The sequence below is a fragment of the Tabrizicola sp. T46 genome, assembly GCF_057219895.1.
In genome coordinates this window covers 56,734-280,736 of record NZ_JBXVVV010000003.1, presented here as the reverse complement: position 1 = coordinate 280,736, position 224,003 = coordinate 56,734, and the positions used below count along the sequence as shown (strand labels likewise).

Here is a 224,003-nt window from a genome sequence, read left to right as displayed (position 1 = left end):
GGAGAAGTTCGGCGGCACGCTGCGCGCGTTCGGCCATGCCCTGCAGCCGGCTTTCCGCGGATTTCACGGTGCGCATCGCGGGGTCATAGCGGCGCATCATGAATTCGGCAAAGGTCTGGCGGCCCTCGATCCGTTGTTCGCGCAGGACCTGGATCCGCTGGTTCACGATTGCCTCGTAAGCCGCCGTCGCGCCGAAGCGGAACGAGAAATGGACCGCCAGCGCCTCCAGTTCCGAGGAAATGGTGAGCAGGTCGTGCAGTGCAGCCTCGGGGGCGGGTTCGGCGTTGTCGAGGCCTTCGACCAGTTTCGAGAGGCGCGGGTCAAGCGCATTCAGGCGCACCGAGAGGTCGCGGGAGCGCATGAGGCCCAGCATCGACATGGCGCGGTAGGTTTCGATCTCGCAAAGGCGCTGGACGATCCGGCCGACCCGGCGCGGGCCGGTGCCGGGGCGGACGAAGACGGCAAAGCGCATGTGGCCGGCGGGATCGATGCGGAAGTCGCCGGCGATGACGGCGGCCCCGTCGACGACGCGGCTGACGGCGAGGCTTTCCGGGACGAACCAGTCATCGACGCGGGCGAAGATCTCGTCATCCGTGGCCGGCATCGGCTCGATCCGGATCAGGACCGAGGTCAGACGCTTGCCGGGTGCCGCGGCAAGCCAGTCGTCAGGCAGGACCTCGGCTTCGGCCGGATCGAAAGGGCGCTTTGGCAGGCCCTTGGTGAAGGCCGTGTAGGTCACGAATTCGGTGTGGCTTTCCCACTTCAGCTCGGCCCGGCCAATGGCACCCTGGAAATGCGTGGCACCGGGCTGCGGGTGGGGCGAGCCGTGGCGGTCGAGGAGGGCGTGGAGGTGCTCGAGATCCTTGGACCGGTCACGGTTCACCGCCTGGAAGGGTTCCTTGATCGCCACGTAAAGCGCGGTCGAGGGAACGTCGAGCGAAGGGAAAGGCCGGGCGTGAAGTTCGTTCACGGTGGCGTAGCGCAGGGGGTGGTCGGCGATCGGGGGCATCTTCGGGACTTTCTGGCCGGATGCCCCTGACGTAGGACGCCAGGGGTCCCTGTTCCAGAAAAATGGCGGAATACAAGCGTATGCCGCGCGCCTGTTGCGAAAAAACCGTGCAGGCGCGGGCGCACTGCCCGCTTCAGGACCGGCGAGGCGTCAGGTCGGGAAGAGGAAGGTGAGCGAAAGGCGGTAGGCCAGCCCCTCGGGCCCGCCTTCGGGACCATCCACCCAGTAGCGCAGGCCCCCGCCGATGCTGATCGGCTGGCGGCCGAGTGTCACGAGTTTCGAGGCGGTGACGTTCACCGGGACCGACCACTGTTCGCTGTTCCAGTCATAGGTGGATTCGGTGTTCAGAGCGAAGGTCCATGCGTCGGGCGTGGTGTAGGACAGGAAAGGCTGGATGAAGGTGGCGCTGATCGCCTCTTTCCCGTCATCGGGGTCGATGCCCCAGATGTGGTTGGCAAGGGCACCGTAGGTCCAGCCGTTTTCCTGCTTCAGGGCCACGCCGGTCAGGCCGAGGCCCCACTGGTCGGCGGAGAAGTCGTCGCTGCCGGTGGGTATGTAGATTACTGGGCCCGCGCCCCAGATCCAGCCGCCGGAGGTGGGTGCCTTGGGTGAAAAGAAGAAGCTTTGCACGACGTCGCCGAAGCCGGACTGGCTTTGGCCAGGGCCGGTTACGTCGTCCTGGTTGATGTACGGGACGATGGTGCGGGAAATGAGGTTCCATTCGTCATTCAGCTCGAATGGGATTACGGGCTGGATGTTCAGCGTCGACTTCGAGCCTTCATCCAGCATGCCGAGGCCCTCGTCGTAGTTGTACTGGAGCGGCACGCTGATAAGCGAGGCGACAGGGTTCGAGAGCTGCTTTGCAAGATCACGCGAGTCGGCGGACTGGGCGGTGGCGACACCGGGGAGGCCAGTCAGCAGAAGGGCGGCGACGAGGCTGGACGTCCGGCAGGCTGCGCTGATCATGGCTGATCCTCGGGCTGGGTTTCAGCCTGAGCATAGCCCTGTCCTTCGCACCCTGTCCACGATCTTGCGCCGAGGCAGGTGCGCCCTGCCCCGGCCAGTGCCGTATGCTCAGTCGATCAGCGGCAGGAGCGCGTCGAGCGACTTCTTGGCATCGCCGTAGAACATCCGCGTGTTCTCCTTGTAGAAGAGCGGGTTCTCGATGCCGGAATAGCCGGTCCCCTGCCCACGCTTCGAGACGAATACCTGTTTTGCCTTCCAGCATTCCAGCACCGGCATGCCGGCGATGGGGCTGTTGGGGTCCTCCTGGGCGGCGGGGTTCACGATGTCGTTCGAGCCGATGACGATGGCGACATCGGTCGAGGGGAAGTCCTCGTTGATCTCGTCCATCTCGAGCACGATGTCGTAGGGCACCTTCGCCTCGGCCAGAAGGACGTTCATGTGGCCCGGAAGGCGACCGGCGACCGGGTGGATCGCAAAGCGCACCGTCTTGCCCTTGGCGCGGAGCTTGCGGGTCAGTTCCGAGACGGACTGCTGGGCCTGCGCCACCGCCATGCCGTAGCCGGGGATGATGATGATGCTGTCAGCCTCGTTCAGCGCCGCCGCCACGCCTTCGGTGTCGATGGCGATCTGTTCGCCGGTGACCTCCATCTGCGGGCCGGCGGTGTTGCCGAAGCCACCGAGGATGACCGAGATGAAGGACCGGTTCATCGCCCTGCACATGATGTAGGAAAGGATCGCGCCCGAGGAGCCGACCAGCGCACCGACGACGATGAGAAGGTCGTTCGAGAGCGAAAAGCCGATCGCCGCTGCGGCCCAGCCCGAGTAGCTGTTCAGCATCGAGACGACGACAGGCATGTCCGCGCCGCCGATGCCCATGATGAGATGGTAGCCGATGAAAAGCGCGGCTGCCGTCATCACGATGAGCGCCAGCGTGCTGCCGGTCTGCAGGTAGACGATGAGGAGGACGAGTGACAGGGCCGCGGCGGCTGCGTTCAGCAGGTGCCCGCCGGGAAGTTTCTTGGCCTTGCCGTCGACCTTGCCGGCAAGCTTGCCGAAGGCGATGACCGAGCCGGTGAAGGTGACCGCGCCGATGAAGACGCCAAGGAAGGTCTCCACCCGGAGGATCGCAACCTCGACCCCCGATTTCTTGGCGACGACGGCGGCGAAGCCGTCAAGGGCAGCCTTCGCAGCCTCGTCCATCCCGGCGACGCGGATCAGTTCGATATGGGTGTTGAAGCCGATGAAGACCGCCGCCAGGCCGACAAGGCTGTGCATCGCGGCGACAAGCTGAGGCATCTCGGTCATCTGGACGCGTTGGGCGACGACATAGCCGATGACCCCGCCGCCCGCGATCAGGGCAACCGAGAGCCACCAGAGGCCAAGGCCGGGGCCGTAAAGCGTGGCGGCGACGGCCAGCGCCATGCCGACGATGCCGTACCAGACCGCGCGCTTGGCACTTTCCTGGCCGGAAAGCCCGCCGAGCGAGTAGATGAAGAGAACCGCTGCAACGACATAGGCCGCCGTGGTGAAACCGTAATCCATGACGCGCCCCTTACGACTTCTGGAACATGGCGAGCATGCGCCGGGTGACCATGAAGCCACCGAAAATGTTGATCCCGGCCATGAAGACGGCGAGTGCGGCGAGGATGATGACCAGCCAATTGCCGGACCCGATCTGCATCAGCGCACCAAGGATGATGATCGACGAGATCGCGTTCGTCACCGCCATGAGCGGGGTGTGGAGCGAGTGCGAGACGTTCCAGATCACCTGGAAGCCAACGAAGACCGCAAGCACGAAGACGATGAGGTGCGACATGAAGCTGGCGGGCGCATAAAGCCCGGCCAGCAGGATCAGCCCGCCGCCGATGGTCAGAAGGCCGACCTGGTTGCGCGTCTGGGTCTTGAAGGCTGCGAGTTCCTGCGCCCGGCGTTCTTCAGGCGTCAGTTCCTTGGCCTTTTCCTTCGGCTTCGCCGCCGCAATGGCCGCGATCTTCGGCGGTGGAGGCGGGTAGGTGACCGCGCCGACATGGGCCACGGTCGCGCCCCGGATCACGTCATCCTCCATGTTGTGGACGATGATGCCATCCTTCTTCGGCGTGAGGTCCGTCAGCATGTGGCGGATGTTGGTGGCGTAAAGCGTCGAGGCCTGGGCGGCCATCCGGCTGGGGAAGTCGGTGTAGCCGACGATGGTCACGCCATTGTCGGTCACGATCTTCTGGTCCGGCACCGTAAGGTCGCAGTTCCCGCCGCGTTCGGCCGCAAGGTCGACAATGACCGACCCGGGCTTCATCATCCGGACCATGTCTTCGGTCCAGAGCTTCGGCGCGGGACGGCCGGGGATCAGGGCCGTGGTGATGACGATGTCCATCTCGGGCGCAAGTTCGCGGAACTTGGCGAGCTGCTTTTCGCGGAATTCAGGGCTGGAGGGCGCGGCATAGCCGCCGGTCGCAGCACCGTCCTGGGTCTGTTCGAATTCGAGGAAGACGAAGTTCGCGCCCATCGATTCGATCTGTTCGGCCACTTCGGGGCGGACGTCGAAGGCATGGACGATGGCACCGAGCGAAACGGAGGTCCCGATGGCGGCAAGACCGGCAACCCCTGCCCCGACGATCAGCACCTTCGCCGGGGGCACCTTGCCCGCCGCCGTCACCTGTCCGGTGAAGAAGCGGCCGAAGTTCGACCCGGCCTCGATCACCGCGCGGTAGCCGGCGATGTTGGCCATCGACGAGAGCGCGTCCATCTTCTGCGCGCGGCTGATGCGGGGGACCATGTCCATCGCGACTACTGTCAGGTTCTTCTTCGCCGCCGCCTCCAGAAGCTCGGCGTTCTGGGCGGGCCAGAAGAAGCTGATCAGGGTCTGGCCGTCCTTGAGCGTGTCCAGTTCCCTCGCGTTAGGGCCGCGCACCTTGACGATGACGTCGGCCGCCGCGATGACATCTTTCGCTGATTTCAGCACCTCGACCCCGGCGGCGGTATAGGCCTCATCCGAGAACCCGGCCTTCGCCCCTGCCCCGGACTGGATGCAAGCGCTATGCCCGAGCTTGGCCAGTTGCGTAGCCGAATCCGGCGTCATTGCGACACGGTTCTCGCCTGCGAACTCTTCCGTCAGTGCACCGATCTTCACGCGTGATCCCCCGTTCCTGTCGCCGCCGCAGAAAATGCCTGCACGATCTATCACCGCGCAACAATATTTCAAACCCTAGTTTGTGGCCCGGTCCGAACTATTGCTGCGCCAGCCGAACCAGCGGTGGGTCCGGGCGGCCCAGGCGTCGAATTCTGGTCCGAAGGCGGCGGCAAGGCGCGCCTCTTCGTCGATGATGAAGCGGGTCTGGATCAGCCAGGCGAAACCGGCAACGAGCGGCAGGGCAAGGATCGCATCAAGCCAGAGGATCGCGCCGAAAAGGATGATCAGGTCCGACAGGTAGATCGGGTTCCGCGACAGTGCGAAAAGCCCGGAGGTCACCAGCGAGGACGGGTCGCGGCGCGGAATGACCGTCGTCTGCGCCAGGGCCATCTGCGCCGCTGCAAGAAACGCGACAAGGATGCCGGAGCCGATCAGCCAGACGCCGAGATTGGCCCCGGCCGTGCCGAAGACTGGCGGCGAAACCAAGGACAGAACGTAGGCCACCGCGACATGCAGCAGAAGCCAGACCGGCGGAAGGTCGACAAGAGCGAGTGCGTGGCGCAAGGGTGCCTCCCTGCGGTCGATCTAGCCTTGCGGCGGGCGCTGCCGCAAGCCAGTTCAGGCTTGGCAATCCCTTGCGCAGCGCCGATAACGAGGGCCAGAGGAGACCGCCATGCCCATTGATTTCACCGCGAAGAAGGCCCTGTTCCATCTGCCGGAGGGGGTGGTCTACCTCGACGGCAACTCGCTGGGGCCGATGGTGCGTAGCGTGCCTGCGCGGGTGGACAAGGCGGTGCAGGCCGAATGGGGTGAGATGCTGATCCGTGGCTGGAACAAGGCCGGATGGATGGCACAGCCCCGCGCGCTGGGGGACCGGATCGGGCGGCTGATCGGGGCCGAGCCGGGGACGGTGGTGCTGGGGGACACGCTTTCGATCAAGGTCTACCAGGCGCTGGCCTCGGGGCTGGAGCTGAACCCGCGGCGTCGGGTGATCCTGTCGGATACCGGGAACTTTCCGTCTGACCTCTACATGGCCGAGGGGCTTTGCCGGACGCTGGGTGGGCAATACCGGCTGAAGACCGTGGCTCCGGAAGAGGCGATGGCCGCGATCGACGAGACGGTGGCGGTGGTGATGCTGACCGAGGTCGACTATCGCACCGGGCGGCGGCACCACATGGCCGACATCACGGCGCGCGCGCATGAGATGGGTGCGCTGGCGGTCTGGGACCTGGCGCACAGCGCAGGGGCGGTTCCGGTCGATCTGGCGGGTGCCAAGGCCGATTTCGCGGTGGGCTGCACCTACAAGTATCTCAATTCCGGCCCCGGCGGTCCGGCATTCATCTATGTCGCCCCCCGCCATGCCGAGGCGGCGCGCCCTGCCCTTTCGGGCTGGCTGGGACATGAGGCGCCCTTTGCCTTCGACCTTTCCTACCGTCCCGGCGCGGGGATCGACCGGATGCGTGTCGGCACCCCGGCGGTGTTGCAGATGGCAGCACTCGAGGCGGCGCTGGATATCTGGGACGGGGTAGACCTTGCCGAGGTGCATCAGCAGTCGTTGCGCCTGCAGGATCAGTTCATCAGGGGCGTTGAGACGCGGACCACCGGCCTGACGCTGGCCACGCCGCGGTCGCACCTGATGCGGGGAAGCCAGGTCAGTTTCCGCCACCCCGAGGGCTATGCGATCATGCAGGCGCTGATCAGTGAGGGCGTGATCGGCGACTTCCGCGCGCCCGACATCCTGCGCTTTGGCTTCACGCCGCTTTACATCGACGAGGATGACGTGGCCCGGGCGGTCAACGTGCTGGCGAAGATCATGGACTACGGCAGCTGGGACCGGCCGGAATTCAAGCAACGCGCGATGGTGACCTGATGATCAGGCTCTGGAACCCCGAGACGATGCCGAAACCCGCCTCGCGCTACAGCATGTGCGCGCTGGCCGAAGGGTCGACGCGGCGGCTGGAGATCTCGGGCCAGGTGGGGATGCACCCGGACGGGACGATTGCAGCCGGTCTTGCCAATCAGCTGGACGCGGCGCTGGCAAATGTCGACCGGGCGCTGGAGGCGGCAGGCATGGGGCGCGGAAACCTGATGAAGATCACGGTCTACCTGACCGAGAACAGCCCCGATGCCATCGCCATCTACCGCGCCCGGCGGGATGCCTGGGTGGGCGAGGCCCCTGCCCCGGCGGCGACGCTTCTGGTCGTGGCGGGGCTGGCGTCGCCCGCGCTTCTGGTCGAGGTGGATGCCATCGCTGCGGGTTGAGGCCGGCCATGATCGCTCTATCTGCGGCGCAGGCCGGCGCAGGGACGAGCGGGAATTCGTCGGCACCTTCACCACCTCCGGACCAAGTCGCCGGTCCTGTGGCGCGCCATAAACCGGAAACGGGCGAAGAAACCCCGCTTCAGACCTGATTTGACGCGGTTTTCACGCGCCCGTGATGCGTTTTCGCACCCACCCCGGTTTGACGCGCCGTGAAGCCTAAGTTACCGTCGCGAAAAGTTTACCCCGGGGAAGTTTCCGGGGGATCAAGACGAAATGGGTTCAGTGATGCACAAGTTCCTCGTCTCCGTTTCCGGCAAGGCCGTTGCCCTGCTTGCCTGCCTGACGCTTGTTGCCTGCGTCGATCCGACGGTTGGGCCCTCAAACGCTTCGAAACCGCTCCCGAAGGCGGATGAAAACGTCTACGTGGCGACGATGGATTCCGGCATCGCGATCCCGGCCCTGCCGGTCGAGGAGATCCCGGCCAGCCACCGCCGCCAGGTGGTCCAGTACGAAACGGACCAGCCCGTCGGCACGATCATCATCAACCCCGCGACCCGGCTCCTGTACTATGTGGTCGGCCAGGACAAGGCGATCCGCTACGGCATTTCAGTCGGTCGCGCCGGGTTCGAATGGTCGGGTGAGGCGATCGTCGCCGACAAGAAGCCCTGGCCGACCTGGACGCCGCCCAAGGAAATGATCGCGCGGGATCCCAAGCTTGCGAAATGGGAGAACGGCCAGCCGGGCGGCCCGACCAATCCGCTGGGGGCGCGGGCGATCTACCTGACCTCGAACGGGATCGACTATGGCTACCGCATCCACGGCACGCCGGAGTGGAAGTCGATCGGTCGCAATGCCTCGTCGGGCTGCATCAGGATGATAAACCAGGATGTGATTGACCTTTATAACCGTCTGCAGGGCGGTGAGAAGGTGATCGTCCTGACTGCATCCGGCGAGATGCCGAAGGGGCTTTACATCCCGAAGCCGCCTGCGCCGAAAAAGGCTGCCGCGCCGAAGCCCGAGGTTCCGGCAGGTGCCGTTCCGGCCCTGAAGGTGCTGCCGCCCCCGACGATTGCGGTTCCCGGAGCGGTGCCTGCGGTGCAGGCGTCGGCCCCGGCGGCCCCTGCGACGCCCGCGCCTGCGGCAGGTGAGCTTGTCTGCGCCACGGCGCTGGTTAACGGCGTCTGTCCGGGTGCTGCCAGCGACTGACAGTGTCAAGAGGAATGCAAAGGGGGGCGCCAATGGCGCCCCTTCTGCGTTCAGAGCCAGCGGTCGTAGTCGCTGACGAGGAGGTGCCAGGGCGCCTCGTCCTCATCGATCTCGGCGAAGCGGCCGATGGGCTCGCGGAAGATGTTATCGGTGAGGTCGTCGTTCACGGTCGAGACTTCGCCGATCAGCACGTCACCGCCTTCACCCCAGAAGGCGTGCCAGTCGCCGGGCATGAGCGTGACGCTTTCCCCCGGCGCAAGCTTCAGTTTCTGTCCGGGTCCGTAGGGGGTGCGGATGCCGTCGCACATCACGACGCCGCCCCGGTCGGCCGCAAACCCGCCCTTGTCGTCCGACCCGAACAGCTCGACCACCAGGGTGCCGCCGCCGCGGTTGATGATGTCCTCGGCCTTGATGACATGGGTGTGCATCGGGGAAAGCTGGTCCTGCCGCGAGATCAGGAGTTTCTCGGCATAGCACATGCCGCCGCCACGCTGGAGGTCGGCGAGGCGGCCGTTGCGGAGCGTAAAGAGGAAGAGGCCCATCTGATCGAACCGGCCCTGCCCGTAATCGGTGATGTCCCAGCCGCAGCGGGCGTCGATCACTGCGCGGGCCACGTCCCTCTTCCCCTTGAACTCGTCCGGGGACCAGTTGGCAAAGGGCGGCAGAACGAAGCCGTAGTGACGGATCATCTCGTCGGCGCTGCGCATGATGTCGTTGATGCGGGATCTCTTCATGTCTCTCCTCCGGGCACTTCAGCCAGCCTAGCCGGTCCCGTCTGCCGAAGAAAGCGTCCGACGAGCACAAGGCCGGCGAGGCCGAGCGCGATCACGAAGCCGGCCCAGATGCCGGAGGGGCCCATGCCGACGGGATGGGCCAGCACCCAGCCGAGCGGCAGGCCAAGGACCCAGTAGGCGATCATCGAGACAGTTGCGGGAAAGGCGGTGTCGGAGAGGCCGCGGAGCGCGCCGGTCATGGTGGACTGGACGCCGTCCATCACTTGCGAGAAGGCGAAGACGAAGAAGATCGTGGCGGCGACGGCGATGACCTCGGGCTCGGACGTGATCCAGCCCGCGATGGTTTCGCCATGCAGACCAAGGACCACCGCCGCCCCGGCAAGCCAGATTGTGCCCATGCCGAGGGCGGCCCAGGTGATGGGGCGGAGGGCGTCAAGGTTGCCCGCGCCGCGTTCCTGCGCGACGCGGATCGCGACCGCCCCGGCAATGCCGAGGGGCACCATGTAGAGCAGGCCACCGGCACTCATCGCCACCTGGTTCCCGGCGAGGGCAACCGCGCCGAAGGTGCCGATCATCAGCGTGGCCACGGCCATCGCCCCGGTTTCGGCGATGTACATCAGGCCGAGGGGAGCGCCCTCCCTGGCGACGCTGGCGATCTCGGCGCCACTGAGGTCTCGCCTGAGGCGCAGCCGCCGCATCGACGGGGCCTGCCGCCAGTAGGCCCAGGCGGCGGCAAGTGCCAGCGCCTCGGCGGTGAAGGAGGCGATTCCGGCCCCGGTCAGACCCAGCATCGGCAGGGGGCCGAGGCCCCAGATCAGGGCGTAGTTCAGAGGTATGTTGATGACGACCGCAAGAAAGGCGAAGCCGGCGCCAAGCCAGGGGCGATCCACAGCCTCGAATGTCGCCTTGAAGACCGTAAGGACAGAGAAGGGAATCATCATCAGCGAAATGGCCGTCCAATAGGGGAACATGATCGCAAGGACCTCGGTCGGCTGGCCGAGAAGCGGCAGCACGGGCCAGAGCGCAAGCATCAGGACGGCCCCGCCGATGCCCACGATCCAGCCGAGCGCCAGGCCGTTGCGCAGGGTTGCGGGAATCCGACGGCCCTGCCGCGCGCCGTAGGCGGTGCCGATCCTGACCGACATCGCCGACAAAAGCCCCCAGATCGCGGCGTAAAGGATCACGGCGACTGCGTTCGTGATCCCGACGGCCGCGAGCGGCAGGGCACCGAGTGGTGCCAGCATTACCGAGTCGGTGACGCCGAGCAGGGTCGAGGCCCCCAGCCCCGCGACAATGGGCACGGTAAGCGCGAGGATCGCAGGCGCCTCGCGGCGGATGGCGGAGAGAAGGGTCATTGCAAGGGCCGGGGTTTTGACATACGGTTCGTATGTTAGTGCAGATATCACATACGGGCCGTATGTCAACCGACCGCCGCAGCCGCGCCGACCAGGCGCATGAGACGACCCAGCGTATCCTTGCCGTCGCGCGGGAGGTGTTCACGACGCAAGGCGTGGCTCAGGCTTCGCTGGACGCGATCTCGGCACAGGCCGGGGTAACGCGGGGGGCCTTGCACCATCATTTCACCAACAAGGCGGGGCTCTTCGAAGCCGTGCTGCTTCGTATGGATGCCGAGATCGGCGAAGAGATCGACGCGGCCTGGGACCCGGACATGCCGTCCTGGGCCGCATGGCGCGCCTGTTTTCACCGGTATCTCGATGCGGTGCTGCGGCCGGACCGGCTGCGGCTGTTCTTTCTGGAAGGCCCGGCGATCCTGGGGGCGCGGGCCTTCGACCTGATGCTGAACTCGGGCTTGTCGGAGGTGGTCGAGGGGTTGTCTGACCCCGAGGTAAGCCGCGAGCTGGCCGTCAGCGATGCCGAGGCCATGGCGACCATGCTGAACGGTGCGGTGCTGAACCTTGCCTTCTGGGTGGCGGAAATGCCGGAAAACTCTGACCGCAAGGCCCGCGCGCACCGGATGCTGGACGCGCTGTTCGACGGGCTGACGCTGAAGCCGTAGCTCAGCGCTTGCCGAAGAGCGAGCCGAGAACGCCGCGGATCATCGCCTGGCCGGACTTGCTGCCAAGCTGGCGGGCAAAGCTTTTGGCAAAGACCTCGGTCACCGAATCCGACCGGCTGTTGCTGGTGCGCCGGGGCTTGGCCTCGGGCAGGACATTGCCGTCGTAGCGCCGGGCGCGTTCGAATTCGCGCGCTTCGGCGGTCGACTCTTTGGCGCGCGTTGCTTCAGCTGCGGCGGCCTCGGCCCGTGCCCGCAGAAGTTCCCAGGCACTTTCGCGGTCGACCGGCGTGTCGTATTTGCCCCGCATGGGCGAGGCGGCCATCACCGCCGTCCGTTCGGCCTCTGACAGCGGCCCGACCTGGCTGGAGGGCGGGCGGATCAGGGTTCGCTGGGCGACGCCCGGCACGCCCTTGGCCTCAAGGAACGAGGTCACCGCCTCGCCCGTGCCGACATCGCGGATCGCTTCTTCGATGGCAAAGTCGGGGTTCGGGCGGTAGGTCTCGGCGGCGAGCTTCAGGCCCTTTTGGTCCTTGGCGGTGAAGGCGCGGAGTGCGTGCTGCACCCGGTTGCCAAGCTGGCCGAGGATGTTTTCCGGCACATCCGCCGGGTTCTGGGTGATGAAGTAGACCCCTACCCCTTTCGACCGGATCAGGCGCGCGACCTGTTCGACCTTGGCGATCAGTGCCTTCGGGGCATCGTTGAAAAGAAGATGCGCCTCGTCGAAGAAGAAGACGAGCTTGGGTTTCTCGGGGTCGCCCACCTCGGGGAGGGACTCGAAGAGTTCGGAGAGAAGCCAGAGGAGGAAGGTCGCATAAAGGCGCGGCGAGTTCATCAGGCGTTCGCCCGCAAGGATGCTGATCCGCCCGGTTCCGTCGGGATCGACAGTCATCAGGTCGGCAAGGTCCAGCGCGGGTTCGCCGAAAAGCTTCGCCCCGCCCTCGTTCTCAAGGACAAGGAGCCGGCGCTGGATCGCCCCGACAGAGTCCTTGGTGACAAGGCCGAAGCGGGCGGAAATCTCGGTGGCATTCTCGGCCACGAAGGTCAGGAGGGCCTGGAGGTCCTTCAGGTCGAGAAGCGCAAGACCTTCCTCGTCGGACAGGCGGAAGGCCACGTTGAGCACACCTTCCTGCGCGTCGCTGAGTTCAAGGAGGCGCGAGAGGAGTAGCGGCCCCATCTCGGAAACCGTTGCGCGGACCGGGTGACCCTTTTCCCCGAAGAGGTCCCAGAAGATCACCGGGAAGGCGCGGTAGGTAAGCTCCAGCCCCATGGTTTCGCAGCGCTTGAGGAAACTTTCGTGAAGCTTGTGGGCGGGCGATCCGGCGGCTGCCATGCCCGAGACATCGCCCTTCACGTCGGAAAGGAAGACCGGCACACCGGCGGCAGCGAAACCTTCGGCCAGGATCTGGAGCGTGATCGTCTTGCCGGTGCCGGTGGCGCCCGCGATCAACCCGTGGCGGTTGCCATAGCCCAGGAGGAGGTGTTGCTGAACCGCATGGCCTTCGCCCCCGCCGCCAACCATGATGCTTGGCGCTGTATTGCCCTGTTCCATTGCGTCTACCCTGTTTCCCGTGCCGTGACCGCCGTGCTGCGGTGCTGCTTCATGTTCCGACCGGGAAAAACATACAATGTTAACCCGGTTCTGCCAGTCTGATTGCACCGGCCTTGCCTGATCCGGCAGTCCGGTGGTGACTTCCTCCCTGTTGACTGGCCGCGCCCTTGAAAAGGCGCGGTTTTTTTGTAACGGGCTTGTCACATGATCCGTCAGAATCCCGTTGACGGCCCCGGCAAACCGAAATAGCGTCCCAACCCATGAAGTCGGCCAGTCCGACAGGGAGCAAAAAACAATATGTGGAAAGGGCCGGCCTAGCCGGCCCTTTCCCATTTCAGGGTTCGGTTGCCATTTGGGGCGTTCACATTCCGTGCAGAACCCTGCCTGCAAGGCGTTTTCGCACCTGACGGCGGCGGAAGGGCATGCTAGAGACCGCGCCAAACACCAACCCGAAGGAATAGCCCCAGATGGCCTCGACCACCCGCACCGCGCTTGCCCTGATCGCTGCCCTTGCCGCTCTGCCACTTGCCGCTCAGACCACCGAGGGAACCGCACCGGCCACCGAAGGCGACAGCGCGGCGGCGACCGACCTTTCCATGGGTCAGGAGGTCAATACGGGCGGGGTCGGCGAGACCTATACCGCTGCCAAGTTCGAGGACTGGGAACAGCGTTGCGTGCGGACCGAAAGCGGTGCCGATCCCTGCCAGCTCTACAAGCTTCTCAAGGATGGACAGGGCAACAATGTGGCCGAGTTCACGATCTTCGGCCTGCCGGAAGGTGCGAACAGCGAAGCCGTAGCCGGGGCGACCTTCATCGCGCCGCTTGAGACGCTGCTGACCTCGGGCATGCGGATGCAGATCGATGACCGGCAGTCAAAGGTCTATCCGTTCACCTTCTGCGCCGATCTGGGCTGCGTGGTCCGTCTTGGCTTTACGGCCGAGGAGGTGGACGCGATGAAGAAGGGCGCGAATGCCGTGGTCAGCATCGTTCCCTTCGTCGCGCCGGATCAGACAGTGACCCTGAACCTTTCCCTGAAGGGCTTCACCGCGGGGCTCGAGGCGGTGAATACGGCGAATGCCGCAGCGGATGCGGCAGCTGCCGCCGCCGCCCCTGCCGAGGCTGCGCCGGCCGAGGCCGCTCCGGCGACCAACCCCTGATCCTTGAGACAGTCAGATTACAAGGGCCAGTCCGCCGAGGCTGGCCCTTCTTCGTTCCGGGATCGGTCAAGCCCGCGCGAAGGCAATCACGGCGTTGAGGCCCCCGAAGGCAAAGGCATTCGAGAGGGCCACGTCCACCTTTGCCTTGCGGGCGGCATTCGGAACCACGTCGAGCGCGCAGTCCGGGTCTGGCGCCTGATACCCGACGGTCGGAGGCAGGATGCCTTCTGTCAGGGCCATCAGGCAGGCAATCGCCTCCAGTGCGCCGGTTGCACCGATGGCATGGCCGTGCATCGACTTGGTCGAGGAGACCGGCGGGGGATTGGCGCCGAAGACCTGGCGGATGGCGGTGGTTTCGCTGCGGTCATTGGCAAGCGTGCCGGTGCCATGGGCGTTGATGTAGCCGACGTCGCCCGGGGCCAGACCGGCATCCTGAAGGGCCGCGTCCATCGCGCGCGCGGCCCCTGCCGGGTCGGGGGCGACGATATCGCCGGCATCGGCGGTCATCCCGAAGCCGGCGACCCGGGCAAGGATCGGGGCGCCACGGGCCCTGGCGTGGTCTTCGGCCTCAAATACGATGATCCCCGCCCCGTCGCCGATCACCATGCCTTTGCGTCCAAGGCTGAACGGACGGCAAGCGTCAGGGGCGAGGACACGGAGCCCCTCCCAGGCCTTGACCCCACCGAAGCAGAGCATCGCCTCGGAGCCGCCGGTGAGCATGACGTCCGCAGCTCCGGACCGGACCTGCTGGAAGGCCAGCCCCATGGCGTGGTTGGCGCTGGCGCAGGCCGATGCAACCGCGAGCACCGGTCCGGTCAGCCCGTGACGGATGGAAAGATGCGAGGCGGGCGCGTTGTGCATCAGACGCGGTACCACCAGCGGCGAGACGCGGGATTTTCCTTCGGCGAAAACAGCGCGATAGCTGTCTTCCCAGGTCGAGATGCCACCGGCGGCAGTGCCAAGGATCACACCGCCCCGATGACCAATCGGGTCGGTCAGGCCCGCCATCGCAACGGCCTCGGCCCCCGCGACAAGCGCATATTGCGTGACCCGGTCGTAAAGCGGCAGCTTCGCGGGGTCGAGCGCGGGCAGCCAGTCGCGCACTTCCGCACCGATGCGGATCGTCAGGCGGTCGGCGTCGCGGAACGTGAGGGGCGCGATGCCCGAGCGCCCTTCGCTGAGGGCGGCGAATGTGCCGGGAACGCCCTGCGCAAGGGCGTTGACTGTGCCGATCCCGGTGACGACGACCTGCCTCATCCGCGTTGCAGCGCAATCAGCCTTTCGACGCCGCCAACGATGCCCTGCACAGTATCAAAGTCGAACTCGGGCTGGTCGGGTTCGTTGGCGTTGAACGGAATCGCGATGCCGAAGCGCTCTTCCATGGCAAAGATCGCCTCGACCTTGCCAAGGCTGTCGAGGCCAAGATCGGCGATGGCCGCGTCGCGCGCGATGTCCGCAGGCGAAATGAGAAGCTGCGTCGCAAGGATCGCGATCACCTCTGTCTCGATGTCCGAGGATGACGTCATCGCCCTGCCCTAGTCGTTGTCCGCGTCGCTGCCCTTTTCCAGCGCCGCCACCCGGGCTGCAAGCCGTGGCAGGCGGCGCAGCGCCTTCTGCATCTCGACATGGGTCTCCATCTTCACGGCCGGATAGCCCAGCAATACGCGGCCGGCCGGAGCGTTGGTGAAGATCTTGGTGGCCCCGCCCGCGATCACGTCATTGCCGACGAAGATGTTGTCGTTGACGCCGCATTGGCCGCCCATGACCACCCGGTCGCCGATCCGGGCCGAGCCTGCGATGCCGACCTGGCCGCACAAGAGGCAGTCCTGCCCGACCTGAACGTTGTGGCCGATGTGGACTAGGTTGTCGAGCTTGGTGCCCGAACCGATGACCGTATCGCGGATTGTGCCGCGGTCGATGCAGACGTTCGCGCCAATTTCGACGTCATCCCCGATGGTTACGGCACCAAGCGAATGTATCCTTGTCCAGCTTTGATCCTTGATTTCCGCGCGTGAGCCGAGCGTTTCGCGGATTTCCTCGACCCCCGATTTCTCTGGCGTCACAAAGCTGAACCCGTCGGCGCCGATGACGGCGCCCGGCTGGCAGATGAAGCGGTCGCCGATGGTCACCCGGGCGCCGATCCGCGCGCCCTGCAGGATCAGGGCATTTGCGCCGATGCGCGCGCCTTCGGCGATCGAGACATGGCTGGCGATGCGCGCACCCTTGCCGATGATCACCCCGGCCCCGATCACGACGAAAGGACCGACTGCGGCTCCTTCCCCAAGGCTTGCCGTTGGATGCACCACGGCCATGGGATGCACCCCCGGCGCAATGTCCGGCCCGGGGTCCATCAGCGCGGTGAGGCCGGCCATGGCCAACCGCCCGCGCGGCGCGAAGATCGCGGCATTCAATCCCATGGCGCGCCAGTCGGCACCCGGCCAGACGATGGCCGCCCGGGCCTGGCCCTTCGTGATGCCCTCGCCATAGCGCGGGTCCATCGCCAGCGCGATCTGGTCCGGACCGGCCTCCTGCGGTTCGGCGGCACCGGTGACGGTCAGATCAAGCGCACCCTCTGCCTCAGCACCAAGGGCCGCTGCGATGTCGCGGATCGTATGGGCCATGTTGTCCTCGGGGTCGTGTGCGGGGCCGTAGCGCCAGCCTTACCGCTGAACGCCCGCCAGTTCCACCCCGGCGGAGCTGAGCGCCTCGAAAAGGGCGGCGTCGCGCCCGTAGATGTCCCGCCGATAGGCGATGCGGCCCTTCGCGCCCGGATAGGCCGTGAAGTAGACCAGATGAACCGGCACCTGGGACAGTAGCTTTACCGTGGTCTCGTTCCCGGTCTTGAGCTTTTCGTCGAACTCGGCCTCGGCATCCTTCGACTGCACGGACAAAAGCGCATGGGCGAGGTCGAAAGGATCGGCCACGCGGATGCAGCCGTGGCTGTAGGCGCGCACCTCCTTGGCAAAGAGCGACTTGGACGGCGTGTCATGAAGGTAGATGTTGTAGGGGTTGGGGAACATGAACTTCACCAGGCCCAACGCATTGTCGTCGGATGGCGGCTGGCGCAGCGCAAAGGGGAAGTTCCGCGAGGTGTAGGCCGCGAAATTCACCGCCCCGCGCGGCACCACGCGCCCGCGCCCGTCGATCACCTGAAGATGCGAGACGGCGTTCGGGTTCCTTTGCAGAAGCGGCAGGTATTCCTTCACGGTGATCGACCGCGGCACGCCCCATGAGGGGTTGATGACCATATGCTCCATCAGGTCCGAAAACTCGGGGCTGCGCTGGTCGGGGACGTTCTTTCCAATCACCACCCGGGTCTCGAAGACCGTGCGCCCGTGGTCGATGATCTTTGCGGTGAAGTCGGGCAGGTTCACCCAGATGTGCCGCGCGGACCGGTCGTAATCCATCCAGCGCTGCCGTTCGAGGGCGACGACGACAGATTTCAGCCGCTCTTCCGGACCCTTGTTGAGTTCCGCAAGTGTGGAATCGTTGACGATGCCATCGGCGGTCAGCCCATGGTTCAGCTGGAAATCGACAACAGCTGCTTCGATCGTGCGGTCGAAGACGGCGGTTGCGCTGTGGGCCAGATAGCCCATGCGGACCAGCCGATCACGAAGTGCCACGACCTCGGGCCCGCTGTCACCGGGACTGAGCGGTCTGGCCATCAGGAGCGGGCCCCAACCACCCGTCGCGATATCGGCCTCAAGCCGGATCTTGGCCTTCATCAGGTTGAGATAGGCCGGCGACTTCGGCAGCAGCCAGTCCAGCACCACCTGCGGATCACCGGTGGCGATGCGGGACAGAAGAACCTCTGGCTCGATCACCGCGATCTCGCGCAGGATGCCCGGGTCGACCTTGGCCGGCTCGATCGCGCCGGAGGTCAGGTCGCGCGCCCAGGCGAGATAGGCCCGCGACAGGGCGATCTCGGCCCGACCGCGGTCGCCCTCGGTCTTGGCGGCAAGGAGGGCCGCGCGCAGGGCCTCGGCATCGTAGCGGGCGACGGGCAGGCCGTGATCCGATGCCGTGGCGAAGGCCGACAGGAGCGCCTGGCGGCGCGTTACATCGTCGGCCCCGGTCCAGAGCGTGCGATAGTCGTTGGCGCGATACCAGTCAGCGATCGCCCGATCGTCACCAGCCGCAACGGCGAGCGCCTGAACAAAGGCAGGCGGCTCTTTCGGTTCCGCCGCCCGGACCGGCGGAGCGACAAGAGTGAAAAGTGAGACGGCCAGCGCAGGCAGGAAGAACGCGCCATGCTTGGCGAAGCGATAATCGGCAAAGACCATTCCGGCACCGAACTCAATGACTTGGCCGAATTCCCGGCCGTTCCGGACATATCGCCGCAAATGAGGAAGGCTGTCCACTCACAAACGGGAAAAACCGGGCAGTCGGAAGGAATTGTTTCCATTTGCGCAACGCTGATTGCCGGATCAGCACCAGTGATGGCTTCCGGACCGGAAATCGGGCTTGTTCAGCAATTTTTTGCCGATGCGGACCATGGTGCGGGGATGTCGGGCAGAGTTCGCTTGGGCTTCGATTCGTCCTGTGCCATAAGACTGAGGCACCTTGGGGATGAAGTTGCACGAGAAAGCTGCGGCAAGCGGTCGAAGACAGCTACAGGGACAGGCGTTAGAATGACGGACAATCGGAACTTCACTGTCACGCGGCGTGGCCTGCTTGGCGTGTTCGCGGCAACCGCGGTTGTCGCAGCCCCGACCTACTCCAATGCCTTCGGCCTGCTGAAAGGCTCGGGTGATATCCGCCGCATCCGGATGTACTCTGGCCGCACCGGCGAAAGCATCGACACGATCTACTGGATCGAGGGTGAGTACATCCCGGAAGTCATGAAGGAAATCAACTACTTCATGCGCGACTGGCGGTCGAACGACACCATGAAGATGGACATGCGCACCATCGACATCATGGCCGCGTCGCACCGGCTGATGGATGTGAGCGAACCCTACATGCTGCTCTCGGGCTACCGTTGCCCGAAGACCAATGCGATGCTGCGGTCGAAGTCGCGCGGCGTGGCGCGGAATTCGCTGCACATGCAGGGCCAAGCGGCCGACCTGCGGCTGAAGTCGCGTTCGGTCAGCCAGATGGCGAAGGCCGCGGCGGCCTGTGCTTCGGGCGGGGTCGGCAAGTATTCGCGGTCGAACTTCGTCCACATGGATTGCGGCCCGGTCCGCACCTGGGGCGGCTGAGGCCCTGATCTTGTGAAATCGGGCGCCTTCGGGCGCCTTTTTCTTTTTCCCCGGACCATCCGCTCGTCGATGGCTTCGCCACTCCTCGCTTGCGTTTCGTCAAGAAGACACAGTCGGACGGGGTGGGGTCAGTCGCTGTCCGACCCTGCCGCGATTTCACGGCCGCGATAGCCCATCGCGACCACGAACTTCTCGGAACTGTCGGCGCGGCTCGCGGGGGGCTTCACGTTCGCGACCTTGCGGAAGTTCCGCTTCAGCATCGCCTGCATCTCGTTCTCGGCCCCGCCGGCCAGCACCTTGGCGACAAAGGTGCCACCGTCCTCAAGGACGTCGAAGGCAAATGCCAGCGCCGCCTCGACCAGCGCGACGATCCGCAGGTGGTCCGTCGCCTTGTGGCCGCTCGCGGCGGCGGCCATGTCGGACATCACCACGTCGGCCCGGCCTCCGAGCCAGCCCTTCACCTTCTCGTCCGCGTCGTCGGAGAGGAAATCGAGCTGGTGGATCTCGGCCCCTGCAATCGGCTCCACCTCTTGCAGGTCGACGCCCAGCACGGTTCCTACGGGCTTCTTCGGATTCTGCCCAAGTGCGTTGACCCGATCGACCGCCACCTGGCACCAGCCGCCGGGGGCACAGCCAAGGTCGACCACCCGCGACCCCGGTTTCAGAAAGCCGTAGCGGTCGTCAAGTTCGATGATCTTGTAGGCGGCCCGGCCGCGAAACCCCTCGCGCTTGGCGCGCTGGACGTAAGGATCGTTGAGCTGCCGTTCGAGCCAGAGGGTCGAGCTGAGCTTGCGCCCCTTCGCGGTCTTGACGCGCACCCGAAGCTCGCGCTGGCCGCGTCCCGAATTGGCCTTTTCCGTCGTCATGTGTAGGGCCCGTCTTCCAGCACGCCATCCGCGCTCATCTGCGCGTAGAGAAGCCCTTCCCTAAGGCCGCGGTCGGCGACGGACAAGCGCTCTGTCGGCCAGATCCGCATCATCGCCTGCAGGATCGCCGCACCGGACATGATCAGGGCATGGCGGTCGCGGCCGATACGAGGGTCATTCCGGCGGCCTTCGGGGCCAAGCGCCACATATTCGCGGATTACCATGTCGATCTGGTCGCTGGTCATCTGCAGGCCGTCGACCTTGGAGCGATCATAGCGTTTCAGGTTCAGGAAACTCGCCGCAACCGTCGTGACCGTGCCGCTGGTGCCGATGATCTGGAACCCAGCCCGGCGGGTCTCGGAATTCGTCGGGCTGAAATTGGCGAGGTTCTCTTCGAAGAACCAGCTCATCAGCGCAAAACGCGCGGCGTCGTCGTCCACGTCAGCGAACTGGTCCTTCAGCGTGGCGACGCCCAGCGGGACCGAAATCCAGTCCACCACCCGCGCGACCGGGCCTTCGCCTTGAGCATTAAAGCCCATGTGCAGCCGCATGATCGCCTGGGGCCGTTCCGTGGGCGGCACGGCGGAAAGGTCGATCCAGACAAGTTCCGTCGACCCGCCACCGATGTCCACGACCAGAAGCTCTTCGGTCGTGGTGTTGACCAGGGGCGCGCAGGAAATGACGGCAAGCCGCGCCTCTTCCTCAGGCGCGATGATCTCCAGTTGAAGGCCGGTCTCGCGCCGGACCTGGCGGATGAAGTCGCGGGCGTTGCGCGCGCGGCGGCAAGCTTCGGTCGCAACGAGGCGCATGCGTCGGACGCCGTGCTTGTCGATCTTGTTGGCACAGATCCGCAGGGCCTGGATCGTCCGCGTCATCGATGACCGGCTGAGACGTCCCGAGGCCTCGAGCCCGACGCCAAGCTGGACGGTCTTGGAGAAACTGTCGACGACGTGAAGCTGATTGCCCTTCGGCTGGGCAATCAGCATCCGGCAGGAATTCGTGCCAAGATCAAGCGCCGCATACAGCGGTGCCGACCCTGGGTCGGAAAGGGCTGACGGCCTGTCCGCGCGGGAAACCTGTGTCGTGGTCTCGACCTGCGCGGCAGTCGCGTCCGCCCTAGGGGGACGCTCGGGCGTCATGGCCGCCCTCCATCTGTGGTTGGGGTCAAAGGTAGTCACCTTCGGGGCCCCGCGCAAGCTTTGCATCGCTGGTCCCCTGACCCGGGTGGCGCACATCATCCTCATGAGGATTTTTCCGGTCCGGTTCGGCCTTCGGCATGCTATCGGTTCCGGGCAGGCCTGCGGGGTCGCATCCTTGTGCCGTCATGTCGAAATCCGACAGCGGCTGTCGGTGACGAGCGACTATCTCTGGGCGAAACCGCGGGCATAGGGAATCATCGCGTCATGGCCGAAGTCACCGTCGTCTACTGGCGCGACATCCCGGCGCAGGTCATCGTTGGCAAGGGACGGCGCGGATCGAAGGTGCAGCTTTCCGAGCGTTTCGAGCAGGCTATCGACCGTTGCGCCATGAAGATCGGCGCCAAGGATGCAGATGCCTATCTCGCCGAATGGCGCAAGGTTGTCGTCGCGGACCTGGAGGGCGAACCAGATGCGATCGCTGCCGACTATGCCGCGAAACTGGAAGCCGAATTCGATACCGCCCGCATCAAGATCCTGATCGACGCAGAAGGCTGGGCCAAGGCCTGACGCCCTGATGACCCCGCCCAAGCCTTCCACCCTCAAGGAGACCGTGATGGCCCTGTTCAATTTCCGCCGCAAGGAAGAAGCCGCCCCCGCGACCGGCGGGCTTGAGGCCTTCCTCAAGGGCTACTCGATCGAGGTCATGCCCCGCACAGCCGAAAAGGTGGAAAACTTCCGCGATATCCTGCCCACCGGCACCCGTGTCTACATCGCCAACATCGAAAGCCCGATCGAGGAGATGACCGCCACCGCCAAGCGGATCGTCGACGAAGGCTTCGACGTGATGCCGCACTTTCCCGCCCGCATCATCAAGGACAAGGCGACACTTTTCGACTGGGTCGCCCGTTACAAGGACGTGGGCGTCAAGCAGGGACTGATCCTTGCGGGCAACCCCGCCGCCCAGGTTGGCGACTTCAGCTCTTCGATGGAACTCCTTGAATCCGGGGCCTTTACCGGCTTTGAACGGCTTCATGTCGCGGGCCACCCGGAAGGGAACAAGGATATCGATCCCGATGGCTCCGACCGCATGGTGATGGAAGCCGCACGCTGGAAGTCGGCCTTCGCCGAACGTACCGACGCGCAGATGGCGATGACCACCCAGTTCTGCTTCGAGGCACAGCCCGTGATCGATTGGGTGAACCGGATGCAGGCCGAAGGCATCAAGCTGCCCGTCCATATTGGCATCGCCGGGCCCGCGAAGCTTCAGACGCTGATCAAGTTCGCCATCGCTTGCGGTGTCGGCCCCTCGTTGCGCGTGCTGCAGAAGCGCGCGATGGATGTGACCAAACTTCTCCTGCCTTACGAACCGACCGAAATCCTGGAAGGGCTTGCCGCCCACAAGGCCGCGAACCCCGGCTTCGCGATCGAGCAGGTCCACTTCTTCCCCCTTGGTGGCATCAAGACCAATGCCCAGTGGGTCACCGACAATGGCGGCGCCTCAGGCGTTCCGGCCAGCGCAACCGCCTGAGAAAGAGCATCAAGAATGACCCGTACCGTCGTTGAATCCAAAACGAAAACCGTCGTCATCGGCTTTGACGAGCCCTTCTGCGTGATTGGTGAGCGCATCAACCCCACGGGGCGCAAGAAGCTTGCCGCCGAACTTGAGGCGGGGAACTTCGAGACGGTCATCAAGGATGCGCTGGAACAGGTCGCCTGCGGGGCCACGGTGCTGGACGTGAACTCGGGCGCGGTCTTCACCAACAAGATGGCCACCGACCCGCGCTATGCCGACAACAACTTTGTCGAGCCGCCGCTGATGAAGGCGCTGATCGAGATCATCCAGCAGACGGTGGATGTGCCGCTGTGCATCGACTCGTCCGTCCCCGGCGCGTTGGAAGCGGGCTTGATGGCCTGCGAAGGTCGTCCGCTCCTGAACTCGGTGACCGGGGAGGAGGAGCGGCTGGAACTCGTCCTGCCGCTGGTCAAGAAGTACAATGTGCCGGTCGTCGCGATTTCGAACGACGACACCGGCATCTCGCCCGATCCCGATGTCCGCTTTGCCGTGGCGAAGAAGATCGTAGAACGGGCCGCCGATCACGGCATCCCGGCGCATGACATCGTGGTGGACCCGCTGGTCATGCCGGTCGGCGCCATGGCCAGCGCGGGCCAGCAGGTCTTCACCCTCGTCCGCCGCCTCCGCGAGGAGCTGGGCGTCAACACCACCTGCGGCGCTTCGAACATCAGCTTCGGCCTGCCGCACCGCCACGGCATCAACGGCGCCTTCCTGCCGATGGCCATCGGCGCGGGCATGACCAGCGCAATCATGAACCCCGTCCGCCAGCAGGAGATGGAGGCGATCCGCGCCGCCAACTTCCTGATGAACCACGACCCGAACGGCGGCGAATGGATCCGCTTCGCCAAGGTGCTGGAAGCGGTCGAAGGCGGGATGACCTTCTCGGAAGCTTCGGCCGCCGCGTCGCAGGCGGCGGGCGGACGGCGTGGCGGGCGTCGCGGCCGGGCCTGAGGCCCGGTTCGCGGTCAGCGCAGGTCTGACAGATCCACCAGCCGCCCGCTGATGAACAGCGGGTTGCAGCGGCGGAGGACCGGCCGTCCTCCGCGTTTCCACTCCATCTTCTGCTCGAAAAGATGGGCGAGGTGAAAGCCTGCCTCGCCCAGAAGCGCGGTCAACTTGCCGAAGGGCACATGCGTCCGGTTGTAGGGGTTCATCCCGGCCTCGACCTCGACGAAGTCGACCTGGTCAAGCCGATCAATAAAGCCGTGCAGGACCGCAAGGTCCGAGCCTTCGGTGTCGATCTTGAGATAGTCGATGTGGTCGATCCCCAGATTGCGCATCACCCTTGACCCGCTTTGCACCTCGACCATGACCGCGCCCTCCGGCAGGGGCTTCCCGGCAGGCAAAAGGCGGTTCATGGCCGATTGCTTGCCCTGCGTCAGCCCCTGGGTCGCGGCCTCCCTGCCAAGCGCAAGGCCGTGGACAGTGACATTGGGAAAGCTCCGCATGTTTTCGACCAGAACCTCGCGGGTCTGGGGCGAGGGCTCGAAGGAATGCACACGGGCGTCCGGGAACCGCCGGGCGTAGGCCTTGGCCGACTGACCGACATTTGCGCCGACGTCGAAGATGAGCTTCGGGGACCAGTCCGGGAAGTAGCGCAGGATCAGGTCGAAGGGATCAGAGAACGCGTCGGGCATCGGGAAACTTGTTGAAGAGAGAGGGCGTGACAACCCGGCTCAGGCTAGGCGCGATGGCGGGACGGGGCAAGCGCGGCACCACCCTACCCCGCTATGCTGCGAAGCGAGGCGACGCGGGCCGGGGGAATCCGGTCGACCTCGACGCAGGTGAAGACGTGAAGCGTATCAAGCTCGCGGTCCACCACCGCGTGATCGCTGACCCATCCGCCCATGCCAAGATAGGTCCGCAGAAGCGGTGGCAAAGCGGCAAGGGCGGCGCGCCTGTCGGTCACCGGGCCGACAATGGCGGGATAATCGACGACCTCGGCCGCCTTCTTGCGCGGCAGGTGTTCGGCCGGGCCGATATGCCCGTCGGCCAGGAGCGCCAGCCCGGCGCGGTGCTGCGTCCAGTCCGCCCCGCGAAACGAGGTACAGCCGACCAGAAGGCCCGCCTGCCCTTCGTCCACCAGCCGCGTCATCGCCCCCCAGGCCAGCCGCAGCACATCGGGGTGGACCCCACCCGCCGCCACGCAAAAGCGCCCGACCTCGGCGATCGGGCGGGCATAGCGGGCAAGGGGGGCGACGTCATAGAACCGCGCGGCATAGCCCTGCTCCAGCCCCGCGCCCCAGCCGAAGAGCATCAGCCGGAAATAGGCCTGCAGACCGGCCGGTCCTTCGACCATCACATGGGTGGACAGGGCGTCCTGTTCGTCCGCTTCGGACCCTTGGGCACGGGGAAAGGCCGCGCTCCGGAAGGCCATGACGCGCGCCATGTCGGCCTTCCCATGCGCCAGCCGCGCCACCATCCCGCCCCGCTGCAAGGACTGCACGCCCTTTTCCCCCGCCTGTGCCCACCCTACATTCGGGGCAGAACACGAGGAGTCGCCCCGATGGACAAGATCGTCAAGACCGAAGCGGAATGGCAGGCACAGCTTTCCGACCTTGCCTACAAGGTCACCCGCAAGCACGCCACGGAACGCGCCTTTACCCATGACGATTTCCCGAAGGATCCCGGGACCTTCCGATGCATCTGCTGCGATGCGCCGCTCTTCGACCAGAAGACCAAGTTCGACTCAGGGACTGGCTGGCCCAGCTTCTACGCGCCGCTTGACCCGGAGATGGTGGGCGAACAGTCCGACAACAGCTGGTTCATGCGCCGGACCGAGGTGCACTGCAACCGCTGCGACGCCCATCTTGGCCACGTCTTTCCCGACGGACCCCGTCCGACCGGGCTGCGCTACTGCATCAACGGCGTCGCCCTGCGATTCGAACCCGAGGCGTGACGGCCCGGGGGCGGCGGTCAGACGGCCGCCCCTGCGGGACCCTTACTCCGAGAAGACATCTTCGGCAGTGACCCGGCCGAAGCTGCCAAGCAGCTGGGTGATCAAGGAGATGCCCTTGATGTTCGTCTCGGTCACGCGGCGCGAGATTTCGACCACCTGGCCGTCTTCCAGCCCGAAGAGGGCGATGTTCTCGACCACGCCGGACTCGTTGAAGGTGACGGCAAGTACCTTGCGGTCAACCTCCTGCGGCTCACGCGGGCCGACCAGGCGGTACTGGCTTTGCACGTAATACCAGCCGTCGTCGTTCAGAAGGCCCGAGGTCGAGGGGCGGCCGATCTTCTGGTTGACCGTCTCGCGCGTGTCGACGCCAACCTCGACCAGCGCAAGCTCATCTTCGGCGGGGACATAGCCGTGGTTGCGGATGACCGGAGTACAGGCGGCCAGCCCGGCTGCGACCAGCAGTGCAGCAGCCGTCACGCGCAGGCGTAAGGGGGCCGCAACGACCGTCCGCAGCAACGGGAACTCTGCCATTCTTGCCCTCTTGCCCCTTGCTGCGTCAGCCGATGACGCGGGTTCTTCAAAATCCGGCCCATCCGGGATAACGATGGATCGACCCAAGTTCAAGAATGGAACGCCGCAACTCCGGGTGATGACCCGCGCAGGGGCGGCGGGAAAGGCCCCGATGACCGACGCCAGCCAACCCCGGCCGACCCGCTTCCGCACCGGGGGCCTCAGCGCGCGGAAACCCACGCGCTTTCACCACGAGGCGGGCGCGGAGGAGCGGAAGGCCCTTGCCGCCGACCTTGGCCTTCTGGCGCTCCGAAAGCTGCGCCTGACCGGCGAGATCACGCCGGCCGGGCGGGACGAGGTTGTCCTGAGCGCACGCCTTGAGGCCGAGGCCGACCAGGCCTGCGTCGTGACCCTCGCCCCGGTCCGCGCCCGGATCGATGAGGCCGTCCGCCGCCGCTATGTCGCGGGGCTTGCCGAACCGGACGCGGACGAGCTCGAGATGCCCGAGGATGACAGCCTTGAACCGATGCCCGAGGTGATCGACCTTGCCGCGATCGCGGCCGAGGCGCTGGCGCTGGCCCTGCCGCTTTATCCGCGCGCTCCGGGGGCGGAACTCGGCCCGGCGGTCCATGCCGCCGAGGGCGTGACACCGCTGACGGACGCAGACCTGAAGCCCTTCGCGGGCCTTTCCGCCCTTGCCGCGAAACTCACGCCGAAGGGCGGTGGCGAAGGCTGACCTACCCTGCCGGAACGCTGCGAAAAGGGGCTTGCGCCGCCCCGAAATCCGAGTATGTTCCGCGCCTCATTCAAGCTGCAAGACAGCACCGGTCGGCTATTGTCCACGCCTTGGCCACGGGGTTGTTTCGCAAAGGAAATCCGGGGCGCTTCCTGTCCCCACTGCCCGAAGGTTGAGACATGGCTGTCCCGCAGAACCGCACCACCAGCTCGCGCCGCAACATGCGCCGCGCCCATGACGCGCTGGTCGCCGCGAACCCGAACGAATGCCCGAACTGTGGCGAGCTGAAGCGTCCGCACCACGTGTGCAGCGCCTGCGGCCACTACGATTCGCGTGAGGTCGTCTCGACCGCCCGCGAGGTTGATCTGGACGAAGACGCGGCGTAAGCCGTCCGTCCGCGCGACACCGAAGATGGCCACCGACCCTAGGTCCGCGTCCGCCGCTTCCTCTGATCGCGTGGTCATTTCGGTTGACGCCATGGGTGGCGATCGCGGGCCGGCAGCGGTTGTTGCCGGCCTTGTCGATTCGGTCGCCCAGTACCCAGACCTCGACATCATCCTGCACGGCGACGAGGCGCAGATTCAGCCGCTGCTGAAGCGCCATCCCGGCCTCGACGGCCGCGTCACCCTGCGCCATGCCGAGCGTGTGGTGACGATGGACGACAAGCCCGCGCAGGTCATGCGGCACGGGATGGGCACCTCGATGTTCTCGGCCATTGATGCGGTCAAGGATGGCGAGGCTTCGGTCGCCGTCTCCTGCGGCAACACCGGCGCGCTGATGGCTGTGTCGATGCTGCGGCTCAGAAAGCTTCCCGGCGTGAACCGCCCTGCCATCGCCTGCCTCTGGCCGTCGCGCAACCCGGGCGGGTTCAACCTGATGCTGGACGTCGGCGCCGATGTGAAGGCCGAGGCGGACGATCTCCTGCAATACGCGACGATGGGCGCCTCCTATGCCCGCAACGGGCTTGGGCTGAAACGTCCCCGCGTCGGCATCCTCAATGTCGGCACAGAAGAGCACAAGGGCCGGGCCGAGCTGAAAGAGGCGCATGAACGGATGCCGCCGATCGCCCAGGCGGGCGACTTCGATTATGTCGGCTTCGTCGAAGGGGGCGACCTGCCCTCGACCCGCGTCGACGTGATCGTGACAGACGGTTTCACCGGCAACGTCGCGCTCAAGACCGGTGAAGGCACGGCCAAGCTGATCTCGGATTTCCTGCGCGAAGCCTTTGGCGCAAGCCTCCTGTCGAAATTCGCGGCCCTTCTGGCGATGGGATCGCTTCGCCGGTTGCAGCGCCGGATCGATCCGCGCCGGGTGAACGGCGGGGTGTTCCTGGGCCTGAACGGCACCGTGGTGAAGTCGCATGGCTCGGCCGATGCCACCGGCGTCGCGGCTGCCGTCAGCCTTGCCTACCAGCTGGCCCGCGCCCGCTTCATCGAACGTCTTGCGGCGCGGGTTGCATCTGCCGAACGTGCGGGGCAGGATGCCGCCGAACGTGGTTCCGGCCCGAACGAGACGGGGCCCGGAACGGGGAGCAGTCCAACCGAATGACGTTACGCGCCGCAGTCATGGGCGTCGGGCACTACCTGCCCGACCGCATCGTCCCGAACAGCGAGTTCGAAGCGATCGTCGATACCTCGGACGAATGGATCCGCAGCAGGTCGGGGATCGAGCGACGCCATTTCGCCGCCGAAGGCCAGCTGACCAGCGACCTTGCCGCCCGCGCCGCCCGCGCTGCCCTTGCCGATGCCGGGATCGGTGTCGAGGGAATCGACGCGATCGTCGTTGCGACCTCGACCCCCGACCTGACCTTCCCGTCGGTCGCCACCATGGTCCAGGCCGAACTCGGCATGACCGGCGGCTTTGCCTTTGACGTGCAGGCCGTCTGCGCCGGATTCGTCTTTGCCCTGACGAATGCAAATGCCCTGATCCTGACCGGTCAGGCCAAGCGGGTGCTGGTGATCGGGGCGGAAACCTTCAGCCGTCTGATGAACTGGGAGGACCGCACCACTTGCGTCCTCTTCGGCGACGGTGCCGGGGCCGTGGTGCTTGAGGGCGTGACCGGCGACGGCACGGCAAGCGACCGGGGGATCCTCGCGACCGACCTCAACAGCGACGGGCGCTACCGTGACATCCTCTATGTCGATGGCGGCACTTCGACGGGGACGACCGGGCACCTTATCATGGAAGGCAAGGAAGTCTTCCGTCATGCCATTGAAAAACTTGCTGAAACGGCGCATCACGCGCTCGACAAGGCGGGCCTGACCCCCGACGACGTCGACTGGATCGTGCCGCACCAGGCCAATATCCGCATCATCGAAGGCACTGCCAAGCGGATGCAGGTCCCGATGGACCGCGTCGTCGTCACCGTGCAGGACCACGGCAACACCTCGGCTGCATCGATCCCGCTTGCGCTCTCGGTCGGCAAGGCCCGCGGCCAGATCAAGCGCGGAGATCTGATCGTCACCGAGGCGATCGGCGGTGGACTTGCCTGGGGATCGGTCGTCCTGCGTTGGTAAACGCTTTCAACCGCGTGTCCCAAGTGGTTGATATTGACTCGTAAATCCAACCGCCGCATGGTCATGAAAATGACCACGTGGGGGGACGTGATGAGCGAAAAGACCTTGACCCGGATGGATCTCAGCGAAGCCGTCTTTCGCGAGGTCGGTCTCAGCCGCAACGAATCCGCGGCTCTGGTCGAATCCGTGCTGCAGCACATGTCGGACGCGCTGGCCGCAGGTGAGACGGTGAAGATCTCGTCCTTCGGAACCTTCTCGGTCCGGTCGAAGACCGCGCGGGTCGGGCGCAACCCCAAGACTGGCGAGGAAGTTCCGATCCTGCCCCGCCGGGTGCTGACCTTCCGCCCGTCGCATCTGATGAAGGACCGCGTGGCTGCAGGCAAGAAGCGCTAAGGGGGACCGGCGCGGATGGACAAGTCGCCTGACGCCTTCCGCACGATCAGCGAGGTGGCCGATCATCTGGACACCCCCGCCCATGTGCTGCGCTTCTGGGAAAGCCGGTTTCCGCAGATCAGGCCGGTCAAGCGGGCTGGTGGGCGGCGCTACTATCGCCCGTCGGACGTTGCGCTCCTGACCGGGATCAAACGCCTTCTGCATGACGAAGGCATGACGATCCGTGGCGTGCAGAAGATCCTGCGCGACCATGGCGTGCGGCATGTTGCGAGCCTTTCAGATGAAACCCTCTCGGCGGCCGCTGCCGGCCTTGGCGTCAAGGGTCAGGACGAAGTGGCCGATGTCGACGCCGCCGGGGGCGATCTGACGGAAGAGGTGGCAGAGGCCGGCTTCATCGCCGTCGAGGATGATGAGGTTGAGGCACCGCCGCCCCCCGCCGCGCGTCCGGCCCCGGTTCAGCCCGCCCTGCCCCTGTTCGAGACCGCTGCCGCCAAACGGGTGCAGCGCGAGGATGTGACTATGGCCGCCCTGATCCGTGGCCTGCCTCAGGGTGCTCTGGCTTCCTCGCGTCCCGAGGTCATCACCTTCGCCCGTCGGCTTGCCGCCCTGCGCGCCCGGCTGGTCGAGCGTGCCGAGGGTGCGGGCACGGGCGGTCGGTGACGATGTGCTTTCCCGCTTGCCCCGGCCCCGAATATCGGTATGTATCCCCCCGTGTCGGGCCGTAGCGCAGCCTGGTTAGCGCGTCCGTCTGGGGGGCGGGAGGTCGAGAGTTCGAATCTCTCCGGCCCGACCATCGAGAATCCGCCCGCCTGCCCGACCGGCAGCGCGGGCGGTTTCATCTTCGGGTCCGAAAGGGGCACCACATGACAAGCGGCGTGCTTCCCGCCCAGGACCTGCGGCAGCTGATCGCTTCGGGCGCGCTGACCGGTGACCCGGCGATCCGCGATGACCAGTTGCAGCCCGCGAGCCTCGATCTGCGCCTCGGGCCGGTCGCCTACCGTGTCCGCGCCTCGTTCCTTGCCGGGAACGGCCGGCGGGTGCAGGACCGGCTGGACGAATTCACCATGCACAAGGTGAACCTCGCCGAAGGGGCCGTGCTGGAAAAGAACTGCGTCTACGTCATCCCGCTTGCCGAACGGCTCGCCCTGCCCCCCGGGATTACCGCCGTTGCGAATGCGAAAAGCTCCTCCGGGCGGCTCGACCTTCTGACCCGCACGATCACCGATGGCGGCGCAGAGTTCGACCGGATCCCCGCCGGCTACACCGGCCCGCTTTATGCCGAGGTCTGCCCGCGCAGCTTTTCCGTCCTTGTCCGCGAAGGCCAGCGACTGAACCAGATCCGCTTCCGGGACGGGCAATCGGTCCTTTCCGACGCGGCCCTTGCGGCCCTTCATGCGAAAGAGCCGCTCGTCTCGGGCGAGGCGCTGATTTCGGATGGCCTCGGCTTCTCCGTCGACCTCCGCCCCGCCAGCGGAGACCTTGTCGGCTACCGCGCCAAGCCCCATGCCGGGGTGATCGACCTTGACCGGATCGGCCACTACCCGGTCGGTGACTTCTGGGAGGAGTTGCGGACCACCGAGGGCCGCATCATCCTTGACCCCGGCGCCTTCTATATCCTCGTCAGCCGCGAGGCCGTGACCATCCCCCCGGATTACGCTGCCGAGATGGCCCCCTACCTTGCGATGGTGGGTGAGTTCCGGGTGCATTACGCCGGATTCTTCGACCCCGGCTTCGGCCATGCCGCGGCAGGCGGGGCAGGATCGCGCGGCGTACTGGAAGTGCGCTGCCACGAGGCGCCCTTCGTGCTGGAACATGGCCAGATCGTCGGGCGGCTGGTCTACGAAAACATGAAGAACCGCCCGGAAACCCTTTATGGCGCTGGTATTTCCTCGAATTACCAGGGCCAGGGCCTGAAGCTTGCCAAGCAATTCCGGATGGGCTGAGACCGTGGCCGGGCCGGGTGTCCCGGCCGGGTCACAGACGGATCATTCCCGACCCTCAGAGCGCTACGCGACGCGCAGCCTCTCGCTGCGAAGACAGTTCCTCGGCCACCAGGAAGGCCAGTTCCAGCGACTGTGAGGCGTTCAGGCGCGGGTCGCAGGCGGTGTGGTAGCGGTCGGCGAGGTTTTCGTCCGACACGGCGCGCAGGCCGCCGGTGCATTCGGTCACGTCCTGGCCGGTCATCTCGAAATGCACGCCCCCGGGGACGGTCCCCTCGGCCTTGTGGATCGCGAAGAATTCCCGCACCTCGGTCAGGACCGAATTGAACGGCCGGGTCTTGTAACCGGAGGAGGACTTGATCGTGTTGCCATGCATCGGGTCGCAGGACCAGACGACATTGGCGCCTTCGGCCTGCACAGTCCGGATCAGGCGCGGGAGGTGTTCTGCAACCTTGCCTGCCCCGAAGCGGGCGATCAGGGTGAGGCGGCCAGGCTCGTTTTCCGGATTGAGCTTGGCCATCAGGACCTTGAGGTCCTCGGCGGTGGTGGTGGGGCCGCATTTCAGGCCGATGGGGTTCAGGACGCCACGCGCGAATTCGACATGCGCGCCGTCGGGCTGACGGGTGCGGTCACCGATCCAGATCATGTGGCCCGAGCCGGCGACGTTCTGGCCGGTGATCGAGTCAACACGGCAGAGCGCCTCTTCATATTCCAGAAGCAGCGCCTCGTGGCTGGTGTAGAAATCGACGCGGGCGAGTTCGTTGGCGGTGTCCGAATTCACCCCGGCCGCGTTCATGAAATCAAGCGCGTCCGAGATGCGGTTGGCCATCTCGCGGTAGCGTTCGGCCTTGTCATGCTCGGCGAACCCCAGGGTCCAGGAATGGACGCGGTGGATGTCGGCAAAACCGCCGGTCGAGAAGGCGCGGAGGAGGTTCAGGCTGGCAGCGGCCTGGGTATAGGCCTGCAGCATCCGGGCGGGATCGGGGATGCGCGCCTCGGGCGTCGCATCGAAGCCGTTGATGATGTCGCCGCGGTAGGATGGGTATTCGACGCCGCCGATGACTTCGGTCGGGGCCGAACGCGGTTTGGCGAACTGGCCGGCCATGCGACCGACCTTGATGACGGGAACCTTCGCGGCATAGGTCAGCACCACCGCCATCTGCAACATCACCCGGAACGTGTCGCGGATATTGTCGGCCGAGAATTCGGCGAAGCTTTCGGCGCAGTCACCGCCTTGCAGAAGGAATGCCTTGCCTTCGGCGGCAAGGGCCAGTTCCTTCTTCAGCCGCCGCGCTTCGCCCGCGAAGACCAGCGGAGGATACTTCGACAACTGCGCCTCCACGGCGGAGAGGGCTCCCTGATCGGGATAATCCGGCATCTGGATCCGTGGTTTCGCGCGCCACGCCGATTTGGTCCATCCCTTTGTCATCCTGCTTCTCCGGTCCGTCAGAAGGTCGGGCTGCGGTATAGCCCCCCGTTTCCGCCTTGGCAAAGGGGTTTTGGGCGGAAACGGCCAGTTTCGGCCCTTGCAGCGGCGTCGGATTTGCGGTTCGGTGGCATGCAAACGACATGGTCAGGTCGCAAGATGTCGAATCCCCCGCGCAAAGCCACCTCTGTCGCCAAGGTCGCCGGCCCGAAACGCTTTGTCTTCCTGCTTCTGGACCGCTTTACCATGCTGTCCTTTGCCGGCGCGATCGAACCCTTGAGGATTGCCAACCGCGTCGCGGGAGAACAGCTGTACTCCTGGGTCCTCGCCGGCGAAGGCGGGGACTATGCCACCTGTTCCAACGGGGCGGCATTCAAGCTGGACATGGGTCTGGACGAGATTGACCGCGACGATGTGCTTCTGGTCTGCGGCGGGATCGACGTCCAGCGGGCGGCGACGAAGGGCATCCTGAACTGGCTGCGGCGCGAGGCGCGGCGGGGGGCGACGATCGGCGGGCTGTGCACAGGGGCCTATGCGGTGGCCAAGGCGGGGCTTCTGGATGGCAAGAAGGCCACGATCCACTGGGAGAACCAGGACGGATTCCTTGAGGAATTTGAAAGCGTTAAGCTTACGAAGTCGGTCTTCGTGATGGACGGCAACCGCTGGTCGACGGCGGGGGGGACGTCGTCCATCGACCTCATGCTCAAGGTGATCGCGGCGGATCATGGTGAGGATCTGGCGAACACCGTGGCCGACCAGCTGATCTATTCTGCGATCCGGACCGACCAGGACACCCAGCGGCTGTCGATCCCGACGCGCATCGGTGTCCGGCATCCGAAGCTTTCCCAGGTCATCCAAATGATGGAAAGCAATGTCGAGGACCCGATGTCGCCGGCCGATCTGGCCGAGGAAGTCGGCATGTCGACGCGGCAGCTGGAGCGGTTGTTCCGGCGGTATCTGAACCGGAGCCCCAAGCGCTACTACATGGAGTTGCGGCTGCAGAAAGCACGCAACCTGTTGATGCAGACCGACATGAGCGTGATAAACGTGGCGCTGGCCTGCGGCTTCGCGAGCCCCTCGCATTTCTCGAAATGCTACCGCAGCCATTACAACACCACCCCCTACCGCGAGCGCGGGACGCAAGGGATGCCCGGGGCGGTGCCGGTGCGCCTGTCGATCTGACGGGCGGGGGCTGGTTAACGAAATCTCATCGCGGCGTCTACGGGACAGAAAGGCGGACATGAAGAGTGTCCATCAAGGCTCTGTGAACGCTGAATTAATCAGTCCCGATGGTCGTCTTGGTTGCGTCTTCCTTCCGTCTTCCCTGCGTCTTCCTTCCGTCTTGCCTGAGGAAGCCCCCGGGGCCCGTTAACCTTGACCTGCGACTCAGGGCGCCATCCGGTAGGCCGCCCCGTTCAGGACCGACAAGAACCAGATCGACCCGTCCGGCGCTTCGACCACGTCGCGAACGCGGAGGGTTTCGTCGCTGGTGATCCGCTCTTCGGCAAAGCCGGTCTCCGCCGGACTGTCGGGGTCGAGCCGCCCGAGGTAATCGCTGTTCAGCGAGCCGAAAAGGATGTCGCCGCGCCAGTCGGGGATCAGGCTGCCCGAATAAACCAGGAGGCCGGAGGGGGCGATCGACGGGTCCCAGTAATGGACCGGCTGTTCCATCCCCTCGCGCGCGGTGCCTTCGCCGATGGCGCGGCCATTGTAGTTCTCGCCATAGGTGATGACTGGCCAGCCGTAGTTCAGGCCCGGCTGCGGCGCGTTCAGCTCGTCCCCACCACGCGCGCCGTGTTCGACGATCCAGAGCCGACCGTCGAGGTCCAGCGTTGCCCCCTGGGCGTTGCGGTGGCCCCAGCTGTAGACGCCGGGAAGCGCGCCTTCCAGCGTGGTGGCCGGCTGTCCGTCGCGGGTGAGGTGAATGACCTTGCCCTCGCCGCGCATGGGATCCTGCGCCTCCATCCCGCCGGGGCCGGTGCCGCGGTCGCCTACCGTCAGGAAAAGCGTGCCGTCGGTCGCCTCGACAAGGCGCGAGCCGAAGTGGCGCCCGCCGGAGGCACCTTCGGGAATGGCGAAGACGGTGCGGAACCCTTCAAGCGCGGTGCCATCGGCCGAAAGGACGCCCTTGCCCACCGCCGTCACGGCACCATCCGCCCGCGCCTCGGCATAGGTCAGCCAGACCTCTCGCGAAGTGGCAAAGTCACGCGGGATCAGGATGTCGAGAAGCCCGCCCTGCCCGTCCACCTCGACCTCTGGCCCGCCAGCCACCGTGACCGCATCGGCACCCGGAGCGGCAAAGAGCTTCAGGAAACCGGCCCGTTCGGTGACGAGGAAGGCGCCGTCGGGGAGAAAGCCGATCCCCCACGGTTCGTCGAGGCCGGTTGCCACGGTTTCGATCGACAGGGAGCCCGCCGAGGTCTCGACCACTGCTTCTGCTGCCAGTGCCGGACCGGCGCCGACAAGGGCGGCAAGACATACGGTGGGGGCGATGCGCATGAGGTCCTCCATCTGCGGTTGTGTGCGTGACATAGGTGTCGGGATAACGGTGGTCCAATGTCGCAAGGTCACGCTTTCGTTTGAGAGGCGAAGGTGGCGGAACTCTGCCTCAAACCGCTTTTCTTTTCGGTTTTCCGCCACTACGTTCGCCTGCGGGATTGCGATCCATTCAGGGAGACAAGAATGAAAAAACTGCTTCTGGCCACTGTGGCCTCAATGGCCCTTGCGGGCGCCGCCTCGGCGGAAGAGGTCAAGCTGGGCATCTTCATCGGCTTTACCGGACCCATCGAATCGCTGACCGGTCACATGGCCGCCGCAGCCGACCTTGCGATGAAGGAGGCCTCGGATTCGGGCAAGTTCCTGAACGGCTCGACCGTCGTGGGCGTCCGGGCGGACTCGACCTGCGCGGTCGACACCGCTGCCGGCACGGCTGCGGCCGAGCGCCTGATCACCGCGGAAGGCGTGAAGGGCATCATCGGCGGCGACTGCTCGGGCATCACCGGGGCTGTCCTGCAGAACGTCGCACGCCCGAACGGGATGGTGATGATCTCGCCTTCGGCCACCAGCCCGGCGCTGACCACGGCCGAGGATGACGGCCTCTTCTTCCGGACCGCGCCGTCGGATGCGCGCGAAGGCGAAGTCATGGCGGACATCCTGACCGAAAAGGGCGTGAAGTCGATTGCCCTGACCTACACTAACAACGACTACGGCAAGGGTCTGGCCGAAGCGATCGCGACCGCGTTCCAGGCCAAGGGCGGCACGATCACGATCAACGCCGCGCATGAAGACGGCAAGGCCGACTATTCGGCGGAAGTCGCGGCGTTGGCTTCGGCGGGCGGCGACCTTCTGGTCGTGGCGGGCTATCTGGACCAGGGCGGCAAGGGCATCATCCAGGCCGCGCTTGACACCGGGGCGTTCAGCCAGTTCGGCCTGCCGGGCGGCATGGTCGGCGACAGCCTGCCTGCGGCCATCGGCCCGGCGCTTGACGGGTCCTACGGCCAGGTCGCGCAGTCGGACTCGGCCGGTGCCGCCGTCCTGACCGAGATGGGCAAGACCGCGCCGGTTCCGTTCGACGCGACCTCGCCCTACACGATGGAGTCCTATGACGCCGCCGCCCTGATCATCCTGGCGATGCAGGCGGCCGGGTCGACCGACCCGCAGGTCTACAAGGACAAGATCCTTGAGATCGCCAATGGTCCGGCCGATGGGTCGGGCGTGAAGATCCTGCCGGGCGAAATCGGCAAGGCTCTGGAGCTGATCGCGGCCGGCACCGCCATCGACTATGACGGCGCGTCGGGTGTGAACCTGATCGGGCCGGGCGAAAGCGCCGGGCGTTACCGCCAGTTCGAAGTGAAGGGCGGCAAGTACGAAACCGTCCAGTTCCGTTGATCTTCGGAAACGATTGACAGAGACAGGCGGCCCGGGCATGTCCCGGGCCGTTCTGCAGATACCCGTCCGGTTCAGAGGCGGGATCACCAGGGGAAGCACATGATCGTTGTCGAGGACCTGCACCGGCATTTCGGCGGCTTCCGGGCCGTTGATGGCGCGTCACTTCAGATCAGGACCGGGTCGATCACCGGGCTGATCGGGCCGAACGGGGCGGGCAAGACCACGCTTTTCAACGTCATCGCGGGGCGACTGCCGCCGACCAGTGGTCGGGTGCTGATGGATGGCGAGGATATCACGGGGCTGCCGCCGCATGTCCTCTTTCACAAGGGCCTGCTGCGCACCTTCCAGATCGCGCATGAGTTCGGGTCGATGACGGTGCGCGAGAACCTGATGATGGTGCCGCCGAACCAGGCGGGCGAGCGCATCTGGAACACCTGGTTCGCCCGCGGCCGCGTGGCCGAGGAAGAACGCCGCATCCGCGAGAAGGCCGACGAGGTGCTGGAGTTCCTGACGATCAGCCATCTGGCAGACCAGAAGGCCAGCATGATCTCGGGCGGGCAGAAGAAGCTTCTGGAGCTGGGCCGGACGATGATGGTCGATGCCAAGATCGTCTTTCTGGACGAGGTGGGCGCAGGGGTGAACCGGACGCTTCTGAACACGATCGGCGATGCGATCGTGCGGCTGAACAAGGAGCGCGGCTATACCTTCTGCGTGATCGAGCACGACATGGATTTCATCGCCCGGCTTTGCGATCCGGTGATCTGCATGGCCGAGGGCAAGGTGCTGGCGGAAGGGACCGTCGACGAAGTGAAGAATGACGAGCGGGTGATCGAGGCCTATCTGGGCCGCGGCCTGAAGAACAAGGCCAAGGCCGAGGGGTTCCATGTCTGAGCCATTCCTGATCGGCGATGCGATGACCGGCGGCTATGGCCAGGTCGACATCCTGCACGCCTGCACGATCTCGGTCGAGAAGGGCCAGATCGCGGTGATCGTCGGCCCGAACGGGGCGGGCAAGTCGACCGCGATGAAGGCCGTCTTCGGGATGCTGAAGCTGCGCGGCGGGCAGGTCAGGCTGAACGGCGAGGATATCACCGGGCTGACCCCGCAGGCGCGGGTGGCCAAAGGGATGGCCTTCGTGCCGCAGACCTCGAACATCTTCACCTCGATGACGGTCGAGGAGAACCTGGAGATGGGGGCCTTCCTGCGCCGCGATGACATCAGGACGACGATGGAGCAGGTCTATGAGCTGTTCCCGATCCTGAAAACCAAGCGCTACCAGGCGGCGGGCGAGCTGTCGGGCGGCCAGCGCCAGCAGGTGGCGGTGGGCCGGGCGCTGATGACCCAGCCGCAGGTCCTGATGCTGGACGAGCCGACGGCGGGGGTCAGCCCGATCGTGATGGACGAGCTTTTCGACCGGATCATCGAGGTGGCGCGCACCGGGATTTCCATCCTGATGGTCGAGCAGAACGCGCGGCAGGCGCTGGAGATCGCCGACAAGGGCTTTGTCCTGGTGCAGGGCCGGAACCGTTTCACCGACACGGGCGCTGCCCTGATGGCCGACCCCGAGGTCCGCCGTTCTTTCCTGGGGGGCTGAGATGGACGCCTTGAACGCCCTGGTGGCCTTCCTGAACTTTGTCTTCATCCCGGGCCTTGCCTATGGCGCGCAGTTGGCGCTGGGGGCGCTGGGGGTGACGCTGATCTACGGCATCCTGCGCTTTTCCAACTTTGCCCATGGCGACACCATGGCCTTCGGCGCGATGGTCACGATCCTGGTGACCTGGTGGTTCCAGTCGGTCGGGATCAGCTTCGGCCCCTTGCCGACCGCCCTTCTGGCCCTGCCCTTCGCCATTGCCGCCACCGCGCTTTTCGTGCTGGCGACCGACCGGGCGGTCTATCGCTTCTACCGTCGGCAGAAGGCGTCGCCCACCATCGTCGTGATCGTCTCGCTTGGCGTCATGTTCGTGATGAACGGGGTGATCCGCTTCATCATCGGGGTGGACGAGCAGAACTTCTCGGACGGCGAGCGCTTCCTTCTGAACCCGCAGGACTTCAGGGCGGCGACCGGGCTTGCCGAACCCTTGGCGATCAAGACCACGCAGGCGATCACCGTCGTTACAGCCGTCGTCGTGGTTGGCCTGCTTTTCTGGTTCCTGCAGAAGACCCGGACCGGCAAGTCGATGCGGGCATTCTCGGACAACGAGGACCTCGCGCTTCTATCCGGCATCAACCCTGACCGGGTGGTGGCGGTGACCTGGATCATCGTGGCGGGCCTTGCCACCATTGCGGGCGCGCTTTACGGCCTCGACAAGTCCTTCAAACCCTTCACCTATTTCCAGCTCCTGCTGCCGATCTTCGCCGCGGCCATCGTGGGTGGTCTTGGCAACCCGCTGGGGGCCATCGCGGGCGGGTTCGTCATCGCATTCTCCGAGGTACTGGTGACCAATGCCTGGAAGAAGATCTACAACTACCTCGCGCCAGAACAGATGCAGGCAGAGGCCCTCCTCCAGCTTCTGTCCACCGACTACAAGTTCGCGGTCAGCTTCACGATCCTGATCATCGTGCTTCTGTTCATGCCGACCGGCCTCTTCAAGGGGAAATCGCTATGAACCAGCGCAGCCTGATCCTCTTCGGCCTGGTCGCCTGCCTTTATCTCGGCACCGGCTTCCTGCAAAGCTGGAACCTGTCGCTGTCGATCCTGAACGCGGCCCTCCTGGCGACCATCGCAGCGCTGGGCGTCAACATGCAATGGGGCTATGCGGGCCTCTTCTCGGTCGGCACGATGGGGTTCACCGCGCTGGGCGGACTGGCCGTCGTCCTGATCTCGGCCCGGCCCAACACGGAGAACTGGCAGGCAGGCGGTCCCGGCATCCTTCTGGCCCTGGTCCTTGGCGCGCTGTCGGTGATGGCGGCGATCTTCGCCTGGCGCAAGATGGGCGCGGGGCGCAGCCGGACCCTCGTGGTCGGCGCGATCCTGGTTGGCGGCTTTTTCCTTTTCCGTGCGGTCTTCGATCCGAACGTGATGGCGGCTGAGGCAGTCAATCCGCAGTTTGCCGGCAACCTTGGCGGGCTTGGCCTGCCGGCGCTGGTGGCCTGGCCAGTCGGGGGCCTTCTGGCCGCACTGGCCGCCTGGGGGATAGGCAAGACCGCCCTTGGCCTGCGGTCGGACTACCTTGCCATCGCCACCCTGGGGATCGCCGAGATCATCGTCTCGATCACCAAGAACGAGGACTGGCTGGCGCGAGGGGTGAAGAACATCATCGACCTGCCGCGCCCCTGGCCGGTGCCCTATGAAGTGGACCTTCAGCAGCAGGCCGGGTTCCTGGAGTTTGTCGAGCGCTGGGGTCTTGATCCCGTCACCGCCTCGACCATCGGCGTCAAACTCATGTATGCCGCGATGTTCGGGTTGGTGCTGGCGGCGATCATCTGGGCCTTCGAGCGGGCGCTCAACAGCCCCTGGGGCCGGATGATGCGGGCGATCCGCGACAACGAGGTTTCTGCCGCCGCGATGGGCAAGGACGTGACCGGGCGGCATCTGCAGGTCTTTGTCCTGGGGTCCGCAGTTATCGGCTTTGCCGGGGCGATGATGACCTCGATGGACGGGCAACTGACGCCGGGGACCTACAACCCCCTGCGCTTCACTTTCCTTGTCTGGGTCATGGTGATCGTCGGTGGGTCGGGCAACAACTGGGGCACCGTCCTTGGCGGGCTTCTGATCGGCTGGCTTTGGCTGGTGGTCGAGAACATCGGGCCGAACATCATGGGGCTTCTGACCATGCCGATGCCGGACGGCTGGCTGAAGGCGCATCTTCTGGGCAGTGCCGAACATATGCGGCTTCTGACCATGGGGGTGATCCTGCTGCTGGTGCTGCGCTTCAGCCCGCGCGGGCTGATCCCCGAGAAGTGACGCGCTGATCCCGTAGTCGCGGCGCGACATCATTTGTCGCAAAACCGCATGACCCCTTCCCCTGCCCCGGCCAATCTCCGCCGGGGCAATGAAGGAGTCGTCCATGAAAACCCATTCCCGCGTGGTCGTGATCGGCGGCGGCGTTGTCGGCTGTTCGGTGCTTTACCACCTGACCAAGCTGGGCTGGTCGGACGTCATGCTGATCGAGCGGTCGGAACTGACCTCCGGTTCCACCTGGCACGCGGCGGGCGGGTTTCATACGCTGAACGGCGACACCAACATGGCGGCCCTCCAGGGCTATACGATCCGGCTTTACAAGGAGCTGGAGGCGATCACCGGCATGTCCTGCGGGCTGCACCATGTAGGCGGGATCACGCTGGCCGACAATCAGGCCCGGTTCGAGATGCTGAAGGCCGAACGCGCCAAGCACCGCTACATGGGGCTGGATACCGAGATCCTGGGGCCGGAAGAGATCCGCAAGCTGACCGACGGGATGGTGAACCTGGAAGGGATCATCGGCGCCTTGTATGACCCGCTGGACGGCCACCTTGACCCCTCGGGGACGACGCATGCCTATGCCAAGGCGGCGCGGATGGGGGGCGCGGAGATTGTGCTGCACAACCGCGTGCTGGAGACGAACCCGACGAAGGACGGCTGGGAGGTCGTGACCGAAAAGGGCACCGTCACCTGCGAGCATCTGGTGAACGCCGGCGGCCTTTGGGCGCGGGAGATCGGGGCGATGGCGGGGGTCTACCTGCCGCTTCTGCCGATGGCGCACCAGTACCTTGTCACCGACGACATTCCGGAAATCATGGACATCCTGAAGTCGGGCCGCGAGTTCCCGCATGTCATGGACCCGGGAGGTGAATCCTACCTGCGGCAGGAAGGCCGGGGCCTCTGCATCGGCTTCTACGAAAAGCCCTGCGAGCCCTGGGCCGTGGACGGCACGCCGTGGAATTTCGGGCATGAGCTTCTGAACGAACAGTTCGACAAGATCGAGGATTCCGTCGCCTTCGCCTATCGCCGCTTCCCGGTGCTGGAACGGTCGGGCGTCAAGCGGGTGATCCACGGGCCCTTCACCTTTGCGCCCGACGGCAACCCGCTGATCGGCCCGGTGCAGGGCCTGCGCAACTACTGGTCGGCCTGCGCGGTGATGGCGGGCTTCAGCCAAGGCGGAGGCATGGGTCTGGCGCTGGCACAGTGGATGATCCACGGCGAAGTGGAGCGGGACCCGCGCGGCTTCGATGTTTCGCGCTTCGGCACCTGGACGAGCCCCGGCTACACCGTGCCGAAGGTGATCGAGAACTACCAGATGCGCTTCTCGGTCAGTTACCCGAACGAGGAACGCCCCGCCGCCCGCCCCTTCCGCACGACGCCGATGTACGAGGTTTTCGACGGCATGAATGCCGTCTGGGGCCAGCAGTACGGGCTGGAAGTGGTGAACTACCATGCCCTGCCGGGCGAGCCGCGCTATGAGACGCCAAGCTTCAAGCGGTCGAACGCCTGGGAGGCGACGCGGCAGGAAGTGCTGGCGGTGCGCGAGGGCGTCGGCATCAACGAGGTGCAGAACTTCGGCAAGTACCGCGTGACGGGGCCGAACGCGCGCGCATGGCTGGACCGGATCATGGCCGGGGCGATCCCGAAACCGGGGCGCCTGTCGCTGACGCCGATGCTGGCGCATTCGGGCAAGATCATCGGGGATTTCACCGTGTCCTGCCTGTCGGAACACGAATTCCAGCTGACCGCGAGCTACGGTGCCCAAGGCTGGCACGAGCGCTGGTTCGAGCAGAATGCCATGGAGGGGTGCCGCGTCGAGAACATCTCGGACGCGCGGTCGGGCTTCCAGATCGCCGGGCCGAAGGCGCGGGAATTGCTTGGCCGTGTCACCCGCAGCGATGTGGGGCCGGAGGCGTTCAGGTTCATGGATGTGCGCCGGATGACCGTGGGCATGGCGAACTGCATCGTGCAGCGGGTGAGCTACACCGCCGACCTTGGCTACGAGATCTTCACCGACCACATGTCGGTGCGGCATCTGTGGGATGTGCTGACGGCTGCGGGCAATGACCTGGGGCTGCGGCCCTTCGGGATGCGGGCGATGATGTCCCTGCGGCTGGACAAATGGTTCGGGTCATGGGGTCGCGAGTTTTCGCCGGACTACACCCCGGCCGAAACCGGCCTCGACCGCTTCATCCGCTGGAACAAGGAGGCGGACTGGATCGGCAAGGCGGCCGCCACGGCGGAAAAGGCGGCGGGGCCGAAGCGCAAGCTTGTCAGCTTCATCGTCGACGCGAAGGACGCCGATGTCGTGGCCTGGGAGCCGATCTGGCTGGATGGTGCGGTCGTGGGCTTCTGCACCAGCGGAGGGTTCAGCCATTGGACCGGCAAGTCGGTGGCGATGGGCTTCCTGCCTGCCGAAAGGGTCAAGGATGGCCTCGCCTGCGAGATCGAGATCCTGGGCGAGCGCCGGGCCGCGACGGTGCATCTGGCCCCGCTCTGGGATGGCGACGGCGCGCGCATGCGGGGCTGAGGCCGGGCTCTTCCCTTCCCTTAGGTCGGTCATCGCTGGGGTCAGCGAAGAGCGACCGCACGGGAGCGATGAGCGGCTTGACAGGACACCCGGGCGGGTCAAGCCTGCCGCCATGATGGCGACAGTCCATATCCTGATCCTCGCCGCCGGGGCCTCGTCGCGGATGCGGGGGGCCGACAAGCTGCTGGAGCCGGTCGCGGGCCAGCCGATGCTGCGCCATATCGCGGCCGTGGCGCTGGCGACCGGCAGTCCGGTGACTGTCGCCCTTGGCCCGGGTCAGCCTGCCCGGGAGGCCTCCCTGGCCGGGCTGGCCATGCGCAGGCTGCCGGTTCCCGATGCGGCGATGGGCATGTCACGCGCGCTGGTGCGCGGGATCGCGGCGCTGGGTGAGGCCGGACCCGAGGACGGGCTGATGGTCCTGCCCGCCGATATGCCGGGCTTCACCACCGCCGAGCTGTCCCGGCTGATCAGTGACTTCGTTTCTGATCCGCACAGCATCCTGCGCGGGGGGACATCGGACGGCCAGCCCGGTCACCCGGTGATCTTTCCGCGTGACCTCTGGCCCGACCTCGCCTGCATCACGGGGGATGAAGGGGGGCGGGCGGTCCTTCAGGCAAACAGGGGCCGGGTCAGGGTGATCCCCCTTCCCGGCCAGATGGCAACGCTGGACCTTGACACGCCCGAGGACTGGGCCGCCTGGCGTGCCGGAGACCGCTGAGCCCTATTTCGCCGCGAAGAGAACCCGCGCCTCGTGCGCCTTCAGCGAGAGCCTTGCCCCGACAAACCCGTCGGTATCTGTTGCAAGCTCGGGGAAGATCTTCAGGATCTCGTCCCGCACCTCGGCCTCCAGCGCGTTCAGGGACCGCTCGGCAGGCTGGAAGCTTTCGGTCCAGATCCCGTCTGACTGCACGATCTCGTGCCGGTCGAAGAGAAGGTGGATATAGGTTACACCATCCTCGGGCAGGACCCGCGTGGCGTCCGCCTGTCCGACCAGATGCTTGGCGGGAACCAGAACCTCGTCGGTTCCGAAGAGAAGCTCTGCCCGCGCGCCGGTCACCAGAACCCGGTGCTGCGGCGACACCATCATCCTGCGCACCGGCCCTTCGCCGCGCAGCGCATCCTTGGCGATCCGAACGGGTTGCAGGTCCGGCTCGGCGAGAAGCTGGAGCCGCGAGAGGTGCCGGTGCCCGACCCAGCGCAGGGGCTGAAGCCCGTTGTCGCGCGTCATCACCATGTCGCCCGCGCCAAGCGTCTCGACCGGGACCTCGCCCCTGTCGGTCAGGATCATCGTTCCGGGCGTGAAGCATATGGCGAAGGCCTCGATGTTCTCGAAGCGGATCGTGCCGATAAGCTGCCCGCCAGTGGCCGGATCGCCGGTGTAGAGCGAAATCGTGCCATCTTCGAAGGCCGAGTCGGTCGGCTCGAGCGAGTCGCGGACGATGACGACAGATTTCCATCCGAACTGGATGCCAAAGGCAGAGACATCAACCTTGTCGAAGTCATCGGGCGCAGGCCCCAGACCACCGCCGCCGAAGAGCGTCTCGGTTCCGGTGATGGAGTCCACATCGCCGACCGCATAGAAGAAGATGTCGTTGCCGGTACCACCCGACATCGTATCCCGACCGGCCCCCCCGAAGAGAGAGTCCGCGTCGGACCCACCCAACAGAAGGTCGTCACCATTTCCAGCGACAAGGCTGTCATCGCCCGTACTTCCCAGCAGAAGATCGTTTCCGCTGTCGCCAACGAGTGTATCGTTACCCGATCCGCCATCGACGATATCGTCGTTGGCGCCACCGTTCAGACTGTCGTCGCCGGTCTCGCCCGCCAGTGAGTCGTTGCCAGCGCCGCCATCCAGCGTGTCGTTGTCATCGCCGCCAATAAGGCTGTCGGCATCAGCCCCGCCGAACAGCCGGTCGGAACCGCTACCGCCCTGCAGGGTGTCGTTGCCCGCCTCACCCAGAAGCGAGTCGCTGTCCGCCCCGCCGGCGAGACTGTCGCCACCGGCACCACCGAAGATCGTGTCGTTCCCGGTGTCGCCCAGGACGGTGTCATTGCCAAGGTCGCCGTAAAGCAGGTCGTTCCCCGACCCGCCATCGATCAGGTCGTTGGAGTCGGCGGCACTGGAATTCTCGGCGCCGGGAATGCTTGTCCCGCCATAGATCGTGTCGTCGCCGGTGCCACCAAACAGGCTGTCCGGGCCGCCATAGCCGGAAATGAGGTCGTTGCCGGCTTCGCCACGGATCAGGTTGGTGTAGGCGTCGGTAACACCGGGCCCAGGACGTGTGAACCCGTCGAACCCGGTCAGTGTGTCATCGAAGGCCGACCCGATGAAGCCGTCGGTGCCGCTGTAGGTATCGCCCTGAGCCGTGCCACCGACACCGGTTCCGGTCAGCAGCGACGCGTTGACCGCAACGTCCGAATCCGAATAGTCGGCAAGGTCCTGGCCGGTGCCGCCGTTCATCACGTCGGCGCCAAGGCCGCCCAGCATGGTGTCGTCGCCGGATCCGCCCGTCAGCGTGTCGATCCCGTCCCCGCCGGAGAGGGAGTCATTGCCATCCCCGCCGGTCAGCGAGTCCCGGTCAGCGCCGCCGTCCAGCGTGTCATCGCCGGTGCCGCCATCCATCGTGTCGTTTCCGGCCCCGCCTGTGAGGCTGTCATTGTCCGCCCCGCCAAACAGCACATCGGCACCGTCGCCCCCGATCAGCGTGTCAAGACCGGCGTCACCTTGCAGGTAGTCGGCGTCATTCCCCCCGTTGAGGATGTCGTCACCCGTACCTCCGAAGAGTGAATCATTGCCATCAAGACCTTGCAGGAGATCATTGCCCGCATCGCCGAAGAGCGAATCTGCACCGGCACCGCCATCAAGAATATCGCCGTTATCTCCGCCCCGCAGCGTATCGTTTTCGGTGCCACCGAACAGCCGGTCACTACCGGAGCCGCCGTCGAGGGAATCCTGACCGGCGTCACCGAGTAGAGAGTCATCGCCGGCATCACCGGACAGGATGTCGTTCTCGGCGCCGCCAAGCAGCGTGTCGTTGCCCGCGCCGCCAAACAGCGTGTCCGCTCCAGCCTGACCAAGGAGACTGTCGTTCCCGTCGTCGCCGAAAAGGGAATCCGCCCCAGCGCCGCCATCGAGGAGGTCGGTGTCGTTACCCCCCCGCAGGGTGTCATCTTCCGTGCCGCCAAAGAGGCTATCGTTGCCGAGCCCGCCCTCAAGCGAGTCGCGGTCGGCATCCCCGAAGAGCGAGTCGTTACCCTCGCCGCCGAAAAGGGAATCGTTGCCGATTCCCCCGTCGAGGCTGTCGTCGTTCGCGCCACCGTCAAGCCAGTCCCGGTCGGCACCGCCAAGCAGCGTGTCATTGCCTTCTTCGCCGAAGAGGCGGTCGTTGCCGGCACCGCCGCCAAGCAGGTCGGCACCACTGCCGCCGGTGAGGGAGTCGGCCCCGTCGTCGCCTGCAATCGTATCGTTGCCTTCGTCGCCGAACAGAGAATCCGACCCGCCGCCGCCTTCGATGTAGTCGTCGTCTGCGCCACCACGAATGGTGTCATCGCCGCCGTCGGACCCGCCATAGAGGCTGTCATTTCCGGCTCCGCCCAAAAGCGAGTCATCGTCGTCGTCACCGAAGATGAGGTCGTTGCCGGCGTCGCCTGAGAGGACATCGTCACCGCCCAGACCGCGGATCGTGTCGTCGCCGTTGCCGCCGAAGAACTGGTCGACGCCTGCGTCTCCCAGAAGCGAGTCATTGAACGCGGATCCGATTAGGATTTCGATGTCGGTGTCCAGCGTGTCGACGGCCCCATCGGCAGTCACCCGGTCTGTGCCGGTGAAGTTTGCAATGATCGCGTTGGCAGAGTCGCTGTAGTCCAGACTGTCGGTACCACTGCCGCCGAAGATACTGTCGCCGCCCGGTCCGCCAACCAGCAGATCACTGCCCGAGCCACCAAACAGGGTGTCGCTGTCATTGCCGCCGAAAAGCGAGTCATTGCCGGCATTGCCCAGCAGCACATCATTGCCGGTCAGACCGCGCAGGATGTCGTCGTTGGCAAAGCCGTTGATGCTGTCGTTGAAGGTGCCGGACAGTGCCGCATTGTCACCGACAAGCGAGTCGTTGCCGTCTCCGCCTGCAATCGTTGCCATCGCTTCTCTGCCCCCTCGTCCTGGTCCGAACCTTGTCCGACTATCGTGACCGTTTTCGGTCAGGATGTGGAAGCTTTGGGGCTATTCTGTAGTCCCTTCGGCGTCCTTCGGTATGGTCCGTGTTTCTTTTTTTCTGGTTTGCGCCCCTGACCTCAGGATGCGCTTTCTGCAATTCTGGTCCGGCCTATTGTCGGGCGGGCCGCCGCGAAGCCCGCGCGGCCTGCTTCGGTCTGCAGTTCCGGAAAGATCTCGTAGATTTCCAGCCGCTGGGCATTGCCGATGGACTTCAGCGACTGGTCCTCGGGCTGGAAGCTTTCGGTCCAGATGCCGTTCACCAGAACGACCTCGTGCCGGTCGCACATGAAGTGGATGTAGGTCGTGCCGCTGGATTGCACGGTGTGGACGCCGGGCACCGACAAGTGCTTGGCCGAGACGAGCACCTCGCGTTCGGAAAAGCGCAGGCTGGTGCGTTCGTTGGCGACGAGGATGCGGTGGTTGGGCGAGACCATCATGTCACGTTCGGGCAAATCCTTGCCCAGCGAACCCTGACGGATGAGGACGGGCAGAAGATGGGGTTCCGCCTGGAAATCATGCAGGAACATCTGCGTTCTGCCCACCCACCGGACCGGCTGGATGCCATTGTCACGGGTGACGACGCGGTCGCCCACTTCGAGCCTCTCGATAGGCAATTCGCCGCGCTGGGTGGTTATCATCGCGCCCGGCGTAAAGCAGGGGGACGAGCGCAGGGGTGTCGAGGCCTCGTCGGAAACGCGGCCAGCAGTCTTACTCGCTTGAAACCGGCAGGGCGCCATCACTCATATCTCCGGACCTGGGCCGCCTTCGCGGCACGACGATTGAATACCGGCGATTCCGCCTGTCGCAAAAGGAAAAAGTCGACTCCGGCATGGATCGGATCAGCCTGATATCCACCTTAAGCCGAGCGGATGAGGCACCCGCAGCACCGACCGGCAAGCCGCGTTCCCGTGGCGGGTCGGTCAAGGTGCCGCGTGGTCAGGTTAAGTATCTGTTAAGTATGCCCTTATCCCGGTCAGACCGGGCCGTTGCGGGTATGGGCCAATTCGAGGCGTCCTGGCGTATGCAACCGGAGGTAGAAGTTAACCTTTCGCACAGAATTCCGGCTGGCAAGCGCCCCTCGACGGCATCACGACGCCGCAGGGGAAACGATCCGGGCAAAAGGGGCCGACTGGTTGGATCGGGGGATCACAGCCCCGAATCGCAACATCGGGTGTCGCGACGGCACCGAAGGGCCGCTTGTGGTGCCCGAGGCGAGACTCGAACTCGCATACCTTGCGGCGGAGGATTTTGAATCCCCTGCGTCTACCATTCCGCCACTCGGGCCACCGGGCGCAGGTCTAGGCCAAGCGCCGGGGGGCGTCAACCGCGCCGGGCTACAGCTCCTGCGCCTGGAAGGTGTCGCAATCGGCCATCTGCCCCGACTGCAACCCCGTCATGAACCAGCGCGAGCGCTGTTCGGAGGTGCCATGGGTGAAGGTATGCGGCATCGGGCGCTGGCCGGCGTTCCTTTGCAGGGTGTCGTCGCCGATCTGGCGGGCGGCGTTCACGGCCTCTTCGAAATCGCCGGAATCGACGACGCCGAGGGTGGCCGCCGCCTCCCGCGCCCAGATGCCGGACAGGCAGTCGGCCTGAAGTTCGATCATCACGGAAATCGCGTTCGAGTCCGCCTGGCTGACTTGCTGGCGGATCCGGTTCGCCTCGCCGAGGATGCCGAGCTCGTTCTGGATGTGATGGCCGATCTCGTGGGCCACGACGTAGGCGGCGGCAAAGTCACCCCCAGCACCGAGCTTTTCGTGCATGGTGGTGAAGAAGGCGGTGTCGAGATAGACCTTGCGGTCGACCGGGCAGTAAAAGGGCCCCGTCGCCTCGGACGCGCCGCCGCAGGCCGAGCGGGTCGCCTCCTTGAAGAGCACCAGCGTTGCCGGGCGGTAGGGTCGGTCGAGCTGTTCGGAGAAGACCTTGGTCCAGATTTCCTCGGTATCGGCGAGGACGACCGAGACGAATTCGCCTTCAGCCTTGTCGGCGGCGGTCAGTTCGACCGGGGCCGAGCTGCCGCCGGTGGACTGGCCACCGTTCGGGCCGAGAAGCTGCGAGGGATCGACCCCGAGGAACATGGCAAGGAGCACGATGATGATGGCCCCGGCCCCGCCGACGCCCCCCACGCGCGCGGCCGAGCGGCCACCGCCGCCTTGGCTGCGCCGGTCCTCGATATTGCCGCTTCCGCGCCGACCTTTCCAGTCCATCCGCCGTTCTCCCCCGCCGTGACCACAGTGGTCAAAATCTCATAATCATGCAAAATCATAAACTTGCGCGTTTCTGTTAACCAATTGTCAACCTTTGACCACACATCCGTTTCTCCGAAAGTCTAGCGGCATTGCGATGCGGGGCAAAGCGTCAATCGGGACAAGCGGGAACGAGAACGTGATTGCAAGGCGGCCCCCCTACCCGGCGTCTTCCAGTCAGCGTAAGGTCCCCGCGCAAGATTGACGCGGAAGGCCCCGAAATGTTCCCCCTCACCCGCCCGCAGCTTACGCTGATCGCTACGCTTGGATCTGCGGCCCTTCTGGGGGGCGCCTTCGCCTTTCAGTACATCGGTGGCCTGGCCCCTTGCGCGCTTTGCCTCTGGCAACGCTGGCCGCATGCGGCGGCGATCCTGATCGGCGCAGTGGCGCTGGCGACAGGCTGGCGCGGCCTTCTGTGGCTGGGCGCGCTGGCGGCGCTGGCGACTGCGGGGATCGGCGTTTTCCATGTCGGGGTCGAACAGTTGTGGTGGGAGGGGCTTGCCACCTGCACGGCGGGGTCGATCAGCGGGATTTCGGCGGCCGACCTTCTGAACCCGGCGGCGGATGTGGCGGCCCCGGTGCGCTGCGACGAAATCCCGTGGCAGATGCTGGGCATCTCGATGGCCGGGTGGAACGTGATCATCTCGCTTGCCCTGGCGGCGGTCTGGGTGATGGCCGCGCGGCGGGACTGACGCCTAGCCGCAGAGGCGCTGGTGTTCCTGGATCGCGAAACGGTCGGTCATGCCGGCCACATAGTCGGCCACGATGCGGGCAAGGGCGGCTTCATCCCGCGCGGCCTGCACGTCCCCTTGCCATTCGGCGGGCAGAAGGTCGGGCTGGCGCATGAACAAGGGGAAAAGGTCGTCAAGCTTGGCCGTGACCTCGGCCCTTACCGCCATGACCGAAGGGGCGCGGTACATCCGGTGAAAGAGGAAGCTGCGCACCGCCTTCAACTCCTGAAAGAGCGGCTTCGAGAAGCGGATCACGGTGGTGCCAAGGTGGCGGACATCGTCCACCGACTTTGGCTGCGCGCTTGCCAGCCGGTTCTGGGCGACAGCGATCACATCCTCGACCATCCGGCCGAAGACGCGGCGGAGCGCCTCGTGCCGGCGGCGCATCCTTTCAAGACCAGGATAAAGGCGGTCCACCTCGGCGAAGGCGGGGCCGGTCACGGGAAGCTGCATCAGGTCCTCTTCCGTGAAGAGGCCCGAGCGGAGGCCGTCGTGCAGGTCGTGGTGGGAATAGGCGACATCGTCGGCTATGGCGGCAACCTGCGCCTCGGCCGAGGCATGGGTGTCAAGCTCGAGATCCCACTGGGCGTTCACCTCGGCCAGGGCATAGGGCAGCGGGCCGTCGTGCTTCTTGTCCGCGTTGGGGCCGGTGACGGGACCGTTGTGTTTGGCAATGCCTTCAAGGGTTTCCCAGGACAAGTTCAACCCGTCGAAATCGGCGTAGTGCCGTTCCAGCCGGGTCACGATCCGCAGCGCCTGGGCGTTGTGGTCGAACCCGCCATAGGGCGCCATGAGCCGTTCCATCGCGTCTTCGCCGGTGTGGCCGAAGGGCGTGTGGCCAAGGTCATGGGCGAGCGCCACCGCCTCCGCGAGGTCGGTGTTGAGGCCAAGGACCCCGGCGATGGTGCGGGCGACCTGCGCGACCTCGATCGTGTGGGTGAGGCGGGTGCGGTAGTAGTCGCCCTCGTGTTCCACGAAGACCTGCGTCTTGTGCTTCAGCCGCCGGAAGGCCGAGGAATGGATGATCCGGTCCCGGTCCCGCTGGTAGGGCGAGCGGAAGGACGACAGCCGCTCGGGCCAGAGGCGGCCCCGGCTGGCGTCGGGCTGGCAGGCGAACGGAAGGAGCGTCACGGGGGGCAAGCCTTGTTCGGATCGGTCCTGCGTCATATATTCATCCCGAAGGCAGAAGGATACGGGAACAGCCATGGAACTGACGCTGCCGCCACGGGTGACCGACCGGGCTTTCGCCCGCCTGGCCGAGATCGCGGAACAGACCGGCGATGCGCGGCCCCTGCGGGTGGCGGTGGACGGCGGCGGCTGTTCGGGGTTTCAGTACGATATCCGGCTGGATGACCCCGGCGCCGATGACCTTGTGCTGGAGAAGGACGGGATCAAGGTGCTGGTCGACAGCGTGAGCCTGCCGTTCCTGACCAATGCCGTGATCGATTTCACCGAAGAGCTGATCGGCGCGCGGTTCGTGGTGCAGAACCCGAACGCGACCTCGAGCTGCGGCTGCGGCACCAGTTTCTCGATCTGACGTCAGCTCGTGAGGCGTGCGCGCAGGATCGGACGCACGCGGTCATCGCGCCAATAGTTCGTGTGGCCGCCGTGGCCGATGGCGAGCTCGTCCGGCGAGTCCGTCCGGACATGCGTTCCGATGAAGTCATCGATGCGGAAGATGTTCGTCCAGCGCTGCACGCCAGCGGGTGGCGCGGTGATCACGGGAAAGGCATGGGCGAAGTAGCGCTGGTAAAGGTGGTGCCGGGGTGACCCCATCGTGATCAGCGTAAGCTGGTGATCGCGCCCCCAGTATTCGCCTTTGGTCGACAGGACGTCCAGCGTGATCACCGTCCCCTGGCTGTGGCTGACAAAGTCGATACGGTCCGGCTCTTCGGTCCGGATCAGGTCGCGTACCAGCTGGCGCAGGCGCTTCTGGATGCGGATGCGGAAGGCGTAGCCATGCGCCGGCGACACCACGTGACGTCGCCAGCGCAGGAGCCGGGGGAAGGCGATCTCGGCAAAGGTCCGGCTGGGCGGGGCGTCGGGCGTGCGGCGCCAGTGGAAATCGTTGAGGTAGATGATCACGTCACCCGCCACGTTGATGCCAAGCGTCAAGGGGTGCAGCACGAAGGGAACCACGGCCAGAAGGCCCGCGACCGCATAGCTGAGGAGCGGCAGCATGTACCGGTCGAGCGCGCAGAAGACCTGTGACGTGGCGGCCGTCGTGCAGAGATCCGTGGGCGAGGTGGCGCTGGCAAGGATCAGGATCAGGATGAAGACCGGCATCGCCATCAGCGCGGCGAGAAGGCATCCGGGAACGACAAGGCGCAGCCGGTCCGCGTTGCGGTCCGCAGCTTCCATGTAGCGGGCGGGGTCGAGGCGCCGGGATGCGATCCGTCGAAACGCAAGGAACCCCATGCCGATCACGATGAGGACAGACAGGGTGGCCAGGGCCGCCCACACGCCGCGCAGGGAGGTGGTGAAGAGCAGGCCGCGATCCGCGCCGAAATAGCAGTCCGATCCGGGCAGATAAGGCCCGAATCCGCAGGGATTTTCGTCGGCGATGACCTGCTGCACGAGGAGGCCGGGTCCGACCTGGCCGTAGACCGCCGCCGTCACGGCCCAGCCGAGGCCGATGAGCGTGAACCACAGGAGCATCATGAGCGACAGGGTCGGCATGATCAGGTCACTGCGGCTGGTCGGGTGACCGCTGAGGCGCGCGACGCCCCACCGTAGCCCGAACACCAGCGCCGTGACGGCGATGCCGCTCCAGATCAGCACCATGAGGCCCTGCAGGCGCATCGAATGCAGGAAAGTCCCCGTGCCGTGCTTACCGTTGCAGATGGTAAAGGTCGCGGCGTCCTTCCATGAACAGAGTGCGTCCCGAAAGGCCGCGTCGATCCACGGCAGGGCAAAGGTCCCGCCCGCGCGCGCATCGAGGAGGACGAAGAGCATGAGGAGGAGCCCGGTAATCGCCAGGTAGGCGGCCATGTGGCGGAGGAGGAAGCTCTGGCTGCGGATCTGGAGCCAGATCGCAAGGGCGAGGCAGGCGAGCGCGGTCAGGACCGAGACCCAGTGGGTCTGATCGCCGATGAGGACGACGAAGACGAGGCCGAGAAAGAGCGCGATGTTCAGCGCGAAAACCGGGCCGTGGATCGCCAGCGCCGCGCCGCGCGCAAGCGCCCTCCAGGCGGCCTGGGAGGGTGACGAAAGATCGGGGAAGACGGTCAGGGCGTTTTCCCGCACGACATGGGCCAGACCGAGCATGATGCGCCCGAGCCCGACCAGAACCGCGGGCGCCGAGGTGGCGAAGCCGCCGACGTCGCCCCAGTAGAAGTCGGCGATCACCCGCCCGGGACTGTCAGGCCGGGGAAAGGGGCCCCTGAACTTCCGGAAGCGGATCAGTCGGGCGGGGAAGACCCCGGCAATTGGGCTGGTCGCGCCCTGAACATGTTCGAAGATCCTGAAGTCGTCCGAGGTCTGGCGACGGAAGCCGTCCTGCTCGCCGGCCGGCATGGTCCCGTCGAGCGCCCCGGCAACCATGTCCGCGCTTTCGCCGGCGGCCCTGATGCCGACGCCATGAACGACGACGATCAGCTGTTTCTGCTTCGGGCTTGCGGTGCTGGGCGACATGGCGCTGTCCTCTTGACGTTGGGTCAAGCTAACACGACGCCCTGCCCTTCCTTCGCGAAAAAGCCGTGAAGCGGGGCTTGCCTGCGGCATCCCTGGCTGAGACAAGGGGGCATGAAGCTGGCAACCTTCAACATCAACGGGATCAAGGCGCGGGCCGAGGCTCTGTCGGCTTGGCTTGCCCAGGCGAACCCGGACGTGGTCTGCCTGCAGGAGATCAAGTCGGTGGACGAGGCCTTCCCGCGCGAGATCTTCGAAGGGATGGGCTACCGGGTCGAGACCCATGGGCAGAAGGGGTTCAACGGGGTGGCGATCCTGTCGAAGCTGCCCCTGTCCGACATCCGGCGCGGCCTGCCGGGGGATGGCGCGGACGAGCAGTCGCGCTGGATCGAGGCGGTGGTCGATGCGGGCCGCCCGCTGCGGGTCTGCGGGCTCTACCTGCCGAACGGCAACCCGGCACCGGGGCCGAAGCATGATTACAAGCTTGGCTGGATGGCACGGATGGAGGCGCGGGTGCGGGCGCTTCTGGCAGCGGAAGAACCCTTTGTCTGCCTTGGCGACTATAACGTGATCCCGCAGGCCGAGGATGCGGCGAAGCCCGAGGCCTGGGTCACCGATGCGCTCTTCCTGCCGGAAAGCCGGGCGGCTTACCGGCGGATGCTGAACCTTGGTCTGACCGATGCGGTCCGGGCGCGGGTATCGGGTCCGGGGGTCTACACGTTCTGGGACTATCAGGCCGGAGCCTGGGAGCGGAACAACGGCATCCGGATCGACCATGTGCTGCTGAGCCCGCAGGCCGCCGACCGGCTGGAGGCGGCCGGCATCGACAAGGCCGTGCGCGGAGGCGACAAGCCCAGCGACCATGTGCCGGTCTGGGTGGATCTCGCCGCCTGAGGCGGCGTCAGCCGGACCTTTCGGCGGTGACGTCGTGGCCGTAAAGCCAGTCGAACCGCGAAAGCATCGCGCCCGGCGCGATGCGCCCCAGGGTGCGCAGGCCCGTGTGGCCGATCAGCCGTGGCAGGCCGGACAGGTGATAGGCCCGGGCATTGGCATCGGCGGCGGCGACGATCCGCGTCGTCCTGGGCTTGCGTGCGGCCTGATAGGCGGCGAGGCCCGCGGCCAGCGTGTCATGGCGGGCCAGAGCCTCGGCTAGGACCCAGGCATCCTCGAGCCCCATGCTGGCGCCCTGGGCGAGGAAGGGCAGCGTCGGGTGGGCGGCATCGCCGAGGATCGCCACGCCTTTCGGGCTGGTCCAGGTTCCGGCGACGCGGTGGCGGAAGAGGCCCCAGAGCCAGGGGTCCTCGACCATTTCCAGCCAGCCCCGCACCCGGGGAGAGAAGCCTTCGAAGGCGAGCCGGAGATCGATGCTGTCGTCGCGCAGGGTCCAGCTTTCCTCGGCCCATTTCGCGCGCTCTTCGACGGCGACGATGTTGCGCAAGGTGCCGCCCCGCAAGGGGTAGCTGACAAGGTGGCGGCCCGGTCCCATGTGAACCTCGGCCACCGGGGGGGCGCCGGGGTCGCAGGGGATGAGCGCGCGCCAGGCGACCTGGCCGGTGAAGAATGGCGGCTCATCGCCGTTGAGCGCGGTCCGGACGCGGGAGTGGAGGCCGTCTGCCCCGACCAGCAGCGTGGCGTCCAGGCATTCGCCGCCTTCCAGAACGACAGCGGGTCGCGTCGCATCAAGATCGATCCGGGCCGCGCGCGACAGGAGGCGAAGGGTGACGCCAGCTTCGGTCGCACCGGCGAGGAGGAGCGCGATCAGGTCGGCGCGGTGGAGGAAGTGGTAGCCCTGCCCCGGCCGCAGCCGCGCGAGGTCCAGCCGCACGACACCTTCGCCGGTCGGGCCGTCGATCAGGTCGACGGCGATGGCACGGGTGGAGGCTGCGGCGAGCGCCCCTTCCAGCCCGAGGGCGCGCAGGACGGCGGCCCCGTTGGGCGAGATCTGGAGCCCCGCCCCAACCTCGCGGATCGCGTCCGCCTGTTCGAGGACGGTGACCGACGCCCCGCGCAGCGCCAAGGCCCGGGCCACGGCAAGGCCCGCGACCCCTGCCCCGACGACGATCACGGATTGGCCGATCAGGCTCATCCTACCCCCCGAAGTGAAAACGCCGGACCATTGGCCCGGCGTTCAATATGCACTGGCGCCGGGCCGGCGTCAGTCGTCGCGATGCACTTTCTCGCGGCGTTCATGCTTTTCCTGGGCTTCCAGCGTCATGGTCGCGATCGGCCGGGCGTCGAGCCGCTTGAGGCTGATCGGCTCACCCGTCACTTCGCAGTAGCCGAATTCGCCATTCTCGATCCGCCGCAGGGCCGCGTCGATCTTGCCGACAAGCTTGCGCTGGCGGTCGCGGGTCCGCAGTTCCAGCGCGCGGTCAGTCTCTTCGCTGGCGCGGTCGGCGATGTCGGGGACGTTGCGGCCCGAGTCCTGCAGGGAGTCGATGGTTTCCGCCGACTGGTCGAGCAATTCCTGCTTCCAGACCAGAAGCTTCCTGCGGAAATACTCCAGCTGGCGGTCGTTCATGAAGGGTTCGTCCTCGGCGGGACGGTAATCATCAGGCAGGAAAACTTCGGCCTTCATCGAAACTCTCTCCTTGGCGCCGGATCGCTCCGACAGGTGGGCTTCTGTCATGACGCGCTCCTGTTGGCGGGCGTGTAGCGCAAGGCACCGGGAATGTCACTAGCGGTTGCGACATTTTCTAAGCACAGGTAGGGTTTGTGAAACCCCTGACAACAGCCTGTTGATCCAGTTATGAAATTCGCCTCGACCGGCGCCTATGTTGCGACTGACGACCTGACGATCGCGGTGAACGCCGCGGTTACGCTGCAACGCCCGCTTCTGGTGAAGGGCGAGCCCGGCACCGGCAAGACCGAGCTTGCGCGCCAGGTGGCGGCGTCGCTGGGGCTGCCGCTGATCGAATGGCATGTGAAGTCGACGACCAAGGCGCAGCAGGGGCTTTACGAATATGATGCCGTCAGCCGGCTGCGCGACAGTCAGCTGGGCGACGCGAGGGTGAACGATGTCAGGAACTACATCCGCAAGGGCAAGCTCTGGCAGGCCTTCGAGGCGCCGGAGCGCGTGGTCCTGCTGATCGACGAGATCGACAAGGCGGATATCGAGTTTCCGAACGACCTCTTGCAGGAACTCGATCGGATGGAGTTCCACGTCTACGAGACGGGCGAGACGATCCGCGCGGCGCTCCGACCGGTGGTGATCATCACTTCGAACAACGAGAAGGAGCTGCCGGACGCCTTCCTGCGGCGCTGCTTCTTTCACTACATCCGCTTTCCCGACGCCGAGACGCTGGCGGCGATCGTCCGGGTGCATTTCCCGGGGATCAAGGATCAGCTTCTGACCGCGGCGCTGACGCAGTTCTACGAGCTGCGCGAGGTGCCGGGGCTGAAGAAGAAGCCCTCGACCAGCGAAGTGCTGGACTGGCTGCGGCTTCTGCTGGCCGAGGACATGGCACCCGAAGACCTGCGGAAGGACGTGAAGACCGCGTTGCCGAAGCTGCATGGCGCGCTTCTGAAGAACGAGCAGGACGTGCAGCTTTTCGAGCGGTTGGCCTTCATGGCGCGGGCGCAGCGGTAGCGCGGGCAAGGTGTGATCGTCCCGCCGCAGGCCGAATCAGAGACCTTGAAGAAGCCTGTCGACCACCGGATGTGGGTCCGCAGTCTTGCAGCCCGTAACATTTCGTGAGCGCCTGTGGATAAATATGGTCCCTTCGGGCACATGAACCGCGAAGGGTAGTGCACGGAAATTCCGTCGTTTTTGGCGAATTGACTCGGGGGCGGGTGCGGCCGGACACTTCGCCTGCCCCATCTGCCGGGGCGCTGCCACGACAGGTCTGCCATGCGCCTGCCCTCTCTTGTCATCGCGCTTTGCGCGGTGGCTGCCTGCGCGCCCACCGCACAGGTGACGAAGAACCGCCCGGCCGCCGAGACCGGCGTCGGGTTCGGACCCGTGGGCGCGATGCCCTTTGCCGCCGCGCCGGTTGGCGTCTCGTCGATGGCGCGGGACTTCATGGACCTCACCTTCGCGATGGAAAGCGGCAAGGGTCTTGGCGTCTTCAGCCGGTTCGAAGGGCCGGTGACGGTTGCCCTTTCCGGGGATGTGCCCCCCACCGCCGGGCGCGACCTGGCGGAACTTGTGGGCCGTCTGCAGGCCGAGGCGGGGATCGACATTTCTACCACTTCGGGTCCGGCGACGATCACCGTCCAGTTCACCGGCCGGTCCGAGCTGCGCCGGCTGGCGCCGCAGGCGGCCTGTTTCGTGGTGCCGAATGTCTCGTCCCTGTCCGAGTACCGGCGCCTGCGCGGCACGGCCGAGGTTGACTGGGCGCGGACCACGCGGCGCGAGCGGGCGGCGATTTTCATTCCCGCCGACACCAGCCCGCAGGAGGTGCGCGACTGCCTGCACGAGGAACTGGCGCAGGCGCTGGGGCCGTTGAACGACCTCTACCGGCTGTCGGACAGCGTTTTCAACGATGACAACTTCCATTCGGTCCTGACCGGCTTCGACATGGCGATCCTCCGGCTGACCTATTCGCCCGGGATCGCCAGCGGCATGAGCGAGGCCGAGGTGGGCGCACGGCTGTTCGGCACGACGGCGGGTGCGCGGGCGGATACACCCTCGTCTTGGGTGCGGGAGATCGAGACGGCGCTGGGGCGGAAGGCCTCACTTCCTGCCCGCCAAGCGGCGGCGGACCGGGCGCTGGCGCAGGCGCTTTCGGCGGGATGGGCCGACAGCCGGACGGCCTTCAGCTGGTTTGCCGTGGGCAAGCTTTCCGCCGGGCGGAATCCGGTGCGGGCGCTGGATGCCTTCGACCAGGCCGCGGCGATCTATGGCCGGTTGCCGGGTGGCGAGGTGCAGCTTGCGCATATCGACATGCAGCGGGCGGCGATTGCCCTGGCCGGCGGCCTGCCGGAGGAGGCCGCGCGGATCGCGGCACGCGCCGCCCCGGTGGTGCGGTCGCACGGCAACGCGGCCCTTCTGGCGACGCTGATGCTGATCGAGGCCGAGGCGCTGGAACAGATGGGCGACAGTGCCGCAGCCGCGGCGCTGCGGCTCGACAGCGCGCCTTACGCGCGCTATGGCTTCGGCCCGGATGCGGTGGTCAAGGCCCGCGTCCGGGATATCGCCGCCGTCGCGGATCGCGCGGAACGCGGCTGAGACGAGGGGCGGCTTGCCCCGGAAGAGGGGCGGAATGTTTGTCATCGGCGGGCTGGTCCTTGGGGCGATCACAGGCGGCCTGACCGCGCGGCGGCGTGGCGGAAAACCGGCGGACATCGCGCAATGGGCGACGGTCTGGGCCATCCTGTTCGGCCTTGTCGGGCTATTCATCACCCTCTTCCTTGACCGCATGCTGCGCGGCTGACGCCCCATGTTCCTCCCGTTCTTCCAGACGATGCGGGAAGAGGGGGTGCCGGTTTCGGTGCGCGAGTTCCTTGGGTTTCTGGAAGGGATGGCCGCGGGTCTGGTGACCTATGACCCCGAGGGCTTCTACCATTTCGCCCGGACGGCAATGGTCAAGGACGAACGCCACATCGACCGTTTCGACCGCGCCTTTGCCCGCGCCTTTTCGGGGCTTGGCACGATCACGCCCGACCAGGTGCTGGAGGCGCTGGACCTGCCGCGTGACTGGCTGGAGAAGCTGGCCGAGCGGCACCTGAGTGCGGAGGAACGCGCGGCGATCGCGGCGCTTGGCGGGTTCGAGGCGCTGATGGAGACGCTGCGCAAGCGGCTGGAAGAGCAGAAGGGCCGGCATCAGGGCGGGTCGAAATGGATCGGCACCGCCGGGACCTCTCCCTTCGGGGCTTACGGCTACAACCCGGAAGGTGTGCGCATCGGGCAGTCCGAAAGCCGCCACCAGCGCGCCGTCAAGGTCTGGGACCGGCGCGAGTTCCGCAATCTTGACGGCGATGCCGAGATCGGGACGCGCACGATCAAGCTCGCGCTTCGGCGCCTGCGCCGCTGGGCGCGCGAGGGGGCGGCGGAAGAGCTGGACCTTGACGGCACGATCCGGGCCACTGCGGCGCAGGGCTGGCTGGATGTCCAGACCCGGCCCGAGCGGCGGAATGCGGTGAAGGTGCTGCTTTTGCTCGATATCGGCGGGTCGATGGACCCCCATGTCCGGGTGATGGAAGAGCTTTTCACCGCCGCGAAGGCCGAGTTCCGGCATCTTGAGGTCTTCTATTTCCACAACTGCGTCTACGAGGGCCTCTGGCGCGACAACCGCCGCCGATGGGACGCGCAGACGCCGACCTGGGACATGATCCACACCTATGGGCCCGACTGGCGGCTGATCGTCGTGGGCGATGCGGCGATGAGCCCTTATGAGATCACCCATCCCGGCGGGGCGAACGAACACTGGAACCGCGAGGCGGGCGAAGTGTGGCTGCGACGGATTCGCGGACAATGGCCGTTCAACCTTTGGATCAACCCGGTGGCCGAGGCGGCCTGGGGGTATACCCGGTCGACCGCGCTGATCCGCGAGATCTTCGAGGGGCGGATGGTGCCGATGACGCTGGACGGATTGTCCCGGGGGGTAAGGGAGCTGCGATGATCGCGCGGCTGATCCAGCTGTGGCGGGCAAGGCCGGTGCTGACCACGGCCTTCCTTCTGGCCTGCGCGGTGACCGTGGCTTTCGCCGGGTTCACGGTCTATCGGGCCGTCTACTGGGCCAACCACCGGGAGCAGCCCGTCGCAGCGTGGATGACCGTGGGCTATGTCGGGCGGTCCTGGGGGCTTGACCCGCGCGAGATCGACGCGATTGCCGGCCTGCCCCTGCCCGAGCGTGGGCATCCCCTGACCTTGGCCGAGATAGCCGAAATGCGCGGCGTACCGGTTGAGACGCTGATCGTCGAGGTGGAGGCCGCGATTGCCACGCTCCGCTCCGAAGCGGACGATCCCCGGGGCGAGGCCGGGGAATGACCGACTGGGTTCTGCACCTGGTGCCGCAGTACGGGCTGTGGCTGATCTTCCTGACGACGTTCCTGTCCTGCCTTGCCCTGCCCTTCCCGGCCTCGATCGTCATGCTGACCGCCGGGGGCTTTGCGGCGGCCGGCGACCTGACGCTCTGGCAGGTGTTCCTTGCGGCGGCCTTCGGTGGGATTGCCGGGGATCAGGTCGGCTACTGGGCCGGGCGCAGCTTTGGCGTGCCCTTCCTCGCCCGGCTGGGGGCGGACCCGGGGCGCGAGAAGCTTCTGGCGCGGGCACGGGATTTGATGGACCGGCAGGGGATGGGGGCGATCTTCCTGTCGCGCTGGCTGGTCAGCCCGCTGGGGCCCTGGGTCAACCTGGTGGCGGGGAGCACCGGCTATGCCTGGCCGCGGTTCACGCCCGTGGCCATTGCGGGCGAGGCGGTCTGGGCCGGTCTTTACGTCGGTGCCGGCTATGCCTTTGCCGGGAACATCCAGGCCGCGAGCGACACGCTCGGCTCGGCCCTTGGCATGATCGCGGGGGCCGGGGCGGCGGTGATCCTGGGCTACTGGCTTTTCTCCAGCCAGAAGGCTGAACACCGGGGCTAGTTGCGCGAGGCCCCTCTTGCGGCCTAGCATCGCCGGTGATCCCGCCTGTCAGAGGTCCCGCGCCCATGCCCGAAGATGCCTCGCCGCCCGTGCAGTACCTGAACCTCGACCCCTCGCTTTATGTCCGCGAGGATGTCTGGCAGGCGGAACGCCAGCGCATCTTTGCCCGGACCTGGCAGTTCATGGGGCCGGTCTCGGCGGTGGCAGGACCGGGGGAGTACCTTGCCATCGACATCGCGGGCACCCCGGTCTTCGCCATCCGCGGGCGGGACGGGGAACTGCGCGGGTTCCGGAACGTCTGCCGCCACCGGGGGGCGAAGCTTCTGCCGGACGGTGCGGGCCAGTGCGGGCTGGTCGTCTGCCCCTATCACAAGTGGTCCTATGCCGATACCGGGCGGCTGGTGCAGGCGCCCTGGTATGGCCGCGACCCGGCGATCATTCCCGAGGACTGGCCCTTGCACCCGGTTCATCTGTCAGAATGGCGGGGGCTTCTCTTTGCGGCGCTGGACCCGCAGGCGTCGCTCCTTGACCAGTTGGGCGACCTGCCGGAGGAACTGTCGGACGAGCCGATGGAAGGCTATACCGCCACCGACAGCGCCACGGTCAGTTTCGAAGCGAACTGGAAGGTTTATACCGACAATTTCGTCGAGGGCTACCACATCCCCGGAACCCATCCTTCCTTCTACGCCGCGATCGATTTTGACGCCTTCGAGACGACGGCGCACCGGGGTTACGTCCGGATGACCGCCCCGCCAAAAGAGGGGCTTTTCTACCGGGGCAAGTGGCTTTGGATGTGGCCGAACTGGACGCTGTCGCTGTTCGACGGCGGGATGAACGTCAGCCGGATCAACCCTGCAGGCGTGCACCGGACCGACCAGCATTACCATTTCTTCTTCGCCGACACCTCCGGGGCTGCGGCGCCGGCGCGGGCGAAATCAGTGCGGGGCACGCTGGCCGTGGTGCGCGAGGATACGCAGGTCTGCGCCGAGACGCATCAGAACTACGTGGCAGGCGCCTATGAGTCCGGGCCGCTTTCGGGGAGGCACGAAAAGGGCGTGCAGTATTTCCAGTCCTGCGTCACGAATGCGCTGGGGCTTTGAAGCGGGGCGCGGCGCGCCTATATCCCGCCAATGCTCAAGCTGACCCCCCTGCTTCTGGCCATCGCCTATGCGTACCTCATGCTGCGCTTTTCGATGTGGCGCACGAAGAAGACGCTTGATGCCCAGTCAAAGCCGCTGACCGACCCCGCGATCACCCGGCTTGCCGACCGGATGGCGGCGGCGATGGACCTGCCCGAGATCAAGGTGAACGTCTTCGAGGTGGAACCCGTGAACGGCCTTGCCGCCCCGGACGGGCGGATTTTCCTGACGCGGGGGTTCCTGAACCGCAAGGCACGCGGCGAGGTGACGGCGGAGGAACTCGCATCCGTCATCGCGCATGAACTGGGTCATGTGGCGCTGGGGCACATGCGGCGCCGGATGATCGACTTCACCGGGCAGAACGCGGTCTTCGTGATGCTGTCGGCGGTGCTGAACCGGTTCGTGCCGATTGTCGGCGTCTGGCTGGCCAACATGCTGTCGACCGCCCTTATGGCGCACCTCTCGCGGCGGGACGAGTTCGAGGCCGATGCCTATGCCTCGGCCCTCCTCATCAAGGCGGGGATCGGGACGGGGCCGCAGAAGAGCCTGTTCCGCAAGCTTGAGGCCTTGACCCAGAACCGGGCGGAAGGGGTGCCGGCCTGGCTTCTCAGCCATCCGAAGACCGAAGAACGGATCGCCGCGATCGAGGCGAATGAGGCGCGCTGGCTGGGGACGAAGCAAATTTCTTGAGCAGGAAATTTGGCAAATTCCTTGGTTAAGGAATTTGGCTCCTAGACCGCGAGCGCCTTTCCCAGCCGGTAGAGCCGCGCCCGTTTCAAGAGCGCCTTCAACGCGACGGGCTGGCCCGAGATCGCCTCGGCCTTGGCGCGGACGGTTTCGACGATCCCTGCCATCACCTCGGGGTGCCGCGAGTGCAGCTCCCACAGGAACCCGTCGGGGTCGCGGCGGGTGATGCCTTCGGCGGCGAGCACATGGCCGGGGAAATCCGCGGCGTTGAAAGTCACAATGGCATCCGCTCCGCTGGCGATGGCGGTGGCAAGGACGTGGCGGTCGTTCGGGTCGGGCAGGATCAGCCGCGCTTCGATCTCGGGATGCGCAGGGATCAGGCCGCGCGGGAAGATGGTGCGGAAGAAGGTCGCCTCGCCTTCGGCCAGCGCGGGGGCTGCGGGTCCGAGCTTCGCCGTCGCCAGAACCCATTCGCGCAGGATACGGTCCGAGAACACAGGCTGGAAAAGCCCCGCCTCGCCCGCGCCTTGCAGGATCTCGCGCAGGACGGTGGGGTAAAGGACGCAGGCGTCGAGGACTGCCTTCATCCGTCCAGCCGGAAGGTCAGGGCCTTGAGGTACGAGCTTTCCGCCAGCTGCGGCAGGACCGGGTGGTCCGGCCCGGCAAAGCCGGTGTGGATGATCTGCGGCCGCCGCCCGCCGCGCCCGATGCCCCGGGCGCTGGCGTTGCGGAAGGCCTGCAGGTCGGCGGCGTGGCTGCAGGAGCAGAGGACGAGGTATCCCCCCGGCGCGACGAGCGGCGCTGCGAGCCTTGCGATGCGCTCGTAGGCCCGAAGACCTGCCTCCAGCGCGGGCTTAGCGGGCGCGAAGGCGGGCGGGTCACAGATCACGAGGTCGAAGCGCGCGCCTTCGCCTCCAAGAGCCTCGAGCACCTCGAAGGCGTCGCCCTGCCGGGTGGCGAAACGGTCGGCAAAGCCCGAGGCCCCTGCCCCGGCCCTTGCCAGCTCGAGCGCAGGGGCCGATGCATCGACGGCCAGCGCCTGCGCCGCGCCCCCTGCAAGGGCCGCCAGTCCAAAGCCTCCGACATGGGAGAAGACGTCGAGCACCCGCGCGCCTTTCGCAAGACGGGCGGCAAAGGCGTGGTTCGGGCGCTGGTCGAAGAAAAGGCCGGTCTTCTGCCCGCCCATGAGGTCCGCCATGTAGGTGGCCCCGTTCATCGGCACCGGCACCGGCCCTTTGGGGGCAGGCCCGTGGACGACCGCCATCTCTTCGGCCAGTCCCTCAAGCCCCCGCGCTCGGCCCTGGCCGTTCTTGATCACGGTTGCGACCCCGGTGACCGCGACCAGCGCGGCGACAAAGTCGGAAAGCGCTGCCTCGGCCCATGCGGCGTTCGGCTGGACGACGGCGACATCGCCGAAACGGTCGACGACCACGCCGGGAAGCCCGTCAGCCTCGGCATGGACAAGGCGGTAAAAGGGTGCGTCGAAAAGCCGGTCCCGAAGCCCGAGCGCACGGGTCAGCCGGGCGGCGAACCAGGCCTGATCGACCGTCGCCTCGGGGTCGCGGTCGAGCATCCGGGCGATGATCTTCGATTTCACGTTGACCGTGACAAGGCCGAGCGGCCGACGCTCGCCATCCTCCAGCACCGCCAAGGCACCGGGGGCAAGGCCCTGCGTGCGCCGGTCGGTCACCAGCTCGTCGGCATAGACCCATGGAAAGCCATGGCGGATCGCCCGCGCCTCGGCCTTCGGCTTCAGGCGGACGGTCGGAATGCCGCGACGCGGGCTGTCGTCTTCTGTCATCACTTGGACCCCGAACCTGTTGCTGCGCCGATGCGCCCGCTTAGCCGGAAATCCGGGCGGCAGGAAGGGGAAGGTGCCGACGAAGGGTGACAGGCCGGTCCTCTTGCGGACGACCGGCCTGCTTCCCTTGTGACGGGCAGTTTCGTCAGTTGGTCAGATCGCAGCCGGCAGCCGACGCAGCCCCGGTTCCGGCGAGAGCGAGATCCTTGACCCGCTTGCTGGCCAAGGCGTTGTTCCAGCTTGCCTGAACGACAAGGTCATAGGCGCGCTTGCTGGCCAGGGCCTCGTGCCAGCCGTCCGCGTCCGTCGTTACGCTGAAGGCGACATCGGTGCAGGCGGCAACGGAGGTATTGGTTTCAACGAGCAAAGGCCGGCCGAATTCGGTCGTGACGGTCGACGAGGCCAGCGCGACCGAAGCGGTAAGCGCCCCCACAGCGGCTCCGAGGGAAACGAGAAGCGACATCTTCATGGTGGTTCTCCATCCTGCCAAAACTTGTAAACTTGACTTTGATTTGAAAGCTGGCCGCATTTTGTTGAGGATGGTGAAACATTAAGGTTTTTGGCTGGCATTCCTGTGTTGATTGCGACGCACGCGCTTTGGCCAGTTGTTAGCGCTAACAGAAACTGCTAGGAATCGCCCGCCCGTAGAAGAGAGGTCTGCATGTCGCTTCATCCGACCATCGCCCGTGTCACTGACCGGATCCGTGCCCGCTCGGAAGCGGCGAGGGGAACCTATCTTGACCACATGGGCAAGGCGGTGTCGGACGGCCCGGTCCGGGCGCACCTGTCCTGCGGCAACCAGGCCCATGCCTATGCGGCGATGGGTGGTGCGAAAGAGGCGCTGGCGGCAGCCAAAGTGCCGAACCTCGGGATCGTGACTGCGTATAACGACATGCTCTCGGCCCACCAGCCGTTCGAGCGGTATCCCGACCTGATCCGCGCGGCGGCGAAGAAGGCGGGGGTCACGGTGCAGGTCGCAGGCGGGGTGCCGGCGATGTGCGACGGTGTCACGCAGGGCCAGCCGGGGATGGAGCTGTCGCTGTTCTCGCGCGATGTGATCGCGCTGGCGGCGGGGGTTGCGCTGAGCCACAACTGCTTTGACGCGGCACTTTACCTGGGCGTCTGCGACAAGATCGTGCCGGGCCTCGTGATGGCCGCCGCCACCTTCGGCCATATCCCGGCGGTCTTTGTGCCCGCTGGCCCGATGACCAGCGGCATCCCGAACGACGAGAAGTCGCGCGTCCGCAACGCCTATGCCGAAGGCAAGGCCAGCCGCGAAGAGCTGATGGCCGCCGAGATGGCCAGCTACCACGGCCCGGGCACCTGCACCTTCTACGGCACGGCGAACACCAACCAGATGCTGATGGAGTTCATGGGGCTGCACCTGCCCGGCACCAGTTTCGTCAACCCCGGCACGCCGCTCCGTGAGGCGCTGACCACCGCAGCGGTGGAACGGGCGGCCGAGATCACCGCCTTGGGCAACGACTTCCGCCCGGCGGGCGAGATCCTGGACGAGCGCGCCTATGTCAACGGGATCGTCGGGCTGATGGCGACGGGTGGCTCGACGAACCTTGTCCTCCACCTGCCGGCGATGGCGCGGGCAAGCGGAGTGATCCTTGACCTGCAGGACTTTGCCGACCTTTCCGAAGCCGTGCCGCTGATGGCCAAGGTCTACCCGAACGGCCTTGCCGACGTGAACCATTTCCACGCCGCCGGGGGGCTGCAGTTCCTGATCAATGAGCTTCTGGATGCGGGGCTTCTGCACCCCGATGCCAAGACCATCGCAGGCGACGGCCTTGCCGCCTACCGGCAAGAGCCGGTGCTGGAGAATGGCCGCCTGACCTGGCGTGACGGGCCGAAGCAAAGCCTCAACGACAAGGTCGTCCGGCCCGCCGCCGATCCTTTCGCGGCCCAGGGCGGGCTGAAACAGCTTACCGGCAACCTTGGTCGCGGGGTGATCAAGGTCTCGGCGGTTGCGCCCGAGCGCCATGTCATCGAGGCCCCGGCCCGCATCTTCCACAGCCAGGACGCCGTGAAGGCCGCCTTCAAGGCGGGCGAGTTCACCAGCGACACCGTGGTCGTTGTGCGCTTCCAGGGCCCGCAGGCGAACGGGATGCCGGAACTCCATTCGCTGACCCCTACCCTGTCGGTCCTGCAGGACCGGGGCCTGAAGGTGGCGCTGGTGACCGACGGGCGCATGTCGGGCGCATCCGGCAAGGTGCCGGCGGCGATCCATGTGGCCCCCGAAGCCGCGACCGGCGGGCCGTTGGCCAAGTTGCGCGATGGCGACATCGTCCGGCTGGATGCGGTTGCGGGCACGCTGACCGCCCTTGTCCCCGATTTCGACAGCCGCACACCGGTGACCGCCGACCTTTCCGCCAACGAGTTCGGCATCGGGCGCGAGCTTTTCGCGGCCTTCCGCCGGGGCGTCAGTTCCTGCGATACGGGGGCCGCTCTGGTCGTCTGACCCCACATTCTTCGTCCACAAATTTCCCCGCCGGAGGCTCTGACCCGTCAGCCGCGCCGCCGCCGGGGCCTTCAAGGAACCCTGCCCATGACGCCCGCCCAGCAATCCGCCAAGGCCGCCCAGATCTGCCGGCTTGCCCCCGTCGTCCCGGTCCTGGTGATCGACGACCTTGCCCATGCCCGGCCCTTGGCCGAGGCGCTGGTCGCGGGCGGCCTGCCGGCGCTGGAGGTCACGCTGCGGACGCCTGTCGCGCTCGACGCGATCCGTGCGATGGCCGAGGTGCCGGGGGGCGTCGTGGGCGCGGGCACGCTTCTGACGCCCGCCGATGTGAAGGCGGCCAAGGCGGCGGGGGCGACCTTCGGCGTCTCGCCCGGGGCGACCGACCGGCTGATCGCGGCCTGCGAGGATGAGGGGCTGCCGCTTCTGCCCGGCGCCGCGACTGCGTCCGAGATCATGGTGCTGCTGGAAAAGGGCTATACGGTCCAGAAATTCTTCCCCGCCGAACAGGCCGGGGGGGCGGCGTATCTGAAATCCATCGGCTCGCCCATTCCGCAGGTCAGCTTCTGCCCGACCGGGGGGATCAGCCTCAAGGTCGCGCCCGATTACCTGTCGCTGAAGAACATCCTCTGCGTCGGCGGCAGCTGGGTCGCCCCGAAGGACGCCATGGCGCGCGGCGACTGGGCGGCGATCACCACGCTCGCGCGCGAGGCGGCGGCCCTGCCGCGCTGAGTGCGCAAGGCAGGAAGGTCAGCGGACCCGCGCGGGGACCCGCTGACCCAATCTTCGTCAGAGGATTTCTGACAGCCTGACCACGCGCCCCTCGGCCACCGATTTCAGCGCGGCCTCGGCCAGGGCAAGGGCCAGAAGCCCGTCTTCGCCCGAAGGGCTGGCCGTGGCCTTGCCCGCCATCGCGTCGATGAAGGCGGCGATCTCGGCGGCATAGGCTTCGGTGTAGCGGGTCATGAAGAAATCATGCAGCGGCGGGCGGGTGTAGCCCGCGCCGGTCGCGACTTCGATCGACACGGGGCGCTGGTTTTCCGCCGCCGCCATCCCCTTTGATCCATGCACTTCGATGCGCTGGTCGTAGCCATAGGTCGCCCGGCGCGAGTTCGAGATTACCGCCATCTTGCCCGAGGCTGTCCGCAGCATCACCTGCACCGAGTCGCTGTCCCCCGCCGTGCCGATCGCGGGATCGACGAGGACCGAGGCCATGGCCGAGACCTCCGCCACCTCCTCGCCCAGCAGGAAGCGGGCCATGTCGAAGTCATGGATCGTCATGTCGCGGAAGATCCCGCCCGACCGCTTGATATAGTCGACCGGCGGCGCGCCGGGGTCGCGGGAGGTGATGACCACCATCTCGACCGCGCCGAGGGTGCCCTTGTCGATCTCGGCCCGGACGGCCTGGAAATGCGGATCGAAGCGGCGGTTGAAGCCGACCATCAGCGTGCCCTTCGCCGCGCGGACGACCTCGAGGCACTGCTTCACGCGGGCTAGGGAAAGGTCGATCGGCTTTTCGCAGAAGACGGCCTTCCCGGCCTTCACGAACTGCTCGATGAGGTCGGCATGGGTGTCGGTGGGCGTGCAGATCACCACCGCGTCGATGTCCTTCGCCGAAGCGATCGCGTCGATCGTGCGGACCTCGCAGCCGTACTGGTCGGCAATCGCCTGCGCCGCAGGTGCCATGGCGTCCGAGACCGCCACCAGCCGCGCGGCCGGGTTCCCCGTCACCGCCTTCGCATGCACCTTGCCGATACGCCCCGCACCCAGAAGCCCGAACCTGATTGTCATCATCTCTCCTTACTCCGGGGTGGCCCCGGCGACGTTCCCAATCTTCGCGCTTCTCTTCACGCCGGACGCGTCGGAAAGCAAGCGGCTTGAACCTGCGCCTCAGTCGCCCGCTGCAGCGATGGCCGCGTCGGCCAGGGTTGACTGGCCAAGGGCATCCATCAGCAGGATGCCCTCGACCAGTGCAAGCAGGCGGGGGGCCGCGTCCGGCCCGCCGGGATGGCGCGCGGCGATCCAGTCAGAGTAAAGCCCGAGGATCTCGTGGCCCGCGACACGGTGGGCGGCCTGCCCCTGCGCCGCCGCCGAGACAATGTCGAACCAGACCCGGACATAGGGCTGGAAGGGGGCAGATCGCATCAGCGCCACGACTGCCCGAAGAAGTGCGCCCTCGCTGGCGAAGGGGCCGGGCGACAGGGCTGTCGAGAGGCCCGCCTGCATCCGGTCGGCAAGGTGGCGCAGCAGGGCTGCGATCAGCCCGTCCTTGCTGCCGAAATGATAGATCAGCATCCGGTCCGAGGTTCCTGCCGCCGCCGCCAGCGGCCGCAGGCTGGCAGAGTTCAGCCCATGCTCCAGCACATGCGCGGCCAGCGCATCGAGAAGTGCGGTCCGATCCGGCCCCGGGCGCGTCATCGGGTATTGAAGCGAACGCTACGGAATGGCATCATGTAGCACACGCTACATAAACGGCGCCGACCGCGTCCACTGCAAAAGGAATTTCTGCCATGTCACTTCTCGAAGTCCTTCCGGTCCTGACCTACGGTGCCGCCGTCGCTACCCTGATCTGGAGCGCAAGGGCCGAGGTGCGGGGATCCTGGCTGATTGTCGCCCTGCTTGCCGCTGTCTTCATTGCCTTTTCGATCTGGACCGTTCTGGATGGCGGGCTTCTGCCGTTCTGGTTCAACCACACGACCAATCTTGCCGGCAACCAGGTCTGGTTCGATCTGCTGATTTCGGTCGTCCTGGCCTTTGTCCTGATGCTGCCCCGGGCGCGGGCGCAGGGCATGGCGATCCTGCCCTGGGCAATCGCGGTGGCGACAACGGCCAGCATCGCCCTTCTGGTCATGGCGGCCCGGCTCCTCTGGCTGGAAGAGCGGGCGCGCCGGACCTGACCCCGGACCCGATCACCCACCCGGCACCCGTGCGGCGCGCCCCCCACGGCGGCGCGGCGCCTCGGGGGCCGAAAGGGCGTCGGTCAGGACCGCCGTCATCGGGTGGCCGGGGGCATCATTGCCATAGACGGCCAAGAGAAGGCGCGCATGATCGGCAAAGCCGGCCCCGGCCGGCAAGGACAAGGCCCAGTCGACAAGGATCGACCGGCACTCGGATGGGGTGATGCCCTCGATCCGGTAGCTTTCGCGGATCAACCCCTTCGGATCAGCTTCGCTGAGGTCCATCGCCTGTCTCTCCCTCTCGTGCCACCGGGCCGACCAGCCGGGTGACGGCGCCCTCGGCCTGAACAGCCGCCTCGGCCAGTTGGCGGACCAGATCCTCGGCCCCTCCCGCGCCGGTCTCGCGCATCAGGAAGGCGCAGGCACCGTGGCCAAGATCCTCGACCGCCAGCGGGCCTTCGGTCAGAAGCCGGCTTGCCGCATGGTGCCGCCACATCAGCCTGTAGGCAGAGACAAGGGCCTGCGCGTCGGTTTCCGGCAGGATGTCGCCCGTGCCCGCCGCAATCTGGCGCTCGACACTGCGCGCGGGGCTGCCGGCGAGAAGCGCCACGGTCTGCGCGGCAAGTTCGATGTCCATGATCCGACCGGGCCCGTTCTTGGCGTCAAGCGGCCCGGCCACAGGCTTGGCGGCTTGGAGCCGGGCCCGCATTGCCGCCACATCGCCGCGCACCCCCTTCCCCTGCCCTTTCCGGGGCAGAAGCGCGCGGCGGAACGCCTCGACCTCGGCGCCAAGGCTCGGCTCGCCCACCATCACCCGCGCCCGGGTCAGGGCAAGGTGCTCCCAGGTCCAGGCCTCGGTCTCCTGATAGGTGGTGAAGCTTTGCAGGCTGGTCGCCACCGGCCCCTGACGGCCCGAGGGGCGCAGCCGCATGTCGACCTCGTAAAGCCGCCCGGCCGGCATCTGGGCGCTGAGCGCGGTGACGAGGGCCTGCGTCAGCCGTGCATAGTAGGGGCGCGTGGCCAAGGGGCGCGGACCCTCGGAGGTCTCCACCCCTTCGGCATCGTAGATGACGATGAGATCAAGATCCGAGCCCGCGTTCAGCCGTGCGGCACCAAGCGAGCCCATGCCGACCAGAACCGCCCCGCGCCCAGGCATCGGACCATGCCTTTCCGCGAAATCGGCAGCGACCAGCGTCCAGATTTCGGCCACCACGGCCTCGGCGAGGTCGGCGTATTGCCTGGCCGCCTCGAAGCCGTCGGTCAGCCCGCGCAAATGGTGCACACCGATCCGGAAATGCCATTCCTTCATCCAGCGCCGCGCGGCATCGAGGCCCGCCTCGTAGTCTGGCGCTTGGGCCAGCCGCGCGCCAAGATCGAGCCGAAGCGCGGCGAGCCCCGGCCAGTTGCCCCAGAAACTGCCGCCGATCACACCGTCCAGCACGCCCGCGTTGCGCGAGAGATAGCGCGCAAGGCCCGGCGCGGTTCCGGCGATGTCGACGATCAGCTCGATCAGCACCGGGTTCGCCTCGAAAAGCGAAAAGACCTGCACCCCGGCGGGGAGGCCCGCAAGAAAGCCGTCAAGCGCCACCAGCGCCTCTTCCGGGTTGGCGGCACGGGCGAGTTCGCGCAGCATCCGGGGCCGGAGCCGTCGGAAGATCGCCTGCGCGCGTTCGGACCGGAGGGCAGGATAGCTCTCCCACCCCCGGGTGATCGCCCGCGCGGTCTCGGACAGCTCCGGGGCGGGCTGGGCCTCACCGGGGGAAAAGAAGCCCTCGGTCAGCCGGTCGGTACGGTGGAGCCGGTCCAGAAGACCCGCGCGGAACGCGCCTTCCTCTTGTCCGCAGAAGGCGGCGATGCGGGCGACTCCTTCCGCCGTCACCGGCATGGAATGGGTCTGCGCATCGTTCACCATCTGCAGCCGGTGCTCGACCTCGCGGTGGGCGCGGTAAAGCTCGGTCAGTTCGTCAGCCACTTCCGGCGGGACCCAGCCTTTGCCGGCGAGCGCCGCAAGGCCGCCCACGGTGGTGCGGTCGCGGAGGCTTTGATCGCGCCCCCCGGCGATCAGCTGGCGGGTCTGAGTGAAGAATTCGATCTCGCGGATGCCCCCGGCACCAAGCTTGAGGTTATGCCCCTCAATCGTGATCGGCCCGTGCAGGCCCCGGTGGTCGCGGATGCGCAGCCGCATGTCATGCGCATCCTGGATCGCCGCGAAATCAAGGTGCTTGCGCCAGACGAAGGGCGTCAGCGCCTTCAGGAACCGCGCCCCGGCCGAAAGGTCGCCGCCGCAGGGCCGCGCCTTGATGTAGGCGGCACGCTCCCACGTCCGGCCTTCCGCCTCGTAATAGGCCTCGGCGGCGGCCATCGACAGGCAGACGGGGGTGACGCTGGCATCTGGACGCAGCCGCAGGTCGCTGCGGAAGACGTAGCCGTCGGTCACGTCCGAGAGGATCGCCGTCATCCGCCGGGTCACCTTGATGAAGCTGGCCCGCGCATCCTGCTCGGCACCGGGATAGCGGGTTTCGTCGAAAAGGCAGATCAGGTCGATGTCGGAGGAATAGTTGAGTTCCCCCGCGCCCATCTTGCCCATCGCCAAGGCGACCATCCCCCCCGCCGTTGCCGCATCCTCCGGCACGGCGCCCGGCAGGCGGCCCCGGCGGATTTCCTCGGCGACGCCGGTCGTCAGCGCCAGATGCACCGCGCGGTCAGCAAGCCGGGTCAGCGCCGCTGTCACCGCCTCGAGCGGCCAGACGCCGCCAAGGTCGCAAAGTGCGGCGATCAGCGCCACGCGCCGCTTGGCCTGCCGGAGTTCAAGAGGCAGCGCCTCGGGCGACGTTCCGTCAAGCGCGCCAAGGACCGCATCCAGCGCCGCCTCTGGGTTCGCCGCCGCCTCCTCCAGCCACGTCGCTTCGCGGTCCATCAGCCCTCGGAGGTACGGGCTGCAGCCGGCGGTCGCGGCACACAGCTCCTGCACCTCCACCGGCAAGGCGGGCAAGCCTGCCCGCGCATCCGCAGCGGCGGCGGGATCGAAGGCGATAGGCAGGCGGCGGATGCGGGCGGCAAGGCTCATCATCCGACCTTGCTGCGGGCGCTATCCAAGGTCAACCGCCCGCCATGCGCGGACCTCCGCCAACGCCCGGCAGGGCGATTGACGAGGCCATGTAAAATAGTTTCACATATCCCTTGAAACCATGATCGAGTGATGTCATCTTCCCCAATGTGAAAGAGATTCACATAAACCGGAGACCGCCATGTACACCACCACCGACACCGCCCGGCCTGGCGGCATCCGCACCGCCTTCCGCCGCGCCGAAGCCTGGCTTGACGCACGCGGCAAATGGGCCTGGATCGCCACCATGGTCCTTGGCTTCATCATCTTCTGGCCCGTGGGCCTTGCCCTTCTGGCCTACATGATCTGGGGAAAACAGATGTTCTCACGTTCCTGCGGCGCGCGGCGCCATGACCGCCACCACGACCACCACTGGGGCCGCCACGCCTATCGCGCCGGTATGCCGACCGGCAACACCGCCTTCGACACCTACAAGGCCGAGGCGCTGCGTCGCCTTGAAGACGAACAGGAGGCGTTCGAGGCCTTCCTGCAGCGCCTGCGGAGCTCGAAGGACAAGTCCGAGTTTGATGCCTTCATGGAAGACCGCGCCCGCGCCACCGCTGCGCAGGATGCTGCCGAGGTGAAGCCGAATGAGGCTGACGAAACGAAAAACCGTCCCGGCGAATACTGATCCGTCGGCATGGAATACCCCGTCCCGCGATCATGCGGGGCGGGGCAATCAGACGCGCGGGCAAGCCTCACTCGGCGCTTGGCGGAAGGCAACGGGCTTGCTACGCTCCGTCGCAAAGCACTTCCGCGAACCCTATGCGTCACACCCTTCCCCTAACGCCCCAGTTCTACGTGACGGCGCCCCAACCCTGCCCCTACCTGCCGGGCCGGATGGAACGGAAGCTCTTTACCGCGCTTCAGGGGGAACAGGCACAGAAGCTGAACGACAGCCTGTCGAAGCAGGGGTTCCGGCGCAGCCAGAACGTCCTTTACCGGCCCTCCTGCGCGGAATGTTCCGCCTGCCTTTCCGCCCGCATCCGGGTTGCGGACTTCACCCCTTCGCGCACCCAGAAACGCATCCTGAAGCGGGGCGAGGGTCTGCGGCGCAACGCCACCTCACCTTGGGCGACCGAGGACCAGTTCAACCTTTTCCGCCGCTATCTTGACCACCGCCACGCCGATGGCGGGATGGCCGATATGGACATCTTCGAATTCGCCGCGATGATCGAGGAAACGCCGATCAAGTCGCGTGTCATCGAATACACCGCCGCGCGGCCCGGCCAGAAGGACCGATCCCTTGCCGCCGTCTGCCTGACCGATGTCTTCGACGACGGCCTGAGCATGGTCTACAGCTTCTACGACCCGGACCTCACCGCGCTGAGCCTAGGGACCTATGTGATCCTCGACCATGTCGCCATCGCGCGCGAGGCGGGGTTGCCCTACGTCTACCTTGGCTACTGGGTGCCTGGCAGCCGGAAGATGGGCTACAAGGCCGGCTTTTCCGCGCTTGAGATCTACAAGGCGGGCAGCTGGCAGCCGCTTGGCGACCCCGCCAGCCACGAGGCCGACCTGCATCCCCTGTCCGTCGACCCGATCGCCGAACAGGTTGCCCGGATCAACCTGCCCGACAGCCGGGTCTGACCCGGTTGGTCGCGCGCATCTCGGCCTTTTCCCTCGTCGTGCCGGATTACGACAGCGCCATCGCCTTCTACGTCGGAACCCTTGGCTTTCGCCTGACCGAGGATTTCGACCAGGGCCACAAGCGCTGGGTCACGGTCGAGCCGCCGGGGGGCGGGCCGCGCCTCGTCCTTGCGCGGGCTGAAGGCGCGGCACAGCAAGCCGCGATCGGCAATCAGGCAGGCGGACGGGTGTTCCTGTTCCTGCAGACCGATGACTTCGCCCGCGACCATGCCGCCATGACCGCCGCGGGCGTCGAGTTCGAGGAAGCGCCGCGCCATGAACCCTACGGGACTGTCGCCGTCTGGCGCGATCCCTTCGGCAACCGCTGGGACCTGATCGGTCCGAAAGCCGGGACATGACAGGGCCCACCCCGGTTTCTCTTGCCGCACGGCAAGACTTGCGGCAGGGGGGGATCACGGGCAATCTGCGGTGGAAAGGTTCGGGTTGACCGGCTGGGGCGAACCGCGCTAACTGGACAACTAATCTTACCAAATGACACGATCCGCGGGACGAACCGGCGGCTTACCAGGGGAGGAACCAGCCGGATGCAGGCCTTGCTTGCCGTCGCTCGCGGCATCGACCGCGTGAATGCCTTCATCGGAAAGGGCGTGATCTGGCTGATCCTGCTGGCGGTCATCGTCAGCGCAGCCAATGCCGTCAGTCGCAAGCTTTTCGATCTGTCATCGAACGCCTGGCTCGAGTTGCAGTGGTATCTCTTCGGCGGCGCCTTCATGGGGGCGGCGGCCTACACGCTCCAGCAGAACGAGCACATCCGGATCGATGTCTTCTATGCCTCGCGCAGCCGACGCACCCAGCACTGGATCGACCTGATCGGGCATATCGTATTCCTTCTGCCCTTCGTCGTCCTGATGGCATGGCTGCTCTGGCCCTACACGGTGCAGGCCTATGTCGGGGGCCAGGTGTCGTCCAACGCGGGCGGCCTCATCATCTGGCCGGCGCGCGCGATCCTTCTGATCGGCTTCATCATGCTGTCCTTCCAGGCAATCTCGGAGATCATCAAGAAGATCGCCGTGATGCGAGGCCTGATCGAGGATCCCCATCCCTTCATCTCGGCCCAGGATCAGGCCCTGAAAGAGGCCGAGGAACTGGCCGCCGAGGTCCAGGCCGCCACCGAGGTGAAGAAATGATCGAGATCATCGCGCACAACATGGCTCCGATCATCTTCGTGAGCCTCGTCGTCTTCCTCCTCTACGGCTATCCGGTCAGCTTCGCGCTGGCTGCCAACGGGCTGATCTTCTTCGTGATCGGCGTCTGGCTTGCCCCTTATTCCAATGGCGAGATCACGCTGGACTGGCCGCTTCTCGGCACCATGCCACAACGATTGTGGGGGGTGTTATCGAACGAGACCTTACTTGCCATCCCCTTCTTTACCTTCATGGGGATCATCCTTGAACGAAGCGGCATGGCCGAGGACCTTCTGGACACCATCGGCCAGCTCTTCGGTCCGATCCGCGGCGGGCTTGCGTTCGCGGTGATCCTTGTGGGCGCGCTTCTGGCGGCAACGACCGGTGTCGTCGCGGCCAGCGTGATCGCCATGGGCCTCATCTCGCTGCCGATCATGCTGCGCTACGGCTATGACCGCCGCACGGCGACCGGGGTCATCGCGGCCTCCGGGACGCTTGCCCAGATCATCCCGCCAAGCCTGGTCCTGATCGTCCTGGCTGACCAGCTCGGCCGGTCGGTCGGCGACATGTACCAGGGCGCGATCATTCCCGGCCTGATCCTGACCGGCATGTATCTCGGCTATATCTGCATGATCGCGATCTTCCAGCCGCACAAGGTGCCTGCCCTTCCGCCCGAAGCGCGGACGCTGGGAGGCGGCGTCACCTCGCTTCTGGTGGCGCTGGCCGGGGGGGCCGTCGCGGGCTACCTGATCCACATCTGGGCCTATGACGACTGGGGCGCCAATGCCGATGTCCTCGGGGCGACGGTCGCGACCATCCTTGTCTACTTCTATGCCGTCGCAGACCGCTACCTTGGCCTGAACCTCCTGTCGCGCCTCGCGCAGCAGGTCATCATGGTGCTGATCCCGCCACTGGCGCTGATCTTCCTGGTCCTTGGCACGATCTTCATCGGCCTTGCCACCCCGACCGAGGGCGGCGCGATGGGGGCCGTGGGCGCCATGATCCTCGCCTGGGCCAAGGGACGCTTCAGCCTGCCGACGATGCAATCGGCCCTTGTCGCCACCACGCGGCTGTCGGCCTTCGTCATGTTCGTCCTGATCGGCGCGCGGATGTTCAGCCTGACCTTCTACGGCGTGAACGGGCACATCTGGGTCGAGGAACTGCTCACGGCCGTCCCGGGCGGGCAGTACGGCTTCCTCTTCGTGGTGAACCTGATCATCTTCATCCTCGGGTTCTTCATCGACTTCTTCGAGATCGCCTTCATCCTGGTGCCGCTCCTCATCGCCCCGGCAGAAACGCTGGGGATCGACCTGATCTGGCTGGGCGTCATCATCGGGGTGAACCTGCAGACCTCGTTCCTGACCCCGCCCTTCGGCTTTGCGCTCTTCTACCTGCGCTCGGTCGCGGCCAAGGTGCCCTATGTCGACAAGATCACCGGCAAGCGGATGGACGGGATCAAGACGGGCGAGATCTACAAGGGCGCCATACCGTTCATCATCATCCAGGTGACGATGATCTTTGCCGTGGTCCTCTTCCCGCAGATGGTGATGCACTACAAGGGCCCGGTGGTCGACCCCTCGACGGTCGAGATCACCGTGCCCGGCCTGGTGCCGCTGGCACCCGGCGGCGGCCTTCCCGGCCCTCCCGGGGCACCCACGCTTGGGGCACCGAACCTTGGCACGCCCGGCACCGGCACCGCACCGGCCCCGGGCGGGTTGCCCACCCTGCCCGGCGCACCGCAGCTTGGCGCACCTGTCGTGAACCCCTGACGGCTGGCAGGCAGGACAACAAAGGGCCGGTCCGCCACGACCGGCCCTTTCCATTTGATCCTGCATGGGGCCAGCCATGCAAAAGGCCCCGGACACCGGTCCGGGGCCTTTCCTGTTGTGAGACTGGCGGAAAGCCTTACAGCTTGCCGGCCTGCTGCTGCGTCATCATGAAGACGTCGTAGTTGTACTCGGCGATCTGCGCCCAGAGATAGGCGTCGCGCTTGAAGGCCGACATGCTGTCCCAGATCTTCTTGAACGGCGCGTTGGTGGCGCTGATCTCGGCATAGGTCGCGTTCGCCGCATCGAAAGCCGCGGCAAGAACATCGGCCGGCAGCGGGCGCAGCTGGGTGCCGTTTGCCACCAGAGACTTCAGCGCCGTCGGGTTCTTCCAGTCGTAGTTCGCCATCATGTTCGAGTTGGCCGCTTCCGAAGCCGCCCGCAGGATCGCCTGATAAGTCGGGGTCAGCTCGTTCCACTTGTCGAGGTTGATCATGTTCGACAAGGTCGGGCCACCTTCCCACCAGCCGGGATAGTAGTAGAACGGGGCCACTTTGTAGAAGCCAAGCTTCTCGTCGTCATAGGGGCCGACGAATTCGGCCGCGTCGATCGTGCCCTTCTCCAGCGACGGGTAGATGTCGCCGCCGGCGATCTGCTGCGGCACCACGCCCAGCTTGGCGATGATCGAGCCGCCGAAGCCCCCGATGCGCATCTTCAGGCCCTGCAGGTCGGCGACCGAGTTGATCTCCTTGCGGTACCAGCCGGCCATCTGCACGCCGGTATTGCCGCAGGGCAGGTAATGCAGGTTCCGGTTGGCGTTGAAGAATTCGTTCAGCATGTCGATGCCGCCGCCCTGGTACAGCCAGGCGTTCATCTGCCGGTAGTTCAGGCCGAAGGGCACGGTCGTCCCCAGCGCGTTGGTCGGGTCCTTGCCCCAGTCGTAATAGGCCGCGGTATGCGCCATCTCGACCGACCCGGCCGAGGCCGCCTCGGCCGCTTCCAGCGCCGGGACGAGTTCGCCGCCCGGGAAGACCTGGATCACGAATTTCCCGTCGGTCGCTTCGGAGACGTATTTCGCCATCGTCTCGGCCGCGCCGTAGATCGTGTCGAGCGATTTCGGAAAGCCCGACGCGCAGCGCCAGGTGATGGTGGGCGATTCCTGGGCAATGGCCGGCGCGGCAAGCGTTGCCGCACCCGCGGCGGCGATGCCACCGACGGAAGCCTTGGTCAGAAATGAGCGACGATCCATGCAGTACTCCTCCACTGTTGGCCTTCCTGCGGTCACATGCCGCAGGCTGGGCGTCTCTGCGACATAGACCCTAGACAAGCGACGGCAAGATGAGAACCCAAAACTGTGCCATAGGCGCAAATCTGGTCAGAAAACCTTACCAGGACCGCGCAAGCCGGGGTTGTGCCCGGATGTTGGCGCTATCATGTCCCGCTTTGGCCGGATCGTCGTAAACAACTGCCGTAACGTTAAGCAGATACCATCAAGAATCACCCGGAAGGAACCAGACAGCCCGTGTTCTCCTACATCTCGCTTGGAACCCGCGACCTTGCCCGTGCGATGCCCTTCTATGATGCGGTGCTCGCCCCCCTCGGCCACGCGAGGATCGAGGATTATGACCCTGAGGATCGCTCCGCCGCCTGGGGCACGGATGACCCCGGCCCGCATCTGTGGGTGACGCAACCCTTCGATGGTGCGCCGGCCAGCGCCGGCAACGGGACGATGGTGTCCTTCCTTGCCGAAACTCGCGCCGCAGTTGATGCCTTCCATGCCGCTGCCCTTGCCCACGGCGGGACCGACGAAGGCGCGCCCGGCCTGCGCCCGCACTACGGGCCGCATTTCTATGCCGCCTATGTCCGCGACCCGGACGGCAACAAGCTGAACGCGGTCTGTTACCGCGCGGACACAGACGCGACCCGCACCTGAACGGCAGACCAGCGACGGCAGCGTTTTCTTCTTCCCCTGCCCTTGTTTTTCAACACAGGCGACCGCACCTCCCTGCAAACTTCGGCAGGGGAACCATCTTGACCTATCTTTTCTTCGTACTCGGCCTCGCGATGCTGTTTCTAGGGGGCGAGGCGCTGGTGCGCGGCGCTTCGGCAGTGGCGCGCCATTTCCACCTTTCGCCGATGGTCATCGGCCTGACCATCGTCGGTTTCGGCACCTCGGCGCCCGAACTTCTGGTGTCCTTGCAGGCCGCCCTCGAAGGGCAGCCGGAGATTGCCATCGGCAACGTCGTCGGCTCCAACATCGCCAACATCCTGCTGATCCTCGGCATCTCCGCCCTGATCGCGCCGCTGATCATCCCAGGCAAGGCGATGTGGCGCGACCTTGCCTTCATGCTGGCCGCGACGGCGATCCTCTGGGCCATGCTGCTGGGCGACACGCTGACCCGCGGCTACGGCGCGGTCCTCCTTCTTGGCCTTCTGGTCTTCTTGCTCGTCACCTTCAAGTACGGGAAGGTCGAGCCCGACCCCGACCGTCCCGAGGAAAACCAGCTCAAGGCCTGGGCCTTCACGTTGGGCGGCCTTGTGGTGCTGGTGATCGGCGCGCGCTTCCTTGTCGACAGCGCGGTCGAGATCGCCACGACCTTCGGCATTTCCGAGGCGGTGATCGGCCTGACCATCGTCGCGGTCGGCACCTCGCTGCCGGAACTTGCGACCAGCGTCATTGCGGCCTACCGCAAACACACCGAAATCGCAGTTGGCAACATCGTCGGGTCGAACATCTTCAACATCTTCGGGATCCTTGGCATCACGGCACTGATTGCCCCGATCCCGGCAGACCCGCGCTTTGCAACCATCGACATGCCTTGGGCCATGGCCACTGCTGTCGGATTGACGGTGATCGCCTTCCTTCTGAACGGGCTGCCGCGGATTGCGGGCGCGCTGCTGCTTGCCGCCTACGCCGGCTACATCTTCCTGATGGCCTGAGTCTTCCGGCCCGGCGCGTCCCTTCGGCTGCGCCGGGCCATCTTTGTGGGAAAGTTGCGCAGCGCGGCGGCATGTCGCAACAATAGTTCAAAATCTGCCGCCACTTGCGACATTTTCGTATTGCAAATCCCGTTGACGCCCGGCATACCCCGCCCTACTGTTCCGTCCGAACATGAGGGGAAGCGCCAGATGGCCGCAGTTCTTGTCATTGTAGGAAGGATGCGCATGGGCCGGTGACGGTAAAGCCATTCAGGTTCCCATGCGCCCCCGAAGGAAACTCCGGGGGCTTTTTGTTGCGCTAAGGAGATGACGATGTCGAAGCAGATGACCGGTGCGAAGATGGTGATCCAGGCCCTGAAGGATCAGGGGGTCGAGGTTGTCTTCGGCTATCCCGGCGGGGCCGTGCTTCCGATCTATGACGAGCTGTTCCTTCAGAACGACATCCGCCACATCCTTGTGCGCCACGAACAGGGCGCGGTCCACATGGCCGAAGGCTATGCCCGGTCGACCGGCAAGCCCGGCGTGGTCCTCGTGACCTCGGGTCCAGGGGCCACGAACGCGGTCACGGGCATGGTCGACGCGCTGATGGATTCGATCCCCCTCGTCGTCCTGACCGGCCAGGTCCCGACCTTCATGATCGGCACCGACGGGTTCCAAGAGGCCGATACCGTCGGCATCACCCGCCCCTGCACCAAGATGAACTGGTTGGTGAAGGACACGGCGAAACTGTCCGAGACCATTCACCAGGCCTTCCACGTCGCCACCCACGGCCGCCCCGGCCCGGTGCTGATCGACATCCCGAAGGACGTGCAGTTCGCTACCGCCGACTACACCCCGGCCGAAAAGGCGAAGATCACCCATTACCAGCCGAAGACCGAAGGCGACCCCGCCCAGATCGCCCGCCTTGTCGAGATGATCGAGGATGCCGAACGCCCGATCCTCTACACCGGCGGCGGCGTCATCAACTCCGGCCCGCGCGCGAGCCAGCTTCTGCGCGAGCTGGCCGCCGAGACGGGCTTTCCGGTCACCTCGACCCTGATGGGCCTCGGTGCCTATCCCGCATCCGGCAAGAACTGGATCGGGATGCTCGGGATGCACGGGCTTTACGAGGCGAACCTCGCAATGCACGGCTGCGACGCAATGATCAACATCGGCGCGCGGTTCGACGACCGGATCACCGGACGGATCAAGGACTTCTCGCCCCGCTCGCGGAAGGCCCACATCGACATCGACCCCTCTTCGATCAACAAGGTGATCCGGGTGGACATCCCCATCGTTGGCGATGTGACCCATGTGCTTGAAGAGGTGCTCCGCCAGTGGCGCGCGCGCGGCAGCCGCGTGAACAAGGCGGGGCTGGCGAAATGGTGGGCGCAGATCGAGGAATGGCGCGCCGTGAAGTGCCTGACCTACAAGCCCTCGACCACCACGATCAAACCGCAATACGCCCTGGAACGGCTTGAGGCCCTGACCCGCGGCATGGACCGCTACATCACCACCGAGGTCGGCCAGCACCAGATGTGGGCGGCCCAGTTCCTCGGCTTCGAAGACCCCAACCGCTGGATGACCTCCGGTGGCCTTGGCACGATGGGCTATGGCCTCCCCGCCTCCATCGGCGTGCAGATTGCCCACCCCGAGGCGCTGGTGATCAACGTCGCGGGCGAAGCATCCTGGCTGATGAACATGCAGGAAATGGGCACCGCCATCCAGTTCCGCGCGCCGGTGAAGCAGTTCATCCTGAACAATGAACGCCTTGGCATGGTCCGCCAGTGGCAGGAACTCCTCCATGGCGAGCGCTACTCGTCCTCCTGGTCCGAAAGCCTGCCCGATTTCGTGAAACTGGCCGAGGCTTTCGGCTGCAAGGGCATCAAGGTCGACCGCCCGCAGGACCTTGACGACGCGATCATGGAGATGCTGCGCTTTGACGGTCCGGTGATCTTCGACTGCCTCGTTGAAAAGCACGAGAACTGCTTCCCGATGATCCCCTCCGGCAAGCCGCATAACGAGATGCTCCTCGGCGACGCGGACACCCAGGGCGTGATCGGCGCGAAGGGGGCCGTGCTGGTCTGACGATGCAGGACCAGCAGTCCCGACAGGTGGGGGACGCGCGGCTGCGCGTCCTTTCCTCCGGCTGGATCGCCAAGGCGATAGCGGTGGGTTGTGCACTCACAGTCATCTGCACGTTTTCGGTCCTCCAGTCCGGCTTCCGGCTGACCTCGGGCACCGATGAAGTGGCCCTCAGCAACGACTTCCGCGTCTTCTGGTCGGCGGCGACGCTTGCCGTGCAAGGCGAGTATCTTGCCGTCTTCGACACTGATGCGCTGACGGCCATCCATAACGTCAACCCCGACGACTGGATGCCCTGGCTTTATCCGCCGGGCTTCCTTATCCTGCTCCTGCCCTTCGGCGCGCTGCCTTACGCCACCGGCTTTGCCATCCTGGCGTTCCTCTCCTGCGTCAGCATCGCCCTTGCCGTGCGGCCCTTCGTCACCGGATCGACCTTCTCCTTTCTGGCCTTTGCCCTTGCCCCTGCCTACCTGCCGATCCTGGTTCTGGGGCAGAACGGCCTGATCTGGCTCGCCGGGCTGATCGCGGCCCTTGCCGCCTTGCGCGACGAGCGCTGGGTCCTCGCCGGGGTCATCATCGGCCTCCTGACCCTGAAGCCGCAGTTCGGCCTTCTGATCCCGGTTGCCCTGATCGCCGCCGGTCTCTGGCGGACAACGGGTGTCGCGACCCTGACCACCCTGGTCGTGGCGGCCCTGCCGACCCTCGTCACCGGGCCGGAGTACTGGACGCTCTTTGTCCAGCGCATGGCCGAGTACGGGCAGCGCGTTGTCGGAGCGATCCAGTCACTCGATCTCATGGCAAGCCCCTTCGCGCTCTTCGTCCGGCTGGGCATACCGGCCGAGACGGCGCTGACACTGCAAGCCGGCGTGACCGGTGCCGCCGGGCTGTCAGTTCTTGTCATCTGGCGTTCCCGGCAGGTTGGATTTGATGTGAAAGCTGCCGCCCTCCTGGCGGCAAGCCTGCTCGCCTCGCCCTATGCCTGGCATTACGAGGCTGCCTTCATGGCGCCTGTCGGACTGTTCCTCTTGCGGGCCGGCCTCCTGCAGGCAAGGCCGATGCATCTCGTCTTCCTTGGTCTTCTATGGTTTGGGGCAGGCGTTCAGGCGATGGCGATCTTCGTCGGGCTTGGCGACGTCCGATTCCCCTGGGCCTTCCTGGTGACACCGCTGATGCTCTTGTGCCTGATCCTGTGCCTGGTGCAGGTTTCTCGGACAAAAGCCAGCCTGGCCGTCCGGCAATAGGAAGGGGCCAGTAGCACCATGCGACAGCCGGGAAAACGCACAGCAGAGCGCGAGGCGGGCGACCGCAGGATCGCCGCCCTTGCCGGCAAGGGGGGCTGGCCCGTAGTCGCCATTGGCGCCGCGATCACCCTGGCCTGCACCGTCCTGACCGTTGCCAGCGCCTACATGCTGACGTCCGGCGACGGACCGCGCGCCCTGGACAATGATTTCCGTGTGTTCTGGGCGGCGGGCCAACTGGCGCTGGACGGGGATTTCCTCGGCCCGTTCGACACCGCGAAACTGACAGCCGTGCACAACGTCGGCCCCGAATACTGGATGCCGTGGCTCTATCCGCCCGGGTTTCTTCTTGCGATGGCCCCCTTCGGCGCGGTCAGCTATGCCACGGCCTTCACGATGATGACCCTTCTGTCCCTGGTGCTTCTGGCCACTGCGGTCCGGCCGTTCGCGGGGGGATCGCGGGTCGCATGGGTGGCTTTCAGCCTCGCCCCGGCCTATCTGCCGATCCTGGTCGGGGGCCAGAATGGCCTGATCTGGCTGGCGGGTCTCATCGCGGCTCTTGCCGCCCTGCGGGACGGGCGCTGGGTTCTCGCCGGTCTCCTGATCGGACTCCTGACACTGAAGCCCCACTTCGGCCTCCTTATCCCAATCGCCCTGATCGCTGCCGGCCTGTGGCGGACGACTTTCGTCGCGACGCTGACCGCCCTTGTCGTCGCGACTGTCCCGACACTGGCAACGGGTGCGACATACTGGACCCTCCTGTTGCAACGGATGGAGGAACATGGTCAGCGGGTCGTCGGCTCCATCCGGTCACTCGACTTCATGTCAAGCCCGTTCGCCCTTTTTGCTAGGCTTGGGCTGCCGTCCGAGACGGCCCTGACGCTTCAGGTCGGGGTGACCGTTGCTGCTGCTCTGGCCGTGCTGATCGTCTGGCGCTCGGCTGCTGGTGCCTTCGATGTGAAGGCGGCCGCGCTTCTCCTCGGAACGCTGCTGGCCTCACCCTATGCCTGGCATTATGAAGCGGCGATCATGGCCCCTGCTGGCCTCTTTCTCTTGCGGGCAGGCGTTCTGCAGCCAAGGCCGTTGCACCTTGTCCTTCTGGCGGTTCTCTGGATGGGTGCTGTCCTTCAGGCCCTGGTGGACCAGTTCGGCATCGGCAATCTCTATTTCCGCTGGGCCTTCCTTATTCCTCCGGCACCGTTCTTCTGCCTCGTGCTCTGCGTGTTCCAGGTTCGGGCTGCAAGCCGGCCGTCAGCAGGAACCGCGTGATGCAGGAACCACTGACCGAAACGGCGACCTTCCCGGACAGGGCCACTGCCGACGCCCGGCTTTCCACCCTGTCCGGCAAGCGGCTTTGGCAATTCGTCGGCTTCGGCGCGGCGATGACGCTGATCTTCACCTTCTCGATGGTCGCCACCGCCTTCATGACGACCTCGGAGGCAGGGGTCGACCCCGGCACCCGGGCGCTCGACATGGATTTCCGCACCTTTTGGGCTGCGGCGCGTCTGGCCTTTGAAGGCGAGCCCTTGGCCGCCTTCGACATGGCCCGCCTGTCCGAAGAGCACCGGTTCTTCGATGCAAGCTGGCTGCCCTGGCTCTACCCGCCCGGGTATCTTGTCCTGATCGCCCCCCTTGGCGCGCTGGCCTTTGCGCCCGCCTTCCTTGTCACGACGCTTGTTTCCCTTGGCCTCATCGCGCTTGCGGTGCGGCCCTTCGTGGCCGGGAACCGCGCAGTCTGGCTGGCCATGGCGCTGTCGCCCGCCTATATCGCGGCCCTTGTCATCGGCCAGAACAGCCTGATCTGGCTCGCTTGCTTCCTTGCGGCCCTCGCCGCGCTGCGTGGCGAACGCTGGCTATTGGCAGGGGTGTTTATCGGCCTTCTCACCCTGAAGCCGCAGCTTGGGGTGATGATCCTGGTCGCCCTTCTGGCCGGTGGTTTCTGGCGCACGATCCTCGCGGCTTCGGTGACTGCCATCCTGATTGCGGTCCTTCCCACGCTGATGGTCGGGATCGACTACTGGCCGCTCTTTCTTGACGGGCTCTCGGAACAGGGCGACCGGGTCCTGAGCGGGATCAGTTCGACCAACCTCATGGTCGGCAGCTTCTACCTCATGGTCCGCGCGGGGCTTCCGCCCGAGACCGCCCTCATGGCGCAGACCGGGCTCGCCGTCCTGTGCGCCCTTTCGGTCTTCCTTGTCTGGCGTTCGGACCGCGTAGGCTTTGACGCCAAGGCCGCAACCCTGGCCACCGCGATCTTCCTGTCCGCCCCCTATCTCTGGTTCTACGAGGCGGCGCTGATGGCCGTGACGGGGCTCTTCCTCTTCCGCGCCGGGCTGCTGGACCAGACCCCGCGCTGGCAGCTTGCCCTCGTCGCACCTTTCTGGCTCGGCACCGGGCCGCAGGCGGTCGGCGTCTACCTTGGCCTTGAAAGCCGCTTTCCCTGGGCGCTTCTCTACGTCCCGCTCATGCTTTATGCGCTCGCCCTGTGCCTGCGCCACGCCCTGACTCTTCACCGCACCACGCCAAGACCGGCATAGACCACTCACCGATCGGACCGCACCCATGTCAGCCCTGAACATCAAGAAAGGCTCGTCGAGCCACTCCGCCTACGACCTGCGCGACAGCCACACCCAGGTCGAGGAAAGCCATACCCTTGCCGTTATCGTCGAGAACGAGCCCGGCGTCCTTGCCCGCGTCATCGGCCTTTTCTCGGGGCGCGGCTACAACATCGACAGCCTGACGGTGGCCGAGGTCGACCATACCGGCCACCGCAGCCGCATCACCATCGTTACCCGCGGTACGCCCGCCGTCATCGACCAGATCGAGGCGCAGCTTTCCCGCATGGTCCCGGTCTACGCCGTCCATGACCTTACGGCCGAGGGGCCCTCCGTCCAGCGCGAGCTTGCGCTTCTGAAGGTCGCCGGCACCGGTGCCGCCCGGGTCGAGGCGCTGCAACTGGCCGAGATCTTCCGCGCCAATGTCGTCGACAGCACGCTGGAAAGCTTCGTCTTCGAAATGACCGGAACATCCGAGAAAATCGACGCCTTCGCCGAACTGATGCGTCCCCTGGGCCTGGTCGAGATCGCCCGCACCGGCGTCGCCGCCCTCGCCCGGGGCGTCTGAGGCGCATGCAGGACAGGGCAGAGATCCTCGCCGGCGACGCAAGGCTGCAGGCCTTCGGCGGGAACCGCACTGCCCTTGTGGTCTTCCTCGGTGTCAGCGGGGCCCTCTTCCTGATGGCGATCATCGTCGCGGTCGCCTTCATCCTGACCGCCGACGGCACGCCGCGGACACTCGACTCGGACTTCCGCGTCTTCTGGGCCGCCGCCCGCATCCTTTTGTCCGGCGATCCGCTGGCGGCCTTCGACGATGCCCGGCTCGACGCCGAGTACGGCGAGGTGACAGAGGCCTGGATGCCCTGGCTTTACCCGCCGGGCTATCTCTTCCTGATCGCGCCCTTCGGGCTTCTGCCCTATGCGGTGGCCTTCCTTCTGATGACGCTGATCTCGGTCGCCGCGATGGCCCTTGCGGCGCGCCCCTTCGCGGGCGGGGTCCGCCCGGTCTGGGCCGCCCTCGCGCTTGCGCCCGCCTACCTCCCTGCGCTGGTAATCGGCCAGAACAGCCTGATCTGGCTTGCCGTCCTCCTGGCCGCCCTGCACGCCCTGCGTACCGGTCATGCGGCCCTTGCCGGCATCCTCATCGGCTGCCTGACGCTGAAGCCGCAGCTTGGCCTCCTGATCCCCATCGCCCTTCTCGCCGCCTGGCAGTGGCGCACGATCCTGGCCGCCGCCGCGACCACGATCCTCCTCGCCGCGCTGCCGACGCTGGTCACCGGGGTCGGCTACTGGCGGCTCCTGGTCGAGAAACTGGGCCTCCACGCCGACCGCATGGTCACCCTGATCGGCGAGCTTGACCTGACCGTCGGCCCCTTCTTCCTTGCGAGCCTCCTCGGCCTGCCCACCCCGGCGGCCCTCGCGCTGCAATGGACCATCACCGGGATCGCGGCCCTGTCGGTCTTCGTCTTCTGGCGCTCCCCGCGCATCGGGTTCGATGCCAAGGCGGCCCTCCTCCTGACCGCGATCCTCCTCTCGGCGCCTTACCTTTGGTACTACGAGGCCGCGATGATGCCCGCGATCGGGCTTTTCCTTGTACGCGCGGGGATCCTGACGACGCGGCCCCTGCACCTTGTCCTTCTCCTTCTCCTCTGGATCGGGGCCGGGCTGCAATCGGCAAACATCTTCCTGCACCTCGTCCCCGACCGCTACCTCGGCGGCGTGATCGTGACCCCGGTCCTTTTCATCGCCTTCGCGCTCTGTTGGCTCCATTTCCGACGCGGGGCGCGCCTTGCCCCGCAGACCACCTGAGCCCGCTCCCCGCAGACGCTACCGCCCGGTAAAGCGCGGCGGCCGCTTCTCCTGAAAGGCCGCGACGCCCTCGCGGAAATCGGCGCTCGCACCGCAGACCCCCTGCAACCGCGCCTCCAGCGCCAGTTGCGCGTCGAGGGGCTGATGGAACGCCCCCCGCACCGCCTCTTTCAACGCCGCATAGGCCCCGGTCGGCCCCGCCGCCAGCCGCTCGGCCCGCGCCGTCACGACAGCGGCAAAGCTTTCGTCCGGCACCGCCTCCCAGATCATACCCCAGTCCGCCGCCTGCCGCGCCGGGACCGGTTCGGCCAGAAGCGCCGCCCCCATCGCCCGCTGCAGGCCAACGCGCTGCGGCAGGAAGGCCGTCCCGCCCGCATCCGGGATCAACCCGATCCGCGCGAAGGCTTGGATGAAGCTGGCGCTTTCCGCCGCGATCACGAGGTCACAGGCAAGGGCAAGGTTCGCCCCCGCCCCCGCCGCCACCCCGTTCACCGCCGCGATCACCGGCACCGGCGCATCGACGATCGCGCGGATCATCGGCACGTATTCGTCGTTCAAGACGGCCTCGAACCCCGCCGCGTCCAGCCCTTCCGCATCGGTCAGGTCCTGGCCCGAGCAGAACCCCCGCCCCGCCCCGGTCAAAACGATCACGCGGGACGACCAGCCCGCCCGCAAGGCTTCAGTCAGCTCGGCCCTGATGCCACGGTTCAGCGCGTTCATCACGGTCGGGCGGTTCAGCGTGATCCGGCAGATACCGCCTTCGGTTTCAACGATCACAAGGTCCGACATGAAGCACCTCTACCAGCCGTTCGCGCCTCCCGCTCCGTGGGACGGGAATGGGGTTGGGGGGACACGTGCTCCCCACCGCAGACATGGCTAACCCGACCGGAGGGCAAGGCCAAAGCCGAACGCCGCGTCACTCTTTCAGGATTTCCTTCAGCCGGGCTTCCTCGGCCTCGGACAGCTTCGCCTCGGGCACGAGCCGCCGCCGCTGTGCCGCCACCGCCACCGCGATCGCCGCAAGGAACAGCGCCGGTCCGGCCAGCCAGAGGATCAGGTTCGACCCTTCGGCGCGCGGATTGAACAGCACGAACTCGCCATAGCGCGCGACGATGTAATCGACGACCTCCTCATCCGTATCCCCCGCCATGATCCGCTCGCGGATGATCAGCCGCAGGTCGCGGCTGATCGCGGCGTGCGAATCGTCGATCGATTCCCCCTGACAGGTCGGGCAACGGATCTCCTTGCTGATCGCCCGCGCCCGCGCCTCAAGTGCCGGATCGGCCAGCATCTCGTCCGGCTGCACCGCCAGGACAGGCGCCGCGATCAGGCACAGGGCCAGGGCGTAGGGTGGGAAGTATGCCCACCACCGTCTGGGAAACCCGCTCATTCCGCCGGAACCCCGGCCGGCACCCGCTTTGCGGCACCTGCAGCCACCCGGTAGCGCCGGTCGGTCAGGCTCAGAAGCCCGCCCAGCGCCATCAGCGCACAGCCGGCCCAAAGCCAGTTGGCAAAAGGCTCGATATAGCTGCGCACCGCCCAGCCGCCCGATTGCTGCCGGTCACCCAGCACGATGTAGACATCGCGCAGGAAGGCATAGTCGATCGCCGCCTCGGTCGTGGGCATCCCGGCCACCGGATAGATGCGCTTTTCGGGGTTCAGCTGCACCACTTCCTGCCCATCGCGGAAGACCGTCAGGAAGCCCATGGTCGACAGGTAGTTCGGCCCCTCGACCTCGCGCACATCGTCAAGGCGCACCTCGTACTGGCCCAAGGGGAAGGTCTCGCCGATCTGGACCACGCGGATATCCTCGATCTTCCAGGCCAGCATTGCCGAGACGGCAAAGATCGTCACGCCAAGCCCGCCATGCGCCACCGCTTTGCCCCAGTCCGACCGGGGAAGCCGTCCAAGACGGGCGAAGCGGGACGTCAGCCCCTCGCGCCCCGTCCGCGCCCAAAGGTCGGCCAGGGCGCCGAACAGGACCCAGGCCCCCAGCGCAAGCCCGATGGGCCCCAGCGCCGTCCGGTTGGTCTGCATGGCCCAGGCCAGGGCACCCAGCGCCAGCGACAGGATCATGACCGGCACCAGCGCCTTCAGGCTCCGCTCCAGCGATCCGCGCTTCCACGCCAGCATCGCGCCCGGCGGCAGGATCAGCGCAAGGGCGACGACAAAGGGCGTGAAGGCTGCGTTGAAGAAGGGCTCACCGACGCTAAGCGTCCGATCCAGCAACAATTCAGCGATCAGCGGCCAGATTGTCCCGATAAAGACAACAAAGGCTGACACCGCAAGGATGATGTTGTTCGCCACCAGGGCACTTTCGCGGCTGACGACCGAGAACACGCCCTTCGCCTCCATCACGCCGGCGCGGAGAGCGTAAAGCATCAGCGCCCCGCCGGTGAAAACGCCGAGGATCAACAGGATGAACACGCCCCGATCCGGGTCATTGGCAAAGGCATGCACGCTGGTGATGACCCCCGACCGCACGATGAAGGTGCCGATCAGGCTGAACCCGAAGGCCATGATCGCCAGAAGGATCGTCCAGGCCTTCAGGCTTTCGCGCTTTTCCACCACGATCGCGCTGTGCAGAAGCGCGATGGCCAGAAGCCAGGGCATGAAGCTTGCATTCTCCACCGGGTCCCAGAACCAGAACCCGCCCCAGCCCAGTTCGTAATAGGCCCACCAGGACCCCAGCGCGATCCCGATGGTCAGGAAGATCCAGGCCGCCAGCGTCCAGGGCCGCACCCACCGCCCCCAGGCGGCATCGACCTTGCCCTCGATCAGCGCGGCGACGGCAAAGCTGTAGGCCATGCTGAGGCCGACATAGCCAAGATAGAGGAACGGCGGATGGAAGGCCAATCCGGGGTCCTGCAACAAGGGGTTCAGGTCCTGTCCATCCATCGGCGGAGTCGCCAGCCGCCAGAAGGGATTGCTGGTCAGAAGCATGAACAGAAGGAACGCCACCCCCACCATCCCCTGCACCGCCAGCACGCGCGCTTTCAGCCGGTCAGGAAGGTTCCCGCCCCAGACCGCCACCGCCGCGCCATAGACCGCAAGGATCAACACCCAAAGGAGGAGCGACCCTTCATGGTTCCCCCAGACCCCGCTGATCTTGTAGAGAAGCGGCTTCTCGGTATGCGAGTTCGACACCACGACCGCCAGCGAGAAGTCCGAGGCGACGAAGGCCCAGGTCAGCACCCCGAAACTCGCCGCCACCAGCGCAAGCTGGACCAGCGCCGCCGTCCCCCCCAGCGCCATCAGCCGGCTGTCATTCACCTGCGCGCCCCACAAGGGCAGCGTGGACTGCACCAGCGCCACCATCAGCGCCAGGATCAGCGTGAAATGCCCAAGCTCGACGATCATGCCCTGCTCCCCTTTTCCGCTATGATAGGCCCTCGCCCGGTCCGGGGAAAGAACCTGCGCCCTTCGGTCGCGCAGAATTGGGCGCCCGGACCCGGCGTTTCGCCGGAACTTCCCCACCGCCACCCGCCGGATTGCCCGTTGCCACCGGCAGACCCGCCCCGCTACACCGGTCGCAGGAACGGAGGCCAGACATGCCCAAGACCATCCTCATCGGTGCCCCCATCGATTCCGGACAGAAACGCCCCGGCTGCCTCATGGGCCCCTCCGCCTACCGCGTCGCCGGCCTTGCGCGCGAGATCGCCGCCGAAGGCCACAGTGTCGAGGATTGGGGCGACCTTGCCCTTCCCCCCCTGACCCAGCCCACCTGCCCCAACCCCGCCGTCCATTCCCTGGCCGAAACGCTCGGCTGGTGCGAGGTCCTGACCGACCGCGTCGACGACGCCCTCTCCCAGGGCGGCTTTCCGATCATCATGGGCGGCGACCATTCGCTCGCCCTCGGCTCGGCCGCCGCCGCCGCCGCTTTCGCCCACCGCCAGGGCCGCCCGCTGTTCCTCCTCTGGCTTGACGCGCATTCCGATTTCCATACGCCCCTCACCACGACCTCCGGCAACCTTCACGGCACGCCCCTGGCCTACATCAACGGGCGTGAGGGGTTTGACGCCTTCCCGCCCTTCCCCGCCCCCGTCCCCGCCCGCCGCATCTGCATGTTCGGCATCCGCTCGGTCGACCCCGCCGAACAGGCCGCGATGCAGGAACGCGACATCCACGTAAACGACATGCGCGTCATCGACGAACACGGCATCGTCGCCCCACTCCGCGCGTTCCTGTCGAAATGCCGGGCCGAGGGCGGAATGCTGCATGTCTCGCTCGACGTCGATTTCCTAGACCCCACCATCGCCCCCGCCGTCGGCACCACCGTTCCGGGCGGTATCACCCACCGCGAGGCGCATCTCGTCATGGAACTCCTCCACGAGTCCGCCCTCGTCACCTCGCTTGACCTTGTCGAGCTGAACCCCTTCCTCGACGACCGCGGCATGACCGCCCGCCTGATGGTGGACCTTGTGGGGTCCCTCATGGGCAAGAAGGTCTTCGACCGGCCCACCAGAGCGAAATGAGACGAGCAATATGACCCTGAACCTCGTCCCCTTCGTCTCGGTCGACCACATGATGAAACTGGTCCACCACATCGGCATCGACCGCGTGCTGATCGACCTCGCCGCCGAGATCGAGGCCGATTTCCTCCGCTGGCCCCAGTTCGACAAGACTCCGCGCGTGGCCAGCCACTCCGACATCGGCGTGATCGAGCTCATGCCCACCTCGGATGGCGAGACCTACGGCTTCAAATACGTGAACGGCCACCCCGAGAACATGAAGCGCGGCCTGCAGACCGTCACCGCCTTCGGGCTATTGGCGGACGTGGCGACGGGTTATCCCCTGCTTCTCTCGGAAATGACGATCCTCACCGCGCTCCGCACGGCAGCGACTTCTGCGATGGCCGCGAAATGGCTCGCCCCGAAAGGCTCCACCACCATGGCGCTGATCGGCAACGGCGCGCAGGCCGAATTCCAAGCCCTGGCCTTCCGCGCGATCTGCGGCCTTACCGAAGTCCGCCTCTACGACATCGACCCCGCCGCCACCGCGAAATGCGTCAAGAACCTCGCCGGGCGCGGCCTGAAAGTCACCCCCTGCCGCACGGCGGAAGAGGCGATCCTCGGGTCGCAGATCATCACCACCGTCACCGCCGACAAGCAGTATGCCACGATCCTGACCGACAACATGGTGGGCAGTGGCGTCCACATCAACGGCGTCGGCGGCGACTGCCCGGGCAAGACCGAGCTTCACCGCGACATTCTTCTGCGCTCGTCGATCTTCGTCGAATACCCGCCCCAGACCCGCATCGAGGGCGAGATCCAGCAGCTTGCCCCGGACCATCCGGTCACCGAGCTCTGGCAGGTCATGGCCGGCCAAGCGCCGGGCCGCACATCCGCCGATCAGGTCACGCTCTTCGATAGCGTCGGCTTCGCCATCGAGGACTTCTCGGCCCTGCGCTACGTCCGCTCGAAACTGGCCGAAACCGGCCTTGGCACGATGCTCGACATGATCGCCGATCCCGACGACCCGCGCGACCTTTTCGGGATGCTCCTGCGCGCCGCCTGACGGATGCACAAGTTTTCTGCGAAAACTTGACCATGAACCTTCGCAGTAGGTTCGTACACCCTCAATGCAGCCGGAACTCGCCCACCACGTTGCGCCATTCGCCCGGAGCAATCAGCTTCCTGTGCGTAAACCTCACCGAATGCAGCGGCCCTTCGATCTTTTCCTGCCAGAATTCGATGAACCGGAAAAGTTCCGGGTAATCCGGAGCCAGATCGTAGTCCTGCCAGATGAAGCTGTTGAGAACACTGCGATAATCCGGCATCCGGTAGTAAAGCTCGGCCGTGGTCAGGCCATAGCCTTTCAGCATCAGTTCCGTCTCGCGCCCGGGCATTCATGACCCCCTTTCTGGTTGCGCATGACAGAATCATGACACGGCCAGATTAATTTTCAACGAAAACAGTGTGTTGTCACTCAAACCTGATGGCTGCCAGCGTCGTCGTCGCCTGCCATTGCACCCCATAGCTTGGATGGTGTAAACTTCCGACAGCTAGATATTGTTCCCAGACCGAAGGCGCAGCGCACCGTGGCCGATACCCCGGAAACTCCTGAAAACACTGAAGAAAATCCGGAACGCCCGGTCAACCCCGGCGGGCATCACGGCCCGCAGATCGACATCGCCACCGAGATGCGCACCGCCTATCTCGACTACGCGATGAGCGTGATCGTTTCCCGGGCAATTCCGGACCTGCGCGACGGCCTGAAACCCGTGCACCGCCGCATCCTTTTTGCGATGCAGGAATCGGGGAACACGCACGACAAGGCCTACCGCAAATCGGCCCGTCCCGTGGGCGATACGATGGGGAAATATCACCCCCACGGCGACAGCGCGATCTATGATGCGCTGGTGCGCATGGCGCAGCCCTTCTCCATGTCGCTGCCCCTCCTCGACGGGCAGGGCAACTTTGGCTCGATGGACGGCGATAACGCCGCCGCCATGCGCTACACCGAAGTGCGGATGGACAAGCCCGCCGCCTTCCTGCTGGCCGATATCGACAAGGAAACCGTCGATTTCCAGGACAATTACGACGGCAAGGACAAGGAACCCACCGTCCTGCCCGCCCGCTTCCCGAACATGCTGGTCAATGGTGCCGGCGGGATCGCGGTCGGCATGGCGACCAACATCCCGCCGCATAACCTGGGCGAGGTGATCGACGGCACGCTGGCGCTGATCGAAAACCCCGACATCAGCATGGAACAGCTGATGGAGATCATCCCCGCCCCCGACTTCCCCACGGGCGGGCAGATCCTCGGCCGCTCCGGTGCGCGGAAAGCGTATCTTGAAGGGCGTGGCTCCGTCATCATCCGCGCCAAGACCCATGTCGAGGAAATCCGCAAGGACCGCTGGGCCATCGTCATCGACGAGGTGCCCTACCAGGTCAACAAGGCCACGATGATCGAAAAAATCGCGGAACTCGTGCGGGAGAAGCGGGTGGAAGGCATCGCCGGGATCGCCGACGAATCCGACCGGATCGGCGTCCGCGTCGTGATCGAGCTGAAGCGCGACGCCACGCCCGACGTGGTGCTGAACCAGCTTTTCCGCTTCTCAAGCATGCAGGTTTCGTTCGGCTGCAACATGCTTGCGCTGAACGGGGGCCGCCCGGAACAGCTCACCCTACGCGATTTTCTTAGCCATTTCATCACCTTCCGCGAGGAAGTTGTCGCACGCCGCACCGCCTTCGAACTACGGAAAGCCCGCGAACGCAGCCACATCCTCTGCGGCCTCGCCGTCGCGGTGTCCAACGTGGACGAGGTCGTCCGCACCATCCGCGCCTCTGCAGACGCGGCGCAAGCGCGCGACAAGCTGATGACCCGCCGCTGGCCCGCGCAGGATATCGCCGCCTACATCAAGCTGATCGACGACCCCAGCCACACGATCAACGACGACGGCACCTACAACCTCTCCGAAGCGCAGGCCCGCGCGATCCTTGATTTGCGCCTCCAGCGCCTGACCGCCTTGGGCGTGAAGGAAGTCACCGACGAACTCGAAGAGCTCGCCGCCAAGATCAAGGACTACCTCGACATCCTCGGCTCCCGCGACCGGATCATGGCGATCATCTCCGACGAACTCCGCGAGGTAAAATCCCTCTTCGCCGTCCCCCGCCGGACCGAAATTACCGACTGGTCCGGCGACATGGAGGACGAGGACCTGATCGAGCGTGAGGACATGGTCGTCACCATCACCTCCGGCGGCTACATCAAGCGCACCCCCCTCGCCGAATTCCGCGCCCAGAACCGCGGCGGCAAGGGTCTCGCGTCGATGCAGACCAAGGACGACGACGTCGTCACCACGCTCTTCGTCGCCAACACCCACACCTGGCTTCTCTTCTTCACCACCGACGGCATGGTCTACAAGCTGAAGACCTGGCGCCTGCCCCTCGCCGGCCGCACCGCGAAGGGCAAGGCGCTGGTCAACATCCTGCCCATCCAGAACGGCATCACCATCGCTGCCCTGATGCCCGTCGACGTGCCCGAGGAAGACTGGGGCAACCTCCAGATCGTCTTCGCGACCTCCGACGGCGACGTCCGGCAGAACGACCTTTCCGACTTCACCAACGTCATGCGCAACGGCAAGATCGCGATGAAGCTGCCCGAGGGCATCACCCTTGTGAACGCCGCCATAGCCGATGACCAGGACGACGTGATGCTGGTTACCGAAGCCGGCCGCGCCATCCGCTTCTCCACCACCGAGATCCGCGTCTTCAAATCCCGCGGCTCCACCGGCGTCCGTGGCATCCGGCTGGCGGACAATGACCACGTCGTCTCCATGTCCATCATCCGCCACTTCGAAGCCACACCCGAGGAACGCGAAGCCTACCTCAAGCAGCGCCGCCTCATGGCCGGGATCACCGAGGATGACACCGACGACGAAGAGGAACACGTCCCCGCCGGCCAGCTTTCGCCCGAACGCTACGCCGAGATGTCGGCGGCTGAGGACCTGATCCTCACCGTGACCAAGGGCGGCTCGGGCAAGCTCTCCTCCTCCCACGACTACCCCGTCCGGGGCCGTGGCGGCATGGGCGTCAAGGCCATCTCCCCCGGCCCCCGCGGCGGCCGCATCATCGCCTCCTTCCCGGTCGAGCTTTCCGACCAGATCATGCTCGCCACCTCCACCGGCCAGTCGATACGCGTCCCGGTCGACCAGGTCAGCTTCCGCTCGCGGTCGGCAGGCGGCGTCCGCGTCTTCTCGATCGCGGCGGATGAGGAAGTCGTCTCGGTCGCCCGCGTGGCGGATCAGGGTGATGAGGCTTGAGGACCGCCTCGCCGCCCTCGCGGCGGCGGGCGAAACCACCACCTACGGCGATCTCGCGCGCGAGCTCGGTCTTCGCATGGGCGAACTGACCGGGCGACTTGAGGCTCTGATGGAACGGGACGCAGCGGCCGGAAAACCCTTCCGCGCCGCCCTCCTCCGCCAGCGCCTGTCACCCGAGCACCTTCCCGCCCCCGGCTTCTTCCTGAAGGCCGCCGAACTCGGCCAGCCGACTGACAACCCCGCAGCCTTCGTCGCCGACCAGCGCCGCCGTCTCCGCGGCTGAACTGTGCAAAAAAGCGAAGAAGCCCTGCAATTCTGGCGAATTTGCACGATCGCGCGAAGGTGCAAGATCGCGGGCATCCGGCTTTGACCCGGCCAGCAACAGCACGAGACACCCATGGACCAGCTCCGCACCTACTCCCCGCTCATCGCCCGCCTGATCATCGGCGGCTTCTTCCTGATGGCCGGCGTCGGCAAGATCGCCGACGTCCCCGGCACCGCCGGCTACATCCAGTCTGTCGGCCTGCCCGGCTTCCTCGCCTGGCCCGCCATCATCTTCGAGATCGCCCTCGGCCTTTCGCTGATCGTCGGCTACCAGATCCGCTACGCCGCCCTTGCAGGTGCTGCCTTCTGCGTCTTCACCGCCGTCTTCTTCCACAACAATTTCGCCGACCAGATCCAGATGATCATGTTCCTCAAGAACTTCGCCATCGCCGGCGCGTTCCTGATGTTCTTCGCCTTCGGCCCGGGCAAGCTCGCCCTCGACAAGGCCTGACCTGACCCCAAGGCCGGGGGCAGCACAGCCCCCGGCTTCCCTTTCCGGCCGATCCGTCCTACATCGGCCCCATGCGTGATCCCCTGCACATCATCGGCGGCGGCATGGCGGGCTCCGAGGCCGCCTGGGCCGCCGCGAACCTTGGCGTCCCCGTGGTGATCCACGAAATGCGGCCGAAGGTTGCCACCTTTGCCCACCGCACCGGCGACTTCGCCGAGATGGTCTGTTCCAACTCCTTCCGCTCGGATGACCACGAACAGAACGCCGTCGGCCTGATCCACTGGGAAATGCGCGCCGCCGGCAGCCTGGTGATGGAGATGGCGCTGCAACATCGCCTTCCCGCTGGTGGAGCCCTTGCCGTCGACCGCGATCCCTTCGCCCGCGCCGTCACCGAAAAGCTGAAGGCCCATCCGCTGATTTCCACGTCGTATGAGGAGGTTACCGAACTTCCCTCATCCGGTCGCTGGATCATCGCCACCGGTCCCCTGACCAGCCCCACCCTGGCCGAAAGCATCCGCCAGGCGACGGGGGCCGAGGCGCTCGCCTTCTTCGATGCCATCGCCCCCATCGTCTATGCCGAGACGATCGACATGTCCGTCGCCTGGATGCAGTCGCGCTACGACAAGGGTGAAACCGAGGACGAGCAAAAGGCCTACATCAACTGCCCGATGACGCGGGATGAGTACGAAGCCTTCATCGACGCCCTCCTCGCCGCCGACAAGACCGAATTCCACGAAGGCGAAACCGCGGGCTATTTCGACGGCTGCCTGCCGATCGAAGTCATGGCCGAACGGGGGCGAGAGACGCTGCGCCACGGCCCGATGAAGCCCGTAGGCCTGACCAACGCTCATCGGCCGGACGTGAAGCCCTACGCCGTGGTGCAGCTCCGCCGCGACAACAAGCTTGGCACCCTCTACAACATCGTGGGCTTCCAGACCAAGATGAAGTACGGCGCCCAAACCGCTGTTTTCAAGATGATTCCGGGCCTGCAGGACGCAAGCTTCGCAAGGCTCGGCGGCATCCACCGCAACACCTTCATCAACTCCCCCACGCTCCTCGATCACCAGATGCGGCTGAGATCCCACCCGCATCTGCGCTTTGCCGGCCAGATCACCGGCGTCGAAGGCTATGTCGAAAGCGCCGCCATGGGCCTCCTCGCCGGCCGCATGGCCGCGCATGAGCTTCTCGGCAAGACCCTTCCCCCGCCGCCGCCCGAAACCGCGACGGGCGCGCTCATCACCCACATCACCGGCGGGGCCGAGGCGAAGACCTTCCAGCCAATGAACGTGAACTTCGGACTCTTCCCCCCGATCGACGCCAGGGGCGGCCGCAAGGGCCGGAAGGACCGCTACAAGGCCTATACCGACCGCGCGAAACAGGCCTTCTCCGCATGGCTCGGGGCATGAGAAACCCCGCCCCGGGCCTGGCCCGGGGCCTCCCGGGTTGCATGAGGCCCCGGGTCAAGCACAGGGCGCGGTCAACATGTTCGTAACCCGCTTCGCCCCTAGCCCGACCGGCCCCCTCCACCTCGGCCACGCCTATTCCGCGATCCTCGCCCATGACATGGCCCGCGCCGCCGGTGGCCGCTTCCTCCTCCGGATGGAGGATACCGACCTCGACCGCTGCCGCCCCGAATGGGATGCCCTCATCCAGGAAGACCTGCGCTGGCTTGGCCTCTCCTGGGACGGTCCCATCCACCGCCAGTCGCAGCACATCGCCGGCTACAACACCCGCCTCGAAACCCTTGCAGACACGGGCCTTCTCTACCCCTGCTCCTGCACCCGCGCCGACATCCGCGCCGCCCTTGCCGCACCGCAGGAAGGCGTCGCCTTAGCGGTCTACCCCGGCACCTGCCGCCACCGCGGGATGGAAACCCGCCAACCCGGCGACGCGCTCCGCCTCAACCTCGCCGCCGCGCTACAAACCGAAAAACTCCGCAGCCTCCCCACTCCGGGCTTCCTTGAAACCGGCCCCGCCCACGCGGGTTTCCACCCTATCGACGCGGCTGAGGCCATCGCCCGCATCGGCGACGTGGTCCTCTCCCGCAAGGGCGAGGACATCGTTGCCTATTTCCTCGCCTCCGCCTTCGACGATGCCGACCAGGGGGTCACCCATGTGATCCGGGGCGAGGATCTTTTCGACTTCACCCCGGTGCAGGTCATCCTGCAGCGCCTCTTCGGCCTGCCGACGCCCGTCTACCACCACCACCGCCTGATCCGCGACGATCAGGGCAAGCGCCTTGCCAAGCGTGACGACGCCCGTGCGATCTCGAAATACCGCGACGATGGCCTGACACCCGCCGACATCCGCCGGATGGTCGGGTTACCAAATCCTTAACGCCCACGCGCAAGGCTTTGTCTTTGCTGCATTTCTCAGTTTTGACCACTGTGGTCAGGGGCCATGATCTCCACCTCCTCACCGTCCCGGATCGCCGTATAGAAGCACGACCGCCGGTTGGTGTGGCAGGCCGGCCCCTCCTGCTCGACGAGCACCAGCAGGCAGTCCCGGTCGCAGTCCACCCGCAGCTCGACCAGCCGCTGGTGGTGGCCCGAACTCTCCCCCTTCGCCCAGAACGCCGCCCTTGACCGCGACCAATAGGTCACCTTCCCGGTCTCCAGCGTCGCCGCAACCGAGGCCGCGTTCATCCAGGCCACCATCAGCACCTCGCCCGAAACATGGTCCTGCGCGACGCAGGGGATCAGCCCCTGGGCATCGTATTTCAGGCTGGCAGGATCGAAGGACATGGGCTTCTCCTTGGCAGTCGGGCAGCGCGGGTCTACATAAGGGGTCAGTTGGGAAGATACCATGAGCGACAGCGACCTCATCAAGCTCTACTCCGCCCGGATCCTTGCGCTGGCCGCCGATATCCCGCATCTCGGCCGCCTTCCGGCCCCGCAAGGCACCGCCCGCCGGCGGTCCCCCCTCTGCGGGTCCACCGTGACGGCGGATGTCGTGGTCAAGGACGGCCGCATCGCCGACTTCGCCCAGGACGTGAAGGCCTGCGCCCTCGGCCAGGCTTCGGCGGCGGTGCTGGGAGAGGTCGCCATCGGCCGCACCCTCCCCGAACTTCAGGCCGCCCGCGACGCCCTCCGCGCGATGCTGAAGGACGGCGGTCCGGTGCCGCTGGCCCCCTTCCAGGACTACGAAGTCCTCCTCCCCGCCCGCGACTACAAGAACCGCCACGCCTCGATCCTCCTCGCCCTCGAGGCGATCTGCGAGGCGATGGAGGCCGCCCAGGCCGCCGCATAAAGAAACGCCGCGCATCCCTTGGGATGGCGGCGTCAGTGGCGCGTCTGGAAACGGCGGACGGCATGGCCTTGCGGGGCCGGGAAGGCCGTCACCCTTGGGGGACAGAGCGCGGGGCAGAAACCTCAGATCGCGGCCGGCAGCGACAGCACGGTAAACAGAAGAACAAAGAGGGCGACGACCCCGACGGCATCTTCCAAGGCCGAACGGGCATTTCCGGCGAGAAGGGTCTTCACGGCGTCTTTCATCGCGATCTCCATCCTTGTTGCTGTATTGTTCTCACACCTCTCGCTGCATGTAAAGAACTTTTTAAGAACATCCGCGAACATTTCGTGGACATCCGAGCGGATGAGCAGCCCCTAGCCGACGGCGATCAGCCGCAGCGCCCGTTCCTGATCCATCAGCCACAAGAGGCACCGCGCCGCCTGCCCCCTGGGGCCAGCAAGGCCGGGGTCGTCGTTCAGGAGCTTCCGCGCATCCGATTGCGCAAGCGTCATCAGGCTCGCCTGCCGTTCCAGGTCCGCCACCCGGAACCGGGGCAGACCGGATTGCGCCGTCCCGATCAGGTCGCCCGCCCCTCGCATCGCAAGGTCCTCCTCGGCGATCCGGAATCCGTCTTCGGTGTCGCGGATCGTGGTCAGCCGCCGCCGCCCGGTCTCGTTCAGGGGCGCCTGATAGAGAAGGAGGCAGGTCGAGGCCGCATCGCCCCGCCCGACCCGGCCGCGCAGCTGGTGCAACTGGGCGAGGCCAAAGTTCTCCGCCTGCTCGATCACCATGATCGTCGCATTGGGCACGTTGACTCCGACCTCGATCACCGTGGTCGCCACCAGGACTGCGGTCTCGCCTGCCACGAACCGCGCCATCGCGGCATCCTTCTCGGCGGGTGGCATCTGGCCGTGGACCAGCCCGACCCGGTCCCCAAGCGCCGCGCGCAGAGAGCGGAACCTTTCCTCGGCGCTGGCGTAATCCACCACCTCGGATTCCTCGACAAGGGGACAGACCCAATAGGCCTGCCGCCCATCGGCCACCGCTTTGCGCAGATGCTCCACCACCTCGTCCAGCCGTTCGGCACTGACCATCGCCGTGCGGATCGGCTTTCGCCCCGCCGGTTTTTCATCCAGGACCGAGACATCCATGTCGCCATGCGTCGCCAGCGCCAATGACCGGGGAATCGGCGTCGCCGTCATCACCAGCACGTCGACGGCCTCTCCCTTGGCCCCAAGCTCCATCCGCTGCGCCACGCCGAAGCGGTGCTGTTCGTCCACCACCGCCAGCCGCAGGTCGTGGAAGGCCACGTCCTTCTGGAAGACCGCATGGGTGCCGACCAGCACCGCGATCCGCCCCATGGCCAGGTCTTCCAGCTTCATTGCCCGATCTGCCCCCCGGTCGCGGCCCGTCAGCAACTCCAGCCGCACGCCCGCAGCCCGCGCCAGGGGCGCCAGCCCCTCGAAATGCTGGCGGGCCAGGATTTCGGTCGGCGCCATCATCACGCCCTGCCCGCCGGCCTCGACCGCGATCAGGAGCGCCTGGAATGCGACCAGCGTCTTTCCCGCCCCCACGTCCCCCTGCAGCAGGCGGTTCATCCGCAGGGGCGCGGCCATGTCGGCGGCAATCTCGGCCACCGCGCGGACCTGCGCGCCGGTCGGCGCGTAAGGCAGGCTTGCCAGGACCTTCGCCCGAAGATGCCCATCGCCGACCGTCGCCACACCTTTCGCCCGCCGCAGGTTCGCCCGTGCGATCGAGAGCATCAGCTGATGCGCGAAAAGCTCGTCATAGGCGAGCCGCTGGCGCGCCGGATGGGTGAAGGCCAGCTCTGCCGCCCCGGTTGGCGCATGCACCGCCTGCAAGGCCGCCGTCCAGTCCGGCCAGCCTTCGCGCGCCTTCAACCCGCCGTCGATCCATTCGGCGACCTTTGGCAGCCGTGTCAGTGCCCCGGCCACCGCCTTCGCCACGACCCGCTGCGTGAGGCCGGCGGAGAGCGGATAGACCGGTTCATAGGCCGGGATCTCGCCCGCTTCCTCTATCGGCAGGATGTGATCGGGATGGACCATCTGGGCGATCCCGTCGAACAGCTCCACCTTGCCCGAGACCAGCCGCCGCTGGCCGGTTGGCAGGAGCTTCTGCAGGTAGTCCGCCCGGGCATGGAAGAAGACCAGCTGGAATTCCAGCTTCTGGTCACGGACATGCACGCGGTAGGGCCTGCCCTTCTGGCGCGGCGGGACGTGGATACCGACCTCGACCTCGACCGTCATCGTCGCGGGCGGCGTCACATCCCGGACAGAGGCACGCCGCGCCCGGTCCACCCCCGAATGCGGCAGGAGGTAGAGGAGGTCCTTCGGCCGCTCCACCCCCAGCGCCTGCAAGGCCTGCGCCGCCTTCGGGCCGATGCCGGGCAACGTCTCCAGCCCGGCGAAAAGAGGGAACAGCGCCTCGGGTCGCGTCATCCCGCGATCAACGCAAGCCAGGCGTCCTCGTCGATGATCCTGACCCCCAGCCGTTCGGCATCCTTGGCCTTCGATCCCGCACCGGGGCCAGCGACCACCAGATCGGTCTTGGCGCTGACCGAGCCTGCGACCTTGGCACCCAGCGCCTCGGCCCGCGCCTTCGCCTCGGCCCGGGTCATCTTTTCCAAGGTCCCGGTGAAGACCACCGTCTTGCCCGCAACGGGCGAGGTCACGGGCGCGCGGGACTGCACGGGCTGGACCGTCAGTTCCGCCACCAGCGCGTCCATCGCCGCCCGTTCGGCCGGGTTCTGGAACGCATCCACCAGGCTTTGCGCCATGACATCGCCAACGCCGTTGATCGAGGTCAGCTCCGCCCAGGCGGGGCTGCCGGGCGTGGCGGCGGCAAGGGCGGTCTCGAACGCCTCCCAGGTGTGGAAGTGGCGCGCCAGAAGGCCCGCCGCGACCTCGCCCACATGCCGGATGCCAAGGCCGAAGATCAGCCGGTCAAGCGGGATCGTCCGCCGTGCCTCGATTGCAGCAAAGAGCTTTGCAGCCGACACCTCGCCGAACCCGTCGCGGTTCTTCAGCTTTTGCAAGGGGTTGGCGGCATCTCTTGCGGCAAGTGTGAAGATATCGGCGGGGGTCTTCACCGGCAGGATTGGGTCGTTGAAGAACATCTCCACTTGTTTTGCGCCGAGGCCTTCGATGTCGAAGGCGCCGCGCGAGACGAGGTGCTTCAGCCGCTCCATCCCTTGCGCCGGGCAGATCAGCCCCCCGGTGCAGCGGCGGACGGAATCGCCCTCCTCGCGATGCGCCTCCGATCCGCACTCCGGGCAATTGCGCGGGAAGACATACGGTTGCGCGCCGTCCTTGCGGCGTGAAAGATCGACATCGGCCACCTTCGGGATCACGTCGCCCGCGCGATAGACCTGGACCCAATCGCCTACGCGAATGTCCTTGCCGTCACGGATCGGTGCGCCCTTGCTGTCGTGGCCGGCGATGTAATCCTCGTTGTGAAGCGTAGCGTTGCTGACGACGACGCCCCCGACCGTGACCGGCTTCAGCCGCGCCACGGGGGAAAGTGCGCCGGTGCGTCCGACCTGGATGTCGATCCCCAGAAGCTCGGTCCAGGCAAGCTCGGCCGGGAACTTGTGTGCCAGCGCCCAGCGGGGGGTGGACGAGCGGAACCCCAGCCGCGCCTGCAGGGCAAGGTCATCGACCTTGTAGACCACCCCGTCGATGTCATAGCCGAGGGTTGCCCGCTGCGCCTCGATCAGGCGGTAATGGGACAGCATCGCTTCGGGTCCATCGCAAAGGACGGTCAGAGGATTTGTCTGGAATCCCAGAGCCTTGAGCCGTTCTATTGACGCAAACTGGGTGGTGGCGAGCGGCGCTGACACCTCGCCCCAGGCATAGGCAAAGAACCGCAGCGGACGCGCGGCGGTGATCGTCGGGTCAAGCTGGCGAAGGCTGCCCGCCGCGGCGTTGCGCGGGTTGGCAAAGGTCTTCTCGCCCGCCGCCGCCTGCCGCAGGTTCAGGGCCGCGAAGTCGGCATGGGACATGTAGACCTCGCCCCGCACCTCCAGCACTTCGGGCAGGTCGGCCGGTGCACCGGTCAGCCGCTGCGGGATGTCGGGGATGGTGCGGGCGTTTTCGGTGACATTCTCGCCCACCTCGCCATCGCCGCGCGTGGCCGCCTGCACGAGCACGCCGTTCTCGTAGCGCAGGGAGAGCGACAGCCCGTCGATCTTCGGCTCGGCGGTATAGTCGAGCGCGCCCTCATGCCCCAGGAACTTGCGGACGCGGTCGTCGAACTCGGCCACCTCATCCGCCTCGAAAGCGTTCTCAAGGCTCAGCATCCGCACCCGGTGCGCCACCTTGCCGAACCCCTCAGCCACCGTGGCACCCACCTGATCCGACGGGGAATCCGCCTGCTTCAGCGCCGGGAACCGCGCCTCGATCGCGGCGTTCCGCCGTTTCAGCGCGTCATAGTCGGCATCCGAAATCTCGGGCGCGTCCAGCGTGTGGTAGGCCGTGTTCGCCGCTGAAATCGCCGCGGCAAGGCGCGCGAGTTCGCCCCTTGCCTCGGCTTCCGTCAATACCTCGACCGGCTTATCCGCCATCTTCGCCCCCGGCTTTCCCCGGGAAGGTTAGGCGCGGGGCCGGGCAAGGTAAAGATCAGGCGCTTGCCGCCATCTTCGTTGCCTGCGTCGTCGCGGGATCGCGCAGGACATAGCCGCGGCCCCAGACGGTTTCGATGTAGTTTGCCCCGCCCGTCGCCTCGGCCAGCTTCTTCCGCAGCTTGCAGATGAAGACGTCGATGATCTTCAGCTCCGGCTCGTCCATCCCGCCGTAAAGGTGGTTGAGGAACATCTCCTTGGTCAGGGTCGTGCCCTTGCGCAGGGAAAGAAGCTCCAGCATCTGGTATTCCTTGCCCGTCAGATGCACCGCCTTGCCTTCGACATCCACGGTCTTGGCATCCAGGTTCACCGCGACGCGCCCGGTGCGGATCACCGACTGGCTGTGGCCTTTCGACCGGCGGATGATCGCATGGATCCGCGCCACCAGTTCCTCGCGGTGGAAGGGCTTGGTCAGGTAGTCATCCGCCCCGAAGCCGAAGCCCTTCAGCTTGTTCTCCGTGTCGTCTGAGCCGGAAAGGATCAGGATCGGTGTCTCGACCCGGGACTGGCGGATCTGGCGCAGCACCTCATGCCCGCTCATGTCGGGCAGGTTCAGGTCCAGAAGGATCAGGTCGTAGTCGTAAAGCTTCGCCAGATCGACGCCATCTTCACCCATGTCGGTGCAATAGACGTTCAGGTTGGCATGGGTCAGCATCAGCTCGATGCTGCGCGAGGTCGTCGGGTCGTCTTCCACAAGCAGAATGCGCATTTGCCGGATTCTCCGCTCCATTGGCCTTCATCGTTAACGACCTTGCGGAGCAATGGTTAACCGAGGGTTACTTTCCTGAAGCGAGAGTGGCAAACAATTTAAAGTTGTCTCAATTTCTGGATCGCCGTGACTTTCAGGCCCTGGTCGCCGTGCCGCTCTACCGCATCACGCCAGATCGCAAATTCCTCTTCCGAGAGCCCGTACCGTTCCAACGCCTCGGCCATGGGCAGAAGCCCATAGACCACCGCCTTGACCACCACCGCCTTGCGGCTTGCCACCCAGCGCCGCGTGTCGGCGGGGGGGAGGTCCGCCCGAGACAACACGCTGCCATCGGGCAGCTTGACCTGCCTTGGGCCATCAACACGTTTCAGAAACATCGCCTTACCCTCTGCTTTTCGGGCCATCTTTGCCGGATCAGGCTTAATCAATGCTGAAACGGGGGATTGAGACTGCACAGCATTTTCATATATTGCTGGTCATTCCCGGAACCGGACCTGCCCCATGCCGCGCGACGTCGCCCCGAACCTTCATGGCCTGAACTCCCTTGGCCTTGCCAAACCCCCGTCCGAGACGCGGGTCGTCGTCGCCATGTCGGGGGGCGTCGATTCCAGCGTCGTCGCCGCGATGCTGGCCGAGGAAGGCTATGACGTCGTGGGCGTCACCCTGCAGCTTTACGATCACGGCGCGGCGCTCGCCAAGAAGGGTGCCTGCTGCGCGGGCCGCGACATTCATGACGCCCGCCGCGTAGCCGAGGCGATGGGCTTTCCCCATTACGTCCTCGACTATGAAAACACCTTCCGCGAGGCGGTGATCGAGGAATTCGCCGACGCCTACCTTGCCGGCGCGACCCCCGTTCCCTGCATCCGCTGCAACGAACGGGTGAAGTTCAAGGACCTTCTCGCCACAGCGAAGGACCTTGACGCCGACTGCATGGCGACGGGCCATTACATTCAGCGCAAGCTGGGGGACCACGGCCCCGAACTGCACCAGGCCGCCGATCCGGCGCGCGACCAGTCCTATTTCCTGTTCTCGACGACGCCCGAACAGCTCGACTACCTGCGCTTTCCGCTTGGCCACCTGGCCTCGAAGGCCGAAACCCGCGCGCTTGCGGCGAAATACGGGCTGCCGGTGGCCGACAAGCCCGACAGCCAGGACATCTGCTTTGTCCCGAACGGCAACTATGCGGCGGTGATCGAAAAGCTGCGCCCCGGTGCCGCCGACCCCGGCCAGATCGTCGACCTTGACGGCAACGTCCTCGGCGACCACCGCGGGGTGATCCATTACACCATCGGCCAGCGCAAGGGCCTTGGCATCGGTGGCCTCGGCGAACCGCTTTACGTCGTGAAGCTGGACCCCGGGACTCGGCGCGTCATCGTCGGGCCCAAGGCCGCGCTTGCGACCCGCATCATCCCGGTGCGCGAGATCAACTGGCTGGGCGACGCGCCCTTCGACAGCCGTCCCGAATGGCATCTGAAGGTCAAGGTCCGCTCCACCCGCCCCCCGCGCGAGGCGATCATCCGCCCGACCGGCCCGACCACGGCCGAGGTCGAGCTTCTGTCACCCGAAGACGGGGTCAGCGCGGGGCAAGCCTGCGTCTTCTACGCCCCCGAAGGCAGCCGCGTCTTTGGCGGCGGTTGGGTCTGGAAAGGAAACGCCTCGTGAAACACCTGATTCTGGCGGCCGCGCTGGTCCTGCCCCTGCCGCTCGTCGCTGAAACCCGCGAGGAACGCGTGGCGGTGGCAGCGGAATATGTGGAGCTTGCGTTGCAAAGCTTCGACATGGACGCGCTGGTCAAGTCGCTGTCCCAGCCGATCCTGCAACAGGTGGCCGCCGCAGACCAAAGTCTGACGGACGACCAGCTGGCCCGGATCGAAAAGCTTTACGCCGACACGTTCACCGTGCCGATGACCGACCTCATGCGCGAACAGTCCGGCCTCATGGCCGACATGATGACGCTGGCCGAAATCACCGCCCTGCGCGACTTCTACGCCACGCCGGAAGGCCGCTCGGCCATGACCAAGCTGCCGCAACTGACGGCCGCGCAGCAGCCGGCGCTGGCGGCGCTGATCGAGGAAAAGATGGGGCCGCTGATGCCGCAGGTCATTGCGATCATCAATGGCGAGGCCCCTCCCCCAGCGCCTGCAGAACCGACCGCGCAGCCCTGAGGCCCGGCGGCTCGCCACCCCGGCCCAGCCGCTCCATCGTCACGTCCATCGCCGCACGCTGCGCCCCGCTGTCGTGCAAAAGCGCGTCCAGCGCCGGGACGATCGCCTCGGCCCGGCAGTCCGGCCCGATGAATTCGGGCACCACCCGCGTATCCGAGACCAGGTTCACCAGTGTCACCGTATCGACCAGCGCCGCCCGCCGCATCAGCCATAGGGTCAGGGGGTGCATGTCATAAGCGATGATCATCGGGCAGCCATTTGCCGCCAGTTCCAGAGACACCGTTCCCGAGGCCGCCAGCGCCACATCCGCCGCGGCAAAGGCCGCGCGCTTCTGGCCGGGGTCAAGAATGATCTCGGGCCGGACGGACCAGCCTGCCGTCAGCTCCTGCACCAGATCAGCCACACCCGGCACGGTCGGCAGCAGCACTCGAAGCTTCGGATGGCGGGCCTGCAACTGACCCACGACGTCGCCAAAGACCGGCGCCAGCCGCGTCACCTCGCCCCGGCGCGAGCCCGGCAGAGCCAGAAGGATCGGCCAGCCGACCTTCGCCTTCATGGCTGCGACCTCGGCGGCCGTCGCAAGCGGCTCGGCCACCACCGGATGCCCGACGAAGTCGCAGGTCATGCCGGCCGCCGTCATGTAGGGCGGCTCGAAGGGCAGAAGGGCCAGCACATGGTCGACCACCCGCGCCATCTTCGCCGCCCGCCCCGGCCGCCAGGCCCAGACCGAGGGTGCGACATAATGGATCGTCCGGAACGCAGGCCGCGCCCCGGTGACGATCGCTGCCACCCGCAGGCAGAAATCGGGCGAGTCGATCGTGACCAGCGCATCGGCACCCGAGGCGAGCGCGGCCTCTGCCGCTTGCCGGATCCGGCGTTTCAACGGGAAATACTTCGGCAGGACCTCGGCGATCCCCATGACCGACAGTTCGTCCATCGGGAAAAGGCTTCGCAAGCCTTGGGCTTCCATCAGCGGCCCGCCGATGCCTTCGAACCGGACGCCCGGCACCAGCGCCTTCAGCCCCGCCATCAGCGCGGCCCCCAGCCGGTCGCCCGAGGGTTCCCCCGCAATGAGGAACAGCTTCACCGGATCGCTCATCGGCGGGCTTCGCCCCCTCTTCGCTGCGGCAGGGCCAGCGAAGTACGTCCCGTGAGCCAAGCGATGAGCCCGCCCCGGTTCATTCCCGTGCCCAGAGGAAAAGCTGAAGCTCCCCGGCCAGCCGCTGCATCACGGGCAGGTCGAGGCAGATCACCGACCCCGCCTGAAACGCCAGCCCGCCGAGGCCCGCTGCAGCCACCCCGCGCAGGGTTTCCGGACCAACGGTCGGCAGGTCGATCCGCCGGTCCTGCCCGGGCTTCGCCCCCTTGAAGAAAAGCCCTCGTCCCCGTGCAGGATCAGGCCGCAGGCCCGGCTTCAGCCCGGCAACGCCCTCCAGCATCGCATCCGTCCCCGGCAGCACCTCGACCGCAAGGCAAAGGCCCTGCACCACGACCGCGCCCTGACCTACGTCCACCGCCCCCAGCGCCGCCACGATCGCGGCCGCCCGCGCGGCATCGGCCGCATCGCGGTCGGTCACCGTTCCCGCCAGAACCCCTGGTCCCGGCAGCAGGGCCGGCGCCACGGTTTCGACCCCGGCCACGGCAAAGCCGAACTCCTCGAAGACCGCGATGACCTCGCGCAGGGTCGCGTCATCCCCTGCCGCCATCGCCTGCAGCAGGCGGGGCAGAAGGGCCGCCGTGTCAGGGTCAAGAAGCGCGGGGTCCAGCCTTGGCCGCGTCACCGCCCCGGCGAAGACCACCTCCTCGACCCCCTCCCGCTCCAGCGCGCGCAGGAAGGGCACCAGGCGCTCGACCCGGAAACTGAGATCGACCGCCAGACCGTCGGGCGCAAAGCCCTCCATCGCCGTGACGAGCGGACGCTCTGCCATAGTCGCGGCCAGCGCTGCCGGCAGCGCGCCCCGCCCCGCGATCAGCGCGGTCTTCACCGGCCGCCCTTCGGGGTCAGGAAGCTGCGGTCCGACTTCGACAGGATGAACTCGGCGATTTCCCGCACCAGGGGGCTGTCGCCCTCATCCCCCAGCCGCCGCGCGCGGTCGAGGAAACTGCCGTCCTCCTGCGCCAGCGTCTGGAACGCGGCCCGCAGCGCCGTGATCTCGGCCCGGTCGACGCCACGGCGCTTCAGGCCGACGAGGTTCAGCCCGTCAAGCTCGCCGCGCGGGCCTTGGACAAGGCCATAGGGGATCACGTCGTTCGTCACCATCGTCAGCGCCCCGATGATCGCGCCCCGGCCGATCCGCACCCATTGATGGATGCCGGAAAGCCCGCCCACGATCACGTCGTCGCCCAACACGCAATGGCCCGCGACCGCGACGTGGTTCACCAGGATCACCCGGTCGCCGATCTGCGCGTCATGGCCGACATGGGCGCCGGTCATGATCAGCACGTCATCGCCGACCCGCGTGACCCCGCCGCCGCCTTCGGTGCCGGTGTTCAGCGTCGCGGCCTCGCGGATCCGGGCGCGCTTGCCGACGATCAGCCGCGTGCGCTCGCCGGCGTATTTCAGGTCCTGCGGCACCTCGCCCACCGTGGCGAAAGGGAAGACCACGCTGTCGTCGCCTACATCGGTCCAGCCGGTGACCACCGCATGCGACTTCACCGTCACCCGGTCACCCAGCGTGACCTCGGGACCGATCAGGGCGAAGGGCCCGATTTCGCAGCCCGCCCCGATCACGGCCCCGGGCTCGACCACGGCCGAGGGATGAATGCGCGCTGAGGGATCGATGCTCATTCTCTGGGGCTCATGCCTTCGGCACGTCGAACATCGCCATGAAGGTCGCCTCGCAGGCAACTTCGCCCTCGACCTTGGCCTGGCCTTCGAACTTCCAGACCCGCCCGCCACCGCGCAAGGCACGGACATGCAACTCCAGCACGTCGCCCGGCACCACCTTGCGGCGGAACTTGACGCCATCGACCCCCATGAAGAAGACCTTCGCATTCTTGTCCACGAGGTCCATGGAAAGACCCACCAGAATGCCCGAGGTCTGCGCCATCGCCTCGATGATCATCACGCCGGGAAAGATCGGCATACCCGGGAAGTGCCCCTGGAACTGCGGCTCGTTCAGGGTGATGCATTTGATGCCCACGCAGGACTCGTGCAGCACGATGTCGCGGACCTTGTCGATCAGCAGGAACGGATAGCGATGCGGGATGATCCGCTGGATCAGCTCGAGATCGGCGGTGGTCACGGCGCTTGCGTCCATCTGGTCCTTCCTTCACGTCCCGTCGGCCCTTGGCCCTTTCGGCCTAGCTAGCAAGTCGGGGCATCACAGACAAGTTCCTGCCCGCGCCGGGACTACGGCTCACCTTCCCCGGCCGCCATCGCCGCGTTCAGTCTGGCAATGGCCTCATCGGTGATGTCCACAGCCGAGAGCGCCCGGATCACCGTCCCCTGGTCCAGGATTGCCGCCGCCCTGTGCTCGTTCAGAAGCTCGTCCAGAACCGGCACAACCACCCGCAGGAATTGCTGCCGTTCGCGATCCCGCTGCTCGACCAACGCCCGCGATTTCGCGTCTTGCGCGCTTCGAATGCGTTCCACCTTTTCGTCGAAGGCCGTCGCCAGGGCCGAGAATTCTTCGGCCGGAAGCGTCTTTCTCTGTTCGGTCAGCGCGCGTTCCTCGGCCACAAGCTCGGCCTCTATCCGCTTGTTTTCCTGCTCAAGCGCGGCACTTGCGGCACGCTCGCGCTCGACGACGGCCTGGCCGAAATCCGATTCGAGGAAGAACCGGTTCTGGTCAAGGGTCAGGATCGGGGCGGTCGCCGGGGGGGCTCCCTCCTGTGCCATAACGGGCGCAGACAAGACCAGCGTCACAGCCAGTGCCTGCAGGATCAGCCCTCGGCGCCGGGGCCTCTGCAGCGCCCCGGCCATCAGAACTGAGTCGAGATCGTGAAGTCGAAGTTCTGTTCCTCGTCGTAGTCTTCCTTCTTCAGCGCCTGGCTGAAGTTGAAGCGCAACGGACCGATCGGAGTATCCCAGAACACCGAAAAGCCGATCGCCGCCCGGGGAATGAAGCTGTCGTCCACCGGCAGAACCCCCGCCGTGTCCTCCAGGCTCCAGACCGAGCCGATGTCAAGGAACGTCCCGCCGGTGATCCCGTATTCCTCGGGCAGGCCCAGTGGGAAGTCGGCCTCGAACCGCGCCGCAACGAACATGTTGCCGCCCAGAGCGTCCTGGTTGACCGACCCGAGGTCGCGCGGGCCGATCCCGTTCGGCTCGAACCCTCGAATCTTGTTGCGGCCGAAATAGCGCTCGGTCACCCGGGTCGTGCTGTCGCCGAACGAGTTGATCGACCCTCCCTCGAAGATCGCACGGACAGTGACCTCCTCGTTGACCACCTTGGTCTCCGCCAAGGCAAAGAGCGTCGTCTCCAGATAGTTCGTGTCCGCGCCGAAGCCGGCATAGTCCTGGCTGAAGCGCAGGAGCACCCCGCCTTTCGGGTTCAGGCCGGTGATCCGGTTGTCAAACTCATAGCTGTAGCCGATCGACAGCGTCCGCAGCGCCTCGACGTCGTCTTCGCGCTGGAGAATAGGCGAGCTGTCAGCGCTCACATCCCAGAGCCGGTCGTCGGAGTAACGCAGGTTCAGCCCCAGCGTCGACTGCTCTCCGACAGGAAAGCCGATGCCCGAGGTGATCCCGATGTTGCGCGTGTTGTAGAACGAGTTGTCGTATTCCGAGGTCCGGTAATAGACCCCTGCGCTGAAGCTGAGATCGCGGCCGAGAAGCGCGGGTTCGGTGAAACTGAAGCTCGAGTTCTGGTTGTTCGACGCCGTTGACAGGTTGAAGGACAGGGCCTGCCCCCGCCCAAGGAAGTTCGATTCCGAGAATCCAAGGTTGATGCCCGTCCCGTCGTTCACCGAATAGCTGAGACCAAGGGACAGCGATCCCGTCGGCTGTTCCTCGACATCGACGTTGACCACCACCTGATCCGGGGCCGAACCCGGCTCGGCCTCGACCTGCGCGTCCGAGAAGAAGCCCAGCGCCCGGATGCGTTCCGCCGACTGGCGGATTTCGCGCGGATTGAACGGGTCACCTTCCACCGTGCGGAACTGGCGGCGGATCACCTGGTCCAGCGTCGTCGCGTTGCCCTCGATGTCGATCCGTTCGACGAAGATCCGCTCACCACGGACGATGGCGAATTCAACGTTCACCGCCTGGTTGGCCGGATCGCGCGTAAACCGCGGCTCGACCCGGATGAAGTTCAGCCCTTTCCGCAGGGCCAGCGTTTCCATCCGGGTGATGTTGTTGTCGATCAGAAGCGGCGACCACGTCTGCCCGGTGCGGATGCGCTGGACCGCAGCGAATTCGGCGGCATCCAGACCCTCGACCTCCGAAACCGTGGTGACCTGACCGATCGTATGCTGCAGACCCTCGCGGATCGAGAACGTCACGAAGGTCGCATCGCGTTCGCGGCTGACCTCGGCGCTGGCGTCCAGCACCTGAAAGTCGATGAACCCGCGCGACAGGTAGAACTCGGTCAGCACGCGTTTGTCGACCTCAAGCCGCTCGGCAATGAAGGTGTCGCTCTGGATCACCGTGCGCAGGAACCCGGCCTGCTTGGTTTCCAGGACCTGCCGCAGGCGCCGGTCCGAAAAGGCGCGGTTGCCGACGAAATTCAGCCGCTCGACCTCGACCACCCTGCCTTCGGTCACCTCGAACACAAGGTCAACCCGGTTGTCCGACCGGCGGATGATCTTCGGGTTGACCGTGGCTGCAAGACGGCCCGAGACGCGGTAGGCCTCGGCGATTGCGGCGGCGTCAGCCTCGGCCTGGCTCGGCGAAAAGACGCGCGCGGTCTGCGACTTCACCAGTTCCGCCAGCTGCTCGTCCTTGATCCGCTTGTTGCCCTCGAAGCTGATGACATTGACGATCGGGTATTCCACGACCCGGATCACAAGCGTGCTGCCCTGCGGATCAAGATCGACGGATTCGAACAGCCCCGAATTCGCGATCCGCTGGAAGGCATCGTTCAGCCCGGCGGCCGTAACCTCCTGCCCCCGGCTGATTCCGGCATAGCTCAGGATCGTTGCCGGATCGACGCGCGTGTTGCCTTCGATGACGACGTTCGAAAAGGAATAGGACTGCGCATAGGCCGGGGTCAGGAACGGTGCCGAAGCCGTTGCGGCAGCGACAAAAACCACCGTTGCCAGAAGCCGCGCCGTTCCCCGCGCATGAAATGACCGTTCCAGAGGCTTGCGGAAGGTCCCTTGCATCATGCGTCCTCGACCAATTCTACGTTCCGGTTTGACTATCGGGAAAGCCAAGCTTTGTCAAAAGCCTGCGGTGCCTGTGGATAACTTTCCCATATCTTGTATGCGACCTTCAAGACGCCCCTCGGGCGGCCTGCGGTGAATTGCCGATGCCCCGGGTCAGACGCAGATCAGGTCGCGGCTCAGACCGAAGATCATCAGCCCGATCACCAGCGTCAGCCCGATCGACATCAAGAGGCGCAAGGCGCGCTCCGACGGTTGGCGGCGCGTGACCGCCTCATAGGCGTGAAAGACAAGGTGTCCGCCGTCCAGGACGGGGATCGGAAAGAGGTTCAGGATTCCCACGCCCAGCGACAGGACGGCCATCATCCCGATGAAGCTTTCCACCCCGTTGCGCGCCGCATCGCCCATCGTCTCGGCCATCCCGATCGCCCCCGACAGGTTGCAGCTCGAGATCGTGCCGATGATCATGTGCCAGAGGCCCGCGAAGGTGGTCGTCGTCATCTGCCACATCTGACCCAGCGCCAGCGTCACCGTCTCCCAGGGGCCGGTCGACCGCATGGCCGGCTCGAAGGCCAGCCCCGCCACGACCCCGATCTGATACCGCTCGACGAAGGCCCCCGTCTCGTCCTCGACCGTGCGCACGCGCGGGCTGAGCGTCAGATCGAAGGTCTCGCCCGACCGCCAGACCGTGAGCGGCACCGGATCGCCCTTCGACTCCGCGACGATGCCCGGAAGCTCGGCAAAGGTCGTCACATCCTTTCCGCCCGCACGCAGGATCACATCGCCGGCCTGCAGCCCTGCATCCATCGCGGCCGAGCGGATCATCACCTGGCCCACCACCGGCGCAAAGGGATGGGGACCGGTTACGGTCAGCTCGTCCCCGCCGCGCAGCACCCGGTAGTCGACGCTGGCGCTTGCCGGCAGGTCGTTCAGCACCGTCCCGAAGGTCTCACGGTCCGGCGTCGGCATCCCGTTCAGCGCCAGGATCACGTCGCCTTCCTCAAGCCAGGCGCCATCGACCGGCATCTCGCGCAGCGCCCCCACCGTCGGCTCCTCGCGTGGGACACCCAGCACCAGCAGGATCCCCGCCAGCAGCACGAAGGTCAGGATGAAGTTCGCCACCGGCCCCGCCGCCACCGTCGCCGCCCGCGCCCAAAGGGGGGCCCCGGCCATCGTGTGCCGCCTCTCGTTGGCTGACAGGCCCGAGATATCGGCATGCCGGACCGAGGTCGCATCGGCATCGCCCAGGAACTTCACGTAGCCGCCGAAAGGCACGGCCGCGATCTGCCACTGCGTCCCGCGCCGGTCGCGGCGCTTCCACAGGACCGGACCGAACCCGACCGAAAAGACCTCGGCATGGATGCCCGACCAGCGGCCGACGATGTAATGCCCGTATTCGTGCACGAAGACGATGATCGACAGCGCCACGATGAAGAAGAAGACCGTCCAGGCGGTGCCGCCGATGGCTGCGAAGAACTCCACTTAGCGGCTCCCTGCCCTGTGCCGGGCCAGTTCGCCCGCCTTCACCCTCGCCAGATGGTCCATGGCCAGCACATCCTCAAGGGTCATTCGCAGATGTGATCCGCCAAGGTCGTCGTCAAGCGTCTCCAGCGTCGCCTCGACCACCCCGGCCATGTCCATGAACCCGATCCCTCCGCCCAGGAAATGGTCCAGCGCCACCTCCTTCGCCGCATTGAACGCCGCCCCCGCCAGCCCCCGCCGCGCCATGACCTCGCGTGCCAGCCGCAGGGCCGGATACCGCGCCATGTCCGGTGCCCGGAATGTCAGCGTCGCCACCTGCGCCAGGTCCAGCCGCGCCACCGGCAGCACATCCCGCGCGGGCCAGTTCAGCGCATAGCCGATGGAATGGCGCATGTCGGGTGCCCCCATATGCGCCATGATCGCCCCATCCCGGAACCCGACCATCGAATGGATCAGGCTTTCGGGGTGGATGATCACCTCGACCTGCTCAGGTGCCACGCCGAAGAACTCGCGCGTCTCGATCACCTCGAGCGCCTTGTTGAACATCGAGGCGCTGTCGATCGTGATCCTCTGCCCCATCGCCCAGTTCGGATGCGCCATCGCCTCCTTGACCGTGGCCTTGCACAGGGCCTCCAGCGGCCAGTCGCGCAAGGCGCCCCCACTGGCAGTTAGGATGATCCGCTCGACCGCCCCGATATCCTCGCCCGCCAAGGCCTGAAAGATCGCCGAATGCTCGCTGTCGACTGGCAGGATACGCGCCCCATGCCCAGCCGCTTCGGCCAGAAGCAGAGGCCCCGCCGTGACAAGGCTTTCCTTGTTGGCCAGCGCCAGCGTCGTCCCGTGCCGCAGCGCCCGGAAGCCGGGAACCAGCCCCGCCGCGCCCACGATGGCGCTCATCACCCAGTCAGCCGGGCGGTCCGCCGCTTCCGCAATCGCCTCCGGCCCCGCCGCCGCCGCGACACCTGACCCCGCCAGCCGCTCCCGCAGTTCGGCCAGCCCCGAGGCTTCGGCACAAACCGCCACCTCGGCCCGCAGCTCCCGCGCGATTTCGGCCAGCCGGGCGATGTTCCGCCCGCCCGTCAGCGCCACGACCTTGAACGCCCCGGCCCCCCCCGCCCGACGCAGAAGATCCACCGTCTGCTCGCCGATCGACCCGGTGACCCCGAAGATCGAGACCCGCCGCATCAGCCCGCCCCCCCGTTGAGAAGCGGAAGCGTGAAGACAAGGTCCAGAAGCATCAGCGCAACCAGCGCCCCGATCAGGGCATCGAACCGGTCGAGCACCCCGCCGTGCCCGGGGATCAGCGTCGAGGCATCCTTGACCCCGCAGCGCCGCTTGACCCAGCTTTCGGCAATATCGCCCATCTGCCCGGCAAAGCCGACAATGACCGACAGAACCACCAGCCCCGGCCCGGCATAGCCCGCCATCCAGAACCCTGCACCAACCAGCGCCGCCCCGGCCCAGCCCGCGACCGTACCGCTCCAGGTCTTCTTCGGGCTGATCGCCGGCCAGAACTTCGGCCCGCCGAAGATGCGACCGACGAAATAGCCCAGCACGTCCGAGGCGACCACGATCAGCACCAGCCACAGGATCACGGGAGTCCCTGCCGTCATCCTGATGTCGATCAGACCGTAACCTGCGATCATGATCGCGACCGAGTAAAGGCTGGACAGGCGCCGGTCCCGCCGGTCGGTCAGGGCAATGGCGAGGGCGGGTGCCAGCAGGAAGGCCACCGAGAACCGGTCGGGAAAGAACCAGGTCACCGCAAGGCAAAGCGCGGCAAGTGCCGCAAGGCCAAGCGGCGTGTTCTCATGCCCGGGTGCCGTCATTCGGGCAAGCTCCCAGATCATCGCCGCCGTCAGAAGAACGACCAGTACCGCGAAGGAAGGGCCGCCAAGCCAGATCTCGGCGCCACCGACCGCCACCAGAACCACGGCCGAGATCACCCGCTTGCGCAAGTCCGACCAGCGCCCGACCGGCCGGCCAGGCGGGATCGACGTGGCCGTGAGGTCAGCCTCGGCCCTTTCGCCCGCTTCCACCTCAGGCGCGGGCACCGGGCCCGGCTCTTCGGCGCCGGTCACGCCAGAGCCCCGCCGAACCGCCGATCGCGGTTCGAGAACCGGGTCACGATGGCGGCAAGCTCTTCCGGCGTGAAATCGGGCCAGAGCGTGCCGGTGAATTCGTACTCGGCATAGGCCGACTGCCACGGCAGGAAATTCGACGTCCGTGTCTCACCGCTGGTGCGGATGACGAGATCGGGGTCAGGAAAGCCGCCGGTGTCCAGCCGCTCGGCAAAGGCGGCCTCGGTCAGGTGCTTGGGGTCCAGAACCCCCAGCGCCGCCGCCTCGGCAATCCGCCGCGCCGCACGCAGAATTTCGTCCCGCCCCCCATAGTTGACGGCGATTGTCAGGTTCAGCCGGTCATATCCGGCCGTCCGCGCTTCGATCCCGGCCATCAGGCGCTGGAGCTTCGGGTCCAGCCGGCTGCGTTCCCCGATGAACCGCAAGCGCACCCCCGCCTGCGACAGCCTCTCGGCCTCGCGCTCGATGTAGCGGGCGAAGATCGCCATCAGGCCCAGCACTTCCTCGGTCGACCGTTTCCAGTTCTCGGTCGAGAAGGCATAAAGTGTCAGCCATCGGATCCCGAGGTCCGGACAGGCCTGCACGATCTCGCGCACCCGCTCGGCCCCCCGGCGATGCCCGACCAGACGCGGCCAGCCCCGGTTCGTGGCCCAGCGGCCATTGCCGTCCATGATGATGGCAAGATGGTTGACCGGCCTGATCCCGTGTCCGTTTGGCAAGTCCTTCGACACCGGACGCTTCCCCTGTCAGACCTGCATGATCTCGGCCTGCTTGGCCTCAAGTGCCTTGTCCACGGCCGCGATCGCCTTGTCGGTCATGTCCTGCACTTCCTCGGACCACATCTTCTGGTCGTCCTCGCTCATCCCCGCGGACTTGGCCTTCTTGATCTGGTCCATCCCGTCGCGCCGCACGTTGCGGATCGCGATCTTGGCATTCTCGGCATAGCCTGCCGCCACCTTGGAAAGCTGCTTCCTGCGTTCCTCGTTCAGTTCCGGGATCGGCAGGCGGATCAGCGGACCGTCGGTGACCGGGTTGATCCCGATGCCGCTCTCGCGGATCGCCTTCTCCACTTTCGAGATCATCCCCTTGTCCCAGACGTTGATCACGACCATCCGCGGCTCGGGCACGTTGACCGTCCCCAGCTGGTTGATCGGGGTCATCTGGCCATAGGCATCGACCATGATCGGATCGACGATCGAGGCGCTGGCCCGTCCGGTCCGAAGGCTGGCGAATTCGTGCTTCAGGGCCGCCATCGCGCCATCCATCCGGCGCTGCAGGTCGTCGGTGTCGATCTCGATCTCTTCATGAGCCATCGGTCATGTCCTTCACTTCGTCAGGGGGCCCTTCGACAGAGGACTCCTGCCTCTGCCCGGCGCCGCAAGGTTTCCGGCTCTATAGCAGAGCCTCGGGCGGGCGGTATAGGCCAAAGCACCCACTGCGCCGCGACCCGATTCGTCTTGCATGGTTAACCGTTCATGGCTCTTGCGCGCGTAGAGACAAATGGAAGACGCATGGAAGACGGATTCAAGACAGCCCATTCCGCCCTGCGCTCCCCGATTAACCCGGCGTTCGTAAGGGCTTAGCCCTGAACCCGGGTATAGGTCCCTTGCCCGGCAAGGATCCCCCGGAACCCGCCGGGTTCGTCCAGGCTGAAGACGATGATCGGCAGGTCGTTGTCCCGCGCCAGCGCGATCGCCGTCGCATCCATCACGCCAAGGTGCTTCTCCAGCACCTCGTCGTAGGTCACATGCTCGTACCGCTTTGCGTCCGCGTGTTTTTTCGGGTCCTTGTCATAGACCCCATCGACCTTTGTCCCTTTGAAAATCGCCTGGCAGGCCATCTCGCTGGCCCGCAGGGTCGCCGCCGTGTCGGTGGTGAAATAGGGGTTCCCGGTCCCGGCCGCGAAGATGCAGACCCGCTTCTTCTCCAGGTGCCGCACCGCGCGGCGGCGGATGTAGGGCTCGCAGACCTGGTCCATCGGGATCGCACTGATCACACGGGTGAAAACCCCGATCGCCTCCAGCGCCGATTGCATGGCAAGGGCGTTCATCACCGTCGCCAGCATCCCCATGTAATCCGCCGTCGTCCGTTCCATCCCCTGGGCAGACCCTTGCAAGCCCCTGAAGATGTTGCCGCCCCCGATCACCATGCAGATCTCGACGCCGAGGTCGCGGACCGACTTCACCTCCTCGGCGATGCGGTTCACGGTCGGAGGATGCAGGCCATAGCCCTGGTCGCCCATCAGCGCCTCGCCCGAGATCTTCAGCATCACCCGGCTGTACTTGGTGGCTGTTCCGGTCATGGGCACCCCTGCATATCGTTTTCTGTTTGGACTGGGCCGCAAAATGTCGCAAAACCGATCCGGGTTCAACCAGAGTTCGGGCATGCGGATCGACAGCATCTCGCGCGAGGCACCGGTCCTCATCGCGGGGCCGACGGCCAGCGGAAAATCGGCCCTGGCGATGGAGGTTGCCGCCCGCGACGGCCGCGTGATCGTCAACGCGGACGCGCTGCAGGTCTATGCCAACTGGCGCATCCTGACGGCCCGCCCTACGCCGGAAGACGAGGCCGCGCTGCCCCACGCCCTTTACGGCCATGTCGGACCGGACGAGCCCTATTCCGTTGGCCACTGGCTGCGCGAGGTGAAACCTTTTCTTAATGCTCCCGTTGTAGTGGTCGGCGGAACCGGGCTGAATTTCACCGCACTGACCCGCGGCCTGGCCGAAATCCCCGCGATTCCGCCGGCCGTTCGGGAAGAAGCGGACCAGCGGATGCGCGTCGAAGGCCGGCAGGCGCTGCTGGACGAACTCGACACAGCCACACGGGCGCGGATCGACCCGATGAACGGCGCCCGTGTCCAGCGGGCGTGGGAGGTGCTGCGTGCCACCGGACGTGGCCTGGCCGCCTGGCAGGAAGAGACCCCCGCCCCGCTTCTTCCGCGCAAAGCGGCCGAAGCGCTGGTCCTCGTGCCCGAAACCGACTGGCTGAACGACCGGATCACCCGGCGCTTCGCGGCGATGATTAAGGCCGGGGCGTTGGATGAGGCGCGGGCGAACCTCCCCGGCTCGGACCCCGCGCGCCCCTCCTCCCGGGCCATCGGCGGGCCGGAACTCATCGCCCATCTTCAGGGCCGGATCGGCCTTGAGGAGGCGATCACCGCGGCGACCATCGCCAGCCGCCAATATGCGAAAAGGCAAAGAACCTGGTTCCGGTCCAACATGGCGTCCTGGACACGGGTAATCCTTCCATAACGACCACTTACACCGCGTTCTTCGCGCGGTTTTCGCATTATCCACCTAGTTATGCACAGGTTTTCGCCATAATGGTGGACAAGTTCCCCCGCTATACGGGATTTTCCCTTGGGTTCGCCCCGGGGGGCTGCTTTACTTCGAACCAGACCGCTATCAGGACCACGACCGCGCCATGACCGTTTCTCTCCCCGCCTCGCAAGTGCGCCTTGTCGCCATTCCGCGCCTCGCCGCCGGCGGGCGCTGGCGGGTCGAGGCTATGCGGTCCCTGCCCGAGGCCTGCCTTCTGTGGTTCACCAAGGGCCAGGGGCGGATCACGATCTCGGGCGTCACGCGCGGCTACACCGCCCACAACGCGATCTTCATTCCCCCCGGCGTCATGCACGGGTTCGAGGCGGGACCGCAAGTCTTTGGCACGGCTGTCTTTTTCGGCCGCAATTCGCCCGTCGCCCTGCCGAAAACTCCGCTTCACCTGCGGATACGAGAGGTTCATGCCCAGCAGGAGGTGAACATCCTGCTCGATTCGATCCTGCGCGAGATGGAGAGCAGCACCCCCGCGCATGACCGCGCGGCCGAGGCTTATGTCGACCTTCTGGGCGTCTGGCTGGAACGTCAGGCCCGCAAGGCCGAACCCGAGGCGCCGCGTCCCGACGCCACCCGCCGCCTCGTCGCGCGTTACACCGCGCTTCTGGAACGCAATTTCCGCACCGGGATGGGCGTGGCCGACTTTGCCGCCGCCCTGGGCGTGACCCCGACCCACCTGACCCGCTGCTGCAATATCGCCTGCGGACGGCCCGCCATCGCACTTCTGCAGGACCGCCGGATCTTCGAGGCCCGCAAGCTTCTGGCCGAAACGAAGATGCCGGTCGGTCGAATCGCGGAACAGCTCGGCTTTAACTCCCCGGCCTATTTCACCCGGGCCTTCCAGCACCTTACCGGAAAGTCGCCGACGGCCTTCCGGCGGACGATCTAGCAAGCGGTTGCAAGCCTGCCGGAACAGGCTGCGCGGAATCGACTTCAATATGTCGTAAACGCGACAGGAACTGGCGAAAGCAGTCGTTGACGCGGGGGCAAAAAAGTTGCGCTATAGTCGACAGGGGGGCTTAGTTTCTGCGGCCATGCCGTGAAGAACCGGATCAACCGGTCAACAAGCAGTGTCGCAACTGTGTAGCCATTCCAACAACCATAAACTGCCTGACAGGGAGACCATGATGACCGACACTACACGCGCTGCCGGAATCCATCCGGCGGCCAAGATGCACGCCAGGGAATACGCAGCCGGCCAGATCGACCGCCGTGAATTCCTGACCCGCGCGACCGCCCTTGGCGTGTCCGCCGTCGCCGCCTACGGCATGATCGGGCTTGCTGCCCCTGCAAAGGCCCAGGAGGCCAAGGTGGGTGGCATCCTGCGCGTCGGGATGGAGGTGAAAGGCACCAAGGATCCGCGCCTGGCCGACTGGCCGCAGATTGCAAACGTCTACCGCGGCTGGCTGGAATACCTGATCCAGTACAACGAGGACGGCACCTTCGAAGGCCGCCTCTTGGAAAGCTGGGAGGCCAACGCCGACGCGACCGAATGGACCCTGAAAGTCCGTCCGGGTGTGACCTGGAACAACGGCGACGCCTTCACTGCCGATGACGTCGTCCGCAACTTCGGCCGCTGGACCGACGGCAACGTCGAAGGCAACGCGATGGCCAGCCGCTTCCTCGGCCTTGTCGACGAAGCAACGAAGACCCTGCGCGAAGGCTCGGTCGTCAAGGTCGACGACATGACCGTCAAGCTGATGCTCTCGGCCCCCGACATCGCGATCGTGCCGAACCTCGCCGACTACCCGGCTGCCGTGGTGCACTCCAGCTTCGTCGACGGCTCGGACCCCTCGACCAACCCGATCGGTACCGGTCCTTATGTCCCCGGCGAAGTCTCGGTTGGCCAGAAGGCAACCCTCGTCCGCGCGCCGAACCACACCTGGTGGGGTGGCACCGCTCCTCTGGACGAAATCCACTACATCGACTTCGGCACCGACCCCTCGACCATGGTGGCGCTTGCCGGCTCGGGCGAGATCGACGCCAACTACGAGACGACAGGTGACTTCATCGACCAGCTTGACGCCCTTGGCTGGGTGAAGATGGAAGTGGTCACCGCCGCGACCATCGTCGTGCGGATGAACTCGGCCAACTCCGACCTCTACAAGGACAAGGCCGTCCGTCAGGCGATCCAACTTGCGGTCGACCCGGCCGTGGTGCTGGAACTGGGGTATAACAACCTCGGCAAGACCGGCGAAAACCACCACATGTTCCCGATCCACCCGGAATACCCGACCCTTCCGGCGCAGACCGTGAACGCCGCGGGCCTTGTCCCGGCGCTGGAAGCCGCCGGCCTGAAGGACGCCGAGTTCGAGGTGATCTCGCTTGACGACGGGTTCGAAGCCTCGACCACGGCAGCTGTCGTGGCCCAGTTGAAAGACGCGGGCATGAACGTGAAGCACACGGTCATGCCGGGGTCGACCTTCTGGAACGACTGGCAGAAGTACCCGTTCTCGTCGACGACCTGGAACCACCGTCCGCTGGCGGTGCAGAACATGTCGCTTGCCTACACCTCGACGGGTTCGTGGAACGAGACGGGCATGAACAACCCCGAGTTCGACACGCTGATGAGCCAGGCGCTCTCTCTCGCCGATGCCGACGCTCGGCGCGAGGTTGCGGCCAAGCTGGGCGCAATCCTGCAGGACGAAGGCTACATCATCAACCCGTACTCGCGCTCGCTCTACCAGCATCACCGCGAAGGCGTGGTCGGCATGCTGCGCCATCCTTCGAACGACCACTTCCACTACAAGTGGTCGCTTGCCTGAGCCTGACGCCAAAGGGGCGCGCCGACCGTGGCGCGCCCCCACTGCCCTGATATCCCCAGCAAGCCCAACCCGGCGCGATCGCGCCGCAGGTTCCGTTGATCATACGGAGCGGAGGTAGCCCCATGCTCAAGTTCATAGCCCGCCGCCTTGGGCTGATGATCCTGACGGCTTTCGTGCTGACCTTCGTGGTCTTCTACCTCACGAACCTGCCGCCGAACCTTGAAAAGCTCGCCCGGTCCGAAGGATCCGTCCGGATGACGGACGAAGCGGTGGCGCAGTGGATTATCGACAACGGCCACGGGGGGTCGACCCTCAATCGCTATGGCCAGTGGCTGGGCGTGGTGCCGGGCTGGACGAATGTCGATGAAAAGGGCGTCGCCCGCGGGCGCTGCTTCGAGGCAGGGACCGACCCCGCCATCGCCCCGCGCTACTGCGGCGTGTTGCAGGGCGACTGGGGCTATTCGACCTTCTTCCGCGGGCCGGTCCTTGAAAACCTTGGCGAAAAGCTGGCCGCCACCGGCTGGTTGATGCTCTGGGTGATGATCGTGATGGTCCCCTCCTCGCTTCTGATCGGCGTCATCGCCGGGATGCGCGAAGGCAGCCGGACGGACCGTGTCCTTTCGACCTTCTCGATCGCCACCACCGCCACGCCGGAATATGTCTCGGGCGTCATCCTGGTGGCGCTCCTCGCCTCTCCCGTCACGGGCCTGTCGCCGCTTCTGGCCGAATGGGGCTGGATCGACGGCAAGGTCCTGTTCCAGGGCGCGGCTTCGCCCGACAACATCACCTTCTGGAGCTTCACCCTGCCGGTCCTGACCATCGCGCTTTACGGCATCGGCTACATCGCCCGCATGACCCGGGCCTCGATGACCGAGGTGATGACCGCCCAATACATCCGCACCGCGCGCCTCAAGGGTGTCAGCTTCAACCAGGTCGTCATGCGCCACGCGCTGCGGAACGCGCTGATCGCGCCCTTCACCGTGATCATGCTACAGTTCCCCTGGCTTCTGAACGGCGTCGTGATCGTCGAGACCTTGTTCAACTACAAGGGCTTCGGCTGGACGCTGGTGCAGGCCGCGGGCAACAACGACATCAACCTTCTGCTCGGCTGTTCGGTCGTGGCGGTGTTCGTGGTGCTGGTGACCCAGCTCATCTCGGACATCGGCTATGTGTTCCTGAACCCGCGCATCCGGCTTTCGTAGGGGACGCGCGCGATGGAAGACCTCTCCTACCTCGCCATCCTCGGCCGCATGTTCGTCCAGTTCGTGCCGGTCTGGATCGCGCTGGCCATCACCTACGCCCTGTCTATCACCTTCAAGCGCCGGCTTGGGCTTTACGGCAAGCTCTTCGACAGCCCGGTGGGCATGATCGGCTTTGGCATCGTGATGTTCTGGGTCTTCACCGCCATCCTGGCCGACCAGATCGTGACCTTCGACCCATACGCCCAGTTCTCGGGCATGAAGAACAAGCCGCTCGGCACCGCGCTCGCCAACGCCGCCGATGGTGACTACAGCCACTTCCTCCTCGGCGGTGACCATCTTGCGCGCGACGTCTTTAGCCGCATGGTGATGGGCGCGCGGTCGGTGCTGGCGATTGCACCCGCCGCCACCGCCTTCGCCTTCATGGTCGGGATCACGCTGGGCGTCCCCGCCGGCTACTTCGGCGGCAGGCTCGACACCGGGCTTTCCTTCCTAGCGAACCTCGTCCTCGCCTTCCCGGTCATCCTCCTCTTCTACCTGCTCGTCACGCCCGAGATCGTGGCCCACAAGATCCTCTTCTTCGGCGCGTTCCTCTCGCCCGAGGCGAAGCTTGCCTGCGCGGCAGCGGAAGGCGGCGGGGGCCTGGCCTGCTTCGGCATGTCGATCCCGACGATGATGGCAGCCGCCCTCTTCATCTTCCCGATCATCTTCCTCTCGGTCCTTCTCAACGCCCGCTTCTTCACCGACCCGATGAAGCGCAACCTCTACGTCGGGGCGGTCCTCGTCTTCGGCCTCTGGGCCTACTCGGGCCTCGCCTTCAACGCCGACCCGCTTGGCGTCTGGGCGATGGAGCCGAACCTCCTCAACGTCTTCGTCTCGGTCGTCTTCGTGAACGCGCCCACGGTCTTCCGCATCGTGCGCGGCATTGTGATGGATCTGAAATCGCGCGACTACGTTGCTGCCGGACAGACCCGCGGTGAGGGGGCCTGGTATATCATGCTCTGGGAAATCCTGCCCAACGCGCGAGGGCCCCTGATCGTCGATTTCTGCCTCCGCATCGGCTACACCACGATCCTCCTCGGCACGCTCGGCTTCTTCGGCCTCGGCGTCGCCCCCGACAGCCCGGACTGGGGGTCGACCATCGATGACGGCCGCAAGACGCTCAGCATGTTCCCCCACGCCGCCGTGGTGCCCGCCCTCGCCCTGATGAGCCTCGTCCTCGGCCTGAACCTCCTCGCCGACGGCCTGCGCGAAGAAAGCCTGAAGGATTGACGCCATGACCGCATCCGACTGGGACCCCTCGCAACCTATTCTGGAGATCGAGCATCTCTCGATCTCCTTCTTCACGCGCTTGCGCGAAATCCCGGCGGTCATGGACTTCTCCTGCACCGTCATGGCGGGCGAGGCGATGGGCCTCGTGGGCGAGAGCGGCTGCGGCAAGTCGACCGTCGCCCTTGCCGTGATGCGAGAGCTTGGCAAGACCGGCCGCATCGTCGGCGGGTCGATCAGGTTCAAGGGCCGCGACCTGACCCACATGAACGACGAAGAACTGCGCCATATCCGGGGCAGCGAGATCGCCATGATCTACCAGGAGCCGATGGCCTCGCTGAACCCGGCGATGAAGATCGGGGCGCAGCTTGCCGAAGTGCCGATGATCCATTCCGGCATGGCCAAGGACGAGGCCTGGAAGCTGGCCCGCCAGATCGTCGCCGACGTGCGCCTGCCCGACCCCGACCGGATCATCAACAGCTATCCGCACCAGCTTTCGGGCGGCCAGCAGCAGCGCATCGTCATCGCCATGGCGCTGATGGCCAAGCCCGCGCTCCTCATCCTCGACGAACCCACCACCGCGCTCGACGTGACGGTCGAGGCCGGGATCGTCGACCTCGTGAAAGACCTCGGGGAAAAGTACGGCACCTCGATGCTTTTCATCAGCCACAACCTTGGGCTGGTGATGGATGTCTGCGACCGGATCTGCGTGATGTATTCGGGCGAGGCGGTGGAGACCGGCAACGTGACCGAAGTCTTCGACAAGATGCGCCACCCCTATACCCAGGCGCTCTTCCGTTCTATCCCGCTGCCCGGGGCCGACAAGAACGCGCGTCCCCTGATCTCGATCCCCGGCAACTTCCCCCTGCCCCACGAACGCCCGCCCGGCTGCAACTTCGGGCCGCGCTGCGACTATTTCCAGAAGGGCCGCTGCGACGCCACGGATATCCCGATGTCCGCCGTCCCCGGCGACGACCGGCACGAAAGCCGCTGCCTCCGCTGGCAGGAGATCGACTGGGAGGCCCCGCCCGCCAAACGCGAGGTCAAGGAAAAGGCCGCCGTCGGCCGGGTCGTCCTGAAGATGGAAGACCTGAAAAAATACTACTCGGTCTCGTCCGGCGCCTTTGGCGGCGGGGCGAAGAAGGTGGTCAAGGCCAATGAGACCCTCAGCTTCGAGGCCCGCGAAGGCGAGACGCTGGCCATCGTGGGCGAATCCGGCTGCGGCAAGTCGACCTTCGCCAAGGTGCTGATGGGGCTGGAGACCGCGACCTCCGGGTCGATCATGCTCTTTGACGAAAACGTCCAGTCCACCCCGATCCAGAAGCGCAATACCGATGTCGTCTCGTCGGTGCAGATGGTGTTCCAGAACCCCTTCGACACGCTGAACCCGTCGATGAGTGTGGGCCGCCAGATCATCCGGGCGCTCGAGATTTTCCACTACGGCAAGTCCGATGCCGAACGGCAGCAGCGGATGCTGGAACTCCTCGACCTCGTGAAGCTTCCCCGCGCCTTCGCCGACCGGATGCCGCGCCAGCTTTCCGGCGGACAGAAGCAGCGCGTCGGCATCGCCCGGGCCTTCGCCGGAGGGGCCAAGGTCGTCGTCGCGGACGAACCCGTCTCGGCGCTTGACGTGTCGGTGCAGGCCGCCGTCACCGATCTCCTGATGGACATCCAGCGTGAGAACAAGACAACCCTCCTTTTCATCAGCCATGACCTCTCGATCGTCCGCTATCTCAGCGACCGGGTGATGGTCATGTATCTGGGGCATGTGGTGGAAATGGGCACGACCGACCAGGTCTTCCAACCGCCCTACCATCCCTATACCGAGGCGCTCTTGTCCGCCGTCCCGATCGCCGACACCAAGGTCGAACGAAAGCGGATCGTGCTGGAAGGCGACATCCCCTCGGCGGTCAACCCGCCCCCCGGCTGCCCGTTCCAGACCCGCTGCCGCTGGAAATCCCAGGTCAGCCCCGCCGGCCTCTGCGAACGCGAGATGCCCCCCGTTCAGGTGCTGGAGGGCGGCCACCAGATCAAGTGCCACCTCAGCCGCGAAGCGCTGGCCAGCATGGAGCCGGTGATCAAGATCGCCGCCGAGTAGGGTGGGGTTCCACCCCACCTGCCGGTTAGATCAGCCGAGGATCGCCTTCACGTAACTCTCGGTCTCGGCATAGGGAGGGATGCCGTCATGCAGCTCGACAGCGCCGGGGCCGGCGTTGTAGGCGGCCAGTGCCAGTTTCCAGCTGCCGAACTTGTCGTACATCATCCGCAGATAGCGCGCGCCGCCCTCGAGATTCGCCTCGGGGTCATTGATGTCGACCCCCAGAAGCTCAGCGGTGCCCGGCATCAGCTGCGCAAGCCCCGTCGCGCCCTTGACCGAGACTGCACCCGGATTCCAGCCGCTTTCCTGCTGCACAAGCCTGAGGAACAAGTCTTCAGGCACGCCATGCTTGCGCGCTGCGGCCTTGGCAACTTCCAGATACTCTCCGCGATAGCTTCCGCGGAAGGCCGGAACCGTCTCGTCGGTCTCCCCTTCCTTGTACTTCGGGGTCAGCCTGACCGACCCGCTGTATTGCTTGGACAAGCGCTTGTCGATCAGGTCGCTTTGGGATTCAAAGATTGCCAGACGCGACTTGGTCGAGCCGGTCAGCTTCAATCCTTCGCCCGCTGCGAAGCTTCCAGAGCCCACAAGCACAAGGCAGGCCGCGACCACCCGGCCCGTCTGCTTTCCCAAGCGCGTCAAATCTGCCCTCGTACCGCAATTTCTGGCCGGGAATATATCAGCCCGCGCCGGAAATTCCAGATGCCCCGCTGCGGCGCTTCGGGGGCCCTTCCCTGCAAGGGGCGGCCTTCCGCCGATCCATGCCGCGAACCCCGGGTTGCCGCTGCCCTCAGGCTGGGTATAGGTTTGTTAACCAAGCCGGGGCAAAGCTGACCCCGGCACGCAAGGAACAGGGAGATTCGCATGGCGGGGTCGGTCAACAAGGTCATTCTCATCGGCAACCTCGGCCGCGACCCCGAGGTGCGCAGTTTCCAGAACGGCGGCAAGGTGGTGAACCTGCGCATCGCCACCTCGGAAACCTGGCGCGACCGCAATTCCGGCGAGCGGAAGGAACGCACCGAATGGCACTCGGTCGCGATCTTCAACGAAGCCCTGGGCAAGATCGCCGAGCAGTACCTGAAGAAGGGCAGCACCGTCTATATCGAGGGCCAGCTCGAGACGCGGAAATGGCAGGACCAGTCCGGTCAGGACAAGTATACGACCGAAATCGTCCTGCGCCCCTACTCTGGGAACCTGACTCTTCTGGGCGGCCGCGATGGCGGTTCGGGCGGCGGCGGCGGGCATGACGACCGCGGCGGCTATGACGAAGGCGGCTCGGGTGGTGGCTACGGCGGCGGGTCGCGCGGCGGCTCTGGCGGCGGCATGGGTGGCGGCGCGGGCGGCGGCAGCCGGTCCGACATGGACGACGAAATCCCGTTCTGATCGGCAGGCGCACCCCGGTCTGGACCTTGGCTTGGTGATTCCCTATATAATTGGTCAACAACCCATGGCAGGACGCCGACCATGACCGACCAGATCGAGGGCAAGCCGCTGATCAAGCCCTCCTCCACCGACCATCCGCTTTACCCCGAGGTCGTCGAGGCCTGCCGCACGGTGTTCGACCCCGAGATCCCTGTGAACATCTTCGACCTCGGCCTCGTCTACACGATCGAGATCGGGAAAGAGAACGAGGTCGATATCACCATGACCCTAACCGCTCCCGGCTGCCCCGTCGCGGGCGAGATGCCGGGCTGGGTCGCCAATGCCGTGGAACCCCTGCCGGGGGTGAAGCAGGTCGATGTCCACATGACCTTCGACCCGCCTTGGGGGATGGACATGATGTCCGACGAGGCGAGGCTGGAACTGGGGTTCATGTAGCCCAAGCGCCAAGGCAGCCCGCAAAACAGCAGCCTTGAACGGGGCTGCCAGCAGGCTTACCTTTGACGTGAACCGAAAGGACAGATCATGTTCGGCATTCCCGGCAAGGCCGCCGTCACCTTGACCCCCGCCGCCACCCGCCAGATTGCGCGGCTGATGGAGAAACAGGCTTCCCAGGGCCTGCGCATCGGCGTCAAGAAGGGCGGCTGCGCTGGCATGGAATACACGATGGAATACGTCGCATCGGTGAACCCGCTGGACGAGATTGTCGAACAGGACGGCGCCCGCGTAATGATCGCCCCCATGGCGCAGATGTTCCTCATCGGCACCGAGATCGACTACGAGACCTCGCTTCTGGAATCGAAGTTCACTTTCCGCAACCCGAACGTGGCCGAGGCCTGCGGCTGCGGCGAGTCGATCAAGTTCAAGGACCAGCCCGCCGCCTGACCGCGGCGGCCAGCGCGCAACTGAAAAAGCCCTTCCCACCGGAAGGGCTTTTCCTTTGGCGGCCAAGACGCTAGGCCTGTGCCGTCAGATGGAGAGACCGCACATGAAGAAGCTCGCCGCCGGGAACTGGAAGATGAATGGCACCGCCTCCGCCCTGGCTGAGGTTAAGGCGCTGATCGCCGCCCACCCCGCCCCCGCATGCGAGATGCTCCTTTGCCCGCCCGCCACCCTACTGGCCCAGATGGCCTGGGCCGCAAAGGACAGCGCCCTAATGGTCGGCGGTCAGGACTGCCACCCCAAGGCCTCGGGCGCGCACACCGGCGACATCGCGGCGGCGATGCTGAAGGACGCCGGGGCGACCCATGTCATCGTCGGCCATTCCGAACGCCGGACCGACCACCAGGAAACCGACGCTTTGGTGAAGGCCAAGGCCGAGGCGGCACTTGCCGCCGGCCTTGTCGCCATCGTCTGCATCGGCGAGACCGAGGCCGAGCGTGACGCCGGCCAGACCCTCGCCGTGAACGGCCGCCAGCTTGACGGCTCGATCCCCGCAGGCGCGACCGCCGCCAACCTTGTCATCGCCTATGAACCCGTCTGGGCCATCGGCACCGGCCGCACCCCGACCCTGGACGAGATCGCCGAGGTCCATGCCTTCCTCCGCGACCGCCTCACCGGTCTCATCGGGGCCGAGGCTGCCGGCGTGCGCCTTCTTTACGGCGGCTCGGTCAAGCCGTCGAACGCCACCGAGATCTTTGCCGTGCCGCATGTCGACGGTGCGCTGGTCGGCGGCGCAAGCCTCAAGGCCGCCGATTTCGGCGCGATTGTCGCCGCCCTTTCGGCCTGACGACATCCCGGGTCGCTGGCGGCAAAGTCCCCGCGGCGATCCCGGCGCAAGGTGCAGCCCATGACCGCGCTTTCCCCCGTTGCCAGACGTTCGCTGCTGGTCGCCAACGCCCTTTGCATGGCCTCGATGATCATCTGGGCCTCGGGCCTGCCCGCGGCGGACCTCATCATCCCGCACATGCCCCCGATTGCCCTCACCGCCGGGCGCGCGATCCTTGCCGCCCTTGTCCTCCTGCCGGTCTGGTGGGTGCTCGAAGGGCGCGCTGCCGTGCTTGGCGCGAACTGGCTGACCGGCGCCTGGGTCGGCTTCGTCACCCTTGGCCTCGCCTCGTTCTTCGTCATCATCGCGCTTCAGTTCAACGATCCAGTCACAGTGGCCATCGTCACCGCCGTCATGCCGGTCTGCGGCATCCTGCTGGAATGCCTTGCCGACAAGCGCCCCTTCACCCGGGCGCTCGCCATCGGCCTTGTCCTTTCGGTCGCGGGCGGCCTAGTCGCCGTGCGCGGTGCGGATGGCGAGGTTGATTTCGGGATCGGCGTCCTCGCCGCCCTCGCCTCGGTCATCTGCTACACCTGGGGCAGCCGCGAAACCGTGCGGGCGCTGCCGGACCTCACCCCCCTTGGCCGCAGCACCGTCACCGTCGCCGGCTGCGCGGTGGTCGCGCTGATCGCGGCTGTCGCAGACGGCCTTCTGCGCGGCAACTGGCCCGACTGGGCCGCCATCGGCCCCACCGAATTCGCCGGCCTCGCCATCTTCGGGATCGGGTCGATGGCGGTCAGCCAGCTTCTGTGGATCATCTCGGTCGGCCGCATCGGCATCGGCGCGGCCTCGATGCACATGAATGCCGTGCCCTTCTACACCATGCTGATGGTCTTCGCGCTGGGTGGAGCCTGGAACTGGTGGCAGACCGCCGGGGCCGCCATTGTCGTCTTCGGCGCGCTGATCGCGCAAGGCCTGGTCGGGCGGGGGAGGATCTGATGCAGAGCCTGACGCAGTCCCCGAAGGATCCGGCCTTCGTCCAGAACCCCTACCCGTTCTACGAGACCGCCCGCGCCGCCGGCCACTTCTTCCACTGGGCCGACTACAACCTTGTCTGCACCGGCAGCGCCGCCGCCGTGAACGCCATCTTCCGCGACCGCCGCTTTGGCCGCGAACCCGTGACGCCCCCGCGCGTGCCGCCGCATCTCGCCCCCTTCTACGCGGTCGAGGCGCATTCGATGCTGGAGCTGGAGCCGCCCCGCCACACGCGCCTTCGGAACCTCGTTCTCCGCGCCTTCACTTCGCGCCGGATCGCGGCGCTTGAGCCCGAGATCGCGGCGCTCGCGACCGAACTCGTCCAGGCCTTGCCCTCAGGCGACTTCGACCTTTTGCAGGCCTTCGCCCAGCCCCTGCCCGTTCGCATCATCGCCCGGCTCCTCGGCGTGCCCGAAGAGATGGCGCCCGACCTCCTCCGCTGGTCGAACGCGATGGTCGGCATGTACATGGCCGGCCGCACGCCCGAGATGGAGGCAAAGGCCGTCGCCGCGACCGAGGCCTTCGTCTCGTTCCTGAAGTCCTATGTCGAGGAACGGCGGGCGCGTCCCGCCGACGATCTCATCACCCAGCTCATCGCCGCCGAAATGGAAGGCGACCGGCTAACGACGGACGAGCTGATCTCCACCTGCATCCTCCTCCTGAATGCAGGCCACGAGGCGACAGTGCATACGATCGGGAACGGGGTGAAGGCGCTTCTGGAAACACGCACCCCGTTCACGGCGCTTGATCCCGCGAACGTAGAGGCCACGGTCGAGGAGATCCTCCGCTTCGACCCAGCGCTCCACATGTTCACCCGCTGGGCCTATGAAGATATCGAGGTCATGGGGCACACTTTCCGCCGGGGTGACCAGGTGGGCCTCCTCCTCGCCGCCGCGAACCGCGACCCCGGGGCATGGGACCGGCCCGACCGCTTCCTTCCCTCCCGCCCGGTGAAGCCCCATGCCAGCTTCGGCGCGGGCCTCCATTTCTGCGTCGGCGCGCCCCTTGCACGGCTGGAGCTTCAGGTCGCCCTGCCGATCCTTTTCCGCCACCACCCCGGGCTGAAGCTGGCGGCAAAGCCGGCCTACGGCGATGTCTATCACTTCCACGGGTTGAAGGCCCTGATCGTTTCGACGTGACCCGCGCAAAGCCGTGAAATCCGACGGGTTTTTCGTCTGCAGTGTCAGAAATCCTGTGGCCAAAACCTGAGGCTTCGATAACTCTAGGATCGAGACGCGACGAGGGAGGTGCATTGATGCGCGGTTTTCGACTGTGTGCGATCCTTGGTCTGATCGCAATACTTGGCAGCCTTACACCGGTCGTCCTGCCAGCAAGGGCTGAAACAGCTCCGGCGCAAGCGGTCGAAGAAGGCATCGTTACCCTTGCCGACACGAAGATTCAGTATTTCAGCCGGGGCAGCGGTGAGACGATCATCCTTCTGCCTGGCAGCACCCTTACCGTGGGCTACCTCGACGGGCTGGCGGACTCGCTTGCCGCCGCCGGGTTCCGGGTTGTCGGCATCAACCTGCGGGGCACAGGAAAAAGCATCGGATCCACCGGTGGCGTCACCCTGCAGACCATAGCCGACGACGTGGCCGGGGTCGTGAAAGCCCTGAACACCGGCCCGGTCCATATTGCGGGGAACGACTTCGGCAATCGAGTCGCGCGGATGTTCGCGGCCTCCTATCCCGACCTGACGAAAAGCGTCATCCTGCTGGCGGCCGGTGGGAAAGTCCCGCCGCAGCCAGACGCGCTTGCGGCACTCCAGACCGTCTTCAACCCGGCCGCCACCGAAGAACAGATTCTGGCAGCCATGGCCTATTTCGTGGCCGACCCCGCAACCGCGCCCGCCGTCTGGGCCACGTTCAAATCCGCCCGCGATCCCTCTTCGGCTGCGATGCAAGAGGGCGCCGCCCGCTCGACACCGCTCAGCGCATGGTGGGCCCCGCCCGGCGACGTCAGGTACCTGATCCTGCAAGGGGCAGAAGATCAGATCGCCCCGCCACAGAACGGCGCAGATCTGCAGCAGGAACTTGGGGACCGCGCGCAGCTGATCAACGTTCCCGGCGCAGGGCATCTCATGCCGATTGAACAGCCCGGGGCGGCAGCCGAGGCCATCAAGGCGTTCATCGCAAGCCTCGGCACTTCCCAGTAGGCGGTCACGTTACAAGGGCAGCACCGTCGTCGACTTGATCTCCTCCATGCTCAGCAGTGCCGTCACATTGTAGATCCGCACCTCCGAGATCAGGGCCTGGTAGAAGGTGTCATAGGCTCGGGCGTTCTTCACCCGCACTTTCAGGATATAGTCGATATCCCCTGCCAGCCGGTGCGCCTCCAGAACTTCGGGCCGTTCACGCAGCGTTTTCAGGAACTTGCGCTGCCACTCGGCCTCATGTTCGCTGGTCCGGATCAAGACGAAGAAACAGGCCTCCAACCCCAGTGCCTCGGCGTCAAGGATCGCGGTCGTCCGGGTGATCACCCCCTGCTCGCGCATCCGACGGATCCGGTTCCACACCGGCGTCTTGGACGACCCCACCTTCCGGGCGATTTCGTCCAATGACTGCTCGGCATCCTGTTGCAGTTCGGACAGGATTTTCCGGTCCAGATCATCCAGCGCGGCACTCATTCCTGATTTCCCCTCATTCCCGGAACATGGGTTCCCCGTGGGAGCACTATCGGAACAAGCGTCCTTATCTGCAAGGCTCTCTGGTCCCGAAGGGGGAAAATATTCTATATTCTATGCAGTCGTGCAGCCGTCGAGGGCCCCATGAGCCGCCGCTTCACCCCGAAGATCGTGACCGCCAACCGCCTTCGAGAAGGCGATGTCGTCTACCTTACGACCGACGACCGCTGGTCGCCCTTCCACCACGAGGCCGAACTGATCGAGGACGAGGCCCATGCCCAGATGCGCCTCTTGCATGCTGCTGCCCAGAAGCTAGTTGTCGTCGGCGCCTATCTCGCCGATGCGAAACCGGGCGCCCGGGGCCCCGAGCCCACCCACTTCCGCGAGGAGTTCCGCACCCGCGGCCCCTCGAACTACAACCACGGCAAGCAAGCCGACCTGGCCAGCTGAGGCGCGAATGTATTCCTATTCCGACTTCGACGAAGCCTTCGTCCGCAGCCGCGTCGCCCAGTTCACCCAGCAGGTCGAACGCCGGTTGGACGGCTCGCTGACCGAGGATGAGTTCCGCCCCCTGCGGCTGATGAACGGGCTTTACCTGCAGCTTCACGCCTACATGCTGCGGATCGCCATTCCCTACGGCACCCTCTCGCCCCGCCAGATGCGGCAGCTCGCCTACATCGCCGACACCTGGGACAAGGGCTATGGCCACTTCACCACCCGGCAGAACATCCAGTTCAACTGGCCGAAACTGCCCGACGTGCCGGCAATCTTGGGCGCGCTGGCGGATGTCGAGATGCACGCGATCCAGACCTCCGGCAACTGCGTGCGGAACGTCACCGCCGACCATTTCGCCGGGGCCGCCGCCGATGAGATCGCTGACCCCCGCCCCTACGCGGAACTCCTCCGCCAGTGGTCGACCGACCACCCGGAATTCCAGTTCCTGCCGCGCAAGTTCAAGATCGCCATCACGGGCTCGCCCAACGACCGCGCCGTCACGAAGGCCCACGACATCGGCCTCCGCATGGTCCGCAATGCAAAGGGTGAGCCGGGCTTTGAGGTCATCGTCGGTGGCGGCCTTGGCCGGACCCCGATGATCGGCGTCACCGTCCGCGACTTCCTGCCCGAGGCGGACCTGCTGCCTTACGTCGAGGCGGTCCTGTCGGTCTACAACACGCTTGGTCGTCGCGACAACAAGTACAAGGCGCGCATCAAGATCACCGTGCACGAGACCGGGGCCGAGGAAATCACCCGGATGATCGAGGCCCGCTTCGCCGAGCTTCGCCCGCTCTTCGGCGGCAACGACCAGAAACTCCTGGCCGAGATCCGCGAAGCCTTCGCGCCCCCTACATTCCGCAACGCGCCGATCGATGCCTATGACGCCTTCTACAAGGCCGACCCGACCTTCCGCGCCTGGGCCGACACCAACCTCGCTGAACACCGCAACGCGCAGTATGCGATCGTCACCATAAGCCTCAAGGCGCACGGGGCAACCCCGGGCGACGCGACCTCGAACCAGATGAGGTTGATCGCTGATCTTGCTGAAAAATATGGCCATTCCGACCTTCGGATCAGCCACGAACAGAACGTGATACTGCCGCATGTCCACAAGTCGGACCTGCCCACGCTGCACGCGGCCCTCGTTCAGGCGGGCCTTGGCACGGCGAATGTCGGGCTTCTCTCCGACATCATCGCCTGCCCCGGCATGGACTACTGCTCTCTCGCCACCGCCCGTTCGATCCCGGTCGCGCAGGAACTCGCGACCCATTTCGAGGCGCTTAAGCTGGAGCATGAGATCGGCCCCCTGAAGATCAAGATCAGTGGTTGCATCAACGCCTGCGGGCATCACCATGTCGGCCATATCGGTATCCTCGGCCTCGACCGGGCGGGGGTTGAAAACTACCAGATCACCCTTGGCGGCGACGGCACCGAAGATGCGGTGATCGGTGAAAAGACCGGGCCTGGCTTTGCCTATACCGAGATCGTGCCGGCCATCGAACGCATTCTCCGCGCCTATCTCGAACTTCGCACCGAACCGTCGGAGACCTTCCTCCAGGCCTTCAAACGCGTCGGGATGGAGCCGTTCAAGGCCTCGCTCTACGACACGGAAGACGCGCAAGATGCCGCGTGACGGGCGCCACGAAGGACCGGTTGCCGAGCGCGTTGCGGCGCTGAACGCCCGCTACAAACACCACTCGGCGACGGCAGTCCTTGAACATGCGCTTAAGGACGATGACCTGGGCCGCGTGGCGCTGGTGTCGTCCTTCGGGGCGGAGTCGGTCGTTCTACTGCACCTCGTTTCGGTGATCGCGCCGGAAACGCCGGTCCTCTTCATCGACACGCGGATGCTGTTCCAGGAAACGCTCGACTACCAGCGCGAGCTGGCCGAAAAGCTCCACCTCTGTGACGTCCGCACGATCCGCGCGGCCCAGCCGCGCGTGGCTTTCGAGGACCCGGACAACACGCTGCACCAGTTCAACACCGACGCCTGCTGCAACGTCCGCAAGGTCGAACCTCTGGAGCGGGCCTTGTCGACCTTCGACGGCTGGATCACCGGCCGGAAGCGCTTTCAGAACGCGGATCGCGGCACGATCGACTTCTTCGAGAACGAGGGCGACTTCCGGATCAAGGTTAACCCGCTCGCCCATTGGGGCCGTGAGGACCTTGAGGAATACATGGTCGAAAACCGCCTTCCCCGGCATCCGCTGGTCGCCAAGGGCTACCCCTCCATCGGCTGCGCGCCCTGCACCAGCCCGGTGAAGCCCGGCGAAGATCCGCGTGCAGGCCGCTGGCGTGGCCAGGCCAAGACGGAATGCGGCATCCATTTCATCGACGGCAAGGCCGTGCGCACCCCAAAGGAGAACGCGGCATGAGCGTGATCGTCACCGATGCGGGCTTCGGGCCCGGCACCGAAGCCGAGGTCGTGGCGCTGGCCGACCTGACCGATCAGACGGCGGTGGACCTTGCGAATACCGACGACCCTGCGGCGCTGGCCGGGCATCTGGACCGCCTAACCCTTATCCGCGTCGCCTTCCCCGCCTTCAACGACGGCCGTGCCTTCACCGTCGCGCGGAAACTGCGCGAGATGGGCTACGAGGGCCAGCTTCTGGCAAAGGGTCCGGTGATCGCCGACCAGTACGCGATGCTGCGCCGGGTGGGCTTTGACGGGGCCGAGATTCCGGATGAACTCGCCGACCGCCAACCGGCCGAGCAGTGGCAATTCCGTGCCGCCGAATGGCGCGAGCATCATTATCAGGCCCGCCTGCGCGCCTGACTTTCGTCTGATCCAAATCAACGCTACAGAAGGACGGCCGCTCTAGGCCACTCTGACCCTCATGACTGAAGCGACCCTCATGACCGAAGCCCGCCCTGTGACCGCCAAGCCCCACCTGCCCGACGCCCAGACGGTCACGTCCGTGCAGCACTGGACGGACAGGCTGTTCTCGTTCCGCGTCACCCGGCCTGCCAGTTTGCGGTTCCGGTCGGGCGAATTCGTGATGATCGGGCTGATGGACGACAAGGGCAAACCGCTCCTCCGCGCCTATTCCATCGCCTCGCCCTCCTGGGACGAGGAGCTTGAGTTCTACTCGATCAAGGTGCCGGACGGCCCCTTGACCAGCCGCCTCCAGCATATCCAGCCGGGGGACGAGATCATCCTGCGGCCGAAGCCCGTGGGGACGCTGGTGGTCGATGCGCTTCTGCCGGGTAAGCGGCTCTGGTTCCTGGCGACCGGCACCGGGATCGCGCCCTTCGCGTCCCTGATGCGCGACCCGGAGGTCTATGAGAAGTTCGACCAGGTCATCATGATGCACACCTGCCGCGAGGTGGCCGAGCTTGAGTATGGCCGGCAACTGGTCGAAGGTTTGCAGGACGACCCGCTGATCGGCGAGATGGTGCAGGGCAAGCTGCGCTACTATCCGACGACGACGCGGGAGGACTTCCACCACACGGGGCGGGTGACCGACAACCTCGCCTCGGGCAAGGTGTTCGAAGACCTTGGCCTTCCGAAGATGAACCCGGAAGAAGACCGGGCGATGGTCTGCGGCAGCCTTGCCTTCAACGTCGATGTGAAGGCGATCCTGGAAGGGTTCGGGCTGCGCGAAGGGGCGAACTCCGAGCCGAAGGAATTCGTGGTCGAGAAAGCCTTTGTGGGTGACGGGATCTGAGGATCGGTGTGTCTGACCACAGTGGTCAGAATCGGAAAACCATACTGAAACAACTAGTTATATGTTTTCATTCACGATTTCTTAACCCGCCACCACAATTGAAAAGGGCCGCAGGGATCTGATCCTGCGGCCCTTTGTTTGCCTTGCGCGGCGCTTACATGCCAAGCGCGGACTTGACCTGGGCGATCGTCTCGGCAACCAGCGCGGGGTTCGCGCGGGCGGCTTCGACGGCGGTCTTCAGCGTGGTCTTGGTGGCGTCGTCCAGCGACGAGCCATCGATCAGCGCCACGACGGAATCGGCGTTGAAGTTCGCCGGATCAAGCGCGGCCATCGCATCGGTCGCGGCGTCGGCCACAGCTGCAGCGCCTTCGGTCACCGCTTCGGTCGCAGCGGTCGCGGCTTCGGTGGCGGCAGTCGCAGCTTCGGTCGCGGCTTCGGTGGCGGCGGTTGCAGCCTCGGTGGCGGTGGTCGCAGCTTCGGTCGCGGCGGTGGCAGCCTCGGTCGCGGCTTCGGTCGCGGCCTCGGTGGCGGTGGTCGCAGCTTCGGTCGCGGTCGTTCCTTCGGCCGGAGCCTCCGCCGCTTCCGGCGCCGGTGCCGGAGTCTGGTTCGCAAAGTAGTAATAGCCGCCTGCGGCCAGAAGCACGACGATCGCGCCGATGAGAACGGTTCTGTTCATGTCATATACTCCCATGACCGGGGCCCTGAGCCCGGATGGCGCCCATATGGCAGTTGAGTCCGGGAATGAAAAGCCCGCGCCCTCGCCCTCTGCGCGAATTCGCCGCCCGAAGGCGAGATTTGGGCCCATTCCCGGGCCCTGCCGGGTTGCAGGAGACGCGCCACAGGTCTAGATTGCGCCCGCACATCAACAACCCGTAAGGACCCACACCATAGCCCGCCGCCCCCACAATGCCCCGCCGCAGCGCGAAACCGGTCCGCGCATCAATGACCGTATTCGCTCGCCCGAGATCCGCCTGATCGGCGCGGATGGCGAGAATGTCGGGGTGGTGACCCCCGCCCGCGCGCTGCAGATGGCCGAAGAGGCCGGCCTTGACCTTGTCGAGATCTCGCCCACCGCCGAACCGCCGGTCTGCAAGATCATGGACTTTGGCAAGTACAAGTACGAGACGCAGAAGCGCGAGGCCGAGGCGCGCAAGAAGCAGAAGATCATCGAGATCAAGGAAATCAAGTTCCGGCCGGGCACCGACACGCATGACTATGACGTGAAGATGCGGTCGGTCTTCAAGTTCCTGGAAGAGGGCGACAAGGTGAAAGTCACCCTGCGGTTCCGCGGCCGCGAGATGGCGCACCAGGACCTGGGGCTTGAGCTTCTGAAGCGGGTCGAGGCGGATGTCGCCGATGTGGGCAAGATCGAATCCTTCCCCAAGCTGGAAGGCCGCCAGATGGTAATGATGATCGGCCCGAAGTAACGCCGAGCACGATCTTTCGGCGAAATCGGGGCCTTCGGGCCCCGTTTGTCATTTCGCCTCGCGCAGGCGCCCGCGCTGGGGGATCTCTTTCAGAAGGCCGCCGACCCCCATGGCGGCAATGTCCGCGCCGGTCACGGGAACGCCGCAGATCACCCGCTCCATCACCCAGTCGGCGCCGTTCAGGGCCGGGCTCCTGGCGCAGCCGGGCAGGCCGATGACCGGCGCGGTGCCAAGCTGGCCCAGGAACAGAAGATTGCCCGGATCGACCGGCATCCCGAAGCGTTCGACCGTTCCGCCGACGCGGCGCAGGGCAGAGGGTGCGACGTCGTTCGGGTCCGAGGTCGCCGAGGCGGTCAGGATCAGGATCAGGTCGGCATCGCTCACCTCGGCGAGCGCAGTTGCAAGCTCGGCCTCGCGGTGCGGGACGAGGCGCTTGGGTTGCAGGGCGACCTGAAGGGCTGACAGGCGGCTTTCGATCGCCCGGTGACCCGAACCCCCGTCATCCTCGGGCGTCACGGTCTGGATCAGCGCCGCGGTCCGCAAGCGTGGGGGGTGGAGCATGAGCGCCCGCTTCCCCGCTCGTGCCGCCTCTGTGACGGAGGCCGAGGCGACGCCATAGGCGATGACCTTCACCGTCGCCGCCATCTCGCCCGCCGCCAGCCGCTGCCAGCGCGGCACGGTGGCAAGGGTGATCATCGGATCAACGGCATTTAGCGCGTTGACGCGGGCGGCATCCACGCAGACGACCCCCGCCTCTGCCGCATGGATGTTGACCCGCCCGGTCCCGACGGGGCGCAGGTCCAGACCGCCCGTCTGACCGTCGACCAGCGCCTCTGCGATCGTCAGGGCTGCAGCATCCTCATGCACGTCCTGCGGGTCAAGCCGGGCGACGATCACCTCGGACATACCGATGCCGCGCAGGGTGGCGATCTCTTCCGGCCCGATGCGGCAGCCCTTCCGCAGGCGTCCGTTCGGCAGAGGCACGGAATGGGCAAGGATCGCGCCTTCGGCCTGATCGAGCGGGACAGGGCCGAACTGCATCAGAGGCGCAGGGTTGCGGTGATCTGGGCCATGATGCTGACCGCGATCTCGGCCGGGGTCCGGGCACCAATGTCAAGGCCCACGGGGGCGTGGATGCGGGCGATCTCATCCGCCGAAAAGCCTTGCGCCGTCAGGCGTTCGACGCGGCGGGCATGGGTTTTCTTTGACCCAAGCGCCCCGATGTAGAAGACGGGCGACCGCAACGCGACGGTCAGCGCCGGATCGTCGAACTTCGGGTCATGGGTCAGGGTGACGACAGCGGTGCGGGCATCCGGGGCCAGCGCCTGAAGCGCCTCGTCCGGCCAGTCATCCAGGATCGTCTCACCCGGAAAGCGCGCGGCCGAGCCGAAGGCGCCGCGGGGGTCGATCAGCGTGGGCGCATAGCCGCAGGTCCGCGCGATGGCCAGAAGCGGCTGGGCGATATGGACCGCTCCGATGACAAGAAGGCGAAGGGGCGGGTTGTGGACCGCGATGAAGCGGCCATCCTCTTCCATCCCCGAACGGTCGCTTTTCAGCCGGGCGTCCACCGCTGCGTCCTGACCCGGGGCAAGAAGCGACCGCGACCAGTCTTCCGGGTTCACGACAAGGCCAGCAGCGCGCCGGGCCGCCCGGGCGGCGACAAGATCGGCGAGGAGCGTTTCAGGCAGGGCATGGCCCCCCTCGCCCACCGGTTCGACCAGCACGCGGATCGTCCCGCCACAGGCAAGGCCGACAGCAAAGGCGGTCTCGTCGCTGACGCCGAAGGTCAGAAGGCGCGGCTGGCGGTCGGCTAGCGCCTCCAGCGCCTCGGTCACCACCGCGCCCTCGACGCATCCGCCCGAGACCGAGCCCACCATTTCGCCCGTACCGGAGACCGCAAGCTGGCTGCCGGCCTGGCGGGGGGTGGACCCCCAGGTTTCGACCACCGTGGCGATGGCGGCCCCCTGCCCGGCCCGGTGCCAGGCAAGGGCGGTTTCGGGGATCTGGTCATGCGCCGCGCGAGTCATGGGCAAAGTATGCGTCCCCCCGGCGCGCGGCGCCACCGAAATGACGAACGCCGCCCCCCCGGGAATGGATGGGGGAGCGGCGTTCGGTGGCAAGGATCAGCGCAGGGCGGCGGTGCGCATCAGGGGCGTGATGACCCGCACTTCGACCCGGCGGTTCAAGGGTTCGTTCTCTTCCGTGTCGATCAGAAGCTCGGTCTCGCCATAGCCCTGGACGACCATGTTCTCCGGCGGGATGTCGAAGTACTCGGTCAGGGCAAGCGCCACCGATTCCGCCCGGCGGTCGGAGAGCGCAAGGTTCATCGCCGCCCGGCCCGTCGCGTCGGTATGGCCTTCGATCAGGAAGACCTCGCGTGGGTTGAGGTCGAGGAGGTCCTGCATCACACGACCAAGGTCCGCGAGGTTGCGTGCCTCGGCCGCGGCGATGGCGGAGGAGCCCGAGGCGAAGGTGATCGGCTCGACATCAATCGTGGCCGCCAGCGCGCGGACCTGCGGGATGTCGCGGATCTGGCGGAGGCTGAAGCTGCGACCGACGCGTTCCGCCTCTATCGCCGCAAGCTCGCGCTTCAGGGCGGCATCGTTCTCCTTGGACGAGATCACGATACGCTGACGCGGGCGGGGCAGTTCCTCGACGATCACCACCTCTTCGCGCTGCAGGTCGTCGATCAGCACGATCTCGCGGCCCCGGTCGTCATAGGTCGCCCGGCGCAGGACGCGACCGGTGGCATCGCGGATCGTGACCACCTGGGTGCCGTCTTCGCGCTCGACGATCGTGCGGGTCGAGCCGTCGTTGAACGTCTCGGTCCGGACGGTCGAGCCGGGCTGGCGGATGACCGCGTCGTCGTCCTTCAGCACCTGGTAAGAGCCGTCGGGGAGAAGCATCACCACCCGGTCGCCGGTGTTCGACACGACCCGGCGTTCTTCTTGCCGGTCGTTGCTTGCCTTGACGATGGCCCCGACCGCAAGCGCGCCAAGCACCACGAGACCGGCCTTCTCTAGGTTGGAAAGCCCGCTCTTCTTGCCTTCGGACACCGTGACCGGCGCTGCGGCGAACTCCTCTGCCGAGGTCCGCACGGCGTCTGCGGTGATGGTCTCGGTGACCGCGCCGATCAGGGCATCGGGGTTCGCCGGGGCGAGGGGCGCGGTGGCATCCGCATCTTCCGCCGCGACCGCCGCGGCGGCGGCGGCGATCTCATTGGGGTCGATCGCGGTCGGGTCGACGGTCAGAAGCTGGGTCAGGCTTTCCACCTCCGAGGCCGAGACTTCAGGCGCATCGACCAGCTGGGCCGGATCAACCTCGACCGGTTCGGCGACCTTCAGACCGGCGGCGGGATCGATGACCTCACCCGTCTCGGTGACCTGAAGCTCGGCCTGGGCAGCAGCCAGTGCAGCGGCGGCGGCGGCTGCGGCCTCGGCATCAAGCGGGGCACCGGTCGCGGGATCGATCGCCCCTTCGCCAAGCGCCTCGATGACCGCATCGGCGGAAGGTTCAGGCAGAAGTGCCGTCGCATCGGTCGCGGCCTCTTCCGTTGCCCCTTCGGCCTCGGCGGCCTCGGTCGCAGCTGCGGCGGCAGCTTCGTTGGCGGCAGCCTCGGCCTCAGCTTGGGCCGCTGCGTCTGCCTCGGCCTGGGCGGCAGCTTCCTCGGCGGCGGCCTGAGCTGCGGCCTCGTCTACGGCGGCTTGGGCGGCAGCTTCGGCCTCAGCCTGCGCTGCTGCGTCAGCCTCGGCCTGGGCTGCGGCTTCGTCGGCAGCTGCTTGCGCGGCAGCTTCGTCAGCGGCGGCCTGCGCCGCGGCGTCGGCTTCAGCCTGCACGGCAGCGTCCGCCTCGGCCTGGGCGGCAGCATCGGCTTCAGCTTGTGCTGCGGCCTCCGCCTCGGCCTGGGCCGCGGCTTCGTCGGCGGCGGCCTGCGCTGCGGCTTCCTCGGCTGCGGCTTGCGCGGCGGCTTCGGCTTCGGCGGCGGCCTGGGCAGCAGCTTCGGCTTCGGCCTGGGCGGCGGCTTCCTCGGCGGCAGCCTGGGCTGCGGCTTCTTCTGCTGCGGCCTGTGCGGCGGCTTCGGCTTCGGCGGCGACCTGGGCGGCAGCTTCGGCCTCGGCCTGGGCTGCGGCTTCCGCAGCGGCGGCAGCTTCAGCGGCGGCGGCCTCGGCCTCTGCCGCAGCTGCGTCGGCGTCAGCGGCGATTCTTGCGTCGATCTGTTCCTGCAAGGCCTCGCCCGCGGCGGGATCGATGGCTTTCAACCCCTCGACAATGGCGGCGATGTCACATGCCGGATCGGCGATCGTGGCGCAGATGAGCGCGCCGTCTGCCCCGGTGATCGATCCGTCCTCGTTCAGGACCTGCGCCAGGCCGGGCATCGTGCCCAGTGGGCTGATGGCGACCGACAGGGCGGTGGTGGATACCAGAAGCTTTCTCATTCCCAGTCCTCGTTGCAATGGATGCGAGATTAACGGACCAGATTTAGTCCGGTTCCCTGCCGCCCGACATGCATAACAAAGGGCACACGCGCATGATATGCGATATCAGCGGCCTGACATCGCATGACCTGCGCGAAGTCCCGCCTAAGCGCGGATCAGGGCCAGAAGTCGGTCACGCTCGCCCCGGTCGGCCCCGTCCGAGATCGCCTGGCCAAGGGCTTCGAGCGAGGCGATGGAATGACCGGCGCGGAAGCTGTCGACATGGGGAAGGATCGCGCGGATACCTTGCGCCCTTGGCACAAACCCCGTCCAGCGGAGCAGCGGGTTCAGCCAGATCAGCCGGCGGCAGGAGAGATGAAGCCGCTCGACCTCGGTCGCCAGAAGGCCGGAATCGTCGCGGTCAAGCCCATCGGTGATCAGAAGGACGACTGCCCCCTGCCCCAGAACCCGGCGCGACCAGTCCTGGTTGAAGCGGTGCAGGCTTGCCCCGATCCTCGTGCCGCCGGACCAGTCCTGCGCCTCTTGCCCCGCCGCACGCAAGGCCGCGTCGACATCGCGGGCGCGCAGGTGCCGGGTGATGTTCGTCAGCCGCGTGCCGAAGGTGAAGGTATGCACCCTGGCCCAGCCCTGCCCTTTCCGGTTGGCCACCGCATGTACGAAATGCAGCACCATGCGGCTGTAATCGGCCATCGAACCCGAGATGTCGCAAAGAACGACGAGGTTGGGCCAGCGCGTTCCTGGGGCCTTCCGCACCAGCCCGGAGAATTCGCCCCCCCGGCGCATCGCGTCGCGCAGGGTCGCGCGTGCGTCGATGGCCCGTCCGCGCGGGTCGAAGGCGGCCCGCCGTGTCACCAGCGGCCGCACCGGCAGGGAAAGGCGCGCGAGCATGCGCTTGGCCGCCGCGATCTCGTCCGGTGACATCTGTTCGAAGTCGAGCGTCTTCAGCCGTTCTTCCGTCGACATCGTGGCGCTGGCGTCGATGCTGATTTCGTCGGCGGGCGTCTCTGTCTCTTTCGGCGGCGGTGGCAACTGGCCATCAAGCAGCGCCTGCGCCGCCCGCTTTTCGGCGGCCTGGGCGATCCGGTCTTCCTGCACCCCGTGCACCTGCGGGAGCATCAGCGACATCATGTGGTCGAGATAGCGCGGGTCGCGCCAGAAAAGACGGAAGACCTGGGCAAAGACGGCCCGTTCCTCGGGCCGCGAGACGAAGTTCGCCTGAAGGATGAAATAGAAATCCTCGCGCCGATCGAAGCCTGCCACCTCGACCGAACGGATCGCCTCAAGGACCCGGCCCGGGCCGATCGGCAGCCCCGCCTTGCGCAGCGCCCGGGCGAAATGGGTGATGTTATGGGCAAGCTTGCCGTCGTCGGGAATGTCGAGGGGCGCGTAGGTTGCCATCGCCGGGAGCGAGGGGTTTCACACCCCTCGCGCTCTCCGTGCGATATCTGAGGACCAAGAATGAATCATGCCGGGACGAGCTCGCGCTTGACCTCTTCCAGGAGGCGCTTGGCCTCGGACCCCTGAAGTTTCTGGATGTCGTCCTGGTATTTCAGGATCGCGCCAAGGGTGTCGGAGATCACTTCGGGGCTGAGCGCGATGACATCGAGCGCAAGAAGGCACTTCGCCCAGTCGATGGTTTCGGCCACACCGGGACGCTTGAAAAGGTCCTCGCGTCGCAGCTTCTGGACGAAGGCCACCACCTCGCGGCTGAGGCTCGCCTGCGCCTCGGGCGCGCGGGAGGCGAGGATCTGAAGCTCACGGTCGAAAGTAGGGTAATCGACCCAGTGATAGAGGCAGCGGCGCTTCAGGGCGTCATGCACTTCGCGCGTGCGGTTCGACGTGAGGATGACGATGGGGGGTTCCGGCGCGCGGATGGTGCCGAGTTCCGGAATGGTAACCTGGAAGTCGGAGAGGGCCTCCAGCAGAAAGGCCTCGAAAGGTTCATCGGTGCGGTCAAGCTCGTCGATCAAGAGGACCGGCGCGCCGCCCGGCTGCGGGCGCATGGCGGCGAGGAGCGGGCGCTCGATCAGGTAATCCTCGGTGAAAAGCTCGGATTTCAGGGCGTCGCGGTCGCCGGCCCCGGTCGCCTCGGCGGTGCGGATGGCGATCATCTGGGCGGCGAAGTTCCAGTCGGCGACGGCGGAGGCCGCATCGAGGCCTTCGTAGCATTGCAGGCGGATCAGGCGGCGACCCAGGGCGGCGGCGAGGGTCTTCGCGATTTCGGTCTTGCCGGTGCCGGCCTCGCCTTCCAGAAAGAGCGGCCGGCCGAGTTTCAGGGCCAGGAAGACCACCGTCGCGAGTGCACGCGAGGCGACATAGCCCTGCCCCGCCAGCATGGTCTCGACCCCGTCGATATCCGTGGGAATGGCGGTCACCTTGTCCTCCGTCAGGGGCAGGTTGGCCCGGGGCAAGGCCGGCGGTCAAGCCTGATCGGCGGCAAGCCAGTCGTGGAGCGACCGCAAAGGCGCGCGCGCGGGCGTGGCGCGGGGCCAGACGAGGTAGTAGCTGCCAAGCGCGGCCACCGGCGGGCCGAACAGCGGGACAAGGCGGCCCTCGGCAAGGTCGCGGGCGATGAGGAAGGTCGGGATCAGGGCCGCGCCCATGCCGTGGATCGCGCCCTGGGTCAGCGTGGCGAACTGGTCGAACATCATCCCCGATGGGCGCAAGCCCGCATGTCCGTGGTGGGCAAGCCAGCGGCCCCAATCCCCTGGCCGGCTGTCGAGCATCAGGAGCGGAAGGCGCAGGATATCGGTCGCCGCGGACAGGGGCGCAAAGCCCGGGGCGGCGACGGCGATGACCTCTTCATCCATGAGCTTCAGGTAGTCCACCCCGGACCAGTCCTGCCGGCCATAATGGATCGCCGCGTCAAAGGTGGTGCCGGAAAATTCAAACGGGCGAAGGCGTGTGGAGAGGTTGACCGTCACCTCGGGATGGGCCTGAGAAAACCGGGCAAGGCGCGGGGCCAGCCAGTGCATCCCGAAGGCCGGAAGGATGGCAAGGTTGAGGGACCCGCCCGTCGGGTTCGCACGCAGCGTGATCGAGGCAGAGGCGAGGAGGTTCAAGGCCTTCCGCACCTCGGCCACGTAGTCCTGCCCTGCCGGTGTGAGGCGCAGGCGCTGACGTTCGCGCAGAAGAAGCGGCACGCCAAGCTGGCCTTCCAGCCCCTGGAGCGCCCGGCTGATCGCGCCTTGCGTCAGGTTGAGTTCCTCGGCCGCGGCGGACGCCGTGCCAAGGCGATCAACAGCCTCCAGCGCCATCAGGGCGGGGATCGGCGGCAGGTAGCGGCGGGGCAGCATTATGAGTTTCCCTCATGAACCCGTGCGGGGCTTTCGATAGCCTGCCCTGCCCTTTCGTGCAATACTGAGGGCAACGAATGGAGGTTCCGATGCCCGATACGCTGCACGCCGCTGCCCAACCCAAACTGAAGGCCAAGGATGCCCCGGACCTCGGGCGCTTTGACTGGGAGGACCCGTTCCGGCTGAACGATCAGCTGACCGAGGAAGAGCGGATGCTGCGGGATGCGGCACGGGCGTATGCGCAGGAAAAGCTGCAACCGCGTGTGGTTGCGGCCTACCGGGAAGAGACGACCGATCCGTCAATCTTCCGCGAGATGGGCGAGATGGGGCTTCTGGGCGTCACGATCCCCGAGGAATATGGCGGCCTTGGTGCTTCCTACGTCGCCTACGGCCTTGTCGCGCGTGAGGTCGAGCGGGTGGACAGCGGTTACCGTTCCATGATGTCCGTGCAGTCGTCCCTGGTGATGTATCCGATCTATGCCTATGGGACCGAGGCGCAGCGGCAGAAGTACCTGCCGAAGCTTGCCAGCGGCGAATGGATCGGCTGCTTCGGCCTGACCGAGCCCGATGCGGGATCGGACCCGGCGGGGATGAAGACGACGGCAAAGAAGACCGCGAACGGTTACGTTCTGAACGGCGCGAAGATGTGGATTTCCAACGCGCCGATCGCGGATGTCTTCGTGGTCTGGGCGAAGTCCGAAGCGCATGGCGGCAAGATCCGTGGCTTCGTGCTGGACAAGGGCATGAAGGGGCTTTCGGCCCCGAAGGTCGGGGGCAAGCTTTCCCTGCGCGCCTCGATCACCGGCGAGATCGTGATGAAGGATGTCGAGGTTGGGGAGGACGCGCTTCTGCCATTTGTCGAGGGGCTGAAGGGCCCCTTCGGCTGCCTGAACCGGGCACGCTATGGCATCAGCTGGGGCGTGATGGGGGCGGCCGAGTTCTGCATGCACGCGGCGCGGCAGTATGGGCTGGACCGCAAGCAGTTCGGCAAGCCGATCGCGGGGACGCAGCTCTTCCAGCTGAAGCTTGCGAACATGATGACCGAGATCAGCCTTGGCCTACAGGCGTCGTTGCGCGTCGGGCGGCTGATGGACGAGGCCAACGCGGCACCGGAGATGATCTCGATCGTCAAGCGCAACAACTGCGGCAAGGCGCTGGAGGCTGCCCGCTGGGCGCGGGACATGCACGGCGGGAACGGCATCCAGGAAGATTTCCAGATCATGCGCCACATGGTGAACCTTGAGACGGTGAACACCTACGAGGGCACTCATGACGTTCATGCACTGATCCTTGGCCGGGCGATCACGGGTGTTCAGGCCTTCTTCTGAAGGGAAGCGGCCCCGCCCGGCATCAACCGGCCGATGCCGGGTATCCCGTGCACGGGCGCGGTCGCCTGCCTTGTCCCTTCCCTGGGGCCGAGAAGGGATGCCAGGCTTGCTGCCGTCCTCGGGTTACGAGGTGCTGCATCCCTTCAGCCAGAGCGTGGACTGCAAAACCGTTAATGGTTGAGCGACCACGTTAACCCATTCGTCCAAGTTGTGCAGCCCCAGCAAATCGAAACAATCCGCCTTCGTTGTTCCCGGTGAATCCCTGCCCGAAGGCATGCAACGCCTTGTGGAACTTAAGATTTCCTAACACAGTTGCGGGGCATCAGCACCTGCTGGCGCATGGTGGTAAAGGTGGCAATGGACAATCGCGAAGCGCCTCCGGACTGGCAGCGCGCCATGCTGGCGATCGCTGAGGGCGATGGCGATTTCCTGCCGCTCGGCGATCGCCATTATGCCTTCTTCGCCGAAGAGCAGCCCGTTCTTCTTGTCACCTTCGAGGACGCCGCCGCCTTGCGGGAACGGGCGGACAACCTGCCGGAACACTTCGCCCTGGCCAAGTCGCGGGGCTGGTCACTGCTGACAATCCTTGCCGAGGGTGAGACGTGGTGGCGCGACCCGGCGGTATTCGCCTATTTCGACCGGCTGGCCGATGACGGGTTTCTCGAGGATTTCGACCGAGTGGTCTTCTACGGGGCCGGTCCGGCCGGCTACGCGGCGGCAGCCTTCTCGATCGCCGCTCCGGGGGCCGAACTGGTTCTGATCTCGCCCCGCGCAACGCTCGACCCGGCCATCGCCGGCTGGGAGGAACGCCATCGCATCGCGAGGCGCATCAATTTCCGCAACCGCTACGGCTATGCCCCGGATATGACCGAGAGTGCCTCCAAGGTCTGGCTGATTCATGACCCCCTGCATCGCCCCGATGCGATGCATGCGGCCCTCTTCCGGCGACCTTGGGTCGTACCCCTGCGCGCCCCCTTCACCGGCGAAGGTACCGAGGACACACTGCGCGAGATGCGGGTCCTCGACCGTATCCTGGAAGCGGTCATGGAGGAAAAGTTCTCGCCAGCCTTTTTCACCTGGTTGTGGCGCGGGCGGCGGTCGAACGGCAGCTACCTGCGCGCGATCCTGTCTGCCGCGCGGCTTTCAGGCCACCGTCAGCGCGAGATCAAGATCTGCCGGTCGGTCACCGCCCGGCTGAACGCGCCGCGCTTTGCCCGCAGGCTGGCTGAACTGACGGGCGAGATTCTCTAACCCAGCGTGCCCCGGCAATCCGGTCGCGGTTGCCACTGGAAACACGGTCCGGTTTGCTTTACCCGGAACCCATGCAGATCACGCTTCGACGCCCCGACGACTGGCACCTTCACTTGCGCGACGGCGCGATGCTGGCGGCCGTGCTGCCTGAGACCTCACGGCACTTTGCCCGGGCGATCATCATGCCCAACCTCGTCCCGCCCGTGGTGACCCTGTCGGACGCGGAACGCTACCGTGACCGGATCCTTGCGGCCTTGCCGGAGGGGATGGAATTCCAGCCCCTGATGACGCTTTACCTGACCGAAGGCACCGACCCTGACGATGTGGAACGGGCCCATGCCTCGGGTCTGGTCAAGGCGGTCAAGCTTTACCCTGCCGGGGCGACCACGAATTCCCAGTCCGGGGTGCGCGACGTTCTGAAGGTGCAGCCGGTGCTCGACAGGATGGCGAAGATCGGCCTTCCGCTCTGCGTGCATGGCGAAGTGACGGATGCGCATGTTGACATCTTCGACCGCGAGGCCGTCTTCATCGAGACGGTCCTCGACCCTCTGCGCCGCCGCACGCCCGGCCTGCGGGTGGTAATGGAACATGTGACGACCGAGGAAGGTGTCGCCTATGTCAGCGCCGGCGGGCCGGACCTCGGGGGGACGATCACGGTTCACCACCTGATCATCAACCGCAATGCCATCCTCGCTGGCGGCATCCGGCCGCATTACTACTGTCTGCCGGTGGCCAAGCGCGAGAAGCACCGGTTGGCCCTGCGGAAGGCTGCCACCGCAGGCGCGGGGCCGTTCTTTCTGGGCACCGATTCCGCGCCCCATCCCGACCACCTCAAGGAACATGCCTGCGGCTGCGCCGGCTGCTTTACGGCGACGAACGCGATGTCGATGCTGGCCGAAGTTTTCGAGCAGGAACAAGCGCTTGACCGGCTGGAGGCCTTCACCTCGCTGAACGGCCCGGCCTTCTACCGCCTGCCCGCAAACGAAACCAGGATCACACTGACCAAGGGCGCGCCTGTCACGTATCCGGCGAAGATCGAGGTTGCATCCGGCCCGGTCACCGTCTTCGACCCCGGGTTTCCGCTGCATTGGTCCGTCACCGCCTGAGGAGGCACCCGATGCCCGACCGCACCTTGGGTTCGCAGCTTGGCCAGCTTGCGCTTGCGCTGGTCAACGCCACGCTGATGCTGGCGGTGCTGTTGGTCTTCGGGCTCTGGCTTCTGATCGGACGTGCGCAGGACTTTGCGGTCGACACCGCGCGGGCTGCGGCGGGCGAGCTTCGGGAGGGGCTGGCCGACAAGGTTTCCGGGCTGCAAGCGGCCATGTCGAAGCTTGCGGTGCTGGAAGACAGGCTCGACGCGGCCGTCGTCCGGGCCGGCACCGCAGAAGGTCCGGCAGTCGCGGAACTTCGATCATTGCGCGCGGATGTCCAGGCCCTGACCGCTGCCGTGGAAAGGCTGGCCGGAGCCTTCGTCGCCTTGCGCAATGAACCCGCTGGTGCCGTAAGCGCGGTCCTTCACCAGATCCTGCAAGGGCTTGCCGCGCGGCTTGGCCCTGCCCAACCGTCGCCAACCTGAGGTTCTCATGATCCCCGCCGCCTTTCCGCCGAAAGAGGAAATCGCCCGTTTGACCGCCCGCGCGCTTCTGGAAATCAAGGCGGTGCATTTCAACGCGACGACGCCCTTCACGCTGGCGAGCGGTTTGCCCTCGCCCACCTATATCGATTGCCGGAAGCTGATCAGCTACCCGCGAATCCGGTCGGTGCTGATGGACTTTCTGGCCGTCACCATCCTGCGCGAGGCAGGGTTCGAGGCGTTTGACAACATCGCCGGCGGTGAGACGGCGGGCATTCCGTTTGCTGCGCTGGTGGCGGAACGTCTTTCCCTGCCAATGACTTATGTCAGGAAGAAACCAAAGGGCTATGGCCGGAACGCCCGGATCGAAGGCGCGATGACCGAAGGGCAGCGGGTGCTTCTGGTCGAGGATCTGACGACCGATGGCGGCTCGAAGCTTTCCTTCGTCGATGCGATCCGCGAGACGGGTGCGACCTGCGGCCATACGGCGGTGATCTTCTACTACGGCATCTTCCCGGATACCGAAGCGAAGCTTGGGGCGCATGGGGTGAAACTTCTGCACCTCTGCACCTGGTGGGACGTGCTGGCCGAAGCGCGGGCGCAGGGGGCGTTCGATGAGGGGACCCTTCGGGAGGTTGAATCCTTCCTGAACGCACCGCGCGCCTGGCAGGAGGCGCGGGCGACCTGATTCCCTGTCGCTGGCCCGAGGGTCGGAGCCACTAACCGCTGGCTTTGGCGCAATGCCTAGCTTGCAGCTTCTTCGGGGCCACAACATGTGGCATCATCAATTTTGTGGATAAGCGGGTTATGCACAGCTTACCCTCAACCCAATCCACCGCCGGGCGTGCTAGGCGGTGCAACCAAGAAAAAGCAGACCCGAGGACAAGGGGGCAGAGATGACCGAGATCACCACGCTGAGGCCGATTGTTCCGGCGGTGCCCGCGCCTGCGGGCGATGCCGAGGTCCTGCCGCACAACATCGAGGCTGAGCAGCAGCTGCTTGGCGCAATCCTGACGAACAACGACATCTATGACCGTGTGTCGAGCCTGGTGAAAGCCGAGCATTTCTTCGATCCCGTCCACCAGCGCATCTATGAGGTCGCGGCGGCGCGGATCCAGAAGAACGCGCTCGCCTCGCCGGTCACGCTGAAGGCGTTCTTTGACGAGGACCAGGGCCTGAAGGAGCTGGGCGGCCCCGCCTACCTCGTGCGGCTGGCGGGGGCAGCGATCTCGGCCTATGCGGCGCGCGACTATGCGCAGATGGTCTATGACCTGGCCGTCCGGCGCGAGCTGATCCAGCTGGGCCGGGACATCGCGGCGCAGGCGGCGAAGGTCGAGGTGGCCTCGGAGCCGAAGGACCAGATCATCGAGGCCGAACAGCGGCTTTACAAGCTGGGAGAACAGGGTGTCGCGGAACGCGGTTTCCAAAGCTTTCTCAAGGCGGTAACGGATGCTGTTAACGTTGCCAACGCCGCCTATCAGCGGGATGGCGGGCTGGCGGGCATCTCCACCGGCCTGATCGACATGGACAAGAAACTGGGGGGTCTGCATCCGTCTGACCTTCTGATCCTTGCCGGGCGGCCGTCTATGGGGAAGACCTCGCTGGCCACGAACATAGCCTTCAACATCGCCAAGGCGCACAAGCGCGGGCGGTTGCCGGATGGGACGGAAGGCGCGGTCGAAGGCGGTGTCGTCGGGTTCTTCTCGCTTGAAATGAGCGCGGAACAGCTGGCCGCGCGGATCCTGTCCGAAGCGTCGGAGGTGCCGTCCGAACAGATCCGGCGGGGCGACATGACCGAGGCCGAGTTCCGCCGTTTCGTCGAGGCAGCGAAGGCGCTGGAGGCCTGTCCGCTCTACATCGATGACACGCCGGCGTTACCGATTTCTCAAGTCGCCGCCCGGGCGCGGCGCCTGAAGCGGACGCATGGTCTGGATGTGCTGATCATCGACTACCTGCAGCTCTTGAAAGGCACGTCGAAGGACAACCGGGTACAGGAAGTGTCTGAAATCACGCAAGGATTGAAGGCGATCGCGAAAGAGCTGAACATCCCGGTTATCGCCCTTTCGCAGCTGAGCCGCCAGGTCGAAAGCCGCGAGGACAAGCGGCCGCAGCTTTCCGACCTGCGGGAATCGGGGTCGATCGAGCAGGACGCGGACGTGGTGATGTTCGTCTTCCGCGAGGAATACTACCGCGAGCGGGAAAAGCCGGGCGACCACGAGCTGGAAAAAATGGCGCAGTGGCAGGCACTTATGGAAAGCGTGCATGGCAAGGCCGAGGTCATCATCGGCAAGCAACGCCACGGCCCGATCGGGACGGTGGAACTGTCCTTCGAGGGGCGGTTCACCCGGTTCGGCAACCTCGCGCGGCCCTGGCAGGGGTCCGGCGGGCCGGATGTGGGCTTCTGATGGACCTCGGGCTGGCAGGAAAGGTCGTCATCGTCACCGGCGGGGGCGCGGGGATCGGTGGGGCGATCTCGATGGCGCTTGCCGCCGAGGGGGCGGTCCCGGTGGTCGTTGCGCGGCGCATGCCGCCTGACGATTTCCTGCGCGATCTCAAGGCATTGCAGCCGAAGGCTGATGTCGTGCTGGCGAACCTTGCGAAGGATGAGGACTGCTATCGGGCGGTCGCCGAGGTGCGGGAGAGGTTCGGGGCGATCCATGCGCTGGTGAACAACGCGGGTACGAATGACGGGGTCGGGCTGGAAGCGGGGCCGGAGGCGTTCCGGGCCTCACTCGACCAGAATCTTCTGCATTATTATACACTTGCGCATCTATGCCTCGATGACCTCAAGACCGCAAAGGGCGCGATCGTCAACATCTCTTCGAAGACGGCGCTGACCGGACAGGGGTCGACCTCGGCCTATGTCGCGGCCAAGGCCGCGCAGTTGGGGCTGACGCGGGAATGGGCGGCAGCGCTGGCCCCGCATGGGGTGCGGGTGAACGCGGTGATCCCGGCGGAAGTGATGACACCGATGTACCGCAACTGGCTGGATACGTTCGAGAATCCGGCTGCGCAGGAGGCGTTGATCACTTCGCGCATTCCCCTGGGCCAGCGGATGACCACAGCCGAAGAGATCGCGGCGACGGTTGTGTTCCTGCTCTCGGACAAGGCGGGCCATACCACCGGGCAGTGGCTTTTCGTCGATGGTGGCTATGTCCATCTCGACCGGGCGCTGGGGCGCTAGGGCTGGACAGCAAGATCTTGAGAACGCTGGGTTAATGGGCTTTGCTTCGGCGGTTTGGCCTGTCTTGCCCGCGTCTTCCTTTTGTCTTCCTTTCGTCTCTACGCGCGTCGCCATCAGGTGGCGTTAACCAATCGGCGCGAATCGCTTCCGGTCAGCGCGCTCGGATCGGGTCGGCGAGGAGGCGGAGGCCGTTCAGGACGACGAGCAGCGTGCCGCCTTCATGCCCGATCACGGCGAGCGGCAAGGGCAGGGAAAAGAACAGGCTGCCCGTCACGAGCACCACCATGGCGCCAAGGGCGAGCGTCAGGTTCTGGCGGACCACCCGGGCCGTGCGGCGCGAGAGGGCGTGGGCGGCGGCAAGCTTGGTCAGGTCCTCGGCCATCAGGGCGACGTCGGCGGCCTGCAATGCCACCTCGCTGCCCGCGACCCCCATGGCGATGCCGACGTCGGCCCGGGCGAGAGCGGCAGCGTCGTTCACCCCGTCGCCGATGAAGGCGACCTTGCCGCGCGCTGCGGCCTGATCGACGAGGCGGACCTTGTCACCAGGGAGAAGGCCCGCGTGAATCTCGGCGGGGTGTAGACCAAGGCGCGTGCCGATGCGCGTGGCGACGGCGGCGCGGTCGCCGGTCATCATCAGGATCGCGGCCCCTTGCGCGCGGAGGTTGGCCAAGGCCGTGGCCGCGCTGTCGCGGGGTTCGTCGGCGACGGTCAGCGCGCCGAGGAGTTGGGCGCCACGACCGACTAGGACCAGCGTTTCGGCCCCGTCGGCGAGATGCGCAAGGGTCGGCGGCATGGTCGCGCCCATGGCGGCAAGCATCCGGGAGTTGCCGGCCCAGAGGGGGCCCTGCCCGTCCGTTCCGGTGATGCCTTCGCTGGGGTGCGAGCGCATGTCATGGACCGGGGCGGGAGAAAGCCCGCGTTCGGCGGCGTGGGCGCGGATCGCGGCGGCGATGGGGTGTTCGGACTGCGCCTCGAGCCCGGCGGCGAGGGCGAGGAAGTCGTCTTCCGTGCCCTGAAGGGCTGCCACTGCCGTCACGCCGGCGCGGCCGGTGGTCAGGGTTCCGGTCTTGTCGAAGGCGAAGGTTCTGACCTCGGCCAGCCCTTCCAGCGCAGCACCGCCCTTGAACAGGACCCCGCCCCGCGCGGCGGCGGACAGGGCGGAAAGGATCGCGGCGGGGACCGAGATCACGACGGCGCAGGGGCTGGCGGCGACAAGGACGGTGGCGGCCCGGTAAAGCGCGTCTCCGGCGTCAAGGCCCCAGAGGCGGAAGCCGAAGAAGGCAAGGACCGACCCGGCCAGCACGGCGATGGTGTAGCGCTGGCCGAACCAGTCCGAGAACCGTTCGGACGGTGATTTCATCGCCTGCGCCTCGGTCACCATGCGGATCATCTGCGCGACGGTGCTTTCCGAGAGTGTGCGGAGGACCTCGACCGTCAGGATGCCGTCAAGGTTGACGCAGGCCTCGTGCACCGGGCTGCCGGGGTCCTTGCGGACGGGCTGGCTTTCGCCGGTGACGCTGCTTTCGTCCATGTGGCCGCTGCCGAGGGTCACCCGCCCATCGACCGGCACCCGGGCGCCGGGGCGCAGGATGACGTGGTCGCCGGGGCGAAGGGTTTCCACGGGCACCTCGGTCACCCCGTCCGGGCCTTCGCGGAGCGCGGTTTCGGGGCGAAGCTGCATCAGGGCCTCGACCGCGCGGCGGGCCTTGCCCATGGCGCGATGCTCAAGCGTTTCGGAGAGGGAGAAGAGCGCCAGGAGCACCGCCCCTTCCAGCGCCGCACCGACCGCCGCGGCGGCAAGGGCTGCGACGACCATCAGCAGGTCGATGTCGAGCCGCCGCTCATGCCAAAGCTCGGACAGGGCGGAGCGGGCGGCGGTGACGCCACCGGCAAGGAAGGCAAGGGCGAGTGCGGCCCAGGTGAGGCCTTGCGGCAAAGGCTGGAGGAACGCGTCAACTGCAGCGACGACAAGGCCGATCCAGCAGAGGATGGTCAGGGCAAGCTTGGCCTGGTCGTCCCCGGATGTCTCGGTATCGCTGGTCATCGCCTGCCCATTCTCTCTGCCGCCAACCCTCACCCGCGGGATGCAAAAGGGCAAGCACCGCGCAAGCGGAGGTTTTTCCTTGACCCCGCCGCCCCCCCGGTCAAAACAGCCGCATGGCGACTGCAACCCTGACCATCGATCTTGATGCCATCGCGGCGAACTGGCGTGCGCTTGACCGGCTTTCCGGGTCCGAGGTGCAGACGGCTGCGGTCGTCAAGTCGGATGCCTATGGGCTGGGCGTGAAACGCGTTGCCCGTGCGCTGGCGCAGGCCGGGGCGCGGCGGTTCTTCGTCGCCTGCGCCGAGGAAGGTGCTGCGGTCCGGCAGGCCCTGGGACCGGGGCCGCAGATTGCGATCCTCTCCGGCCACATGCCGGGCGATACCGAGATGATCCATGATCTCGACCTGACGCCGATGCTGAACAGCCTGGACCAGATCACCCGGCATCTCGAGGCGCTGCCCGGCCATGCCTTCGGCGTGCAGCTGGACACTGGCATGAACCGTCTGGGTGTCGAGGCGCTGGAATGGGAAGCTGTGGCGCCGATCCTTCTGGAGGCCGGGCCCGAGCTGCTGATGAGCCACCTTGCCTGCGCCGACGAACCTGAGAACCCGATGAACGAGGCGCAACTGGCCGAGTTTCACCGGATGACCGACGGTCTTGGCCTGCCGCGCAGCCTTGCGGCCACGGGCGGCATCCTGCTGGGCGCGCGCTGGCATTTCGACCTGACGCGCCCCGGGGTCGGCCTTTATGGCGGGCTGCCCTTTGCCGCGGCGCAGCCGGTCGTCACCCTATCCCTGCCCGTGATCCAGACGCGCGAGGTCGCGGAAGGCGAGACGGTGGGCTATGGCAACAGCTGGACCGCGACGCGGCCTTCGGTGATCGCGACGCTGGCCGCGGGCTATTCGGACGGGTTGCCGCGGACGCTGTCGAACCGGGCGCTTCTCTGGGACGGAGAGACGCCCTGCCCGCTGGTTGGCCGGGTGTCGATGGACCTGATCACCGCCGATGTCACCGATCTGGCCGAGGTGCCGCGGAGCCTCGACATCATCGGGCCGCACCAGGGCGTTGACGAGCTGGCCGGGATGGGCGGCACCATCGGCTATGAGCTTCTGACCGCGCTTGGGCCGCGCTATCAGCGCCGCTACCAGGAAAGCCGGGCGTGAAGGCCATCCTTGCCGCCATCGGTCGTCCGGTCCTTGCCGCCCTTGCCGCAGTCGGGCGGGTTGCGATCTTTGCCGTGGCAATCCTGGGCCATGTCATCCGCCCGCCGTTCTACCTGCGCGAGTTCGGCCATGCGGTCCTGCAGATCGGCTGGTATTCGCTGCCGGTGGTGGGCCTGACCGCGATCTTCACCGGGGGGGCGCTGGCGTTGCAGATCTATGCCGGCGGCTCGCGCTTCAACGCCGAGGCGGTGGTGCCGCAGATCGTGGCCATCGGCATCACGCGCGAGCTGGGACCGGTCCTGGGCGGGCTGATGGTCGCGGCACGGGTGGCAAGCTCCATCGCCGCCGAGATCGGCACGATGAAGGTGACCGAGCAGATCGACGCGCTGGTGACCCTGTCGACCAACCCACTGAAATACCTGGCCGTCCCGCGCGTGGTCGCGGCCACGCTGGCGATGCCGGTGCTGGTGGCGGTGGGCGATGCCATCGGGATCATGGGCGGCTGGCTGGTCGGGATCACGCGGCTGGATTTCAACTCGGCCACTTACCTCAAGACCACGGTCGATTTCCTGGAGGCCTGGGATGTGGGCTCGGGCCTGGTGAAGGGCGCGGTCTTCGGCTTCATCGTGGCGCTGATGGGCTGCTATCACGGGATGAACAGCGCCCGCGGCGCGCAGGGCGTGGGCCGGGCGACGAAGGCGGCGGTGGTGTCGGCATCCGTGCTGATCCTGGCGGCGAACTACGTGCTGACCGAGATCTTCTTCACGTCATGATCGAGCTTCGCGATGTCCATAAGCGGTTCGGGGCGAACCGGGTCTTGCAGGGGGTGAACCTGACCGTCGCCTCGGGCACGTCGATGGTGATCATCGGCGGGTCAGGGACGGGGAAGTCGGTGCTTCTGAAATGCATCCTCGGCCTCGTTCACCCGGACGAGGGGACGATCACGCTGGACGGGCGGGACGTGACGGCGGGCGACCGCGACGCCTTCCTTGCGCGGTTCGGGATGCTGTTCCAGGGGGGTGCGCTTTTCGACAGCCTGAAGGTCTGGGAGAATGTGGCCTTCCGGCTGATGCGGGGGGCGAATGCGCTGCCGAAACCGCAGGCGCGCGAGATCGCCGTCGAGAAGCTGCGCCGGGTGGGGCTGAAGCCCGAGACAGCCGATCTTTTCCCCGCGGAACTCTCGGGCGGGATGCAGAAGCGCGTGGGCCTTGCGCGGGCCATCGCAGCGGAGCCGGAGATCATCTTCTTCGACGAACCAACCACCGGCCTTGACCCGATCATGGCGGGCGTCATCAACGAGCTGATCCGCGAGATCGTGACCGAGATGGGGGCGACGGCGATGACGATCACCCACGACATGTCCTCGGTCCGGGCGATTGCGGACCATGTGGCGATGCTGCATGGCGGGGTGATCCGCTGGACCGGCCCGGTTTCGGAAATGGATGCGACGGCGGACCCTTACGTCCAGCAGTTCATCCACGGGCGGGCCGAAGGGCCGATCGAGAGCGTGCGATGATCCGATGGCTGAATCTGGCGCTGCTGGTCCTTTTCCCCGTCGCCTGGTTTGCGCCCCTGATGCGCGCGGCGATCCTGCCGATCTTCGGGATGGATGAGATCAGCGTCATCACCGGGTTGCAGTCCTTGTGGGAGAGCGATGCCGCGCTGGCGCTGGTCGTCACCTTCCTTGCGATCTTCGCGCCCTATGCCAAGACCATCGGGCTGGCGCTGCTGCACTGGAATCTTCTGAGCCCGAAGCTGCTGCCGGCGCTGGAGGTACTGGGAAAGCTGGCGATGGCCGATGTCTTCCTGATCGCGCTTTACATCGTGATCGTGAAGGGCGCGGGCTATGTCACGATCGAGACCGCCTGGGGACTTTACCTTTTCACCGGCTGCATCCTGGCCTCGATCCTGATCTCGTGGCGGTCGAAACCCTTGGCCTGAGCGCCGTGCCTTGATGCTGCCCAACATTCCCGGCATGGTCGCGCCCGATGAAACAGAGCACCTCCTTCACCTGCACCCAATGCGGCGCAAGTTACCGCAAATGGGCCGGCAAATGCGACGCCTGCGGCGGGTGGAACACCATTGTCGAAGAGACTCCGCTTTCGGCAGGACCGAAAGCCCTGGGGGCCAAGGGCCGGACCATCCCGCTTTCCGACCTTTCGACGGAAGAGGCGGCACCACCCCGCGCCTCGTCAGGGATCGCCGAGCTGGACCGGGTGCTGGGGGGTGGGCTCGTGCCGTCCTCGGCGATCCTGGTCGGGGGCGATCCGGGGATCGGGAAGTCGACGCTGCTGTTGCAGGCCGCTGCAAGTTTTACGCGCAAGGGGCTGAAATGCCTTTACATCTCGGGCGAGGAGGCCGCGGCGCAGGTTCGGATGCGGGCGCAGCGGCTGGGCCTGACGGATGCTTCGGTCCGGCTGGGGGCCGAGACCAACCTGCGCGACATCCTGACGACGCTCGATGCCGAACGGCCGGCGCTGGCGATCATCGATTCGATCCAGACGATGTGGCTGGACCAGGTCGAGGCGGCGCCGGGCAGCGTCTCCCAGGTGCGGGCGGCGGCGCATGAGTTGGTGACCTTCGCCAAGCGGCGCGGCGTGGCGGTGGTGCTGGTCGGGCATGTGACGAAGGACGGCCAGATCGCCGGACCGCGCGTGGTCGAGCATATGGTCGATACGGTGCTCTACTTCGAGGGCGAGCGTGGCCATCAATTCCGCATCCTGCGCGCGGTGAAAAACCGCTTCGGCCCGGCTGACGAGATCGGGGTCTTCGAGATGACGGGCGGGGGTCTGGCCGAGGTGCCGAACCCCTCGGCCCTGTTCCTCGCGAACCGCGACCAGCCCGCGCCGGGGTCTGCGGTCTTTGCGGGGATCGAGGGGACGCGGCCGGTCCTGACCGAAATCCAGGCGCTGGTTGCCCCGTCAACCCTGGCAAGCCCGCGGCGCACGGTGGTGGGTCTGGACAGCGGCCGGGTGTCCACGATCCTTGCGGTGCTGGAGGCGCGCTGTGGCATCCCCTTTGCCGGGCTTGACGTTTTCCTGAATGTTGCCGGGGGGTTGCGGGTCAGCGAACCGGCGTCGGACCTGGCCGTGGCGGGGGCGCTTCTGTCGGCGCGGGAAGATGTGGCAATTCCGCCAGACATGGTGCTTTTCGGCGAAATCAGCCTTTCCGGAGCGCTTCGCCCTGTGGGACAATCGGAAAATCGGTTGAAAGAGGCCTCGAAACTTGGTTTTTCACTGGCGACCGTGCCGTCCCAGTCAAAGATCGAGGGGGCGGCGGGCCTTATGGTGCGGCAGCAGCCGGACCTCGGGGCCTTTGTGGGTGCGATGTTCGGTGCCGGGGACACGGCAGGACGAAAAGGGACGAGGGACTGACAGATGGAAAACCTGACCGCGGTCGACGGTGGTGCGGCACTGATCATCCTTGTCTCATCCATCCTGGCTTTTTCGCGCGGGCTGGTACGGGAGCTGATGGCGATCCTTGGCTGGATCGGCGCGGCGATCGCGGCCTATTACTTCGCCCCCGGCGTCCAGCCGCTGGTGAAGGAGCTGCCGGTCATCGGTGACTTTCTTGCCGACAGCTGCGAGTTGTCGGTCGTGGCGGCCTTCGCGGGCGTCTTCGTGATCGGCCTGATTGTCGCTGCCCTGTTCACGCCGCTTTTCTCGGGCGCGGTGCAGCGGTCGGCCCTGGGCGGGATCGACCAGGCGCTCGGGTTCCTTTTCGGCGCGGCGCGCGGCATCCTGCTGATCGCGGTCGGCTTCATCGTCTACGACCGTGTTCTCAGCGACCAGGCGATCCCGATGATCGACGAAAGCCGGACTGCACTGGTCTTCGCCAACTTCCAGGCCGAGATCGACCAGAACATCCCGTCGGATGCGCCTGGCTGGATCGTCGACCGCTACAACGAGCTGACCAATGTCTGCGCGCCGGGCGGTGCACCCGTGGTCCCGACGACGCCCGAAGCTGCCCCTGAGACCGCGCCCGCAGCCCCCGCGACCAACGGCTGATCCCGTTCGCGCGAGCCTGATGTAACGGTCGCGTTTCAGGACGTGACAGCCCCGCCTGCCTGCCGTAAACCACCGGCATCCCGCGCGATGCGCATCAGCAGGATTCGGACAGGCATGGCCCCTTTCCTCTCGCACCCCTTCGATGACGACAAGCTGAAGGAAGAATGCGGCATCTTCGGCGTGGTCGGGGTCGCGGATGCCTCGACCTTCGTGGCGCTGGGGCTGCATGCCCTGCAGCACCGGGGCCAGGAAGCGGGCGGGATCGTCAGCTATCACCCCGAACACGGGTTCAACTCGGCCCGGCGCTTCGGCTATGTGCGCGACAATTTCACCAAGTCCGACGTGATGGACACCCTGCCCGGGCAGCTTGCCATCGGGCATGTGCGCTATTCCACCGCCGGATCGAAGGGCGCGACCGCGATCCGCGACGTGCAGCCCTTCTTCGGCGAGTTCTCGATGGGCGGCTGCGCCATTGCCCACAACGGGAACCTCACGAACGCGGCGGCGCTGCGGCGCGAGCTGATCGAGCGCGGGTCGATCTTCCAGTCTTCTTCGGACACCGAATGCATCATCCACCTGATGGCGCGGTCGATTCAGAAGAACCTGAGCGAGCGGATCAAGGATGCGCTGCGGCGGGTCGAGGGGGCGTTCAGTATCGTAGCGATGACCCGGACGAAGCTGATCGGCGTGCGCGACCCCCTGGGCGTGCGGCCGCTGGTCCTGGGCCGGGTGGGTGATCACGGCTGGGCGCTGAGTTCCGAGACCTGTGCGCTCGACATCATCGGGGCCGAGTTCGTGCGCGAGATCGAGCCGGGCGAGATGGTGGTGATCGAGGGCGACAAGGTGGATTCGACCCGCCCCTTCGCCCCGGCCAAGGCCCGGTTCTGCATCTTCGAGAACGTCTATTTCAGCCGCCCCGACAGCATCATCGCCGGCCGCTCGGTCTATGAGACGCGGCGGCAGATCGGCGTGGAACTCGCGCGTGAAGCGCCGGTCGAGGCGGATCTCGTCTGCCCGGTGCCCGACTCTGGCACCCCGGCCGCGATCGGCTTTGCCCATGAGAGCGGCATCCCCTTCGGCATGGGGATCATCCGCAACCAGTACATGGGCCGGACCTTCATCGAGCCGACCGACCACATCCGCAACATGGGCGTGCGGCTGAAGCTGAACGTCAACCGCGCGCTGATCAAGGGCAAGCGGGTGATCCTGGTGGACGACTCGGTCGTGCGCGGGACCACGAGCCGCAAGATCAAGGACATGATCCTGGAGGCCGGGGCGGCAGAGGTGCATTTCCGCATCGCCTCGCCCCCGACCGCCTGGCCCTGTTTCTACGGGGTCGACACGCCGGAACGGTCGAAGCTTCTGGCCGCGACGATGTCGGAAGACGAGATGCGCGACTGGATCGGGGTGGATAGCCTGAAGTTCGTCAGCCTCGACGGCCTTTACCGTGCGGCAGGCGAGGTTGCGGGGCGTGACCCGGCCTCCCCCCGGTTCTGCGATGCCTGCTTCTCGGGCGATTACCCGGTGGCGCCTTCGGACAAAATCGAGGAAGGCTTCCAGATGAAGGCGGCGGAGTGAGTGGCCCCGGCACCGCTTCCGTCGACGCCTACATCGCCGCCCTGCCCCCGGACCAGCGCGCCGCGCTGACGGGTCTCCGCGCCCGGCTGAAGGCCCTCCTTCCCGGCCACCTTGAGGTCATGTCCTACGCGATGCCCGGGTTTCGCCAGCCAGGACCGAAAGGGAAGATGGTGGTGGGCTACGCGGCCTTTGCGCGCCACCTCGGCCTTTATCCCCATTCCGGCACGGTGATCCCGCTGATCGACTGCGCGCCCTTCAAGACCTCGAAATCCGGGGTCCTCTATACCCCCGACCAGCCCTTGCCCGATGCGCTTCTGCGCCAGATCATCACGGCCCGGCAGGCAGAGCTTGCCGCGGGCTATGGCTCCCGCTGACCCCTTGCCCTTTCCTTTCTGCTTAAATATCCCCGCCGGAGGCTTCGACGGCCCCCAAAGGACGCATCCATGACCGAAAAGATCGCTCTCGTCACCGGCGCTTCGCGCGGGCTGGGATCTGCCATCGCCGAACAGCTTGCCCTGCGCGGCTGGCATGTGGTGGCCGTCGCCCGCACCGTGGGCGGGCTGGAAGACTTGGACGACCGGGTGAAACGCGCGGGGCTTCCCGGTGCGGGCGCACTGACGCTGGCACCGATGGATGTGACGAACGACGACGCGATGCGCCACCTCTGCCGGTCGGTCCATGACCGCTGGGGGGGCCTTGGCCTCTGGGTCCATGCGGCGGTGCATGCGGCCCCTCTGTCGCCGATGGGCAGTCTGGACCAGAAGGACTGGGAGAAGTCGATCGCCACCAACACCCGTGCGACGGGGATGCTGATACCGATGGTGGAGCCGCTTCTGCGGGCGCATCAGGGGACGGCGCTCTTCCTTGAAGATCCGCGCGCCGGGCAGGCCTTCTTTGGGGCTTATGGGGCCACGAAAGCCGCGCAGATGGCGCTGGTCGGCAGCTGGCAGGCCGAGACCGCAAGGCACGGCCCCCGCGTGCTCATCGCGACCCCTGCCCCGATGCCGACCGCGACCCGGGGCCGCTTCTTCCCCGGCGAAGACCGGACGAAACTGGCCGATGTGCAGGCGGAAGCCGCGCGCATCCTGGACCTGATCTGAGGAAACTGGCGCGGTGGACGGGGCTCGAACCCGCGACCCCCGGCGTGACAGGCCGGTACTCTAACCGACTGAGCTACCACCGCGCGATCCGCCCGAAGGGCCGTCTGGTCGGGGCTGGCGCGGTGGACGGGGCTCGAACCCGCGACCCCCGGCGTGACAGGCCGGTACTCTAACCGACTGAGCTACCACCGCGCATCCCGACCGGGTTGCCCCGGACGAGGGACCTCTTACGCAAGGGGTCGGGCGGCGTCAATGGCCCCTTTGCAGATTCCCGGTCCCCGTTCAGCGTTCGGGTGCCGGGATGAATTCCTGGTTGTCGTCGGGGGGGAGCCTGAAGCGGCCGTGCTGCCAGTCCCCTGCCCGCCAGGCCTCTTTCGCGGCCTCGATCCGGTCCTTTGACGAGGCGACGAAGTTCCACCAGATGAAGCGCGGGCCGTCCATCGTGGCCCCGCCGAGGAGCATGATCCGCGCGCCTGCATCGCCCGCCTTGACCGACACGCGGTCGCCGGGACGGAAGACGAGCATCCGGCCGGGTTCAAAGGTCTGGCCGCCGGTGGTGACCTGGCCGTCGAGGATATAGACCCCGCGGTCCTCGTGATTGTCCGGCAGGGGGATCGCCGCGCCGGGGGCGAGGCGGGCGTCGGCATAGAAGACCTCGGACGGCATCTGCAGGGGCACGGTTTCGCCCCAGGCGGTACCGAGGATGAGGCGGACCTCCTTCCCCTCACCTTCCAGTTCGGGAAGCGTGGTCCGGGGGACATGGACGAAGGCCGCCGCATCATCCTCACGCGATTTCGGCAGGGCGAGCCAGGTCTGGAGGCCGAACATCGAGAGGGGCGCTTTCCGCGCCTCGCCATCAGTGCGTTCGGAATGGGTGATCCCCTGCCCTGCCACCATCCAGTTCACGGCACCCGGTTCGATCCACTGGTCGGTGCCAAGGCTGTCGCGGTGATGGAGCCGCCCCTTCATCAGGTAGGTCACGGTGCCAAGGCCGATGTGCGGGTGGGGGCGGACGTCAATGCCCTGCCCCGTCAGGAACTCGGCCGGGCCCATCTGGTCGAAGAAGATGAAGGGGCCGACCATCTGCCGCTGGGCCGAGGGCAGCGCGCGGCGCACCTCAAAGCCGCCAAGGTCGCGGGCTCGGGGGACGATGACGGTTTCGATCGCGTCGACGGCGTCACCGATCGGGATGGAGGCGTCGAGAAGCGGGTTCCACATGGGGGGCTTTCCTTTGCAGGATTTCTGCCGGTAGCCTACGTGTGACGGCATCTTGTGCCAACGGGCGTTCAGGAAGTCCGATCGTGCGCGAGTGAACAATCAAACGTCTTGATATGACGCAAAAAAGGCACCACAAAAGGGCATACCAATCGGGCCGGACTGTTCGTGGCGCATATTCATATCCTGCATCGGCCCGGGCATCTGGCTCAGTCTTACCTGGTCGCGACCCTTTCGCGCTTCTGGCAGCGCTCTGGACATCAGGTTACGATCACAGGTGACTTCGCAGTCGAAGCAGATCTTTGCCTGCTTCACATAGATCTCACCTGCGTCCCTGCAGACCTCGTGGCTCAGGCTCCGGCAGGACAGCGGGTCTTGAACCGGCATGTGACCGACATATCCAAGCGCCGGATTTCGACCAACCTGTTGCATCCTGATGCCGAGTGGGACGGCCCGGTTATCATCAAGACGGATGCCAATCACTTCGGACGGCCTGAGGAGAAGGGTTTGCCGTTGAAGTGGCGGCACAAATTGCACCTTGCGCTGGCCCGCCGTTCGTGGTCGCTGGCGCGTCGGTTGCCGTCTGGTAGCTACCCCATCCTGCCCCGCCTGCGCTCCGTTCCCGGCTGGGTCTGGCGGAGGAAGGACCTGGTGGTCGAACGCTTTCTTCCCGAACGGCACGGTGACCTGTTCTGCCTGCGCGGGTGGCAATTCTTCGGCGAGGCGGGTTATGGGTATCGCCTTTGGGCGACCGACCCCCTGGTAAAGACAGGCACGATGGTGCGGTACGATTTCGATGCGGAGCCGCCCCCCACCATCCGCGCCCGCCGCGAGGAGTTTCGGTTCGACTTCGGCAAGTTCGACTATGTTATACGGGACGGCGAGGCGGTGCTGTTCGACGCAAACAAGACGCCCACCCTTTCGGGCGAGCGTGAAACGCCGCGCACGATCATGCTGTCTGAAGCTGTGGAGGGCTTTCTGCGATGACGCTGACCCCGGCCGTTTCACCCGACCGCTTTTGGCCCGCCGATGCGGCTTGGGCCGCCCGGCCTGATATCGGATTGTTGCGCCTCTTGGGTTTCCGGCCGGTGCTGACCGACATGATCACAGGGATGATGACAGGCTTTATGGGCACGCGACCGGCCGTCCGGCACGCCTGCGTTGCGACGGACGGCATAAGGGCGCTGTTCCGGCGTGCCGGAATCGAGCTGTCGGAACGGACGCTGATCTATCGCACCGAAGCCGAGGCCCGTGCGATTGCGCTACGCCTTGTGGACGAGGGTCACCGGATCGTCGCTGCCTATCCCTTTCAGCCGGGACTTCTGCCCGAGGCCGGCCAGGTTGTCCCGACGGCGCTTTACGAGCGACTGAACCGGAAGGATGGGCTAGCCGAACTGGTGCCGTCCGAACATCTGGCACAGCGCAGCATCCTGTCCATAGAAGAGGCGGCGGCCCTGCCCTTCACCGGGCCGGTCTTTGTCAAGCATGCCGGGCCCGAACCGACCGGATGGGGCTTTGCAGTGCGCCAATGCCTGACCGGGGCAGAGTTGCGGCGCGCCGTGGCAGAACTCGCACAGATGGGTGTCAGGACAGTCGCCGTAGAGACCGCCGAGGACGTCCTGCGCTGCTGGTGCGTCTGTATGGTGATCACTGACGATAACGTCGAGGTGCCGGGCGCGGCCCTGCAGCTGTTTTCTGCCGTCGGCCGGCAATCCGGCAGCCTGATCGATCCTGGGCAGGCACCGCCGGACAAGGTGCTGGAGATCGCGAGCCATGCCGGTCGGGTGGCCCAAGCCAAGGGCTACCGTGGCCCGGCTGGTATGGATATTGGTCTGGTCCGCGACGGGAGGATCATCGCCTTCGATCCGAACTTCCGCTTGAACTCATCGACAGCGCAGGTCCTCTTGCACCAAAGTGCAGTTGACCGCACCGGGGCCGGCGTTTCGTTGTCCTTCAACTTGTCCACTCCGCTGCCGATGCCGGAGGCGCTGGAGCGTCTGGCCGCCCCGGTGTCTGAAGGCAGCTTCATCCCGACGCGGCTTGGAGATGCCGCCGAGTTGCCGGCAGCCGTTGGCTTGTCACTAATCACCGGCTTTGTCATCAGCGAGACGGCAGAACAGGCGAAGGCCGCATCCGAAGCCCTGGCGATAATGCTGGCATGACCAGAAGTGGTGGGCGGTGAGGGACTCGAACCCCCGACATTCTCGGTGTAAACGAGACGCTCTACCAACTGAGCTAACCGCCCGGCCCGACGGGTGGCATATACCGCCTGCCCCCGCATTGGCAAGGCTGCGCAAAGCGCCAGGATCCTTCTGCGAAGGATCAGGTCAGGGTTCAATTGCAGCCGCTTGCCAAGACAGCCGGCTTCGATCCTTCGCAGAAGGATCGTGCCCGCCGAAAGCGAAAACGCGCCCCGGGGTTGGAGCGCGCTTCCTGCAGAATGGTGGGCGATAACGGATTTGAACCGCTGACATCTTCGATGTGAACGAAGCGCTCTACCGCTGAGCTAATCGCCCGAAACTTCTCGGTTGCCGGGGCTTTTAGCTATCCTCGTCATCATCTGCAAGGGCCAATCCGGCGGCGCGGGCGCTGTCGGCAAGCCGCAGTTTCAGCGTCAGGACCGGGCCGTTCGACTTGGCCACCCTGAGCTTGCCCAAGGGCGGGACCACGAAGACCGACCTTGCGACCAGCCCTTCACCAAGCGCAGAAAGGACTGCCTCGACCGATTTCTTCGCATCCGGCTTCTTCGCACCGGTGGCGGCAGCGACGGTATCGACGAGATTGCGGATCTTGATCGTCTCGACCGCGGCGGCGGCCTTCCTCGGCTCGGCCTTTTCGGGCTTGGCGGAGGGTGCAACGACGGCAGCCGCTGCGGCCTTGGGCTTTGGGGCCTTCGGGCTGCGGGCGGGCTTTTCTGCCTTGGCCGGCTTTTCGGCCTTCGGTGCGCGGGCTTGTTTCGCAGCGGTCGGTTTCGGGGCGTTCGGGGCCATGGATCCTGCTTCTGGCTGGGTTACGTCGCGGAAACGATATCGCCGCTATGGGATCGCGGCCAGAGACATTCCGCCGAACACAGGCGTCAGAAAAAGGCGCGCCGGAGGGGCACGCCTTGGTCTTTCGTCAGTGCGCGGTCTGCGCGGGCGGCGGGATCTGCGCCGCGCGGGCTGCCGCTGCCGCCTCTTCGGCGGCTTCATCCCACTCCACGGGCTCGGGCTGGCGGACAAGGGCCTGGGCCAGCACCTCACGCACGTGGGAGACGGGGATGATCGTCAGCCCCTCCTTCACGTTCGCGGGGATTTCCGCGAGGTCCTTGGCATTCTCTTCCGGAATGAAGACCGTCTTGATCCCGCCACGGAGGGCGGCAAGCAGTTTTTCCTTCAGACCGCCGATGGGCATCGCATTGCCGCGCAGGGAGACCTCACCCGTCATGGCGATGTCCTTCCGGACCGGGATACCGGTCAGGACCGAGACGATGGAGGTGACCATCGCAAGGCCCGCCGACGGCCCGTCCTTCGGCGTGGCGCCGTCGGGGACGTGGACGTGGATGTCGATCGTATCGAACTTGGGCGGCTTCACACCGATCTGCGGGCTGATCGAACGGACGTAGGAAGCCGCCGCGTCGATCGATTCCTTCATCACGTCGCCCAGTTTCCCGGTCGTCTTCATCCGCCCCTTGCCGGGCAGTTTCAGCGCCTCGATGTGCAGCAGGTCGCCGCCCACGGAGGTCCAGGCAAGGCCGGTGACCACGCCGACCTGGTCTTCCTTCTCGGCGAGACCATAGCGGTGACGCTGGACGCCAAGGTATTCCTCGACCTTGGCGGGATCGACCGAAACCGACTTGGTCTTGCCCTTCAGGATCTCGGTCACGGCCTTGCGGGCCAGTTTCGCGATCTCGCGTTCGAGATTCCGCACGCCCGCTTCGCGCGTGTAGTAGCGGATGACGTGGTTCAGCGCGTCGTCCGAGACGCTGAATTCGCCCTTCTTCAGCCCGTTCGCGGCGATCTGCTTCGGCAGGAGGTGGCCCTTGGCGATCTCGCGCTTTTCATCCTCGGTGTAGCCGGCCAGAGGGATGATCTCCATCCGGTCGAGCAAAGGCCCGGGCATGTTGTAGCTGTTCGACGTGGTGATGAACATCACGTTCGACAGGTCGTATTCGACCTCGAGATAGTGGTCGACGAAGGTGTTGTTCTGTTCGGGGTCCAGGACCTCGAGCAGCGCCGACGCCGGGTCGCCCCGGAAGTCCTGGCCCATCTTGTCGATTTCGTCCAGCAGGATCAGCGGGTTGGTGGTCTTGGCCTTCTTCAGGTTCTGGATGATCTTGCCGGGCATAGAGCCGATATAGGTCCGGCGGTGACCGCGGATTTCGGATTCGTCGCGCACGCCGCCAAGCGAAATGCGGATGAATTCACGCCCCGTTGCTTTCGCGACCGAGCGGCCGAGCGAGGTCTTGCCGACGCCCGGGGGGCCGACGAGGCAGAGGATCGGGCCCTTGAGCTTCTGCGACCGCGCCTGCACAGCCAGGTATTCGACGATCCGCTCCTTGACCTTTTCCAGGCCGAAGTGGTCGGCGTCGAGCACCTTCTGTGCCGCCGGCAGGTCCTTCTTGACCTTGGACTTCACGCCCCAGGGCACGCCCAAAAGCCAGTCGAGGTAGTTGCGCACGACCGTCGCCTCGGCCGACATCGGGGACATCGACTTCAGCTTTTTGATCTCGGCCTCGGCCTTTTCGCGGGCCTCTTTCGAGAGCTTGGTCTTGGCAATGCGGGCCTCAAGCTCGGCGACCTCGTTCTGGCCGTCTTCGCCATCGCCGAGTTCCTTCTGAATGGCTTTCATCTGTTCATTCAGGTAGTACTCGCGCTGCGTCTTCTCCATCTGGGTCTTGACGCGGGACTTGATCTTCTTCTCGACCTGAAGGACGGAAAGTTCGCCCTGCATGTGGCCGTAGACCTTTTCCAGCCGCTCTGCGATGTCGAGGGTTTCGAGGATCGCCTGCTTCTGGCCAACGTCCACGCCAAGGTGGCCGGCGACGAGGTCGGCGAGGCGCGCGGGATCGCGGGTGTCCGAGACGGCGGCAAGCGCCTCTTCGGGGATATTCTTGCGGACCTTCGAGTAGCGGTCGAACTCTTCACCGACCGCGCGCACCAGCGCCTCGACCGCGGCACGGTCACCTTCGGTTTCGGTCAGCGGATCGACAGTCGCCTCGAAGAAGGCGGGGTTTTCGATGAAGCCGGTGATCTTCACACGCGACTTGCCTTCGACCAGCACTTTCACCGTGCCGTCAGGCAGCTTCAGAAGCTGCAGCACATTGGCAAGGACGCCCACGCGGTAGATCCCATCGGCGGCGGGATCGTCGATCGTGGGATCCTTCTGCGAGGACAGAAGAATCTGCTTGTCATCCTGCATCACCTCTTCCAGCGCCCGGACCGATTTCTCGCGTCCGACGAAGAGGGGCACGATCATGTGGGGGAAGACCACGATGTCGCGGAGCGGCAGGACGGGGTAGCTTTGGGTGCTCATTTCGGTTCCTTCGTTCGCGGCAGCCTGCGGGGTCCCGACCATCGGCAACCCGGCTCGCTCCGCCGTTGGATGTGTTAACTTGTGCACGCCGTCAGACGGATTCAAGCGTGACCAAGGAAGGGCAGTCTGAACCTGCCCGCAGGCGGCTGCAAGATGGGAAAACGGCACGCGCCAATCGGACGCGTGCCGATACTTCCTCAGGCCGCGACCTCGGCAAGCGTGGGGTAGTCGGTGTAACCTTCTCGCCCGCCCCCGTAGAGGCCCGATGTCGGCAAGGGATTGAGAGGCGCGCCAGCCGCCAGCCGCTCTGCAAGGTCGGGGTTGGAAATATAGAGCTTTCCGAAGGCCACGAGGTCGACATTGCCCGACGCAACCGCCGCAACCGCCGTGTCACGGGTGTATCCGTTGTTGGCGATATAGGCACCCCTGAAGCGGTCACGCAGCGCCTCGAGCGCGCCGGCCGGCCATTCGCGCGGGCCGCCGGTCTGGCCTTCGACCATGTGCAGGAAGGCAACGCCCGCGTCATTCAGCACGTCGATCGCCGCGCCAAAGGTGGCAATGGTGTCGCTGTCGATCCCGACATTGTTGGCGTTGGAGAACGGGCTGAGGCGCACGCCAACCCGGCCCGGCCCGAGGATTTCGGTGACCGCTGCGACGACTTCCTTCAGGAAGCGGACACGGTTTTCGACCGGCCCGCCATAGGCGTCCGTCCGAGTATTGGAAGTGTCGCGCAGGAACTGGTCGATAAGATAGCCGTTGGCGGCATGGATCTCGACCCCGTCGAAGCCTGCGGCAGCGGCGTTGCGGGCAGCGCGACGGTAATCCTCGATCACGCGCGGGATCTCATCGAGCGCAAGCGCGCGGGGGACGGAGGTTTCGACGAAGCCCGTGCCGTCGAAGGTCTTGGAGGCAGCGCCGATCGCCGAAGGGGCGACCGGCGCTGCGCCGGCGACCTGGAGCGAGGTATGGCTGACCCGGCCGACATGCCAAAGCTGGGCCGCTATCCTGCCGCCTCTGGCGTGGACGGCGTCGGTGACCTCTTTCCACCCAGCCACCTGGGCGTCGGAATAGATGCCCGGGGTCCAGGCATAGCCCTTCCCTTCCGGGGAAATCTGCGTGCCTTCGGTGATGATAAGGCCCGCGCCAGCGCGCTGGGCGTAGTATTCGACGTGAATGTCATAGGGGGTGTCATCTTCAGGCCGGGCCCGGTTGCGGGTCAGTGGTGCCATGACGATGCGGTTTTTCACGGCAATGTCGCCAAGGGCGAAAGGGGTGAAGAGGGCTTCGGTCATCGGGGCGTCCTTCGGTGGTGAATGGCTGTCAAGTTAACGACGACTGAAGCAGTCACAACCTGCGGCAAGCGCCTGTCCGCTATGCATTTCCGCACATGGTCCGGTTCACGGAGGCCCTTGGCAACCTGGTCAGGCCGGTCTCAAAGCGGCTCGACATCGCCTTCGGACCGGAGCGCATGAAAGTCGGCCACGAAGGCCGCGAGCTGTCCTTCGGCAATCGCATCCCTCAGCCCCTGCATCAGCACCTGGTAGTAGTGCAGGTTGTGCCAGGTCAGGAGCATCGAGCCGATGATCTCGTCCGCTTTCACCACATGGTGCAGGTAGGCGCGGGAGTAACCAGTGCAGGCGGGGCACTGGCAGCCGTCTTCCAAGGGACGCGGGTCGTCCTTATGGCGGGCGTTGCGCAGGTTCACCTGACCGCGTGCCGTCCAGGCCTGGCCGGTGCGGCCTGAACGGGAGGGGAGCACGCAATCCATCATGTCGATGCCGCGTTCCACGGCCCCCACGATGTCGTCGGGCTTGCCCACGCCCATCAGGTAGCGGGGCTTATCGGCCGGCAGGAGGCCCGGCGCATAGTCGAGGACGCCGAACATCGCCTCTTGCCCCTCGCCCACCGCAAGGCCGCCGACGGCATAGCCGTCAAAGCCGATCGTCTTCAGAGCCTCGGCCGATTCCTCGCGGAGCTCGCGGGTGACGCCGCCCTGCATGATCCCGAAAAGCGCGTGGCCGGGCCGGTCGCCGAAAGCGTCGCGGCTGCGCTGCGCCCAGCGCATGGACAGGCGCATGGCGCGGGCGACCTCGGCATCGTCGGCGGGAAGGGCCGGGCATTCATCGAAGGCCATCACGATGTCGGACCCGAGCAGGCGCTGGATTTCCATGCTGCGTTCGGGGGAAAGCATGTGTTTCGAGCCGTCGAGATGCGAGGAGAAGCGCACGCCTTCCTCGGTCACCTTGCGCAGGGGGCCAAGCGACATGACCTGGAACCCGCCGCTATCGGTCAGGATCGGCCGGCTCCAGTTCATGAAGCGGTGCAGGCCGCCAAGCGCCGCGATGCGCTCGGCGGTCGGGCGCAGCATGAGGTGGTAGGTGTTGCCCAGAAGGATGTCGGCCCCAGTGGCGCGGACACTTTCGGGCAGCATCGCCTTCACGGTGGCAGCGGTGCCCACCGGCATGAAGGCGGGGGTGCGGATCTCGCCCCGCGGGGTCTTGATCGCCCCGGTGCGCGCGCGCCCGTCGGTTGCCGAAACCGTGAAGTGGAAACCCGTCGCCATGTCCGTCAGCCCCTTGTCTGCCGACGCTTTGGGCTAAATCAGCGCAAAAGCCAAGCACCCGGCGGTTGTGCACATCTGTTTCGGAGTTAGCGCACATCATTTCTCTTGACCTTTCCGCCGGGTCATCTAATTGGGTGAATGAACGTTCATTCCCAGTAGAGCCAACCCATGTCCGGTGTCCCCTTCCCCACCCCTGCCGCAGAAGAGCGCGGTCTCGAGATCCTCGCCTCGATCCGGCAGGCCTTTGCCGAGAAGGGATTCGACGGGGCTTCGATGCAGGATCTGGCCCGGGCAGCGGGGATGAGCGTTGGCAACTTCTACCGGTACTTCCCGTCAAAGGCCGCGATTGTGCAGGCGATGTGCAGCTACGACCTCGCCGAAATCCAGAGCGAATTCGCTGAGATCCAGTCGTCCGACAAACCAATGGCGGCGCTGCGTGAACGGATCCTGATGCATTTCGGGGAAGAAGGCATCAAGGACGGCCAGTTGTGGGCCGAGATCACCGCGGCCGCCATGCGGAAGCCCGAGATCGGCGCCGCCTCGGTCGAGATGGAGGACCGCATCTCGCGTTTTCTCTGCGCCATTTTCGCCCGGGTGACACGGCGCAGCGAGGCCGAGGCCTTGCAGCGCTATGAGGGCCAGTGCCAGCTTCTGGTGATGCTGGTGAAGGCCGTGGCGATGCGGACGGCGCAGCTTGGCCCGGCCAAGCCCGGCCTGGAAGCCCAGGTGGTCGCCGTTGTGGACCGCATCCTGACCGACATTTCGAACGACATTGCAAAAGGCTGACCGCACCATGCGCCCGACCCCGATCCTGATCCTTGCCGCTGCCCTGGGCCTTGCGCTTCCCGCGCCCGCCCTGCGTGCCGAAGAGGACGCCGCCGCCGCAACCCCGGTGGTTCAGAACCTGCCGGCGATCACCGTCTCGGAGGTCGTGCAACGCAAGATGACCGACCGGGTGCTGACCTCGGGCCTGATCGCCGCCGTCGAGGAGGTGCAGGTCGCCCCCCTGATCGAAGGCCAGCCGCTCGAGTCGTTGCTGGCGGATGTCGGCGACACGGTGGCCAAGGATCAGGTGCTTGCCACCCTGTCGCGCTCGACGCTGGAATTGCAGGAAACCGAAGCGGTCGCTTCGCTGGCCTCGGCCCGGGCGGGGATCGCGCAAGGCGAAGCGCAGCTGGTCGAGGCCGAGGCTGCCGAGGCTGAGGCGCGCCGGGTCGCCGAGCGGACCGAGAAGCTGCGCGAGCAGGGAACGGCCCCGCAGGCGCAGCTGGACAATGCGGCCGCTGCGGCCACCTCGGCCGCCGCGCGGGTGACCGTTGCCATGGAGGGCCTGGAAGCGGCGCGGGCGCAACTGGCGCTGGCCGAAGCGCGGCTGGAAAACATCCAGCTGCAGCTGAGCCGGACCGAGGTGAAGGCCCCGGTCTCCGGCAAGATCATTGCCCGGAACGCAAAGATCGGGGCCGTGGCCACCGCAGCGGGCGAGCCGATGTTCGTGATCGTCCGCGACGGTGAGCTGGAGCTGCGGGCCGACGTGGCGGAGGCCGATGTGCTTCGCCTTGATGAGAACCAGCCGGCCAAGCTTCGCGCCGTGGGCATGTCGGATGTTCTGACGGGCCATGTGCGCCTGGTCGAGCCGACGATCAACCCGACCTCGCGGCTGGGCCGGGCCCGGATCGAGATCGACGACGAGGCGGCGCTGCGGTCGGGCATGTTCGTCGAGGCCGAGATCACCGTGGCCGAGCGTGACGGTCTTGCCGTGCCGCTAACCGCGCTTGCCGCCTCGGCGGACGGGATTTCGGTGCTGCGGGTTGTGGACGGCGTGGTCGAGCGCGTGCCGGTCAGGATCGGCATCCGCGAAGGTGCCTATGTCGAGATTCTGGAAGGACTTTCGGCGGGCGATCAGGTGGTGACGAAGGCCGGCGCCTTTGTCCGGGCGGGCGACCGGATCAATCCGGTGCTTGCCGCAGGCAACACGAACTGAGGGGCGTGCCATGAACTTTTCCGCCTGGTCGATCCGCAATCCGGTCGCCCCCCTGCTGGCCTTCTTCCTCTTGATGCTCCTGGGCTGGCAAAGCTTCAACAACCTGCCGATCACGCGGTTTCCGAACATCGACGTGCCGCTGGTCGCGGTGAGCGTCAGCCAGTCGGGTGCCGCCCCGGCCGAGATGGAGACGCAGGTCACCAAGGAGATCGAGGATGCCGTCGCCGGCATCACCGGCGTCAAGCGTGTCACCTCGACCGTGACCGACGGGCTTTCGACCACGGTGGTTGAATTCCGGATGGAAGTGCCGACCGACAAGGCGGTGCAGGATGTGAAGGACGCGGTGGACCAGATCCGGGGCGACCTGCCCGGCGGGATCGAGGCCCCGATCGTCAGCCGCATCGACGTGGAAGGCCAGGCGATCATGACCTTTGCCGTGTCGGCCCCCGACATGACGATGGAAGAGATCAGCTGGTTCGTCGACGACACCATCACCCGCGCCCTGCAGGGCAAGCCCGGCATCGGCCGCGTGACCCGCATCGGTGGCGCTGACCGCGAGATCCGGGTCGAGCTTGATCCCATCAAGCTGGACAGCTACGGCGTGACCGCACAGGCGATCAGCTCCCAGATCGCGGCGACGAACACCAACCTCGGCGCGGGCAAGATCAGCCTTGGCACCGGCGAGCAGGTGATCCGCACGCTGGGCGACAGCGGCACGGTCGAAATGCTGGCGGCCACGACCATCGCGCTGCCCTCGGGCCAGTTTGTGCGCCTTTCCGACCTGGGCCTGGTGATCGACAGCTATGAAGAGCTGAAGAGCTTCACCCGGATCGACGGGGACGAGGGGGTAAGCTTCCTTGTCTTCCGCGCCAAGGGGGCGTCCGAGGTCAGCGTGGCCGAGCTGACGCGGGGGGTGGTCGAGGACCTGCGCGCGGCGCATCCCAATGTCGCGATCACCCTGATCGACGATTCCGTTTTCTACACCTATGGCAACTACGAGGCGGCGATCCACACGCTGCTGGAGGGCGCACTCCTCGCGGTGCTCGTCGTGCTCGCCTTCCTGCGGAACTGGCGCGCAACGCTGATCGCGGCGGTGGCGCTGCCCCTTTCCGCTGTGCCGACCTTCTGGATCATGGACCTGCTCGGCTTCTCGCTGAACCTTGTCAGCTTCCTTGCGCTGACGCTGGCGACGGGCATCCTGGTCGATGACGCGATCGTGGAGATCGAGAACATCGCCCGGCACATCCGGATGGGCAAGACGCCCTACCGGGCCGCGATCGATGCCGCGGACGAGATCGGCCTTGCGGTCATTGCGACCAGCTTCACCATCGTCGCGGTCTTCGTGCCGGTCAGTTTCATGCCGGGGATCCCGGGGCAGTACTTCATGCAGTTCGGCCTGACGGTGGCGATAGCGGTCCTGTTCTCGCTGGCCGTGGCGCGCCTGATCACGCCGATGATGGCGGCCTACTGGATGCGCGCAAAGGATGCGGTGGGGCATGACGAGGGGCATCAGCAGGATGGGTTCATCATGCGCGGCTACCTTGCGCTGGTGCGGATGACGACGAAGGTCTGGCGGTCGAAGCGTTGGCCCTGGCTGGGGTTCCCGAGCTATTATGCGACGCTGGTGGCCGCGATTATCGTGGTGATCTTCTCGGTCCAGGCGATGCTGGCGGTGCCGGGAAGCCTCTTCCCGCCCGAAGACGAAAGCAGGATCATCGTGTCGGTGGAACTGCCGCCGGGAAGCACGCTGCAGGACACCGATGCCACGACCGAGGCGATGCGTCAGGCAGTGGCGGACATCGACGGGGTGAAATCGGTTCTGGTCGTGGGCGGATCGACCCCGCTGGGTGACCGCGACGTGCGCCGCGCCTCTTTCACGGTGATCCTCGACCGGCTGGACAACGGGCTGGGGCGGAAGCTTTCCGACCTTGGCCAGCAGATCCCGCTGATCGGGCCCCTGCTGCCGGAAGCGCCGCTCAAGGGCCGCATCCGCCCGCAGGCCGACATCGAGACCGAGGTCTTCGCGGCGATCCGGCAGGTGCCCGACGTGCGCGCCTTCAAGGTGGGCGGTCCGGGCGGCGGCTCGCGTCCGTTCAGCTTCGACATCCTGTCCTCGGATGAGAACGACCTGAACCTTGCCGTGCAGAAGATCGAAGAGGCGCTGCGCGACGAGCCGATGCTGGTCGCCCCCTCGGCCGAGGCCTCGCTGCCCCGTCCCGAGATCCAGATCACGCCCAAGGCCGAAGAGGCCGCGCGGCTGGGCGTCACCGTCCAGCAGATCGCGACGGTTGTCCGGGTCGCCACCATCGGCGACGTCTCGGCGGCACTTGGCAAGCTGAGCATCGACAATCGGCTGGTGCCGATCCGGGTGCAGCTTGAGGAAGCCTCGCGCGACAACCTGGCCCGCATCTCGGCGCTGAAGATCCAGACGGCAAGCGGCCCGGTGCCCCTGTCGGCGGTCGCGACGATCGAGGTGGCCGAAGGTCCGTCGGTGGTGAAACGCCTGAACCGTCAGCGCGTGGCGACGATCGGGGCCGACATCGCGCCGGGCTTCGTGCTGGACCAGGCGACGGCCCGGTTCAACGAGATCATCCCGACGCTGAACCTGCCCGCCACGGTGCAGCTTTCCCCGTCCGGTGATGCAGAGGTGCAGGCGGAACTCGTCGGCAGCTTCGTCAACGCGATGGTGCTGGGCGTCCTTCTGATGATGTTCGTGCTGATCCTCTTGTTCCGGTCGGTGCTGCAGCCGATCACGATCATCTTCTCGCTGCTCCTGTCGGTCGGCGGGGTGGCGGCGGCGCTGATCCTGACGCAGAACCCCCTCTCTATGCCCGTGCTGATCGGCATCCTGATGCTGATGGGGATCGTGGCGAAGAACGCGATCCTGCTGATCGACTTTGCCATCGAGATGCGGGCGCGCGGCATGAAGCGGATCGCGGCGGTGATCGAGGCCGGGCACAAGCGGGCGCGGCCCGTGGTGATGACCTCGATCGCGATGTCGGCGGGGATGCTGCCCTCTGCGCTCGGGGTTGGCGAAGGCGGTGCTTTCCGCGCGCCGATGGCGATCGCGGTGATGGGCGGGATCATCGTCTCGACGGTCCTGAGCCTTGTGGTCGTGCCGTCGATGTACCTGGTCATGGACGATGTCTCGCGCCTTTTCGGCTGGGTCCTGGGCCGCTTCATCGGCAAGAAGGAACCCGAGCCGGAAGCCCCCGAGGCGCATGTCCTGGCCGAGCGGATCGCCAAGGGCAACGAGGACATGGCCCTTTTGCAGGCGCGACTTGCGGCGCTGGAGGCGGCGGCCAGCGGTCGCAAAGGCACGCCACTGGCGGCGGAATAGACGGGAACCGCAGAGACGATCTTGCGCAACGATCAGCCGGGACCCTTGCTCAGGGGTTCCGGCTTTTCCTTTTCTGAAACCGGCCAGAGGCGGGCTGCCTCGGCCACGGAATAGCGGCCGAGTCGCACGTCCTCGGCCACCAGCGCCGGATCGCGTGCGGCGGCAGGGCCATAACCGCCACCTCCCGGAGTGCGGACCCGGACCCGGTCGCCCGGCTTCAGCGCGATGTCCTGCGCCTTGGAGAGATGCTCGGGAACCAGCGTGACGCCGTCCCGGATCACCTCGACCCGGTTGACCGCGCCGTCCTTCCCGCCAAGCGCCCCCTGCGGGCCGACCCGTCCGTGGTCCATCACGAAACTGGCGCGCGCCTCGCCGCGAAGAAGCTCGATCTCGTAATCGAGGCCGAAGCCGCCCCGGTGCTGCCCTGCCCCACCCGAGCCTTCGTGCAAGGCATAGCGGCGGTAGAGGACCGGATAGGTCTGCTCCATGATCTCGACCGGGGGGGCTTTCGAGATGCCGATGGTCGAACAGCCGTTCGAGATGCCGTCGCCCCCCGCGAACCCGCCGTAGCCGCCGCCCGAAATCTGGTACATCACGTAATCCCGCCCCCGTTCGGGATCGTGCCCGCCCAGCCCGAAGTTGCCGGAGGTTCCTGCGGGAGCGGCGGTGACATGGGTCGGGATGGCCTGCACCAGTGCGGCAGAGACCGCCTCGGCGATGCGCTGGCTGACCTCGGCCGCGCAGCCGGAAACGGGGCGCGGATAATGGGCGTCAAGGAAGGTGCCTTCGATGCCGGTCACGGTCAGCGGCTCGAAGGCCCCGGCGCTGATCGGGACATCGGGGAAGATGTGGCGCATGGCGAGGTAGACGGCGGAAAGCGTGGTGGCGCGGACCGAGTTCATCGGGCCCATGCACGGGGGCGAGGTGCCGGCGAAGTCGAAGGTCAGGCCCTCGGTGCCCTTCGTGACCGCAAGCGCAATGGTCAGGGGCTGGTTCACCACCCCGTCGCTGTCGACGATGGCCGTGGCGCGGTAGGTGCCGGCGGGGATTAGGTCGATCATGGCCCGCATCTGCCGGGCGGCCAGGCGGCGCATTTCCGCGATGGCCTCGGTCACTGTCGCGTCGCCGTAGCGATCAAGGAGCGCCGCAAGCCGCTCGGCCCCGACGAGGAGGGCCGAGGCCTGGGCCTTGACGTCGCCGATCCGTTGTTCCGAAACGCGGATGTTCGAGCAGATGATCTGGTAGATCTCCTGGTCGAGGACGCCCTTCTTGAACAGCTTCACCGGCGGCAGGCGCAGGCCCTCCTGTTCGGCGCTGATGGCACTGGCGGAAAAGCCGCCCGGCACCGCCCCCCCGGTATCGGGCCAGTGTCCGGTGTTGGAAAGCCAGCAGAAGATCGCCCCGTCCCGCCAGACCGGCATGGCGAAGCGGACATCCATCAGATGCGTGCCGCCAAGGTAGGGGTCGTTGACGATGTAGATGTCACCGGGTTCGGGCGCGGCGGTCAGGCCTTGCGCAATGCGTTCCAGGATCGTGCGGGTGGAGAACTGCATGACGCCGACGAAGACCGGCAGGCCCTTCGAGCCTTGGGCGATCAGGCTGCCGTCGGTGGCGGAATAGATGCCGTCCGACCGGTCGTCGGCCTCGGCGATCACCGGGGAGAATGCGGCGCGCGAGAAGGTGAGGTCCATCTCGTCGCAGACCTGCTGCAGGCCGGCCTGGATGACGGCAAGGGTGACGGGGTCGATCATTCCTGCGCTCCCGAACGGCTCATCGCAGCGCTGGCGCTTGCTCTTCGTGGGACGAGGGCAGCGATGAGCGACCGCAGGGAGGCGAAGAGCGGGGTCATGGGGCGACCTCCACGATCAGGTTGCCGTCGGCGTCGCAGGTCACCCGCGCGCCGGGGTCGATGACGATGGTGGTATCCATCTGTTCGATGATCGCGGGGCCGGTAAGGGCAAGGTCCAGCGGCAGGTGGTCGCGCCAATAGACCGGAGTGTCGTGCCAGCCATCGAACCAGACCCGGCGGCTTTCGGAAGGCGCGGGCTTTGGCTTGCGGCCCGCGGGGTCGATCAGGCGGGAAAGGTCGAGCGCCGGGCGTTCGCCGATCACCGAGACGTTGAGGTTCACCAGGTTCGCGCGGATTGTCGGCAGATCGACGCGGAAGCGGGCGTGATAGGCGGCCTCGAAAAGGCGCTGGAGGTCGTCGCGGCTGGGTGTGGCCGACGGCAGTGGCACGCGCAGGAGGTGGGTCTGGCCGATGAACTGCATGTCGGCAGAATACTCGGCGCGGGTGGTGGTCAGCGCGATCTTCTCGGCCCCGATCAGGCGGCGCCCCTCGGCCTCTTGCGTGGCGAGGACCCCGTGGACATCCGCCATCTCCACCGTGTCGAGCGGGCGGTTGAGGGTGCGGACGAAGTCGTGGCGAAGGTCGGCGACCACGCAGCCGAGCGCGTTGGTGGTGCCCGGGCGGGCGGGGACAAGGACGCGCGGCACGTTCAGCTCGCGCGCCAGCGCCACGGCGTGGAGCGGCCCTGCTCCCCCGAAGGCAAAAAGCGCGAAGTCGCGCGGGTCCGCACCCATGGAGATCGAGACCATGCGGATCGCCCCGGCCATATGGGTGTTGGCGATACGGATGACGGCCTCGGCAGCCGCTTCGACGGTGAGGCCAAGGGGTCTCGCGATCTGGTCCGCCATCGCCTGATGCGCGGCTTCGGCGGCCGTGCCGAAGCGGCTGGCCGGCAGGCGGCCAAGGATCAGGTTCGCGTCCGAAATCGTGACCCGGCTCCCGCCGCGCCCGTAGCAGATTGGTCCGGGGGTGGAGCCGGCACTTTCCGGCCCGACCCGCAGCATGCCGCCTGCGTCGATCCGGGCGATCGAACCGCCCCCTGCCCCGACAGTGCGGACGTCCACCATGGGGACGTGGATCGGCATGGCATATTCGACCTCGATCTCGTTCGAGACCGGCGCGATGCCGCCGCGGATCATCGCCACATCGGTCGAGGTGCCGCCCATGTCATAGGTCAGAAGGCTCGGCATTCCCGCCCTGCGGCCCGTCGCAACCGCCGCCATCACGCCCGAGGCGGGGCCGGACATCACGGTCTTGACCGCCTCGCGCCCCACGTCGCGGGCCGAGACCATGCCGCCGTTGCCGTTCATCACCAGAAGGTCGCGCGGATAGCCCCGCTGGGCCAGCTGGTCGGCAAGGCGGGCGACATAGCGTTCCAGAAGCGGCTGGACCGAGGCGTTGACAGCTGCGGTCACCCCCCGTTCGTATTCCCGCGATTCCGACAGGAGCGCGTGGCCAAGGGTGATGTAGCGGTTCGGCCAGAGGTCTCGCGCGATTTCGCCCGCGCGCTGCTCATGGGCAGGGTTGGCATAGGCGTGGAGAAAGTGGATCACCAGCGCCTCGCAGCCTGCGTCGCGGAGGCGGATCACGGCATCGCGGAAGGCGTCTTCGTCCAGCGGGGTCAGCACCCTGCCCCGGGCATCCATGCGTTCGGGCACCTCCAGCCGAAGGTCACGGGGGATCACCGGCGTGAAGGACCCGTGCATACCATATGCCTGCGGGCGGGTGCGGCGGCCAAGTTCCAGCACGTCGCGGAAGCCCATAGTGGTGACAAGGCCGGTCTTGGCAAGCCGCCGTTCCAGAACGGCGTTCGTCGTCGTCGTCGTGCCGTGAACGATGAGGTCGATCCCGGAAAGATCGGCCCCCGCCGCGTCGAAGGCCGCCAGCACGCCACCCGCTTGGTTCGGCAGCGTGGTCGGCACCTTGGCTAGCCGCACCGCGCCCGAGGCAGGATCGAAGACCACGAGATCGGTGAAGGTGCCGCCGACGTCGACACCGGCGACAAGGCCCCGGTTCCGGCTCACCGCAACCCGTCCTCGCCCTTGACCTGGTCGACTTCAAGCCCTCCCATCCGGCTGTGGACCCTGCCCCCGCGCGCGATGGCCAGCGCAAAGAGGACCTCACCGGAGCGCGGCCCGTCGGCCGAAGCGACGGTGATGACGTCGAACCTTGACCGGACATAGGCCGCGTTGAGATGGCCGAGCGGCACATCCAGCGTCGCCCCCATGCCCCCAACCTTCATCGCCGATGGCACGATGGCCCGGCAGTCCCCCAGCCGGTCGCGCATCCCGTAGCCGCCCGCGACATGCCAGAGCGCGCCATGTTCGGCCTCGCCCCCCTCGCCCACTATGGCGCCCTTGCCATAGGCGTCGATGCCCGTCCGTCCGCCAAGGGCGGCGACCAGACGGTCGGTCAGGTCCAGCGCGAGGGGCTTCAGAAGCTCCATCGCCGGCTGGAGGTCAGGCTCGTAGCGCCCGGCAAAGGGGTTCCTGCAGATCGCATAGATCGCACCCCGCACCGGGGGCGGCGAGACCGGCGGGCCGCCCTCGTGCCGTATCTCCTCGACCTGGGTAACGATCTTTCGGATGGCGAATTCAGTCATCTGTCACCTCTGGTGCCGAGCGGCCGGTGAACCTGGCCTCACCCTGCAGGAAAAGCGCCGCCCCATCAATCAGCCCGCGCGCCTGAAAGGCCCTTGCCGCGGCAAGTCCGGCCTCAAGCGCCTGCGCCCGCTCCCGGGCGGTCAGCGGCGGCACGTCGCAGGTGACGAGCCGGTCGCCAAGGTCGCTGTCGCACTGGATGTCACGCGCGGGGCGGCGGCGGATGCCGGGGTGGGGCAGGTCGACCGCGTTGGCGATCATCGTCGCCGCCGCATCAGCCATCGCGGCGGTCCGGGCCAGCACCGTGACCGCATCGGCGATGCCAAGCGAAAAGCTGCGGCCGCGCCAGCCGGAGGTGGCAATCCCGCGCACCGGGTCGGCATGGCAAAGGGTCACGCGGTCCACCGCCCCGGTCGCGGCCAGGGCACAGGTCAGGCTTTCCCCGGGGCCGAGCCAAAGCGCGATGTCACCCCCGTTGTTGGCATAGGCACGGGTAATGCCGGGCCCGGTCAGGGCGGCCAGAACCTCTTCCGCAACGGCACCGGCGACTGCGGCCATGGGCGTGATGAAGGCCGGACGGAAGGGCGCGACCGCCGCGCCCATGCGGCGGGCGACGGTTCCATGCAGGTCTGCATCCACCGCGCGCAAGGCGGGAAGCTCGGCGACCAGTTCCTCGAGTATCGTGTCAAACCGCGTGGCGGCACGGGCATGGGCCGCCCTGATCGCCGCAGGCGGACCGAAAGCCCCGGCCACGATGTCGATCGGCCCGTGCTGGAGGTGAAGCCGCCCGTCGGGCAGGCGCGCGACCATGGCACCGGAGGGACGCGGGTGGATCAGGGCCATGGCCGCACCTTCGCCTCGGTTGGATACTCGCCACCCTCAGCCACCGCCTCATCCAGCGTGCGGATCGCGTCCTCATGCCCGCCCATCGCCAGGTAATCGGCGCGGGGCATGGTGAATTCGAGGGGCGCGACAAGCGCCGGCGTCGGGACATAGCCGAAGGCACCCGGTGGCAGGCGGGTGACATCGACCATGAAGGTGATCCCGCCGCCGGGCCAGACATAGGTCTCGGCCCCACCAGCGGTCAGCCGCGTCACCCCGCCCTGCACCGCGCGCGTCAGCCTGACCGGGTTCTTCGCAACGCCCGCCCGCAGACTGCCGCCCGCCCCGCCGACGAACAGGACAGTACAAAGCGAAGGTTCGCAATTCTCGTCAATAAGTTCGACGGTCTTCTTCAGGTTTTCCGGCAAGGGGCGCGGGACCGGACGCAGGTCGTCATCAAGGACATAGTAGGCATATTCCTCGCCAGTGGTGGAGACCATCAGCAGCGTCAGCCCCGGTCGCGCGCCCTTCTTCGGGTTCCACTCGCCCAGGATTTCCAGCGGGTCGGTCAGCCGCGTGCCGCCCCAGCCGAGTCCGGGTTCCGAGACGCGGAAATAGCGCCCGGGGGTGGAGCGGTGGCCCTTGATCCTGATCCCGGTCGGCTGCCAGCCGATCACCTTGCCCGCCTGGTGCTCACTGACCACGCCGGTGATGTGGTCGTCGACCACCACCACCTCGTCCACCAGCCCCTGCCACTGGATGGCAAACATCCCGATGGTGGCCGACCCGCAGCCGACCCGCATCCGGCGTTCCGGCACTCCATCGACGATCGGGGCGGCACCGGCCTGCACCACGACCGTGGAGCCTCCGTCAATCGTCACCTCCACCGCCTCGCCATTGCACAAGGCAAGAAGGGCGGCGCAGGTCACCCGGCCCTCGGCCTTGCCGCCGCCGGTGAGGTGGTGGACGCCGCCAAGGCTGAGCATCTGGCTGCCGTATTCGGCAGTCGTGACATGGCCGATGGGCTCGCCATCAACACGGACCACGGCGCCTTGCGGGCCAAGGAAGCGGTCGGTGTCGATCTTCACCTTGACCCCGGCATAGGAAAAGATCGCCTCGGTCACCACGGTCACCATGTCGGCCCCGTCGACCTGCGCCGAGACGATGAAGGGCGCGGGCTTGTAGTCCGGGTAGGTGGTGCCCGAGCCGATTCCGGTCACAAAGGCATCGGCCGGCACGGGCGAGCCGTCCCAGTCGCGCGCTGCAAAGGGGACGACGCGCCCCCCGGCCTCGACCGTATGGGACAGCATCACCACAGGATCGGTGCGGACGATCCGGCCATCCGCATTGGCATAGCGGTCGCAGGCCCCGGTCTGGCCGGGGGCGATGTAGCACATCACCGGGCAGGCATCGCAGCGGATCTTTTCGGGCGCGTCGGTCATGGCGTGCGCCTTCCGGCCGGCGTCGGACCGGGGGCCAGCCCCCGGAACCCCGGGATATTTGAAGACGAAGAATGGAGGCAGTGGGTGATCATCGGTCACGCTCCATTTCCGCAAGAATGCGATGCGGAAGTGCCGGAACGCGGGAGATCACGGCCCCGGTCGCATGGGCAATCGCATTGAGGATCGCGGGGGCGGTGGGGATCAGGACGTGCTCGCCAAGGCCCTTGGCGCCAAAGGGGCCCTCGGGGTCGGGCACCTCGATCAGCAGGCTTTCCACGGGCGGCACGTCGCCGAAGGTGGGGATCAGGTAGTCGTGCAGGTTCTCGGTCCGGCCGGGAAGGTATTCCTCCATCAGCGCAAGGCCGATCCCTTGCGCGATGCCGCCCTCGATCTGGCCGCGGGCGAGCGTGGGGTTGATGACGCGACCGAGGTCATGGGCGGCGGTGATCTTCAGGAGGCGCACGGTGCCGAGTGCTGCGTCCACCTCCAGTTCAACCATCTGCGCGCCGTAACCGTAGACGGCATAGGGGGCACCCTGCCCGTCGGCATCGAGACGCGTGGTGGGTGGGTCGTAGGTTTCCTCGGCCGACAGCGCATGGCCGAAGCGGTCGGGCGGAAGTGCGGCAAGGTCGATGCGGGCGTGGGTGCCCCTGTCGGTAACGATGACCGCATCGCCGTCGAGCGCGAGGGTCGCGCCCTCGCCAGCATTGGCGCGGAGCAGGATGGCGCCGCGCAAAGCCTCGGCCGCCGCCTTGGCCGCACGGCCCGAGACATAGGTCTGCCGGCTGGCCGAGGTCTTGCCCGCGTCGGGCGTCAGGGCGGTATCGGGACCGATCAGGCGGAAAGAAGCGAGCGGCAGCCCCAGCGCCTCGGCGGCGATCTGGGCGATCACGGTATTCGAGCCCTGGCCGATGTCGGTCGCGCCCTGGTGAAGGATCACCTCGCCCTTGTGCGACAGGCCGATGCGGATGGTGGAGGGGTTGGGGAGTGCGGTGTTGCCGCAGCCATACCAGCAGGAGGCGACGCCGACGCCCCGGCCCCGCTTGCCCTTTGCCTCGGCGAGCGCGCGGGTCCAATGGGGTTTCAGCGCCGTCAGGCAATCATGGATGCCGACCGCCCGCAGGGTCTGGCCGGTCGCCGAAGCGTCGCCGTCGCGGAGTGCGTTGATAAGGCGGAACTGCAACCGGTCGATGCCTGCCTTTTCCGCCAGCCTGTCGTAGAGCGTTTCCTGCCAGAGCGCCCCTTGCGGCACACCGAACCCCCGGAACGCGCCGGAAACCGGACCGTGCGTATGGATCGCGCGCGCCTTTGCCGTGATGTTGGGCGTGCGGTAGGGGCCGGAGACATGCACCGGCACGCGGTTTGCGACCGTCGGCCCCCAGCTTGAGTACGCGCCGGTGTTGAAGCGCCCCTCGAACTCCACCCCGGTGATCCGGCCCTCCCCGTCGCAACCGATCCGTCCCCGCATCTCGGCCGGGTGACGCTTGGTGGTCGAGGTCATGCTTTCCTGGCGTGTGTATGTCATGCGGCAGGGCCGCCCGGTCTTCAGCGTCACAAGGCCGATCAGGGGCTGCAAGGAGATGTCGAGTTTCGACCCGAAACCACCCCCGACGGCGGAAGGGATGATCCGCACCTGCTCCATCGGCAGCCCAAGGATCGCGGCGGTATCCTCGCGGTCCATTCCCGGCGCCTGGGTGCAGGCGCGGATGACAAGCGTGTCACCTTCCATCCAGGCCGCGCCGGCCTCGGGTTCGATATAGGCGTGTTCAATGAAGGCGGTGGTCATGGTGCCTTCGACGACATGGGCCGATGCGGCCAGCGCGGCGGCGACGTCACCCTTCTTCACCCGCCCCTCGACCAGAAGATTGCCGGGGCGGGAGGGGTGGATCAGGGGACCAGCCTCGGCCTCATCGGGGCTGGCCAGCGCGGGCAGCGGGGTCCAGTCGACGGGGAAGCCGGAAAGGTCGGGCTCGGCACCCGGCTCGAAGGCGACCAGCGCCACGCATTCACCCCGGAACCGGGCGGGCGAGGCGGCAATGGCCGGCTGGTCGGCAAAGGGCGGGATCACGGAAAACGCGTTGCGCCCGGGGATGTCGGCGGCGGTCAGCACCGCGGCGACACCGGGCCGGGCGCGGAACTGACGGAGGTCGCCCAGGACAAAGGCCGCATGGGGATGGGGCGAGCGCACCGCCTTCACCACCAGCGCGCCTTCGGGCCATTCGTCGGCCCCGAAACTGTCACCCGCCACCTTGGCCGCCCCGTCCAGGCGTTGCACCGGCGCCCCGACCGGGCCTTCGGTGACCGGCGCCGCCAGCCCGTGCCCCGCCGCCACCACGGCAGCGATGATGCTGCGGTATCCCGTACAGCGGCAGAGAACTCCGCCAAGCGCCGTCTCCACCTGATCGGCCGAGGGCTGCGGGGTCACCGCCAGAAGCTCCGCCGCCGTCATCAGCATCCCCGGCGTGCAGATGCCGCATTGCGCGGCACCATGCGCGAGGAACGAAGCGCGGAGGCGGGTCAGCTCGGGCGTCTCGCCCTCTACCGTTGTCACCGCCCGCCCTTCGACCCGCGCAGCGGGCGTCAGGCAGGCGCAGACCGCTTCGCCATCCAGAAGCACGGTGCAGGCCCCGCAATCACCCGCGTCGCAGCCGACCTTGGTGCCGACCTTCCCCAGCCTTTCGCGCAGCGTCTCGGACAGCCGCTCGGTCGGCGGGGCCTCAACCGAGACAGATGCGCCGTTCAGGGTGAAGGCGATCATGCCAGCGCCCCCGCCACCGAGCGGCGCACCAGTTCCACCGCCGCATCCTCGCGATAGCCGGCCGTTCCGCGCACATCGTCGATCGGCGACAGCGCCGCCGCCACATCCTCCGCCTGTATGCGCTCCACCACCCCATCCACCGCTGCGCCCACCAGCGCTGCCTCGACCGCCGGGAGCCGCACCGCCACCGCAGAGCACGAGCCAACCGCAAGCGCCGCCCCCGCCACGGTGCCCGCTTCCACCTCCAGCCGCGCCGCGACCATGGCGATCGAGATCACCAGATGCGACCGCGCCCCCAGCTTGACGAAAGAAGACCGTCCACCCAGCGCCCGTTCAGGAATGACAACCGCCACCAGCACCTCACCCGGCAAAAGCGCCGTCCGCCGTGGCCCGATGAGGAAGTCGGCAAGTCGCAGCCGCCGCGTCCCCGCGGCTGAGGCAAGCTCGACCTCGGCGTCCAGGACCAGAAGCGGTGGCACGCCATCGGCAGCGGGCGATGCGTTGCAGAGATTGCCGCCGATGGTCCCGGCGACCTGCACCTGCCGGCCACCGACAAGGCGGGCGGCCTGTTGCAGCGCGTCCAGCGCAGGGGGCAGGCCTGCCCCGGCAATCGTCGCCCAGGAGGTGGCGGCCCCAATTCTCAGGCCGTCCTCTGCCGTGATCGCCGCAAGCCCGGCAATCCCGGTCAGATCAAGCACCGGCCCGGAAAGCTGCGACCCTGCGCCGGGATACAAGTCGGTCCCGCCTGCCAGAAGCCGCCAACCGCCCTGCCCCAGCAACCCCAGCGCCTCGGTCAGGGTCGCAGGCCGGGCATAGGCGGAAGCCTCGGGTCGGGGGATAGGCACGGGCACCCTCGGGATCGTTTGTATAGAAACGAGACTGGGGGCGCATCCGGCCCCTGTCAACAACCTTGCACAGTCAGGCGACAACGCGTATCGGAGGATATGGCGGAACGCATCAGTTATCGGCTTGATGATCAGATCGGCTACGTCCTGCGTCGGGTGACACAGCGACATCTTGCGATCTTCGCCGCCGCGATCCCCGAGATCACCACCACCCAGTTTGCCGTCCTTGCCCGTCTCGCCGAAACCGGGCCCCTGTCGCAGAACCATCTGGGCCGCGCGGTGGCGATGGACGCGGCGACGATCAAGGGGGTGGTCGACCGGCTGATCCGGCTGGGCCTTGTCGCAACCACCGCCGACCCGCAGGACCGCCGCCGCCTGACCGTGGCGCTGACCGAAGAAGGGGCGCGGCTTTACCACAGCCGCGTCGAGACCGCCCTTCAGGTTTCCCGCGACACGCAATCTCCGCTTTCGCCGGAAGAACAGTCGGCCCTTATGTCGCTTCTGTCGCGCCTCACCTGACAGGGTGGCGGTCACGGAAAGCCGTGATCTCGGCCTCTGATGGGGGAACGCCGCAGAAGGTCAGGACATAGGCCGGGATCCGGCCCATCCGCACCTCGAAGCTTTCCTGTGACCGCAGCGCGATATAGCCGACCTGGGTCAGGTAAAGCGTGCGGGCCCGCGTGTCGGCCTCGGTCGCGGGATAGCCGAAGCGCAGGAAAAGGGCCGTCAATGCCGCGATCCGCGTGTCATCCGCCCGGGTCATCGCCGCCGCGACCGCAGGGTCGGTCAGGGCCCAGGTCCGCATCGCGAACTCCAGTCGGCTGTCGAACAGCGCCGGATCGACCCAGGCGTCGATCAGGTTCAGCATCGCTTCGGTGATTGTGGCGGCTGGCGCCTCGCAACGCGCGACAAGGTTTGCGGTATTCTGCGCCTCCCACCGCGCGACAAGGCCCGCGAGCAAGGCCTCGCGGTCGGTGAAGTGCCAGTAGAACGAGGTGCGCGACAGCCCCAGCCGTTCGGCCAGCGGCATGACCTTGACCGCCTCGACCCCGCCCTCGACCAGAAGGTCGTAGGCTGCATCCAGCCAGAGGTCGGGCGTGCCGCGCCATCCGCGCGTGTTCCTGTCCATATTCATGCGGTCAGCCTATGCCGCGCGGGGCCGGTGGCACAATGGCTTTGGGCAGCAAGCAAAACTCGACACCTGTGTCGATTTCTCTTGAGCGGCCCCCGCCCCCCGAATATCCTTGCCAAGCACACCCTGCCCGAAGGCCACGGCGATGACCAACGATCCGCTCCTGCAACCCTACGCGCTGAAGCACCTGACGCTGCGCAACCGGATCATGACCACCAGCCACGAACCCGCTTATACCGAGGACGGGATGCCGAAGGACCGCTACCGGCTCTACCACCTCGAACGGGCGAAGGGCGGCGTCGCAATGGTGATGACGGCGGGCTCGGCCTCGGTTAGCCGCGACAGCCCGCCCGCCTTCGGCAACGTTCTGGTCTGGAAGGACGAGGTCGTGCCCTGGATGAAGCGCCTTGCCGATGACTGCCATGAGGCCGGGGCGGCGGTGATGATCCAGCTTTCCCACCTTGGCCGCCGCACGCGCTGGGACAAGGGCGACTGGCTGCCGGTGGTGGCCGCCGGTCCGTCGCGCGAACCCGCGCACCGGGCCTTTCCCAAGATCATCGAGGATTGGGACATTACCCGGATCATCGCCGACTATGCGGATGCAGCCGAACGGATGCAGGCGGCGGGCCTCGATGGGGTGGAATTCGAATGCTACGGCCACCTGATGGACCAGTTCATCAGCCCGCTGACGAACGGCATGCCCCCCGGCCCCTATGACGCAAGCTCGCTGGATAACCGCCTGCGCTTCACGATGGAGGTCTTGCAGGCGGTGCGCGACCGCGTGGGGCCTCGGTTCCTTCTTGGCCTGCGCTTCGTCGGCGACGAGATGGAGGCCGGCGGCATCCCCCCGGCCGATGGGCTGGAAATGGCGCGGCGCTTCGCGGCCTCGGGGCTGGTTGATTTCCTGAACGTGATCCGGGGTCGCATTCACCATGACGCAGCGCTGACCGGGGTGATCCCGATCCAGGGCATGCCCTCGGCCCCGCATATCGACTATGCCGGACAGGTCCGCGCGGCCTCCGGCCTGCCCACCTTCCACGCCGCCCGGATCCCGGACGTGGCGTCCGCGCGGCATGCGGTGTCGGCGGGGCTTCTGGACATGGTCGGCATGACGCGCGCGCATATGGCTGACCCCCATATCGTCCAGAAAATCATTTCAGGGAAAGAGGATACGATCCGTCCTTGCGTCGGGGCCACCTATTGCCTCGACCGTATCTACCAGGGCGGGATGGCGCTTTGCATTCACAACCCCTCGACGGGGCGCGAGGGGGAGCAGCCGCACCACATCGCACCAGCGCCGGTGCGGAAGAAGGTGGTGATCGTCGGCGCCGGCCCGGGGGGGCTCGAGGCCGCGCGGGTCGCGGCCGAACGCGGGCATGAGGTGGTCGTGTTCGAGGCGGCCCCCCAGGCCGGCGGGCAGATTCTCCTCACCGCCCGCAGCCCGCGACGGCGCGAAATGGTCGGGATCGTCGACTGGCGGATGGCGCAATGCGTGGCAAAGGGCGTGACCTTCCACTTCAACACCTTCGCAGAAGTCTCTGATGTAATGTCAGAAAACCCTGACCTTGTGATCATCGCCACCGGCGGCCTGCCGACCCGGGACATCCTCTCTGCCGGAAACGACCTCGTCGTCACCGCCTGGGATATCCTGTCTGGCGACGTCAAGCCGGGGACGAACGTCCTTCTCTACGACGACGCCGGCGACCATGCCGCCTTGCAGGCCGCACAGGTCTTGGCCGATGCCGGGGCGAAGGTCGAGGTGATGACCCCCGATCGAACCTTCGCGCCGGAGGTCATGGGAATGAACCTTGTTCCTTACGTGCGGGCGCTGCAGGCGAAGGATGTGACCTTCACGGTGACCTGGAAGCTGGAAAAGGTGGCCCGGGCAGGCAACCTGCTTGAGGCCGTCTTCGCGTCGGACTACAGCCCTGTCACCCGAACCGGCAGCTTCGACCAGGTGGTGGTCAACCACGGCACCCAGCCACTTGCGGATATCTATTTTGATCTCAAGCCCTTGTCGGCCAATCTTGGTGCCGTGGATTATGCCGCCCTGATCGACGGCAGGCCCCAGCCCACGACGGAGACGGGCTTCCAGCTCTACCGGATCGGCGATGCAGTCGAGGCGCGGAACACCCATGCCGCGATCTATGATGCGCTCCGGCTCGTACGGACCATCTGAGGGCGCGGCCTGCGGTTGAAACCTGTGCGGGCCGCAATATCTTGTGGTCCGCAGACAAGGACAGGCCATGCCCGACGGAACCCGCGAGATCGAGACAGTCACCCCTCCCGAGGATCACCGGGCGCTGAGGGACGCCTTCGGGCGCTTCGCGACGGGGGTGACGGTGGTCACCACCATGGGTCCGGAGGGGCCGGTCGGGTTCACGGCGAACAGCTTCTCTTCCCTCTCGCTCGACCCGCCCCTGGTCCTCTGGTCCCCCTCCAAGTCCTCGCGGCGGTTCGGAGTCTTTGCCGGGGCCTCGGCCTACGCGATCCATGTGCTGGCCGATGCCCAAGCCGGGCTCATCCAACGCTTCGCCCGCACCGGTGAGGGGTTTCAGGGGCTGGACCATGCCCTGACCGACGAGGGCCTGCCGGTCTTCCCCGCCCTCGCCCGCTTCGACTGCGCGGCCCATGCGGTGCATGACGGGGGGGACCATGCGATCCTGGTCGGCCGGGTCCTCCGGGTGACCGTCCGCGAGGGGGCGCCCCTTGTCTTCAGCCAGGGCCGCTACGGGGGCTTTTCCGGCTAGGACGTCTTCTTCCGGCAGTAAAGCTCCATCCGGTGGTGGACGATCTCGTAGCCGAGCTCGGCGGCGATCTGGCGTTGCAGTTCCTCGATCTTCTCCGACCGGAATTCGGTGATCGTGCCGGTGTCGAGGTCGACGATGTGGTCGTGATGGGGGGCGTCCGCCACCTCGTAGCGGGCACCGCCGTTTTCGAGAGCGAGCCGGAGGACGACCCCTTCCCGTTCGAGGACCGAGAGGGTGCGGTAGACGGTGGCGAGCGACAGGCTGTCGTCCAGCGTCCGCGCCCGGCGGTGAAGCTCGGCCGCGTCGGGGTGGTCTTCGGATTCGGTCAGGACCTTGAGAAGCGCCTCGCGCTGGCGGGTCACGCGGACTCCGGTCTCACGGAGGGCCTGTTTCGGGGTCGGTTTCATGGGTGAGGATGGTAGCGGGCCGGGAGGCCGGGGTCAAACCGTGGCGCTGACCACGGTGGTCAAAATGCGAATATCTTTTGATTTCTGTAGGTTGTGGTTTTCCGTTAGGGTGGTGTTAAGGTTTGGCGGAGGGGTTCCTGCCATCTCTCCCCCACGGAGGGGGGAGGAAGGTGCTTCCCGGGCTGGCGTGGCGCTGGGTGGCTGACGGCGGACCGGGGGTTTCACACCCCCGGACCCCCGTGGGATATTTGGGGACGAAGAATGTTCGGCGCAGATTTTCGCCCTGCCACGATACGGTTAACCGGGTCTTCACGCTTTGCCGTGACTGTCATCCCCGCGAAAGCGGGGACCCATGAGAGAGTATAGCTTCTTTGTCCACCTGATGGCCTCGCGTTGGAACGGCACGCTGTACTGCGGCGTGACGAATGACCTTTTCCGCCGCGTGGCAGAGCATCAAGAGGGAGCGGCTGAGGGGTTCACGAGCCGGTATGGCGTGTCGCGGCTGGTGTGGTTCGAACAGCATTCGGACATCAACGAGGCGATCCTGAGGGAGAAGCGGATCAGGAAGTGGAACCGGGAGTGGAAGGTGGCGCTGATCGAGAAGGAGAACCGGGAGTGGCGCGATCTTGCGGTTGACTTGGGGTTGGAGCCACTCACGAGTGTCATCCCCGCGAAGGCGGGGATCCAGTGTGGTGCGGGTGGAAACGTTGAGAATTATGGATACCCGCTTTCGCGGGGATGACAGGGTCAGCGGTGAGTGCCGGCCGAGCGTCTTGCACTAACCAAAACACAAAGGCCGTCCTTTGGAACGGCCTTTGGGCTTTAGGGGATCCCCGCCTTCGCGGGGATGACAGGTGGCGCGGGATGACTCAGCTGCACCCCGTCGTCGCACCACAGCTGTTGCACTTGAGACAAGTCCCGTTCCGGACCAGCGTGTAGTTGCCGCATTCGCCGCAAGTGTCGCCGGTGTAGCCCTGAAGCTTGGCCTTAGTCCGGGCGTCGGCGGTGCCGAGGGCAAAGGTGCTGGTCGACTCCGAGAAGCCCGAAACCCGGGTTTCGGAGAGGACCGCGGTCATCGGCGCGGACATTTCGGTGCCGGTGGCCAGGCTGCCGCCGAAGGCGGTGACCCCCTGCCCGCCCTGCAGGACGGTGAATTCCTGCGGCACGCGCTTCCGCATGTAGCCGGTGGAGGCGACCTGCTTGAGCACCTCGAGCGACTTCGAGGCGGCGCTTTCGCTGACTTCGGCGAAGTTGCGCTTGCCCTCTTCCTCACCGCGGCCGAGGTCGTCAAACGAGGCGCCTTTCGGGGCCACATGGGCGAGGTCGGTGCGGTCAAGGTAGCTGACCGCGAGTTCCCGGAAGATGTAGTCAAGGATCGAGGTCGCGTTCTTGATCGAGTCGTTGCCCTGCACCATGCCCGCCGGTTCAAAGCGGGTGAAGGTGAAGGCTTCGACGAATTCCTCCAGCGGCACGCCGTATTGCAGGCCGACCGAGACCGCGATGGCGAAGTTGTTCATCATCGCGCGGAAGCCGGCACCTTCCTTGTGCATGTCGATGAAGATCTCGCCCAGGGAGCCGTCGCCGTATTCGCCGGTGCGGAGATAGACCTTGTGACCGCCGACGATGGCCTTCTGGGTATAGCCCTTACGGCGTTCCGGCAGCTTTTCGCGGTGGCGGGAGACGACCTCCTTGATGATCACCTTCTCGACGATCTTCTCGGCGATGACCGCGGCCTTCTCCTGGGCGGAGCCCGTGGCGAGGATTTCCTCGGCCTCTTCATCGTCCTCGATCAGGGCCGAAGCCAGCGGCTGCGAAAGTTTCGAGCCGTCGCGGTAAAGCGCGTTGGCCTTGATGCCGAGCGAGTGGCTGAGTTCATAGGCCGCCAGCGTTTCCGCGATGGTGGCGTTGTTCGGCATGTTGATCGTCTTGGAGATCGCGCCGGAGATGAAGCTTTGGGCGGCGGCCATCATGGTGATATGGCTTTCGACCGAGAGGAAGCGCTTGCCGGTCTTGCCGCAGGGGTTGGCGCAGTCGAAGACCTTGTAATGTTCGGGCTTCAGGTGCGGCGCGCCTTCGAGGGTCATGGTGCCGCAGACATGGTCGTTGGCGGCGTCAATCTGGGCCTTGGTGAAGCCGAGGTGACGCAGGAGGTCGAAGGTCGGGTCGGCGAGTTTTTCCGCCGGGATGCCGAGGGTGTTGCGGCAGAAATCCTCGCCCAGCGTCCACTGGTTGAAGACGAACTTGATGTCGAAGGCAGAAGGCAGGGCCGCCTCGATCTTCTCGATCTCGGCCGGGCCAAAGCCGTGGCCGATGAGCGAAGTGTGGTTGATGCCGGGGGCCTGGCCGAGGGAGGCGTGGCCGACGGCATGGGCGACGATCTCGGCCGCCTGGGAGGTCGAGTAGCCGAGGGTTTCGAGGGCCGCGGGGACCGACTGGTTGATGATCTTGAAGTAGCCGCCGCCGGCGAGCTTCTTAAACTTCACAAGGGCGAAGTCGGGCTCGATGCCCGTCGTGTCGCAGTCCATCACGAGGCCGATGGTGCCGGTGGGGGCGATCACGGTCGTCTGGGCGTTGCGGTAGCCGTGTTCCTGCCCAAGGGCCAGCGCCTCATCCCATGCGGATTTCGCAAGCGCGACAAGGCTTTGGTCCGGGCAGTTCGCCTGGTCAAGGGCGACGGCGGGGACGTTCAGGCCTTCATAGGCCAGCCCATGCGCCGCCGCACGGTGGTTGCGGATGACGCGGAGCATGTGCTCACGGTTGCGGGCATAGCCGGCGAAGGGGCCGAGCTCCTTGGCCATCTCGGCCGAGGTCGCATAGGTCACGCCGGTCATGATCGCGGTCAGGGCGCCGCAGAGGGCGCGGCCTTCGTCAGAGTCGTAGCCGAGGCCCATGTTCATCAGGAGGCCGCCGATATTGGCGTAGCCGAGACCGAGGGTGCGGAAGTCGTAGGACAGCTGGGCGATTTCCTTCGACGGGAACTGCGCCATCATCACCGAGATTTCCAGCGTGACGGTCCAGAGGCGGGTCGCGTGGACATAGGCGTCGGCGTCGAATTTGCCGTTCTTGTAGAAGGTCAGGAGGTTCATCGACGCCAGGTTGCAGGCGGTGTCGTCGAGGAACATGTATTCGGAGCAGGGGTTCGAGCCGCGGATCGGGCCGTCTTCGGGGCAGGTGTGCCAGGCGTTGACGGTGTCGTGGAACTGGATGCCCGGGTCGGCGCAGGCCCAGGCGGCGTGGCCGATCTGGTCCCAGAGCTCACGCGCCGAGACGGTCTTGGCGACCTTGCCGTCGGTGCGGCGGATGAGCTCCCACGGCTTGTCTTCCTTGACCGCGCGCAGGAAGGCGTCGGTCACGCGGACCGAGTTGTTCGAGTTCTGGCCGGAGACGGAGATGTAGGCCTCGGAATCCCAGTCGGTGTCGTAGGTCGGGAATTCGATGCTGTCGAAGCCCTGTCGCGCGTATTGCAGGACGCGGTTGGTGTAGGTGTCGGGGATCATCGCCTTCTTGGCGGCCTTGATCGCGGATTTAAGGGCCGGGTTCTTCGCCGGGTCGACAGCGTCTTCGGTGGAGCCGTCCCACTGGCGGATGGCGGCGAAGATGTCGTTGAGGCGGGCCTCATGCATCTTCGAGCCGGCGACGAGGGAGGCGACCTTCTGTTCCTCGATGACCTTCCAGTTGATGAAGGCCTCGACATCCGGGTGATCCATGTCGCAGATCACCATCTTGGCCGCACGCCGGGTGGTGCCGCCGGACTTGATGGCACCTGCGGCGCGGTCGCCGATCTTGAGGAAGCCCATCAGGCCCGAGGACTTGCCGCCGCCCGAAAGCTTCTCGCCTTCGCCGCGGAGCGAGGAGAAGTTGGTGCCGGTGCCGGAGCCGTATTTGAAGAGGCGCGCCTCGCGGACCCAGAGGTCCATGATCCCGCCGTCGCCGACGAGGTCGTCCTTCACGGACTGGATGAAGCAGGCGTGGGGCTGGGGGTGTTCGTAGGCGGAGGCGGATTTGGTGAGCTTGCCCGTCTCGTGGTCGACGTAGAAGTGGCCCTGGGAGGGGCCGTCGATGCCATAGGCCCAGTGGAGGCCGGTGTTGAACCACTGGGGCGAGTTCGGGGCCGCCATCTGGCGTGCGAGCATGAAGCGCATCTCGTCGAAATAGGCGCGGGCGTCGGCTTCGGTGGTGAAGTAGCCGCCCTTCCAGCCCCAGTAGGTCCAGGCGCCGGCGAGACGGTCGAAGACCTGCTTGGCCGAGGTTTCGCCGACGATGCGTTGATCCTCGGGGAGTTTGGCAAGCGCAGCCTCATCCGGGACCGACCGCCAGAGGAATTCCGGGACGCCCTTTTCCTTCACCTTCTTCAGGACAGCCGGCACGCCCGCCTTGCGGAAATACTTCTGGGCGAGCACGTCGGAGGCAACCTGGCTCCAGCCCTCCGGGACCTCGACCGCGTCGTTGCGGAAGACGATCTTGCCGTCGGGGTTGCGGATTTCGGAAACGGTGGTGGTGAAGGCCAGCGCCCCATAGGCGCCGGTGGCTTCGGTGGTGAAGTGACGCTCGATCTTCATGCCCCTGAACTCCCGTTCTTGCGGCCAAAATGGCCGATAAAATCAAACTCGTGCGGTGGGGTGCCGATGGTTCTGGCCGCAGCGATGAGACAACACCCTTCCGTCCTGCCGGCTGGCCCGGCGGGAGGGTCGCACCCGATTCAGGTGCCCTTTGATGTGGGTCGTCTTGCCTGTCGCTGCGGCACTAGATTTTGTGGTGTCCCCGGCCGCTTTGTCAAAGTGTCGTATTCGCCGAAGTCGATCAACGGAAAAATTTGCCGCGAATGAAGATTTTCGGCTTGACGGTTTCACAGACCACTCACGCGGACGTGAGGCCCTTGAATCAGCGGCTGTGGACAGGTTTGGGGACAGCCTTCGCGTGGCGTGTGAAGAGCGTCGGATTTGCAAGCAAGACGGGCGGTTTGTCGGCGCTGCTTGAAACGGCCGCAGGGGCTGGGGACAGACGCGGTGCGCGATTCTGCTGCGGCGCAGCTAGGGTCGTGGCGCCGTCGGGCGGTTGATCAGGATGATGCCGGCGGCCACCAATCCGGCGGCGGCGAGAATCGCCCATGTGACAGTTTCGCCGAAAATCAGGGCACCAAGGGCGATGGCAAGGATGGGTGTGAGGAAGGAGAAGGACGCAACCGTCGGGGCTGGATAGACCGACAGTAGCCAGAGCCAGGTGATGAAACCGCCCGCGACCACGACCGAGGACTGGAACAGAAGCCATCCGATATGCTGCGGCTGAAGCTCGCGGATCAGGGGGCCGAAGAAGGGGGCGGCGAGAAGGAGGATTGGGCCGGAGACGAGCACCATCCAGAAAAGCTGCATCTCGGGCCCTTCGGCGCGCATGACCGGGCGGCGGGCGATATAGGCCGTCCCGGCCCAGCCGAGCGCGCCGCCAAGGGCGAAGATATCGCCGGCAAGGCTGCCCTCACCCGACTGGCTGCCCGACAGGATCGCCCAGGCCGCCCCGGCAAAGGCCAGCGTCAGGCCCGCGATACGGGTGGGGGTCAGCCGTTCCCCCAGCCCGTAATGCGCCATGATCGCGAACCAGACCGGCATTGAATAGAAGATGACCGAAGTGCGCCCGACGGTGGTGAGGTCGAGGGCCATGAAAAGGCAGAGGAACTCGGCCGCAAAGACGCAGCCCATCAGAAGGCCCGGGCCAAGGGCGGCGCGGTTGAGGCGCGGCGGACGGCCCTTGTACACCAGCCAGGCCCAGACGAAGAAGACTGCCAGAGCCGAGCGCAGTCCGGCAAAGAACACCGGCTGCAATCCTTCGTTCACCAGTTTCACGATGACCTGGTTGAACGCGAGAAGTAGCGTCACCCCAAGGAGAACGGACCCTCCGAAGGCATCGAGTCGGTCCTTGCGCATCATTCCCCCTGCCCTGGGCCTTCCTTTTGCATTGACCGCTTTGGCGGGGCAAGACAGCATCCCCGGCATCATTCGATTTAGTCATGGGGGAAATGATGAGCCTTGGCGATACTTTGTTGAAGGTGGCGATCGGCGTTGCCATAGCGAAGGGACTGAATACCCTGACTCAGGGCGGAACGGCCTCGGCCCAGACCGGGGGCGCCGGGCGCGGGACGCCCTTTGACCCCAAGCCCGCGGGCCGGAGCACGGGATTGGAAGACATCATGAAGGATGCCATCGGCAGCGGCAGTCGCGCCCGGACCGGCACGTCCCGGCAGGGAACGACGACCCAGGGCGGCACCGGCGGGTCTCTGGATGCGCTTCTGGAAGAGCTTTCGGGGCAGAAGCGGGCAAGCCCGCGCGCCACGGCGCCGAAGGGGGGCCTGGATGAGCTTCTGGGCCAGCTGACCGGCACGGGAGGCATGTCGGGCGGCACCACCGGTGCAAGCGCCGGGCGGGCTGCGGCCCCGGGCGGGATCGGCGACCTTCTGGAGCAGATGCTGGGCGGGCGGCAGCCGGGTGCGCCGGTGGAACTGCCCGAACCGAAGCGGGAAGAGGCGCTGTCTGCGGCGCTGATGCTGCGGGCGGTGATACAGGCCGTGAAATGCGACGGCGAGCTGGACGAGGCGGAAAAGGCCAAGCTGATGCAGGCGATGGGCGGGGCCAGCCCGCGCGAGGTTCAGGCGATCAACGCCGAACTCCAGCGTCCGGTCGACGTGCAGGGGCTGGCGCGGGCGGTGCCGCCCGGGCTGGAGCCGCAGATCTACCTCGTCTCGCTTTCCGCGATCAACCTCGACCAGCGGGCCGAGGCGGATTACCTGCACCAGCTGGCCGGGGCGCTGGACCTGTCGCCGGACCAGGTGAACGCGATCCATGACAAGGTGCGGGCACCGCGGCTATACCGCTAGGCCGGGGGCGCTGCGGCTTTCCTTTGCCGGGGGGCCTGACTAGAAGGGCGCATGAACGCCAAGACCCTCCGCAGCGACAACCTGACCGGCATCCTTCTGATGCTGGCCGCGATGGCGCTTTTCGCGGTCGAGGACCTGTTCCTGAAATGGCTGGCGGTCGGGCTGCCGCTGGGGCAGATCGTGCTGATCTCGGGCCTTCTGGGGGCACCGGTCTTTGCCCTGATGGCTTGGCGATCGGGGCGCGGCATCTTTGTGAAGGATGCGCTGCATCCTGCTGTTCTCCTTCGAAATCTTGGCGAAATGATCGGCACGGCAAGCTTCGTCGCGGCGCTGGCGGTGGTGCCCCTGGGCACGTTGGCCGCCGTCCTGCAGGCGATGCCGCTGGCGGTGACGATGGGCGCGGCGCTGATCTTTCGCGAAAGGGTCGGCTGGCGGCGCTGGACGGCGATCGGCGTCGGGTTCCTGGGCGTGCTTCTTGTGATCCAGCCGGGGGCGGAGGGATTTCAGGCGGCGTCGCTCCTGGTGCTGGTGACGGTGGCGGGCATGTCCCTGCGAGACCTTGCGGCGCGGGCGATCCCGGCCGAGGTGACGACGGCGCAGGTCTCGGCCTGGGGGCTGATGGCCGTGGCGGTCCTGGGTGCAGGGATGCTGGCGGTGACCGGCGGGGCGCGGACCGTTGACGGAGGCGAGGCTATGCTGCTTCTGGGCGCGGTCGCCTTTGGCACAGCGGGTTACTGGGCGGTGACGGCCGCGACGCGGACCGGCGAGGTGTCGGTGGTGGCACCGTTCCGTTACACGCGTCTGGTCTTTTCGATGAGCCTTGGGGTGATTTTTCTGGCCGAACGCCCCGATGCGCTGACGCTGGTCGGGGCGGGGCTGATCGTCGCCTCGGGCCTTTACGCCTTTGCCCGCGAAAGGGCGCGGAAACGCGCTTCCCTCACCGGGTAAGCCGGGGTAAAGCGGCAGGCGAGAGCACCCATTCGGCCTGAGAGGAACCCTCATGAGCACGATCATCGACATTCACGCCCGCGAAATCCTGGACAGCCGGGGGAACCCGACGGTCGAGGTGGACGTCACCCTGGAAGACGGCAGCATGGGCCGGGCGGCAGTGCCCTCGGGCGCCTCGACCGGGGCGCATGAGGCGAACGAAAAGCGCGACGGCGATGCCAAGCGCTACAAGGGCAAAGGGGTGCTCGAGGCCGTTGCGGCGGTGAATGGCGAGATCGCCGAGGCGATCGTGGGGTTTGACGCGACCGAGCAGGTCGGGATCGACCGCACGATGATCGAGATGGACGGGACGCCCAACAAGTCGCGCCTTGGCGCCAATGCCATTCTGGGCGTATCGCTGGCGGTGGCGAAGGCGGCGGCGGAGTACACGGCGCAGCCGCTCTACCGCTATGTCGGCGGGACTTCGGCGCGCATCCTGCCGGTGCCGATGATGAACATCATCAACGGCGGTGAGCATGCCGACAACCCGATCGACATCCAGGAATTCATGATCATGCCGGTGGGCGCATCCGACATCCGCGAGGCGGTGCGGATGGGGTCGGAAGTGTTCCACACGCTGAAGAAAGAGCTTCAGGCGGCGGGCCACAACACCGGGATCGGCGATGAGGGCGGCTTCGCACCGAACCTGAACTCTGCCCGCGACGCGCTTGATTTCATTCTGAAATCCATCGAGAAGGCCGGCTACAAGCCCGGCGAGGACATGTTCCTGGCACTCGACTGCGCGGCGACGGAGTACTTCAAGGGCGGCAAGTACGAGATGAAGGGCGAAGGCAAGTCGCTCTCGATCGAGGGGAATGTCGATTTCCTGGTGGGCCTTGCGAACGACTATCCGATCATCTCGATCGAAGACGGCTGCGGCGAGGATGACTGGGAGGGCTGGAAGCTGCTGACCGAGCGCCTGGGGTCGAAGATCCAGCTGGTCGGCGACGACCTTTTCGTGACGAACCCCAAGCGCCTGGCGCGCGGGATCGCGGATGGGGTGGCGAACTCCATGCTGGTGAAGGTCAACCAGATCGGCACGCTGACCGAGACCTTGCAGGCGGTCGAGATGGCGCATCGCGCGCGCTACACGAACGTGATGAGCCACCGGTCGGGCGAGACGGAGGATTCGACGATTGCCGACCTCGCAGTTGCGACGAACTGCGGGCAGATCAAGACCGGGTCGTTGTCGCGGTCGGACCGGCTGGCCAAGTACAACCAACTGATCCGGATCGAGGAAATGCTGGGCGAGACGGCGGAATATGCCGGGCGGAGCATCCTGAAGGGCTGACGGTCCGCTCTCTGAGGACCCCGCGGGCGCCTTCGGGCGCCCGTTTCTATTGGAACCGTGCGGGGCGGAAGTCGGCGAGCAACGGGCTTTCGGGGGCGCCGGTCATTTCCCCGGCCAGAAGCTCGGCCACCACGGGGGCCAGCGTCGCGCCGGAGTGCATGACGGCGATCCAGAGGCCGGGGATCGGCCCCTGCCCCACCACCGGCAGGCCGTCGCCCGGCACAGGCCGCAGCGCCATGGCCTGCCGCGCGAAATGGATGTCCTGGCCGGGGAAGAGCGCGCGCAGGCGCTGGAGGGTCGCGTTGACGACGATGGGGAAAGCCCCCAGCGTCTCGGCATGGTCGGATTGGTGGCCGGCCGCGGCGGGGGCGAAGAGGCGGCCCTCGGCGTCCTGGCGGACCTCCTGATCCGGGGTCGCAAGGATCACCGGGCAGACCGGCGGCAGGGGGTTCGTGGTCACCATCAGGCCGGGGCGTTGCAGCATGGGCAGGACATAGCCGAAGGGTGCCAGAAGCGGGGGCGTTCCGGTGCCGGTGGCAAGGACCACGCGGTCGGCGGCCAGGGGGCCAAGGTCGGTCTCGACGCCGGTCACGCGGCCCTGCCCATGGGTGACGGCGCTGACGGTGGCGCGGACCACCTTCGCCCCGGCGGCCGCGATCAGCGCGCGGGCAAGGTCGGCGGGGTCGGCGACGCCTTCTTCGGGGAAGAAGAGCGCGGTTTCGGGCACCGGGCCGAGAGCGGGCAGGCGCTTGCCGATCTCGGCCCGCGACAGCCGGTCGACGCGGTAGCCAAGGGCGGAGAGATCGCTTGCGGTTTCCTCTTGCGCGTCGCCCTTCGCCTCGTACCAGAGGCAGCCTTGCCAGGTCGTTGGCACGCCGGGGAGCGCCTCGGTCAGCCGGCGGTGTGCGGCAAGGCCTTCGTGGCGCAGGTGGTAATGCGGGCGCGAAAGGAAGAACGAAGCGTTGAGCCAGCCGAAACTCGCGGTGGAAGCGAGACCGCCTTCGGCATGGGTGGAGACGATGGTCACCGCCTCGCCCTTGCGCGACAGCTGGAAGGCAAGCGCCGCCCCCGTGATCCCGGCGCCGATGATGAGGGTGTGGGTCATGTACCAAGGCTGGCATGGCGCACGCCGCTTGGCAACGGGCGCGCCCTCGGGCTAGGTCAGGACATGCTGATCCTACTGAACAAGCCCTATGACGTGCTTTGCCAGTTCAGCCGCGAGGGTGACCGGGCTGTGCTGGCGGATTTCGTGCCGGTGAAGGGGGTCTATCCGGCGGGGCGGCTGGACCGGGATAGCGAGGGGCTGCTGATCCTGACCGATGACGGAAAGCTGCAGGCGCGGATCGCGGACCCGAAGTTCAAGCTGGAAAAGACCTATTTCGCGCAGGTCGAGGGTGTGGTGACCGAAGCAGCGCTTGACCGCTTGCGGGTGGGGGTCACGCTGAATGACGGCCCTACCCTGCCCGCGAAGGCGAAGGCGGTGGCGGAGCCGGACTGGCTTTGGCCCCGCACCCCGCCGATCCGGGTAAGGAAGACGGTGCCGGACGGGTGGATCGAGCTGACGATCCGCGAGGGGCGGAACCGGCAGGTGCGGCGGATGTGCGCTGCCGTGGGCCTGCCTTGCCTGCGGCTGATCCGCTGGCGCGTGGGCGACTGGACGCTGGACGGGCTGGCACCCGGGGAATGGAGAGAGGCATGAGTGCGGACGCCATCATCGCGAAACTGGGCTTGCAGCCGCACCCGGAAGGCGGCTGGTACCGCCAGACCTGGGCCGGGCCGGAGGTGGATGGCCGCGCCAGCGGGACGGCGATCCTGTTCCTGCTGCAGGCGGGAGAACGCAGCCACTGGCACCGGGTCGATGCGGACGAGATCTGGCTATGGCACGGGGGCGCGCCCCTGGTGCTATCGATGGGCAGGGATGCCGCGGAAGATCACCGGCTGGGGCCGGATGTGCTTGGGGGCGAGGCGGTGCAGGTGGTGGTTCCCGCAGGCTGGTGGCAGGCCGCGCGGTCCACCGGCGACTGGACGCTGGTTTCCTGCACCGTCAGCCCGGGGTTTCGCTTTGAGGGGTTCGAGCTTGCGGCCCCCGGATGGTCGCTGCCGGGTGCTACTGCCTGACCTGAGGAATCTGATCGGCCCTGCCGTGTTGGCCTGACCGTGATTCATTGGAAAGGACCAAGCGGATGGACGCGCAGACCGAGGCGAACGACGACCTGAGGCACCGCTACGTCGTGCGGCAGGTGACGGACTTTCAGGCCTCCTGGGTGGAAGGCAGCCACGGAGCCGAGGGGAACTTCACGCTTCAGCTGATCCTCGATCACGGGGACGAGGCCTATATCCTGCGACCGACCGAGGATGACATGGACGTGATCCTGAAGCTTCTGGGCAAAAGCAAGCACACGTCCTTCGATCTGGACCGCAAGGTGCTGATGTTCTCGAACCTGCGCGTCTGATGGATGGGGCCTTTCGCCCCCTTGTTCGGGGCGGAAGGCCCGGGCATCCTTGCCGGTATGGATCACCAGGACTTTCTGGCACGGATTGACCCGGGGACCCGCGCCAGTCTGACCGAGCGGTCGGACCGGCCCGGGCTATGGCGGCTTGCGGGGCTGGCCGGGGCGATTGCCGGGGTCGGCGGGCTGATCGCCCTTGGCGTGCCGGGCTGGCAGCTGCTTTTGCCGGTGCAGGGCATCCTGATCGTGTCGCTTTTCATGCTGGAGCATGAGGCGACGCATCGCACGCCGTTCCGGTCGGTGGCGTTGAACGACTGGGCGGGGCGCGTTGCGGGGTTCCTGCTGCTTCTGCCCTTCGAATGGTTCCGCTACTTCCACCTCGCGCATCACCGCTGGACAAACATCACCGGCAAGGACCCCGAGCTTGCCGGAAAGGCACCGGAAACCCTGCGCCAGTGGGTCTGGCATGTGTCGGGCCTGCCCTACTGGATTGCCGAGGCGCGGCTGATGGCTGCGCTGGTGCGGCGGCGGGTCAGCGATGATTTTGTCCCCGAGGGCGCGCGGGCGCGGGTGGTGCGCGAGGTGCGGTGGATGGCGGCGGGATATGGGCTGGCTGCGCTGACGTTGGTCTGGTCGCCGCTGTTGCTTTGGGTCTGGGTGGTCCCTGTGCTTCTTGGGCAGCCGTTCCTGCGGCTCTATCTCCTTGCCGAACACGGCGACTGCCCGCGCGTGGCGAACATGTTCGAGAATACGCGGACGACCTTCACCAACCGGCTGGTCCGGCTTCTCGCCTGGAACATGCCCTACCATGTGGAACATCACGTCTGGCCCGCCGTGCCCTTCCACCGCCTGCCCGAGGTTCATGCGCTGATTAGGGACGAGCTGCGGGTGACCTCAGACGGCTATGCAGCCTTCAGCCGGGAGTATCTGGCGCGGCGGCTGTGACGGTCGGGATTGTGCCGGTCACAAGATCGGGGTGGCCGCCGTCCGCCGGTTTCGCTAGGGGTGGCGCATGCCCGAGACCGTCCCCCCGCCCCGCGCCGCGACCCCGAACGAGGATAGCCTTTCGGGGTTCCTTTATGCGCTGACGGCCTATCTCCTCTGGGGTTTCCTCCCGCTTTACATGAAGGCGCTGGCGCATATTCCGCCTGTCGAGGTGATCGCGCACCGGGTGGTCTGGTCGGTGCCGGTGGCGCTGGCGGTGCTATGGGTGACCAGCCGGACGGCAGACCTGAAGGCGGCGTTCCGCTCGCCCCGGATGCTGGGCATGGGGGCACTGACGGCGGCGCTGATCAGCGTGAACTGGGGCATCTATGTCTGGGCCATCGGCTCGGGCCATGCGCTGGATGCGGCGCTTGGGTATTACATCAACCCCCTCTTTTCGATCTTCCTTGGAGCCGTGCTCCTGCGCGAAAGGATCGGGCGCTGGCAGGGGGTGGCGATTGCGCTGGCCGCGCTGGCCGTGGCGATCCTGACCTGGGAGGCGGGGCGCCTGCCGGTGGTGGCGCTGGGGCTGACGCTGACCTGGGGCTTCTATGCCTTCCTGAAGAAATGGCTGCCGATCGGGCCGAACCAGGGCTTCGCGCTGGAGGTCCTGCTGCTTCTGCCGCCGGCCCTCGCCTACATGGCCTGGCTTTGGGGCGCCGGGGGCGGGCATTTCCTGGAAGGCGTAACTCTGGACAACGCGCTGCTTCTCGGCTGCGGGCTGGTCACGGCGGGGCCCTTGATGATCTATGCCAACGGGGCCAAGCGGCTGCGGCTGTCGACCATCGCGATCATGCAGTACATCGCGCCGACGCTGATCTTCCTGACCGCTGTCTTCATCTTTGACGAGCCCTTCAGCACGGTGAAGCTGGTGGCCTTCAGCCTGATCTGGGCGGCGCTTGCGATCTATTCGCTGCCACTGGTCGCGGGGCAGTTCAGGCCTGCGCCGAGGGGTCAGGCGTAATCCCGGCGTCGGAATCGGCCAGGAGATCGGCATCGGGCCGACTGATCTGACCGCCACCGACAAGCGCCGGTGTGCCGGTGGTCGTCGGGCCGGAGGTCGGCAGACCACGCAGGACCCGCACGGCAAGATAGGCGAAGGCCTGCGCCTCCAGCATGTCGCCATCAAGGCCCACATCCTCGACCGGCAGGATCTCGACCGGGATGCGGCGGCGGAGTTCGGCCATCAGCGTCGGATTGAGCCGCCCGCCGCCCGTCACAAGGATGCGCGAGACCGGGGCGGGGAAATGGATCTGCGCGGCGGCCACGGCTGCGGCGGCGATGGCGGTCAGGGTCGCGGCGGCATCGGCGTCGGGCATCAGGTCGAGATGGTCGACAAGGCCGGCGAAGGCGTTGCGGTCGAGCGACTTCGGCGGTGCAAGATCGAACCACGGGTCGCTGATGACCTTGGCCACGAAATCTTCATCCGCGCTGCCTTCGGCGGCGAGCGCGCCGCCTTCGTCATGGGTCAGCCCCCGGCGCGAGAGCATCAGGTCGTTCAGGGGGGCATTGGCCGGGCCGGTGTCGAAAGCAAAAAGCGCGTCCGGGGCCTCGGGGCCAAGGGCGCGTGGATCGACCCACGTCAGGTTGCCCACCCCGCCAAGGTTCAGGAAGGCCACAGGCTCGGTCGCGCCGATGTGGCGGGCCAGAGCGAAGTGGTAGAAGGGCGCGAGCGGTGCCCCCTGCCCGCCCATCGTCACATCGGCGCTGCGGAAGTCCCAGACGGTGGGCAGGCCCAGAAGCTGGGCCAGGATCGCGCCATTGCCGCATTGGTGGGTGCCGCGCCCGTCCGGGTCATGCGCAAGGGTCTGGCCGTGAAAGCCAAGCAGGTCCGCGCCGCTGAAGCGGGAAAGAAGCTCGGCATGGGCATTTTCGACCACTTCGGCAGCGGCGGCCACATCCGCGTCACCCGGCCACTGGCCGAGGGCCGCGCGCAAGATCGCCTGCTCTTCCGGGCTGTACGGGCGGTAGGCCGAGGGGCCGAAGCTTTCGATGGTGATCCCGTCGGTCTGCACCATGGCGGCGTCGACCCCGTCGAGTGACGTGCCGGACATCGCGCCCAGCGACCACAGAGGCCCGTCCTTCCGCATCTTCCCAACGCACCCCGGCAAAGCTATACGCCGTGCATCCTAGACCGAGGCAGCCATGAACTACCATCCAAAATCTGATTTCATGCGCGTGATGTTCGAGCGCGGCTTTGTTGCCGATTGCACGGATTATCAGGCGCTTGACGAGGCATTGGTGAAGGATGTGGTGCCTGCCTACATCGGCTATGATGCGACGGCCCCCAGCCTGCACGTCGGCCACCTGATGAACATCATGGTTCTGCGCTGGCTGCAGAAAACGGGGCACAAGCCGATCACGCTGATGGGCGGGGGAACGACCAAGGTCGGCGACCCCAGTTTCCGCAGCGAGGAACGGCCACTGCTCACTCCGCAGGCGATCGACGCGAACATCGCCGGTCTGAAGAAGGTCTTTGCCAATTACCTCGCCTATGGCGACGGCCCGACCGACGCGATCATGCTGAACAATGCGGAATGGCTGGACGGGCTCAACTACCTCGACTTCCTGCGGGATATCGGGCGGCATTTCAGCGTCAACCGGATGCTTTCGTTCGAGAGCGTGAAGTCGCGGCTGGACCGGGAGCAGAGCCTTTCGTTCCTCGAATTCAACTACATGATCCTGCAGGCTTATGATTTTCTTGAGATTCACCGCCGCTACGGCTGCCTTCTCCAGATGGGCGGCAGCGACCAGTGGGGCAACATCATCAACGGGATCGACCTGACCCGCCGGGTGATCGACAAGGAGATCTTCGGGCTGACGACACCGCTTCTGACCACCAGCGACGGGCGAAAGATGGGGAAGTCGGCCAGCGGGGCGGTCTGGCTGAACGGGGAGATGCTGAGCCCTTACGAGTTCTGGCAGTTCTGGCGGAACACGACAGATGCCGATGTCGGAAGGTTCCTGAAGATCTTCACCGAGCTTCCGGTCGAGGAATGCGACCGGCTGGCCGCGCTGGGGGGGGCGGAGATCAACCAGGCCAAGGTGATGCTGGCGAACCTCGCGACCGGGCTTCTGCACGGCGCCGAAGCGGCGGCGGCGGCCGAGGCGACCGCGCGCGAGGTGTTCGAGAAGGGCGGGATCGGGGACGATCTGCCCACGGTGACGCTGGAGCCGGGCGAGCTGGCCGATGGCGTCGGAATCGTGCAGCTTTTCGTGCGCGCGGGGCTGGCTTCCAGCGGCAAGGATGCAAAGCGCCTTATCCTGGAAGGCGGCGCACGGGTGAATGACGAGGTCGTCACCGACACCGCGCTGCGCTATGGTGCCAGCCACCTCGTCGAGCCAATGAAGCTGACCGCAGGCAAGAAGCGGCACGCGCTGGTGGTGCTGGGCTGACCAGCCGTGCGCGGTTTCAGGCGGCGCGGCGGCGGCGCGCGGCAGTCAGGCCGAGCACCCCGAGCGCGGCGAGCAAGAGAACACCGCCCGCTGGCAACGGCACTGTTGCTATGGCGCGGATCTCGTCGCGGGACAGCCGGGTGGAGTCGTCGAACATGAACGACTCCCAGTTGACTAGGTTGACGACCATGTGTCCGCCAGCATGGTCGAAGCGGAAAGAGAAGAGGTCGGTCTCCGGCGTATAGCGGACGTCGAGAATGTCGAGCGCCAGGTCGAAGAAGTCGACCTGATCTTCCGTCCCGGCGCCGCCATCGAAGATCGCGCCTTGCCCGCCGAAGGTGCTTGCGGGCGTCCCAAAGATCGTCAGCGTGTCCTTCCCGTCGCCGAAGTAACCACTGCCCTTGATCGTGCTGCCTTCGAAGGCGATGAACATGTCGTCGCCGATGCCGAGGTTCAGTGCGGTGCCCGCCAGACCCTCGAGTGTGCCCCGGTTCTCGATCTTTTGCAGACCGGTGTCGGTGCCGTCGGTGTCGATCCCCACTTGTCCGGTGATGCGGCCGTAATTGGTGATGAGGCTGCTGTCGGCAGACGGATCATAATCGATCGCCGCTCCAAGCAGGGACTCGATGATGCCGGTTGCATGGTTGACGATGTTGCCGGAATCGAGGTCGATCGCGTCCTGCGGTTCGGTGTCGGTGCCAGTGCTCTGGATCAGCCCGTGATTCTCGATGGTCGCGAAACGACCAAGGTTCAGCGCGTCGTCGAAGCCGATGATCTGGCCGGTCGCGGCATTCGTGACAGTGTTGGAGTCAAGCCCTTCGATGGCCTCTGCCGCGGTGGACTGAAGCAGGCCGCTGTTGGTGACAGTGTTGTTGTTGCCCCCGTTCGCGCCATCTTCATCCATCCGAAGCGCCTTGTCGCGGGTGACGATGCTTCCGGTATTGGTAACGGTCGCGCCACTGAAGCCGCGCGTGTTGATGCCGCGACCGTCGGACGTCATGGTGCCATTGTTGGTGACTGTCAGGCCCGCGCGGCCATCGATGGCATCGTTGTCGGAGTTGCTGTCGATGGTGCCGTTGTTCGTCAGTTTCACGCCCGTGCCGCGGATGCGAAACACATCGCCCGCTGCAGAGCTGACCGTGACGTCGCTGTTCACCGTGATGTCGAGGCCGTCTGCATTGTTCGAGTAACCGTTCGGGTCGTCTGTCGCGCAGGTCACGACACTGTTTGCGGCTGCGCCATCCGGCACGCATTGCGCAAAAGCGCTACCGCCTGCGACCACCGAAACCACAGTCCCAAGCAGAAATCGCTTCATGTGAAAATCCCCCGACAAACGAAAACATTTGTTCGGGTATCCGGGGAAAGTTACAGTCTCGTGACAGTCAGGTACGAACCTCGACCCTCGTCATCACCTCGCGGATTGACGCATCGCCCGCTGTTCGGGCCATCGCAGAAGAGAACCGCGGGCCGTCAGTGACGCAGGCACAGGAAGGGGTCATCAGGAACTCCACGGATACTGACAAGATACGGCGTCAGCTTCCGTGGAGCTCAAGATTTCAGGGCTGGACGGTGACTTTGGTCATCACGTCGGGCGTGCCCGAAACCTCACCATTCTGGCCATCACCGCGCTTGATCGCGTCGACGACCTCCATGCCGGAGACGACGTTGCCGACAATGGTGTACTGACCATCCAGGAACTCGCCCGGGGCAAACATGATGAAGAACTGGCTGTTGGCGCTGTTGGGGTCCTGCGCGCGGGCCATGCCGACGACGCCACGCTGGAACGAAAGGTCATTGGTGAACTCGGCCGGGATGTCCGGTTTGTCCGACCCGCCCATGCCGGCCATCGACAGGTCACCCCCGGCCTTGCCGTGCTGCACGTCGCCGGTCTGGGCCATGAAGCCGTCGATCACGCGGTGGAAGACCACGTTGTCATAGGCGCCTTCGGTCGCGAGCGCGGTGATCTGCGCCACGTGCTGCGGCGCGACATCGGCCAGAAGGTCGATGACGATGGTGCCCTTCGCCTGGCCATCCACCTCGATCACGAGGTTCGGACCCGGGCCGTCGACCGCCTGAGCCGAAGCGGCAGTTGCGAAAGCCGCGAAAGCGACGGCGGAGAGGTTAAGCTTGGACATCGGCGGCCACCCTTACAGTGATCATGCGGTCGGGGTTTGCCGGGGGTTCGCCCCGGGTGATCTTGTCGACGAATTCCATCCCCGAAATGACCCGGCCATAGACGGTGTACTGGCCGTTCAGGAAATGGTTGTCGCGGAAATTGATGAAGAACTGGCTATTGGCCGAGTTCGGGTTCTGCGAGCGGGCAGCGCCAAGTGTGCCCCGGTCATGCGGCAGCTTGGAGAACTCGGCCGGAAGGTCGGGATACTTCGACCCGCCGGTGCCCGAGCGGCGCGGGTTGTAGGACGGGCTGTCCATCACCGCGTTCTCGACGTCGCCAGTCTGGGCCATGAAGCCTTCGATCACGCGGTGGAAGGCCACGTTGTCATAGGCCTTGTCGCGGGCAAGCTGCTTCATCCGCTCGGTGTGTTTCGGGGCGACATCGGCGAGGAGCTGGATCACCACTTCCCCATCTTTCAGGGTCAGGATGATCGTGTTCTCGGGGTCCGTGATGGTGGCCATCGGGGTCTCCTTGAGGGGTTTTCGGGCGCGACCGTAGCGGCGGCTTCCGGCCAAGGAAAGGGCAAACCGATGGAAGCGGTTGACGGGAGCGTGATCTGGCGGGCAATAGCGGGGTGACTTTGGCAATGGAGGCGACGATGCCCTGGAAAACCCTGGACGACCTGGACCTGAACGGGAAAGCGGTGCTGACGCGGGTGGACATCAACGTGCCGATGGAGGGCGGGCGGGTCACGGATATGACCCGGATCGACAAGATCCGCCCCACGGTCGAGGACATCATCGCCAAGGGCGGCAAGGTGGTGTTGCTGGCGCATTTCGACCGACCGAAGGGCAAGGTGGTGCCGGAGATGAGCCTTGGGCACCTTGTCGATGCGCTGGCGGGATCGTTGGGGCGCAAGGTCGTCTTCGGGGCGGATTGCATCGGGCCGGTGGCGGCGGCGGCGGTGGCCAAGGCGGGTCCCGGCGAAGTCGTGCTTCTGGAGAATACGCGGTTCCATCCCGGGGAAGAGAAGAACGATCCCGCCCTTGCAGCCGAGATGGCAAAGCTCGGGCAAGTCTATGTGAATGATGCATTTTCCGCCGCGCACCGGGCCCATGCCTCGACCGAAGGGCTGGCGCGGCTTCTGCCGGCCGGGGCGGGTCGGCTGATGGAGGCGGAACTGAAGGCGCTGGAAGCGGCGCTCGGTTCACCGCAGCGGCCGGTCGTGGCGGTGGTCGGGGGGGCCAAAGTCTCGACCAAGATCGAGCTGCTGGCGAACCTTGTCGGCAAGGTCGACCATCTGGTGATCGGCGGCGGGATGGCGAACACCTTCCTTGTCGCGGAAGGGATCGAGGTCGGAAAATCGCTGGCCGAACGCGACATGGCGGAAACCGCGCGCGAGATCCGGCACCGGGCGCAGAAGGCCGGGTGCAAGATCCATCTGCCGGTCGACATCGTCGTGGCGCGCGAGTTCAAGGCGGGGGCGGACAGCCAGACGCTCGGCGTGCGCGACTGCCCGCCGGACGCGATGATCCTTGATGCTGGGCCGGAGACGGTAGCATCGCTGGAAAAGGTCTTTTCCGGGGCCAAGACCCTGATCTGGAACGGACCCCTGGGCGCCTTCGAGATCGCGCCCTTTGATGCCGCGACCAATGCGGCGGCGCGGGCGGCGGCACGGCTGACCAAGGCGGGTGGCCTGATCTCGGTGGCGGGCGGCGGCGATACGGTAGCGGCGCTGAACGCGGCGGGGGCGGCGGAGGATTTCACCTTCATCTCCACCGCGGGCGGCGCGTTCCTCGAATGGATGGAAGGCAAGGAACTGCCGGGCGTGAAGGCCTTGATGGGCTAGGCCGCAAGGGCTATGCCACCACTGACATTCGGGAGACGGACATGACGAACGCGAAGATGACCGAACAGGTGCGCAACGGGCGGGGCTTTATCGCCGCCCTTGACCAGTCCGGCGGATCGACCCCCAAGGCCCTGAAACTTTACGGGATTTCCGAAAGTGAATACTCGGGCGAGGATCAGATGTTCGACCTGATCCACGCGATGCGGGCGCGGATCATCAAGTCCCCGGCCTTCACCGGCGACAAGGTGGTGGGGGCGATCCTGTTCGAACAGACAATGGACCGCACGATCGACGGCATCCCGACGGCAACCTACCTCTGGGAAAAGCGCGGAGTGGTGCCGTTCCTGAAGATCGACAAGGGGTTGGAGACAGAAGCCGACGGCGTCCAGCTGATGAAGCCGATCCCGGGGCTGGATGCGCTCCTCTCGCGCGCGGCGAAAGCGGGAATCTTCGGAACCAAGGAGCGGTCGGTCATCAATGCCGCCAATCGCAAGGGGATTGCGGCCGTGGTCGCGCAGCAGTTCGAGCTTGGCCGTCAGGTGGCGGCGCATGGGCTGATGCCGATCCTCGAGCCGGAGGTGACGATCTCGATTGCCGACAAGGCCGAGGCAGAGGCGATCCTTCAGGAAGAAATTCTCAAGCACCTTGAAGGGCTTGACGGTCAGGTCATGCTGAAGCTGTCGCTGCCGACGGTGCCGGATTTCTACCAGCCGCTGGTCAAGCACCCGAAGGTCCTGAAGGTCGTGGCGCTGTCGGGCGGGCATTCGCGCAACAAGGCAAACGAGATCCTGGCCCAGAACCACGGGATCATCGCGAGCTTCAGCCGCGCCCTGAGCGAAGGCCTGAGCGCCCGGCAGTCGGACGCCGAATTCGATGCCGTGCTGAAAGGCGCGGTAGACGGGATCTACGCCGCCTCGATCACCTGAGACGGCGGCCAAGCCGTTGAGTCAGGTGCATTTTCGGGATTCACAAGCGATCCACGATATGCAATGATTCGGTCACAGGCCCCCGTTGAAGAGGGGCCGTGACAAGGCGGGCAGATGGCTGCGGGCAATGCGAATCGGGGATTGGGGGGGCTGGTCTATCTGGCGCTGGCCTTTCTCTTCGGGGCATACTTCACCTTTGCGGCGGTTCAGGGCGACTATGGGATGTTCGCCCGCGTCGCGATCAAGGCCGAAGCGGCGGCGCTGACCGAGGAGCGGGATCGGCTTGAGGCGGAACTCGCCGAGATGCAGAACCTGACGCTTCGCCTGTCGGACGACTACCTTGACCTTGACCTTCTGGACCAGCAGACCCGGGATGTTCTGGGCTACATGCGGTCGGACGAGATCGCCATCCGCTGAGCTTTGGCGCCGGGCAGAACACCGCATCAATCATCTGCGTTCGCGGCGCGTCTTGCCCTAGGATAGGCGTGTAAGTCGGGGAGGCGTCACATGCATGAAGTGGTGGTGATCGGCGCGGGGCTTGCCGGAGCGGCGGCGACCTTGCGACTGACAGATGCGGGCAAATCGGTGATCCTGATAGAGGCGCGGGGCCGTACCGGAGGGCGTTCCTATTCGCGCGGGATCGGCGACGGGGCCGAGGTGATGGAATTCGGCGGCAGTTGGATCACTCCCTGGCATGACCGGATGCAGTCGCTGGCGGCCCGCTTCGACATTGGTCTGCGACCGACCCATGCGGTCGTCGAGCGCCGCTGGCACGATGGTGAGACGCTGCGGACCGACGCGCCGGTGGCACCGGGCAAGAGGGCGGCCTTCGATGCAGGAATGGCCGCGATCCGCCAGGATGCGCTGGACATGCATGACACCACCGGGAGGTGGCACAATGGCAGCCCATGGGCCGACACATCCACCGCGGACTATCTGCGGGCCAAGGCTGTGCCGGACAGTGTGGTGCACGAGTTCATGGCCTGGTGGGCAATCAGCGGGTCGGGCGATCCGGCACGGATCAACCCGCTTGATCCCCTGTATTTTGCATCCCATCACGATGGAACGCTGGACGGGATGATGACCATCCTGACCCACACCATCGAGGGTGGCGTCGGCACCCTGGCGCATCGGGCGATCCGTGCCAGCGGGGCGGAGGTGATCCTTGGCGATGCCGTTGCCGAGGTCGCGGACAGGGGTGACCATGTGGTGCTGCGCCTGTCCAGCGGGCGGCTTGTGCAAGGACGGCACGTCGTCGTCGCGGTAGCGGTGAACGCGGTGGCTACCATCCACTTCGACCCGCCCCTGCGGCCGGCTCAGCGAAGACTGACGCAGGAGCGGCACATGGGCCGCGCCGTCAAGATGCTCCTGCGTGTTTCTGGGGCAAGACCCGGCATTCTTGTGACAGGCGAGGCTTACGGGCTGCGCTGGATGTTCTCGGAGCGCGTCCTGACCGATGGCAGCACCGCGATCATCGGCTTCGGTCTTCATGACGAGGTTGTGGACAGGTCCTTTGCCGCCATGAGCCGCGCAGTGCAGCGGTTTTTTCCCGAGGCCACGCTTCTGTCACATGACTGGCACGACTGGGTCGCGGACCCCTTCTCGTCCGGAACCTGGGTATCGCATGGATTGGGCCAGAGCCCGCTGTTCGACGGGCCGGAATGGGCACCGATCGGGCGCGTCCATTTTGCCACCAGCGACATTGCATCGCATGAGTCGGGTTGGTTCGAAGGCGCCGTCATTGCGGGCGAAGCCGCGGCAGATGCAATCCTTGCAGAAGCGGCAAGGGCCTGAGGCGGTGGCTGCATGACCTTAGGGGAATTTCCGGGTAGCCCAGTAATCCTCGATGTTGTATGGATGGTTTAACGTTCAACCATCCTGAAGACCTGATTCCAAAGCCCTGGGAGGACCCATATGGCCAAGAAGCCCGACACGAGACCGAACGTCTCGAAGGAAGAGCTTTTGAAGTATTACCGCGAGATGCTTCTGATCCGCCGGTTCGAGGAAAAGGCGGGACAGCTTTACGGGATGGGTCTGATCGGGGGCTTCTGCCACCTGTATATCGGGCAGGAGGCTGTCGTGGTCGGCCTTGAGGCCGCGGCGAAGGAAGGTGACAAGCGTGTCACCAGCTACCGCGACCACGGGCATATGCTGGCCTGCGGGATGGACGCCAAGGGCGTGATGGCGGAACTGACCGGCCGCATCGGGGGCTATTCCAAGGGCAAGGGCGGCTCGATGCACATGTTCTCGAAAGAGAAACACTTCTACGGCGGGCACGGGATTGTTGGCGCGCAGGTGCCGCTGGGGGCCGGGCTCGCGTTCGCGGACAAGTACCTGGGCAATGACAACGTGACCTTCACCTATTTCGGCGATGGTGCTGCGAACCAGGGCCAGGTCTACGAGACCTACAACATGGCCGAGCTTTGGGACCTGCCGGTGATCTTCGTCATCGAGAACAACCAGTATGCGATGGGGACCAGCGTCAAGCGGTCGACCAAGTCCACCACGCTGTTTGGACGGGGTCTGGCTTACGGCATCCCGGGCGAGCAGGTCGACGGGATGGACGTGCTGGCTGTGAAAGCCGCGGGCGAGAAGGCGGTGGCGCACTGCCGGGCGGGCAAGGGCCCGTATATCCTGGAGATGATGACCTACCGCTATCGCGGGCATTCGATGTCCGACCCGGCGAAGTACCGGACGCGGGAGGAGGTCGAGAAGATCAAGACCGAGAAGGATTGCATCGAGCATGTGCGCGATCTGCTGACGCAGGGCGGCCTTGCATCCGACGAGGAACTGAAGGCCATCGACAAGGACATCAAGGCGATTGTGAACGAAAGTGCGGAATTCGCCAAGGACAGCCCGGAGCCGCCGAATGCGGAGCTCTGGACGGATATCTACGCGTAAGGGGGAAGAGAGATGGCAACCGAAGTTCTGATGCCCGCGCTTTCCCCCACGATGGAGGAAGGCACGCTGGCCAAGTGGCTGGTCAAGGAAGGCGACACGGTCAAGTCCGGCCAGATCATCGCCGAGATCGAGACCGACAAGGCGACGATGGAATTCGAGGCGGTCGACGAGGGTGTCGTCGGCAAGATCCTCGTCGCCGAAGGCACGGCGGGGGTGAAGGTGAACACGCCGATTGCGGTGCTGGTGGAAGAGGGCGAGACGGTGTCGGACGCGCCGAAGCCGGCGGCGGTGGCGGCTGTGGCCGCAGCGGCAGAAGTGCCTGCGACGGTGGCGGCGGCCCCTGCCCCGCAGCCTGCCGAGGTGCGCGGCTGGCCGCATACCGACCTGCCCGAGGGTCCGACGAAGACGATGACCGTCCGCGAGGCGCTGCGCGAGGCGATGGCCGAGGAAATGCGCGCCGATCCGACCGTCTTCCTGATGGGGGAAGAGGTCGGTGAGTATCAGGGGGCCTACAAGATTTCCCAGGGCCTGCTGGATGAGTTCGGCGCGCGGCGGGTGGTCGATACGCCGATCACCGAGATGGGCTTTGCCGGGATCGGCGTGGGTGCCTCGTGGGGCGGGCTGAAGCCGATCGTGGAGTTCATGACCTTCAACTTCTCGATGCAGGCGATCGACCACATCATCAACTCTGCGGCTAAGACGCTGTACATGTCGGGGGGCCAGATGGGCAGCCCGATCGTCTTCCGCGGGCCGAACGGTGCGGCGGCGCGGGTGGGCGCGCAGCACAGCCAGGACTTCGCGGCCTGGTATGCGGCGATCCCGGGGCTCAAGGTCTGCATGCCCTATACGGCGGCGGATGCGAAGGGGCTTCTGAAGACGGCGATCCGCGATCCGAACCCGGTGGTGTTCCTGGAGAACGAGATCCTCTACGGGCGGTCCTTCGAGGTGCCGGCTGATGGTGACTTCACCATTCCGTTCGGGAAGGCGAGCATCCTGCGGCCGGGCACGGATGTGACGGTGGTCTCCTTCGGGATCGGTTGCAGCCATGCGATGGCGGCGGCGGAGGAGCTGGCGAAAGAGGGGATCAGCGCCGAGGTGATCAACCTGCGGACGCTGCGGCCCATCGACTATGACACTGTGCTGGCTTCGGTGATGAAGACCAACCGCTGCGTCACGGTCGAGGAAGGCTTCCCGGTGGGGTCCATCGGCGACCATCTGGCCAGCACGATCATGCAGCGGGCGTTCGACTACCTGGACGCGCCGGTGGTGACCTGCACGGGCAAGGACGTGCCGATGCCCTATGCCGCGAACCTGGAAAAGTTCGCGCTGATCACCCCGGCGGAGGTTGTCACCGCCGTCAAATCCGTCTGCTACCGGTGAGGTGAGGTCATGGCTACCGAAGTTCTGATGCCCGCCCTCTCTCCCACGATGGAGGAAGGCACGCTGGCCAAGTGGCTGGTGAAGGAAGGCGATGCGGTGAAGTCGGGCCAGATCCTGGCCGAGATCGAGACCGACAAGGCGACGATGGAATTCGAGGCGGTCGACGAGGGCGTGATCGGCAAGATCCTGGTGGCCGAAGGGACCGCCGGGGTGAAGGTCAACACGCCAATCGCGGTACTGCTGGACGAGGGCGAGGATGCCTCGGCGGCGGTTGCGAAACCTGCACCGGCTGCCTCCTCGTCCGCCTCCTCGGCTGTCGCCGCGTCGGGCGGCTCGTCGGGTGCCCCTGCCCCAGCAGAGAGCCGGTCTGAAGCCCGGCCTACGGCGACCGGTGCGCGGGTGTTCGCTTCGCCGCTGGCGCGGCGGATTGCCAAGGAGAAAGGGTTGGACCTGAGCACTGTGAAGGGTTCAGGTCCGCATGGGCGGATCGTGCGGGCGGATGTGGAGGGGGCTTCTCCCGCGGCGGCGAAGCCTGCGGCGGCGGCTGCGCCCGAGGCTCCGAAAGTGGCGGCCCCTGCACCCGCAGCGGCACCTGCGGTGATGCCGACAGGGCCGGCGACCGAGACGGTGCTGAAGATGTATGCCGACCGTCAGTATGAGGAAGTGCCGCTGGACGGGATGCGCCGGACGATTGCGGCGCGGCTAACCGAGGCCAAGCAGACGATCCCGCATTTCTACCTGCGCCGGGACGTGAAGCTGGATGCGCTGATGGCCTTCCGCGAGACGCTCAACAAGCAGCTTGAGGGACGCGGGGTGAAGCTGTCGGTCAACGACTTCATCATCAAGGCCTGCGCGATGGCCCTCCAGGCCGTGCCAAACGCCAATGCCGTCTGGGCCGGCGACCGGATGCTGCGGCTGAAGCCGTCGGATGTGGCGGTGGCTGTCGCGGTCGAGGGCGGGCTCTTCACCCCGGTCCTGCGCGATGCCGACAAGAAGTCGCTAAGCACCCTGTCGGCGGAGATGAAGGACCTCGCGGCGCGGGCCAAGACCAAGAAGCTGGCCCCGCATGAGTACCAGGGCGGGTCGTTCGCGATCTCGAACCTTGGCATGATGGGGATCGAGAACTTCGATGCGGTGATCAACCCGCCGCATGGCTCGATCCTTGCCGTCGGTGCCGGCGTGAAGAAGCCGGTGGTGATGGCGGACGGGACGATCGGAGTGGCGACGGTGATGTCGATGACCCTGTCGGTCGATCACCGGGTGATCGACGGTGCACTTGGGGCCGAGTTCCTGAAGGCCGTGATCGAGGCGCTGGAAAACCCGATGGTGATGCTGGCGTAATGCGTCGGAGCGGGGGTTTCACACCCCCGCACGCCTGTGGGATGCTTTAGGACATAGAATGGGGAGCTTTGGCTCCCTTTCTTGTCTACCGGGACTTCAGCCTTTCGATGAGGGTCCAGGAGCGGCGGAGCACGGTGGCGGCCGTGCCTGCGATGATGATCCAGAGGGTGACGCTCAGGGTCCAATCGCTGGCGTAGAGGGCAGCAAGGACGGTGCCTGCGGTCAGGACGGCCATGCGCTGGGGCTTGGCCAGCGGGCCGGAGAAGTCGGGCGGGAAGCCTTCGGCCCGGCCAAGCTCGCGGATATAGGCGGTGGCGATGGCGAGGGCGGCGACGAGGAGGCCGAGGGCGGGCTGGCCTGCGGCGAGGCCTGCCCCGGTGAAGAAGAGAAGGTCAGAGACGCGGTCCGGGGCTTCGTTCCAGAAGGGGCCGTCCTTGGCGCCCTTGCCGCCCTCGATCGCGACCATGCCGTCGATCAGGTTGCAGACGAGCCGGGCCTGGATCGTGGCGGCGGCGAGGAGCAGGCAGAGGAACTGGAAGAAGCCGCCGGTCATGGAGAGCCAGTAGAGCGCCAGGCCGGTCAGCGCGAACCCCATCGAGGCCTGGGAGATCCGGTTGGGGGTGAGGCCCTTTGCGACGGCCCATGAGGCGAGGCGTGCGGCCCAGGCAGAGTTGCGCGAGGAGAGGGGGCGGCGGTTTTCGTCACTCATGTGGTGGACCAGACCCAGCGCGTGACATGGAAGAAGATCGGTGCGGCGAAGATTACACTGTCAAGCCGGTCAAGGAAACCGCCATGCCCGGCGATGAGGTGGCCCCAGTCTTTGATTCCCCGGTCACGCTTGATGGCCGACATGACGAGGCCGCCGAAGAAGCCCATGAGCGTGATGAGAAGGCACATCCCTGCAGCCTGGAGAGGGGAGAATGGCGTCATCCACCAGAGCGCGGTGCCAATGGCGCTGGCGGAGACCGTGCCGCCGATCAGACCCTCCCAGGTCTTGGAGGGCGAGAGATTGGGGGCGACCTGGGTGCGGCCCAGAAGCTTGCCCCAGACGTATTGCAGCACGTCTGACAATTGAACGACGAAAATCAGATAGGCGAT

211 protein-coding genes and 6 tRNA genes (2 of these 217 only partly in view) are annotated in these 224,003 nt (G+C 66.2%); 123 read left to right on the top strand and 94 right to left on the bottom strand.

What is annotated here, in order from left to right:
• The 5 genes from AC2D9V_RS14255 to AC2D9V_RS14235 all read right to left on the bottom strand — a co-directional run.
• Window positions 1–1,009 carry the 5' portion of a DUF3422 family protein gene (locus AC2D9V_RS14255; RefSeq protein ID WP_484714751.1) on the bottom strand. It extends 275 nt beyond the left edge of the window, so only the first 1,009 of its 1,284 coding nucleotides appear in the window; it begins with the start codon at window positions 1,007–1,009; its stop codon lies off the left edge, out of view.
• Between the two features lie 150 nt (window positions 1,010–1,159).
• Window positions 1,160–1,975, bottom strand: a complete 816-nt coding sequence (locus tag AC2D9V_RS14250) for a transporter (protein ID WP_484714750.1) — start codon at window positions 1,973–1,975, stop codon at window positions 1,160–1,162.
• Between the two features lie 108 nt (window positions 1,976–2,083).
• The gene (locus tag AC2D9V_RS14245; RefSeq protein WP_484714749.1) at window positions 2,084–3,517 is read right to left on the bottom strand and encodes an NAD(P)(+) transhydrogenase (Re/Si-specific) subunit beta; all 1,434 of its coding nucleotides are present in this window, start codon (window positions 3,515–3,517) and stop codon (window positions 2,084–2,086) included.
• A 10-nt stretch (window positions 3,518–3,527) separates the two neighbouring features.
• The gene (locus tag AC2D9V_RS14240) at window positions 3,528–5,099 is read right to left on the bottom strand and encodes a Re/Si-specific NAD(P)(+) transhydrogenase subunit alpha (RefSeq protein ID WP_484714748.1); all 1,572 of its coding nucleotides are present in this window, start codon (window positions 5,097–5,099) and stop codon (window positions 3,528–3,530) included.
• A 75-nt stretch (window positions 5,100–5,174) separates the two neighbouring features.
• Window positions 5,175–5,663, bottom strand: a complete 489-nt coding sequence (locus AC2D9V_RS14235) for a methyltransferase family protein (protein ID WP_484714747.1) — start codon at window positions 5,661–5,663, stop codon at window positions 5,175–5,177.
• A gap of 109 nt (window positions 5,664–5,772) precedes the next feature.
• On the opposite strand from AC2D9V_RS14235, the gene kynU reads away from it, so the two are divergent.
• From kynU to AC2D9V_RS14220, 3 genes are all read left to right on the top strand, one after another.
• The gene (gene kynU / locus AC2D9V_RS14230) at window positions 5,773–6,969 is read left to right on the top strand and encodes a kynureninase (RefSeq protein WP_484714746.1); all 1,197 of its coding nucleotides are present in this window, start codon (window positions 5,773–5,775) and stop codon (window positions 6,967–6,969) included.
• Window positions 6,969–7,361: a RidA family protein gene (locus AC2D9V_RS14225; protein ID WP_484714745.1), complete on the top strand. Its 393-nt coding sequence runs from the start codon at window positions 6,969–6,971 to the stop codon at window positions 7,359–7,361. The genes kynU and AC2D9V_RS14225 overlap by 1 nt, the downstream gene beginning before the upstream one ends.
• A gap of 285 nt (window positions 7,362–7,646) precedes the next feature.
• The gene (locus tag AC2D9V_RS14220) at window positions 7,647–8,567 is read left to right on the top strand and encodes a L,D-transpeptidase (protein WP_484714744.1); all 921 of its coding nucleotides are present in this window, start codon (window positions 7,647–7,649) and stop codon (window positions 8,565–8,567) included.
• A 50-nt stretch (window positions 8,568–8,617) separates the two neighbouring features.
• Here the strand turns inward: AC2D9V_RS14220 and AC2D9V_RS14215 are convergent, their stop codons facing one another.
• Together AC2D9V_RS14215 and AC2D9V_RS14210 are read right to left on the bottom strand one after the other, a co-directional pair.
• Window positions 8,618–9,301, bottom strand: coding sequence for a D-lyxose/D-mannose family sugar isomerase (locus AC2D9V_RS14215; RefSeq protein ID WP_484714743.1), 684 nt, complete (start codon window positions 9,299–9,301; stop codon window positions 8,618–8,620).
• Window positions 9,298–10,656, bottom strand: a complete 1,359-nt coding sequence (locus AC2D9V_RS14210) for an MATE family efflux transporter (protein ID WP_484714742.1) — start codon at window positions 10,654–10,656, stop codon at window positions 9,298–9,300. Before AC2D9V_RS14210 ends, AC2D9V_RS14215 begins: the two co-directional genes overlap by 4 nt.
• 62 nt (window positions 10,657–10,718) lie before the next feature.
• On the opposite strand from AC2D9V_RS14210, the gene AC2D9V_RS14205 reads away from it, so the two are divergent.
• A complete protein-coding gene (locus tag AC2D9V_RS14205; RefSeq protein ID WP_484714741.1) occupies window positions 10,719–11,318 on the top strand; it encodes a TetR/AcrR family transcriptional regulator in 600 nt (199 codons plus the stop codon).
• Between the two features lies 1 nt (window position 11,319).
• On the opposite strand, the gene AC2D9V_RS14200 is transcribed toward AC2D9V_RS14205, so the two are convergent.
• Window positions 11,320–12,867, bottom strand: a complete 1,548-nt coding sequence (locus AC2D9V_RS14200) for a helicase HerA-like domain-containing protein (protein WP_484714740.1) — start codon at window positions 12,865–12,867, stop codon at window positions 11,320–11,322.
• A 467-nt stretch (window positions 12,868–13,334) separates the two neighbouring features.
• On the opposite strand from AC2D9V_RS14200, the gene AC2D9V_RS14195 reads away from it, so the two are divergent.
• Window positions 13,335–14,024 carry an invasion associated locus B family protein gene (locus AC2D9V_RS14195; protein ID WP_484714739.1) on the top strand — a complete coding sequence of 230 codons (690 nt, stop codon included), beginning with the start codon at window positions 13,335–13,337 and terminating at the stop codon, window positions 14,022–14,024.
• A gap of 66 nt (window positions 14,025–14,090) precedes the next feature.
• Here AC2D9V_RS14195 and AC2D9V_RS14190 read toward each other — a convergent pair whose 3' ends face one another.
• The 4 genes from AC2D9V_RS14190 to AC2D9V_RS14175 are packed head-to-tail and all read right to left on the bottom strand — an operon-like array spanning window position 14,091 to window position 18,307.
• Window positions 14,091–15,281, bottom strand: a complete 1,191-nt coding sequence (locus tag AC2D9V_RS14190; RefSeq protein ID WP_484714738.1) for a beta-ketoacyl-[acyl-carrier-protein] synthase family protein — start codon at window positions 15,279–15,281, stop codon at window positions 14,091–14,093.
• Entirely contained in the window at window positions 15,278–15,550 is a 273-nt protein-coding gene (locus AC2D9V_RS14185) for an acyl carrier protein (protein ID WP_484714737.1), read from the bottom strand. The genes AC2D9V_RS14190 and AC2D9V_RS14185 overlap by 4 nt, the downstream gene beginning before the upstream one ends.
• 9 nt (window positions 15,551–15,559) lie before the next feature.
• A complete protein-coding gene (locus tag AC2D9V_RS14180) occupies window positions 15,560–16,645 on the bottom strand; it encodes a UDP-3-O-(3-hydroxymyristoyl)glucosamine N-acyltransferase (RefSeq protein WP_484714736.1) in 1,086 nt (361 codons plus the stop codon).
• Between the two features lie 39 nt (window positions 16,646–16,684).
• Window positions 16,685–18,307 (bottom strand): L,D-transpeptidase family protein, encoded by a 1,623-nt coding sequence (locus AC2D9V_RS14175; protein WP_484714735.1) that lies wholly within the window; start codon window positions 18,305–18,307, stop codon window positions 16,685–16,687.
• Between the two features lie 348 nt (window positions 18,308–18,655).
• Between AC2D9V_RS14175 and mepK the strand changes: the two genes are divergently transcribed.
• Window positions 18,656–19,225, top strand: coding sequence for a peptidoglycan L,D-endopeptidase MepK (gene mepK, locus AC2D9V_RS14170; RefSeq protein ID WP_484714734.1), 570 nt, complete (start codon window positions 18,656–18,658; stop codon window positions 19,223–19,225).
• 128 nt (window positions 19,226–19,353) lie between these two features.
• Here the strand turns inward: mepK and AC2D9V_RS14165 are convergent, their stop codons facing one another.
• Complete coding sequence (locus tag AC2D9V_RS14165) at window positions 19,354–20,091, bottom strand: RlmE family RNA methyltransferase (protein ID WP_484714733.1); 738 nt, start codon at window positions 20,089–20,091, stop codon at window positions 19,354–19,356.
• The gene (locus AC2D9V_RS14160) at window positions 20,088–21,230 is read right to left on the bottom strand and encodes a Ppx/GppA phosphatase family protein (protein ID WP_484714732.1); all 1,143 of its coding nucleotides are present in this window, start codon (window positions 21,228–21,230) and stop codon (window positions 20,088–20,090) included. Before AC2D9V_RS14160 ends, AC2D9V_RS14165 begins: the two co-directional genes overlap by 4 nt.
• A 264-nt stretch (window positions 21,231–21,494) precedes the next feature.
• Here AC2D9V_RS14160 and AC2D9V_RS14155 point away from each other — a divergent pair, with 264 nt between their 5' ends.
• From AC2D9V_RS14155 to AC2D9V_RS14145, 3 genes are read left to right on the top strand one after another with little or no spacing between them, the layout of a single operon-like run.
• Window positions 21,495–21,797, top strand: a complete 303-nt coding sequence (locus tag AC2D9V_RS14155) for a virulence factor (protein ID WP_484714731.1) — start codon at window positions 21,495–21,497, stop codon at window positions 21,795–21,797.
• 46 nt (window positions 21,798–21,843) lie between these two features.
• Window positions 21,844–22,758: a methylenetetrahydrofolate reductase gene (locus AC2D9V_RS14150; RefSeq protein ID WP_484714730.1), complete on the top strand. Its 915-nt coding sequence runs from the start codon at window positions 21,844–21,846 to the stop codon at window positions 22,756–22,758.
• 15 nt (window positions 22,759–22,773) lie between these two features.
• Window positions 22,774–23,754: a methyltetrahydrofolate cobalamin methyltransferase gene (locus AC2D9V_RS14145; RefSeq protein ID WP_484714729.1), complete on the top strand. Its 981-nt coding sequence runs from the start codon at window positions 22,774–22,776 to the stop codon at window positions 23,752–23,754.
• Between the two features lie 14 nt (window positions 23,755–23,768).
• On the opposite strand, the gene AC2D9V_RS14140 is transcribed toward AC2D9V_RS14145, so the two are convergent.
• On the bottom strand, window positions 23,769–24,440 hold the full coding sequence (locus AC2D9V_RS14140; protein WP_484714728.1) for an FkbM family methyltransferase: 672 nt from the start codon (window positions 24,438–24,440) through the stop codon (window positions 23,769–23,771).
• A gap of 83 nt (window positions 24,441–24,523) precedes the next feature.
• Window positions 24,524–25,249: a GNAT family N-acyltransferase gene (locus AC2D9V_RS14135; RefSeq protein WP_484714727.1), complete on the bottom strand. Its 726-nt coding sequence runs from the start codon at window positions 25,247–25,249 to the stop codon at window positions 24,524–24,526.
• A gap of 60 nt (window positions 25,250–25,309) precedes the next feature.
• On the opposite strand from AC2D9V_RS14135, the gene msrB reads away from it, so the two are divergent.
• A complete protein-coding gene (msrB, locus tag AC2D9V_RS14130) occupies window positions 25,310–25,702 on the top strand; it encodes a peptide-methionine (R)-S-oxide reductase MsrB (RefSeq protein ID WP_484714726.1) in 393 nt (130 codons plus the stop codon).
• A gap of 42 nt (window positions 25,703–25,744) precedes the next feature.
• On the opposite strand, the gene AC2D9V_RS14125 is transcribed toward msrB, so the two are convergent.
• On the bottom strand, window positions 25,745–26,233 hold the full coding sequence (locus AC2D9V_RS14125; RefSeq protein ID WP_484714725.1) for an outer membrane protein assembly factor BamE: 489 nt from the start codon (window positions 26,231–26,233) through the stop codon (window positions 25,745–25,747).
• Window positions 26,234–26,306: 73 nt separating this feature from the next.
• Here AC2D9V_RS14125 and AC2D9V_RS14120 point away from each other — a divergent pair, with 73 nt between their 5' ends.
• The 8 genes from AC2D9V_RS14120 (at window position 26,307) to AC2D9V_RS14085 (ending at window position 31,800) form a co-directional block, all read left to right on the top strand.
• The gene (locus tag AC2D9V_RS14120; RefSeq protein ID WP_484714724.1) at window positions 26,307–26,948 is read left to right on the top strand and encodes a YceD family protein; all 642 of its coding nucleotides are present in this window, start codon (window positions 26,307–26,309) and stop codon (window positions 26,946–26,948) included.
• A gap of 179 nt (window positions 26,949–27,127) precedes the next feature.
• Window positions 27,128–27,334, top strand: a complete 207-nt coding sequence (gene rpmF, locus AC2D9V_RS14115; protein WP_484714723.1) for a 50S ribosomal protein L32 — start codon at window positions 27,128–27,130, stop codon at window positions 27,332–27,334.
• 25 nt (window positions 27,335–27,359) lie between these two features.
• Window positions 27,360–28,496, top strand: a complete 1,137-nt coding sequence (gene plsX, locus AC2D9V_RS14110; protein ID WP_484714722.1) for a phosphate acyltransferase PlsX — start codon at window positions 27,360–27,362, stop codon at window positions 28,494–28,496.
• A complete protein-coding gene (locus tag AC2D9V_RS14105) occupies window positions 28,493–29,464 on the top strand; it encodes a beta-ketoacyl-ACP synthase III (protein ID WP_484714721.1) in 972 nt (323 codons plus the stop codon). Before plsX ends, AC2D9V_RS14105 begins: the two co-directional genes overlap by 4 nt.
• Window positions 29,465–29,554: 90 nt before the next feature.
• Window positions 29,555–29,857, top strand: a complete 303-nt coding sequence (gene ihfA, locus AC2D9V_RS14100; protein WP_484715015.1) for an integration host factor subunit alpha — start codon at window positions 29,555–29,557, stop codon at window positions 29,855–29,857.
• 15 nt (window positions 29,858–29,872) lie between these two features.
• Window positions 29,873–30,517, top strand: coding sequence for a MerR family transcriptional regulator (locus tag AC2D9V_RS14095; RefSeq protein WP_484714720.1), 645 nt, complete (start codon window positions 29,873–29,875; stop codon window positions 30,515–30,517).
• A gap of 55 nt (window positions 30,518–30,572) precedes the next feature.
• Window positions 30,573–30,650: transfer RNA gene (locus AC2D9V_RS14090), tRNA-Pro, on the top strand.
• Window positions 30,651–30,720: 70 nt separating this feature from the next.
• Entirely contained in the window at window positions 30,721–31,800 is a 1,080-nt protein-coding gene (locus AC2D9V_RS14085) for a 2'-deoxycytidine 5'-triphosphate deaminase (RefSeq protein ID WP_484714719.1), read from the top strand.
• 55 nt (window positions 31,801–31,855) lie between these two features.
• Here the strand turns inward: AC2D9V_RS14085 and AC2D9V_RS14080 are convergent, their stop codons facing one another.
• On the bottom strand, window positions 31,856–33,226 hold the full coding sequence (locus AC2D9V_RS14080; RefSeq protein ID WP_484714718.1) for a class II 3-deoxy-7-phosphoheptulonate synthase: 1,371 nt from the start codon (window positions 33,224–33,226) through the stop codon (window positions 31,856–31,858).
• Between the two features lie 156 nt (window positions 33,227–33,382).
• Between AC2D9V_RS14080 and AC2D9V_RS14075 the strand changes: the two genes are divergently transcribed.
• Window positions 33,383–34,405, top strand: coding sequence for a GlxA family transcriptional regulator (locus AC2D9V_RS14075; RefSeq protein ID WP_484714717.1), 1,023 nt, complete (start codon window positions 33,383–33,385; stop codon window positions 34,403–34,405).
• Between the two features lie 204 nt (window positions 34,406–34,609).
• On the opposite strand, the gene AC2D9V_RS14070 is transcribed toward AC2D9V_RS14075, so the two are convergent.
• Window positions 34,610–35,722, bottom strand: a complete 1,113-nt coding sequence (locus tag AC2D9V_RS14070) for a PQQ-dependent sugar dehydrogenase (protein ID WP_484714716.1) — start codon at window positions 35,720–35,722, stop codon at window positions 34,610–34,612.
• Window positions 35,723–35,905: 183 nt separating this feature from the next.
• Here AC2D9V_RS14070 and AC2D9V_RS14065 point away from each other — a divergent pair, with 183 nt between their 5' ends.
• From AC2D9V_RS14065 to AC2D9V_RS14035, 7 genes are all read left to right on the top strand, one after another.
• A complete protein-coding gene (locus AC2D9V_RS14065) occupies window positions 35,906–37,111 on the top strand; it encodes an ABC transporter substrate-binding protein (protein ID WP_484714715.1) in 1,206 nt (401 codons plus the stop codon).
• Between the two features lie 99 nt (window positions 37,112–37,210).
• Window positions 37,211–38,002, top strand: a complete 792-nt coding sequence (locus AC2D9V_RS14060; RefSeq protein ID WP_484714714.1) for an ABC transporter ATP-binding protein — start codon at window positions 37,211–37,213, stop codon at window positions 38,000–38,002.
• The gene (locus AC2D9V_RS14055) at window positions 37,995–38,705 is read left to right on the top strand and encodes an ABC transporter ATP-binding protein (RefSeq protein ID WP_484714713.1); all 711 of its coding nucleotides are present in this window, start codon (window positions 37,995–37,997) and stop codon (window positions 38,703–38,705) included. Before AC2D9V_RS14060 ends, AC2D9V_RS14055 begins: the two co-directional genes overlap by 8 nt.
• Before the next feature lies 1 nt (window position 38,706).
• Window positions 38,707–39,717, top strand: a complete 1,011-nt coding sequence (locus AC2D9V_RS14050) for a branched-chain amino acid ABC transporter permease (protein ID WP_484714712.1) — start codon at window positions 38,707–38,709, stop codon at window positions 39,715–39,717.
• Window positions 39,714–41,015 carry a branched-chain amino acid ABC transporter permease gene (locus AC2D9V_RS14045; protein WP_484714711.1) on the top strand — a complete coding sequence of 434 codons (1,302 nt, stop codon included), beginning with the start codon at window positions 39,714–39,716 and terminating at the stop codon, window positions 41,013–41,015. The genes AC2D9V_RS14050 and AC2D9V_RS14045 overlap by 4 nt, the downstream gene beginning before the upstream one ends.
• Window positions 41,016–41,118: 103 nt before the next feature.
• Window positions 41,119–43,542 (top strand): GcvT family protein, encoded by a 2,424-nt coding sequence (locus AC2D9V_RS14040; RefSeq protein ID WP_484714710.1) that lies wholly within the window; start codon window positions 41,119–41,121, stop codon window positions 43,540–43,542.
• A 112-nt stretch (window positions 43,543–43,654) separates the two neighbouring features.
• Window positions 43,655–44,260: a nucleotidyltransferase family protein gene (locus tag AC2D9V_RS14035; protein ID WP_484714709.1), complete on the top strand. Its 606-nt coding sequence runs from the start codon at window positions 43,655–43,657 to the stop codon at window positions 44,258–44,260.
• A 3-nt stretch (window positions 44,261–44,263) separates the two neighbouring features.
• Here AC2D9V_RS14035 and AC2D9V_RS14030 read toward each other — a convergent pair whose 3' ends face one another.
• The 4 genes from AC2D9V_RS14030 to ypfJ all read right to left on the bottom strand — a co-directional run bounded on the left by AC2D9V_RS14030 (window position 44,264) and on the right by ypfJ (window position 49,959).
• Window positions 44,264–47,680: a Hint domain-containing protein gene (locus AC2D9V_RS14030; RefSeq protein ID WP_484714708.1), complete on the bottom strand. Its 3,417-nt coding sequence runs from the start codon at window positions 47,678–47,680 to the stop codon at window positions 44,264–44,266.
• Window positions 47,681–47,832: 152 nt separating this feature from the next.
• Window positions 47,833–48,492 carry a Hint domain-containing protein gene (locus AC2D9V_RS14025; RefSeq protein ID WP_484715014.1) on the bottom strand — a complete coding sequence of 220 codons (660 nt, stop codon included), beginning with the start codon at window positions 48,490–48,492 and terminating at the stop codon, window positions 47,833–47,835.
• A gap of 463 nt (window positions 48,493–48,955) precedes the next feature.
• Window positions 48,956–49,039, bottom strand: a tRNA-Leu gene (locus AC2D9V_RS14020).
• Between the two features lie 50 nt (window positions 49,040–49,089).
• Window positions 49,090–49,959: a KPN_02809 family neutral zinc metallopeptidase gene (ypfJ, locus tag AC2D9V_RS14015; protein WP_484714707.1), complete on the bottom strand. Its 870-nt coding sequence runs from the start codon at window positions 49,957–49,959 to the stop codon at window positions 49,090–49,092.
• Between the two features lie 260 nt (window positions 49,960–50,219).
• Between ypfJ and AC2D9V_RS14010 the strand changes: the two genes are divergently transcribed.
• Window positions 50,220–50,690 carry a disulfide bond formation protein B gene (locus AC2D9V_RS14010; protein WP_484714706.1) on the top strand — a complete coding sequence of 157 codons (471 nt, stop codon included), beginning with the start codon at window positions 50,220–50,222 and terminating at the stop codon, window positions 50,688–50,690.
• A 3-nt stretch (window positions 50,691–50,693) separates the two neighbouring features.
• On the opposite strand, the gene AC2D9V_RS14005 is transcribed toward AC2D9V_RS14010, so the two are convergent.
• Complete coding sequence (locus AC2D9V_RS14005; protein WP_484714705.1) at window positions 50,694–51,896, bottom strand: deoxyguanosinetriphosphate triphosphohydrolase; 1,203 nt, start codon at window positions 51,894–51,896, stop codon at window positions 50,694–50,696.
• A 43-nt stretch (window positions 51,897–51,939) separates the two neighbouring features.
• On the opposite strand from AC2D9V_RS14005, the gene AC2D9V_RS14000 reads away from it, so the two are divergent.
• Window positions 51,940–52,266: a HesB/IscA family protein gene (locus tag AC2D9V_RS14000; RefSeq protein ID WP_484715013.1), complete on the top strand. Its 327-nt coding sequence runs from the start codon at window positions 51,940–51,942 to the stop codon at window positions 52,264–52,266.
• A gap of 2 nt (window positions 52,267–52,268) precedes the next feature.
• On the opposite strand, the gene AC2D9V_RS13995 is transcribed toward AC2D9V_RS14000, so the two are convergent.
• Window positions 52,269–54,362 (bottom strand): hypothetical protein, encoded by a 2,094-nt coding sequence (locus tag AC2D9V_RS13995; RefSeq protein ID WP_484714704.1) that lies wholly within the window; start codon window positions 54,360–54,362, stop codon window positions 52,269–52,271.
• Between the two features lie 111 nt (window positions 54,363–54,473).
• On the opposite strand from AC2D9V_RS13995, the gene xth reads away from it, so the two are divergent.
• Window positions 54,474–55,253, top strand: a complete 780-nt coding sequence (gene xth, locus AC2D9V_RS13990; protein ID WP_484714703.1) for an exodeoxyribonuclease III — start codon at window positions 54,474–54,476, stop codon at window positions 55,251–55,253.
• Between the two features lie 7 nt (window positions 55,254–55,260).
• Here xth and AC2D9V_RS13985 read toward each other — a convergent pair whose 3' ends face one another.
• Together AC2D9V_RS13985 and dksA are read right to left on the bottom strand one after the other, a co-directional pair.
• Window positions 55,261–56,445 (bottom strand): FAD-dependent oxidoreductase, encoded by a 1,185-nt coding sequence (locus tag AC2D9V_RS13985; protein ID WP_484714702.1) that lies wholly within the window; start codon window positions 56,443–56,445, stop codon window positions 55,261–55,263.
• Window positions 56,446–56,514: 69 nt separating this feature from the next.
• Complete coding sequence (gene dksA / locus AC2D9V_RS13980) at window positions 56,515–56,937, bottom strand: RNA polymerase-binding protein DksA (protein ID WP_484715012.1); 423 nt, start codon at window positions 56,935–56,937, stop codon at window positions 56,515–56,517.
• 171 nt (window positions 56,938–57,108) lie between these two features.
• Between dksA and AC2D9V_RS13975 the strand changes: the two genes are divergently transcribed.
• The 8 genes from AC2D9V_RS13975 (at window position 57,109) to AC2D9V_RS13940 (ending at window position 63,715) form a co-directional block, all read left to right on the top strand.
• Entirely contained in the window at window positions 57,109–57,948 is an 840-nt protein-coding gene (locus AC2D9V_RS13975) for an AAA family ATPase (RefSeq protein WP_484714701.1), read from the top strand.
• Window positions 57,949–58,209: 261 nt separating this feature from the next.
• On the top strand, window positions 58,210–59,529 hold the full coding sequence (locus AC2D9V_RS13970) for a DUF2927 domain-containing protein (RefSeq protein ID WP_484714700.1): 1,320 nt from the start codon (window positions 58,210–58,212) through the stop codon (window positions 59,527–59,529).
• A gap of 34 nt (window positions 59,530–59,563) precedes the next feature.
• Window positions 59,564–59,734 (top strand): hypothetical protein, encoded by a 171-nt coding sequence (locus AC2D9V_RS13965; protein WP_484714699.1) that lies wholly within the window; start codon window positions 59,564–59,566, stop codon window positions 59,732–59,734.
• A 6-nt stretch (window positions 59,735–59,740) separates the two neighbouring features.
• Window positions 59,741–60,922 carry a vWA domain-containing protein gene (locus AC2D9V_RS13960; RefSeq protein WP_484714698.1) on the top strand — a complete coding sequence of 394 codons (1,182 nt, stop codon included), beginning with the start codon at window positions 59,741–59,743 and terminating at the stop codon, window positions 60,920–60,922.
• The gene (locus AC2D9V_RS13955) at window positions 60,919–61,290 is read left to right on the top strand and encodes a hypothetical protein (RefSeq protein ID WP_484714697.1); all 372 of its coding nucleotides are present in this window, start codon (window positions 60,919–60,921) and stop codon (window positions 61,288–61,290) included. Before AC2D9V_RS13960 ends, AC2D9V_RS13955 begins: the two co-directional genes overlap by 4 nt.
• Window positions 61,287–61,886, top strand: a complete 600-nt coding sequence (locus tag AC2D9V_RS13950) for a DedA family protein (RefSeq protein ID WP_484714696.1) — start codon at window positions 61,287–61,289, stop codon at window positions 61,884–61,886. Before AC2D9V_RS13955 ends, AC2D9V_RS13950 begins: the two co-directional genes overlap by 4 nt.
• A 65-nt stretch (window positions 61,887–61,951) precedes the next feature.
• A complete protein-coding gene (locus tag AC2D9V_RS13945) occupies window positions 61,952–62,986 on the top strand; it encodes an aromatic ring-hydroxylating oxygenase subunit alpha (RefSeq protein ID WP_484714695.1) in 1,035 nt (344 codons plus the stop codon).
• Between the two features lie 30 nt (window positions 62,987–63,016).
• The gene (locus tag AC2D9V_RS13940) at window positions 63,017–63,715 is read left to right on the top strand and encodes a M48 family metallopeptidase (RefSeq protein WP_484714694.1); all 699 of its coding nucleotides are present in this window, start codon (window positions 63,017–63,019) and stop codon (window positions 63,713–63,715) included.
• Window positions 63,716–63,756: 41 nt separating this feature from the next.
• Here the strand turns inward: AC2D9V_RS13940 and AC2D9V_RS13935 are convergent, their stop codons facing one another.
• The 3 genes from AC2D9V_RS13935 to AC2D9V_RS13925 form a co-directional block, all read right to left on the bottom strand.
• A complete protein-coding gene (locus AC2D9V_RS13935; protein ID WP_484714693.1) occupies window positions 63,757–64,299 on the bottom strand; it encodes an RSP_2648 family PIN domain-containing protein in 543 nt (180 codons plus the stop codon).
• Window positions 64,296–65,513, bottom strand: coding sequence for an RSP_2647 family RNA methyltransferase (locus AC2D9V_RS13930; RefSeq protein WP_484714692.1), 1,218 nt, complete (start codon window positions 65,511–65,513; stop codon window positions 64,296–64,298). Before AC2D9V_RS13930 ends, AC2D9V_RS13935 begins: the two co-directional genes overlap by 4 nt.
• 145 nt (window positions 65,514–65,658) lie before the next feature.
• The gene (locus tag AC2D9V_RS13925; RefSeq protein ID WP_484714691.1) at window positions 65,659–65,982 is read right to left on the bottom strand and encodes a hypothetical protein; all 324 of its coding nucleotides are present in this window, start codon (window positions 65,980–65,982) and stop codon (window positions 65,659–65,661) included.
• Between the two features lie 192 nt (window positions 65,983–66,174).
• On the opposite strand from AC2D9V_RS13925, the gene edd reads away from it, so the two are divergent.
• Window positions 66,175–67,980, top strand: a complete 1,806-nt coding sequence (gene edd, locus AC2D9V_RS13920; protein WP_484714690.1) for a phosphogluconate dehydratase — start codon at window positions 66,175–66,177, stop codon at window positions 67,978–67,980.
• Window positions 67,981–68,067: 87 nt separating this feature from the next.
• Window positions 68,068–68,709 (top strand): bifunctional 4-hydroxy-2-oxoglutarate aldolase/2-dehydro-3-deoxy-phosphogluconate aldolase, encoded by a 642-nt coding sequence (locus AC2D9V_RS13915; RefSeq protein ID WP_484714689.1) that lies wholly within the window; start codon window positions 68,068–68,070, stop codon window positions 68,707–68,709.
• A gap of 57 nt (window positions 68,710–68,766) precedes the next feature.
• Here AC2D9V_RS13915 and iolG read toward each other — a convergent pair whose 3' ends face one another.
• Both iolG and AC2D9V_RS13905 read right to left on the bottom strand, forming a co-directional pair.
• Window positions 68,767–69,768: an inositol 2-dehydrogenase gene (gene iolG / locus AC2D9V_RS13910; protein WP_484714688.1), complete on the bottom strand. Its 1,002-nt coding sequence runs from the start codon at window positions 69,766–69,768 to the stop codon at window positions 68,767–68,769.
• A 99-nt stretch (window positions 69,769–69,867) separates the two neighbouring features.
• Window positions 69,868–70,395, bottom strand: coding sequence for a TetR/AcrR family transcriptional regulator (locus tag AC2D9V_RS13905; RefSeq protein ID WP_484714687.1), 528 nt, complete (start codon window positions 70,393–70,395; stop codon window positions 69,868–69,870).
• A 92-nt stretch (window positions 70,396–70,487) separates the two neighbouring features.
• Here AC2D9V_RS13905 and AC2D9V_RS13900 point away from each other — a divergent pair, with 92 nt between their 5' ends.
• Window positions 70,488–70,874 (top strand): hypothetical protein, encoded by a 387-nt coding sequence (locus tag AC2D9V_RS13900; RefSeq protein ID WP_484714686.1) that lies wholly within the window; start codon window positions 70,488–70,490, stop codon window positions 70,872–70,874.
• A 12-nt stretch (window positions 70,875–70,886) separates the two neighbouring features.
• Here the strand turns inward: AC2D9V_RS13900 and AC2D9V_RS13895 are convergent, their stop codons facing one another.
• Window positions 70,887–71,159 (bottom strand): hypothetical protein, encoded by a 273-nt coding sequence (locus tag AC2D9V_RS13895; RefSeq protein ID WP_484714685.1) that lies wholly within the window; start codon window positions 71,157–71,159, stop codon window positions 70,887–70,889.
• Entirely contained in the window at window positions 71,140–73,941 is a 2,802-nt protein-coding gene (locus tag AC2D9V_RS13890) for a [protein-PII] uridylyltransferase family protein (RefSeq protein WP_484714684.1), read from the bottom strand. Before AC2D9V_RS13890 ends, AC2D9V_RS13895 begins: the two co-directional genes overlap by 20 nt.
• Window positions 73,942–74,122: 181 nt before the next feature.
• Here AC2D9V_RS13890 and AC2D9V_RS13885 point away from each other — a divergent pair, with 181 nt between their 5' ends.
• From AC2D9V_RS13885 to AC2D9V_RS13865, 5 genes are all read left to right on the top strand, one after another.
• Complete coding sequence (locus AC2D9V_RS13885; RefSeq protein ID WP_484714683.1) at window positions 74,123–74,611, top strand: DUF2852 domain-containing protein; 489 nt, start codon at window positions 74,123–74,125, stop codon at window positions 74,609–74,611.
• 134 nt (window positions 74,612–74,745) lie between these two features.
• Entirely contained in the window at window positions 74,746–75,570 is an 825-nt protein-coding gene (locus tag AC2D9V_RS13880) for an arginyltransferase (protein WP_484714682.1), read from the top strand.
• Window positions 75,571–75,575: 5 nt separating this feature from the next.
• Window positions 75,576–75,968 carry a VOC family protein gene (locus AC2D9V_RS13875; protein ID WP_484714681.1) on the top strand — a complete coding sequence of 131 codons (393 nt, stop codon included), beginning with the start codon at window positions 75,576–75,578 and terminating at the stop codon, window positions 75,966–75,968.
• Window positions 75,969–76,154: 186 nt separating this feature from the next.
• Window positions 76,155–76,757, top strand: a complete 603-nt coding sequence (locus tag AC2D9V_RS13870) for a TRAP transporter small permease subunit (RefSeq protein WP_484714680.1) — start codon at window positions 76,155–76,157, stop codon at window positions 76,755–76,757.
• A complete protein-coding gene (locus AC2D9V_RS13865; protein WP_484714679.1) occupies window positions 76,754–78,523 on the top strand; it encodes a TRAP transporter large permease in 1,770 nt (589 codons plus the stop codon). The genes AC2D9V_RS13870 and AC2D9V_RS13865 overlap by 4 nt, the downstream gene beginning before the upstream one ends.
• Before the next feature lie 136 nt (window positions 78,524–78,659).
• On the opposite strand, the gene AC2D9V_RS13860 is transcribed toward AC2D9V_RS13865, so the two are convergent.
• A complete protein-coding gene (locus tag AC2D9V_RS13860; protein WP_484714678.1) occupies window positions 78,660–79,769 on the bottom strand; it encodes a TRAP transporter substrate-binding protein in 1,110 nt (369 codons plus the stop codon).
• Window positions 79,770–80,042: 273 nt separating this feature from the next.
• Between AC2D9V_RS13860 and AC2D9V_RS13855 the strand changes: the two genes are divergently transcribed.
• The 8 genes from AC2D9V_RS13855 to AC2D9V_RS13820 all read left to right on the top strand — a co-directional run bounded on the left by AC2D9V_RS13855 (window position 80,043) and on the right by AC2D9V_RS13820 (window position 89,126).
• On the top strand, window positions 80,043–80,453 hold the full coding sequence (locus tag AC2D9V_RS13855; RefSeq protein ID WP_484714677.1) for a VOC family protein: 411 nt from the start codon (window positions 80,043–80,045) through the stop codon (window positions 80,451–80,453).
• Between the two features lie 98 nt (window positions 80,454–80,551).
• A complete protein-coding gene (locus AC2D9V_RS13850; RefSeq protein ID WP_484714676.1) occupies window positions 80,552–81,460 on the top strand; it encodes a calcium/sodium antiporter in 909 nt (302 codons plus the stop codon).
• A 312-nt stretch (window positions 81,461–81,772) separates the two neighbouring features.
• Window positions 81,773–83,527, top strand: coding sequence for an acetolactate synthase 3 large subunit (locus AC2D9V_RS13845; RefSeq protein WP_484714675.1), 1,755 nt, complete (start codon window positions 81,773–81,775; stop codon window positions 83,525–83,527).
• A 2-nt stretch (window positions 83,528–83,529) separates the two neighbouring features.
• Window positions 83,530–84,765: a glycosyltransferase family 87 protein gene (locus AC2D9V_RS13840; RefSeq protein ID WP_484714674.1), complete on the top strand. Its 1,236-nt coding sequence runs from the start codon at window positions 83,530–83,532 to the stop codon at window positions 84,763–84,765.
• A gap of 18 nt (window positions 84,766–84,783) precedes the next feature.
• Window positions 84,784–86,031 (top strand): glycosyltransferase family 87 protein, encoded by a 1,248-nt coding sequence (locus AC2D9V_RS13835; protein ID WP_484714673.1) that lies wholly within the window; start codon window positions 84,784–84,786, stop codon window positions 86,029–86,031.
• Window positions 86,031–87,299, top strand: coding sequence for a glycosyltransferase family 87 protein (locus AC2D9V_RS13830; RefSeq protein WP_484714672.1), 1,269 nt, complete (start codon window positions 86,031–86,033; stop codon window positions 87,297–87,299). Before AC2D9V_RS13835 ends, AC2D9V_RS13830 begins: the two co-directional genes overlap by 1 nt.
• A gap of 25 nt (window positions 87,300–87,324) precedes the next feature.
• Complete coding sequence (gene ilvN / locus AC2D9V_RS13825) at window positions 87,325–87,885, top strand: acetolactate synthase small subunit (protein ID WP_484714671.1); 561 nt, start codon at window positions 87,325–87,327, stop codon at window positions 87,883–87,885.
• 5 nt (window positions 87,886–87,890) lie between these two features.
• Window positions 87,891–89,126: a glycosyltransferase family 87 protein gene (locus AC2D9V_RS13820; RefSeq protein WP_484714670.1), complete on the top strand. Its 1,236-nt coding sequence runs from the start codon at window positions 87,891–87,893 to the stop codon at window positions 89,124–89,126.
• 18 nt (window positions 89,127–89,144) lie between these two features.
• On the opposite strand, the gene AC2D9V_RS13815 is transcribed toward AC2D9V_RS13820, so the two are convergent.
• The 3 genes from AC2D9V_RS13815 to AC2D9V_RS13805 form a co-directional block, all read right to left on the bottom strand.
• Window positions 89,145–89,915 carry an enoyl-CoA hydratase-related protein gene (locus tag AC2D9V_RS13815; protein WP_484714669.1) on the bottom strand — a complete coding sequence of 257 codons (771 nt, stop codon included), beginning with the start codon at window positions 89,913–89,915 and terminating at the stop codon, window positions 89,145–89,147.
• Between the two features lie 127 nt (window positions 89,916–90,042).
• Window positions 90,043–90,516 (bottom strand): cytochrome c-type biogenesis protein, encoded by a 474-nt coding sequence (locus AC2D9V_RS13810; protein WP_484714668.1) that lies wholly within the window; start codon window positions 90,514–90,516, stop codon window positions 90,043–90,045.
• Window positions 90,513–92,486, bottom strand: coding sequence for a heme lyase CcmF/NrfE family subunit (locus AC2D9V_RS13805; RefSeq protein ID WP_484714667.1), 1,974 nt, complete (start codon window positions 92,484–92,486; stop codon window positions 90,513–90,515). Before AC2D9V_RS13805 ends, AC2D9V_RS13810 begins: the two co-directional genes overlap by 4 nt.
• Window positions 92,487–92,677: 191 nt before the next feature.
• Between AC2D9V_RS13805 and rocF the strand changes: the two genes are divergently transcribed.
• Together rocF and AC2D9V_RS13795 are read left to right on the top strand one after the other, a co-directional pair.
• Window positions 92,678–93,601, top strand: coding sequence for an arginase (gene rocF, locus AC2D9V_RS13800; RefSeq protein ID WP_484714666.1), 924 nt, complete (start codon window positions 92,678–92,680; stop codon window positions 93,599–93,601).
• A 10-nt stretch (window positions 93,602–93,611) separates the two neighbouring features.
• Window positions 93,612–94,643, top strand: coding sequence for an ornithine cyclodeaminase (locus AC2D9V_RS13795; protein WP_484714665.1), 1,032 nt, complete (start codon window positions 93,612–93,614; stop codon window positions 94,641–94,643).
• Window positions 94,644–94,704: 61 nt separating this feature from the next.
• Here the strand turns inward: AC2D9V_RS13795 and AC2D9V_RS13790 are convergent, their stop codons facing one another.
• Complete coding sequence (locus tag AC2D9V_RS13790) at window positions 94,705–94,974, bottom strand: usg protein (protein WP_484714664.1); 270 nt, start codon at window positions 94,972–94,974, stop codon at window positions 94,705–94,707.
• Window positions 94,975–95,166: 192 nt separating this feature from the next.
• Between AC2D9V_RS13790 and gyrA the strand changes: the two genes are divergently transcribed.
• The 5 genes from gyrA to gluQRS all read left to right on the top strand — a co-directional run bounded on the left by gyrA (window position 95,167) and on the right by gluQRS (window position 101,005).
• On the top strand, window positions 95,167–97,893 hold the full coding sequence (gyrA, locus tag AC2D9V_RS13785; RefSeq protein ID WP_484714663.1) for a DNA gyrase subunit A: 2,727 nt from the start codon (window positions 95,167–95,169) through the stop codon (window positions 97,891–97,893).
• Complete coding sequence (locus tag AC2D9V_RS13780; protein ID WP_484714662.1) at window positions 97,883–98,176, top strand: hypothetical protein; 294 nt, start codon at window positions 97,883–97,885, stop codon at window positions 98,174–98,176. The genes gyrA and AC2D9V_RS13780 overlap by 11 nt, the downstream gene beginning before the upstream one ends.
• A gap of 114 nt (window positions 98,177–98,290) precedes the next feature.
• Window positions 98,291–98,668, top strand: coding sequence for a DoxX family protein (locus AC2D9V_RS13775; protein WP_484714661.1), 378 nt, complete (start codon window positions 98,291–98,293; stop codon window positions 98,666–98,668).
• Between the two features lie 71 nt (window positions 98,669–98,739).
• On the top strand, window positions 98,740–100,074 hold the full coding sequence (gene trmFO, locus AC2D9V_RS13770) for a methylenetetrahydrofolate--tRNA-(uracil(54)-C(5))-methyltransferase (FADH(2)-oxidizing) TrmFO (protein WP_484714660.1): 1,335 nt from the start codon (window positions 98,740–98,742) through the stop codon (window positions 100,072–100,074).
• A 76-nt stretch (window positions 100,075–100,150) separates the two neighbouring features.
• Window positions 100,151–101,005 carry a tRNA glutamyl-Q(34) synthetase GluQRS gene (gluQRS, locus tag AC2D9V_RS13765; protein ID WP_484714659.1) on the top strand — a complete coding sequence of 285 codons (855 nt, stop codon included), beginning with the start codon at window positions 100,151–100,153 and terminating at the stop codon, window positions 101,003–101,005.
• 35 nt (window positions 101,006–101,040) lie between these two features.
• Here gluQRS and hisI read toward each other — a convergent pair whose 3' ends face one another.
• Window positions 101,041–101,412: a phosphoribosyl-AMP cyclohydrolase gene (gene hisI, locus AC2D9V_RS13760; protein WP_484714658.1), complete on the bottom strand. Its 372-nt coding sequence runs from the start codon at window positions 101,410–101,412 to the stop codon at window positions 101,041–101,043.
• A gap of 61 nt (window positions 101,413–101,473) precedes the next feature.
• Here hisI and AC2D9V_RS13755 point away from each other — a divergent pair, with 61 nt between their 5' ends.
• Window positions 101,474–101,917, top strand: coding sequence for an iron-sulfur cluster assembly scaffold protein (locus tag AC2D9V_RS13755; protein ID WP_484714657.1), 444 nt, complete (start codon window positions 101,474–101,476; stop codon window positions 101,915–101,917).
• Window positions 101,918–102,039: 122 nt separating this feature from the next.
• Here AC2D9V_RS13755 and AC2D9V_RS13750 read toward each other — a convergent pair whose 3' ends face one another.
• From AC2D9V_RS13750 to sciP, 5 genes are all read right to left on the bottom strand, one after another.
• A complete protein-coding gene (locus tag AC2D9V_RS13750; RefSeq protein WP_484714656.1) occupies window positions 102,040–102,162 on the bottom strand; it encodes a hypothetical protein in 123 nt (40 codons plus the stop codon).
• Between the two features lie 111 nt (window positions 102,163–102,273).
• Window positions 102,274–104,358, bottom strand: coding sequence for an ATP-dependent DNA helicase RecG (gene recG / locus AC2D9V_RS13745; protein ID WP_484714655.1), 2,085 nt, complete (start codon window positions 104,356–104,358; stop codon window positions 102,274–102,276).
• Window positions 104,355–106,481 carry an NAD-dependent DNA ligase LigA gene (ligA, locus tag AC2D9V_RS13740; RefSeq protein ID WP_484714654.1) on the bottom strand — a complete coding sequence of 709 codons (2,127 nt, stop codon included), beginning with the start codon at window positions 106,479–106,481 and terminating at the stop codon, window positions 104,355–104,357. Before ligA ends, recG begins: the two co-directional genes overlap by 4 nt.
• Before the next feature lie 55 nt (window positions 106,482–106,536).
• The gene (gene ctrA / locus AC2D9V_RS13735; protein ID WP_484714653.1) at window positions 106,537–107,247 is read right to left on the bottom strand and encodes a response regulator transcription factor CtrA; all 711 of its coding nucleotides are present in this window, start codon (window positions 107,245–107,247) and stop codon (window positions 106,537–106,539) included.
• A 98-nt stretch (window positions 107,248–107,345) separates the two neighbouring features.
• Window positions 107,346–107,624, bottom strand: coding sequence for a CtrA inhibitor SciP (sciP, locus tag AC2D9V_RS13730; protein WP_484714652.1), 279 nt, complete (start codon window positions 107,622–107,624; stop codon window positions 107,346–107,348).
• Window positions 107,625–107,748: 124 nt separating this feature from the next.
• Here sciP and mnmA point away from each other — a divergent pair, with 124 nt between their 5' ends.
• Window positions 107,749–108,909: a tRNA 2-thiouridine(34) synthase MnmA gene (gene mnmA, locus AC2D9V_RS13725; RefSeq protein WP_484714651.1), complete on the top strand. Its 1,161-nt coding sequence runs from the start codon at window positions 107,749–107,751 to the stop codon at window positions 108,907–108,909.
• Entirely contained in the window at window positions 108,906–109,412 is a 507-nt protein-coding gene (locus AC2D9V_RS13720) for a DUF2059 domain-containing protein (protein WP_484714650.1), read from the top strand. The genes mnmA and AC2D9V_RS13720 overlap by 4 nt, the downstream gene beginning before the upstream one ends.
• Here AC2D9V_RS13720 and lpxB read toward each other — a convergent pair.
• The 12 genes from lpxB to pyrH form a co-directional block, all read right to left on the bottom strand.
• On the bottom strand, window positions 109,360–110,499 hold the full coding sequence (gene lpxB, locus AC2D9V_RS13715; protein ID WP_484715011.1) for a lipid-A-disaccharide synthase: 1,140 nt from the start codon (window positions 110,497–110,499) through the stop codon (window positions 109,360–109,362). The genes AC2D9V_RS13720 and lpxB overlap by 53 nt on opposite strands.
• Before the next feature lie 91 nt (window positions 110,500–110,590).
• A complete protein-coding gene (locus tag AC2D9V_RS13710) occupies window positions 110,591–111,397 on the bottom strand; it encodes an LpxI family protein (RefSeq protein WP_484714649.1) in 807 nt (268 codons plus the stop codon).
• Complete coding sequence (gene lpxA, locus AC2D9V_RS13705) at window positions 111,394–112,200, bottom strand: acyl-ACP--UDP-N-acetylglucosamine O-acyltransferase (protein WP_484714648.1); 807 nt, start codon at window positions 112,198–112,200, stop codon at window positions 111,394–111,396. Before lpxA ends, AC2D9V_RS13710 begins: the two co-directional genes overlap by 4 nt.
• 10 nt (window positions 112,201–112,210) lie before the next feature.
• On the bottom strand, window positions 112,211–112,672 hold the full coding sequence (gene fabZ / locus AC2D9V_RS13700) for a 3-hydroxyacyl-ACP dehydratase FabZ (protein ID WP_484714647.1): 462 nt from the start codon (window positions 112,670–112,672) through the stop codon (window positions 112,211–112,213).
• 92 nt (window positions 112,673–112,764) lie between these two features.
• Entirely contained in the window at window positions 112,765–113,253 is a 489-nt protein-coding gene (locus AC2D9V_RS13695; protein ID WP_484714646.1) for an OmpH/Skp family outer membrane protein, read from the bottom strand.
• Between the two features lie 83 nt (window positions 113,254–113,336).
• Window positions 113,337–115,679 carry an outer membrane protein assembly factor BamA gene (gene bamA / locus AC2D9V_RS13690; RefSeq protein WP_484714645.1) on the bottom strand — a complete coding sequence of 781 codons (2,343 nt, stop codon included), beginning with the start codon at window positions 115,677–115,679 and terminating at the stop codon, window positions 113,337–113,339.
• A gap of 156 nt (window positions 115,680–115,835) precedes the next feature.
• On the bottom strand, window positions 115,836–117,161 hold the full coding sequence (rseP, locus tag AC2D9V_RS13685; RefSeq protein ID WP_484714644.1) for an RIP metalloprotease RseP: 1,326 nt from the start codon (window positions 117,159–117,161) through the stop codon (window positions 115,836–115,838).
• Window positions 117,162–118,346, bottom strand: coding sequence for a 1-deoxy-D-xylulose-5-phosphate reductoisomerase (gene dxr / locus AC2D9V_RS13680; RefSeq protein WP_484714643.1), 1,185 nt, complete (start codon window positions 118,344–118,346; stop codon window positions 117,162–117,164). It lies immediately after the preceding gene.
• Window positions 118,346–119,242, bottom strand: a complete 897-nt coding sequence (locus AC2D9V_RS13675) for a phosphatidate cytidylyltransferase (protein ID WP_484714642.1) — start codon at window positions 119,240–119,242, stop codon at window positions 118,346–118,348. The genes dxr and AC2D9V_RS13675 overlap by 1 nt, the downstream gene beginning before the upstream one ends.
• Window positions 119,239–119,973, bottom strand: a complete 735-nt coding sequence (gene uppS / locus AC2D9V_RS13670; RefSeq protein ID WP_484714641.1) for a polyprenyl diphosphate synthase — start codon at window positions 119,971–119,973, stop codon at window positions 119,239–119,241. The genes AC2D9V_RS13675 and uppS overlap by 4 nt, the downstream gene beginning before the upstream one ends.
• 15 nt (window positions 119,974–119,988) lie before the next feature.
• A complete protein-coding gene (frr, locus tag AC2D9V_RS13665) occupies window positions 119,989–120,555 on the bottom strand; it encodes a ribosome recycling factor (protein WP_484714640.1) in 567 nt (188 codons plus the stop codon).
• 266 nt (window positions 120,556–120,821) lie between these two features.
• Window positions 120,822–121,544: a UMP kinase gene (gene pyrH, locus AC2D9V_RS13660; RefSeq protein ID WP_484714639.1), complete on the bottom strand. Its 723-nt coding sequence runs from the start codon at window positions 121,542–121,544 to the stop codon at window positions 120,822–120,824.
• Window positions 121,545–121,626: 82 nt separating this feature from the next.
• Between pyrH and miaA the strand changes: the two genes are divergently transcribed.
• From miaA to AC2D9V_RS13630, 6 genes are all read left to right on the top strand, one after another.
• The gene (gene miaA, locus AC2D9V_RS13655; RefSeq protein ID WP_484714638.1) at window positions 121,627–122,493 is read left to right on the top strand and encodes a tRNA (adenosine(37)-N6)-dimethylallyltransferase MiaA; all 867 of its coding nucleotides are present in this window, start codon (window positions 121,627–121,629) and stop codon (window positions 122,491–122,493) included.
• 172 nt (window positions 122,494–122,665) lie between these two features.
• Window positions 122,666–123,463 (top strand): AraC family transcriptional regulator, encoded by a 798-nt coding sequence (locus tag AC2D9V_RS13650; RefSeq protein ID WP_484714637.1) that lies wholly within the window; start codon window positions 122,666–122,668, stop codon window positions 123,461–123,463.
• Window positions 123,464–123,698: 235 nt separating this feature from the next.
• A complete protein-coding gene (locus AC2D9V_RS13645; RefSeq protein WP_484714636.1) occupies window positions 123,699–125,339 on the top strand; it encodes an ABC transporter substrate-binding protein in 1,641 nt (546 codons plus the stop codon).
• A 122-nt stretch (window positions 125,340–125,461) separates the two neighbouring features.
• On the top strand, window positions 125,462–126,541 hold the full coding sequence (locus tag AC2D9V_RS13640) for an ABC transporter permease (protein WP_484714635.1): 1,080 nt from the start codon (window positions 125,462–125,464) through the stop codon (window positions 126,539–126,541).
• Window positions 126,542–126,553: 12 nt separating this feature from the next.
• Entirely contained in the window at window positions 126,554–127,810 is a 1,257-nt protein-coding gene (locus tag AC2D9V_RS13635) for an ABC transporter permease (protein ID WP_484714634.1), read from the top strand.
• 4 nt (window positions 127,811–127,814) lie between these two features.
• Window positions 127,815–129,905 (top strand): dipeptide ABC transporter ATP-binding protein, encoded by a 2,091-nt coding sequence (locus AC2D9V_RS13630; protein ID WP_484714633.1) that lies wholly within the window; start codon window positions 127,815–127,817, stop codon window positions 129,903–129,905.
• A 30-nt stretch (window positions 129,906–129,935) separates the two neighbouring features.
• Here the strand turns inward: AC2D9V_RS13630 and AC2D9V_RS13625 are convergent, their stop codons facing one another.
• Window positions 129,936–130,538, bottom strand: coding sequence for a lytic transglycosylase domain-containing protein (locus AC2D9V_RS13625; RefSeq protein ID WP_484714632.1), 603 nt, complete (start codon window positions 130,536–130,538; stop codon window positions 129,936–129,938).
• 231 nt (window positions 130,539–130,769) lie between these two features.
• On the opposite strand from AC2D9V_RS13625, the gene ssb reads away from it, so the two are divergent.
• The 7 genes from ssb (at window position 130,770) to AC2D9V_RS13590 (ending at window position 136,183) form a co-directional block, all read left to right on the top strand.
• The gene (gene ssb / locus AC2D9V_RS13620) at window positions 130,770–131,288 is read left to right on the top strand and encodes a single-stranded DNA-binding protein (RefSeq protein WP_484714631.1); all 519 of its coding nucleotides are present in this window, start codon (window positions 130,770–130,772) and stop codon (window positions 131,286–131,288) included.
• Between the two features lie 81 nt (window positions 131,289–131,369).
• Window positions 131,370–131,723 (top strand): SUF system Fe-S cluster assembly protein, encoded by a 354-nt coding sequence (locus AC2D9V_RS13615; protein ID WP_484714630.1) that lies wholly within the window; start codon window positions 131,370–131,372, stop codon window positions 131,721–131,723.
• Window positions 131,724–131,810: 87 nt separating this feature from the next.
• Window positions 131,811–132,170: a HesB/IscA family protein gene (locus tag AC2D9V_RS13610; RefSeq protein ID WP_484714629.1), complete on the top strand. Its 360-nt coding sequence runs from the start codon at window positions 131,811–131,813 to the stop codon at window positions 132,168–132,170.
• A 103-nt stretch (window positions 132,171–132,273) separates the two neighbouring features.
• Complete coding sequence (tpiA, locus tag AC2D9V_RS13605; RefSeq protein WP_484714628.1) at window positions 132,274–133,014, top strand: triose-phosphate isomerase; 741 nt, start codon at window positions 132,274–132,276, stop codon at window positions 133,012–133,014.
• A gap of 60 nt (window positions 133,015–133,074) precedes the next feature.
• The gene (locus tag AC2D9V_RS13600; protein ID WP_484714627.1) at window positions 133,075–133,992 is read left to right on the top strand and encodes a DMT family transporter; all 918 of its coding nucleotides are present in this window, start codon (window positions 133,075–133,077) and stop codon (window positions 133,990–133,992) included.
• Window positions 133,992–135,167, top strand: coding sequence for a cytochrome P450 (locus tag AC2D9V_RS13595; protein WP_484714626.1), 1,176 nt, complete (start codon window positions 133,992–133,994; stop codon window positions 135,165–135,167). Before AC2D9V_RS13600 ends, AC2D9V_RS13595 begins: the two co-directional genes overlap by 1 nt.
• Window positions 135,168–135,283: 116 nt before the next feature.
• Window positions 135,284–136,183, top strand: a complete 900-nt coding sequence (locus AC2D9V_RS13590) for an alpha/beta fold hydrolase (RefSeq protein WP_484714625.1) — start codon at window positions 135,284–135,286, stop codon at window positions 136,181–136,183.
• A 9-nt stretch (window positions 136,184–136,192) separates the two neighbouring features.
• Here AC2D9V_RS13590 and AC2D9V_RS13585 read toward each other — a convergent pair whose 3' ends face one another.
• Window positions 136,193–136,654, bottom strand: a complete 462-nt coding sequence (locus tag AC2D9V_RS13585; RefSeq protein WP_484714624.1) for an Lrp/AsnC family transcriptional regulator — start codon at window positions 136,652–136,654, stop codon at window positions 136,193–136,195.
• 141 nt (window positions 136,655–136,795) lie between these two features.
• Here AC2D9V_RS13585 and AC2D9V_RS13580 point away from each other — a divergent pair, with 141 nt between their 5' ends.
• From AC2D9V_RS13580 to AC2D9V_RS13560, 5 genes are all read left to right on the top strand, one after another.
• The gene (locus AC2D9V_RS13580) at window positions 136,796–137,101 is read left to right on the top strand and encodes a DUF2849 domain-containing protein (protein WP_484714623.1); all 306 of its coding nucleotides are present in this window, start codon (window positions 136,796–136,798) and stop codon (window positions 137,099–137,101) included.
• A gap of 7 nt (window positions 137,102–137,108) precedes the next feature.
• Window positions 137,109–138,779 (top strand): nitrite/sulfite reductase, encoded by a 1,671-nt coding sequence (locus AC2D9V_RS13575; protein ID WP_484714622.1) that lies wholly within the window; start codon window positions 137,109–137,111, stop codon window positions 138,777–138,779.
• On the top strand, window positions 138,769–139,521 hold the full coding sequence (locus AC2D9V_RS13570; protein ID WP_484714621.1) for a phosphoadenylyl-sulfate reductase: 753 nt from the start codon (window positions 138,769–138,771) through the stop codon (window positions 139,519–139,521). Before AC2D9V_RS13575 ends, AC2D9V_RS13570 begins: the two co-directional genes overlap by 11 nt.
• On the top strand, window positions 139,518–139,922 hold the full coding sequence (locus AC2D9V_RS13565) for a DUF934 domain-containing protein (RefSeq protein ID WP_484714620.1): 405 nt from the start codon (window positions 139,518–139,520) through the stop codon (window positions 139,920–139,922). The genes AC2D9V_RS13570 and AC2D9V_RS13565 overlap by 4 nt, the downstream gene beginning before the upstream one ends.
• Before the next feature lie 79 nt (window positions 139,923–140,001).
• Window positions 140,002–140,814 (top strand): ferredoxin--NADP reductase, encoded by an 813-nt coding sequence (locus AC2D9V_RS13560; protein WP_484715010.1) that lies wholly within the window; start codon window positions 140,002–140,004, stop codon window positions 140,812–140,814.
• 154 nt (window positions 140,815–140,968) lie between these two features.
• On the opposite strand, the gene AC2D9V_RS13555 is transcribed toward AC2D9V_RS13560, so the two are convergent.
• Entirely contained in the window at window positions 140,969–141,490 is a 522-nt protein-coding gene (locus AC2D9V_RS13555) for a hypothetical protein (RefSeq protein ID WP_484714619.1), read from the bottom strand.
• A gap of 172 nt (window positions 141,491–141,662) precedes the next feature.
• On the opposite strand from AC2D9V_RS13555, the gene infC reads away from it, so the two are divergent.
• Window positions 141,663–142,241 (top strand): translation initiation factor IF-3, encoded by a 579-nt coding sequence (infC, locus tag AC2D9V_RS13550; protein ID WP_484715009.1) that lies wholly within the window; start codon window positions 141,663–141,665, stop codon window positions 142,239–142,241.
• 48 nt (window positions 142,242–142,289) lie between these two features.
• Here the strand turns inward: infC and AC2D9V_RS13545 are convergent, their stop codons facing one another.
• The 6 genes from AC2D9V_RS13545 to AC2D9V_RS13520 all read right to left on the bottom strand — a co-directional run bounded on the left by AC2D9V_RS13545 (window position 142,290) and on the right by AC2D9V_RS13520 (window position 149,976).
• Entirely contained in the window at window positions 142,290–143,282 is a 993-nt protein-coding gene (locus AC2D9V_RS13545) for a molybdopterin-binding protein (RefSeq protein WP_484714618.1), read from the bottom strand.
• On the bottom strand, window positions 143,282–144,268 hold the full coding sequence (locus tag AC2D9V_RS13540) for an XdhC family protein (RefSeq protein WP_484714617.1): 987 nt from the start codon (window positions 144,266–144,268) through the stop codon (window positions 143,282–143,284). Before AC2D9V_RS13540 ends, AC2D9V_RS13545 begins: the two co-directional genes overlap by 1 nt.
• A gap of 96 nt (window positions 144,269–144,364) precedes the next feature.
• Window positions 144,365–146,677, bottom strand: coding sequence for an OmpA family protein (locus AC2D9V_RS13535; protein ID WP_484714616.1), 2,313 nt, complete (start codon window positions 146,675–146,677; stop codon window positions 144,365–144,367).
• Between the two features lie 144 nt (window positions 146,678–146,821).
• Window positions 146,822–148,075, bottom strand: a complete 1,254-nt coding sequence (locus tag AC2D9V_RS13530) for a vWA domain-containing protein (protein WP_484714615.1) — start codon at window positions 148,073–148,075, stop codon at window positions 146,822–146,824.
• Window positions 148,076–148,140: 65 nt separating this feature from the next.
• Window positions 148,141–149,013 (bottom strand): AAA family ATPase, encoded by an 873-nt coding sequence (locus tag AC2D9V_RS13525; protein ID WP_484715008.1) that lies wholly within the window; start codon window positions 149,011–149,013, stop codon window positions 148,141–148,143.
• Window positions 149,014–149,097: 84 nt separating this feature from the next.
• Window positions 149,098–149,976 (bottom strand): LysR family transcriptional regulator, encoded by an 879-nt coding sequence (locus AC2D9V_RS13520; RefSeq protein WP_484715007.1) that lies wholly within the window; start codon window positions 149,974–149,976, stop codon window positions 149,098–149,100.
• Window positions 149,977–150,062: 86 nt separating this feature from the next.
• Here AC2D9V_RS13520 and AC2D9V_RS13515 point away from each other — a divergent pair, with 86 nt between their 5' ends.
• The 7 genes from AC2D9V_RS13515 (at window position 150,063) to AC2D9V_RS13485 (ending at window position 157,309) form a co-directional block, all read left to right on the top strand.
• Window positions 150,063–151,301: an acyl-CoA dehydrogenase gene (locus tag AC2D9V_RS13515; protein ID WP_484714614.1), complete on the top strand. Its 1,239-nt coding sequence runs from the start codon at window positions 150,063–150,065 to the stop codon at window positions 151,299–151,301.
• Window positions 151,302–151,658: 357 nt separating this feature from the next.
• On the top strand, window positions 151,659–152,552 hold the full coding sequence (locus tag AC2D9V_RS13510) for a phosphoadenosine phosphosulfate reductase (protein WP_484714613.1): 894 nt from the start codon (window positions 151,659–151,661) through the stop codon (window positions 152,550–152,552).
• A 71-nt stretch (window positions 152,553–152,623) separates the two neighbouring features.
• Window positions 152,624–153,658 (top strand): dihydroorotase, encoded by a 1,035-nt coding sequence (gene pyrC, locus AC2D9V_RS13505; RefSeq protein ID WP_484714612.1) that lies wholly within the window; start codon window positions 152,624–152,626, stop codon window positions 153,656–153,658.
• Window positions 153,659–153,669: 11 nt separating this feature from the next.
• The gene (locus AC2D9V_RS13500; protein ID WP_484714611.1) at window positions 153,670–154,128 is read left to right on the top strand and encodes a hypothetical protein; all 459 of its coding nucleotides are present in this window, start codon (window positions 153,670–153,672) and stop codon (window positions 154,126–154,128) included.
• A gap of 7 nt (window positions 154,129–154,135) precedes the next feature.
• Complete coding sequence (locus AC2D9V_RS13495; protein ID WP_484714610.1) at window positions 154,136–154,813, top strand: orotate phosphoribosyltransferase; 678 nt, start codon at window positions 154,136–154,138, stop codon at window positions 154,811–154,813.
• Between the two features lie 208 nt (window positions 154,814–155,021).
• Window positions 155,022–156,530, top strand: a complete 1,509-nt coding sequence (locus AC2D9V_RS13490; protein WP_484714609.1) for a replicative DNA helicase — start codon at window positions 155,022–155,024, stop codon at window positions 156,528–156,530.
• Window positions 156,530–157,309 carry an L-fucose dehydrogenase gene (locus AC2D9V_RS13485; protein ID WP_484714608.1) on the top strand — a complete coding sequence of 260 codons (780 nt, stop codon included), beginning with the start codon at window positions 156,530–156,532 and terminating at the stop codon, window positions 157,307–157,309. The genes AC2D9V_RS13490 and AC2D9V_RS13485 overlap by 1 nt, the downstream gene beginning before the upstream one ends.
• Before the next feature lie 151 nt (window positions 157,310–157,460).
• Here the strand turns inward: AC2D9V_RS13485 and AC2D9V_RS13480 are convergent, their stop codons facing one another.
• Window positions 157,461–159,353, bottom strand: coding sequence for a heavy metal translocating P-type ATPase (locus tag AC2D9V_RS13480; RefSeq protein WP_484714607.1), 1,893 nt, complete (start codon window positions 159,351–159,353; stop codon window positions 157,461–157,463).
• A gap of 113 nt (window positions 159,354–159,466) precedes the next feature.
• Between AC2D9V_RS13480 and alr the strand changes: the two genes are divergently transcribed.
• The 9 genes from alr (at window position 159,467) to AC2D9V_RS13435 (ending at window position 167,201) form a co-directional block, all read left to right on the top strand.
• Window positions 159,467–160,516, top strand: a complete 1,050-nt coding sequence (gene alr, locus AC2D9V_RS13475) for an alanine racemase (RefSeq protein WP_484714606.1) — start codon at window positions 159,467–159,469, stop codon at window positions 160,514–160,516.
• A complete protein-coding gene (locus tag AC2D9V_RS13470) occupies window positions 160,513–161,289 on the top strand; it encodes an MlaE family ABC transporter permease (RefSeq protein WP_484714605.1) in 777 nt (258 codons plus the stop codon). Before alr ends, AC2D9V_RS13470 begins: the two co-directional genes overlap by 4 nt.
• On the top strand, window positions 161,286–162,032 hold the full coding sequence (locus AC2D9V_RS13465; RefSeq protein ID WP_484714604.1) for an ABC transporter ATP-binding protein: 747 nt from the start codon (window positions 161,286–161,288) through the stop codon (window positions 162,030–162,032). Before AC2D9V_RS13470 ends, AC2D9V_RS13465 begins: the two co-directional genes overlap by 4 nt.
• A complete protein-coding gene (locus tag AC2D9V_RS13460) occupies window positions 162,029–162,457 on the top strand; it encodes a paraquat-inducible protein A (RefSeq protein WP_484714603.1) in 429 nt (142 codons plus the stop codon). Before AC2D9V_RS13465 ends, AC2D9V_RS13460 begins: the two co-directional genes overlap by 4 nt.
• Window positions 162,458–162,504: 47 nt before the next feature.
• Window positions 162,505–163,890, top strand: coding sequence for a DNA repair protein RadA (gene radA, locus AC2D9V_RS13455; RefSeq protein ID WP_484714602.1), 1,386 nt, complete (start codon window positions 162,505–162,507; stop codon window positions 163,888–163,890).
• 3 nt (window positions 163,891–163,893) lie between these two features.
• A complete protein-coding gene (locus AC2D9V_RS13450; RefSeq protein ID WP_484714601.1) occupies window positions 163,894–164,523 on the top strand; it encodes a CvpA family protein in 630 nt (209 codons plus the stop codon).
• A gap of 114 nt (window positions 164,524–164,637) precedes the next feature.
• On the top strand, window positions 164,638–166,101 hold the full coding sequence (gene purF / locus AC2D9V_RS13445; RefSeq protein WP_484714600.1) for an amidophosphoribosyltransferase: 1,464 nt from the start codon (window positions 164,638–164,640) through the stop codon (window positions 166,099–166,101).
• Complete coding sequence (locus tag AC2D9V_RS13440; protein ID WP_484714599.1) at window positions 166,098–166,475, top strand: iron chaperone; 378 nt, start codon at window positions 166,098–166,100, stop codon at window positions 166,473–166,475. The genes purF and AC2D9V_RS13440 overlap by 4 nt, the downstream gene beginning before the upstream one ends.
• A 69-nt stretch (window positions 166,476–166,544) precedes the next feature.
• Complete coding sequence (locus AC2D9V_RS13435) at window positions 166,545–167,201, top strand: SDR family NAD(P)-dependent oxidoreductase (RefSeq protein WP_484714598.1); 657 nt, start codon at window positions 166,545–166,547, stop codon at window positions 167,199–167,201.
• Between the two features lie 6 nt (window positions 167,202–167,207).
• On the opposite strand, the gene AC2D9V_RS13430 is transcribed toward AC2D9V_RS13435, so the two are convergent.
• The 3 genes from AC2D9V_RS13430 to AC2D9V_RS13420 form a co-directional block, all read right to left on the bottom strand.
• Window positions 167,208–167,284: transfer RNA gene (locus AC2D9V_RS13430), tRNA-Asp, on the bottom strand.
• A gap of 32 nt (window positions 167,285–167,316) precedes the next feature.
• Window positions 167,317–167,393, bottom strand: a tRNA-Asp gene (locus AC2D9V_RS13425).
• Window positions 167,394–167,483: 90 nt separating this feature from the next.
• A complete protein-coding gene (locus AC2D9V_RS13420) occupies window positions 167,484–168,419 on the bottom strand; it encodes a pirin family protein (protein WP_484714597.1) in 936 nt (311 codons plus the stop codon).
• A gap of 165 nt (window positions 168,420–168,584) precedes the next feature.
• Between AC2D9V_RS13420 and AC2D9V_RS13415 the strand changes: the two genes are divergently transcribed.
• On the top strand, window positions 168,585–169,403 hold the full coding sequence (locus AC2D9V_RS13415; RefSeq protein WP_484714596.1) for a hypothetical protein: 819 nt from the start codon (window positions 168,585–168,587) through the stop codon (window positions 169,401–169,403).
• Complete coding sequence (locus AC2D9V_RS13410) at window positions 169,400–170,578, top strand: hypothetical protein (protein ID WP_484714595.1); 1,179 nt, start codon at window positions 169,400–169,402, stop codon at window positions 170,576–170,578. Before AC2D9V_RS13415 ends, AC2D9V_RS13410 begins: the two co-directional genes overlap by 4 nt.
• A gap of 7 nt (window positions 170,579–170,585) precedes the next feature.
• Here AC2D9V_RS13410 and AC2D9V_RS13405 read toward each other — a convergent pair.
• The 6 genes from AC2D9V_RS13405 to tgt all read right to left on the bottom strand — a co-directional run bounded on the left by AC2D9V_RS13405 (window position 170,586) and on the right by tgt (window position 176,493).
• Window positions 170,586–170,661 (bottom strand) — tRNA-Val (locus AC2D9V_RS13405).
• 196 nt (window positions 170,662–170,857) lie between these two features.
• Window positions 170,858–170,932 (bottom strand) — tRNA-Val (locus AC2D9V_RS13400).
• Window positions 170,933–170,956: 24 nt separating this feature from the next.
• The gene (locus AC2D9V_RS13395) at window positions 170,957–171,406 is read right to left on the bottom strand and encodes a hypothetical protein (RefSeq protein WP_484714594.1); all 450 of its coding nucleotides are present in this window, start codon (window positions 171,404–171,406) and stop codon (window positions 170,957–170,959) included.
• A 127-nt stretch (window positions 171,407–171,533) separates the two neighbouring features.
• Window positions 171,534–173,930, bottom strand: a complete 2,397-nt coding sequence (lon, locus tag AC2D9V_RS13390; RefSeq protein WP_484714593.1) for an endopeptidase La — start codon at window positions 173,928–173,930, stop codon at window positions 171,534–171,536.
• Between the two features lie 197 nt (window positions 173,931–174,127).
• A complete protein-coding gene (locus AC2D9V_RS13385; protein ID WP_484714592.1) occupies window positions 174,128–175,222 on the bottom strand; it encodes an alkene reductase in 1,095 nt (364 codons plus the stop codon).
• A gap of 140 nt (window positions 175,223–175,362) precedes the next feature.
• The gene (tgt, locus tag AC2D9V_RS13380; RefSeq protein ID WP_484714591.1) at window positions 175,363–176,493 is read right to left on the bottom strand and encodes a tRNA guanosine(34) transglycosylase Tgt; all 1,131 of its coding nucleotides are present in this window, start codon (window positions 176,491–176,493) and stop codon (window positions 175,363–175,365) included.
• 168 nt (window positions 176,494–176,661) lie between these two features.
• On the opposite strand from tgt, the gene AC2D9V_RS13375 reads away from it, so the two are divergent.
• The 3 genes from AC2D9V_RS13375 to AC2D9V_RS13365 are packed head-to-tail and all read left to right on the top strand — an operon-like array spanning window position 176,662 to window position 181,814.
• Complete coding sequence (locus tag AC2D9V_RS13375; protein WP_484714590.1) at window positions 176,662–177,279, top strand: TetR/AcrR family transcriptional regulator; 618 nt, start codon at window positions 176,662–176,664, stop codon at window positions 177,277–177,279.
• 7 nt (window positions 177,280–177,286) lie between these two features.
• The gene (locus AC2D9V_RS13370; RefSeq protein WP_484714589.1) at window positions 177,287–178,474 is read left to right on the top strand and encodes an efflux RND transporter periplasmic adaptor subunit; all 1,188 of its coding nucleotides are present in this window, start codon (window positions 177,287–177,289) and stop codon (window positions 178,472–178,474) included.
• A 10-nt stretch (window positions 178,475–178,484) separates the two neighbouring features.
• Window positions 178,485–181,814 (top strand): efflux RND transporter permease subunit, encoded by a 3,330-nt coding sequence (locus AC2D9V_RS13365; RefSeq protein ID WP_484714588.1) that lies wholly within the window; start codon window positions 178,485–178,487, stop codon window positions 181,812–181,814.
• Between the two features lie 32 nt (window positions 181,815–181,846).
• Here the strand turns inward: AC2D9V_RS13365 and AC2D9V_RS13360 are convergent, their stop codons facing one another.
• From AC2D9V_RS13360 to AC2D9V_RS13330, 7 genes are all read right to left on the bottom strand, one after another.
• On the bottom strand, window positions 181,847–183,565 hold the full coding sequence (locus tag AC2D9V_RS13360) for a hydantoinase B/oxoprolinase family protein (protein ID WP_484714587.1): 1,719 nt from the start codon (window positions 183,563–183,565) through the stop codon (window positions 181,847–181,849).
• A gap of 94 nt (window positions 183,566–183,659) precedes the next feature.
• Window positions 183,660–185,687 carry a hydantoinase/oxoprolinase family protein gene (locus tag AC2D9V_RS13355; protein ID WP_484714586.1) on the bottom strand — a complete coding sequence of 676 codons (2,028 nt, stop codon included), beginning with the start codon at window positions 185,685–185,687 and terminating at the stop codon, window positions 183,660–183,662.
• Window positions 185,684–186,265, bottom strand: coding sequence for an amino acid synthesis family protein (locus tag AC2D9V_RS13350; RefSeq protein ID WP_484714585.1), 582 nt, complete (start codon window positions 186,263–186,265; stop codon window positions 185,684–185,686). The genes AC2D9V_RS13355 and AC2D9V_RS13350 overlap by 4 nt, the downstream gene beginning before the upstream one ends.
• The gene (locus tag AC2D9V_RS13345; protein ID WP_484714584.1) at window positions 186,258–187,106 is read right to left on the bottom strand and encodes a UPF0280 family protein; all 849 of its coding nucleotides are present in this window, start codon (window positions 187,104–187,106) and stop codon (window positions 186,258–186,260) included. The genes AC2D9V_RS13350 and AC2D9V_RS13345 overlap by 8 nt, the downstream gene beginning before the upstream one ends.
• Window positions 187,097–188,527 (bottom strand): 6-hydroxynicotinate reductase, encoded by a 1,431-nt coding sequence (locus AC2D9V_RS13340; RefSeq protein WP_484714583.1) that lies wholly within the window; start codon window positions 188,525–188,527, stop codon window positions 187,097–187,099. Before AC2D9V_RS13340 ends, AC2D9V_RS13345 begins: the two co-directional genes overlap by 10 nt.
• An 88-nt stretch (window positions 188,528–188,615) precedes the next feature.
• Complete coding sequence (locus AC2D9V_RS13335; protein WP_484714582.1) at window positions 188,616–191,285, bottom strand: molybdopterin-dependent oxidoreductase; 2,670 nt, start codon at window positions 191,283–191,285, stop codon at window positions 188,616–188,618.
• Window positions 191,282–192,130 carry an FAD binding domain-containing protein gene (locus AC2D9V_RS13330; protein WP_484714581.1) on the bottom strand — a complete coding sequence of 283 codons (849 nt, stop codon included), beginning with the start codon at window positions 192,128–192,130 and terminating at the stop codon, window positions 191,282–191,284. Before AC2D9V_RS13330 ends, AC2D9V_RS13335 begins: the two co-directional genes overlap by 4 nt.
• A 99-nt stretch (window positions 192,131–192,229) precedes the next feature.
• Between AC2D9V_RS13330 and AC2D9V_RS13325 the strand changes: the two genes are divergently transcribed.
• The gene (locus tag AC2D9V_RS13325) at window positions 192,230–192,649 is read left to right on the top strand and encodes a MarR family winged helix-turn-helix transcriptional regulator (RefSeq protein ID WP_484714580.1); all 420 of its coding nucleotides are present in this window, start codon (window positions 192,230–192,232) and stop codon (window positions 192,647–192,649) included.
• Here the strand turns inward: AC2D9V_RS13325 and AC2D9V_RS13320 are convergent.
• On the bottom strand, window positions 192,642–193,265 hold the full coding sequence (locus AC2D9V_RS13320) for a TetR/AcrR family transcriptional regulator (protein ID WP_484714579.1): 624 nt from the start codon (window positions 193,263–193,265) through the stop codon (window positions 192,642–192,644). The genes AC2D9V_RS13325 and AC2D9V_RS13320 overlap by 8 nt on opposite strands.
• 142 nt (window positions 193,266–193,407) lie before the next feature.
• On the opposite strand from AC2D9V_RS13320, the gene AC2D9V_RS13315 reads away from it, so the two are divergent.
• Both AC2D9V_RS13315 and AC2D9V_RS13310 read left to right on the top strand, forming a co-directional pair.
• Window positions 193,408–195,441, top strand: a complete 2,034-nt coding sequence (locus AC2D9V_RS13315; protein WP_484714578.1) for an oxidoreductase — start codon at window positions 193,408–193,410, stop codon at window positions 195,439–195,441.
• A 67-nt stretch (window positions 195,442–195,508) separates the two neighbouring features.
• Window positions 195,509–196,012, top strand: coding sequence for a flavin reductase family protein (locus AC2D9V_RS13310; RefSeq protein WP_484714577.1), 504 nt, complete (start codon window positions 195,509–195,511; stop codon window positions 196,010–196,012).
• Here the strand turns inward: AC2D9V_RS13310 and AC2D9V_RS13305 are convergent.
• Entirely contained in the window at window positions 196,009–196,419 is a 411-nt protein-coding gene (locus AC2D9V_RS13305; RefSeq protein ID WP_484714576.1) for a Fur family transcriptional regulator, read from the bottom strand. The two genes, AC2D9V_RS13310 and AC2D9V_RS13305, sit on opposite strands and share 4 nt — an antisense overlap.
• 352 nt (window positions 196,420–196,771) lie before the next feature.
• Between AC2D9V_RS13305 and AC2D9V_RS13300 the strand changes: the two genes are divergently transcribed.
• A complete protein-coding gene (locus tag AC2D9V_RS13300) occupies window positions 196,772–197,161 on the top strand; it encodes a GIY-YIG nuclease family protein (protein WP_484714575.1) in 390 nt (129 codons plus the stop codon).
• A 127-nt stretch (window positions 197,162–197,288) separates the two neighbouring features.
• Here the strand turns inward: AC2D9V_RS13300 and AC2D9V_RS13295 are convergent, their stop codons facing one another.
• Both AC2D9V_RS13295 and AC2D9V_RS13290 read right to left on the bottom strand, forming a co-directional pair.
• On the bottom strand, window positions 197,289–200,978 hold the full coding sequence (locus AC2D9V_RS13295) for a vitamin B12-dependent ribonucleotide reductase (RefSeq protein ID WP_484714574.1): 3,690 nt from the start codon (window positions 200,976–200,978) through the stop codon (window positions 197,289–197,291).
• Between the two features lie 471 nt (window positions 200,979–201,449).
• Window positions 201,450–202,337, bottom strand: coding sequence for a DMT family transporter (locus AC2D9V_RS13290; protein WP_484714573.1), 888 nt, complete (start codon window positions 202,335–202,337; stop codon window positions 201,450–201,452).
• Between the two features lie 95 nt (window positions 202,338–202,432).
• Between AC2D9V_RS13290 and AC2D9V_RS13285 the strand changes: the two genes are divergently transcribed.
• The 3 genes from AC2D9V_RS13285 to eno are packed head-to-tail and all read left to right on the top strand — an operon-like array spanning window position 202,433 to window position 205,562.
• Entirely contained in the window at window positions 202,433–203,284 is an 852-nt protein-coding gene (locus tag AC2D9V_RS13285) for a DUF533 domain-containing protein (RefSeq protein ID WP_484714572.1), read from the top strand.
• A gap of 51 nt (window positions 203,285–203,335) precedes the next feature.
• Window positions 203,336–204,232 carry a DMT family transporter gene (locus AC2D9V_RS13280; protein WP_484714571.1) on the top strand — a complete coding sequence of 299 codons (897 nt, stop codon included), beginning with the start codon at window positions 203,336–203,338 and terminating at the stop codon, window positions 204,230–204,232.
• Window positions 204,233–204,284: 52 nt separating this feature from the next.
• A complete protein-coding gene (gene eno, locus AC2D9V_RS13275; protein WP_484714570.1) occupies window positions 204,285–205,562 on the top strand; it encodes a phosphopyruvate hydratase in 1,278 nt (425 codons plus the stop codon).
• A 46-nt stretch (window positions 205,563–205,608) separates the two neighbouring features.
• Here eno and AC2D9V_RS13270 read toward each other — a convergent pair whose 3' ends face one another.
• Window positions 205,609–206,667: an NAD(P)/FAD-dependent oxidoreductase gene (locus tag AC2D9V_RS13270; protein ID WP_484714569.1), complete on the bottom strand. Its 1,059-nt coding sequence runs from the start codon at window positions 206,665–206,667 to the stop codon at window positions 205,609–205,611.
• A 63-nt stretch (window positions 206,668–206,730) separates the two neighbouring features.
• On the opposite strand from AC2D9V_RS13270, the gene AC2D9V_RS13265 reads away from it, so the two are divergent.
• The 5 genes from AC2D9V_RS13265 to rarD all read left to right on the top strand — a co-directional run bounded on the left by AC2D9V_RS13265 (window position 206,731) and on the right by rarD (window position 209,960).
• Window positions 206,731–207,261, top strand: coding sequence for an rRNA large subunit pseudouridine synthase E (locus tag AC2D9V_RS13265; protein ID WP_484714568.1), 531 nt, complete (start codon window positions 206,731–206,733; stop codon window positions 207,259–207,261).
• Window positions 207,258–207,680 carry a cupin domain-containing protein gene (locus tag AC2D9V_RS13260; protein WP_484714567.1) on the top strand — a complete coding sequence of 141 codons (423 nt, stop codon included), beginning with the start codon at window positions 207,258–207,260 and terminating at the stop codon, window positions 207,678–207,680. The genes AC2D9V_RS13265 and AC2D9V_RS13260 overlap by 4 nt, the downstream gene beginning before the upstream one ends.
• A 65-nt stretch (window positions 207,681–207,745) precedes the next feature.
• Window positions 207,746–208,015 (top strand): hypothetical protein, encoded by a 270-nt coding sequence (locus AC2D9V_RS13255; RefSeq protein WP_484714566.1) that lies wholly within the window; start codon window positions 207,746–207,748, stop codon window positions 208,013–208,015.
• Window positions 208,016–208,018: 3 nt separating this feature from the next.
• A complete protein-coding gene (locus AC2D9V_RS13250) occupies window positions 208,019–208,957 on the top strand; it encodes a fatty acid desaturase (RefSeq protein ID WP_484714565.1) in 939 nt (312 codons plus the stop codon).
• Window positions 208,958–209,024: 67 nt separating this feature from the next.
• The gene (rarD, locus tag AC2D9V_RS13245) at window positions 209,025–209,960 is read left to right on the top strand and encodes an EamA family transporter RarD (protein ID WP_484714564.1); all 936 of its coding nucleotides are present in this window, start codon (window positions 209,025–209,027) and stop codon (window positions 209,958–209,960) included.
• Here rarD and AC2D9V_RS13240 read toward each other — a convergent pair.
• Window positions 209,932–211,086, bottom strand: coding sequence for an anhydro-N-acetylmuramic acid kinase (locus tag AC2D9V_RS13240; protein ID WP_484714563.1), 1,155 nt, complete (start codon window positions 211,084–211,086; stop codon window positions 209,932–209,934). The genes rarD and AC2D9V_RS13240 overlap by 29 nt on opposite strands.
• Before the next feature lie 55 nt (window positions 211,087–211,141).
• Between AC2D9V_RS13240 and tyrS the strand changes: the two genes are divergently transcribed.
• The gene (tyrS, locus tag AC2D9V_RS13235) at window positions 211,142–212,392 is read left to right on the top strand and encodes a tyrosine--tRNA ligase (protein WP_484714562.1); all 1,251 of its coding nucleotides are present in this window, start codon (window positions 211,142–211,144) and stop codon (window positions 212,390–212,392) included.
• 16 nt (window positions 212,393–212,408) lie between these two features.
• On the opposite strand, the gene AC2D9V_RS13230 is transcribed toward tyrS, so the two are convergent.
• The 3 genes from AC2D9V_RS13230 to AC2D9V_RS13220 all read right to left on the bottom strand — a co-directional run bounded on the left by AC2D9V_RS13230 (window position 212,409) and on the right by AC2D9V_RS13220 (window position 215,029).
• A complete protein-coding gene (locus AC2D9V_RS13230; RefSeq protein ID WP_484714561.1) occupies window positions 212,409–213,707 on the bottom strand; it encodes a hypothetical protein in 1,299 nt (432 codons plus the stop codon).
• A gap of 241 nt (window positions 213,708–213,948) precedes the next feature.
• On the bottom strand, window positions 213,949–214,527 hold the full coding sequence (locus AC2D9V_RS13225; RefSeq protein ID WP_484714560.1) for a peptidylprolyl isomerase: 579 nt from the start codon (window positions 214,525–214,527) through the stop codon (window positions 213,949–213,951).
• Window positions 214,514–215,029 (bottom strand): peptidylprolyl isomerase, encoded by a 516-nt coding sequence (locus tag AC2D9V_RS13220; protein ID WP_484714559.1) that lies wholly within the window; start codon window positions 215,027–215,029, stop codon window positions 214,514–214,516. The genes AC2D9V_RS13225 and AC2D9V_RS13220 overlap by 14 nt, the downstream gene beginning before the upstream one ends.
• A 137-nt stretch (window positions 215,030–215,166) precedes the next feature.
• Here AC2D9V_RS13220 and AC2D9V_RS13215 point away from each other — a divergent pair, with 137 nt between their 5' ends.
• The 7 genes from AC2D9V_RS13215 to AC2D9V_RS13185 all read left to right on the top strand — a co-directional run bounded on the left by AC2D9V_RS13215 (window position 215,167) and on the right by AC2D9V_RS13185 (window position 222,905).
• A complete protein-coding gene (locus tag AC2D9V_RS13215) occupies window positions 215,167–216,357 on the top strand; it encodes a phosphoglycerate kinase (protein WP_484714558.1) in 1,191 nt (396 codons plus the stop codon).
• Window positions 216,358–216,398: 41 nt separating this feature from the next.
• The gene (locus tag AC2D9V_RS13210) at window positions 216,399–217,283 is read left to right on the top strand and encodes a fructose bisphosphate aldolase (RefSeq protein ID WP_484714557.1); all 885 of its coding nucleotides are present in this window, start codon (window positions 216,399–216,401) and stop codon (window positions 217,281–217,283) included.
• Between the two features lie 114 nt (window positions 217,284–217,397).
• Window positions 217,398–217,700, top strand: coding sequence for an FtsB family cell division protein (locus tag AC2D9V_RS13205; protein WP_484714556.1), 303 nt, complete (start codon window positions 217,398–217,400; stop codon window positions 217,698–217,700).
• 90 nt (window positions 217,701–217,790) lie between these two features.
• The gene (locus AC2D9V_RS13200; protein ID WP_484714555.1) at window positions 217,791–219,077 is read left to right on the top strand and encodes a flavin monoamine oxidase family protein; all 1,287 of its coding nucleotides are present in this window, start codon (window positions 217,791–217,793) and stop codon (window positions 219,075–219,077) included.
• A gap of 120 nt (window positions 219,078–219,197) precedes the next feature.
• Entirely contained in the window at window positions 219,198–220,184 is a 987-nt protein-coding gene (gene pdhA, locus AC2D9V_RS13195) for a pyruvate dehydrogenase (acetyl-transferring) E1 component subunit alpha (protein WP_484714554.1), read from the top strand.
• Between the two features lie 12 nt (window positions 220,185–220,196).
• Window positions 220,197–221,564, top strand: a complete 1,368-nt coding sequence (locus AC2D9V_RS13190; protein WP_484714553.1) for a pyruvate dehydrogenase complex E1 component subunit beta — start codon at window positions 220,197–220,199, stop codon at window positions 221,562–221,564.
• A 9-nt stretch (window positions 221,565–221,573) separates the two neighbouring features.
• A complete protein-coding gene (locus AC2D9V_RS13185; protein WP_484714552.1) occupies window positions 221,574–222,905 on the top strand; it encodes a pyruvate dehydrogenase complex dihydrolipoamide acetyltransferase in 1,332 nt (443 codons plus the stop codon).
• A gap of 85 nt (window positions 222,906–222,990) precedes the next feature.
• On the opposite strand, the gene AC2D9V_RS13180 is transcribed toward AC2D9V_RS13185, so the two are convergent.
• Together AC2D9V_RS13180 and AC2D9V_RS13175 are read right to left on the bottom strand one after the other, a co-directional pair.
• Window positions 222,991–223,614 carry a CDP-alcohol phosphatidyltransferase family protein gene (locus AC2D9V_RS13180; RefSeq protein WP_484714551.1) on the bottom strand — a complete coding sequence of 208 codons (624 nt, stop codon included), beginning with the start codon at window positions 223,612–223,614 and terminating at the stop codon, window positions 222,991–222,993.
• A protein-coding gene (locus AC2D9V_RS13175) for a phosphatidate cytidylyltransferase (protein ID WP_484714550.1) crosses the window boundary here: on the bottom strand, window positions 223,611–224,003 show its 3' end. The gene runs 552 nt beyond the window's last position; the window shows 393 of its 945 coding nt (coding positions 553–945); the start codon falls outside the window, past its right edge; it ends in the stop codon at window positions 223,611–223,613. The genes AC2D9V_RS13180 and AC2D9V_RS13175 overlap by 4 nt, the downstream gene beginning before the upstream one ends.

Coding starts and splice junctions, on each gene's coding strand:
- AC2D9V_RS14055 (WP_484714713.1), top strand. CDS start 37,995: ATGTCTGAGCCATTCCTGATCGGCGATGCGATGACCGGCGGCTATGGC.
- AC2D9V_RS14050 (WP_484714712.1), top strand. CDS start 38,707: ATGGACGCCTTGAACGCCCTGGTGGCCTTCCTGAACTTTGTCTTCATC.
- AC2D9V_RS13995 (WP_484714704.1), bottom strand. CDS start 54,362: ATGTCGCCCAGCACCGCAAGCCCGAAGCAGAAACAGCTGATCGTCGTC.
- AC2D9V_RS13220 (WP_484714559.1), bottom strand. CDS start 215,029: ATGGCCACCATCACGGACCCCGAGAACACGATCATCCTGACCCTGAAA.
- AC2D9V_RS13970 (WP_484714700.1), top strand. CDS start 58,210: ATGCGCCTGCCCTCTCTTGTCATCGCGCTTTGCGCGGTGGCTGCCTGC.
- AC2D9V_RS13555 (WP_484714619.1), bottom strand. CDS start 141,490: ATGAACAGAACCGTTCTCATCGGCGCGATCGTCGTGCTTCTGGCCGCA.
- AC2D9V_RS13810 (WP_484714668.1), bottom strand. CDS start 90,516: ATGAGCGGGTTTCCCAGACGGTGGTGGGCATACTTCCCACCCTACGCC.
- AC2D9V_RS13485 (WP_484714608.1), top strand. CDS start 156,530: ATGGACCTCGGGCTGGCAGGAAAGGTCGTCATCGTCACCGGCGGGGGC.
- AC2D9V_RS14250 (WP_484714750.1), bottom strand. CDS start 1,975: ATGATCAGCGCAGCCTGCCGGACGTCCAGCCTCGTCGCCGCCCTTCTG.
- AC2D9V_RS14075 (WP_484714717.1), top strand. CDS start 33,383: ATGTCGAATCCCCCGCGCAAAGCCACCTCTGTCGCCAAGGTCGCCGGC.
- AC2D9V_RS14040 (WP_484714710.1), top strand. CDS start 41,119: ATGAAAACCCATTCCCGCGTGGTCGTGATCGGCGGCGGCGTTGTCGGC.
- radA (WP_484714602.1), top strand. CDS start 162,505: ATGAAACAGAGCACCTCCTTCACCTGCACCCAATGCGGCGCAAGTTAC.
- AC2D9V_RS14005 (WP_484714705.1), bottom strand. CDS start 51,896: ATGACGCAGGACCGATCCGAACAAGGCTTGCCCCCCGTGACGCTCCTT.
- AC2D9V_RS13190 (WP_484714553.1), top strand. CDS start 220,197: ATGGCAACCGAAGTTCTGATGCCCGCGCTTTCCCCCACGATGGAGGAA.
- AC2D9V_RS13865 (WP_484714679.1), top strand. CDS start 76,754: ATGATCGAGATCATCGCGCACAACATGGCTCCGATCATCTTCGTGAGC.
- ilvN (WP_484714671.1), top strand. CDS start 87,325: ATGTCAGCCCTGAACATCAAGAAAGGCTCGTCGAGCCACTCCGCCTAC.
- AC2D9V_RS13885 (WP_484714683.1), top strand. CDS start 74,123: ATGTACACCACCACCGACACCGCCCGGCCTGGCGGCATCCGCACCGCC.
- lon (WP_484714593.1), bottom strand. CDS start 173,930: ATGAGCACCCAAAGCTACCCCGTCCTGCCGCTCCGCGACATCGTGGTC.
- AC2D9V_RS14125 (WP_484714725.1), bottom strand. CDS start 26,233: ATGGCAGAGTTCCCGTTGCTGCGGACGGTCGTTGCGGCCCCCTTACGC.
- AC2D9V_RS13530 (WP_484714615.1), bottom strand. CDS start 148,075: ATGGCAACCTACGCGCCCCTCGACATTCCCGACGACGGCAAGCTTGCC.
- AC2D9V_RS13365 (WP_484714588.1), top strand. CDS start 178,485: ATGAACTTTTCCGCCTGGTCGATCCGCAATCCGGTCGCCCCCCTGCTG.
- ctrA (WP_484714653.1), bottom strand. CDS start 107,247: ATGCGCATTCTGCTTGTGGAAGACGACCCGACGACCTCGCGCAGCATC.
- AC2D9V_RS14210 (WP_484714742.1), bottom strand. CDS start 10,656: ATGACCCTTCTCTCCGCCATCCGCCGCGAGGCGCCTGCGATCCTCGCG.
- AC2D9V_RS13940 (WP_484714694.1), top strand. CDS start 63,017: ATGCTCAAGCTGACCCCCCTGCTTCTGGCCATCGCCTATGCGTACCTC.
- purF (WP_484714600.1), top strand. CDS start 164,638: ATGGCCCCTTTCCTCTCGCACCCCTTCGATGACGACAAGCTGAAGGAA.
- AC2D9V_RS13615 (WP_484714630.1), top strand. CDS start 131,370: ATGACCGACCAGATCGAGGGCAAGCCGCTGATCAAGCCCTCCTCCACC.
- AC2D9V_RS13360 (WP_484714587.1), bottom strand. CDS start 183,565: ATGATCGACCCCGTCACCCTTGCCGTCATCCAGGCCGGCCTGCAGCAG.
- AC2D9V_RS14195 (WP_484714739.1), top strand. CDS start 13,335: ATGGCCTCGACCACCCGCACCGCGCTTGCCCTGATCGCTGCCCTTGCC.
- AC2D9V_RS13225 (WP_484714560.1), bottom strand. CDS start 214,527: ATGTCCAAGCTTAACCTCTCCGCCGTCGCTTTCGCGGCTTTCGCAACT.
- AC2D9V_RS13930 (WP_484714692.1), bottom strand. CDS start 65,513: ATGACAGAAGACGACAGCCCGCGTCGCGGCATTCCGACCGTCCGCCTG.
- AC2D9V_RS13285 (WP_484714572.1), top strand. CDS start 202,433: ATGAGCCTTGGCGATACTTTGTTGAAGGTGGCGATCGGCGTTGCCATA.
- AC2D9V_RS13895 (WP_484714685.1), bottom strand. CDS start 71,159: ATGGACCTCAGCGAAGCTGATCCGAAGGGGTTGATCCGCGAAAGCTAC.
- AC2D9V_RS13860 (WP_484714678.1), bottom strand. CDS start 79,769: ATGGATCGTCGCTCATTTCTGACCAAGGCTTCCGTCGGTGGCATCGCC.
- AC2D9V_RS14025 (WP_484715014.1), bottom strand. CDS start 48,492: ATGGCGCCCTGCCGGTTTCAAGCGAGTAAGACTGCTGGCCGCGTTTCC.
- AC2D9V_RS13310 (WP_484714577.1), top strand. CDS start 195,509: ATGCCCGACGGAACCCGCGAGATCGAGACAGTCACCCCTCCCGAGGAT.
- AC2D9V_RS14030 (WP_484714708.1), bottom strand. CDS start 47,680: ATGGCAACGATTGCAGGCGGAGACGGCAACGACTCGCTTGTCGGTGAC.
- AC2D9V_RS13270 (WP_484714569.1), bottom strand. CDS start 206,667: ATGACCCACACCCTCATCATCGGCGCCGGGATCACGGGGGCGGCGCTT.
- AC2D9V_RS14035 (WP_484714709.1), top strand. CDS start 43,655: ATGATGGCGACAGTCCATATCCTGATCCTCGCCGCCGGGGCCTCGTCG.
- plsX (WP_484714722.1), top strand. CDS start 27,360: ATGGCCACCGACCCTAGGTCCGCGTCCGCCGCTTCCTCTGATCGCGTG.
- AC2D9V_RS13540 (WP_484714617.1), bottom strand. CDS start 144,268: ATGACTCGCGCGGCGCATGACCAGATCCCCGAAACCGCCCTTGCCTGG.
- ssb (WP_484714631.1), top strand. CDS start 130,770: ATGGCGGGGTCGGTCAACAAGGTCATTCTCATCGGCAACCTCGGCCGC.
- AC2D9V_RS13510 (WP_484714613.1), top strand. CDS start 151,659: ATGGACAATCGCGAAGCGCCTCCGGACTGGCAGCGCGCCATGCTGGCG.
- AC2D9V_RS13955 (WP_484714697.1), top strand. CDS start 60,919: ATGATCGCGCGGCTGATCCAGCTGTGGCGGGCAAGGCCGGTGCTGACC.
- AC2D9V_RS14160 (WP_484714732.1), bottom strand. CDS start 21,230: ATGACGCCCGAGCGTCCCCCTAGGGCGGACGCGACTGCCGCGCAGGTC.
- AC2D9V_RS14010 (WP_484714706.1), top strand. CDS start 50,220: ATGTTCCCCCTCACCCGCCCGCAGCTTACGCTGATCGCTACGCTTGGA.
- AC2D9V_RS13985 (WP_484714702.1), bottom strand. CDS start 56,445: ATGAGCCTGATCGGCCAATCCGTGATCGTCGTCGGGGCAGGGGTCGCG.
- AC2D9V_RS13645 (WP_484714636.1), top strand. CDS start 123,699: ATGATGACCGACACTACACGCGCTGCCGGAATCCATCCGGCGGCCAAG.
- AC2D9V_RS13495 (WP_484714610.1), top strand. CDS start 154,136: ATGATCCCCGCCGCCTTTCCGCCGAAAGAGGAAATCGCCCGTTTGACC.
- AC2D9V_RS14165 (WP_484714733.1), bottom strand. CDS start 20,091: ATGACGACGGAAAAGGCCAATTCGGGACGCGGCCAGCGCGAGCTTCGG.
- AC2D9V_RS13290 (WP_484714573.1), bottom strand. CDS start 202,337: ATGCGCAAGGACCGACTCGATGCCTTCGGAGGGTCCGTTCTCCTTGGG.
- AC2D9V_RS14065 (WP_484714715.1), top strand. CDS start 35,906: ATGAAAAAACTGCTTCTGGCCACTGTGGCCTCAATGGCCCTTGCGGGC.
- rocF (WP_484714666.1), top strand. CDS start 92,678: ATGCCCAAGACCATCCTCATCGGTGCCCCCATCGATTCCGGACAGAAA.
- AC2D9V_RS14045 (WP_484714711.1), top strand. CDS start 39,714: ATGAACCAGCGCAGCCTGATCCTCTTCGGCCTGGTCGCCTGCCTTTAT.
- AC2D9V_RS14155 (WP_484714731.1), top strand. CDS start 21,495: ATGGCCGAAGTCACCGTCGTCTACTGGCGCGACATCCCGGCGCAGGTC.
- AC2D9V_RS13295 (WP_484714574.1), bottom strand. CDS start 200,978: ATGAAGATCGAGCGTCACTTCACCACCGAAGCCACCGGCGCCTATGGG.
- rpmF (WP_484714723.1), top strand. CDS start 27,128: ATGGCTGTCCCGCAGAACCGCACCACCAGCTCGCGCCGCAACATGCGC.
- AC2D9V_RS13280 (WP_484714571.1), top strand. CDS start 203,336: ATGAACGCCAAGACCCTCCGCAGCGACAACCTGACCGGCATCCTTCTG.
- AC2D9V_RS14225 (WP_484714745.1), top strand. CDS start 6,969: ATGATCAGGCTCTGGAACCCCGAGACGATGCCGAAACCCGCCTCGCGC.
- AC2D9V_RS13600 (WP_484714627.1), top strand. CDS start 133,075: ATGACCGCGCTTTCCCCCGTTGCCAGACGTTCGCTGCTGGTCGCCAAC.
- AC2D9V_RS13580 (WP_484714623.1), top strand. CDS start 136,796: ATGAGCCGCCGCTTCACCCCGAAGATCGTGACCGCCAACCGCCTTCGA.
- AC2D9V_RS13590 (WP_484714625.1), top strand. CDS start 135,284: ATGCGCGGTTTTCGACTGTGTGCGATCCTTGGTCTGATCGCAATACTT.
- AC2D9V_RS13345 (WP_484714584.1), bottom strand. CDS start 187,106: ATGGCCCTGATCCACCCGCGTCCCTCCGGTGCCATGGTCGCGCGCCTG.
- AC2D9V_RS13650 (WP_484714637.1), top strand. CDS start 122,666: ATGACCGTTTCTCTCCCCGCCTCGCAAGTGCGCCTTGTCGCCATTCCG.
- AC2D9V_RS13960 (WP_484714698.1), top strand. CDS start 59,741: ATGTTCCTCCCGTTCTTCCAGACGATGCGGGAAGAGGGGGTGCCGGTT.
- AC2D9V_RS14120 (WP_484714724.1), top strand. CDS start 26,307: ATGGATCGACCCAAGTTCAAGAATGGAACGCCGCAACTCCGGGTGATG.
- AC2D9V_RS13305 (WP_484714576.1), bottom strand. CDS start 196,419: ATGAAACCGACCCCGAAACAGGCCCTCCGTGAGACCGGAGTCCGCGTG.
- AC2D9V_RS13925 (WP_484714691.1), bottom strand. CDS start 65,982: ATGAAGATGTCGCTTCTCGTTTCCCTCGGAGCCGCTGTGGGGGCGCTT.
- AC2D9V_RS13200 (WP_484714555.1), top strand. CDS start 217,791: ATGCATGAAGTGGTGGTGATCGGCGCGGGGCTTGCCGGAGCGGCGGCG.
- gluQRS (WP_484714659.1), top strand. CDS start 100,151: ATGTTCGTAACCCGCTTCGCCCCTAGCCCGACCGGCCCCCTCCACCTC.
- AC2D9V_RS14245 (WP_484714749.1), bottom strand. CDS start 3,517: ATGGATTACGGTTTCACCACGGCGGCCTATGTCGTTGCAGCGGTTCTC.
- AC2D9V_RS13210 (WP_484714557.1), top strand. CDS start 216,399: ATGACGAACGCGAAGATGACCGAACAGGTGCGCAACGGGCGGGGCTTT.
- AC2D9V_RS13560 (WP_484715010.1), top strand. CDS start 140,002: ATGACCGAAGCCCGCCCTGTGACCGCCAAGCCCCACCTGCCCGACGCC.
- AC2D9V_RS13880 (WP_484714682.1), top strand. CDS start 74,746: ATGCGTCACACCCTTCCCCTAACGCCCCAGTTCTACGTGACGGCGCCC.
- AC2D9V_RS13835 (WP_484714673.1), top strand. CDS start 84,784: ATGCGACAGCCGGGAAAACGCACAGCAGAGCGCGAGGCGGGCGACCGC.
- AC2D9V_RS13185 (WP_484714552.1), top strand. CDS start 221,574: ATGGCTACCGAAGTTCTGATGCCCGCCCTCTCTCCCACGATGGAGGAA.
- recG (WP_484714655.1), bottom strand. CDS start 104,358: ATGACGCGACCCGAGGCGCTGTTCCCTCTTTTCGCCGGGCTGGAGACG.
- AC2D9V_RS13260 (WP_484714567.1), top strand. CDS start 207,258: ATGAGTGCGGACGCCATCATCGCGAAACTGGGCTTGCAGCCGCACCCG.
- fabZ (WP_484714647.1), bottom strand. CDS start 112,672: ATGGACGCAAGCGCCGTGACCACCGCCGATCTCGAGCTGATCCAGCGG.
- AC2D9V_RS13375 (WP_484714590.1), top strand. CDS start 176,662: ATGTCCGGTGTCCCCTTCCCCACCCCTGCCGCAGAAGAGCGCGGTCTC.
- AC2D9V_RS13595 (WP_484714626.1), top strand. CDS start 133,992: ATGCAGAGCCTGACGCAGTCCCCGAAGGATCCGGCCTTCGTCCAGAAC.
- AC2D9V_RS13630 (WP_484714633.1), top strand. CDS start 127,815: ATGACCGCATCCGACTGGGACCCCTCGCAACCTATTCTGGAGATCGAG.
- AC2D9V_RS13840 (WP_484714674.1), top strand. CDS start 83,530: ATGCAGGACCAGCAGTCCCGACAGGTGGGGGACGCGCGGCTGCGCGTC.
- msrB (WP_484714726.1), top strand. CDS start 25,310: ATGGACAAGATCGTCAAGACCGAAGCGGAATGGCAGGCACAGCTTTCC.
- AC2D9V_RS13775 (WP_484714661.1), top strand. CDS start 98,291: ATGGACCAGCTCCGCACCTACTCCCCGCTCATCGCCCGCCTGATCATC.
- AC2D9V_RS13695 (WP_484714646.1), bottom strand. CDS start 113,253: ATGGCACAGGAGGGAGCCCCCCCGGCGACCGCCCCGATCCTGACCCTT.
- AC2D9V_RS13585 (WP_484714624.1), bottom strand. CDS start 136,654: ATGAGTGCCGCGCTGGATGATCTGGACCGGAAAATCCTGTCCGAACTG.
- AC2D9V_RS13845 (WP_484714675.1), top strand. CDS start 81,773: ATGTCGAAGCAGATGACCGGTGCGAAGATGGTGATCCAGGCCCTGAAG.
- ligA (WP_484714654.1), bottom strand. CDS start 106,481: ATGGCGGATAAGCCGGTCGAGGTATTGACGGAAGCCGAGGCAAGGGGC.
- AC2D9V_RS14150 (WP_484714730.1), top strand. CDS start 21,844: ATGGCCCTGTTCAATTTCCGCCGCAAGGAAGAAGCCGCCCCCGCGACC.
- mepK (WP_484714734.1), top strand. CDS start 18,656: ATGACGGACAATCGGAACTTCACTGTCACGCGGCGTGGCCTGCTTGGC.
- rarD (WP_484714564.1), top strand. CDS start 209,025: ATGCCCGAGACCGTCCCCCCGCCCCGCGCCGCGACCCCGAACGAGGAT.
- AC2D9V_RS13265 (WP_484714568.1), top strand. CDS start 206,731: ATGCTGATCCTACTGAACAAGCCCTATGACGTGCTTTGCCAGTTCAGC.
- AC2D9V_RS13325 (WP_484714580.1), top strand. CDS start 192,230: ATGGCGGAACGCATCAGTTATCGGCTTGATGATCAGATCGGCTACGTC.
- frr (WP_484714640.1), bottom strand. CDS start 120,555: ATGGCTCATGAAGAGATCGAGATCGACACCGACGACCTGCAGCGCCGG.
- AC2D9V_RS13395 (WP_484714594.1), bottom strand. CDS start 171,406: ATGGCCCCGAACGCCCCGAAACCGACCGCTGCGAAACAAGCCCGCGCA.
- AC2D9V_RS13915 (WP_484714689.1), top strand. CDS start 68,068: ATGACGCCCGCCCAGCAATCCGCCAAGGCCGCCCAGATCTGCCGGCTT.
- AC2D9V_RS13795 (WP_484714665.1), top strand. CDS start 93,612: ATGACCCTGAACCTCGTCCCCTTCGTCTCGGTCGACCACATGATGAAA.
- AC2D9V_RS13565 (WP_484714620.1), top strand. CDS start 139,518: ATGAGCGTGATCGTCACCGATGCGGGCTTCGGGCCCGGCACCGAAGCC.
- AC2D9V_RS13465 (WP_484714604.1), top strand. CDS start 161,286: ATGATCGAGCTTCGCGATGTCCATAAGCGGTTCGGGGCGAACCGGGTC.
- tyrS (WP_484714562.1), top strand. CDS start 211,142: ATGAACTACCATCCAAAATCTGATTTCATGCGCGTGATGTTCGAGCGC.
- AC2D9V_RS13525 (WP_484715008.1), bottom strand. CDS start 149,013: ATGCTGGCGGGGCAGGGCTATGTCGCCTCGCGTGCACTCGCGACGGTG.
- AC2D9V_RS14095 (WP_484714720.1), top strand. CDS start 29,873: ATGGACAAGTCGCCTGACGCCTTCCGCACGATCAGCGAGGTGGCCGAT.
- AC2D9V_RS13755 (WP_484714657.1), top strand. CDS start 101,474: ATGAGCGACAGCGACCTCATCAAGCTCTACTCCGCCCGGATCCTTGCG.
- AC2D9V_RS13250 (WP_484714565.1), top strand. CDS start 208,019: ATGGGGCCTTTCGCCCCCTTGTTCGGGGCGGAAGGCCCGGGCATCCTT.
- AC2D9V_RS13950 (WP_484714696.1), top strand. CDS start 61,287: ATGACCGACTGGGTTCTGCACCTGGTGCCGCAGTACGGGCTGTGGCTG.
- AC2D9V_RS13575 (WP_484714622.1), top strand. CDS start 137,109: ATGTATTCCTATTCCGACTTCGACGAAGCCTTCGTCCGCAGCCGCGTC.
- AC2D9V_RS13870 (WP_484714680.1), top strand. CDS start 76,155: ATGCAGGCCTTGCTTGCCGTCGCTCGCGGCATCGACCGCGTGAATGCC.
- dksA (WP_484715012.1), bottom strand. CDS start 56,937: ATGAAGGCCGAAGTTTTCCTGCCTGATGATTACCGTCCCGCCGAGGAC.
- sciP (WP_484714652.1), bottom strand. CDS start 107,624: ATGTTTCTGAAACGTGTTGATGGCCCAAGGCAGGTCAAGCTGCCCGAT.
- miaA (WP_484714638.1), top strand. CDS start 121,627: ATGCGGATCGACAGCATCTCGCGCGAGGCACCGGTCCTCATCGCGGGG.
- kynU (WP_484714746.1), top strand. CDS start 5,773: ATGCCCATTGATTTCACCGCGAAGAAGGCCCTGTTCCATCTGCCGGAG.
- AC2D9V_RS14145 (WP_484714729.1), top strand. CDS start 22,774: ATGACCCGTACCGTCGTTGAATCCAAAACGAAAACCGTCGTCATCGGC.
- AC2D9V_RS13240 (WP_484714563.1), bottom strand. CDS start 211,086: ATGCGGAAGGACGGGCCTCTGTGGTCGCTGGGCGCGATGTCCGGCACG.
- pyrH (WP_484714639.1), bottom strand. CDS start 121,544: ATGACCGGAACAGCCACCAAGTACAGCCGGGTGATGCTGAAGATCTCG.
- AC2D9V_RS14205 (WP_484714741.1), top strand. CDS start 10,719: ATGTCAACCGACCGCCGCAGCCGCGCCGACCAGGCGCATGAGACGACC.
- AC2D9V_RS13480 (WP_484714607.1), bottom strand. CDS start 159,353: ATGACCAGCGATACCGAGACATCCGGGGACGACCAGGCCAAGCTTGCC.
- AC2D9V_RS13805 (WP_484714667.1), bottom strand. CDS start 92,486: ATGATCGTCGAGCTTGGGCATTTCACGCTGATCCTGGCGCTGATGGTG.
- AC2D9V_RS13385 (WP_484714592.1), bottom strand. CDS start 175,222: ATGACCGAAGCCCTCTTCACCCCTTTCGCCCTTGGCGACATTGCCGTG.
- AC2D9V_RS14180 (WP_484714736.1), bottom strand. CDS start 16,645: ATGGCCCATACGATCCGCGACATCGCAGCGGCCCTTGGTGCTGAGGCA.
- AC2D9V_RS13905 (WP_484714687.1), bottom strand. CDS start 70,395: ATGACGCGCCCGGGGCCGGATCGGACCGCACTTCTCGATGCGCTGGCC.
- edd (WP_484714690.1), top strand. CDS start 66,175: ATGTCGCTTCATCCGACCATCGCCCGTGTCACTGACCGGATCCGTGCC.
- alr (WP_484714606.1), top strand. CDS start 159,467: ATGGCGACTGCAACCCTGACCATCGATCTTGATGCCATCGCGGCGAAC.
- AC2D9V_RS14215 (WP_484714743.1), bottom strand. CDS start 9,301: ATGAAGAGATCCCGCATCAACGACATCATGCGCAGCGCCGACGAGATG.
- AC2D9V_RS13335 (WP_484714582.1), bottom strand. CDS start 191,285: ATGATCGCCTTCACCCTGAACGGCGCATCTGTCTCGGTTGAGGCCCCG.
- AC2D9V_RS13610 (WP_484714629.1), top strand. CDS start 131,811: ATGTTCGGCATTCCCGGCAAGGCCGCCGTCACCTTGACCCCCGCCGCC.
- AC2D9V_RS13410 (WP_484714595.1), top strand. CDS start 169,400: ATGACGCTGACCCCGGCCGTTTCACCCGACCGCTTTTGGCCCGCCGAT.
- AC2D9V_RS13205 (WP_484714556.1), top strand. CDS start 217,398: ATGGCTGCGGGCAATGCGAATCGGGGATTGGGGGGGCTGGTCTATCTG.
- AC2D9V_RS14105 (WP_484714721.1), top strand. CDS start 28,493: ATGACGTTACGCGCCGCAGTCATGGGCGTCGGGCACTACCTGCCCGAC.
- hisI (WP_484714658.1), bottom strand. CDS start 101,412: ATGTCCTTCGATCCTGCCAGCCTGAAATACGATGCCCAGGGGCTGATC.
- AC2D9V_RS14175 (WP_484714735.1), bottom strand. CDS start 18,307: ATGGTCTTTGCCGATTATCGCTTCGCCAAGCATGGCGCGTTCTTCCTG.
- trmFO (WP_484714660.1), top strand. CDS start 98,740: ATGCGTGATCCCCTGCACATCATCGGCGGCGGCATGGCGGGCTCCGAG.
- AC2D9V_RS13750 (WP_484714656.1), bottom strand. CDS start 102,162: ATGAAAGACGCCGTGAAGACCCTTCTCGCCGGAAATGCCCGTTCGGCC.
- AC2D9V_RS14200 (WP_484714740.1), bottom strand. CDS start 12,867: ATGGAACAGGGCAATACAGCGCCAAGCATCATGGTTGGCGGCGGGGGC.
- pyrC (WP_484714612.1), top strand. CDS start 152,624: ATGCAGATCACGCTTCGACGCCCCGACGACTGGCACCTTCACTTGCGC.
- AC2D9V_RS13450 (WP_484714601.1), top strand. CDS start 163,894: ATGGAAAACCTGACCGCGGTCGACGGTGGTGCGGCACTGATCATCCTT.
- AC2D9V_RS13215 (WP_484714558.1), top strand. CDS start 215,167: ATGCCCTGGAAAACCCTGGACGACCTGGACCTGAACGGGAAAGCGGTG.
- lpxA (WP_484714648.1), bottom strand. CDS start 112,200: ATGAGCATCGATCCCTCAGCGCGCATTCATCCCTCGGCCGTGGTCGAG.
- AC2D9V_RS14220 (WP_484714744.1), top strand. CDS start 7,647: ATGCACAAGTTCCTCGTCTCCGTTTCCGGCAAGGCCGTTGCCCTGCTT.
- AC2D9V_RS13935 (WP_484714693.1), bottom strand. CDS start 64,299: ATGAAGGCAGTCCTCGACGCCTGCGTCCTTTACCCCACCGTCCTGCGC.
- AC2D9V_RS13315 (WP_484714578.1), top strand. CDS start 193,408: ATGACCAACGATCCGCTCCTGCAACCCTACGCGCTGAAGCACCTGACG.
- pdhA (WP_484714554.1), top strand. CDS start 219,198: ATGGCCAAGAAGCCCGACACGAGACCGAACGTCTCGAAGGAAGAGCTT.
- AC2D9V_RS14060 (WP_484714714.1), top strand. CDS start 37,211: ATGATCGTTGTCGAGGACCTGCACCGGCATTTCGGCGGCTTCCGGGCC.
- AC2D9V_RS13815 (WP_484714669.1), bottom strand. CDS start 89,915: ATGTCGGACCTTGTGATCGTTGAAACCGAAGGCGGTATCTGCCGGATC.
- AC2D9V_RS14070 (WP_484714716.1), bottom strand. CDS start 35,722: ATGCGCATCGCCCCCACCGTATGTCTTGCCGCCCTTGTCGGCGCCGGT.
- eno (WP_484714570.1), top strand. CDS start 204,285: ATGAGCACGATCATCGACATTCACGCCCGCGAAATCCTGGACAGCCGG.
- AC2D9V_RS13780 (WP_484714662.1), top strand. CDS start 97,883: ATGAGGCTTGAGGACCGCCTCGCCGCCCTCGCGGCGGCGGGCGAAACC.
- AC2D9V_RS13320 (WP_484714579.1), bottom strand. CDS start 193,265: ATGAATATGGACAGGAACACGCGCGGATGGCGCGGCACGCCCGACCTC.
- AC2D9V_RS13965 (WP_484714699.1), top strand. CDS start 59,564: ATGTTTGTCATCGGCGGGCTGGTCCTTGGGGCGATCACAGGCGGCCTG.
- AC2D9V_RS13340 (WP_484714583.1), bottom strand. CDS start 188,527: ATGACCGACGCGCCCGAAAAGATCCGCTGCGATGCCTGCCCGGTGATG.
- AC2D9V_RS13635 (WP_484714634.1), top strand. CDS start 126,554: ATGGAAGACCTCTCCTACCTCGCCATCCTCGGCCGCATGTTCGTCCAG.
- AC2D9V_RS13515 (WP_484714614.1), top strand. CDS start 150,063: ATGCCCGATACGCTGCACGCCGCTGCCCAACCCAAACTGAAGGCCAAG.
- AC2D9V_RS13900 (WP_484714686.1), top strand. CDS start 70,488: ATGTCACTTCTCGAAGTCCTTCCGGTCCTGACCTACGGTGCCGCCGTC.
- AC2D9V_RS13460 (WP_484714603.1), top strand. CDS start 162,029: ATGATCCGATGGCTGAATCTGGCGCTGCTGGTCCTTTTCCCCGTCGCC.
- AC2D9V_RS14185 (WP_484714737.1), bottom strand. CDS start 15,550: ATGACGTCATCCTCGGACATCGAGACAGAGGTGATCGCGATCCTTGCG.
- AC2D9V_RS13975 (WP_484714701.1), top strand. CDS start 57,109: ATGAAATTCGCCTCGACCGGCGCCTATGTTGCGACTGACGACCTGACG.
- AC2D9V_RS13420 (WP_484714597.1), bottom strand. CDS start 168,419: ATGTGGAACCCGCTTCTCGACGCCTCCATCCCGATCGGTGACGCCGTC.
- AC2D9V_RS13350 (WP_484714585.1), bottom strand. CDS start 186,265: ATGACTGAATTCGCCATCCGAAAGATCGTTACCCAGGTCGAGGAGATA.
- AC2D9V_RS13945 (WP_484714695.1), top strand. CDS start 61,952: ATGCCCGAAGATGCCTCGCCGCCCGTGCAGTACCTGAACCTCGACCCC.
- AC2D9V_RS14140 (WP_484714728.1), bottom strand. CDS start 24,440: ATGCCCGACGCGTTCTCTGATCCCTTCGACCTGATCCTGCGCTACTTC.
- tpiA (WP_484714628.1), top strand. CDS start 132,274: ATGAAGAAGCTCGCCGCCGGGAACTGGAAGATGAATGGCACCGCCTCC.
- AC2D9V_RS13570 (WP_484714621.1), top strand. CDS start 138,769: ATGCCGCGTGACGGGCGCCACGAAGGACCGGTTGCCGAGCGCGTTGCG.
- AC2D9V_RS13255 (WP_484714566.1), top strand. CDS start 207,746: ATGGACGCGCAGACCGAGGCGAACGACGACCTGAGGCACCGCTACGTC.
- tgt (WP_484714591.1), bottom strand. CDS start 176,493: ATGGCGACGGGTTTCCACTTCACGGTTTCGGCAACCGACGGGCGCGCG.
- AC2D9V_RS13890 (WP_484714684.1), bottom strand. CDS start 73,941: ATGAGCCTTGCCGCCCGCATCCGCCGCCTGCCTATCGCCTTCGATCCC.
- AC2D9V_RS13500 (WP_484714611.1), top strand. CDS start 153,670: ATGCCCGACCGCACCTTGGGTTCGCAGCTTGGCCAGCTTGCGCTTGCG.
- AC2D9V_RS14085 (WP_484714719.1), top strand. CDS start 30,721: ATGACAAGCGGCGTGCTTCCCGCCCAGGACCTGCGGCAGCTGATCGCT.
- AC2D9V_RS13230 (WP_484714561.1), bottom strand. CDS start 213,707: ATGAAGCGATTTCTGCTTGGGACTGTGGTTTCGGTGGTCGCAGGCGGT.
- ypfJ (WP_484714707.1), bottom strand. CDS start 49,959: ATGGACTGGAAAGGTCGGCGCGGAAGCGGCAATATCGAGGACCGGCGC.
- AC2D9V_RS13435 (WP_484714598.1), top strand. CDS start 166,545: ATGACCGAAAAGATCGCTCTCGTCACCGGCGCTTCGCGCGGGCTGGGA.
- AC2D9V_RS14190 (WP_484714738.1), bottom strand. CDS start 15,281: ATGAGGCAGGTCGTCGTCACCGGGATCGGCACAGTCAACGCCCTTGCG.
- AC2D9V_RS13180 (WP_484714551.1), bottom strand. CDS start 223,614: ATGAGTGACGAAAACCGCCGCCCCCTCTCCTCGCGCAACTCTGCCTGG.
- AC2D9V_RS13535 (WP_484714616.1), bottom strand. CDS start 146,677: ATGAGAAAGCTTCTGGTATCCACCACCGCCCTGTCGGTCGCCATCAGC.
- mnmA (WP_484714651.1), top strand. CDS start 107,749: ATGCCGCGCGACGTCGCCCCGAACCTTCATGGCCTGAACTCCCTTGGC.
- AC2D9V_RS13490 (WP_484714609.1), top strand. CDS start 155,022: ATGACCGAGATCACCACGCTGAGGCCGATTGTTCCGGCGGTGCCCGCG.
- xth (WP_484714703.1), top strand. CDS start 54,474: ATGAAGCTGGCAACCTTCAACATCAACGGGATCAAGGCGCGGGCCGAG.
- AC2D9V_RS13640 (WP_484714635.1), top strand. CDS start 125,462: ATGCTCAAGTTCATAGCCCGCCGCCTTGGGCTGATGATCCTGACGGCT.
- AC2D9V_RS13830 (WP_484714672.1), top strand. CDS start 86,031: ATGCAGGAACCACTGACCGAAACGGCGACCTTCCCGGACAGGGCCACT.
- iolG (WP_484714688.1), bottom strand. CDS start 69,768: ATGACAATCAGGTTCGGGCTTCTGGGTGCGGGGCGTATCGGCAAGGTG.
- dxr (WP_484714643.1), bottom strand. CDS start 118,346: ATGCGGCGGGTCTCGATCTTCGGGGTCACCGGGTCGATCGGCGAGCAG.
- AC2D9V_RS13370 (WP_484714589.1), top strand. CDS start 177,287: ATGCGCCCGACCCCGATCCTGATCCTTGCCGCTGCCCTGGGCCTTGCG.
- AC2D9V_RS13545 (WP_484714618.1), bottom strand. CDS start 143,282: ATGCAGTTCGGCCCTGTCCCGCTCGATCAGGCCGAAGGCGCGATCCTT.
- ihfA (WP_484715015.1), top strand. CDS start 29,555: ATGAGCGAAAAGACCTTGACCCGGATGGATCTCAGCGAAGCCGTCTTT.
- AC2D9V_RS13790 (WP_484714664.1), bottom strand. CDS start 94,974: ATGCCCGGGCGCGAGACGGAACTGATGCTGAAAGGCTATGGCCTGACC.
- bamA (WP_484714645.1), bottom strand. CDS start 115,679: ATGCAAGGGACCTTCCGCAAGCCTCTGGAACGGTCATTTCATGCGCGG.
- AC2D9V_RS13300 (WP_484714575.1), top strand. CDS start 196,772: ATGAGAGAGTATAGCTTCTTTGTCCACCTGATGGCCTCGCGTTGGAAC.
- AC2D9V_RS14080 (WP_484714718.1), bottom strand. CDS start 33,226: ATGACAAAGGGATGGACCAAATCGGCGTGGCGCGCGAAACCACGGATC.
- AC2D9V_RS13820 (WP_484714670.1), top strand. CDS start 87,891: ATGCAGGACAGGGCAGAGATCCTCGCCGGCGACGCAAGGCTGCAGGCC.